Below are 230,686 nucleotides of genomic sequence, written 5' to 3' on the forward strand. Positions count from 1 at the left end.
GCGAGCCGTCGAGCTGGTCCCAGGTCGCCACGCAGGGCCCCTTGCCGATCTGGTACGCCTCGTACGGCACCCCGTCGGGGCGGGACAGGCCGAGCACGTCCCGGATCCGGTCCTCGTCGAAGATCGCCGTGTTCAGCCGCTCGCCGTTGCCGGAGAAGTACCGGCCGACCGCGTGCGGCATGGTGCCGAGGTGCGGCTCCGACCGTTGCAGGATCACCGGGGTGGCGCCCGCGCCGGCCGCCATGATGACGATCTTGGCGTCGATGGTGCCGGTGGAGACGTGCACCCGGTAGTCCACCTCGTCGACGATGCTGTAGTGCACCCGGTAGCCGCCGTCGTCGGTCCGGGTCAGGTGCTGCACCTCGTGCAGCGGACGGATCTCGGCGCCGTGCGCCACCGCCGCCGGCAGGTAGTTGAGCAGCAGCGACCGCTTCGCGTCGAACCGGCAACCGGACATCATCCAGTTGCAGTTGGTGCACTTGTCGTGGTCGATCGCCACCGGCACCGGGTTGGCGGTCCGCCCGGCGTGGTCGCAGGCCGCCCCGAACAGGCCACCGGCGAACGGCACGTCGTCCCAGGTCTGCTGGCTGACCGGCAGCGCCTCGGCGACCCGGTCGTACCACGGGTCCAGGGCGTCCCGGTCGATCGCCGCCGGCCACATCCGCCGGCCGATCGAGCCGTGCCGTTCGAAGACGAACCGGGGCGCGCGCGGCATGGCGGCGAAGTAGACGACGCTGCCGCCACCGACACAGTTGCCGCTGAGCACGCTCATGCCATCGCCGATGACGAAGTCGAAGACCCGGGTCGTCGACGAGCCGAACTTGAAGTCCTGGTCGAACTCGGGCCCGGACAGCCACGGCCCCCGCTCCAGCACCACCACCTTCGCGCCGCCGGCGGCCAGGTGGTACGCGGTGATGGCGCCGCCGAAGCCGCTGCCGATGACGAGGACGTCGGTACTTTCGGTACGGCTCATGCCGGGCTCCCGGAGGGGGTCGTGTCGGGGTGCGGGCGGGCCAGCACCCGGCCGTACGAGTAGGAGGGGAAGCGCCACAGACCGTCGCTGTCCGGGCCGAAGTAGCCCATCGTGGTCAGACCGGGGTGGCCGGCGGCGAGGGCGTCCACGGTGTGCAGGTGGGAGGCGGCGTCGAAGGCGATCGTGTTGAACATCGCCAGGCTCACCCACGCCTCCCGCTCGGGATGGTCGGCCGCGACCAGCTCCCGGACCAGCGCCACCCGGTGGTCGTAGTCGAGGGACACGAACGGCGGGACGGCGTCGTCGAGCGGCAGCGAACGCTCCCCGGCGTACCGTTCGGCGTGCTCGTTGAGCCCGTCGGCCAGGGCGTCCAGGGCCGGCGCCATCCCACCCTCCTCGGTCCGGAGCACGTCGATCGCGCCGGAGGCGACCGCGCCACCGCCGGTCGACACCCCGGCGACCGCCCGGTCGTCCGGGAAGCGCTTCTCGCCGGGCAGGATGGTGTCGGCGAAGGCCTCGAGGGTCATCGTCCGTGCCGGATCGGGCCCGGCGTCGTGGAGTTGCACTGGTGTGCCTCCTGTCGTGGGGGAGGAGCACTGATCGAAGAAGCCGCGGACGGCGCGGCGGCGGCAGGGGCAGCGGACACCTGGTGACGGCGGACCACCCGGTACGGGCGGTGGCCGCCCAGCCCGGTCACCGGCCGCGGCCGGGCCGTCTCATCCTCTGGCCGACGTCGTGGCGTCGGCATCTTCTCGGTTGCTTGACCGAACCGTGCAGGTGAGAGCGGTGTGGACGGTCGAGCCATTGACCATGCGTCGACGTATCGCCCACTGTGGACGACGGACGCAACGGCGCAACGTCGAAGAACATCCCGGACGGGTACGCCGTTAGCGTTTTCTGCGCCAGTCCCTGCCACGGATGGAGATCACCATGTCGGCACCCACGGGGGCACGCGCCCCCGGTCTGGTGGAACGGATCAACGGCCGGCACCACCGCCTGGCCCTCCGGGTCTACCTGCTGATCGTCGTCGCGCACTGGGCCGAGCACCTGGTGCAGGCCTACCAGATCTGGGGGCTGGGCATGTCCCGGCCCGCCTCCCGGGGCGTCCTCGGCCAGTACTTCCCCTGGCTTATCACCTCGGAGTGGCTGCACTACGGGTACGCCCTGCTCATGCTGATCGGCCTGTTCCTGCTGCGACCGGGCTTCGCCGGCCGGGCCCGCACCTGGTGGACGATCTCGCTGGCGATCCAGTTCTGGCACCACATCGAGCACGGGCTGCTGTTCATCCAGGCCCAGATCGGGATGAACTTCTTCGGCGCGGCCGTACCGACCAGCATCGCGCAGCTGTTCTTCGGCCGGGTCGAGCTGCACCTGTTCTACAACTCGGTGGTGTTCATCCCGATGGTCATCGCGATGTACTTCCACCTGCGGCCGAACGCCGCCGAGCAGGCCCGGACGACCTGCGCCTGCGCGCCGGTCACCAGCGCCCGCCGGTCGGTCTCCACGCCCTCGCCGGCCTGACGTGCTCCACGTGATCGGCCGTCGGGTCGCCGTGGTGGCCCTGGTCGCGGTCGTCGCCTCCCCCGCCAGCGCGGCGGGGGCGGCGGCCGGGGCCGAGCTCACCGCCAGCAGCCCGGCGGCCCAGGCCGTGCTGACCACCGTGCCCCGGGAGGTCACCCTGACCTTCTCGGCCACCCCGGACACCGACCGTTCGCACGTCGCCGTGGTCGACGAACGGGGCCAGCGGGTCAGCTCCGCCGACGAGCCGGGCCGGCGGGGGAACACCCTGACCCAGTCCTTCTCGGCCGACGGATCGGGCGTCTTCACGATCGTCTACCACGTGGCGTTCGACGACGGCACCGAACTCGACGGGTGGCAACGCTTCAGCGTGGGCACGGGCCGTCCACCACCGCCACCGAGCCAGGCCGAACGCGAGGCGAACACCGACCTCGTCACCGGTCACCAGCACGGCGTCGACCCGATCAGCGCGGTGCTGCTGGTCGTCAACGGGCTGGTGATCGCCGGGGTCGTGGTGATGCTGCGGCTGACCCGGCCGTCGGCGGACACCGACGCCGGCCGGCCACCACGGCTGTTCCGGATGCCGGCCGGCTGGAACGACGAGGACCCACCGGGTCCGGACGGTTCACCACGAACCCGTTCCTGACCCTCGCCCCGATTCCTGGAGAGGACACCTCCCGTGACCAACCAACCCGCTGTGTACGCTGCCCTGACCGCGGACGGCGAGCAGGTCGACCGGTTGATCGCCGACCTGCCGCCGGCGGACTGGGCGCGTCCCACGCCGGCCCCCGGCTGGACCGTCGCGCACCAGGTCGCCCACCTGGCCGCCACCTTCCGGCTGGCCGCCATGGCGGTCGCCCAGCCGGACGCGTTCACCGCGATGGCCGCGCAACTGAGCAGCGACTTCGACGCCAACGTGCGGCACGCCATGGCGGGGTACCTCGCCGAGCCGCCGGAGGTGCTGCTGCGCCGGTGGCGGGAGGAGCGGGCGGGGGCCGACCGTGCGCTGGCGTCGGTGCAGCCGCAGCACATCGTGCCGTGGCTGGTGCGTCCGTTGCCCGCCGCCGTGCTGGCCGCGGCCGGGATGATGGAGCTGTTCGGGCACGGCCAGGACATCGCCGACGCCCTCGGCGTCAACCCCGAGCGCACCGACCGCATCCAGCACCTGGTCGGTTTCGCGGTCCGTACCTGGGACTTCGGCTACCAGGCCCGGGGCCTGGAGACGCCGGACGTGCAGCTGCGGTTCGAGCTGACCGCGCCGTCGGGGGCACTGTGGACGTTCGGCCCGGAGGACTCCGCGGAGCGGGTCAGCGGGCCGGCGGTGGACTTCTGCCTGCTGGTCACCCGCCGCCGGCACCGCGCCGACCTCGCCCTCACGGCGGTGGGCGCGGAGGCGGACCGCTGGCTCGACATCGCCCAGGCGTACCGGGGGCCGGCCGGACCGGGACGCACGCCCGGCCAGTTCACCGCGTTGTCGCGCTGACCGTACCCGGACCGGCCTCTCGGCCGGGGTGACGTCCCCGAGGTGCCGCCTCTGACACCTCGGGGACGTCATGGCGCGTCCGGGCACCGACCCCGTTGTCGGTGGCGACCCACCGGACGCCAGCCGCTGCGCGCCCGGTCGGCGCGGCGACCGCTGCGCGGCCCTCGTAGCTACGACGATCCGATCGCCGAAATATCGACAGCCGTCGGTGAAATTTTTCTGCTCCGGGCGGACGGCAACGTCGAAGAGGCGCCGCCCCGCCCGGCGGTGACACGATGGGCACGGCGGCGTCCCGGGCAGGGCAGGGCACGGCAGTCGACGTCGCCACGGACGACGCTGGCGGCCACCTCCGCAACGGAGGTGACCGCCAGCGTCGCGTCGTCAGCGGGGAAGCGTCCCCGTCACGGGGCGCAGTTGGCGAGTTCGGGGCGGGACGGGACCCCGCCGGCCGGCCCGAAGAAGAGCTTGACGCAGTCGAGCAGGAACTGCGGGTTCTCCTCGGGGACGAAGTGACCGGAGGCCGGGGCGACCACCTCACGGACGTCGGTGCCGACGTTGCGGTACGACGCGGCCACCGCCGGACCGAAGACGTACTGCGCGCCCATCGCCAGGATCGGCGTGCTGACCTTGCCCGCCGCCGCGCTCGCCCGGTTGTCGGCGATGTCGGTGTCGAAGGCCCGGTAGTAGTTGTACCCGGCGGTCCGCCGGGCCGGGTCGCTGTACGCCCGGTAGTAGGTGTCCTTGTCGATCAGGTCCGGGCGGTGCGAGTTGTTGAACAGCATGCCGAGGTAGGTGCTGACGTCGTCGTTGTCCATGATCGTCTCAGGGATCGGCGCGGGCGACGCGTTGAACAGGAAGTGCCAGCTGACACCGTAGAAGTCCTCCAGGCCGAAGCCGGACAGCGGCGCCTCGATGACCGCGATCCGGCCGACCTGCTCGGGGAACTGCACCGCGTACGGGTAGGCGATCAGCGAGCCGGAGTCGTGCGTCAGCAGGTCGACCTTGGTGTAGCCCAGCGCCCGGACGGCCTGGTTGATCCGCTTGGCGGTGGTCTTCTTGTCGTACCCGCCGCTCGGGATGGAGGACGAACCCAGGCCGGGCAGGTCCAGCGCGATCACGGTGCGGGTCTTCGCCAGCTCGGGCATCACGGTGTGCCAGGACCACCAGGTCTGCGGCCAGCCGTGCAGCAGCACCAGCGGAGCACCGGTGCCGCCCTTGACGTAGTGCAGGTACCCTCCGTCGACCCCGACCCGACCCTCGCGGAACCCGGAGCCCAGCGCGGCGGCCGAGGCCCGCTCCGGCTTGCCCCGCTCGTCCCGCTCGGCTGCCACGCTCACCCCGGCCGCGGTGGTCAACAGAGCCAGCGCGGTGACGGCGGCGCCGGCGGCCATCCGCCAGGACCGCCGTGGCATCCGCCGCGTCCGACCCGCCGGCACCGGCGCGTCAGCCATTGTCTCGTCGGACATGCTGTAACCCTTCTCGTCACTTCGGATCCGTGAACGGCAGCGGGCGGCCCGAAGAATCGGCGTGCGGGGTGAACGTTTCCCGTCCCGCGCCGACGAATCAGCGATACCACCCGCAGAACGCGGACCTGACAGTAGAAGAACGACCGGCGACAGTGGCTGGGCAGCCATCGAAGGCACCGGATCAGGCACCGAGAATAGCGGTCACGAACATTCGTCTGTCAAGAGTCCACTGTGATGGGAATCCCATGCAAGGGATTCCTACCTAGACAGTGGCTTCCGGTTCCGGCGACCGGTTGGACCGGGGCCGCTCCGGGGGCCACAACGGACGGTGATCTCCACTGTGTCCCGGCGGGTCGCCACCCGCCCGGCGGAGCCCTCGGTGCCGATCGACAGGCGGAAATGGGTCGGACCCCGGAGGTCGACGACGTCGAGGATCGACACGGTCGCCGCGCCCCTGCTCGCCGCGGCACAGCGGGAGAACGCGTTCGCTCGGCGTCGCTCGACATCCGGCCGACGCCGGGCACCGTCGCACCCTGGCCTTTCCGCTCACCCACTGTTATCGTACCGCCCACCGGAATGGTGTTTCACTAGGCGGGCCGCGTGGGCGAATCGACGGTTCTGCCCGCCGGGGCGGGAGGACGATGGAATTCCAGATCGTGCCGGTACGGGTGGGTCGCGCCCCCGGAATCCGGCGCGCCGACCTGCTCTGGGGTCAGCACCCCGGGGAAACGGTGGAGAGCCCGCACGTCATCTGGGTGGTCCGGGACGACCGGGGTGACGTGACGATCCTGGACACCGGTTCACCGGACGCGGAGTGGGTGAACCGGCACCACCGCCCGTTCGAGCGCACCGCCGACGAGGAGCCGGCCACCGCCCTGGCCGCCGCCGGGGTGGACCCGGCCGCCGTCCGGACGGTCGTGCTCAGCCACCTGCACTACGACCACTGCGGCAACAACCACCTGTTCCCGAACGCGGAGTTCGTGGTGCAGCGCAGCGAGGTCGCGTACGCCGTCGCGCCGTACCCGGTGCACCAGGCCGCGTACGAGGCCCCGGCGCTCGGCTTCACCCCCCGCTGGCTGGCGACCATGGACCGGACCCGGCTGGTCGAGGGCGACGTCACGCTCCGTCCCGGTCTGCGGCTGCTGCACATCCCGGGGCACACGCCCGGCATGACCGCGCTGGTGGTCGACACCGCCGCCGGCCGGTACGCCCTCGCCGGGGACCACTGCGCCCAGTTCGAGAACTGGCGGGGCACCGGCCCCTACCGGGTGGTCCCGTCCCGGACCCACGTGGACCTGGGTGACTACTACCGGTCCTTCGACCGGCTGGCCGAGCACGCCGACGTGGTGCTCCCCGGCCACGACATGCGGGTGTTCGACCAGGTCAGCTACCCGGCGGCCGACCATGGCTAGGCTCCGGCTCGGGGTCCGGCTGCCCGAGGGCGGGCCGGACGTCCGCCGCAGCGTCGCCCAGGCGGTCGCCGCCGAGGCGATGGGGTACGACTCGGTGTGGCTCGGCGAGCACCACGGCTACGCCACCTACTGGCCGTCCCCGCAGCTGGTGCTGGCGGCGGTCGCGGCCCGCACCGACCGGGTGCGGCTGGGCACCAACATCCTGATCCTGCCGCTGGCCGACCCGGTCCGGCTGGCCGGTGAGTTCGCGTTGCTGAGCAACCTCAGCGCGGGTCGGGCCGTGCTCGGCGTCGGGATCGGCTGGGACGAGCCGGAGTTCGCCGCGCTGGGGGCGGACGCCCGTCGGCGCGGCGCGGTCACCGACCGTAGCCTGGCCCTGCTGGACCGGCTCTGGCACCGGGAGTCGGTCTCGTACCGGGACGACGACCGCGTCCTGGCCGACTTCACCCTCTCCCCCCGTCCCATCTGGCCCGTCCCGGTCTGGGTCGGTGGCCGGTCGGCCGCCGCGATCCGCCGGGCGGCCCGGCACGGCGAGGCCTGGTTCCCGGACGCGGCGCTCACCGTCGACGAGGTGGTCCGGGGCTTCGCGGCGGTGGACGAGCACCGGGCCGCGTCGGGTCGGCCGCCGGCCGCGTTCCGGCCGCTGGTCCGGCACGTCGTGCTGGGCGAGACGGACGCGCGGGCCCGACGCGACGCCGAGGAGTACCTGCGCGCCTCGCACGAGCTGCACCTGCTCCGGGGCAACCCGATGGTGACCCAGGCCAGCGTCGGCGACCTCGCCAGCCGGCTGGCGGACCGGTACGTCGTCGGCGACCTCACCACCTGCGTCGACTGGGTGCGGCGACTGGTGACCGAGGTGGGGGTGACCGATCTGGTGGTCAAGTTCGCCGGTCGGATCAGCGGCGACGACGCCCTGGCACAGATGGCCGATTTCGCCGCCGCGGTCCGGGCGATGCCTTGACAGGGGTCCCGGCGACTCCCAAGCTTTCACCATTAACCGAAACCGTGTTCCGTTAAGCGGAACATGCCGGTCGGAGGCCAGCCGGAACAGTCGTGGAGGTAGTCGGATGATCAGAAAGCGGTTGTTCCTGACCGGAGTGCTCGCCGTGGCACTCTCCGCCACCGCCTGCGGCGGCGACAGCGCGGACGGCGGTGGCGCCCCGGGCGAGACCAGCAAGATCCGCTACGTCTACTGCGCCGAGACCCTCGCCGCCAGCGGCGCACCGTTCTGGATCGGCGAGAAGCTCGGCTACTTCGCCGAGGAGAACATCTCGCTGGAGATGCTGCCCGTCTCCGGCGGTACCGGGGCCTGCCTGCAACTGCTCGCCGCCGGCCAGGCCGACATCTCCGCCCCCAGTCCGGACGTGCTGGTCCAGGCCGCCGCCGACGGGCGCAACCTCGACCTGCGGTACTTCTACGAGGTCGCGCCGGAGTTCCTCTTCGACGCGACGGTCCTGCCCGACAGCCCGGTACGGTCCTTCGCCGACCTGAAGGACGCCACCATCGGCCTGGCCTCCCTGGGCGGCAGTTTCGAACTCTTCGCCAAGGCCGGCCTGCGGTCCGCCGGGATCGACCCGGCCTCGGTCACCTTCGTGGCCGTCGGCACCGAGGCCGCAGCGGCCGAGTCGCTGAAGAAGGGCGAGGTCGACGCGCTGGTCATCAACGACGTGCGGTACGCCGCGCTGGAGGCCGCCGGCTACCAGTTCCGGTACCTGGAGAAGCCGGGCGTGACGGCGGACCTGTTCGGCGCCGGGCTGCTGGCCCGCAACGCCTGGCTGACGGAGAACCCCGAGGCGGCCGCCGGGTACGCCCGCGCGTACACCAAGTCGGTGCTGTTCGCCAAGGCGAACCCGGAGGCGGCCATCCGCATCCACTGGGAGCAGTACCCGCAGTTCGCCCCCACCGGCGACCGGGCCAAGGCCATGCAGGGCGCGTTGCCGGTGCTCAAGCGCCGCATCGACGTGATCGAGGACGACGGTTCGGCGGAGAAGCCGTACGGCCAGTTCACCGACCGGTCGTGGCAGGCGTACGTCGAGTTCCTCGGCGTCCAGGACAAGGTCAAGGACGTCTCGGTGTTCTACACCAACGACGTGGCCGCCAAGATCGGCACGATCGACGCGGCGGCGGTCCGGGAGAAGGCGACCTCGTGGCCGACCTCGTGACCTCGACGCCGGTGGTGTCGGTCCGGGGCCTGTCCAAGGTGTACGGCACCCGGACCGGCACGCCGGTCGTCGCGCTGGAGGAGGTGTCGTTCGACATCGCCGAGGGCGAGTTCGTCTCCATCCTCGGCCCGTCCGGGTGCGGCAAGTCCACCCTGCTGCGCATCGTCGCCGGCCTGACCGACCGGACCGGGGGCACGGTGGACATCAACGCCGCCGGAGCCGAGCCGGGGGCCGACGTGGGCCTGATGTTCCAGCAGGCGGTGCTGCTGCCGTGGAAGACCGTCGAACAGAACGTCGCCCTGCCCGGGATCGTGGCGGGACGCCGGTTCCGCGACGTGCGGTCCCGGGCCCGGGACCTGATCGAGATGGTCGGGCTGGACGGCTTCGCCGAGAAGTACCCCGGCGAACTCTCCGGCGGCATGCAGCAGCGCGCCGCGCTGGCCCGCTCACTGCTCCAGGATCCCCGGCTGCTGCTGCTCGACGAGCCGTTCGGGGCACTGGACGCGATGACCCGGGACCAGATGAACCTCGAGGTGGAGCGGGTCCGCCAGCGGACCGGCAAGACCATCCTGCTGGTCACCCACAGCATCGCCGAGGCGGTGTTCCTCTCCGACCGGATCATCGTGATGACCGGGCGGCCCGGCACGATCCGCGAGATCGTCGAGGTCACCCTGCACCGGCCGCGTGAACTCGACGTCACCGGTTCGGCGGCCTTCGGTGCGTACACCAACCAGATCCGGAAGCTCCTCGACCAACCGGGAGTGGCGCATGGCAGTGTCTGAGGCGGTCCGCTCGGCCCGGAAGCTCCCCGGCGGTCCCGAGCCGGCCGAGCGCCGGCTGGCCGGGCGGCTCTGGTTCCCGGTCTCGCTCGTGCTGATCATCATCGGCTGGGAGGTCGGGGTCCGGGTCACCCAGGTCAACTCGGTGCTCGTGCCCACCCCGCTCAGCGTCGTGCAGGCGCTCTGGCGCGGGCTCGCGCAGACCGGTCCGGCGAGCTTCTACCCGCACTTCTGGCGCACCCTCCAGGAGGTGCTGCTCGGTTTCGGCGGCGGCGTGGTCATCGGCCTCCTGCTGGGCGGCCTGGTCGCCCTCTCCCCCACCGCGCAGGCGATCATCCGGCCGTACATCGTGATGATCGAGGCGGTGCCGAAGATCGCCATCGCCCCGCTGATGGTGGTGTGGCTGGGCTTCGGCATGGAGTCGAAGGTCGCGCTGGCGGTCCTCGTCACGTTCTTCCCGATCTTCGTCAACACGGTGTCGGGGATGCGGTCGGTGCCGGCCGAGCGGCTCGAACTGATGCGGTCGCTGAAGGCGGGCAAGGCGCTCACCGTCCGCATGGTGATCGTGCCCAGCGCCCTGCCGTTCATCTTCGCCGGCCTGGAGATCGCCGCCGTCTACGCGGTCATCGCCGCGATCGTCAGCGAGTTCGTCAGCGGCCAGATGGGCCTGGGCGTGCTGATCCTCCAGGCCAACTTCCGGCTCGACATCGCCACGGTCTTCGCGATCCTCATCCTGCTCGGGTTGATGGGCATCGGCATGACCAAGCTGATCGAGCTGGCCCGCAAACGGATCATCTTCTGGGACGGGAACTGAGGGAGCATCGGTATGGAGATCGAGAAGAAGATCGCGGAGCTGGGCCTGGAGCTGCCGGTGCTGCCGGAGAAGCCGGGCACCCGGCGGGTCCGCGCGGTGCGCACCGGCAACCTCGTGTACCTCGCCGGGCACGGCCCGTTCCACGACGGTGGCTACCCCTTCAAGGGACCGGTCGGCGTGGCCATCAGCGTCGCCGAGGCCAGCGCCGCGACCAGGTACAACGCGCTCGCGCTGCTCTCCTCGCTGCGCCGGGAGATCGGCGACCTGGACGACGTGGTCCGAATCGTCAAGATCAACGCCTACGTCTACGGGGAACCCGGCTTCAACCAGCCCTCGGTGGTCGCCGAGGGCTGCTCGGACCTGCTCATGGACCTGTACGGCGAGCGCGGACGGCACGCCCGGTCCGCCGTCACGGTAGCCGCCCTGACCATGGACATCTGCTGCGAGACAGAAATGATCGTCGAAGTACGCCCCACCCCCACCCACTGACCCCACCCCACCCCGTCCCCGCCCGCCCCCCACCCGCCACTCCGTCGATCATGAAGTTACTGACCCGACACGCCGGGTGGGGTGACAACAACTTCATGATCAACGCTGCGGGGGCGGGACCGGGCGGGCGGCGGGCGGGGACGGGGGCGGGACGGTGGGTGGGTGGGGTGGGTGGGGCGGTCTCGGGTGGACCTGGGCGGGGCTCGGTGCCGGGCCGTGACGGGTCGGCGGTAGCCTTTCGCCGCATCCGGCCGGTTCCACCGGCACGGCGCTCGCGATCGTACGGAGGATGGCGCATGTCCCACGGCGAGGAGCCGTTCGCAGGCACGACATCGCGGCCGAGCTTCGAGCTCGCGCTGCGCGGCTACGACAAACGGCAGGTGGACCGGTACGTCGAACAGGTCGACGCCGAGATCGCCACCCTGACGGCGGCGCGGGACCGGTCCTCCGGACAGCTCCATTCCCTGGCCGGGCAGCTCCAGCAACTCCAGACCGAACTGCTGGAGCTACGGCAACGACCGGCCCAGGTGGACCGTGCCTCGTTCCGGGACCTCGGCCCGATGGTCGACCAGATCCTGGCCCTGGCCGAGAAGCAGGCCGAGGCGATCACCGAGGCCACCGGGCAGCGGGCCGCCGCGCTGGAGGCCGAGGCGGAGCGGGTGCTCGCCGAGGCGCGGGAGCAGGCCACCGAACGGGCCCGCGCGCTCGAGGAGGAACTGACCGCGCGCCGCGCCGAGCAGGAGAAGGTCCACGAAGAACTCCGGGCCGCCGCGCAGACCGAGCTCGCCGAGATCCGGGAACTGGCCGAACGGCTGCGCGCCGACGGGGAGGCCGCGCACGAACGTGCCCACCAGGAGGCGCAGCGGATCAACGAGCAGACCGCCCAGCAGGTCGAGCGGACCCGGTCCGAGGCCGAGGCGTTGCTGGAGGCGGCCCGGGCGCAGATCCAGCAGGAGGTGCACGCGGCCCGGGCCCAGACCCAGCAGGAGCTGGGCCAGTGGCAGGCCAGCGTGGAGCGGGAGATCGAGGAGCGCCGCACCGCCGCCGAGCAGGAACTCACCGAGCACCGGGCGGCGGCCGAGCAGGAACTGACCCGGCAGCGGAGCGCGGCGGAACAGAAGATCGCCACCCTGGTCACCGAGGCCCAGCAGTACTCCGCGAAGCTGCGGCAGCACGCCGACGAGCAGACCGCCGCACATCAGCAGCAGCTCACCGTGGTGCAGCAGGAGATCCGGGACCGGCGGCAGGCGCTCACCCAGTTGCAGAGCGAACTGGACGCCGCCCAGCAGCACCTGGCCCAGTCCCGCCAGGAGTCGAGCGCGATCGAGCAGGAGATGGCGCAGCTCCAGCAGCGGCTCACCGAGACGCGGCAGGAACTCGCCGCCGAGCTGAGCCGGCTGGACGAGGTACGCCGGGCGGCGGAGTCCGCCGAACGGCACGCCAAGGACGTCCGCGCCCGGGTCCAGCGGGAGGCGAAGCGGGTGGCCGACCTGGCCGCCGCCGCGGTGATGGCGGCCGCCGCGGGCGGGGCGCCGACCAGCGAGTACCCGCAGGTCGCCCCCCGCCCGGCGGCCCCGCGACCGGCCGCCGAGGCGACCGAGCCGACCGGCGGGAAGGTGCCCGCCGGGGCCTGACCGGAACGGCACGACCGGCCGGAGCGGCGTACGGGAGTCCGCCCCCACCGCCCGGTCACCGCGTCGCGACGCGGTGACCGGGCGGTGGGGTGACCAGGGCGGTGGGGTGTCCCGGGCCGGCCGGTGGCGTGGGCGACACCGGTCCCTGATCCGCTTCGACCCGCTCCGAGGTGGGTAAACCGGAGGCATGGCACCGTTGCGGACCTCCCCGCCGCCGCCCCGGGCGGCCCTGCTGACGCGCTGGGTGCTGTCCAGCCCCAGCGAACTTCGCGCGCTGCGGGCATCGCTGCACGAGGCACTGAACGGCAACGACCTGATCGATGGCGAACGGCTCGACCACGTACCGGAGATGGTGGTGCTGGTCGCCACCGAGCTGGCCACCAACGCGTTACGGCACGGCCTGCCGCCGACCGTGGTGTCCCTGCTCGCCGGCGACGACTGCTTCGTCCTCGACGTGGCCGACCACGACCTGAGCACGGTCCCGGAACTCACCGACTGCCAGCCGGCCGGGTCCGGTGGCCGGGGCCTGCAACTCGCCCAGGCCCTGTCGCTGGACGTCGGCTGGTACACCACCGACGACGTGAAGCACATCTGGGCGTCGTTCGACCGCTGACGTGGGGCCGGACCGGGCCGGGACCGTGGCCCCTGTGTCGGACCGGAGCCGGCGGGCCGTCCGTGCGCCGACGGCCGCGAGCGCCGCAGCCCCGGCGTGGCGCTTGTCCGGGGCCGGCTCGACCCTGCTGCCGTCCGGGCCCGTTCGATCTGCTGCCGTCGGTCCCGGTGACCCGCCGACCGAGGCGGCGACCTGCCGACGGAGGCGGCCGGCAACAGGCCGGCCCCGGCTGGCGATAGGGTCGTGGCCCATGCGGACCAAGCCGGAGCTGAGCGCGGACATCCACCGGGGGCGGCGGGCGGCGCTGGTCGTCAACGCCCGCTCCCGGCGGGGCCGCCAGCACTACCAGCGGACCCTCTCCCGGCTGCGGGCCGCCGGGTTCGACCTGCTCGGCGCGTACCCGGTGGACCGGCCCGGCCAGCTCGAACGGAGTCTGCGCGAGGCGGTCGACCTGGGGCCGGACCTGCTGGTCGCGGGCGGGGGCGACGGTACGCTGAGCACCGCCGCGCGGCTGCTCGCGCACCGGGACATGGCGTTGGGTCTGCTGCCGCTGGGCACCACCAACAACTTCGCCCGGACCATCGGCGTCCCCCTCGACCTGGACGGGGCCGTCGACGTGCTCAGCCGGGGCAAGGTGATCGACGTGGACCTCGGGTTGGCCGGTGACACGCCGTTCGCCAACCACGTCGGTGTCGGGCTCTCCGCCGACATCATGCTGCGGACGCCGCCCCGGTTGAAGCGGGCCGTCGGCCGGCTGGCGTACCCGCTCACCGCGCTGGCCCTGCTCGCCCGGCACCGTCCGCTGCGGGCCACCGTACGGGTCGACGGGGTGGCTCACGAGTTCGTCACCCACCAGCTCTTCGTCGCCAACGGCGGCTTCCACGCCGGTCGCCGGATCACCGCCGACGCCGACGCCGACGACCGTCTGCTGGTCGCGTACCCGGTGGGCGGTCCGACCCGGCGCGGGCTGCTGGCCGACACGGCCCGCAACGCGACGACCGGGCACCGCCGCACCCTCGGTGACACGCCGTTCCTGGCAGTGGGTGAACTGTGGCTGGAGACCGACCGGCCGGCGCGGGTCGAGGTCGACGGTGAGTTGTGCGGGCACACTCCGATCCGGCTCGGGCTGGACGCCAACGCCCTGCGGGTGATGGCCCCGGCCGACAGCCTGGACCGCTGAGCCGACGCACCGGACACCCGGTTCGCGGAGCCGGCGCACCGGGCCGCCACCACGAAACCCTACTGGTTCAATATGAGTTGGGGTCGTCGAGCCGAAGGGTGGACGGGATGGCACAGTCACCGGCAGCGGAGGAGGCCGACCACGACGCCCGGCGGGCGACCCAGTGGCTCGCCGGGGCGGCCCGCTGCGACGGGGTGTCCCGGGAGGAACTGCTCCACCTCGGCACCGCGATGGCCGCGCTCGCCACGGACCCCGGCGCCGGCCCGGCCGGGCGGGACCCGATCGTCAAACCACTGCCCGACCCGCACTTCGTCCGCCGCGACGGCAACGCCGAGATGCGCTGGTCGGCGCTGGCCGGGCAGGGGTACCTGGTCCCCACCGACCGGTTCTTCGTCCGCAACCACACCCACACACCGGTCCTGGACGCCGACACCTGGCGGCTGAGCCTGTTCGGCACCGGGCTGCGGGGTACGCCGACCCGGGACGCGCCGATCGAGATCGGTTACCGGGACCTGCGGGACCTGCCCGCCGAGAAGAGCACCGCGCTGGTCGAGTGCGCCGGCAACGGCCGGCACTTCTTCGCCCGGCAGGGCGATCCGACGCCGGGCGTGGACTGGACGCTCGGCGCGGTCGGCGTGGCCCGGTGGCGGGGCGTACGGCTGTCGACGGTGCTGCGGCACGCCGGCCTGACCGACGCCGCCGTCGACGTGCAGCCGGAGGGACTCGACCCGGAGTACGTCACCGGCGGGGTGAACCTGGGCCGGGTCCGCCGGCCGCTGCCGGTCGGCAAGGCCCTGCACGACGTCCTGCTGGCGTACGAGATGAACGGTCGGCCGCTGCCGGCCGACCACGGCTTCCCGGTGCGGCTGGTGGTGCCCGGCTGGGTGGGCATCTCCTCGATCAAGTGGGTCGGTCCGGTCGAGGTCTCCGCCACCCCGCTGTTCTCGCCGTGGAACACCCGGTTCTACCGGATGTTCGGGCCGGGGCATCCGGCCGGCGGTGGACCGCCGCTGACCGCCCAGAATGTCAAGAGCGCCTTCGAACTGCCCTGGGACGCCCGGCTGCCCGACACCGCCGAGGTGCTGCTGACCGGGCGGTCCTGGTCCGGGCGTGGTCCGATCCGTACCGTCGAGGTCAGCGTCGGCCGGGACGGCGACGACGACGCCCGGTGGCGGCCGGCGCGGCTGGTCGACGCCGACCGCGACGGCGCCTGGCAACGGTGGAGCCTGCGCTGGCGACCGCCGGCACCCGGCCGGTGGATCCTGCGGGCGCGGGCGACCGACGTGACCGGGGCCGGTCAGCCCGACCGGGCCGCCGCCAACGACCTCGGGTACCTCTTCGACGGGGTCGTCCGGCACCCGGTGCTGGTGACCCGGACCGCCGGCTCGTGATGCCGGTTCAGGAGGTTCCGGTCGGCACCCGCGCCGGGACCGGCCGGCCGGTCAGCCGCCGCAGCAGCAGGTAGCCCTGGCAGCCGAGGCAGTAGTCGAACGCGGCGTTGAGGAAGGCGGCGGCCAGTGCCGCGCCGGTGGCGGCCACGGCGAGCACCGGCAGGTCGGCGAGCCGGCCGGTCAGCGCGACGAGCAGGAAGACCAGGCCGACGAGCTGGGCGAACCGGACCGGCGCGGCGGGTTCCCGCTCGCTCGGCGGAGCGAGCCGGGGCGCGACGAGGTACCGGTACAGCAGCCCGTACGGGCCGAACCGCGGGTTGGCGGCGGTCACCGCGAAGACCACGGCCTGAGCGGCCAGCACCGGCACCGAGCCGGTGATCAGGGCGACGGCGAGGACGACGGTGGTGACGGCCGCGGCGAACCGTGGCGCACGGGGGTCGAGCAGCATGGCGTTTCCTTCGGAAGGGGCGGAGCGGGCGAGGGGGTCAGGCGCGCCGGCACCGACAGAGGCTGGTCGCCAGCCGGCCGTGGTCCACCACCCGGCGTCGGGTCAACCCGACGCCACCCGTCGCCCGTGCCACGGTCACCGGTCCGCGCCGGTCAGCAGCGGGGTGACCACCCCGATCAGCTCCTGCCGGTCCGGCACCCCGGCGGCCCGACGCACCACCCGGCCGGCGGTGTCCACCACCAGGACGGTCGGGGTGCGCCAGACGTCCAGTTCCCGTACCGCGTCGAGGTGCCGCTCGACGTCGACCTCCACCAGGTGCACCCCGGGCAGTGTCTCGCGGACCGCGTCGAGGACCCGCCGGGCGGCCCGGCACGGCGCGCAGAAGGCCGACGAGAACTGGACCAGGGTGACCACGCCGGGGCGGATCCCGAGCGCCGCCGGCAGCTCCGGATCGGCGGCCGGCCCGGACGGCGGCCCCACGGCGCGGAGGCGGCCGTCGCGGCGGCGGTGCCACCAGCCGAAGGCGCTGGCGGCCGCGAGCACCCCGACGACGACCATGACGCCCGTCAGGGAACTGTCCCGCATCGCCCCAGGGTGCCACAACCGCAGGTCATCGACCATGCCGGGGTGCCGTAGCGACGCGGGACAGTGTCGCGGTCGGGGTCAGACGCCGGACCGTACCGTCGGAGCGGTGAGCGGCGCGACGTCGGCTGTCCCGGCGGCCGGGGCGGTGTCGTCGTCGGCCGTCCCGGGCTTCCGGACGGGCTCCGTCCCGTGCTCGTCGTCGAGCAGCGTGGACTCGTCGAAGGGACGCTCACCGGAGAGCACCGCGCGAGCCTGCGCCCGGTCGAACTCCCCGGTCCAGGCCCCGATCACCAGGGTCGCCACCGCGTTGCCGGCGAAGTTCGTCAGCGCCCGGGCTTCCGACATGAACCGGTCGATCCCGACGATGAGGCCGACCCCGTCGACCAGGTCGGGGCGGTGGCTCTGCAGGCCGCCGGCGAGGGTGGCCAGCCCGGCACCGGTGACCCCGGCGGCGCCCTTCGACGCGATGACCATGAAGACCAGCAGCGAGACCTGCTCGCCGACGGAGAGCGGGTCGCCCATCGCGGCGGCGATGAACAGCGACGCCATGGTCAGGTAGATGGCGGTGCCGTCGAGGTTGAACGAGTACCCGGTCGGCACGGTGATGCCGACCACCGGCCGGCTGACGCCGACGTGTTCCATCTTGGCGATGAGCCGGGGCAGCGCCGACTCGGACGACGAGGTCGAGACGATCAGCAGGAACTCGCGGCCCAGGTAGCGCAGCAGGGAGAAGATCGAGACCTTGGCGACCAGGCGGACCAGCAGGCCGAGGACGACGACCACGAAGACCAGGCAGGTCGCGTAGAAGCCGAGCATGATCTGGGCGAGGCTGCGCAGCGCGTCCATGCCGGTGGCGCCGATGACCGCGGCGATCGCCCCGAACGCGCCGACCGGGGCCAGCCACATGATCATCGCGAGGATCTTGAAGACCAGCCGTTGTACGACGCCGACCGCGCGCAGCACCGGCTCGCCCCGGCTGCCCAGGCCCTGTACCGCGAAGCCGACCAGCAGCGCGACCAGCAGGGTCTGGAGCACCTCCGAGCCGGTCAACGCCGACAGCAGCGACGTGGGGATGACCCCGAGCAGGAACTCGACGGTCCCCTCGCCCTCACCACCGGCGACCTGCTGGCCGGCACCGGCCAGTTGCTCGTCGAGCCGCAGCCCGGAACCGGGGTGGATCAGGTTGCCCACCACCAGGCCGATCGCCAGCGCGACGGTGGACATGGTCAGGAAGTACGCCAGGGCCAGCCCGCCGACCTTGCCGACCTTGGCGGCCTGCCGGACCGAGCCGACGCCGAGCACGATGGTGCAGAAGATGATCGGGCTGATCATCATTTTGATCAGGTTGACGAATCCGGTGCCCAACGGTTTGAGGCTGGTCGCCACGCCGGGAGCGGCGAACCCGAGGACGATGCCCGCGACGACCGCGCCGATCACCGCGAGGTACAGGTAGTGGGTGCGGTCCCGTCGGGCCCGCGGTACGGCAGGGCTGGTGGTGGGGGTCTGCATGCCTGAGACTGTGGCCCAGGTCTCAGCCGGAAGCAGCCTTGCGTTCATTCTGTTCACCGGCGGGAGACCGTCGGACACCCGACCTTGACGAGCCCGTCACGACGAGGAGACATGGCCGGACGGAAGTGGAGCATCGCGGGGCAGCTGTTCGCCCTGCAGGTGCTGGTGGTCGTCGTCCTGGTGACCGCCGGTGGGGTCGGTGCGGCGTTGCTGGCCCGCGCGGACGCCACCGAGGCGGCCCGGGAACACGTGCTGGCCGTGGCCGAGACCGTGGCCCGGACGCCGGGCGTGGTCGAGGCGCTGCGCTCCCCCGACCCGGCCGCCGTCCTGGCCCCGTACGCCGAGTCGGTGCGGGCCGGCACCGACACCGACTTCGTGGTGGTGATGGCCCCGGACCGGACCCGGTACGCGCATCCGGACCCGACCCAGATCGGTCGACGGTTCATCGGCGAGATCGGTCCTGCGCTGTCCGGGCGACCCTTCGTCGTGGTCAACACCGGTACCCTCGGCGAGTCGGTGCGGGCCGTGGTGCCGGTCCGGGACGCCGGGGCGGTGGTCGGCCTGGTCTCGGTCGGCATCACCACCGCCACGATCAACCACGAGCTGCTCGGCCAGGCGCCCGCCCTGCTCGCCGCCACCGGGGCCGCGCTGGCCCTGGCCGGAACGGGGTCGTGGCAGCTCAGCCGGCGGTTGCGGCGGCAGACCCACGGGCTCGGCCCGGCCCAGATCACCCGGATGTACGAGTACCACGACGCGGTGCTGCACTCGGTGGGCGAGGGCCTGGTGGTGGTGGACGCCGACCGGCGGCTGGCCCTGGTCAACGACGAGGGACGACGGCTGCTCGGCCTCGGCCCCGGGACGGACCTGGTCGACCGGCCGGTCACCGACCTGGGCCTGCCGCCGGCCCTGGTCGAGCTGATCCTTTCCGGTCAGGCCGCCCACGACGAGCTGATCCTCACCGCCGACCGTTCGCTGGTCGCCAACCAGCGCCCGACCGCGTTCGGCGGGCCGCCGCACGGCGTGGTGTTGACCCTGCGCGACCACACCGAGCTGCGCGCCCTGACCAGTGAGCTGGACTCCGTCCGAGGGCTCACCGAGGCGCTGCGGTCCCAGGCGCACGAGGCCGCGAACCGGCTGCACACCGTGCTCACCCTGGTCGAGCTGGGCCGCGCGGACGAAGCCGTCCGGCTGGCCAGCGACGAGTTGGCGATCGCCCAGCAGCTCACCGACCAGGTGGTCGGCGCGATCGCCGAGCCCGCGCTGGCCGCACTGCTGCTCGGCAAGTCGGCCCAGGCCGCGGAACGGGGCGTCGAGCTGGCCGTCGACCCGGACTCGCGGCTCGACGTCGACACCCTGCCGGCCGGCGACCTGCTGACCGTGGTCGGCAACCTGGTCGACAACGCCCTGGAGGCCGTCGCCGCCGGGGAGCCGCCGCGTCGGGTCCGGGTGCGGGTCACCGAGGCGGCCGGCGAGGTGGTGGTGGAGGTGTCCGACAGCGGCCCGGGGTTGCCGCCGGAACGGGTGGCCGACGCGTTCCGGCGGGGCTGGTCGACCAAGGCCAGCGGCCGGGGGCTCGGGTTGGCCCTGGTCGGTCAGGTGGTCGCCCGGTACGGCGGCCGGCACGAGGTCGTCCACCCCGGGCCGGGGGGCACCGTCCTGCGGGTCCGGCTCCCCCTGCCGGCGGCCGGGCCGGCGCGGACGTCGTCCGGGGAGCACGGATCGTGAGCCCGATCCGGGTGCTGGTGGTCGAGGACGAGGAGTTGATCGCCGAGGCGCACCGGGTCTACACCGAGCGGGTGCCCGGGTTCCGGGTGGTGGGGGTCGCCCGGACCGCCCGGGAGGCGATGGCCGCCCTGCGCCGTACCGGCGACGACGCCGTCGACCTGGTGCTGCTCGATTTCAACCTGCCCGACCTGCACGGGCTGGAGGTGTGCCGGGCGGTCCGGGCGGCGGGCAGCACGGTCGACATCCTGGCGGTCACCTCGGCCCGCGACCTGGCGATGGTCCGCGCGGCGGTGGCCCTGGGGGTGACCCACTACCTGCTGAAACCGTTCACCTTCGCGGCCTTCCGGGACCGGCTGGAGCGCTGCGCCACCTACCGCCGGCAGACGTCGGCCGGTGGTCTGGTCACCGCCCAGCACGAGGTGGACCGGATGTTCGCCACGCTGCACGGCACGCCGGCCGACACCCTGCCCAAGGGGCTCGGCGCGCAGACCCTGGACGCCGTGCTGGCGGCGCTGCGCGGCCGGCCCGGCCAGTCGGCGTCGGAGATCGGCGCGCGGACCGGCCTGTCCCGGGTGACCGCCCGCCGGTACCTGGAGTACCTGGTCGACACCGGGCGGGTGGTCCGCAATCCGCGCTACGGCACACCGGGCCGACCGGAGGTCGAGTACCGCCCGGCCTGACACCGGGGTCGGTCGACACCCGACGTTCATCCGGCGGTCGTCCGAGATTCGTTCGGTATTCATACGCCATACAAAGCCCGCGCACAGGTTCACTCGGTTGGCTGTGGCCTGACCTCGTCCGCTCAACGAGATCGGCCCTCAGACATGCCCTTTTCGCTACGTGCGCGCCCGTCGCCAGCCGGTGCTGGCGGGGACCCGCCAGACCCGGAACACCGACGGAGGAGCACCGACCAGAACCACGCCACCGACCAGGCTGGACACGCGCTCCGCGCCCCCAGCAAACTGCACGCCTTCAACCGCTACGAGATCAAGTACCTGGTGGACAGTGGTTCCGTCCCAGCCCTGCGGGACCAGTTAACCGGCCGGATGGACCTCGACCGTCACGGCGGCGACGGTGGGTACGGCGTCTGGAGCGTCTACTACGACACGCCGCAGCTCCGCTTCTACTGGGAGAAGATCGAAGGGCTGCGGTTCCGTCGGAAGCTGCGGGTCCGCCACTACGGGGACCGGTCCACCATCGACGACGACACCACCGTCTACGTGGAGATCAAGCAGCGGGTCAACCGGGTGACCCAGAAACGTCGGGTCGCGCTGCCGTACCGGCTCGCCCGTGACCTGTGCGACCGCCGGGTGATGGTCCCGCACGACCCGGCGCAGCGCGCCTTCCTCGAGGAGGTCCTCGAACTGGTGTCCGGGCTCGATCTGCGCCCGGTGGCGATGACCGGCTACCAGCGGCAGGCGTTCATCGGCCGGGAGGCCGACGTGGGACTACGGGTCACCGTGGACCGTCGGGTCCGGGGTCGCGACCGTGACTTCCACCTGGGCGCCGACGCCGAGAACCGGCTCATCGTGCCGGCGAAGCTCTCGGTGGTGGAGATCAAGGCCAACGAGCGGGTGCCGTACTGGCTGACCGACCTCGCCGCCCACGCCAACATGTCGGTGGTCCGCATGTCCAAGTACTGCCAGAGCGTCGAGGCCTTCGGCCGCGCGCCCCGCTCCGTCTTTCACGTCGTCGACGACGACCCCGCCGCAGGGCTGACCCCTGCCCGCGCCACGAACGAGGTCCGCCACCCATGAACGTCGACTTCCAGGATCTGTCCGGCACGTTCAGCATGGCGGACATCGCCATCGCCCTGTCGCTGGCCTTCGTGCTCAGTGCGGGGATCGGCTGGGTCTACCGGTTCACGCACCGCAACATCTCGTACAGCCAGTCCTACGTGCAGACGCTGGTCATTCTCGGCATGCTCATCTCACTGATCATGCTGGTCGTGGGTTCCAACATCGCCCGGGCGTTCGCTCTGGTCGGCGCGTTGTCGGTGGTGCGGTTCCGCAACGCGATCAAGGAAACCCGGGACGTCGGCTTCATCTTCCTGGTGATGGGCGTGGGCATGGCCTGCGGTACCCGCTTCTACACCCTCGCCGTCGTCGCCGCGGTCGCGATCAGCCTGATCATCGTGGTGATGTACCGCTTCAACTGGTTCGCGCTCAACGTACAGCGTCAGGTGGTCAAGGTGCAGGTCCCGCCGGACGGCAGCTACACCGACGCCATCCAGGACGTGCTGGTCCGGTACACCACCGAGTTCGAGCTGGTCAGCATGGAGACGATCCGGGGCGGCGCGCTGACCGAGATGATGTACACCGTCCGGTTGAAGAAGGGCCACGAGCCGGGTGAGCTGATCACGGCCCTCGGTGAGCGGACCGCCGGCCAGCGGGTGACCGTGCTGACCGGTTACGACCAGACGGATCTGTGATGTCAGCGCTGAAGGTCGGTCCGGGACGACGGCTGCTGCGCCGCATCCCGGTACGCGTCCGGCACTACTGGAAACTGCTGGCCGGCTGCGTCGCGTTCGTCCTGGTCCTGACGGTGCTGTTCAGCACCGTCCGGGTGCAGCCGTACGTGACGAGCAGCAGCGACGTCAGCGGCGACGACGTCACCCAGGACATCGTCGGCACCCGTGACCTGTTCGACCCGACCGTGGCCCACGACATCTCGGTGACCTTCCGGGACGCGGATTACCAGCGGATGCTGGACACCTACGCCAAGGACGGCGACAAGGAGTACGTCGAGGCCGACCTCACCATCGACGGCACCCGGATCCCGAGCGTCGGCGTCCGCCTCAAGGGCAACTCCACGCTGGGCGGACTGACCCGCGACGGCGAGTCCATCGGGGGCTTCGGCGGCCGACGCGGCGGCCCGGACGGACCGGCGGGCGGCAACGGCCGACCGATGCTCCCCGATGCCGGCCAGGCCCCCGGCGGGGGCATGTTCCCCGGCGGTCGGGCCCCCGGCGGCGGCCAGGAACCGGGCGGGGACGCGCCGGACACCGGGGCGGGCAACCCCCGGGCCGGTGGCGGAATGACCCGGATGGCGCTCAAGGCCGAGGAGCCGGAAACCCTGCCGTGGCTCATCCGGTTCGACGAGTTCATCGACGGCCGCCGGTACCAGGGACACCGGGAGATCGCCGTCCGGGTCGGCGGCATCGGCGGCGGGTCGACGGTACTCAACGAGGCGCTGTCCCTCACCCTCCTGGACACGCTCGGCGAGACCGCCCCGGGGTACGCGTACGCCAGTTTCACGGTCAACGACCGGCCGACCACCGCACGCCTCGTGGTGGAGCACCCGGGCGAGAGCCTGGCCGACGGTCTCGGCGGATCCGGCGTGCTCTACAAGTCGCTGGCCACCGGCCAGTTCACCGACCAGGGCGACGACCCGACCGACTACCAGGACGACTTCAACCAGATCACCAAGAAGGGCAGCCAGGACCTCCAGCCCGTCATCGACCTGGTCAGATGGGTCAACAGCAGCAGTGACGCCGAGTTCGACGCCGATCTCGCCGACCATGTGGACGTCGAGTCCCTCGCCCGCTACGTGGCGTTGCAGAACCTGCTGCTGAACTTCGACGACATGGCCGGCCCGGGACGCAACTACTACCTCTGGTACGACCTGGGGACCAAGAAGTTCACCGTCGTCGGTTGGGACTACAACCTCACCTTCAGCGGCGACGCCACGCAGGGACCACACGACAGGATCAGCATGGGCTTTCCCGGCGGCATGCAGCTCCCCGAAGGCATGCAGCTCCCCGAGGGCATGCAGCTCCCCGAAGGGATGCAGTTCCCCGAGGGCATGGAACTGCCCGAAGGGATGAGACCGCCGGGCGAGGCGGGTGCCGGGGATGGCGGCGAGCAGGCCGGGGGCCCCCGGGGCGCAATGGGCGGCCACAAACTCAAGGACCGCTTCCTCGCCAGCGAGACGTTCAAGCCCGTGTACGAGAACGCGTACCGCGAGCTGTACCAGGCGATCTACGGCACCGGAACGGCATTGGAAAAACTGGATGGCATCACCAAGGTTCTCGGCACCGTCGACGGGCACGACGAGAAATCCGTCACCAGCGAGGCGGGCCAACTGCGCACGCTGATCCAGCAGCGTACGTCGCACCTCGCCGACGACGAGGTGGTCAAGGGCTGACCGGCCGGCGGTGGCCCGGGTACCCGACGTCGAGGTCGGGAACCGGGCCACCGTTCGTCCGGCGGGTCACCGTCCGGCCAGCGCCAGCGCGCAGACCTCGTCGGCGCAGCCCCAGGACAGCGTCATGCCCGCGCCACCGTGACCGTAGGCGTGCACCAGCCGGCCGCCCGGCCGGTTCTCCGCCTCGACACGCGGCCCGCCCTCGCGGCCGGGCCGCAGACCGATCCGCTCGCCGAGCACCGGCGCGACGGCGAGTTCGGGCACCAGGGCCAGGCAGCGGCGCAGGATGCCGGCCCGCAGTTCCGGGTCGGGGTCCAGGTCGGCCCGGCCGGGCTGGTAGCTCCCGCCGAGCACCACGTCCCGGCTGCGCGGATGCACGTACGCGGTGCCGTCCGGGTGCTCCTCGTCGCGGACCGACTCGTCCAGGCCGGGGTTGGCGACCAGCACGATCTGACCACGGATCGGCAGGACGGTCGGGTCCCCGCACAGCGCGCCGGCGGCCAGGCCGGCGGCGTTGACCACGACCGGAGCCTCGGCGAAGAGGTCGTCGAGTCGGTCGACCCGCCGGTGCGTCACCTGGCCGCCGCCGTCGACCACGCGCTGCCGCAGCCAGTCGAGGTAGGTCGTCATCTCGGCGAGCGGGGCGACGAAACGCAGCTCGCGGGCGTACGGCGCGGTGCCGTCCCGGACGGTGACGTCCCCGGCGGCCGCCGCCCACCAGGGCAGCCCGTCCCCGGCCCGGCGCTGCAGCATCCGGGTACGTCGCAGCAGCACCCCCGGCACGCCGTCGCCCGCCTGGCGGCGGAACTCCTGGTAGGTGACCGTCGCCCAGTCCAGCACCCGGGGGTCGGCGTCGGTGTGGGTCGGGTACCAGACCGCCGCGGCCACCGTCGAGACGAGCCGTTCCGGCGGGTCGGCGGTGAGCACGGTGACGCGCGCGCCCCGCTCCTGCAACCGCACCGCCGCCGTCAACCCGACGACGCCGGCCCCCACCACGATGACGTCAGCCACCATCCGCATCCCCCTTCCTCCGCTCCCGCATCCTGCCAGCGGACGGGGCGGGCGTCGGTCGGCTTCCCGACACCGACCGGCCGGTGTGGACGGTCAGCCGGTCGGCTGCTCCGACCGGTACCGGGTGATCCAGGCGCGGTTCAGGTCGTCGGCCTGCCGCCGGTGGACGGGGGTGACGGTGCGGTCGGCCGGCAGCGTCAGGCCGAGGTGGTCCAGGATGCCGAGGGTGACGCCGGTCAGGTCGACGGCCAGGTCCTCGTAGCGCACCCGGTACGGCTGGACGCCGTGCGCGGCGTACCACGCCTCCCAGGCCGCATTGTGCGCACCGATGGTGTCGACGAGGTGCCGGATCTGCCCGGCGTCGTAGGTGGGGGTGCGGTCGTTGCCCCGGGAGCCGCTGATCTCGCCGTTGCCGCCGTCGTACCAGACCCCGGTCTGCTCGGCGCGGGCCCAGGACACCGCCTGCGCGACCACGTCGTCGCGGGTCAGGTGGACGAAGCGGGTCCGGCCGAAGGCCCGTTCCAGCAGCCGGAGGTCCCGGCCGGCGAGGTCGGGGTGGACGGTGCCGAGCCGGTCGACGAGGTGGTCCAGGGTGCCCCACATCAGTTTCGCCCCGAACACACCGTTGCCGGTGCGGCCGGCCGCGAGGGCGGCCCGGACGAAGTCCGCGTAGTCGATGCGACCGTCGGCGGTACGGGCCACCCGCCACCGCTGCGCCCAGGACGGCTCGTCCGGCACCCGGAAGTACGCCTGCGGGCGACCGGCCACCCCGGTGGACTCGAGCAGCCCGAGCAGCACGGAACTGCCGGTGCGGGGGACGCCGCAGACGAAGTACGCATCGACCGCTGCCGTCGTCATGGGTTCACCCTACGTGCGGCCGCCAGCGCGTATCCGGCTCGCCCGGGGTCACCCGGCGGCGGGTTCCCGGAGTACGGCGACCTGCCCGGCGGGCAGGGTGAGCACATCCTCGACCATCGTGCCGGTGAGCAGCTCGGTGCCGGTCGCCGGGACCTGCTGCGCGCGGTCGGTGTGGTTGAACAGGAACAGCCAGCTCGCCCCGGGGGCGCGACGGCGGACCGCCTCGACGCCTTCGGGCGCGCCGGGGCAGGTGGGTGCGACCCCGGCCGCCCGGGTCACGTCGGTGAGCAGCGCCCGGTGGGTCGCCGCGTCGGGGCGGGTGGAGACGTACCAGGCGACGCCGTCGCCGTACCGGTGGCGGGTCACCGCGGGCCGCCCGGCCAGCACCCCGGCGGCGTACCGGTGGACCGGGGCGGCCCCGGCCAGGTGGACGGTCTCGGACCAGAACCGGCCGGTGCCGCCGCCGGTCAGCGGGATCCGGTCGTCGTCGGTGAGCGGGTGGAACTCCTCGACCCGGATGCCGAGCACGTCCCGGAACGCGCCGGGGTAGCCGCCGAGCCGGATCCGGGCGTGTTCGTCGGCGATCCCGCTGAGGTAGCTCACCAGCAGGTGGCCGCCGCCTTCGACGTAGGACCGGACCCAGTCGGCGGTGGCGTCGGAGGCGAGGTAGAGGGCGGGCAGCACCAGCAGCGGGTACCGGTCCAGCGGGTCGCCGGGGACGACCGGGTCGCAGGCGTACCCGGCCCGCCAGAGCGCCCGGTGCGCGGCGGCGACCTCCTCGTGGTGGTGGAGCCGGTCGGTGGGCAGGCCGCGCTGCTGGAGGGCCCAGCCGCTGGCGGCGTCCCAGCCGACGGCGACCGGGGCGTCGACGGTGCCGGCGTCGGCCTCGGCGATCCGTTCCAGCATCCCGCCCAGCTCGACCGCCTCGCGGAAGACCCGGCTGTCCGGCCCGGCGTGCGGCACCAGCGCCGAGTGGAAGAGTTCCGCGCCGCCGCGCGGGGCCCGCCACTGGAAGTACATCGCGCCCCGGGAGCCCCGGGCGACGTGCGCGAGGCTGTGCCGCGCCATCCGGCCCGGTTCCCGGGTGTGCATCCGGCCGGGGGTGTAGATGAGGTTGGGCGCGCTCTCCATCAGCAGCCAGGCGTCCGGCCGTCCGCCGGGGTCCGGGCCGGTGCGGTGGTACGCGCCGTGCCGGGCCCAGCCCCGGGCCAGGTCGGCGGCGAGCGCGGTCTGTTCCTCCGCCTCGGGGCCGGCGGCGGACGGGTAGTGGTCGATGGCGACCAGGTCGACCTCGCGGGCCCAGCGGGCGTGGTCGACCGGCACCCAGTCGCCGAGGACGTAGTTGGTGGTGACCGGCACCGCCGGGTTCGCGGCCCGCAGCAGCTCACGCTGCTCGGTGTACGCGGCCAGCAGTTCGTCGGACCAGTAGCGGCGGAAGTCGAGCACCTGGGTCGGGTTGGGCAGGTACTGGGTGGCCCGGGGGGTGCCGACCTGCGCCCAGTCGGAGTAGTGCTGGCTCCAGAAGCTGGTGGTCCAGGCGTCGTTGAGGCCGGCCAGGTCGCCGTGCCGGTCGCGCAGCCAGCGCCGGAAGCCGGCGTCGGCGTGCGGGCAGTGGCAGGTGGTGCCGTACTCGTTGTGCACGTGCCACAGGGCCAGCGCCGGGTGGTGGGCGTACCGGTCGGCGAGCACGCCGGTGATCCGGCGGGCGGCGGCCCGGTAGGCGGGCGCGGCGGCGCAGTAGGTGTCCCGGCTGCCGTGGCGCAGCCGGACCCCGTCGGCGGTGACCGGCAGCGCGTCCGGGTGGGCCAGGCTGAACCAGGGCGGCGGGGACGCGGTGGGGGTGGCGAGCGCGACCCGGATGCCGCCGTCATGCAGCAGGTCGAGCACCTGGTCGAGCCAGCCGAGGTCGCACCGGCCGGGGGCGGGTTCGAGCCGGGACCAGGCGAACACCCCGACGGTGACCAGGGTGACCCGGGCCTGCCGCATCAGCGCGACGTCCTGCCGCCAGACCTCGACCGGCCACTGCTCCGGGTTGTAGTCCCCGCCGTAGCAGAGCCGACCGTCGACCAGCATGCCGCACCCCCGCCAATTTTGTTTGGGACGCAGCTAAATTATGGCCGCCACCTCGGCATGTCAACGCGGCCCTGCTGTGTGATCAAGGCACTGCTCGTTGACACTTAGTTGGGTATCCAAAGAAACTAGGAGGGTTGCCGATCCGGGAACCGAGGAGAGACCCATGCCGTACCGCCCCCCGCTGGTTCCGTACGAGACCTTCGTGGCCGACCCGCCCGACCTGCCGGTCCGGGCGGCCGGCGACGACGGCCCCGCCGTGGTCGGCCGGGCCGAGGTGGTCGAGACCGACGCCCACGGGGTGACCCTGAAGAGCGCCACCTCCGACGGGGGTTCGCTGGTCGTCCGGGTCGAGTCCGCCGGTGACGGGGTCATCCGGGTACGCCTCGCCGAGGACCCGCAGGCCCGCAGCCGCTCCGCCCGGATCCTGCCCCTGGTCACCCCGGACCCCTGGCCGGCCCGGATCGAGGCCGACGGCAACCGGGTACGCGTCGACGCCGGCACGCTGGTCGCCGAGATCCGGCTCGACCCGTGGCACCTGCGGTTCCTCACCCCGGACGGCCGGGTGCTGCTCGAACAGGACGGCGGCACCCAGGACATCAGCGGGCGCTGGCGCACCCTCCCGTTCGGCCGGTCCCGGGCCGACGGTCAGCCGGCCGCCTGGCACGAGAGCTTCGTCGCCCCCGGTGACGAACGGTTCGTCGGGTTCGGGGAGAAGTTCACCCCGCTGGACAAGCGCGGGCAGCGGGCGCTGATGTGGAACTTCGACGCCTTCGGCAGCGAGTCGGACCGGTCCCACAAGTGCGTGCCGTTCTACCAGTCCAACCGGGGCTACGGCGTGCTGGTCGACAGCGGCCTGCCGGTGGAGTTCGACGTCTGCCAGTCCACCCACAGCAGCGTGCAGATCCTGGTCCCGGACGACGTGCTCGACTACTACGTGCTGGCCGGCCCGACCCCGACCGAGATCCTGGAGCGGTTCGACCGGCTCACCGGCCGGCCCTACCTGCCGCCGAAGTGGGCGTTCGGCTCGTGGATCTCCTCCGGGTTCTACCCGGACAGTCAGCAGCAGGTGCTGGAGCGGGCCCGCCGGATCCGGGAGCGCGGCATCCCCTGCGACGTGCTGCACCTGGACTGCTACTGGCAGGTCGACGGCCGCTGGTCGGACATGCAGTGGGACGCCGAGCAGTTCCCCGACCCGGCCGGCATGCTGGACACCCTGGCCGGGCAGGGGTTCCGGGTCTGCCTCTGGATCAACCCGTACATCTCGGCCGACAGCCCGCTGTTCGCCGAGGCGGCAGCGGACGGGTACTTCCTGACCCGCGCCGACGGCAGCGCGTACGTCGCCGACGTGTGGCACGGCAGCCACGCGGCCAGCGCCATCGTCGACTTCACCAACCCGGCGGCCACCGAGTGGTTCACCGGCCTGCTCCGGCCGCTGCTGGAACAGGGCGTCGCGGTGTTCAAGACCGACTTCGCCGAGGGCGTGCCGGCCGACGCGGTGGCGGCCAACGGGATGACCGGCGTCGAGCTGCACAACGTGTACGCGCTGCTGTTCAACGACGCGGTGTCGCAGGTGACCCGGGAGGTGGCCGGGCACGACACGGTCTGGGCCCGGTCGTCCTTCCTCGGCGGCCAGCGGCACGCCGCCCAGTGGAGCGGGGACGTCAACGCCACCTGGCCGGCGCTGGCCAGCACCATGCGCGGCGGGCTGTCGCACGGGCTGTCCGGCATTCCGTTCTGGAGCCACGACACCGGCGGCTTCCACGGCACGCCGGTGCCCGACCTGTACGTCCGGTGGACCCAGTTCGGCGCGTTCTCCCCACTGGTCCGGCTGCACGGCACCACCAGCCGGCTGCCCTGGGACTTCCCGGCCGAGGCCGAACGGGACGCGGTGGCCGCGTTGCGGCTGCGCTACCGGCTGCTGCCCTACCTGTACTCGGCAGCGGCACGGGCGGCCGCAACCGGTGCGCCGATGATGCGCGCCCTGCTGGTCGACACCCCGGACGACCCGACCGCCTGGACCCGGGACCTGGAGTACCGGATCGGCACCGACCTGCTGGTCGCCCCGATGTACGACCCGACCGGACAGCGGACGGTCTACCTGCCGGAGGGGGACTCCTGGGTGGACGCCGGCACCGGCGCGGTGCACCCCGGCGGGCGGCACGTGCACGTCACGGTTCCGCTGGAGCGGACGCCGCTGTTCGTCCGGTACGGGACGCTGCTGCCGGTCGGGCCGCCGGCCGACCGGATCGCCGACGGCCCTTTCACCGATGTGACCGTGGTGAGCTGGGGCGGCGTGACCGCCCGCACGGTGGTGCACGACGTCGACGGGGACACCGTGATCGAGGCGGTCCGCGAGGGGGACACGCTCCGGGTCACCAGCGACGGGCCGCTGCGCCTGCGCGGGATCGCGCTGGCCGCGGTGGCCGGGGCCGACGCCCCGACCACGGTGCTGCTCGACGGTGTGCCGGTGCCGGCGACGCCGTTCGACGGCCTGTTCGACTGAACCGTCCGGCCCGTCCGGCGTCCCGGGTCACGCATCCGGGGCGCCGGGCAGGTTGCCGGGCCGGACGGCTTGCAAAGCAGAACGGCCCGGATAGGATTAGTTAGTCTTCAAACCGAACAAAATAACCGACAGCCTCCGGGCCTCACCACCGACGGCGGGCGGGTCGCCCGACCGGGCGTCCCGGAGGCGCGCCGATCAGAGTCGACGGCGTCGGTGCGGCATGATGAGGACGCGATCACCACACCCCCGGCGGCACCGGGCGGGGAATGTCGGCGCAGGGAGCGGAGAACGTTGATCACGATGCAAGCCGGTCCGCAGCCGACCGACCTGAGCGACGTCCGGGCCACCAACCGGGCTGTGGTGCTGCGGTACGTCCGCACCCACGTGCCCTGCTCACGGGCGGACATCGCGGCGCACACCGGGCTGAACAAGGCCACCGTCTCCAGCCTGGTCACCGAGCTGATCGAGCACCGGCTGCTGCGGGAGACCGGGCTGACCGAGAACCGGGTCGGCCGACCCGCCACCATGCTGGTCCTCGACGGCGAACCGTACGCGGCGCTCGGCATGCAGGTCAGCGCCGACGAGTTGGTGGTGGTGGCCGTGGACCTGGGCGGTGGGCGGCTGCTCACCTGGCGGCGCGCCTTCCCCGCCCTCAGCGCCTCCCCCGCCGACACCACCGCCGCGGTGGCGCGGCTGGCCCGCCGGGCGGTCGCCCGGGTCGGCGCGCAGGGGCGTACGGTGCTGGGGCTCACCGTCGGCGTGCCGGGCCTGGTGGACACCGCCGGCACCGTACCGTTGGCCGCCACCCTCGGCTGGCGGGACGTGCCGTTCACCGCCGACCTGCGGGCGGCACTGCGCGGACCGGGCTTCCCGGTGTCGGTGGAGAACGCGGCCAACCTCGCCGTGCTGGCCGAACAGCGGCACGGCGGGTGGGCCGACGCGACCAACCTCGTCCATCTCACCGGTGGCGCCGGCATCGGCGCGGGGGTGCTGGTGGACGGTCGGCTGCTGCGCGGCGGCCGGGGCTTCGCCGGAGAGGTCGGACACCTGCCCCTGGAACCGGCCGGGCCGGCCTGCCCGTGCGGGCGGCGCGGCTGCCTGGAGGCGCTGGTCGGACTCCCGGCGGTGGTCCGCCGGTTGCTGCCGGACGCCGAGGCCGACGGTACGCTGACCGACTTCGCCCCCGAGGTCGAGCGGATCCGGGTGCTCGCCCGGTCCGAGGACCGGCAGACCCTGGCCGGGCTGACCGCGCTCGGCCGGCAGCTCGGGCACGGCGTCGCCGTACTGGCCGATGTGCTCAACCCGGAGGCGGTGCTGGTCGGCGGGCATTTCGCGGCGCTGGCCCCGTGGCTGCTGCCCGCCGCGCGGGCCGAGCTGACCGCGCGGACCCTCGCCCCGGACGCGGGCGGGACCCGGCTGGAGCCCTCCACCCTGGGTGGCGAGGCGGCGGCGCTCGGCGGCGCGACCGCGTCACTGGCCGGGGTCGAGGCGGGTCGGCTGCCGGTGCCGGCGGTCGCCGCCGGCTGATCACCGTCGAATCGACGTACCGTCACCTCTTGACCGGGACATGGCGCTGGTGCAAGCCTCAGACAGCCGCCTCGTAACACGTGGGCAACAGAGGCGGGTCATCTGTACGCGCCGTCGAAGCGCTTCGCGCTGACCGGGCCGACGGCCACGACACACCCCCCGCTCCCGCACGTCCGGGTGCCGGTCGCTCGTCGAAGCGCTTCGACAGTTCCGGAACCCGTCGACGGCAGGCCAGGAAAGGTAACGGACCGACCATGAACGACAGCACCGATCGCGCCGGCGACCCGCTCGGCGCCCGCGTCGAGGACCTGCTGCTCCGGCTCACCCTGACGGAGAAGATCGGACTGCTGCACCAGCATCAGGCCCCGGTGCCCCGGCTCGGGCTGCGGTCGTTCCGCACCGGCACCGAGGCGCTGCACGGGGTGGCCTGGCTGGGACCGGCGACGGTGTTCCCGCAGGCGGTCGGGCTCGGCAGCACCTGGAACCCGGAACTGCTGCGCGCGGTCGGCGCAGCCGTCGGCACCGAGGTACGCGCCATGCACCACGCCGACCCGGAGCGGGTCGGCCTCAACGTCTGGGCCCCGGTGGTCAACCCGCTGCGCGACCCGCGCTGGGGACGCAACGAGGAGGGCTTCGCCGAGGACCCCTGGCTGACCGGGAAGCTCGGTACCGCGTACGCGGGCGGGCTGCGCGGCGACCACCCGTGGCGGCTGCGCACGGCGCCCACCCTCAAGCACTTCCTCGGGTACAACAACGAGACCCGCCGGGACACCACCTCCAGCAACCTGCCGCCCCGGGTGCTGCACGAGTACGAGCTGCCCGCCTTCCGCGCGCCGCTGGCCGCCGACGCGGCGGTCGCCGTGATGGCGTCGTACAACCTGGTCAACGGGGTGCCGGCGCACCTGAGCGCGCTGATCGGCGCCGAACTGCGCGGCTACGCCCCGGGCCCGCTGCTGGTGGTCGGGGACGCCGGCGCGGTGACCAACATCGCCGGCAGCCAGGCGTACCTCCCCGACCACGTGCAGGGCTTCGCCGCCGCGCTGCGCGCCGGAATCGACAACTTCACCGAGAACGACGCGGACAGTACGCCCACCGTGGAACGGCTCACCGAGGCGCTACGCCGGGGCCTGGTCACCGAATCCGACGTGGACCAGGCGGTCCGGCGGATCCTCACCGTCCGGGCCCGGCTCGGCGAGCTGGACCCGCCGGAGGAGGACCCGTACGCCGACGTACCGCCGGACGTGGTCAACTGCCCGGCGCACCGGCGGCTGGCCCGGGAGGCCGCCCGGCAGTCGATCGTGCTGCTGCGCAACGACGGCCTGCTGCCGTTGCCGCCCGGGCCGGGACTACGGGTGGCGGTGCTCGGCCCGCTCGCCGACACCCTGCACACCGACTGGTACAGCGGCACCCTCCCCTACGCGGTGACCGCCCGCGACGGACTCGCCGGGCGGTACGCCACCGTGGACACCCACGAGGGGGTGGACCGGATCGCGCTGCGGGTCGGCGACCGGTACGTCCACTGTGCCGCCGCGCCCGACGGGGCGGCGCTCGCCCTGACCGGGACCGCCGCGACCGCCGAGGGCCACTTCGACCTGTTCGACTGGGGCGCGGACCTGCTGGCGGTACGGGCCGTCGCCAACGGGCGGCACGTCCGCGCCGACGAGCAGGGGACGCTCGTCAACGACCGGCCCGGTCCGGGCGAGTGGGTGGTCCGGGAGACCTTCCGTACCCGGCCCGGCCCGGCCGGCACCGTCCTGCTGCACCACGTCGCCAGCGACCGGTACGTCACCGTCGGCCCGGACGACCTGCTGCGGGCCGACGCGGTGGACGCCGCCGCCGCGACCGCGTTCCGGGTCGAACTGGTCGCCGACGGGCCGGCCGGGGCCGCCGCCCTGGCCGCCGCCGCCGACGTCGCCGTGGTGGTGCTGGGCAACCACCCGATGGTCAACGGACGGGAGACCGAGGACCGCGTCGACCTGGCCCTGCCGGCCGGGCAGCAGCGGCTGCTCGCGGCGGTGCACGCCGCGAACCCGCGTACCGTGCTGGTGCTGAGCAGCAGCTACCCGTACGCGGTCGGCTGGGCCGACGAGCACCTGCCGGCGGTGCTCTGGTCGGCGCACGGTGGCCAGGAGTACGGCACCGCCCTCGCCGACGTGCTGTGCGGCGACGCCGACCCGGCCGGACGGCTCCCGCAGACCTGGTACCGGGACGCCGCCGACCTGCCCGACCTGCTCGACTACGACGTGATCGAAGCCGACGCGACGTACCTCTACCACCGGGGCGACCCGCTCTACCCGTTCGGGCACGGGCTCAGTTACACCCGGTTCGACTACGCTGACCTCCGGTTGAGCGCGGCGTCGGTGACCGCCGACGGGGAGGTCGTGGTGAGCGTGACGGTGACCAACGGCGGTGACCGCCCGGGAGAGGACGTGGTGCAGCTCTACACCCGGCAGCGGCGTTCCCGGGTGAAGCAGCCGCTGCGTCAGTTGCGGGCCTTCGCCCGGGTGGCCCTCGCCCCCGGCGAGCGGCGGGAGGTCGCGCTGCGGCTGCGCGCCGCCGACCTGGCGTACTGGGACGAGACCGAGGGCCGGTACGTGGTGGAGGAGGCCCGGCACAGCGTGCTGGTGGGGCGCTCGGCCACCGACATCCGGCTGGTCGGCCTGCTCACCGTGGCCGCCGGGCCGGCACGGCGACCGGCCCGGGAACCCCTCGATGCCGGCGTCACCCGGTGACCGCACCGCCGGCTCCCGGCCGGTGAAGTCGGCGGACCTGGTCACCATCGCCGACGTGGCCCGGCACGCCGGGGTCGCGGTCAGCACCGTGTCGTACGTGCTCAGTGGCAAGCGGGCCATCTCGGCGGCCACCCGCAGCCGGGTGCTGGCCAGCATCCGGCTGCTCGACTACCACCCGCACGCCGGGGCGCGGGCGCTGGCCAGCCGACGGGCCAACGTCATCGCGCTGGTGCTGCCGTTGCGGACCGGGGCGCAGGTGCCGGTCCTCATGCAGTTCGCCACCGCCGTGGTGACCACGGCCCGCCGGTACGACCACGACGTGCTGCTGCTCACCGCCGACGAGGGGCCGGCCGGGCTGCAACGCATCGCGGCCAGCGCCATGGTCGACGGGATCGTGCTGATGGACGTCGAGATGCACGACACCCGGGTGCCGCTGCTGCGGGAGCTGGCCCGGCCCAGCGTGCTGATCGGTTTCCCCGCCGACGCCACCGAGCTGACCTGCGTGGACCTTGACTTCCACCGGGCCGGGCAGGTCTGCGTCGAGCACCTCGCCGGGTTGGGGCACCGACGGATCGCCCTGCTCGGCGCGCCGGCCGCGGTCTACGACCGGGGTACCGGGTTCGCGCACCGGACCCGGGCCGGGTTCGCCGCCGCGGCGGCCCGGCTGGGGGTGGCGGCCACCACGCGGCCCTGCCCGGAGGAGGCCGCCGCCGTCCGGGCCGAACTGGTCGCCCTGCTCGACGAGCAGCCCGACCTGACCGGGCTGGTGGTGCAGAACGAGGCGGCGGTGGGACCGGTGCTGGCCGCGCTGCCAGCGCTGGGCCGGCGGGTGCCGCAGGACGTGTCGGTGGTGGCGATCTGCCCGGACCAGTTCGCCGAGCGGGCCGCGCTGACCTCGGTGCCGGTGCCGGCGGAGGAGACCGGCCGGCAGGCGGTGTCGCTGCTGATGCGCAAGCTGGCCGGTGAGCCGGTGCCGGACGCCACCCTGCTGGAACCGCTGCTGACGGTGCGGGGCAGCACCGCCGGGGCCCACCCCGGCCCCGGTTCACCGGACTGACCCGGCCGGACGATCCCGCCGGCCCGCCGCGGGGCGGGCCGGCGGGCGGGTTCAGTGCCGTCGGCGGCCGTACGTCCCGGCGACGAGGGCGACCCCGATCGCGGCGAAGACGATCTGGATGCCCAGTTCGATCCAGTCGATACCGGGGGTGTCGTCGACGCCGAGCGCCCCGGCGACCAGGGTGCCGAGGACCGCGGCCACCACACCGATGAGCAGGGTGAGCCAGATCGGGAGGTTCTGCTTGCCCGGTACGACCAGCCGGCCGAGCGCACCGATGATCAGACCGATGATGATGGCGGTGAAGAAGCCGGTTACTTCCACGGGAGTCCCTTCGAGTTCGTCGTCGTCGGGCTCATGCCCGGTCTCCGTCGTCAGGGCTCATGCCCGGTCCGGGCGACCAACGAAACGCGAGGTCACGGCCTCCTGCCGGTTCGTCACGTAACCGTCACACGTTCGCGTGCGACCCGTCATCGGCGCGCACCCGCGCCGCCGTCCGGCGGGCTGGTCCGGCGGCGCACGGCGTCACCCGCGACCAGTGGGGATCCGCCCAGCGGCAACGCGCCGACGCCGCCGGCGGCCCGGCGTACGGCCGGCGGTCCTCACCCCCGGTCGTCGCCGGGGACCAGCCGTACCCGGCGCAGGGTCTGCGCGTTGAGCGCGACCACGATCGTCGACGCGGACATCAGCAGCGCCGCGGCGGCCGGGCTCAACGCGAACCCGGCCCAGGCCAGGGCCCCGGCGGCCACCGGGATGGCGACCACGTTGTACCCGGCCGCCCAGGCCAGGTTCTGGATCATCTTCCGGTAGGTGGCCCGGGACAGCCGGGCCGCCGCCGGCACGCCCCGGGGATCGGACGAGGCGAGCACCACCCCGGCCGACTCGATCGCCACGTCGGTACCCGCGCCGATGGCGAGCCCGACGTCGGCCCGGGCCAGGGCGGGAGCGTCGTTGACCCCGTCCCCCACCATCGCCACGGTGTGCCCACGGGCCTGGAGGCCGGCCACGATCTCGTCCTTGTCTGCCGGCAGCACCTCGGCGAAGACCTCGTCCACGCCGGGCCGGAAGTCGAGGTCGGCGGCGACCGTCTCGGCCACCGGACGGGCGTCACCGGTGATCATCGCGATCTTCCGGATGCCGAGCTGGCGCAGTTCGGCGACGGCCTGCCGGGCCTCGGGGCGTACCTGGTCGGCGAGGGCCAGGGCACCCAGCAGCTCCGCCGCGCCGTCCAGCCGGACCAGGTGGAGCACGGCGGCGCCGCGTGCCGACCAGTCGCCGGTGGCCTGCCGCAGGTCGTCCGGCACCGGCACGGCCAGCTCGCGCAGCAGCGCCGGACCACCCACCGCGTACGGGGTGCCGTCGACGGTGGCCCGGACGCCGCGGCCGGGCAGTGCGCGGAAGTCGGTGCCCCGGGCCGGCCCGAGCCGTTCGGCGGCGGCGACGACCGCGCGGGCGAGCGGGTGCTCGCTGTCGGCCTCCACCGCGGCGGCTAGCCGCAGCACGTCGTCGTCGCTGGTTCCCGCCCGGCCGACCACCCCGGTGACCACGTGCGCCCCCCGGGTCAGCGTCCCGGTCTTGTCGATCAGGACGGTGTCGACCGTCCGCATCCGTTCCAGCGCCAGCCGGTCCTTGACCAGGATGCCGGCCTTGGCCGCCACGCTCGTCGACAGCGCGACGACCAGCGGGATCGCCAGGCCGAGGGCGTGCGGGCAGGAGATCACCAGCACGGTGACGGCCCGGACCACGGCCTCGTCGACCGCGCCCAGCACGGACCAGACGGCCAGGGTCAGCACGGCGGTGCCGGTGGCGACGTAGAACAGCGCGGCGGCGAACCGGTCGGCCAGCACCTGCGCCCGGCCGCCGGCCGCCTGCGCCTGGGCGACCAGGCGCTGGATGCCGGCGAGCGCGGTCTCCTCCCCCACCGCGTCGACCAGGACCCGGATGGCCGAGTCGGTGGCGACGGTGCCGGCCACCACCCGCTCCCCCACCCCCCGGTGGACCGGGCGCGACTCGCCGGTGATCATCGACTCGTCGAGTTCGGCCCCGCCGTCGACCACGTGCCCGTCGGCGGGCACCCGCCCACCGGGCCGGACCAGGACCCGGTCCCCGACGCGCAGCTCGGCGACCGGCACCCGGGTGACCGTGCCGTCCGGGGCGATCCGCTCGGCGTCGTCGGGCAGCAACGCGGCGAGCGCGGCCAGCGCGCCCCGGGCCTGACCGATCGCCTTCATCTCCTGCCAGTGGCCGAGCAGCATGATGGTCACCAGCGCGGCCAGCTCCCACCAGAAGTCCAGCCCGAAGAACCCGACGGTGGTCGCCGCCGAGGCGAGGTACGCGACGGTGATCGCCATTGCGACCAGCAGCATCATCCCGGGTGCCCGGTCGCGCAGCTCGCGGGCCGCGCCCACCAGGAAGGGCCAGCCGCCGTACCAGAACACCACGGTGCCCAGCACCGGGCCCACCCAGGTCACGCCGGGGAACCGTACGGGGTAGCCGAGCCAGGTGGTCACCAGGTGGCTGGTGGCCACGATCGGCACGGTGAGCACCAGGCACACCCAGAACCGACGCCGGAACATCGCCGGGTCGTGGCCGGCGTGCTTGTCGTGCCGCTGGTGTCCCCCGGCGTCGTCCGGGTGCCTGCCGTGGTCGTGCACCGGTCCCACCTCCCGCCGTCCCCCAGCATGGGCCAGGATCGTCGGGCCGGTTGCCCGGTCGGGCGAAAACGGCGGTCGGCACCTCGGGTGGCACCGGGCGCGGCTGTCGGGAAACTTCAGTCCGACATTGTTGACCGAAGACTATCGACATAGACAGGCATCAGGATATAGCGTGCCGATCAACCTGGTCATCGACCTGGCGTACCCCTTTCCCACGCCCCCAAGGAGCGCCGTGGCCACCTCACGATCCATCCGTCTGCGGCGCCGAGGTCTGCTCGGCATCCCGGCCCTCGTGGCCGCCGCGTTCACCGTCGCCGTCACCCCCACCCCGGCCCGGGCCGCCAAGCGCGTGGAGTGCCTGGCCGACCTGATCGAGGAGTCCTGATGGCCACCATCCCCTGGCTCGCCGACGTGCTGCGGTCGGCGGGCGTGCAGGTGAAGGAGGAGGGCAGCTGGCTGACCCGGATGCGGCCGGGTGACTTCAACCCGATCGGCGTGCTCTGGCACCACACCGCCGCCACCTCCAGCGCCACCAACCCGCACCCGGCGTTGAACGTCTGCATCAACGGCCGGTCCGACCTGCCCGGCCCGCTCTGCCAGGCGCTGGTCGACTACCACGGCGTCTTCCACATCATCTCCGCCGGCCGGTGCAACCACGCCGGAACCAGCGGCGGCAGCGGGCCGATCCCCGCCGGGGACGGCAACACCCTGATGATCGGGTGGGAGATCGACTACAACGGCGTGAGCCAGGAGATGACGGCGGCGCAGTACAACGCGTCGATCGCCGCCACCGCCGCCGTGCTCACCCGGCTCGGCAAGGACGCCAGCTACGCCCGGGGCCACCGGGAGACCAGTACCTCCGGCAAGATCGACCCGTCGTTCATCGACCTGAACGTGATGCGCTCCGACGTCGCGGCCAAGATGAGCGGCGGCAACGCGTGGAGCACCATCGTGGACAACACCACCGCCGGCCGGTTCACCGCCAGCGCCAACTGGGGCGTGTCCACCTACTCCAGCCAGCGGTACGGCGCCGACTACCGGTACGCCAACCCGGTGCTGGCCAGCGACACCGCCTGGTACAAGGTCAACATCCCGGCCACCGCGAACTACCGGGTCGACGCCTGGTGGCCGGCGGTCTCCGGCTACAACAGCGCCACGCCGTACGTCATCGCCACCACCACCGGCAACCGGACGGTCTACGTCGACCAGCGCACCGGCGGCGGGCAGTGGCGCAGCCTCGGCACGTTCGCCCTGCCCGCCGGCGACGCCAACCGGGTCGGGGTCAGCCGGTGGACCTCCGCCAGCGGGCTGGTCATCGCCGACGCGATCCGGGTCACCCGGGTCTGACCCGGCCGGCACGTCCCGTCGGCCCGGTCCCGGGGCCGACGGGACCACGCCCGGTCAGCCGGGGGCGCGCAGCTCGCGTACCGCGTCCCCGGCGAAGAGGCAGGCCGCCTCCTGGCCGGTCGCCACCCCGACCAGCGGCGGGTCGGTCTCCGCGCAGGCCGGCCGGGCGCTGGGGCACCGGGTCCGGAACCGGCAGCCGGTCGGCGGCGCGACCGGGCTGGGCACCTCCCCGCGCAGGATGATCCGCCGCCGGTGCCGCTCGACCGCGGGGTCCGCCACCGGCACCGCCGACAGCAGCGCCGCCGTGTACGGGTGGGCCGGCTCCCGGTACAGCCGCTGCGGCGGGCCGGTCTCCACGATCCGTCCCAGGTACATCACGGCCACCCGGTCACTGAGGTGCTCGACCGCGGCCAGGTCGTGCGAGATGAACAGGTAGGTCAGGCCCAGTTCCCGCTGGAGGCGACGCAACAGATTCATGATCTGCGCCTGCACGCTCAGGTCCAGCGAGGCGATCGGTTCGTCCAGCACGATCAGTTCGGGCTCCCCGGCCAGCGCCCGGGCGATACCCACCCGCTGGCGTTGCCCGCCGGAGAGTTCGTGCGGGTGCCGGTCGGCCAGCTCGGGGCGCAACCCGACCAGCTCGAACAGTTCCGCGACCCGGCGACGCCGCGCCTCGCCCCGGGCGGCGAGCCGGTGCACGACCAGCGGTTCGGCCACGCTCGCCCCGACGGTCAACCTCGGGTCCAGCGACGCCTGCGGGTCCTGGAACACCATCGCCACCCGGCGGCGCAGCCCGCGCAGCACCCGACGGGAGCCGCCGGTCACGTCCGTCCCGGCCACCCGCACGTGCCCGGCGGTGGGCCGGACCAGCCGGAGCAGGGCCAGGCCGGTGGTGGACTTGCCGCTGCCCGACTCGCCGACCAGACCGAGGGTCTCGCCGCGTCGGATGCGCAGCGACACCCCGTCGACGGCCCGGACCGGCCCGGCCGGCGACGGGAACCACACCGCCAGGTCGTCGAGTTCGGCGACGACGTCACTCATCCCCGCCCCCGATCCGTCGGCTCCGGGTAGAAGGTGCGGACCCGGTGTCCCGGCCCGGATCCGTCGGGCACCGCGTCAGGTCCGTGGTGCCCCGGGTCGGGTCCGCCGGACACCGGCACCAGCGGTGGCAGTTCCCGTTCGCAGCGGGCGTCGCCGCGTACCGGACAGCGCGCCCAGAACGCGCAGCCGGCCGGCAGGTCCACCGGGCTGGGCGGGGCACCCGGGATCGCCACCAGGTCGGCGGACCGGTGCGCCGGGTCCGGGCGGGCGGCGAGCAGGGCCCGGGTGTACGGGTGCGCCGGCCCACCGAAGACCGCGTCGACCGGCCCGTGCTCGACGATCCGCCCGCCGTACATCACCGCCACCGTGTCGGCGAGACCGGCGACCACCCCGAGGTCGTGGGTGATCCAGACGACCGCCGTACCGAGCCGCTCCCGCAGCCCGGCGACCAGGTCCAGGATCTGCGCCTGGGTGGTCACGTCCAGCGCGGTGGTCGGCTCGTCGGCGATCAGCAGGTCCGGCTCGCAGGCCAGTGCCATGGCGATCACCACCCGCTGCCGCATCCCGCCGGAGAACTGGTGCGGGTACGCGTCGACCCGCTGCCCCGGCGACGGGATGCCGACGGTGTCGAGCAGTTCGACCGCCCGGGACCGGGCCGCCCGACGGGTCATGCCCAGGTGTTCCTCGCACGCCTCGGTGACCTGCCGGCCCACCGGCAGCACCGGGTTCAGCGAGGTCATCGGGTCCTGGAAGACGAACCCGACGTGCCGGCCCCGCAGTTGCCGGCGGCGGCGCGCGGGCAGCGCGGTGAACTCGTCGCCGAGCAGCCGGACCCGGCCGGTGACCCGGGCGACCCGTGGGGCCAGGCCGGTGGCGGCGAGCACGCTCATGCTCTTGCCGCTGCCGGACTCACCGACCAGCGCCAGGGTCTCGCCCGCCCCCACCGACCAGTCGACCCCGGCGACCGGGCGGGCCACGCCCCGACGGGTACCGATGGTCACCGCGAGGTCCTCGACGGCCAGCACCGGCGTGCCGTCCCGTCCGCTCATGCCGGGTTCCTCCTCGCCTCGCCCAGGGTGAGTTGCCGGGGGTCCAGCACGTCCCGCAGCGCGTCCCCGACCAGGTTGAAGGCGAGCACGGTGAGGAAGATGGCCGCGCCCGGGAAGAAGCCGAGCCACCACGCCTCGGTGACGAATCCGCGCCCGTCGAACAGCATCCGGCCCCAGGCGGGCGCGGGTGGCTGGACGCCGAGCCCGAGGAAGGACAGCGCCGCCTCGGCCAGGATCGCGAACGCCAGCGACAGCGAGGTCTGCACGATCAGCGGCGCCGCCACGTTGGGCAGCACGTGCCGCCACAGGATCCGCCGGTCCGGGGTGCCGATCGCCACGGCCGCCCGGACGAAGACCTGCTCCCGGACGGCGAGCACACTGGCCCGGGTGACCCGGGCGAAGATCGGGGTGTAGACCACCCCGACGGCGATCATCGCGGTGCGCAGACCCGGCCCGAGCACCGCCACGATGGCCACCGCGAGCAGCAGCACCGGGAACGCGAACAGCACGTCCACCACCCGCATCAGCAGGCTGTCCAGCCAACCCCGGTACCAGCCGGCGAGCAGCCCCAGCGTGACCCCGGCGACCAGCGCGATGCCGACGCTGACCAGGCCGACCTGGAGCGAGACCCGGGCGGCCATCAGCACCCGGCTGAGCACGTCCCGGCCGAGTTCGTCGGTGCCGAACGGATGCGCCCAGCTCGGGGCCTGGAGCATCCGGTCCACGTCCACGTCGTTGATCCCGGCCGGGGCGAGCCACGGCCCGGCCACCCCGACCACGGCGAGCAGCAACAGGACCAGCATGCCGGCCACCGCCGGCGGGTCGTGACGCAGCGCGGACAGCGCCCGGCGGACGGCCCCGTCGGCCCGGTCGCCGCTCAGTTTGCCGCTCATCGGGCCGTGATCCTCGGGTCGAGCCGGGCGTAGAGCAGGTCGACCAGCAGGTTGACCAGCAGGAACAGGGCCGCCACCAGCAGGATCGCGCCCTGCAGCACCGGATAGTCCCGGGCCTGGACGGCGTCGTAGGTGAGCCGGCCGACCCCCGGCCAGGCGAACAGCACCTCGATCACGATCACCCCACCGAGCAGGCTCGCCACCTGCACCGCGACCACGGTCACCACCGGGATCAGCGCGTTGCGCAGCACGTGCCGCAGCACCACCACCCGGGGCCGCAGCCCCTTCGCCTCGGCGGTACGGACGTAGTCCTCGGCGAGCGCCTCCAGCACCGCCGACCGGATGAACCGGGTCAGGATCGAGGCGGACACCAGGCCCACCGTGGCGGCCGGCAGCAGCACGTGCGACGCCCAGCGGGCCGGGTCCTCGGTCAGGCCGACGTAACCCGACGGCGGAAGCCAGCCGAGCACCCCGGCGAAGAGCAGGATGCCCATGATGCCCATCCAGAAGTCCGGCACCGACACCCCGAACTGGCTGAACACCCGTACCGCGTGGTCGACGGCGGTGCCGCTGCGCACCGCCGCCAGCACCCCCAGCGGTACGGCCAGCAGCACCGCGAGCAGGATCGCCGTACCGGCCAGCGACAGGGTGGCCGGCAGTCGGTCGAGGACGATCGTGGTCACCGGTTGTCCACTGCGGAAGCTGACCCCCAGGTCACCGGTGAGGGCCCGCCCGACGTAGCTGAGGTACTGCTGGAGCAGCGGCTGGTCGAGGCCGGCGCGGGCGCGCAGCGCCTCGTACGTCTGCGGGTCGAACCGGGTGCCCAGCGCCACCCGGACCGGATCACCCGGGACGAGTTGCAGCAGCAGGAACACCACCAGGGTGACGCCGAGCAGCACGATGCCCGACTGGAGCAGCCGCCGGACCACGAAGCGGGCCATCAGCCGACCCCGCTCAGCGGGCGAGGGAGACGTCGCGGAACCGGATGGCCCGGTCGGCGCGGACCCGGTAGCCGGAGACCTTCCCCGTCCAGCCCTGCACCACGTCCGGGTTGTAGAGGTACAGGTAGCTGGCGTCGTCCACGATCTGCTTGGCCGCCTGGTCGTACCGCTGCTTGCGGGTGCCCTGGTCGGTCTCGGTGCGAGCCTGGTCGAGCAGCCGGTCGACGGTCGGGTTGCGGTACTTGTGGAAGTTGAAGGTGCCGGCGCTGTGGTGCTGGGCGTAGTAGAACTCGTCCGGGTCGATGTTGCCGAGCCAGCCCAGCAGGAACGCGTCGAAGTTCCCCTTGGCCTGCTCGTCGAGCCACTGGGCGAAGTCCAGGGTACGGATCTTCACGGTGACGCCCACGTCCTTGAGCTGCGCGGCGATGACCTGCGCGGCGGTGACGGTCTCCGGGTACTCGCTGGTGACCATCAGGTCCATGGTCAGGCCCCGGACGCCGGCTTCACCGAGCAGTCGCCGGGCCTGCTCCGGGTCGTGCGAGTAGGGCGCGTAGTCGTAGTGGAAGGCGCTGGCCTTCGGGATGGCGGTCTGGTTGACCGTGGCCAGCCCGAACTTGGCCGCCTTGGTGATCGCCTCCCGGTCCAGCGCGAACCCGATCGCCCGGCGCACGGCCACCTCGTCGTACGGCTTCCGGGCCTGGTTGAGGGCGACGTACCAGTAGTCGCTGGACGGCGCGGACTCCACCGTCAGCTCGTCGCCGTCGCGCAGCGCGGGCACCTGCTGGGGTGGCAGGTTGTCGGTCCAGTGCACCTGGCCGCCGCGCAGGTTCTGCAGGGCCACCGTCGGGTCCTTGACGAAGGTGAACGTCACCCCGTCCAGCTTCGGTGTGCCGCCCCACCAGTTCTCGTTGCGGACCAGCGTGATGCTGTCGCCGGAGGTGTAGGCGGCCACCGCGAACGGCCCGCTGCCGACCGGCTTGGTGGTGATCGCGCCGGACTCGACGTTGCCCCGCTGCACGATCGCCACGCCCTTGAAGCCGCCGAGGTTGGCGAGCAGGTTGGGGGTGGGTGCGGTCAGCGCGACGACCACGGTGGCCGGGTCGGGCGCGGTCACCGACTTCACGGTGGCGAACCGGTACGCCGCGTTCAGCTTCCCGGTGATGATCCGCTGGTAGGAGTAGACCACGTCCTCGGCGGTCAGCGGTGCGCCGTCGGCGAAGCGCACCCCGTCGCGGAGGGTGAAGGTCCAGGTGAGCTGGTCGTCGCTGGTCGTCCACTTCGTCGCCAGCGACGGTCGCATCTCGAGGTTCTCGTCCGGCTCGACCAGGGTGTCGTAGACGTTCTCCAGCACCTGGAAGCTGTGGTACGCCGAGGTCTTGTGCGGGTCGAGCTGGTCCGGTTCGCCGCTGATGGCGGCCTGGAGCACTCCCCCGGCCCCGGACCCGCCCGGGCCGGCCCCGTCGACGTCGACGCTCTCCCCGGCGGTGCAGCCGGCCGAGACGGCAAGGGCGACGGCCAGCGCGGCGGCGACCACGCCTGATCTGCTCCTGGACATGGTCCCTCCCCGATTTCCCGGCACCCGAACGATTTTTGCGAGTCTGGCCGGTGAAAGGGACGATGTCAAAGAATCGTGCCGAATTGCGGATCATGCGAACCCGGGTGACAATACGCGCGCCCGGGGCGGATTCGCCGGATGTCGGCGGCCGGGCCGAGGCTGGCTGGCAGCGTTCCGACGTGCGGTTCTATGCTCCCGGGAATGGCGAAGTACTTCGACGTGCACCCGGACAACCCGCAACCGCGCAGCATCGGGCAGGTGGTCGCGATCGTCCGGGACGGCGGATTGGTCGCCTACCCGACCGACTCGTGCTTCGCCCTCGGCTGCCAGCTCGGCAACAAGGACGGCATCGACCGGATCCGCCAGATCCGGCACCTCGGCGACGACCACCACTTCACCCTGGTCTGCCGGGACTTCGCGCAGCTCGGCCAGTTCGTGCAGATCAACAACGCGCTGTTCCGCTCGATCAAGGCAGCCACCCCGGGCAGCTACACGTTCATCCTGCCCGCGACGAAGGAGGTGCCGCGCCGGCTGCTGCACCCGAAACGCAAGACCGTCGGGGTACGCATTCCCGCGCACACCGTCGCGCAGGCGATCCTCACCGAGCTGGGCGAGCCGCTGGTCTCCAGCACGCTGCTGCTGCCCGGCGAGGAGGAGCCGATGACCCAGGGCTGGGAGATCAAGGAGACCCTGGACCACGCCATCGACGCGGTCGTCGACTCCGGCGAGTGCGGCACCGAGCCGACCACCGTCATCGACTTCTCGCAGGGCGAGGCCGAGATCGTCCGCCGTGGGGCCGGGGACCCGACCCGCTTCGAGTGAGGGGAACGGCGGCACACTCCGCGGGATCCGCGAGGGAACCGGACCACTCAGCGGGATCCGCGAGGAAAAGCGGAGAGGCCAACTCCCCGCCACTCTTACCGTATAGCACACCGGGGGGCTTGCGGCAAGACCCCGATCGTGCCGCAGAATCGTCGGCCGAAGCCCGCACGAACGGGGTGACCTGGGCCGACACGGGCTCCGGGTCCGCGTCCGGCGCGGCGACGTCCGCCCTGCCCAGACCCGGAGTTGATGTCGTGGATCCGCTGACCACCCGTGCGTTCGACCTTGCCCCGCAGCTGTCCGCCAAGGCCGACCCGCGACTGATCGCCGGCGACGAGCGGCACCTCGCGGCCATCGCGGCGACCCTCGACCGGTCGGCCGCCGACCTGACCGACCGCCTCGATGCCGCGCGCCGGGCACCCGGCGGCGCCGGCCGACGGGCCCTGGACCGGGACCAGGAGGTCCACCGGCTGACCGCCCGGCTGCGGCAACTGCGGCGGTTCGGATGGGACCTGTGCCTCGGCCGCATGGTCACCGCCGACGACCCCGAGCCGGTGTACGTCGGACGCGCCGGCCTCACCGACGGTACCGGCCGACGGCTGCTGGTCGACTGGCGCTCCCCCGCCGCCGAGCCGTTCTTCGGTGCCACCCACGCCAACCCGATGGGGCTCGCCAGCCGCCGCAGGTACCGCTGGACCGGCGGCCGGATCAGCGACTACTGGGACGAGGTGTTCACCCCGGACGCCCTCGACGGACACGCCGCCCTCGACGACCAGTCCGCCTTCATCGCCAGCCTGGGCGGCCACCGGTCGGCGCGGATGCGGGACGTGCTCGGCACCATCCAGGCCGACCAGGACGCCATCATCCGCGCCGGATCCTCCGGCGCGCTCGTCGTGGACGGCGGCCCGGGCACCGGAAAGACGGTCGTCGCGCTGCACCGCACCGCGTACCTGCGCTACGCCGACCCCCGCCTCGGTCGACGCCGGGGCGGGGTGCTGGTCGTCGGCCCGCACCAGCCGTACCTGGCCTACGTCGCCGACGTCCTGCCCAGCCTCGGCGAGGACGACGTGCAGATGTGCACCCTGCGCGACCTCGTCCCCGAGGGGGCCACCGCAGGAGTGGAGACCGACCCGGAGGTGGCCCGGCTGAAGTCGTCCGCGCGGCTGGTGACGGCGGTCGAGGCGGCGGTCCGGTTCTACGAGGAACCACCGACCGGGACCATGACGGTGTCGACCGACGGGGGCGACGTCCGGCTGGGCGCGGACGACTGGGCCGAGGCGTTCGACGCGCCGGACCCCGGCACCCCGCACAACGAGGCGCGCGACCGGATCCGGGACGAGCTGCTCACCATCCTGGTCGACAGGTACCCCGGTGACGAACCGGACGACCTGGTCCGCCGCTCGCTGCTGCGCAACCGGGAGCTGCGCGTCGCCGTCGACCGGGCCTGGCCGCTGCTCGACCCGGCCGACCTCGTCGGGGACCTGTGGACGGTGCCCGCGTACCTGCGCAGGTGCGCGCCCTGGCTCGCCCCGGACGAGGTCCGGGCGTTGCAGCGCCGCGACCCGCGGGCCTGGACGGTGTCCGACCTGCCGCTGCTGGACGCGGCCCGGCAGCGGGTCGGCGACCCGGAGACCTCCCGGCGGCAGCGCCGGCACGACGCGGTGACCGCCGCCGAACGCGAGCGGATGACCACGGTCGTCGACGACCTGCTCGCCTCCACCGCCTTCGACGACGGCGAAGGCGTGCTGGTCATGCTGCGCGGCCAGGACATGCGGGACGCCCTGGTCGACGGGCGGGTCCCCGCCGACACCGAACCGGACCGGCTCGCCGGGCCGTTCGCGCACATCGTGGTGGACGAGGCCCAGGAACTGACCGACGCCGAGTGGCAGATGCTGCGGCTGCGGTGCCCGTCGGGCAGCTTCACCGTCGTCGGCGACCGGGCCCAGGCCCGGCACGGGTTCACCGAGTCGTGGCCGGAACGGCTGAGGCGGGTCGGACTCGACCGGATCGAGGTGGCCTCGCTGACCGTCAACTACCGGACCCCGACCGAGGTGATGGCCGAGGCGGAGCCGGTCATCCGGGCGGTGCTCCCGGACGCCAACGTCCCGGTTTCGGTCCGTGACGCCGGCGTCCCCGTCACCCACGGCCCCGTCTCGGACCTGCCCGCGATCCTCGACACCTGGCTCGCCGCGCACGCCGAGGGGACCGCCTGCGTCATCGGCGATCCCACCTTCACGGCGACGTCTCGCGTCCGGTCGCTGACCCCGGAACTGGCGAAGGGACTCGAGTTCGACCTGGTCGTCCTGGTCGACCCGGCGGCGTTCGGGGCGGGCGTGCAGGGCGCGGTCGACCGGTACGTGGCGATGACCAGGGCGACCCGGCACCTCGTCGTCCTCACCAGCCCCTGACGGTCCCCCGGGCCGCCCGGGACACCGCCCTACCCGCCGGCCGCCCCGGTGTCGCCCTGGAGCCGGGCCAGGGTGTGCACCTGGTCCCGGGTGGCCCGGTAGAGCGCACCGTACTGCCGGTACAGCAGGTCGTAGGTGTCCCGGGCGGCCGGGTCCGGCTCGACCGTCGCCCCGGGCACCGTCCAGTCGGTGTCCGGGGCGAGCAGGCCGGCCCCGATCCCGGCCAGCAGCGCGTCGCCGTAGCTGGCCCCGATGGTCACCGCCGGCACCTCCTGGGTACGGCCGGTCACGTCGCTGACGATCCGGGTCCACAGTCCACCCTGGGTGCCGCCACCCACCGCGACCAGCCGGCGTACCGGGTTCTCGGCGGTGTCCAGCAGTTCCAGGATCTGCCGGACGCCGAAGGCGATGCCCTCGTACACCGCGCGGAACAGGTGGCCGCGGCCGTGCCGCAGGGTCAGCCCGGCGACCACCCCCCGGGCGTGCGGGTCGAAGATCGGCGTCCGCTCACCGGCGAAGTACGGCAGCAGCAGCAGACCGTCCGCGCCGGCCGGCACCCGGGCCGCCTCGGCCACCAGGGTCTCGAAGGGCACGTCGCCGACCAGCTCCCGCAGCCACGAGGTCAGGCTGCCCGAGGTGGCCATCCCGGCGGCCAGGCAGTACGCGTCCGGCCCCACCCCGGCGGTGTTCCACAGTTGCGGGTGCCGGGCCAGGTCACGCAACACCTGCACGAAGAACATCGTCGAGCCGTACATCAGCATCAGGTCGCCGGGGTGGCGGACGCCGACGCTGACCGCCTCGGCCCAGGCGTCCACCGTGCCGGCGCAGACCGGGGTGCCCACCGGCAGGCCGGTGGCCTCGGCCGCCGCCGCGCTGACCGTGCCCACCACCTCGGCCGACCAGGCCAGCCGGGGCGCGGGCAGGTCACCCATGAGGTCGGCGTACCAGGGCCGGTGCCAGGTGCGGGCCTCGATGTCGTACAGCGGCACCGACTGGCTGGCGGTGTGGTGGTCCAGCACGTACTCGCCGGTCAGCTTCCGCACCACGTACGAGCTGGAGGTGTACCAGTGCGTCGCCCGCTCCCACACCTGCGGCTCGTGCCGGCGTACCCAGAGCGCCTTCGGGCCGACCGCCTGGGTGGTGATCGGGGTGGCGGCCCGGTCCAGCACCCGCTCGGCCCCGTACCGTCCGGTCAGCTCGTCGATCTCGGCGGTGGCCCGCATGTCGATGCCGTAGAGGATGGCCGGGCGGACCGGGATGTCGTCGGCGTCGCAGAGCACCAGGCAGGGGCCGACGCCGCTGACGCAGACCCCGGCGACCGGCGTGCCGGCGGCGTGTCCGACCAGTTCGCGGGCGATGGACACCACGTCGGCCCACCAGACGCCCTCGGCGTCCACCTCGGCCCAGCCGGGGTGGGGCATCGACATCGACCTCGGTCGGGGCCGCACGGCGGTGGCCAGCACCGTGCCGGCCGGGTCGGTGAGCACCCCCTTGCTGCTGCCGGTGCCCAGGTCGATGCCGATCAGGAGCGGGCCCATCAGATCCGCACGTCCCCGCAGAGGTGGACCCGCACGCCCAGGGACGCGAACATCGCCGCCTTGGCCGCGAGAGCCCGGTCGGCGGCGTCGGCGTCCGGGGCGTACGCGACGTTGAGGTGGTTGGCCTTGTGCCGGGCCATCAGCTGGTCCCGGTCCACGCCGTGCAGCACCGCGTGCATGATCGGCCACTGCGGGGTGGTGGCGTCCAGCCGCCGCCGGGTCTCCTCCTCGGGCAGCTCCACGGCGGTGCCCCGACCCAGGTCGACGTGCAGGATGCCGTCGGCGATGAACACCCGGGACCAGACGATCTCACCCGGCTTGGACACGCCGCTGAGGGTGCCGCCGCCGAGCGGGAAGTACATCGGAGGCTGGCGCATGCTCCAGCTCTTGTCGTACCCGCCGTGGTGCGAGGCGGGCACCGAGCCGGAGATCTCCATGACCCAGACGAACCGGCCGTCGTACTCCTCGCCCCACCGGATGTCGTGCAGGGTGGTGGCCGGGTCGAAGCCCATCGCCGTCCAGATCCGGTTGGTGACCAGGGAGTCCACCGCGACGCCCTCGTCCACCTCGTTGAAGTGCGGCAGCGGCGCGCCGGCGTAGAGTTCCCGCGCGCCGTCGCGGCTGCGCACCGGCGGGCGTTCGGCGTTGTTGAGCAGGCCCTCGGCCAGGTCGCTGGCCGGTACGACGTCCTTGAGGCCCTGCTGGTACTGGATGCCGACCGCGTCGAGGCCGAAGTCGTCGGCGATGCGCAGCGCGGCGACGTACATCCGGAACTGGCTGAGCAGTTGCGCGTCGGTGAGTTCGGTGGCCTCGTCGGTGCCGGTGTGGAAGGTCATGCCGGCGGCGTCCAGCCAGTCCCGGACGGCCTGCGCCTCCTGCTGCGGGACCCGGTTCATCTCGGCGACCAGGGCGCTCTGCGACAGCCGCTCCTTGTAGATGCCGAGCGGGTTGAGCAGTTCGTCGTCGATGATGGCGTTGTACATGCCCATGCAGCCCTCGTCGAAGACGCCGATGATGGCCTTCTCCCGCTGGAGCTGGGCGGCCAGCGCCCGGCCGAGCGCCACCTCGGTGGTGTCCGGCAGCGCCGGCAGGTCCCGCACGTGGCTCTGGTCGTGGGTCAGCATGCCGGTCTCCAGCCAGGTCCGCAGCCCGGCCACCGCCCAGTCGTCGGTGAAGTTCTCACTCCACAGGATGGAGTGCGCGACGCCGGCCTTGGTCAGGCTGGCGGTCAACCCGAGCAGGCCGACCAGTCCGGGGAACTCGCCACTCCAGTTGGCGACCACCAGGATCGGGCCCCGGTGGGTACGCAGCCCGGCGAGCACGTGGTGGCTGTACTGCCAGACCGCCTCGACCACGATCAGCGGGGCGTCCGGCGGGATGGTCTTGAAGACCTCGATGCCCTGGCGTTGGCTGGCGATGAAGCCGTGCCCCTGGTCGGCGTCGTACGGGTGGGCGCGGCGGACCCGGTGGCCCAGGGCGGTGACCGCCCGCTCGACGTCGGCCTCGAACCGCTGCTGCACCGGCCAGCAGGTGACGTTGGCGCTCAGCCGCAGGTCACCGCTGGCGACTGTGTGGACGACGCCGGGTTCGGCGGCGGGCTGTTCGGCCAGGACCGGGAACGTGTAGCTGCTGCTCATGATGGGCTCCACTGTGCTCAGATGAGGTCGGCGACGTCCGCGGCGAGCGCGTGACGGTCCTCGGGCGAGATCGGGTCGAGCGGGGCACGCAGGCCGCCGGCGGGGACGCCGCGCAGGTCCAGCACCGCCTTGAGGTGGGCCAGGTTGCCCTGCCGGGTGGCGTCGACGGCCCGCCGGGCCCGCTCGCGGGCCACCGCGAGGGCGTCCGCGTCGCCGGCACGCAGCGCGTCGCGGACCTCGAGGAACGGCTTCGGCAGCACCGAACTGACCCCGGAGACGACTCCGGCCCCGCCGACGGCGACCACCTCGGCGAACTCGGCGTCCGCGCCGGAGTAGACCGGCAGGCCGGTGCCGGCGAGCGCGGCCACGTGCGCGCCGACGGTGGCGGTGGGCTCCCCGCTGACCTTGACCCCGGCCAGGCCGGTGGCGGCCAGTCGGGCGAGCAGGTCCGGGGAGACCGGCACGGTGGTCCGGGCGGCGAAGAGGTACCCGTACACCGGCACGCCGGCCGCCGCCGCGACCACGGCCTGGTAGTAGCCGAGCAGGGCGGACCCGGTCGCCGGGAAGTAGTACGGGGTGAGCACGGCCAGCCGCCGCGCGCCCCGGTCCACGGCGCTCGCGGTGAGCCGGGCGGCCTGGTAGGCGGAGGCCGCGCCGACGTGCCAGTAGGTCCGCTCCGGGCCGAACACGTCGGCGGCGACCGCGCAGACCGCGAGCCGTTCCTCGTCGTCGAGGGTGGTGAACTCCCCGGTGGTGCCGGCCACGAAGACCCCGTCCAGGTCGGTCTCGGCCAGCGGCGTGTACGCGGCCCGGGTCGCGCCGAGGTCGACCGCGCCGTGGGCGTCGAACAGGGTGGGCAGTGCGCTGATCAGGTTGCTGGCGGGGTACGCCGTCATTCGGGTTCAGCTCCGGGGGGTCAGGGGTGGAGCAGGGCGAGCACGATGCCGCGCCGCTGCCAGGTGTACGTGACCGCGAGCCCGTGGGGGGCGCGGATCAGACAGGGGTAGGAGAACTCGTTGGCGCCGGTGGTGCGGACCCCCGAGTCAGCCGGCCGGTAGCTTTCGCGGCCGGCGTCCCCGGTGGACTCCTCCAGGGTCAGCCAGGGCCGCCAGGTGGCACCGTCGTCGGTCGACGACGACACCACCAGCGGGGCGCGCGAGGCCCAGTCGCCGACGGTGGGGTTGTGGGCCAGGTACACCGTCCGGTCGTCGGCGCAGACGGCCACCCCGGAGTTGTTGTTCGGCACCGCGCCGAGCACGCCCGGCGTCCAGGTCTCGCCGTCGTCGGTGCTGCTGGCGGTGACCAGCCGGCCGGCGGTGCTGCGGGCCAGCAGCCGGACCGTACCGTCGCGGTTCTGCCAGAGGGCGGGTTGGATGACGCCGGCACCGGGGAAGGTGTCGTGGTCGATCGCCAGGTCGGGGGTGCGTCGCCAGGTGAGGCCGTCGTCGTCGCTGAGGTCGACGAACGCGTCCCAGCGGGGCCGGTCGCCCCAGGTCTCGGTGGACGCCCCGGCGAGCAGCCGCCCGGAGCGCAGCCGCAGCGGCGGGGTGCGGACCGGTCCGCGTCCGCCCCCGTCGTCGGGGACCAGGAGGCGGGGCGGCGACCAGGTCCGGCCGGCGTCGGCGGAGCGGGCCAGGTACGTCCGCCAGGCCGAGATGGTGGTACCGACCTTGAAGTACAGCAGCAGGTCACCGTCGGTCCGCCGGTGCAGCACCGGGTTCCAGCAGGGGGCCAGGTCGGCGCTGACCACGGTCGGGGTGGACCAGTCGTCGCCGGTGCCGACGCTGAGCTGGATCCGGGAGTTGGCGGCACCCTCGTGGTCACCGGCGAACCAGGCGACCACGAAGGTGTCGTCCACCGCGGCGACGGTGCTGCCGTGGCACTGGCCGGGCACGTCCCGTACGACGAAGTGCTTGCGCATCAACCGCTCACCCCGGTGGGGGTCCGGTCGTCGGCCGGGACGGGGGCCTCGGGGTCCCCCGGCGGCTGCCGGCGGGCCTTGAGCCGGGCGCGGACCCGGGGCACCGCCACGGCGAGCACCGCCAGGACGATCAGACCGACCGCGATCGGGCTGGTGTAGATGGTCTCCAGGCCGCCCAGTTCCATCGAGCGGCGGAAGTTCCGTTCGGCCAGCGGGCCGAGGATCAGCCCGAGCACGACCGGCCCGGCCGGGAAACCGAACCGGCGGAACAGCAGGCCGATCACCCCGAACAGCACCATCAGGCCGACGTCGAAGACGCTGTTGTTGACCGCGTACGTGCCGACGATGCAGAAGGTCAGGATGACCACCCAGAGGAACCGGTTGGGCAGTTCCAGCAGCTTGGCGACGCCCCGCATGCGCAGCAGGCTGAGCCCGAGGGTCAGCACGGTGGCGAAGAGCATGATGCCGGCGATCGAGTAGACCAGGTCGGGCTGCTGGGAGAAGAGGGTCGGGCCGGGCTGGATACCCCAGATGATCATGGAGCCGAGCATCACCGCCATCACCGAGTCACCCGGCACGCCGAGGGCGAGGGTGGTGAGCACCGAGCCGCCCACCCCGGCGTTGGACGACGAGTCGGCCGCGGTGAGCCCCTCCAGGGAGCCCTTGCCGAACCGCTCGGGGTGCTTGGAGACCTTCTTCGCCTGGTTCCAGGCGACGATGCCGCCGATGTCGCCACCGGCGGCGGGCAGCACGCCGACCACGGTGCCGACCCCCGACCCGACCGCGACCGGCTTGACCATGCCGCGCAGCTCGGAGCGGTTGGGCCACCAGCGGCCGAAGGTCTGGATCGCCCGGTCCTTGGCGTGGCCGCGTTCGAGCATCTGACCGAAGATCTCGGCGATGCCGAACAGGCCGATGATCACCGCGATGAACGGGATGCCCTCGACCAGTTGCGGGATGCCGAAGGTGAACCGGTCGGAGCCGTCCAGCGGGTCCCGGCCGATGGTGCCGAGGGCCAGGCCGAACAGGCCGGCGATCAGACCCTTGACGATCCGTCCGCCGGACACCTCGATCATCATCGTCAACCCGAACAGCACCAGGGCGAACATCTCCGGCGAGCCGAACTCGACCGCCAGGTTGCTCAGCGGTACGGCGGCGAACATCAGCACCGCGATGCCGACGAATCCGCCGATCGCCGACGCGTACGCCGAGGCGGTCAGCGCGATGCCCGCCTTGCCCTGCCGGGCCAACGCGTACCCGTCGAAGGTGGTGGCGATGGAGGCCGGCGTGCCCGGTGTGTTGATCAGGATCGCCGGCACCCGGTCACCGAACTGGGCCGCGATCAGGATGGTCAGCAGCACGGCCAGGCCGGGGATCGGGTCCATGGTCAGGGTGAAGGCGCTGGCCAGGGCGACCGCCATGGTGGCGCTGATGCCGGGGAACGCCCCGACGAGCATGCCGATGGCGGCGCCGATCAGCACACAGAAGGCGATCTCGAGAGTGAAGAGGGCACCGAAGCCCTCGACCGCCGCGTTCATACCGGCACCTTCAACAGGAGCGCGAAGAGGACGTAGAGCACCGCCGTGACGCCGGCCGGGAAGAGCACCAGGTCCTTGACCCCCCGGCCGCCCGCGATCCAGGTCAGCGCCGCGATGAAGACCGTCGCGGAGACCAGGAAGTGGACGTAGTACCAGAGCACGCCGAAGGCGGCGGTGGCCAGCACGAAGCCGGCGACCCGCAGGATCCCGATCCGGGTGGCCGGCTCGGTCTCGTCGTCGGTGTCGTCCCGGGCGGGACGGACGACGCTGCCGACGATCTGCAGCACCGACAGGCCGATGATCCCGTAGGCCAGCATCTCCGGCCAGATCCGTGGACTGACCGCCATGACCCGCTGCGGCAACTCGATCGAGCGGGCCAACACGAGGAGAACGACGCCCACCAGCAGGAAGACTCCGCCCAGTGCCGCCTCGCGCAGGGGCGAGGCGGCACTGCGGTCACCCGCGTCGGGAGCCGGGTGGGTGGTGGTCACTGGTAGATCTCACCGAACCGGTCGTACTCGGACTGCGCGAAGCTGGTCGCCTCGTCCGGCGACGTGGCCAGCGGGGTGTTGCCGGCCTTGGTCATCACGTCCTTGAAGGTGGTCGACTCGGCCGCCTTCTTGACCGCGGCGGCCAGCTTGTCCTTGACCTCGGCGGGCAGCCCGGCGGGCGCGCCGATCAGGCCCCAGCCACCGATGACGATGTCCAGGCCGAGTTCCTTGGCGGTGGGGGTGTCCGGCAGCGAGGTGACCCGCTCCGGGGCGAGCACCGCGAGAACCCGGAGCCGGCCGTCCTTGGCGGCGGTGGAGGACTCGCTGACGCCGGCCATCACGGCCTGCACCTCGCCGGAGACGCCGGCGGCCACGGCCGGCGCGCCACCGTCGTACGGGACGGGCTTGAAGGTCGCGCCGGCCGCCTCGCCGAGGGCGAGGGTGGCGGCCTCCCAGATCGCGCCCGCGCCGGAGTTGGCGACGGTGATGCTGCCCGGCTTGGCCTTGGCGGCGGCGATGAACTCGTCGAACGTCTTGTACGGGCTGTTCGCCGGCACCGACAGGGTGGCCGGGGCGTTCATCACCTGACCGAGGACGGTGTACTGGTCGGGCTTGATGTCCGCGCCCTGGTGGCCGAGCATCGCCACCTCGACCGGGATGAAGCCGATCGAGTACCCGTCGGCGGGGCGCTCCTTGAGGTAGGTCAGGCCGACCCGGCCGCCGCCACCGGTGCGGTTCTCCACGACGATGGACTGGCCGAGGTCGGCCTCCATCTCCTTGGCGAGGGTACGGGCGGTCAGGTCGGACCCGCCGCCCGCGCCCGCGTGCACCACGAGGGTCAGGCTCTTGTCGGGGAAGCTGGCGGAGGATGCCTCCTCCGTGCCGCCGCGGTTGGCGCAGGCGCTGACGGCGAGGGTGCCGACCAGAGCCAGGGTGGTGATCTTGAACAAACGTGGGGTCATTGGTCCGCTCTCCGCTGGGACGGGGGTGAAGGAACCGCGGCCTGCAGCCGCGAACAGGTCTTCTGCAGGTGTCGGTGCAACTCGGTCTTGACCTCGGCGACCCTGCCGGCGGCGATGAGCGCCGCGAGGTCGTGGTGTTCCCTCGCCGAGGGGGCGAGGTCGTCCATCCGCTTGCCGGAGGCGTGCAGCAGGCCCTCGATGGTCGGACGGAACTGGTTCCAGAGGACGCCGAGCCGGGTCAGCCGGGCGGCCTCGAAGAACGAGCTGTGGAACCGGATGTCGGCGGTGGTGAAGGCGGTGGCGTCCCGGTCGGCGACGGCCGCGTCCATGTCGACCAGGGCCGCCGCCAGTTCCCGGGCGAGCTCGTCCCGGCTGGTGGCGATGGCCCGCTCGACCGCGAGCAGCTCGAAGGACTCCCGCAACGCCATCAGCTCGTCGATGTCCGCCTCGCTGAGCGCGCAGGTCACCACGTTGCGGCCGGTGCCGGTGACCAGCCCCTCGGCTCGGAGGATCTTGATGGCGTCGCGGACCGGGCCCCGGCTTACCCGGAACGACTCCGCCAGCTCCTCCTCGACCAGCCGGGTGCCGGCGGGAACGTCGCCCACGATGATGCGGCGACGCAGCTCGCCCGCGAGCTTCTCCCCCAGTGACTCCACCCGGATGGGCCTGACGTTCAACACCGGTAACCTCCTGGAAACTGTTAACAGTTAACACCGCGCTACCTGCACGGTCAACGGTTGACGAAGTCTGAGTTTCGCCGTCCCACCGCCCGTCCGCGGGTCCGCCACGCCGGTCCCCCGGGACGCCGACGACGAACGACCGCCCGGTGGACGAAACACCACGAAGGCCCCCGGCCGCCCGCCGGGCACCATCGATCGTCGGCGGTCACTGGATAATGGCCGCGCGACGATCCACGGGCCGACAGGGTCGGGCTGCACCGACACCGAGAGGGATGAGGCTGTGAAGCGGGACTACGCACCCGTGCTCCCCGGCCAGGGGGGTACGGACTACGCGCGCTACATGCGTACCGACACGTTGCTCGACCTGCAACGGCGGCCGGAGGAGATGATCCACCGCGACGAGCTGCTCTTCCAGGTGGTGCACCAGTCCGCCGAACTGTGGCTGAAGCTGGCCGCGGCGGAGCTGACCGAGGCGACCGCCCGGGTGGAGGCCGACGCGCCGGGCGAGGCCGAACTGCTGCTCACCCGGGCGGTGCTCAGCGTCCGGTTCGTCACCGACCAGTTGGACATGTTCCGGTACCTCTCCCCCGCCGACTTCCAGGCGATGCAGCCCGCGCTCGGCAACGGTTCGGGCGCCGAGTCGCCGGGCTGGAAGCAGGCCCAGGCGGCCAGCCGGAAACTGGGCCAGGCATTCGGGGACCTGCTGGCCCGGCGGCGGCTCGACCTGACCACGCTCTACTGCGGCAGCCCCGCCGACCCGGTGCACCGGCTGGCCGAGGCGATGCTCGACTGGGACGAACGGGTCTCGCTCTGGCGGGCCCGGCACTACCGGATCGCCCTGCGGATCGGCAGCCACCCGGTGGCCGGCACCCGGGGCAGCGCGGCGACCACCCTGGCGAAGCTCGCCGACCACCGGTTCTACCCGGAGCTGTGGCAGGCCCGCGCCGACCACGCGACCGGCCGCACCACCGACGGCGACGCCGCCCGACCGTCCGGTCCGGACGGTACGCGGTGACCGACCCGGCGGCGATCCGCGACCGGTTCCCCGTCCTGTCCACCTGCGTCTATCTCAACAGCAACTCCACCGGCGCGGTGCCCCGCGACGCCGAGCACGTGCTGACCCGGTACTGGGAGACGCTACGGACCTGGCGCGACGACGTCTGGGGTGGCTGGCACGAGGGTCTCGACCGGTACGCCGACGGGGTCGCCGCGTTCATCGGCGCGCCGGCCGGCAGCGTGGTCACCGACGCGAACCTGAGCACCCTGCTGGCCCGGGTCCTGTCCTGTTTCGACTACCGTGGCCCCCGCAACCGGATCGTCACCACCGACCTGGAGTTCCCGACCGTACCGTTCATCGGGAACGCGTTCCGCCGGTACGGCGCACGACTCGACGTGGTCGGCACCGGCGGTCCGGCCTTCGACGAGGACGCGCTCGTCGACCGGATCGACGAACGGACGGTGCTGGTCTGCGTCCCGCACGCCAGCTTCTCCTCCGGCGCGACCATCGACCTGGCCCGGCTGGTGCGCCGGGCGCACGAGGTGGGTGCCCTGGTCGTGGTGGACGCCTTCCAGAGCGTCGGGATCATGCCGGTCGACGTCACCGCGCTCGGCGTCGACTTCCTGTTGGGCGGCTCGCACAAGTGGCTGTGCGGGGTCGGGACGGCCTTCCTGTACGTACGCCCGGACCTGCTGCCCCGGCTGGAACCGGCGGCGACCGGCTGGCAGGCCGGCGACGTGGCGCTGACCTTCCGGCCGTCGGAGCGGTTCGCCGACGGCGCGCAGCGGTTCGCTGGCGGGACGCCGTACCCGCTGACCTCGCTGGTCTCGCAGGTCGGCCTGGACCTGCTGGCCGGGGTCGGCATCGAGACGATCCGCGCGCACTCGCTGCGCTGCACCCAGCGGGTCATCGACCGCGCCGGGGCGATGGGCCTGACGGTGGTCAGCGGGGCAGACCCCGGGCGGCGCGGCGGCGTGGTGTGCCTGGACGTCCCCGACGGCGAGACGGTCAAGCGGCGGCTGGCCGCCCGCGACCTGATCTGCAGTTGGCGTGGCTACCTGCGGATCGGCCCGCACATCTACAACACCCTCGACGAGATCGACGAGTTCATGGACGCACTCGACCAGGAGATCCGCTGATGACCACCACCCCCGCGCTGTCCCCCCGGGCGATGATGAGCCTGCTGGTCAACGCCAGCAAGGCGATGGACGTGCTGGAGACCGCGCTCGACCTGGGCCTGCTCGACGCGCTGGAGCCCGGACCGGTCGTGCTCGGTGAGCTGGCCGACCGGTTCGACGTCCGGCCGCTGCGGCTCTACAAGTTCCTGGACTGCCTGGAGAGCCTCGGTTTCGTCGAGCGGAAGGAGACCGGCGACGACATCACCGGGGCCAGCTACCGGGCCGTACCGGGGCTGCGGGCCGCCGTGCTGGCGGTGGTCGGGCCGGGCTCGATCGAACGCGACCGGGACCGGTACCCGTGGCGGCGGCTGCACGGCCGGCTGGCCGAGAGCCTGCGCGGCGAGGTCGGGATGACCGACGACGACTTCGCCTGGCCGCCGAAGACCGACGAGCAGACCGCCGCGTTCGAGCGGAGCATGGCCGTCGGGCTGGGCCCGGTCCTCGAGGTGTTCGGCCAGCACGCCGGGCGACTGTGGACCGGCCGGCAACGGTTCCTCGACGTCGGTGGCGGCGACGGTACGCTGGCCGCCCGGGTGCTCGCCGACGCCCCGCAGCTGCGGGCCGACGTGTACAACCTGCCGGCGGTCGCGCCGCTGGTGGAGCAGACCCGCGCCGGGTGTGTCGACCCCGGGCGGCTCGGCTTCGTCGGGGGCGACTTCTTCGCCGAGCCGCTGCCGACCGGGTACGACACGATCGCGTTCGTCCGGGTGCTGCACGACTGGCCGAACGAGGTCTCCCGGATGCTGGTGGAGAAGGCGTACGCGGCGCTGCCACCGGGCGGGCAGCTGCTGATCTGCGAGGAGTTCCGTACCCCGGACCGGCTGGCGATGCAGTTCTTCTGGTCGTACTTCCTGATCGGGGTGGACACCTGCGTCAGCCGACTGCGGGAGGTGTCGTACTACACCGGGCTGCTGACCGGGATCGGCTTCGAGCGGATCGAGGTGCTGCCCGGCGGCTGGGAGCTGGTCACCGCCCGGAAGCCGGCGGGCTGACCGCGCCGCGCGGCGCCCGCTTGGGGAAGATCGTGTAGGCCAGTGGCCCGAGCAGCAGCCAGCCTGCCATGACCACGCTGAGCCGACCGATCCAGGCTTCGAGTTCCCGGGTCCGGTCGGGGTCGCCCACCAGGGCGATCCCGCCGACCAGCACGGCCACGGCGACGGCCCAGCCGAGCAGGCCCTTGCCCCATTCCCGCCACTCGTGCCGGGCCCGGGCCATGCCGTAGCGGGGTGGCCGGCTCGGCGGCGGGCCGCCGGCGAACCGGTGGGCGAAGCGTTCGTCGGCCCACCGGATCAGGCTGTGCCCGAAGGCCACCGAGAATCCGAGGTACCCGGCGGCGAGCCCGTGGGCGAACGTGGCCGTGCCGCCGCGGCGCAGGTCCAGCAGGGTGGCGGCGAGCAGCACCAGGTCGACCAGGGGCACCGCCAGCAGCAGGGCGGCGCCCGCCCGGGGGCGGCGCAGCGGGTAGCGGGCGACCAGCCCGGCCGCCAGCAGCACCCAGAAGGCCACTTCACAGGCGATGATCAGTCCGACGAGCATGGGCACCTCTTTTTTAGTACGCTGTGCGATAACCGTAGCAGGGGAACACACCCACCCGTCCGGAGGCACCGGTGCCCAAGATCGTCGACCACGGGGCCCGGCGCGCCGAGCTGGCCGAGGCCATGTGGCGGGCGGTCTACCGCGACGGTGCCGCCGCGGCCACCGTACGCAGCATCGCGGCGGAAGCGGGGTGGTCGCCGGGCGCCCTGCGGCACTACTTCGCCACCCAGACCGACCTGCTGGTCTTCGCGATGGAACACGTGATGACCAAGGCCACCGAGCGGTTCCGCGCCGAGGACTGGTCCGGCCCGCCCCGCCAGGTCGTCCAGCGGATGCTGGAGCAGCTCCTCCCGCTGGACCGGCAACGCGTCCGGGAGGCGGAGGTGTGGCTGCTGCTGGCCGCGCGTACCCAGGAGGACCCGGCGGCCCGCGCCCGCCTGGCGCAGGCCAACGAGGGCATCCGGAGCGCCGCCGGGCTCGCCGTGCACACCCTCACCGGGGCCGGGCTGGTCGCCGTCGACCGGGATCCCGACCTGGAGGCGGCCCGGCTGCACGCCCTGCTGGACGGGCTCGCCCTGCACGCCCTGCTGCACCCGGACCTGATGCCGCCCGACCGGGTCCGGGCCGTCCTCGGCGACCACCTGGACAGCCTCCGCCAGCCGCACCGTCCCGGCCGGTGACCGGCCCCGGCCGGGGCCGCGACCTGCCCGGCGGTCTGTCAACGTACTGTTGACACATGTGGGCCGAGATCACCGGACTGACCGAGGTACGAGCGGCGCGCGCCCGCCTCGACGAGCGTGAGCTGGAGCTGATCGACCGGGCCCGGCACGGCGGCGCGACCTGGGGCCAGGTGGCCGAGGCGCTCGGCCTGAGCAGCCGGCAGGCCGCCGAGCAGCGCCGGCAACGGCTCGCCTCGGCCCGCCGGGCCCGCACCCGGGCGGCCGACCACACCTGGTCGCCCCGGATCGTCGCGCTGCGGGCGGCAGTCGCCGACCTGCACCGGTGGATCGCCGCCGACCGGCGCTGGGCCGGGCGGTTCCCCCGGGCGGAGCTGGTCCGGGACACCGTCACGATCGCCCTGGACGCCCCGGCCGGAGCGTTGTACGCGCTCGCCGCGCACCTGGCCGCCGACCTGGTCGAGGTCGACCCGGCACGGCTCCCCGCACCGGTACGGGCCGCCGCCACCGCCCTCCGGGGGCACACTGTCAACGCAACGTTGACGTGATCAGCCGGCGTTGCGTGAGGTCGACTCAGGACCCCAGGATGAGTCGATCAGACTCAACTCCTGGGGGCGTGAATGCCGCGCAACGCCGTGCTGTTCGTGGTGATCTCGGTGCTGTCCGGCTTCGGCGGCAGCGCGATGAACCTGGTCGCCGGGATCTGGACCCTCGACCTCACCGGCTCCAGCGGGCTGGCCGCGCTCACCGGGCTCTGCGTCTACGGGCCGGTCCTCGCCGGGCCATGGCTGGGCGGCCTGGTCGACCGGCTGCCCCGACGGGCCCTCGTGGTGTCGGTCAACCTGGTGCTGGCCGGCGCGCTGCTCAGCCTCCTCGCGGTACGCGGCCCCGGGCAGACCTGGCTCGTCCTCCTGGTCTCCGGCTGCTACGGGATCAGCTACGTGGTCGTCGACGCGGGCGAGACGGCGCTGCTGCCCGCCGCGCTCTCCCCCGCCGCGCTCGCCGACGTGAACGGCTGGCGGTCCAGCGCGCAGGAGGGCATGAAACTGGTGGCCCCGCTGGCCGGCGCGGCGCTGTACGCGGCGCAGGGCGGCCACGCGGTCGCCGTCCTCGCTGCCGCCATGCCGCTCCTGGTCGCCGGCCTGTACCTGGCGGTACGGCTGACCCGTACCCCACCGGCGTCGGACCCGGCCCGGCCCGCCGCGCCGGGACCGGACCGGGACGTCCGGGCCGGCTTCGGGCTCCTGGCGGGCACGCCGACGATCCGTACCACGGTGCTGTTGGCGGCCGTGGCGATCGCCGCCTCCGGCTTCACGGCGGCGGCCCTCTACACGGTGGTCACCACCGGACTGGGCCTACCGGCGGCGTTCCTCGGGGTGCTGGCCAGCGCCCAGGGGGCCGGGTCGATCGCCGGTGGACTGGTGGTCGGGCGACTCACCCGACGACTCGGCCCGGTCCGGGTCGGCGTGGCGGGCACCGTCCTCTTCGCGGCCGGTTGTCTGGCCCGTTGCCTGCCCTGGTCGCCCGCAGTGGTCGCGGCCTCGGTGGTGGCCGGGATCGGCCTGCCCTGGGCGCTGGTGGCCGCGGTGACCGCCGTCCAGACGCACACCCCGGCGGCGGTGCTGGGACGGACCGCCGCGACGCCAACACCGTCATGTTCGGACCCATCGTCGCGGCCATCCCGCTGGGTTCCGCTGCCGTCGGGCTCGGTGGCCGGCCGGTGCTGGTCGCCGCCGCCGCGATCTGCCTGGCCGGCGTGGTGGTGGCGACCCGCCGTCCCACCAGGACCTGACCGGGGCGGGGCGGCCGGCAGCGCAGGTCGGGCCCGAGACGGCCGGCAGCGCGGGTCAGGCCGCAGACGGCCGGCAGCGCGGGTCGGGCCGGGAACCGCCGGCAGCGCGGGGTCGGAAACGTCGGTCCCGCCGGCTAGCATCCGGCCGACCGACACGATGAACGGAAGCGGACGAGCACATGGGCACCTGGGGCGCGGGACCGTACGACAACGACACTGCCGCGGACTTCTGCGGTCTCCTCAACGACGCGGAGCCGGCCCGGCGGGCGGAGCTGGTCCGGGCCGCGCTGCACACGGCGGCCACCACCGACGGGTATCTCGACTCGTACTTCGCGGACCGGGCGATCGCGGCGGCGGCGATCGTCGCGGCCCAGCGCACCGGTGTCCCACCGCAGTCGGCGTACGCGCCGGACTTCCTGGTCGCGGGCGGCTCGGTCGACCTGCCGGCCGATGTCGGGCCGCTGGCGGTGGCCGCCCTCGACCGGGTCGTCGGGGCCGACTCGGAGTGGCGGGAGCTGTGGTCCGAGGCCGCCGACCCGGGTGAGGCGTCACGGACCGTCGCCGAACTGCGGGCCGTCCTCGCCGCCTGACGCCCCGGCCGGGCCCGGGTCGCCTCTCCCGGCTGGTCGCCCGGCCCGGCCGGATCAGCCCTCCCGGGCGTGGGCCAGCCGGGCGTAGACGATCACGTTGTCCCGGTAGCTCCGCCGGGCCGCGTCGAAGTCACCGCCGCAGGTGATCAGCCGTAGCGCCGCGTGGTCGGTGGGTCCGTAGACGGCCGCGCTGGGAAAGTCGTCCTTGGGATGCCGCTCGATCCGGGTGACGGCGAAGACCGCGGTGCTGCCGTCGGCGCGGGCGACGTCGACGACGGCCCCGGGCGTCAGGTCGGCCAGGTCGTGGAAGCTGCCCGGACGCCCCTTCCAGTCGACGTGCGCGGCCAGGACCGCCGGGCCGAGCGCGCCCGGGGCGGGCGCCCTGGTGTACCAGCCGATGTCGGTGCCGTTCTGGGGCACCTGCATGGCACCGTCGGCTCCGAGCCCCAGTGGGACGGTCGCCGCGTCGACCCGCAGGGCGGGGATCGACACCCGTACCGGCGGTGACGACGCCATCAGCGGGCCGCTGGTGAGCTCACCCGGCCGGCCGTCCGGGGCTGCCGCGGCCCCGGGGGCGGTGCCGGCCGCCCCGGCGGTGGGTGCGGTCGCCGGTGGGCGGGCCGCCGGCCGCTGGCTGGGTCGCCGGACAGCGGCCACGCCGAAGACGACGACGGCGGTCAGGGTCAGTGCGGCGACCGCCGCCACGAGCCGGTCACGCCCCCGGCGGCGGCGCGCCGGAGTGGAAGGTCCACCGGTGGCCATCGGGTCGCTCCCGCTCAGGACTGCCGGGCCGGGCGACGGCGCAGGGCCACCGCGCCGGCGGCCCCGGCGAGGGTGAGGGCGCTGACGGCGTACCAGACGGGGCCGGGGTCCCGGGTGCTGCCGTCGCCGGTCGCCACCCCGCCGGCCGGTACCGAGCCGGCGGCGGCACCGCTGACCATGCCGCAGGTGGCCGGGTCGGTGGCCTCGGCGGGAATGCCGTCGACGCCGACGGACCTGGCGAAGGTCGACTCGCCGAGCCCCGCCAGGTCGTACTTTCCGTTGCCGTTGGCGTCGATGCCGTGCTGGACGATGTGCAGGTCCTTGAGGTGCGCGATGGTGCCGGCCGGCAGGTCGGCGGCCGGGATGGTGCGCTCGTAGGTCAGGTTGCCCCGGGCGTCGGCGCTGGGCATCCGGTCCACGGCCAGGCCGCTGGCCTTGGTGGTGTCTCCGCTGGTGGTCAACGAGATGAAGATGTCGCCGTACATCGGCAGGCCCTCCTCGGTGCTGACGTAGCCGTTGCCGTTGCTGTCGGCGGACCTGTCCGGGCAGTGGAAGTCGGTGCCGTTGGTCGCGCCGTGCAGGTGCTGGGCGTGTGGGGAGTTCGGCGTCATCCCGGTCGAGGTGATCGTCACCGTCAGGTCGCCCGTGCCGGTGGCGGTGAGCGTGGCGGTGCCGGTGGCGCCGGTGCCGTTGAGGTCCAGCAGCCGCACCTGCACGCTCTCGTCGGCCGAGGCGACGCCCGGGAAGGCGAGCACGAGTGCCGCCGTGGGCAGGGTGAGCAGGGTTCGGGACAGTCGCATGGGGTTTCTCCGTCTCGCTGGTCCGACCGGGTGGCCGGGAGGTCTGTGCACTGGGGATCCGGTGCCGCCGGCACACCGGCGCGGCGTCGCTTCACCCGGTCCGGGGGTCATCCGGCCGGACGGAAGCTGGCCGACACCAGGCGGTAGAAGGCGGTGTCGGTGGACCACTCGACGTCGGAGGCGACCCAGGTCAGCTCGTAGCCGCCGGAGCGTCCCCGGTTGGCGAGGGTGCGGAGCGCGTGCTGTCGTTCGCCGTCCGGGGGGTCCCAGGTGTACTCCCACTCGGCCGCGCCCCCGGAACGGATCAGCGGACCGATGCTGATCTTCCGGTAGCCGGGCAGCGCGCCGACGTCGACGAGCCGCTCCGCCTCGTCCGTCCAGTGCCGGACCGGGTCGGGCACCGGTTCCCGACCCACCTCGACGGCGAGCACCCGGTCCAGACGGGGATCCCGGAGACACACCACCTCGCCGTCGCGGAACCGCAGCCACTCGCCCGGCAGCCCGACGGTGAACCCGGTCGCGTCGGCGTGCCACAGCCACCCCCGGGGCAGGGCGTACGGGCCGTCCGGGGCGGCGGTGACGGCTTCCGCCGGCCGCTCCGCGTCGGGTCCCGGCGGGGCGAGACACGGCGCGGCGGGCGGCGGCGGGGTCACGGTCGGGGCCGGCGGCCGGGTCGGGACAGGGGCCGGGGCCGGGGCGGCTCCGCTCGCGGTGGCACCGCCCCCGGTGCCGCCGGCCGCGTTCCGGAGGCCACCGAGGGTGGCGCGGACGCCGAAGGTCGTCGCGGCGGCGACCGCGCCGAGGGCCAGGACGGCGGCGGCGAAAGTCAGGGCGGTACGCCGGGCCGGTCGGTCCCCGGTCGACGCGTCGGACGACCGGCCGGCCAGCATCTCCCGGATGGCCGTCCGGGCCGGTGCCGAGGTCACGTCGTCGGCCGGTGCCGGGGCGGGGCCGCCGGCAGCCCGCTGGGCGTAACCACCGCGACCACCGAGCGGCTGTGTCGCCTGGGTCAGGTCGCCGAGCGGCTCCGTCACCTGTCCCAGGTCGGCGGGTGGCTCCGTCGCCGCGGCCGGGTCGGCGAGCGGCTGCGTCACCTGGCTGAGGTCGCCGAGCGGCTGTGTCGCCTCGGCCGGGCCGGGTAGCGCCCGGGTGACGCCGTCGGGTCCGGGGACCGGGCGGGTCGCGTCGTCGGCTCCGTCGGGTCCGGTGGCGGGGTCGGGGACCGGTCGGGACCGGGCGGCGGTCGGACCGGCGATCTTCCGCAGCGATCGGGCGGCCTCGTCGGCGGTGGTTCGCCGGCGGGTGTCCCGGTGCAGCAGGGCGGCGATGACCGGCGCGAGCGGCCCGGCCCGACGCATCGGATCCGGTGGTTCGGTGGCGAGCGCCAGCAACGTCGCCACCGTGCCCGGCCGGGTGTACGGCGGACGGCCCTCGACCGCGGCGTAGAGCGTGGCGCCGAGCGCCCACAGGTCCGTCGCGGGCGTCGACTCGCCGTGCCGGACCCGTTCCGGCGCGACGTACTGGGGGGAAGCGGTGATACCCCACGACTGGCTCATCGCCGCCACGCCCTCGATCGACGCGACGCCGAAGTCACCGAGCAGGGCCCGGCCGTCGGCGGTGATGAGCACGTTGCGCGGGGTGACGTCGCGGTGCAGCACGCCGGCCCGGTGCGCGGCGCGCAGCGCCTCGACGATCTCCAGGCCGATCCGGGCCACCGTCGGCGGGTCCAGCGGCCCGTCGTCGGTGACCACCCGGTGCAACGAGCGGGACGGCACGTACTGCATGACGATCCACGGCCGTCCCTGCGCGGTCACCACGTCGTAGACGGGGACCACGTTCGGGTGGTCGAACCGGGCGGCGGCCTGGGCCTCGCGCAGCGTCCGCCGACCCTGTCGGCCGGCCTCGGCCCCGGTCGGGTCGGCCTGGAGCGCGACCTCCTTGACCGCCACATCGCGTTCGAGCAGGTCGTCCCGGGCCAGCCAGACCCGGCCCATGCCGCCCTGACCGATACACCGGACCAGCCGGTACCGCCCGACCCGCCTTGGTTCTTCCGTCACGTGGGTGATTCGGGGCGGACCGGCTGGTGGATGGGTGTGGCTCTCCACTTTTCCGCCCGGACGCGCTGGCGCGTCCGGGCGGAGCGGTCACGGCAGGGTCAGGCCGTACGCGGCCAGGATCTCACCGATCGGCTGGTAGTAGGTGGTGCCGCCGGAGGTGCAGTTGCCGCTGCCGCCGGAGAGGACGCCCAGGATCCGCCCGGTGGCCGGGTCGTAGAGCGGTCCGCCGCTGTCGCCCGGTTCGGCGCAGATGTTGGTACGGATCAGCCCGCTCACCGAGCCCTCGGCGTAGTTGACCGTCGCGTTGAGGGCGGTGACGCTGCCGCAGCGGACACCGGTGGTGGAGCCGCTACGGCAGACCCGCTGGCCGACGTAGGCGTTGCCGGCCCCGGTGGCGGTGATCGTGCCGGGGTAGGTGTAGATCGCGCTGGGGTGCGGGATCGCGGTGTTGGTGTACCGGACCACGCCGTAGTCGTTGCCCGGGAAGCTGCTGCCGGCCCGGCTGCCGAGCAGGGTGCCCTGGGCGCTGTCGGCGTACCACGAGGTGCCGACGGCGGTGCAGTGTCCGGCGGTGACGAAGTAGGCGGTGGTGCCCTGCCGGACGTTCGCGCCGAGGGAGCAGCGGCCGCCGCCCCCGGCGTAGATGGCCTGGCCGGCGGCGATGAGGGTGGTCAGCCGGCCCGGTTCGTGGCGGAGCACCGCGCCGGCCCGGGCGGCGGTGGCGCGCAGGGCGGGCAGGGCGCTGGCCCCGACCGTGTCGTCGACGGTGAGGGTGGTCCGGCCGGTGGTCGGTTCGACCACCCAGGCCGTGCCGGGGGTGCGGACCTCGGCGAGCACCGCCGCCGCCCGATCGGCGGCGACAGCTGCGGGGCCGGGTCCGGGGTCGGCGGAGCTGGCCCGGGCGGCCGGCGACAGGGCGACGAGCAGGGCTGCCGCCACGGTGGCGACGAGCGGGGAACGACGCACGCGAACCTCCAATTATCGACGAGTATTGATGCGCCTACAGGATCCGCCTCGGACGGGCGACATTCAAGCGCCACCCGGCCACGCCCCGACGGCTCCGGCCACCCCGGCGGCCCACCGATCGGCAGCCCGCCACCGGCCAGCCGGCGTCACCCACCGCGACAGACCTCCCCGGCTTCCGCTACGGAATCCCATCAGCCGAGAGGGACCTTGCTTTCCCACTAATCCTATCGACACCATAGGAAATGCGAGATCGCCCCACGTCAGGGCGATTTCACTCCTCGTCACGCCCGACCTACGGGCGACCGTGTACCGAAAGATGGGATGGCGATGACCGTCACGCACCCCGTCGGCGCGGAGGAGGTCGCGATCCGCTCCGGGCCCCCCTCCCCGCCGCCGGACCGTCCGTCCGCCACCGACCGGTGGACCCGGCTGACCCGACCACTGCCCGCCCTGCTCCTCGTCGGCCTGCTCACCGCCGGCTGGCAGCTCATGGCGGAAACCTCGGGCAGCGCGCTGATCCCCGGCCTCGGCGAGATCGCCGACAACCTCGCCGAGATCACCGTCAGCGGCGCGCTGTGGGAGAACGTCCAGGTCACCCTGGTCCGGGTCGGGCTGGGCTTCGCCGTGGCGTTCGTCGTCTCGGTCGCCGCCGGCATCGCGATGGGACGCAGCGCGTGGCTGCGACGCTTCCTGGAGCCCGCCGTCCTGATCGGCCTCGCCACGCCCGGACTGGTCAAGGCCCTGCTCTGCGTCATCTGGTTCGGGGTGAGCCTGCTCAACCCGATCCTCACCGTGGCGCTCGCGGCGGCCCCCGCGCTGACCATCAACGTCGCGCAGGGCGTCCGGGCGGTCGACCCGGCGCTGGGCGAGATGGCGCACATCTACCGGTTCGACGCGCTGACCCGACTGCGGTACGTGTGGATCCCGGCGATCGTGCCCGACCTGTTCACCGGCGCGCGGCTCGGCATCGCCATGGCCTGGAAGGTCATCGTGCTGGTGGAGATCTTCGGACTCGCCGACGGGGTCGGTTACCAGCTCAACCTGGAGTTCTCCCAGCACAACGTGGCCGGGGTGCTGGCCTGGACGATCGCATTCGCGCTGGTCATGGCGATCATCGAGTACGGCCTGCTGCAGACCGCGGAACGGCGTGCGGTGCGCTGGCGGCGGGTGGCGGCCCGATGAGCGTCCAGGTGACCCTCGACCGGGTCGACAAGGCCTTCACCAACCGGCGGACCGGGGAACGGCAGCAGATCTTCCGCGACTTCTCGTTCACCCTCGCCCCGCACGAACTCGTCGCCGTGGTCGGCTCCTCCGGCACCGGCAAGACCACCCTGATGCACCTGATGGCCGGCCTCGAACGGCCGGACGCCGGCCGGGTCGCCACCGGCGGCGGCGTCCAACCCCGCCTCGGCATGGTCTTCCAGCAGCCCCGGCTGCTGGACTGGACCTCGGTCGACACCAACGTCCGGCTCGCCGCCCGCGCGGCCGGCGTCGACCCCGCCGAGGTGCCCCGGATCCTCGCCGCGGTCGGCCTGACCGAGTACGCCCAGGCGTACCCGTCGGTGCTCTCCGGCGGGCAGCGGCAGCGGGTGGCGGTGGCCCGTGCGTTCGTCGTCCAGCCCGAGCTGGTCCTGCTGGACGAGCCGTTCAGCGCGCTCGACGAGCTGACCGCCCGCCGGCTGCGCCTGCTGCTCCAGGAACTGTGGCTACGCGAGCCGCGCACCGGGCTGCTGGTCACCCACAACGCCCTCGAGGCCGCGTTCCTCGCCGACCGGGTGCTGGTGCTCGGCGGCCGGCCGGCCGAGGTGGTGCGGGAGTACCGGATCGACCGGCCCCGCCCGCGTACCCCCGAGGACCCCGAACTGTTCGACATCCACCGCCAGATCGTGGCGGCCCTGGCATGACCACCCGGAAGGAACCCCTCGTGTCCCCTCTCGACCGTCGATCGTTGCTCCGTACCGTCGGCCTGCTCGCCGGCGGGGCCGGCGCCACCGCGCTACTGGCCGCCTGCGGTCAGGACGAGCCCGCCACCGCCGGCAGCGGCGCCAGCCCGCTCCGCGCCAAGGTGCAGCCGCGCAGCCCCGGGACAGCCGGCGCGATCCGGGACTCCGTGGTGGACGAGTTCGGACTGGAGGCCAAACACCGGCTCAGCCTGGACCGCAAGGCCGGCGGCGGCCCGGGTGCCGGGCAGGAACAGCTGCTCACCGGGGTGCTGGACATCTACGCGTTCGGCCCGCTCGGCGCGACCGAGGTCAACACCAGCGGCCACGACATCGTCATCGTCGGGCCGTCGCTGTGGAACCACGGCAACTGGATCGTCCCGGCGGACAGCCCGTACCAGACCGTCGCCGACCTGAAGGGCAAGAAGATCGGCGTCCAGCCGCCGTCCAGCGACACGTACCGGGCGGCGGCCCTGGCCTCGGCGGTCAACGGCATCGCCTTCGACAAGGAGTACCAGCTCTTCACCGGCCAACCGATCGCCAACCTGGCCCTCTACGAGCGCGGCGACCTGGACGCGATCATCGCGATCGAGCCGAACGCCACCCGGCTGGTCGCCAAGGGCAACCGGCAGCTCGCCTCGGTCAGCCAGCTCTGGCAGCAGGGCACCGGCGACACCAGCCCGCTGTTCCTCAACGGGGTCGCGGTCCGCCGGGACTGGCTGGCCGCGAACCGGGAGACCGCGAAGGCGTACGTGGACCTCACCGTCGAGGCCTGGCAGCTGATCAAGAAGGACCCGTCGCTGACCGCGAGGTACCACGCCGACTACGGCATCAAACCGGACGAGAAGAAGGCCATCGAGCTGCTGCCCGAGCGGCTCGTCCCGCTCTACGGCGACGTCTGGGACGACACCGTGTTCGCCAACATCGACAAGCAGATCGAGGTGGCGGTCGAGGCCGGCGTCCTGAAGAAGCGGGCCGACAAGCCGGTGTACGAGAAGCTCTGACATGTCGCTGCCCTGGCGCGCCCGCGCCGCCCTGCTGGTCTGCTGCGGGACCCTGTTCCTCGGCGTCCTGGACGGCACCGCGTTGAACCTGGCCCTCCCCTCCCTCCAGCGCGACCTGCGGTTGACCACCCCCGAGTTGCAGTGGGTGGCGACCAGCAACGCGCTGGTCCGGGCCAGTCTCACCCTGCTGTGCGGCGCGATCGCCGACCGGTACGGGCGGCGGCGGGTGTTCCGGCTCGGCCTGGCGGTCTTCGTCGTCGGTTCCCTGCTGTGCAGCGTGGCACCGGACGCCGGCTGGCTGATCGCCAGCCGCGGCCTGCAGGGCGCCGGGGGTGCGCTGATGGCCCCACCGGCGCTGGCCCTGATCGCCAACCTGTTCCCCGACGCGCAGCGGCGGGGCCGGGCACTGGGCACCTGGAGCGCCACGGCCGGGGTCTCCGCCGCGTGCGGCCCGCTGGTCGGCGGGGTGCTGGTGCAGGCCGCCGGCTGGCGCAGCGTCTTCCTGGTCGGCGTGGGCGGGGCGGGGCTGCTGTACCTGGGCACCCGGCTGCTGCCCGACGGTCGGGTGGACGGTCCGACGCGCCGCCTCGACGGGCTGGGCAACACCCTGGCCGCGCTGGTCCTGGTCGGCTTCACCTTCGCGCTGATCGACGGCCCGAGCCGGGGCTGGACCAGCGGGGCCGTGCTGACCGCGGTGGCGGTGGCCCTGGTCGCGGCGATCGGCTACGCGCCGGCCGCCCGGCGGCGACCCGACCCGGTGCTCGACCCGGCGCACCTGGCCGTCCCCGCGCTGCGCGGGGCGGTGCTCAGCGCGGTCGTGGCCTACCTCGCGCTGGCCGGCTTCACCTTCGTCAACACGTTCTACCTGCAACAGGTCCGTGGCTTCAGCCCGCTGGAGACCGGCGTGCTGACCCTGCCGACCACGGTGGGCACGCTGGTCCTGGCCAACGTGTCCGGCCGGATCGTCGGCCGGCGCGGAGGCCGGCTGCCCGCCACCGCCGGGCACCTGTGCTTCGTGGCGTCCATGGCGCTGCTCGCCGTGGTCGTCACCACCGACGCCTGGCTGCCGGTGCTGCTGGTCGGCTACCTGCTCCTCGGGGCGGGCATGGGCCTGGTGAACCCGCCGGCCACCAACACGGCGGTGAACAGCCTGCCCGGGGAGCGGGCCGGGGTGGCCAGCGCCATCACCAGCGCGTCCCGGCAGATCGGCACCAACCTCGGCGTCGCCGTCCTCGGCGCGGTCGTGGTGTCGGTGCTGGCGGCCACCGGCCAACCGACCGACGACATCGCCCGGGTCGCCGCCGAGTCCGGCGACGACTTCACCACCGCCCTACGCGTCGCCTACGGGCTGGTGGCGGCCACCGCCGTGGTCACCGCCTGGGCGACCTGGCGGCTGTTCCGCCCGCCACCGGCCCGGAAGGAGGTGGTGGCCGACGCCGACCTGGCCGCTCCATCCACCGCGACACCCGTCACATGACACCCACGAAAGGACCACCACGGTGGCACTCAAGAAGGTCAAGAGCGTCCGTACCGGCGCCATCTTCACACTCCCCTACCTGGTCGGACTCGAGCACGGGTACTTCGCCGAGGAGGGCATCGACCTGGAACTGGTCGCCCCCGGCTCGTACGACGCCGTGCTCAAGCCGATCGAGGAACACGAGCTGGTCAGCTCGTTCGGCGGCATCTCCAAGCCGTTCGAGAGCGGCGACGTCTCCCTCTACCGGGCCTGCGAGTGGGGCCAGATCCGGCGCTCGGCCGACAGCACCCGGGGTGGGCAGATCATCGCCAAGCGGGCGGCGGTCGCCAGCCAGGCGATCTTCGTCCGGCCGGACTCCGGCATCCACCACCCGCAGGGCCTGGCCGGGAAGACGGTCGGGGTGAACTTCCACCACGGCTCGCACTACCTGGCCATCCAGTCGCTGGAAGGGTTCCTGGAGCCCGACGAGATCAAGGTGGTGCACGCCGGCGGCCCGGCCGAACGCTTCCGCAAGCTGCGCGAGGGCGAGATCGACGCGGTCGCGCTGATGGAGCCGTGGACCACCGCCGCCGAGAAGCTCGGCTACGTGCTGATCACCGAGGCGTTCTACGTCGGCTCGGAGATCGCCAGCGCCGACGTGGACCCGGAGACCTTCGCCGCGGTGGACCGGGCGGTCCGCCGGGCGGTCAAGAAGATCAACGAGGACATCCGGCCGTACCTGCACCACTTCGTCGACGAGGTGCCCGCGGAACTGGTGAAGCTGACCCCGGAGGACTTCCGGCTCGGCCGGCTGCGCTACGCCGACCCGGAGCCGTACCCGGAGGGCGAGTTCGAGCGGACCTACCGGTGGATGGTCAAGTGGGGCCTGATCTCGCCGGAGTCGACGTTCACCTCCATCGTGGACAACCGCGTCGTGTCGGTGTGACCCGGTGACGTCCCGCCGGCCGGGCAACGACGCCCGGCCGGCGGGATGTCGGATAACCGACTGATCCTCACGAGTCCGCACGGGGCTGGCGGATCCTGTGGCGACCACCGATCGCCGACGGACGTTGCGAGGATGCCCATGGTTGTCGTCATCGCCGGAACCACCGCCCGGGGCGGGCAGCTCCTGGTCGACGTGGAGGCCGTCGCGGCTGACGACCCGTACGCCGACGTCGAGGTGCGCGGCGAACGGTTGGACCGGTTGAGGACCGTCGGCGCGGACCTGGTCGGCGACGGGCTCGACCTGGTGAAGGAGTGCGCGCAGCGGGTCTCCGGCATGATCGCCACGATGACCGACGACATCGAACCGGACGAGCTGGAGGTCCAGGTGGCCGTCAAGCTCGACTACTCGCTCGGCGCGGTGCTCGTCGGCAAGGGCACCGCCGGCGCCCAGCTCCAGGTGACGATGCGGTGGAACCGCGACCGGTGAGGAGCTTCCCCCCGCCCCTGGCTGGACAAGCTCCGACGCCGAGGATCCTGCCGTACTCGCTGGTCGTGGGGCAGGAGGCGCTGAAACTCGCCCTCGAGGTCTCCTATGTCGCGCCCCAGGTCGGCGGGGTGCTGGCCAGCGGGGAACGCGGCACCGCCAAGTCCACCGTCGTACGGTCGTTCGCGATGATGATGTCCGGCCGGCTCCCGGTGACCCTGCCGATCAACACGACCGACGACCGGCTGCTCGGCGGCTGGCAGATCGACGCGCTGATGCGGGCCGAGGCGAAACCGTATCCGGGGCTGTTGGAGCAGGCGAGCGCACAGGCCGGCGGGATGCTCTACGTCGACGAGGTCAACCTGCTCGACGACCATCTGGTGAACCTGATCCTCGACGTCTCCTCCACCGGGGTCCTCACCGTGCAGCGGGAGGGCCTCGACGTGCAGAAGGAGGTGCGGTTCCAGCTCGTCGGCACGATGAACCCCGAAGAGGGCGGCCTGCGACCGCAACTGCTCGACCGGTTCGGCCTGATGGTCACCGTGCCGGGCGACCCCACCCCGGACGTCCGCCGCCGGGTCCTGGAGACGGTGCTGCGCTTCGAGGACGAGACCGAACGAGGGATATCGACCTGGTTGGACGCCGCCCGCGCCACCGACGAGCGCCGCCGCGACGAGCTGACGGAGGCACGCCAACGGTTCCACGACGTGGGGTTGGCAATGGACCTGGTCAAGCTCTGCGCCCGGCTGGCCGGGGCGCTGCGGGTGGTGGGCCACCGTGGTGAGCTGGTACTCGCCAAGGCAGCCGGGGGCCTCGCCGCGATCCGGCAGCTCGCCGAGGTCAGTGTGGCGGAGATCCGAGACCTGGCGCCGATGGCGTTCGCGCACCGCCGCCCGACACGGGACGGTCTGCACGACGGCCGGTGGACGGAGGAGGACGAGCACCTCCTCGCCGACCTGATCGGGAAGGGTTGACCCGTGTCAGCCGGGCCGGCGGACCGACTCATGCACGCGGTGTCCTGTCTGGCGGCCGAACCCCGGATAGCCGGGTTGCTCCTGTTCGACCTGGACTCGGACTCGCTGCTGACGCTGGGTCGGTGGTTCGCCCGGCGAGTCACCACGCCTGGCCAGGAGCCGGGCGTGGCCCGAACCCTGTTCGTCCTGTCCCCACATCTGACCGAGGAACAGCTCTGGGCCACCGCCCGGCTGCGTCCGGGCGACGGCGGCCTCCGCGTGGTGACGGAGGTGAGCCCACTGGTGGATGCCGATCCTTCCCGGCCCCCACCGGTCGTGGTCGTGCCCGATCTCGCCCAGCTCGCTCCGTCCGCCGCCCGCGCCATGGCGGTACTGGTCGGCGCGGACGTCTCCCACCTGGAACGGACCGGCGTGTCCCTCTCCTGGCGCCCGCGTGCCACCTGGCTCGTCCAGTGCCCACGCGCGAGCCTCCGGCGGGTCTCCCGGCACCTGCTCGACCGGCTACAGCTACGGGTGGAAACCGCCGGCCTCCGGGTGGTCGAGTCAGGTGACGGGGCGCTCACGGATCCCGGTCAGCCCACCGGCGGGCCGACCCTGACGTTGCCCTCGACGGCACCGCCGGTCAACCCGATGGATCGGCCACCGCGCCTGACCGCCGAGGCGGTCGACCGGGTGCTGCACCGGTGCCCGGCGACGGGAGGATCCCGACGGGACCTCGCGCTCGCCCACGCGGCTCGAGGGCTGGCCGTGTTGCACGGCGAGGAGGAGGTCACGGCCGCCACCGTGGACAGCGCCGCCGACCTCTTCATCGGGCCGAGCGGCCGGACGGCCCGCTTCGCGCCGGCCGCCGACCGTCCGCTCCCCGTCGAGCCGGTCGACGACGCGCGGCCGTCACCGCCGGACCCGGTCACCGGGGTCGTGGTCAGCGACAGCGAGGATCTGGACACCCGGGACGTCCCGGCCACCGCGCACGCCGCCCCGCTCCATCCGGAGGACACCCGCGACAGCAGCGCGGATCCCGGCCCGGAGCACCAGCCGTGGCGACGCCCGCTGCGCGGGTCACCGTCCGGACGATCGACCCGCACCGAGCCGGCGCGGACCGACCTGACCGACGTGGCCGTGACCCCCACCCTGTTGGAGGCAGCCCGTTTCCAGCGGGTCCGCCCGCCCGCACCGACCCGGGACCGACTCGTCGTCGCCCCCACGGACCTGCGGGTCCACGCCCGCCCACCGGCCCCCGGGCGACGTCTGGTGCTGGTGCTCGACCACTCCTGCCACCGGTCCTGGAACTGGCATGCCGTCCTGGCGCCCTATCTCCGCTGGGCGTACGTGCGGCGGGCCGGGGTGTGCGTGATCGAGCTCGGCGGCCGCGACGCCCGCGACGAGCTGCGGGCACAGTCCTACACCGCGCGCAGCCTGCTCGATCCCCGCCTGCCCGACTCGTTGCGACGGCCGGCGGGGATGGCGACCCCGCTCGCCCACGCCCTCACCCTCGCCGCTGCGGCACTGCACGCCGGAGCGGCCCGGGGCGGCGACGAGGCATGGCTCGTCGTGGTCACCGACGGCCGGGGCAACGTGCCGCTGGCAGCCAGCGTCAGCGGCGTCGTCACCGGACCGGTCGCGACGGCGGGACTGTCGGACGCGCTGACCGTCGCGGCCGAGATCCGCCGCCGCGCCCGGGCTGACGTGGTCGTCGCCTGTCCCGGCGGTCGGCCCGGCCGGCACCTGGCCAGCGCGCTGGCGGACGCCCTCGGCGGGCGCCTCGTCGTCGGCGAACCGGTCGGACCGGGCGTGCCGCCGTGACCCCGGGCGAGAGCCTGGAGGGTGTGCTGCTGCCGGCGGGCACCGTCGCCGAGGTCGATCCGGCCGCCGAACCGCCCGGTACGGTCGCGGTCAGCCTCCCGGAGTTACCGGGGGACATCGAGGTCAGCGAGGCGGTCGAGACCGAGCCGGTCGACGTGCCCCTGACAGCCCGGCTGGAGCCCGGCGTCGCGGTGCTGCGGGTCTACCGGGACGCGCTCGGGGACCGCTTCAAGGTCGCCGGGGACTGTCCGGAACTGCCGCTGCCGGACACGGTCTCCGCTCGGCAGGGCCGCCCGGACGTCGGACTCGGCGCTCTGGTGGTCGGCGGGACAGGTGAGCATCCGGTCGACGTCTGCGCCCGCCTGCACACCTGGTCGGAGTCGAAGACCGAGCTGGTGGCCTGGGTCAACCGGCTGCGGCTCCGGTTCGGCGACTCCTTCCGGCTGGTCATCGCCGACCAGACCGGGTGGGAGATCCCGTGGGAGTTGCTGCGACTGCCCCCGGACCGCACCGGCGAGCTACCGGCCGGCTGGCTGGGCGGGATCGTGCCGGTCTCGCGCCGGCTGACCGTCGAGCCGGACGCGCCGGACAAGCACACCCACGGGGCGCACACGTGCGCCGGTGAGACGGTCGCGTTCGTCGACACCGACATGACGGCCGACGGCGAGGCGCTCGCGCGGTACGGCGCCCACCAACTGCCGGACATCCACGACCTGCTCGACATCCTGGAGGACGGCTCCCGGCAGTTCGGCCTCATCTATCTCGGCTGCCACGGCGACTTCGACCCGGCTTCGGGCACCGCGTTCCGGCTCGCCGGCCGGCCGCACTCCGACAACGGCCTGGTGCGTACCGGAGTGAGCGTGTTCGAGCTACGACGCAGCACCCTCGCGGCGGTGGCCAGTGGCCGGCCACTGGTCATTCTCAACGCCTGCCACTCGGCCCGCAGCGTGCTGGACGAGCGCAACAACGACGGCACGTCGCACGGGTTCGTCCGGGTCTTCCTCGAGGCCGGCGCGGCGGGCGTCGTCGGCACGGTGGGAATGGTGGGACTGCACGACGCCCGCCGGGTCGCCGAGGACCTGCTCCGCCGCCTCGAGCAACCCGGGGCGTCGATCGCGACGGCCCTACGGGACGTGCGGGCGGTGCTGGCCGCACGGGAGGACGCGCTCTCCCACAGGCAGCGACGCACCGACGCGGGCCGCGACACCGTGCTGAGCTTCCTCTACGGCTTCATGTACGTCTACTTCGGTCATCCCGACACCGACGTCCGGCTGTCGACCGTCGAGCCGGCCGGTCCCGGATGACGGCCACGCCGGACAGCATCCGCGTGACACCGCTGATCGCCTGGCCGAGACGGGTGGAGGTCGGGCGGGACTACCTGGTCACGGTCGATCTCAGCTTCCCGCCCGACCAGTGGCCGTACCAGGACGAGGAACTCAGCCTCGGTTGCCTGTTGGAGGGTGCCGGGCAGTTCGTCGTCGAGTCCTACGGCGAGACCAGCATGATCCTGCACCGCTTCGGTGGCACGTACGGACCGGTGCGGTTCGTGGTGCGCGCCACCGCGACCGACCGGGAGCAGACCGACGGCGCGCTGTGGCTGACCCTGGTCACCGCCGGAGGCGTGCCCACGACGCCGATCCGCCTCCCGGTGAGCCTGACGCGGGTCCCGGTGGACCCCCTGGTCGACGGGGGCGACGATCCGGCCGACGAGACCGAGACGCCCGCGCCACCCCTGGCACCGCCACCGACGGCTGCCCCGGAGCCGAGCGAGGAGACCCGGCCCACCATGTCCGGCACGAACCCCTTCGCGACGCCGATGACGCTGCGGCCGCTCGCCCCGCTCGACCCGCTCCGGTACCCGTACCACCTGTCGTGCTACGTGCCGGTCGGCGACACGGAGGTGGCGTTCGACCAGTTCCGGACGACGATCGGCGCACCGGAAGACCTGCGGCTCGACGGCCGGATGGTGGTGGTCAGCGGGCCGGGTGGCTGTGGCAAGACCTCGTTGATCAACCGATGCGCCCAGTGGCTGACCGAGGGGAGCGGGACAGGTGATCTGCACCCGGTCGTCCTGGACCTGAGGCGGGTGGGGCAGCCGAGACAGCCGACCGCCGAGCGGATGGCGGAGGTCTGGGACTACGCGCTCTACTCCCTGGAAAGTCAGCGCCTGCTGGTCGGTGAGCCCGACGCCCTGCGGGGCCGTACCGCCGCCTACTCCCTGCTCAGGAGCATCCTCGTGCCGGATGTGCTGGTCGTCGCCCTGCTGCCGCCGATGGAACTGCCTGCGGAGATGGTCCGCTACGCCCGGCAACCGACCCCGCAGGTCGTCTTCTTCATGGAGAACTCCTCGGACCAGCGACACACCCTGGGCCGGGACGCGGCGACACCGCCGATCGACCTCGCCGTCCGCGGCGTGACCGAACGGGAAGCAGAGCGGTTCGTCCACGAACGGCTCGGCCAGACCGCCGAACCGCTGCCCCGGATCGCCCCCGGCGTCATCGCACAGTACGTGTCGCTTCGGAAGCACGTGTCGGTGGGCGAGTTGCAGCGGCTGCTGTTCGGTGTCTACCAGGAGGCGCTGGAAGCCGCCGTCCCGCCCGACGAGATCACCTTCGACCACCTCGCCCGGTACTTCCTCCGGGTCGCGAACGCCCTGCCCGACGACCCTCGGTAGCGAGCCCTCCGGGTGCCGCCCGTGGCTACGCCACGGCACCGCCCCTCACCCGGACGGATACCCGAGCCGGGCCTCGACCACCAGCGCGTCCAGGTCCCGCCACCCGGACGGCTGCTCGGGCAGCGGGCTGTCCTGCCGGGCCCGGCCGAGCCGGGCGGTCAACGCGTCGAGGTCCCGGTCGAGGGTGTCCCGGGGCACCAGGTCGTCGAGCGGGCCGTGCTCGGCGGTCGCCTTCACCGCGATCAGGTCGGGCAGGTACGCCGGGCCGGCTCGGCGTCGAGCAGGGTCGGCAGGTGGGCCTGCACCCGGCCGGACCGCATCAGGTGGATGCCGGTCAGCAACGCCCGGAAGGTGTAGAGCAGCGGCTTCAGCTCGCCCGTGCGCGCGAACAGCCGCCGCTGGGTGGCGGCGAAACCCTGGTAGTGGTGCCCGTGGTGGCGGGTCAGCACGCCCGGGGCCAGCGCGACCAGCGCCGCGTGCGTCGGGGACGTCCGCACCACCAGCGGCGACAGCAGCTGCTCCAGCACGTACCCGTTGCGCCGCAGCATCAGCCGGACGAACTTCCGCAGGTCGTGGGTGACCAGGTCCAGCTCGACTCCGTCGCGTCGCCACATCGCGGTGCGGGTCTCCTCCGGCTCACCCAGCCCGACGAGCTGCGGCACCGGCAGCAGGTGCACACCGCGCAGGTCCACGTCGGAGTCCCGGGACGGGAAGCCGTACAGGTGCGCGCCGGAGACGGTCGCGAAGACCAGCGGGTACGGCTGCTCCCCGACCACGGCGGCCAGGTCCACCCCGGCCGGCAGTCCGGCGGCGGTCAGCGCGCTCACCCGGACACCGCCACCGACCGGCGGCGGACCGAGACCAGCCACCGCTCGACCCGGTCGGTGTCGGGTTCGGCGGGCAGCGGGCTGTGGTCCAGGCTGGAGACCAGCCGGTCGACGAGCCGGTCCCGCCAGGCGACGACCTCCGCCCAGGGCAGGTCACCGGCCTTCACCGCGAGCAGCCGGTCCCGGTCGGCACCCACGTCCAGCACCAGTTCCCCGGTACGCATCAGGTGTCCGCCGGCGGTGAGCAGCCGGATCAGGTGCATCACGTGCCGCCACACGGGTGACCCCGACCGGGCGATGCCCCGTTCCGCCTTGCCGAACTGGGCCTGCGCGTACCGCAGGTAGGTGTCGACCACCCGGCGGGACAGGAACGCCGGGGTCAGCTCCCGCAGCTCGCCGCCCAGCGGGGTGCAGGTCTCCACCAGCGGGGAGTGCAGCACCTCCAGGACGTTCGGGTTGGCGGCCAACCCGAGCACGCAGACCCGTTCGACCTCCCAGCGCAGTTGCTCCGGCAGCGGCCCCTCGTGGTGCTGCGGCGGCTTGGTCAGCGGCCAGAACGCGGCCGCCGGCAGCGCGTACACGCCCCGGCGGTCGGTGTCGGAGGCGGCGGTGGCCAGGCCGAACGCGCGGGAGCCCACGACCACCTGGAGGATCGTGTGCGCGTCGACGTACCGGTCGGTGAGGGACACGCCGAAGATCATCGCAGCTACCGGCGGAGCCGGCAGCTCGATTCGCGGCCCGGGTCAGCCGGCCAGGTCGGTGTTGATGACCGCCTCGACCAGCACCTCGCCGACCGGGGTGAGGGTGACCGTGCCGGCGGTCGGGTCGAGCGTCACCAGCCCCCGGTCGGCGAGCCCGGCGAACCGGTCCGTCCACGGCGCGGCGAACAGCGACCGGCCCGGGAACCGTTGCCGGTGCAGGTCGTCGCGGAGCGGCTGGAGGCTGGTCAGGGCCATCCGGACCGCGCGGGCCTCCTGCCCGGCGGGGGTGAACCGGGTGGCCGAGGAGAGCGGGATCCGACCGGCGTCGACCGCCTCGGTGTACCGCTGCCAGTTCACCTCGCTGATCGCCTCCGAGGTGCGGCAGCTGGAACTACCGCCCAGCCCGATGGCGACCTCGGCCTCCTGCCGGTGCTGGTCGACCATGATGGACTTCCACTCCTCCGGCCCCCGGCCCCGCTGCGCGAAGTACATCGTCGGGTGTTCGACGTACCCGGCGGCCCGCAGCCCGTCGGTGAGCAGCGCGCGCATCTGGTACTGCTCGGCCAGGCTCGGCCAGCGGTGGCCCTGGCGCTCCCGGCGTTCCCGGTAGGCGGGCAGCTGCCAGGCGGCCGGCTGCACGCCGGCCACCCCGGTCCGGGTGTCGGTGTACGACTTCAGGTGCAGCTTGGTGCAGACCACCGCTGTCGGCGCCAGGTCGAGCACGGTGTCCAGGTCCCGCGCGACGCTGTCCACGGTCTGGTCGAGCAGCCCGTACATCAGGTCCACGCTGATCCAGTCGAAGCCGGCCCGCTGGGCGTCCCGGACGAAGTCGGCGGCCCGGCGGGCGTCGTGTTCCCGGCCGCACTCGCGCAGCACCACGTCGTCGAAGGACTGCACGCCGCTGGAGAGCTTGGTGCAGCCCAGCTCGGCCAGCAGGTCCAGCTTGTCCGGGGTGAACGTGCTCGGGTCGCCCTCGAAGCGGATCGCGGTGTCCGGCCCGAAGGCGAAGTTCCCCCGGTAGAAGTCCAGCAGCCGGCGGATCGCGTCCGGCGGCAGCAGCGACGGGGTGCCGCCGAACACGTTGAACTCGCCGATCGGCGCGCGGGCCAGGTTCGGTACCCGGTCCAGCCACAACCGGGCCTCCCGGATGTTCCAGTCCACCCAGTCGGCGGCCCGCCGGTCCGCGTCCGCCCCCTTCACCAGCACCACCGGGTACTGGCAGAACCGGCACCGGTAGGCGCAGGTCGGGATGTACGACCACAGGTGGATCGGCGCGGTGTCGGCGAGCTGCCCGTCCAGGTCGGCGAGGAACTCCTCGACCGGGTGGTCGGGTACGTCACCGGGGAAGACGTGCGCGCCGAACGGGTCCTCGACCACGTACTCCAGCAGGTGCCGGTGCTCCGGCGCGGCCAGGGTGTCCAGCACCGCCGGGACGGGGTACGCCGGGTCGGGGCGGCGCAGCGACTCCAGGGCCTGCGGGTAGTCGAGCGCCATCAGAACACCCCGCCGTTGCCGAAGTAGTTGTGCGCCTCCCCGGACTCGCGGTCCTCGCAGTAGTAGCGGACGAACTCCCGGAACCGCTCCGGCGGCACCTCGGCCAGGCAGGGCGGCAGCGGCGGAGGGTACCCGATGTCCTCCCCCACGGTGGCCCGCAGCCGGGCGAAGATCTCGTCGGCGAACTCGAAGTAGAGCCGGTACGCCGGGGTCTTGTACGCGTGGATCGGGCTCAGGTCGGTCACCCGCATCTCGTCCAGGATCTCGGCGATCCGCCGGCCGAGCCGGTCGGCCAGGTCCGGGCCGAAGAACTCCCGGACCGGCTCCTCGGCCAGCCGGGCGGGCCGCAGCAGCACCGGCAGGATGGTGTTCTTCGGGGTGAAGTCCTTGATGGAGAACTCCCACGCCTGCCGGGCCTCGTCCTCGGTCAGGTCGACCGGTTCGGCCGGTTCGACGTCGCCGGCGTCCGGGCGGATGTCGCGCATCACGATGGTGCCGTTCGCGCCGTACGCCCGCCCGGTGATCACCTCGTCGATGGCGTGGTCGACCCGCCGTGGGTTGATCTCCACCCGGGAGCGGGGCAGGTAGGCGATGTCCTCCCCGGCGGCGGCGACCCGGATGCCGAAGTCCCAGTCGTCGGAGAGGTGGTTGACGAACCGTCCGTCGCGCAGCTGGTAGAAGATCTCGATGCCGCCGACCCGGTCGTGCGCGTCCCGGTCGACGGCGAAGCCCTTGCCGTCGGGGAACCCGCCGAAGATGGCGAAGGTGACCGCGCGGCAGCGCAGCGTCCGGGAGATGGCGTCCCACAGCCGGGGCCGGGACGCGAAGTGCGCCGCCGAGTAGTAGTAGTCGCAGACGCCGATGGCGGCCTTGGTCTCCCGCATGCCGGCGGCCAGTTCACCCAGCCAGTCCGGGTCCACCCGGCAGTCCGCGTCCGCCGACACCAGGTGGAACGGCTCGTCGCCGGCCGGTCGGCCCCGGCTGCGCTGACTGGCGAAGACCATGCCGGCCCGGCGGGCGCAGGACACCCCCTGCTCGGGCTCGGTGATGATCTCCAACTGGAAGGTCGGGTGGGCGGCGGCGAACGCGCGGGCCACCGCCCGGGTGTCGTCGGTGGAGTTGTTGTCGACCAGCACGACCTCGTACCCGGCGTGGTCGAGCGGCGCGCCGTCCGGGCCGCGCTGGTGGGCCAGGGAGTCCAGCACGGCGGGCAGGTTGGCGGCCTCGTTCCAGACCGGCAGCACCACGCTGAGCGTGGTGCGCGGATTCATCGGCCGCAGCAGCAGCCGGTCCAGCAGCCGTTCGGCCTGCCCCCGGTCGAAGTGCCGCAGGCTGAGCCGGTGGTTGGACTCCGCCACCTCGGCGCGGGCGTCCGGGTCGCGCAGCAGCGCGGCGACCTCGGCCACGAACGCCGCCGTGGGCAGGTCGGCGGCGGCGGCGAGGACCGGCGCGCGGAACCCCTTCCCGCCGTACACGGTGTCGTAGAGCGCGTACCGGGTGGTCAGGTAGGGCACCCCGGCGGCGATCGCCTCGCCGATCGGGTTGCCGTAGCTCTCGTAGTCGTAGGAGGTGAGGAAGGAGACCACGGTGGCGTGGGCGAGCAGGTCCCGCACCGACCAGCCGGCCGGGTCCTCGGCGTCGTACGGGGCGAGCCGGCCGCCGAACACCACCCGGTCGGTGACGCCCAGGTCGGCGGCGAGCCCGGTCAGCCGCCGGTGCTCGGCCGGCGACTCGGTCGGGTCGCCCGCCACGAACAGCCACGCGTCGGGCAGCGCGGCGATCAGGTGCAGGTCCCGGTCGATGCGCTTCTGCGGGATGATCCGGGTGCACCGGGCGATCAGCGGCACGTCGTCGGGGATGCCGTGGTCCCGCCGGAAGTCCCGGTTGCCGGGGGTGACCGTGGCCCGGTCGTGGCTGAACGTGTTGGGCAGCACGTCGATCGCGGTCAACTGCGGGGCCCACTGCCGGGTACGCCGCAACGCCTCGTCGTGCAGCACCAGGTGGTGCAGGTACGGCGAGTCGGTGGGCGGGTCGACCGCCGGCCAGGGGTCGGTACCGTACTTGCCGCTGCTCGGCTCGCTCTGCCACATCAGGTCGTGGTCGCGCCACAGCACGTACCGGCCCAGGCCGCGCCGCTGCCCGTACTCCTCGACGGCCCGCCGCAGGGCGCGGGTGTAGGCGACGTTCTCCGGCAGGGTGCCGTTCTCGACCAGCACCGCCGTGACGTCGTGTTCCTCCCAGGCGGCCACGATCGCCTCGGCGAGCGCGGCGGTGACCGCGTCGACCTCCGCCGACCGGACGGGGTCACCGCGCCGGACCAGGTCGTCCAGCACGTCGGCCACGAACGCCTCGTGGTAGCCGGGGATCCGGTCCAGTCCGTCGACCCGGGCCAGTTCCAGCCAGTCCGGGAACAGCCGGCTCTCGTCCCGGTACGGCCGGTGGAAGGCGTGTTTGTCGGCCTTGATGTCGTAGCCCAGGTCGAGCAGGACCCGGTAGCCCCGGTCGTGGAAGATCCGGGCGGTCTTGACGAACTCCACCACCACCCCGGAGATCGGGGTCGCGTCGAACGAGACACCCCACAGTGTTGTCATCCGCCTCGTCCTCCCGGCACAGATCGGTGACGCGGCACAGGTCCACGATGGAAAACCCATGCTGACACAGGTCAGCGCCGACCGCCCGCCGGCCGGTTGGGGGCGCGGGGAACACCCGGACCGGACCGTCGCCGGTCTACACCAGACGCCGGTGGACGAGCACCCGCAGGGCGAGGTAGCCGGGCACCGCCGGCAGCCAGAAGGTCGCCAGCCGGTAGACCAGCACCCCGGCGACCGCCGTCTCGACCGGCACCCCGGACAGCAGCAGGCCGGAGACCAGGGCCGCCTCGGTGGCCCCCAGCCCGCCCGGTGTCGGCGCGGCCGACGCCACCCCCTCCCCGACGATGCAGACCAGCAGCACGGCCGGCAGGAACGCCAGCGGGTCGGGCAGACCGACGGCCAGCAGGGCGAGGTACAGGCTCGCGCCGTAGGCGAGGGTGAGCGCCAGGCAGACGGCGAGCAGCCGGACCAGCCGCCCGTGGTGGACCAGGGCCCGCAGCGCGTCGACCGCCTGCCGGGTGGCGGCGCGGCCCCGGGCCCGTAGCCGGGGCAGCGCGAGCACGGCGGCGGCCACCAGCAACACGGCCAGCACGGCCAGCAGGACGACCAGACCGCGGGTGGCGGCGAGGTGGACCAGCTCCCGGCTCGGCCGCCGGGCGAACGGCAGCAGCACCGGCAGCAACACCAGCACCGAGCCGACGCCGGCCAGCCGGGACACCGCGACCGCCGTCGCCGCCTCGGCCGTCGACAGGCCCTGCTGATGCAGGTACCGGAGGCTGAGCGCGGCCCCGCCGACACTGCCCGGGGCGAGCCGGTTGGCGAAGGACGCGGCGACCTGGAGCAGGACGGTCCGCCCCAACGGCACCCGGTCGACGGCGGCCAGACGCAGCGCGAGCGCGCCCAACAGGTAGGTGGCCGCCGAGGCCAGCAGCGCCCCGGACACCGCCAGCGGACCGGCGTGCAGCATCAGCCGCAGCGCGGTCCGGACCTGACCGAGCTGGGGCAGCAGGAAGTGGACCAGCAGACCGAGCATGACCAGCAGGAAGACGCCCCGCGGGGTGATCCGGACGACCCGGGCCAGGCGGTCGCTGCGGTGTGGGCAGCGGCGGAGGATCTCGTCCCGGAGCTGGTCGAGCAGCCCCGGACGGTCGTCGAGGATCCGACGTCCGGCCCGGGACAGCGACGGCGGTTGCAGGTACGGCAGGCAGTCCGCGACCGGCTCCGGGCCGAACTGGTCGACGGCGGCGGCGACCACCTCCGGGGCGTCCGCCCGCCCGGCGAGCGTCACCAGCAGCTCGACGACGTCCCGGGCCCGCTGGTCGGCGGTCGCGTCGTCGGTGCCGAAACCCAGGTCGACGAGGTGGGCGGTGTCCCCGTCCCGGAGGATGTTGGCCCCGCGCAGGTCCCGGTGGGCGATGCCGGCCCGGTGCAGGCGGGCCACCTGCCGGCACACGTCGGTGACCGCCCCCGGCGGCAGCGGGCGGGGGTCGTCCAGGGGCCGGCCGTCGACGAACCCCTGGACCAGCAGCGCGGTACCGTCGGGTTCGGTGGCGGTGATCACCAGCCCGGGGGTCCGCACCCCGGCCCGTTCGGCGAGCAGCGACAGGTACGCCTCGTGTTCGTTCTTCTGCTTCACCGTGACGTACGGCGGTTCGTCCTGGACGTGCCGGTACCGGACCCGGCGGTACAGCTTGTACAGTCGGTCCGCGTCGCGCTGCTCGCCCCCGGTGACCTTGACGAACAGGCGTCGCCCGTCGGTGGTGGTGGCCCGGTAGGGGCGGGAACCGCGGGCGTCCCCGGCGATCGGTGTGAGCCGGGCGACGTGGATGCCGCGCCGGCGCAGCGTGCGCCGGATCCGGGCGACGGCCTGTTCCGGCCCGACCTCACCGACGACGAGCCGGGTCAGGCCGACGGCCAGCCAGCCGACCAGGAACCCGCCGACCGCGTCGACGGGCAGGTGCGCGCCGACGTGCACCCGGGCCAGCGCGACCACCGCGACCACCAGCCACAGGTACCCGCGCATGTGCCGGGGCACCACCCGGGCGACCACGAGCGCCAGTGCGGTGACCACCGCGACGTGCCCGGACGGGTATCCGAACGCCCCGGTGACCGTCTCGTGCAGACGTACGTCGGCCAGCAGCGCGCCGGGCCGCGCCCGGGCGACGGCGATCTTGTTGACGACGGCCAGGCCGTACGCCAGGGTGCCGGCGAGCAGCAGGTCCCGGGCCAGGGCGACACGTCGCATGACGAGGGCGACCGACGCCGCCCCGACGACCGCCGGGTACGAGCCCAGCTGCATCACCACCACCAGGGCCGGCGTGGCACCCGGGGGCAGGTGGTTGAGCAGGGCGAACAGGTCCTGTTCCCAGCGGCCGACCGGCCGGTGGCGGACCTGGTGACCGAGCACCAGCAGCAGCAGGACGGCGGTGGTCACGCTGAACACGAGCGCCGGTGACGGTCGGCGGGTCCGGGCCATCGCGGGTCCTCGGATGGGCGGTGCGGCGGGTGCCGGTCTCGGCTGCCGGCTCTGGACCGACGGTACGGCGCGCCGGTCGTGGCGGGGGCGCAGATCGGCGATCCGGTGGGGGCGGCCGGCGGGTCGGGAAGAATGGGACCGTGGATCGGGTGCTGACGGTGCTGGCCGGTCTGCCGCCCGTGCTGGTGCTGGTGCTGGTCGTCGTGCTGCCCGCCCTGGAGTCCTCGACGCTGCTGGGCCTGGTGGTGCCCGGCGAACTGACCGTGCTCGTCGGCGGGGTGGTGGCGCACGCGGGCGGGCTGCCGCTGTGGGCGGTGATCGCGGCAGCGACCCTCGGCGCGGCCGTCGGTGACCAGGTCGGTTACCGCATCGGTCGGCACTACGGTCCGGCGTTGTTGGCCCGTGCCCCACGCCGGCTACGCCGTTCCGGTGAGCTGGACCGGGCCCGGGCCCTGATCGCCCGCCGGGGTGCGGGGGCGGTGCTGGTGGGCCGGTGGGTGGCCGTCCTGCGGGCCCTGGTGCCCACCGTGGCGGGGATCAGCGGGATGCGCCGTTCGACGTTCACGGTCGCCAACGTGACGGGCGCGCTGCTGTGGGCCGCGACGGTGGCGGTGACCGGCTACCTCGGGGCGGCCTCGTACCGGTACCTCGAACAGCGGCTGCGGATCGGCGGCGAGGTGCTGTTGGCGGTGGCCGTGGTGGCGGTGGTCGGCTGGGTGGTCCGACGGCGCGCGGCGCTGCGCGCCCGCAGCCGGGACTGAACCAGCCGGGGGCGCCGGCTGGACTGAGCCAGCCGGGCCGAACCGGCCGGTACCGAACCAGCCCGGGTACGCCGGCCGGGAGCGCGCCGAGGAGCGCGACGGCGTCGACGGGGGGTCAGCGCCGCTCCGCCAGGAGCTGCGACACCGTCACGAACTCGTACCCCCGGGTCCGCAGCTGCTCGATCAGGGCCGGCAGCCCGCGCAGGGCGACCAGCCGCCGGTCGGCGCCGACGTCGTGGGCGAGCAGGATGGTGCCCGGCCGGACGGCCCCGACGACGGCGCGGGCGTGCCCGGCCGGGTCGCCCGGGAAGTCCGACTCGCGCATCTGCTGCGACCAGAGCACCACCTGGTAGCGCAGGCCGACGGCGGCGGCCAGGGCCGCCCCGCCCAGGTGCCCGTACGGGGGGCGCAACAGCCGGGGTTCCTGCCCGGTCGTCTCGGCCAGCGCCCGGTGGGTACGGGTCAGGTCGTCGTGCGCCTCCTCGATGTCGGCCCGGCCGAGGTCCCGGTGGGCCCAGGTGTGGCTGCCGATCTCGTGCCGGTCCATCCGCCCCCGGACCAGCCCGGCGTGCCGTCGGGCCCGCTCGCCGACCATGAAGAACGTCGCCGGCACGCCGTACCGGTGCAGGGTGTCGAGCACCATGGGGGTCCACTGCGGCGCGGGTCCGTCGTCGAACGTCAACGCCACCAGCCGGCGTTCGGTGGGGACGAACCAGGTCAGTTCGAGCCGACCGGAGCCGAGCAGGTCGGGGCGCCCCGGCCGGGCGGCACCGGCCGCGCCGCCGCGCAGCGGCAGTTTCCGGTCGGTGACGTCGGCCGCCTCGGCGAAACCGGCGACGCCCAGTCCCACGCCGAACGCCACCAGGCCACCCCGACGCAGCAGGACCCGCCGCCGCGACACCGGTGACCCGTCCGGGCCGGTCACGACGGTTCCACCCGGTGCGGGGCGGGCCGGGACACCTCGGACGACCGGCCGGCCAGAAAGATGCCGGCCGTGATCGCCGCCACCGCGAGCCCGAGACCGACCAGCCGGGGCCCGGTCAGCGCCAGTGTCTCCCCGAACACGGTCACCCCGATCCACACGCTGGCGACCGGGTCGGTCAGGGTGAGCGCGGTCAGCGGCGCGGCGAGCCGGCCGCTCTGGAAGGCGTTCTGGTTGAGCAGCAGTCCGACGAGCCCGGTCAGCAGCAGGGCCAGGAACCGCCAGTCGACCAGCACGGTGACCAGGTCGCCGTGGTACCGGCCCACCACCGTCTTCACCAGGGCGGCGGTGACGCTGTAGGCGACCCCGCTGGCGACGCCGAGGACGGCGCCCCGGGCCGCCCCGGTGAGCCGGTGCGAGACGGCGACGCAGGACGCCACCACGCCGCCGGCCAGCACGCCGGCCCCCCACCACCGGCTCGGGGCCGGGTCGCTGACCCCCGCGCGGATGTCCGCGACGACCAGGAACACGGCCAGTCCGACGGTGCCGACGGTGACGGCGGTCAGGTCGCGGGGGCGGACCCGTCGCCGGTCCCACACCGCCTCGACGAGCACCGCCATGAACAGTCCGCTGGCCAGCACCGGCTGGACGAGCGCCAGCGGCCCGAAGCGCAGGGCCGTCGCCTGCAGCACCGCGCCGGCCGAGTCCGGCAGCCAGCCGGAGAGCCAGAGCCGGCTGCGCAGCAGCCGCAACAGCAGACGCGGGTCCAGGGCCCGACGGGGTTGTTGCTGGCGTGCCGCCCGCTGGTGCAGCGCGGCGGAGAGCGCGAAGCAGAACGCGGCGGCGACGGCGAGCAGCAGCGCGGTGACCACGGTTCAGCCGTCGCCGGACCGGGTGGGGCGGTGCCGGCGTCCGCGATCCGACGGCGGTTCGGCGGCGGTCATCCCGTACGCCGGTCGAACCGGGATCCCGGCGACCGGCGACCGGCCGAGCAGGTCGGCGATCACGGTGGCCATCTCCACACCGGGCTCGAAGGCGACGTGCGCCGCCCCGTCCCCGTCGACCAGGGCGGTCAGCGCGGGCCGCAGTTCCGCGGGGGAGGTGACGTACCGGGTGAGGGCGCAGCGGGTCAGCACGGCGGCGTTGGCCCGTCCGTGGCCGGGAATGGGTCGGTAGGTGATGGTGGGCAGACCGGCGACCAGGGACTCCTGGCAGGTCAGTCCGCCGGCGTTCTCGACGATCACGTCGGCCGCCCGCATCAGCGCGGGCATGTCGTCCACCCAGCCGAGCACGTGTCCGGGTAGCCGGCCCAACCGCCGGCGCAGCTTCTCGTTGCGCCCGCAGACCACCACCGGTTCGACGCACCCGGTGGCGGTGATCTCCCGGGCGGTACGCGCCACCGCGCCGACACCCCACGAGCCGGCCACGATCAGCGCCAGCCGGGCCTCCGGGGGCAGCCCGAAGCGGAGCCGCGCCTGACGTCTGCCCAGCTCCGGGGCGTCGGTGAAGCGGGCCGACACCAACGGACGGACCACCTGGGCGGACGTCGCGCCGTTCGCCCGCGCCTGCCGTGACGCCGCCTCGTGCACCACGCAGTACAGTTCCACCCCCGGTGCCACCCAGGTCGGATGGACCGCGAAGTCGGTGACGTAGGTGATGACCGGTGCGGTGATCCGCAGGGTGTGCCGGAGTGGTCCGAGCACCTGGTTGGCGAACGGGAACGTGGTGACGACGGCGACCGTGTCGGGCGGCAGTCGCGCCAGCATGCGGCGGCGGGCGGGTCGCAGGGCGGCGCGGATCGCCGCGACCGACAGCGGGGACCGGTCGGTGACGGTGAACAGGGCGTCGTAGCTCCAGGGTGCCCGGCTCAGCATCGTCCGGTAGGTTTCCCGGATCGCGGCGTGCAGGGGCGCGGGCAGGACCGCCAGGAAGTTGATCTCGTCGACCTCGAATCCCCGCCCGGTCAGGCCGCGCCCCAGTTCCCGGGCTGCGGCGTCGTGGCCGGCGCCGATGTCCGCGGACACGATCACGATCCGGCGGCCGGTGGACATCAGCCCGTCCCGGCCCGGCTGCGGCCCCGGTCGGGAAACGCCCGCGGTCGGGCCGGGGGCCGCCACCGCCGACCCGGAGGTGGGGCCGGAGGGCTCCCGGCCCGGTGCGACCCGAGCGGGCCGACGGTCAGCCCCCGTTCACGGGCCCAGGCGACGAGCAACGGCAACGCGCCCAGGGTCGCCTGCCAGGCGCCGGGTGCTCCGGTGCCGTCGGCGTCGTGCAGCAGGACGGTACCGCCACCGGTGAGGTCGCCGGTGACCTCCCGGTACACCGATGCCGGGGTGGCCTCGGCGGTCCAGTCCCGCCCCCACGCCGTCCACAGCCGGGGTCGCAGGCCGAGGCGTCGGCAGGCGACCAGCGCCGCTCCGGTCAGCACCCCGTACGGGGGTCGGTACCAGCGGGGTTCGGTTCCGGTCACCCGGCTGACCAGGTCGTGTGCGCGGGCGATGTCGGTGTACGTGCCCCACGGGGACCGGCCGAGCAGGTTGCGGTGTGCCCAGCCGTGCACCGCGACCTCGTGGCCCGCCGCGACGATCTCCCGCCCCAGCGCGTGGTCGTGGTCCAGCATCGCCCCGAGCAGGAAGAAGGTCGCCCGGACGTCCGCTTCGGCGAGCGCCCGCAGCATCCGGGGAGTGGACCGGCGGTCCGGACCGTCGTCGAAGGTCAGCGCCACGTGGTCGGGGCGGCCGGTTCCGGACAGGTCCGGCCACAGCCGGCGGCGCAGCGGCGCGACGGCGGACACCGCCGGCACGGCGTGCCCGGCGAGCGCGGTGACGGCCGCGCCGAGCATGGCCCGCCTCACCGGCTACCCGCCGCCGCCCGGTGGCCGGCTCCCGGGTTCTCGCCGGGTACCCGCTCACCCCGCAACAACCAACTGCGCCACATCAGGCCAATGTAACGGTCTAATTCCGGATATCGCCTGGAAAAGCGACGAGAGCCGGATGCGCGCCGACCGGCTGCCGGATCGATGCCGGCCGACCGTGCCGCACGCCGGACCACGACCCGCCGGTCCGGCCGCCGGCAGCCTACCGGTGCCGGACGCCGCTGCTGGCCCGGACCACCAGCGTCGGCGCCACCTGCGGATCGGTGGGGTGACCGGTCGGTTCACCGAACAGGTCCAGCAGGGTGGCGACGCACCGACGGCCGACCTCGTCGAAGTCCTGCCGGACGGTGGTCAACGGGGGTGAGAGGTACTCGGCCTCGGGGATGTCGTCGAACCCGACCACGCTGACGTCCTGCGGAACCCGCACCTCCCGCTGGTGCAGCGCGCGCAGCAGGCCGAGCGCCTGGTGGTCGTTGGCGCAGAACACGGCGGTGACGTCCGGCCGGTCGGCCAGCGACTGCCCGATCTGGTAGCCGGCCCGGGGGCTCCAGTCCCCGGTCAGCACCGGTGGGGCCGCCCGGCCGGCCGCGTCCAGGGCCAGCCGCCAGCCGTCGATCCGGTCCCGGGCCTCCAGCCAGTCCCGGGGGCCGGCGATGTGCCACACCGTCTCGTGTCCGAGCGAGAGCAGGTGCTCGACCGCCAGCCGGGCCCCGGCGACCTGGTCGACCGAGATGCTGGGCAGCTCGCCCGCCCCGCCGGACTCCACCACCACCGCCGGCACCCCGGTGGGCAGGCCGTGTACGGCCACCGCGGCGGTCAACATCGGGGCGATCAGCACCACGCCGGCCACCGACTGCTCGGTCAACGCGTCGATGGCCGACGTCATCCCGGCCCGGTCGAGGCGTTCCAGGGTGACGATGCTGATGCCGTAGCCGGCGGCCCGGGCGGCGCGTTCGACGCCGAGCAGGGTGGCCGCCGGCCCGTACAGGATGGTGTCGAAGCTGACCACGCCGATGACCCGGGAGCGGCGGCCGGCGAGCCCCCGGGCCAGCGCGTTGGGCCGGTAGTTGAGCTGGTGCACCGCGCGCAGCACCCGCTCGCGGGTCTCCTCACGGACACTCGGGTGGTTGTTGAGCACCCGGGAGACGGTCTGGTGCGACACCCCGGCGAGCCGGGCGACGTCGCTCATCACCGCGGCCCGTGCCGCCGGCTGTTGTCCCATCTCGACCCCCCTGCTCACGATCGTGACCCACTGTGGTCAACGGTCGGTGGGGACGGTGGATCCGGTTGCCGGTCCGGATCCACCGTCGCCACCCGTACCGCCGGCGGGCTCAGAACCCCCGGGCCAGCCGGTAGTAGGCCTGGTTCCACCGCAGTTCGTCGGCGAACCGGCGGGGCGTGGTGTCCGCGTCGATGACCACCAGTTCGGTGCCGACCATCTCGGCCAGGTCGTGCAGTTCCTCCGCCCCGACGGCCTGCGACAGGACGGTGTGGTGCGGCGCGCCCGCGGTCAGCCAGGCTTCGGCCGAGGCGGCCAGGTCCGGGCGGGGCCGCCACACCGCGCGGGCCACCGGCAGCTTCGGCAGCGGCTCCGGCGGGGCGACCACGTCGATCTCGTTGGCGACCAGCCGGAACCGCTCCCCCATGTCGGCCAGGCCGAGCACCACCGCCGGGCCGGGCCGGGCGTCGAAGACCAGCCGGACCGGGTCCTCCCGGCCGCCGATGCCCAGCGGGTGGATCTCCACGTTCGGGGTGTCGGCGGCGATGCTCGGGCAGACCTCCAGCATGTGCGCGCCGAGCACGACCTCCCGGCCGGGGGTGAGGTCGTAGGTGTAGTCCTCCATGAAGGAGGTGCCACCGTCGGTGCCGACCGACATCGCCTTGAGCGTGTGCACCAGCACCGACGTCTTCCAGTCGCCCTCGCCGCCGAAGCCGTACCCGTCGGCCATCAGCCGCTGTACCGCGATGCCGGGGAGCTGACGCAGCCCGCCGAGGTCCTCGAAGTTGGTGGTGAAGGCCCGGAAGCCGCCGGCGTCGAGGAAGTCGCGCAGGCCGGCCTCGATCCGGGCCGCGTAGCGCAGCGCGTCGTGCCGGTCGCCGTCCGCCCGCAGCGCGGGGACCAGCCGGAAGCTGTCCTCGTACTCCTTGACCAGGGCGTCGATCCGCACGTCGGGCACCGCGTCAACGGCGGCGACCAGGTCGTTGACGCCGTACGTGTTGACCGACACCCCGAAGCGCAGCTCGGCCTCGACCTTGTCGCCCTCGGTCACCGCCACGTCGCGCATGTTGTCGCCGAAGCGGGCCAGCCGCAGCGAGCGCATCGCGGCGTGCCCGATCGCGGCCCGGGTCCACGCCCCGATCCGGGCGCCGACCCGGGGGTCGCTGACGTGCCCGGCGACGGTCTTGCGGGCCACCCCGAGCCGGGTCTGCACGTACCCGAACTCGCGGTCGCCGTGCGCGGCCTGGTTGAGGTTCATGAAGTCCATGTCGATCTCGGACCAGGGCAGCGCCACGTTGGCCTGGGTGTGCAGGTGCAGCAGCGGGGTACGCAGCGCGTCCAGCCCGGAGATCCACATCTTGGCCGGGGAGAAGGTGTGCATCCAGGCGATCACCCCGACCGCGCCCTGTACGGCGGCGTCGCGGCAGACCGCCAGGATCTCGGTGCTGGAGGTGAGCACCGGCTTCCAGACCACCCGGGCGGGGATGGCCGGGTCGGCGTCGAGCTGCGCGGCGATCTGCCGGGACTGCTCGGCCACCTGCCGCAGGGTCTCCGGGCCATACAGGCCCTGGCTGCCGGTGAGGAACCAGACCTCGGCGGCCGGGGATGGGTTGGTCATGGGGGATGCCTTCCGATGAGCTGGTCGGGTCACTTCTTGCGGATACCGACGAGACGTTGGAGCAGGATGAACGCGAACAGCAGGCCCCCGATGACGATCTTGGTCCACCAGGAGTTGAGGCTGCCGTCGAACGTGATCAGCGTCTGGATCACACCGAGCACGAGGACGCCGAGCACCGTCCCGAACACGTACCCGGAGCCGCCGGTGAGCAGGGTGCCGCCGATGACGACCGCGGCGATCACGTCCAGTTCCATGCCGACGGCGATCAACGGCGCGCCGGAGAGCGTGTAGAAGGACAGCAGGATGCCGCCGATCGCCGCGCAGAGGCCGCTGATGGTGTAGACGGCGATCTTCGTACGCCCCACCGGCAGCCCCATCAGCAGCGCCGACTGCGGGTTGCCGCCGATGGCGTACACGTTGCGCCCGAGCCGGGTGTACGCCAGCGTGTACGCCGCCACCAGCACCACGGCGAGCGCGATCAGCACGCTGTACGTCACGAAGCTGTCGCCGATCCGGATGCGCTCCTGGGCCACCCCGGTCCAGAACCCGTCGGTGATCGGGACGGACTTCGCGCTGATCCAGGTGCACATGCCCCGGGCGAAGAACATCCCGGCCAGGGTGACGATGAACGGCTGGATGTCGAAGAAGTGGATCACACAGCCCATCGCGAAGCCGAGGGTCGGGCCGATCAGCAGGGCGATCACCAGCACCAGCGCCGGGTGCAGGCCGTTGCCCAGCAGGGACGCCGACACCATGGCGGTCATCGCCACCACCGAACCGACCGACAGGTCGATCCCGCCGGTGAGGATCACGAAGGTCATGCCGACCGCGACCACCAGCAGGAAGCCGTTGTCGATGAGGACGTTGAAGACGACCTGCGGGCCGGAGAACGCCCGGTACTGCGAGACGCCGATGCCGTACATGACCAGCAGCAGGGCCAGGGTCGCCAGCACCGGTACGTGCCGCTGCGGCACCCGCCACCAGGGCGCCCGGCCGGCGGGTACGGCCAGTTGGTTCGTGGTCATGCCGGGACCTGCTCCTTCTGCTGCACGTCGGACGCCGACGGGGGCGCCGCGGGTGGGGACGACCGGCGGCGGAACCGCGCCCGGAACGCCGGGGCCTGGATGAGACAGACCGCGATCACCACCACCGCCTTGAACAGCAGGGCGGTCTGCGGGTCGATGTTCATCGCGTACACCGAGGTGGTCAGGGTCTGGATGATCAGCGCGCCGACGATGGTGCCGCCGAGGTAGAACCGGCCGCCGGCCAGGGCGGTGCCACCGATGACCACGGCCAGGATGGCGTCCAGCTCCACCCACAGGCCGGCGGAGTTGCCGTCGGCGCTGGAGACGTTCGCGGTCATCATGAACCCGGCGATGGCCGCGCAGGCCGCGCTGACCACGTACACCAGGAAGGTGATCCGCCGGGACCGGACGCCGGCCAGCCGGCTGGCCTCGGCGTTGCCGCCGACCGCCTCGATGATCATGCCGAGCGCGGTCCGCCGGGTCAGCGCCGCCACCAGCAGGGTCACCGCGAGCGCGACGACGATGGCGAACGGCAGGGTGAACAGGTGCCCCACCCCGATCGTCTTGTACGGCCCGCTGTTGATGGTGATGATCTGGCCCTCGGTGATCAGCTGGGCCAGGCCGCGGCCGGCGACCATGAGGATCAGCGTGGCGATGATGGGTTGGATGCCGATCACCGCGACCAGGACGCCGTTCCACGCGCCGAGCAGCAGGGCCACCCCGAACGCCAGCACCAGCGCGGTGAGCACCGTGGGGACGCTGTTCTGGTCGGGCTGCTCGCTGATGTACAGGCAGGCCACGGCGCCGCTGACCGCGACCACCGACCCCACCGACAGGTCGATGCCGCCGGTGGCGATCACCAGGGACATGCCGAGGGCGACCAGGATCAGCGGGGCGCTGAGCCGGACGATGTCGATCAGGCTGCCGTACAGGTGTCCGTTGGTGAGTTCGACGGACAGGAAGCTGGGCCGGTAGACGGTGTTCGCCACCAGCAGCGCCAGCAGCACGACGATCGGCCAGAACAGCCGGTGGCCGGTGAGGCGGGTCCGTACCGTGCTCATGCCGGCACCGGTCCTTCCTGTGGGGCGCCACTGGCGATGGCGCGCATGACACGGTCGGCGTCGAGGTCGTCGTCGTTGGCGAGCTGGGTGACCATCTGCCGGTCCCGCATCACCGCCACCTTGTGGCTGAGCCGCAGCACCTCCTCCAGCTCGGCGGAGATGAACAGCACCGCCATGCCGCCGTCGGAGAGCTGGGCCACCAGGCGCTGGATCTCGGTCTTCGCGCCGATGTCGATGCCGCGGGTGGGTTCGTCCAGGATGAGCAGCCGGGGCTCGGTGATCAGCCAGCGGGCCAGCAGCACCTTCTGCTGGTTGCCGCCGGAGAGGTTGCGGACCGGCATCTCCGGGTCGGCCGGCCGGATGCTCAGCGCCTCGATCCACTTGCCGACCAGTTCGTCCTGGCGGCGGCGCGGCACCGGGCGCAGCCAGCCCCGGGCCGCCTGCATGGCGAGGATGATGTTCTCCCGGACCGACAGCTCCCCGACCAGGCCCTCGGTGCGGCGGTTCTCGGAACAGAACGCGATGTCCCGGTCGATCGCGGCCACCGGGTTGCGGATCGTGACCGGCCTGCCGTCGACGGTGAGCTGGCCCCGGTCGGCCCGGTCGGCGCCGAAGAACAGCCGGGCCACCTCGGTACGCCCCGACCCGAGCAGCCCGGCCAGCCCGACCACCTCGCCGCGGTGGATGGTGAGGTGGAACGGCGCGACCGAACCGGAGCGGCCCAGCCCGTCCGCCGCCACCACCGGGGTGCCCTGCTCGACGGCGGCCAGGTCCCGGCCGGTGGCCTCGTCGAGGCGTTCCAGGGCGTCGAGTTCCTTGCCGATCATCTTCTCCACCAGGGCGAGCTGGGGCAGGTCGGCGGTGGCGTACTCGCCGACCAGCCGGCCGTTGCGCAGCACGGTGATCCGGTCGGCGATGCCGTACACCTGGTCGAGGAAGTGGGTGACGAAGAGGATCGCGATGCCCTCGTCACGGAGCTGGCGCATGATGCGCAGCAGGTGGGCCACCTCGTCGGCGTCCAGGCTGGACGTCGGCTCGTCGAGGATCAGCACCCGGGCCTCGACGTCCACGGCCCGGGCGATCGCCACCATCTGCTGCACGGCCAGGGAGTAGCTGCCGAGCGGTCGGGTCACGTCGATGTCCAGGTCGAGCCGGCCCAGGGCGGTCCGGGCCCGGCGGCGCGTCTCGCGCCAGTTGACCGCGCCGAGGCGGCGGGGTTCCCGGCCGATGAAGATGTTCTCCGCGACCGACAGGTTGGCGCAGAGGTTGACCTCCTGGTAGACGGTGCTCACCCCGGCCGCGGTGGCCTGCATCGGGCCGGTGAAGGAGACCGTTCGGCCGCCGAGGGTGATGGTGCCGCCGTCGGTGCCGTACACACCGGTCAGCACCTTGATCAAAGTTGACTTGCCGGCACCGTTCTCGCCCATCAGGGCGTGGACCTCACCGGGAAACAGCCGGAAGTCGACGCCCTCGAGGGCGCGCACTCCCGGGAAGAACTTGCTGATCGCGGTCATCGTCAGGACCGGATGACTCTCCGCCATCCCACCAGACCTTTCGTCACGTACATCGAGTGAGGTGCCGCCGGTGCCGGCACGGCGGTCCGCGGTCCGTCGGCCCGCCCGCCGCCGGTGGGTGTCCGGGCCGGCGGTGTGCGCGACACCGCCGGCCCGGCCGTCGTTCCGGTGAGGGTTCCGGGTCCCCGGGAACGACGCGTCGTACGCGCTGCCCGGCCGGTCAGTACTTCCGGGTGGGCAGCGCGGCCTTGGCCTGCTCCTGGGTGAAGGTGGTCTCCTCGGTCTCCACCCGGGCCGGCACCTCCTCGCCGGCGTGCACCTTCTTGACCAGCTCCATGAGCTGGTCGCCCAGCAGCGGGCTGCACTCGGCGATGAAGTTGAACTTGCCGTCGGCGAGGGCCTGCATGCCGTCCTTCACCGCGTCGATGGTGATGATGGTGATGTCCTTGCCCGGCTGCTTGCCGGCCGCGGTGATCGCCTCCAGCGCGCCCAGGCCCATGTCGTCGTTGTGCGCGAACAGCACGTCGATCTTCGGGTTGGCCTTGAGGAACTGCTCCATGACCTGCTTGCCGCCGGCCCGGGTGAAGTCACCGCTCTGCGACGCGACGATCTTCAGGTTGGGGTTGGCCGCGATCGCCTCGGTGAAGCCCTTCTTGCGGTCGTTGGCCGGGGCCGAGCCGGTGGTGCCCTGCAACTCGACGATGTTCACCGGGCCGGTGGCCGACTTGGTCTGCTCGACCAGCCACTCACCGGAGAGCCGGCCCTCCTTGACGAAGTCCGAGCCGATGAAGGTCTTGTAGAGGCTCTTGTCGGCCGAGTCGACGCTGCGGTCGGTGAGGATCACCGGGATGTCGGCGTCCTTGGCCTCCTTGAGGACGGTGTCCCAGCCGGACTCCACCACCGGCGAGAAGGCGATCACGTCGACCTTCTGCTGGATGAAGTTGCGGATCGCCTTGATCTGGTTTTCCTGCTTCTGCTGGGCGTCGTCGAACTTCAGGTCGATGCCGGCGGCGGCGGCCGACTCCTTGATGGAGTTGGTGTTCGCGGTACGCCAGCCGCTCTCCGCGCCGACCTGCGAGAAGCCGAGGACGATCTTGTCGTTGCCGCCGTCACCGCTGCCGCCGCCGCCGGTGTCGCTGTTGCCGCAGGCGGTCAGTGAGGTGGCCAGCAGGCCGGCGGCCAGCACGGCGCCGAACCCGCGCCGGGTGATCAGGTTGCGGGTCGTCAACATGGGATGACTCCTTCAGGGATTTGTGGTGGGGGGACTACCGGGGCCGGCAGCGGCGGTTCAACCCGCTGCCGGACCCGCGTTCGGGTGCGGTGGGACGGCCGGCCGTCGCGGACGGACCGGCGGGTGGGGCCGCGCCGGGGTCAGGGGCTGCCGGTGCCGGCGCCGGGTTGGCCGTAGACGTTCTGGTAACGGTCGTAGAGCGCGTCGATGTCCTCGCGGGCCATCGGCACCGGCTCGCCCAGCGCCCGGGTCAGGTGCGCGGTGCGGGCCACGTCCTCGCACATCACCGCGGCCTTGACCGCCGCCCGGGCGTCCCGGCCGATGGTGAACACGCCGTGGTTGCGCATCAGCACCGCCGGGGAGCGGTGCCCGGACAGGGTGGCGACGATCCCCTTGCCGATGTCGTCGCCGCCGATCAGGGCGAACGGGCCGACCGGGATCTCGCCGCCGAACTCGTCGGCCTGGGCGGTGAGGTGGCAGGGAATCGCCTCGCCCCGGGCCGCCCAGGCGGTGGCGTAGCCGCTGTGGGTGTGCACCACGCCACCGACCTCGGGCATCGCCCGGTAGACGTAGGCGTGCGCGGCGGTGTCGCTGGACGGGGAGAGGTCGCCCTCCACCACCACACCGTTCAGGTCGCAGACGATCATGTTGTCCGGCCGCAGGTCGTCGTAGGACACGCCGCTGGGCTTGATGACCATCAGGTCGCGGCCGGGCACCCGGGCCGAGACGTTGCCGGCCGTCCAGGCCACCAGGCCGTACCGGACCAGTTCACCGTGCAGCGCCGCGACCTGCTCACGCAGCCGGGTCACCTCGGCGTCCGGGTCGGTGCTCACGCCACCACCTCCAGGGGGACTGCGGCCTGCTCGGCCGGGTTCGGGTCGGCCGCCCGGCGGGCGGCGTTGCGGATGGCGCGCAGCCGCAGCAGCAGATCGTCGCCGCCCCGACCGAAGTGGTCGTGCAGTCGCCGGTACTCGGCGTACAGCGCGTCGTAGGCGCGGGCCCGTTCCGGGTCCGGCCGGTACACGTCCCGGTCGACCCGGCCCATCACGGTCGAGGCGGCCGGCACGTCCGGGTACGCCCCGGCGGCCACCGCCGCGTGGATCGCCGAGCCCAGCGCCGGCCCCTGGGTCGAGCCGATGATGCCCAGCGGGCGCTGCGTGACGTCGGCGTAGATCTGCATCAGCAGGGTGTTGCCGGTGAGCCCACCGGCGACGATCAGCTCGTCGACCGGCACCCCCGCCTCGGCGAACGCCTCGATGATCATGCGGGTGCCGTACGCGGTGGACTCCAGCAGCGCGCGGTAGACGTCCGGCGGCCGGGTGGCCAGGGTGAGCCCGACGAGCACGCCGCTGAGATCGTGGTTGACCAGCAGGGACCGGTTGCCGTTCCACCAGTCCAGGGCGACCAGCCCGTGCGCGCCGACCGGTTGCGCGGCGGCGGCGGCGGTCAGCGCCTCGTGCGAGGCGTACCCGGCCGGCGCGGCGTGCTGGACGTACCAGCCGAAGATGTCGCCGACGCCGCTCTGGCCGGCCTCGTAGCCCCAGGAGCCGGCGCTGATGCCGCCGTCGACCACGCCGCACATGCCGGCCACCTCGGCCACTTCGGCGCCGTTGACCACGTGGCAGGTGGAGGTGCCCATGATGGCGACCAGCCGGCCCGGTTCCAGGGCCTGCGCGGCGGCGGCGGTGACGTGCGCGTCGACGTTGCCGACCGCCACGGCGATCCCCTCGGGCAGCCCGGTCCAGGCGGCGGCCTGCGCGGTCAGGCCACCGGCGCGGCTGCCCAGCGGGGCCAGCGGGCCGTCCAGCTTGGTCACGAAGTCGGCGAAGTCGGGGTGCAGCGCGGCCAGGTACTCCCGGGACGGGTACCGGCCGTCCTGGTGGATGCCCTTGTAGCCGGCGGTGCAGACGTTGCGGGTCTCGACGCCGCAGAGCTGCCAGACGATCCAGTCGGCGGCCTCGATCCACCGGTCGGCCCGGTGGTAGACCTCCGGGTCCTCCTCCAGCAGTTGCAGCCCCTTGGCGTACTGCCACTCGGCGGAGATCTTGCCGCCGTACCGGCCGATCCAGGGCTCGCCGCGCTCGTGGGCCAGGGCGTTGATCCGGTCGGCCTGCCGCTGGGCGGCGTGGTGCTTCCACAGCTTCACCCAGGCGTGCGGACGGGTCCGCAGCTCGGGCAGCTCGCACAGCGGGGTGCCGTCGGCCAGGGTGGGCAGCACGGTGCAGGCGGTGAAGTCGATGCCGATGCCGATCACCCGGGCGGGATCGACGCCGCTGGCGGCCAGCGCGGCGGGGACGGCGTGCCGCAGCACGTCACGGTAGTCCTCCGGGTCCTGCAGGGCCCAGTCCGCCGGTAGCGCGCGGCCATCGACAGCGAGTACCGTGTCCATCACGGCGTGGCGATACTCGTGTACCGCCGTGCCCAACTCGGCACCGTCGTCGACCCGCACCACCAGCGCCCGACCCGACAGGGTTCCGTAGTCGACCCCGACCACGTAGCTGTCGGCCGCACCAGCCGAAACGTCCATGACATCCTCCGCTCACGTTCCGGCAACAGTGTTAGCGCTCACATGGTGCCTCGTCAAGACACTCTCCGGCATCAATTTGGGATCGGGCCCAGCCCACACATCCCTGTCCTCGCCAGCGATCCGAGCGGCAGACGTCATCCAGCCCCGGCCGGGCCGCCGCGAACCCCCATCTCTGTGTGCGCTCACATGCAGGCGGAAGCCGACCCGAGCCGCAGGACGCCGGGCCCGCGCACGACGTCGCCCGCCACCACCGATCCCCGGATCGGCGCGCCACCACCGGGGTCCGGGACCCGCCGCCACCCCTCCCACAGCCATCGAAAGTTTCGGGATACGCTGCCGGACGGAGTGGGCGACGGGTAAGGAGACGGCGTGGAACAGCATCGGGCGACGCTGGCGGAGATCGCGCGAGCCGCGGGCGTGTCGATCCCCACCGTCTCGAAGGTCCTCAACGGACGGCCCGACGTCGCGCCGGGCACCCGGCAGAAGGTGCAGACCCTGCTCGACGAGCGGGGGTACACCACCCGGCGTACCGCCCGCCCCACCCCCCGGGCCGGCCTGATCGAGGTGGTGCTGCGGGACCTGGGCAACCCGTGGGCCATGCAGATCATCGACGGGGTGGAGGACCTGGCCTACCGGGCCGGGTTCGGGGTGATCGTCTCCGCGGTCCACGGCCGGCACCGCACCCGCCCGGACCGCCGCTGGACCGAGCAGCTCGCCGCCCGGCGCTGCGACGGGGTGCTGCTGGTCCTGTCGGACATCTCGAGCAGCCAGCGCAGCCAGCTCGACGAACTGGGCATCCCGGTGGTCATCATCGACCCGGTCGGCCAGCCGCCCGCCGACATCCCGTCGGTGGGCGCGACCAACTGGGCCGGTGGCCTCACCGCCGCCGAGCACCTGATCGGTCTCGGTCACCACCGGGTGGCGGTGATCGGTGGACCACCCACCATGCCGTGCAGTCGGGCCCGGGTCGACGGCTACCGGGCCGCCATGCACGCCGCCGGGCACCGGATCCCGACCGGCTACCTGCGTACCGGCGACTTCACCGCGCCGTCCGGGTACCGCGAGACCAACGCCCTGCTCGACCTGAGCCAGCCGCCGACCGCCATCTTCGCCTGCGCCGACGAGATGGCCTGGGGCGCCTACGAGGCGCTCTACGAGCGGGGACTGCGGGTGCCCGACGACCTGAGCGTGGTCGGTTTCGACGACCTGGACGCCGCCCGGTGGGCGGTGCCCCCGCTGACCACGGTGCGTCAGCCGCTGACCGAGATGGCGGGGATGGCCACCCGGATGCTGCTGAGCCTGGTCAACGGCGAGGAACTCGGCAGTCACCGGCTGGAACTGGCCACGCCGCTGGTGGTCCGGCACAGCACCCGTGAGCTGACCTGAGCCCCCGCACCGACGCCGGTGATTCGCCACCGGCACCGGTTGCACCCGTGTCACACGTCCGCTTAGGCTCTGTGGGAGCGCTCCCGGAGATCGGCCGCGGTGGTCGCGGGGAGAGTGGTCCGGGTCGGCGTGACGGGGACGGGCACCCGCCGCGCCTCGTCCGCGGTGTCGCGAGCCCCGAACCGGGACGGCGCTCTCCGCACCCCCACCCCCACGTACGGAATGAGACGCCCCCGATGACGAACATCCCACGTCGGTACCGGCGGCAGGTGGCCGCGGCCGGCGCGATCGGCGCGCTGGCCCTCGGCGCGTCGGTGGCCCTGCCGGCCGCCGACGCCATGGCCGCCACCGGCTGCCAGGTCACCTACACGACCAGCAGTTGGACCGGCGGGTTCACCGCCGCCATCACGATCAAGAACCTGGGGGACGCGGTCAACGGCTGGACCCTCGGCTTCAGTTTCCCGGATGCCGGGCAACGGGTCGGACAGGGTTGGTCGGCCAGCTACCAGCAGAACGGCAGCGCCGTGACCGCGCAGAACGTGAGCTGGAACGGCACGCTCGCCACCGGCGCCAGCACCAGCATCGGCTTCAACGGCACCTTCACCGGCGGCAACCCGAACCCGACGGCGTTCACCCTGAACGGCACGGTGTGCACCGGGTCGACCACGCCCAGCACTCCCCCGCCGACCACCCCGCCCCCGCCGGCCACGCCCCCACCCACGACGCCCCCGCCCACCACCCCGCCACCGACCGGGACCACCCCCGTGGCGATCAACGGCCAACTCCGGGTCTGCGGGGCGAACCTCTGCAACCAGTACGGCAAGCCGATCCAGTTGCGCGGGATGAGCACCCACGGCATCCAGTGGTTCCCGCACTGCTACAACGACGCGTCCCTGGACGCGCTGGCCAGGGACTGGAACGCCGACCTGTTCCGGATCGCCATGTACGTGCAGGAGGACGGCTACGAGACCGACCCGACCGGGTTCACCAACCGGGTCAACACCCTCGTGGAGGAGGCCACCGAGCGCGGCATGTACGCGCTGATCGACTTCCACACCCTGACGCCGGGTGACCCCACGTTCAACCTGGAGCGGGCGAAGACCTTCTTCGCGGCCGTGTCCGCCCGGCACGCCGCCAAGAACAACGTGATCTACGAGATCGCCAACGAGCCGAACGGCGTGAGCTGGTCGACCATCAAGAACTACGCCGAGCAGGTCATCCCGGTGATCCGGGCCAACGACCCGGACGCGGTCGTCATCGTCGGCACCCGGGCCTGGTCCTCGCTGGGCGTCTCGGAGGGCGGCAACGCGACCGAGGTGATCAACAACCCGGTGAACGCGGGCAACGTGATGTACGCGTTCCACTTCTACGCCGCCTCGCACAAGGACAACTACCGGGCCGAGTTGGAGCGGGCCGCCGCCCGGCTGCCCATGTTCGTCACCGAGTTCGGCACCGTCGACTACACCGGTGACGGCGGGGCCGACCTGGCCAGCAGCGCCACCTGGCTGGACCTGCTGGACCGGCTGAAGATCAGCTACGCGAACTGGACGTACTCCGACAAGGCCGAGGGCAGCGCGGCGTTCCGGCCGGGCACCTGCAACGGCAACACCTACGCCGGCACCTCGGTACTCACCGAGTCCGGCACCTTCATGCGCAACCGGATCCGCACCCCGGACACCTTCCCCACGAGCTGACCACCGACCCGCCCCGCCCGGCCCGCCGCCTCTCCGGCGGGCCGGGCGGACCTGGTGGCCCGACCCGCCCCGGCCACACGCCGGGGCGGGTCGGGCTCGTTTCAGGGGTCGCCGCGCAGGCGGGCGTCGAGCGAGGCCAGGTCCGGCAGGAACCAGACGTGGTCGGCCCGGTTGGACTCGGCCACCAGCGCCCGCAGGGCCGCGCTGGTGGTGAGGTGCCGGGAGATGTCCCCGAACACGACCAGCCGGACCCGGTAGTTGACGAACTTCTGCATCACCTCACCGGCGAACCGGGTGCCCAGGGAGAAGAAGGACGGGTCGAGGCGCTCCGCCGGCACGGCCACCACCGTCGCGCCGAGAAAGGTCGCGCCGATCAGGTCCAGGGCGTCCTGCGTGGTGGCCACCGGCGGCCCGGCCGGGTCACAGACCAGCACCGACACCCCGGCCCGGTCCTGTACGACGTCAGGCACGCCCGACCTCCTCCCCGGCCAGCAGGCCGTTGTCGCCGTCGAGCACGGCGTCGAGCAGCTGCAGCAGCTCGGCCGTGGCAGCCGCTCCGCCGAGGATCACGATCTTCAGCCGGTGTCGTTCCCCGTCGTGGACGGTCTGGATCCGCAGCGGCTGGTCCGGGGCCTGGCCGGTCTGCGCGGCGGCCAGCACGAGGGTGCCCAACCGGTCGGCCGCCACGCGGTCGACGCCGTCGATCTGCACGATGCTGGACACCTCCACCACCGCGCGAGCGGTGGGCGGGGCCGGCCCGGCCTGCGGTCGGCCGGTGAACACGTCGAGGTCGGCCCGGGTGATGCGGTACTGCTTGCCGATCCGCACCGCCCGGAGCCGACCGCCGCGGATGTAGCCGCGCACGGTGCGGACATGCAGCCCGAGTAGGTCGGCCACCTGCTCGGGCGAGTACATTTCATCACTCATCGCTCCCCAGCATAGCTCACGATAGGGAGCGATAGGGAAGCTGGAGGTGGGCGGCGGCCCACCTCCAGCTTCGGGGCGTCAGTACCGCGACCACCTCTGGTTGGCGGTACCCGCGCAGTCCCACAACTGGAGCTTGCCGCCGTTGGCGGTGACGTTGTCCCGCACGTCCACGCACCGGTTGGCGCTGAGGTTCACCAGGTCACCGGCGGCGTTGAGGGTGAACCGCTGCGCCGGGTTGCCGTTACAGGTGACCAGGTTGACCTCGGTGCCGTTCGCGGTGCCGGCCCACGCCGGGTCCATGCACTTGCCCATCGCCCGGACCGTGCCGTCGGAGGCGAAGGTCCACTGCTGGGCGGCCGTGTCGTTGCAGTCCCAGATCTGCAGCTTGGCCCCGTCCACCGGGTTGGCCGACGGGATGTCGACGCAGCGACCGCTCTGCTGGCCCCGGATGCGGGTGGTACCGCCCGGCGGCGGGGTGCCGCCGGAGGTGTAGCCGTTGACCCTGACGTAGTCCACCAGCATCTGCTGCGGGAACTGGGTCGAGCCGTCCGGGTAGCCGGGCCAGTTACCGCCGACCGCCACGTTGAGGATCATGAAGAACGGGTGGTCGAAGACCCAGCGGTTGCCGCCGAGCCGGCTCGGGTCGACCCGGTGGTACTCCACGCCGTCCAGGTACCAGATGATCGAGTTGGGCTCCCAGTCCACCCGGTAGGTGTGGAAGGTGTCGGCCAGCGGCGCGCCGATGGTCCGGCTGCCGGTGATGCCGCCCCCGCCGGAGTAGCCCGGCCCGTGGATGGTGCCGTGCACGGTGTTCGGCTCCCGGCCGATGTTCTCCATGATGTCGATCTCGCCGGCGTTCGGCCAGCCGACGCTGCCCATGTCGTTGCCGAGCATCCAGAACGCCGGCCAGATGCCCTGCCCCCGGGGGATCTTGATACGGGCCTCGAACCGCCCGTACGCCTGGGTGAAGGTGGCCGCGGTGAGCAGCCGGGCCGAGGTGTACTCGCACCGGCCGTAGTGGCACTGGTAGTTGTTCGGGTTCTCCCGGCGGGCGGTGATGACCAGGTTGCCCTGACCGTCGTGCACGGCGTTGCTGGTGCTGTTGGTGTAGTACTGCAACTCGTTGTTGCCCCACCCGCCGCCACCGATGTCGAACCGCCACTTACCCTGGTCGATGGGTGTGCCGGCGGGCGCGTTGAACTCGTCCTGCCAGGTGATGCCGCCGATCGCCGCCTGGGCGGGGGTGGCGTCGGACGGGATCACGGGGGCCGCGGTGAACCCCACCACCGCGGCCAGGAGGAGCGCGAGGCTGCGCGCTCGGGGGGAACGTCGGAATCGGGGCACGGCGGGTCTCCTTCGCGTGCGGGCGTGGTCCGGGGGGCGACGCACGGCCGGCGGGTGGTGGTCTTCCGCCGCAGGAACGTCCGGGTCGCGGCACGGCCGGTGGACCCCGTCGACCCGGGCCGACCAGGCGGCAGAGAGAGCGCTCTCTATCGGAGCATGTCGATATGTTGACTTTTTGTCAACACTCCTTGCAGTTCCGCCCGGCGGGAAGCCCTACCCACAAAACCTATCTGATTACTAGAGTTGCCCCGGTCGCCCCCGTCCCCCGAGCAAAGGCGGAGACCCGATGACCCGCTGGACCCCCGACCCCACCTTCTACCCCTCCCCCACCCAGGCCACCACCGCCCCGCCGGAGAAGCTCGCCTACGTGGCCGCCTTCGACCGCACCGCCACCCGCCCCGACGCCATCGCGGTCCTCGACACCGACCCGGACTCCCCCGACTACGGCCGGGTCGTCGGCTGGACCGACCTGCCGTACCTCGGCGACGAACTGCACCACTTCGGCTGGAACGCGTGCAGCAGCGCGCTCTGCCCCACCGCCCCGCACCCGCACGTCGAGCGGCGCTACCTGATCGTTCCCGGCCTGCGGTCGTCCCGGATCCACGTGCTGGACACCCAGCCCGACCCCCGCCAACCGAAACTGGTCAAGGTCATCGGCCCGGAGGAACTCGCCGAGAAGGCGGGCTACTCGCGGCCGCACACCGTGCACTGCGGACCGGACGGCATCTACCTGTCCGCCCTCGGCGGCGCCGACGGCCGGGAGGGGCCCGGCGGCATCGCCGTGCTCGACCACACCACCTTCGACGTACGCGGCGCCTGGGAGAGCGACCGGGGCCCACAGTTCCTCGCCTACGACGTGTGGTGGCACCTCAACCACGACGTGCTGGTCACCAGCGAGTGGGGCACCCCGTCCATGATCGAGGACGGCATCGTCGGCGAGCTGCTCCTCGGCCGCAAGTACGGGCACGCCATCCACTTCTGGGACCTGGCGAAACGTCGCCACGTGCAGCGGGTCGACCTCGGCGACCAGTACCAGATGCCCCTCGAACTGCGCCCCGCCCACGACCCCACGAAGACGTACGGCTTCGTCGGCGTGGTGATCAGCGTCGAGGACCTGTCCGCCTCGGTCTGGCTCTGGCACCGCGACGGCGACGGTCCGGACGCCCCCTGGGCGGTCACCCGCGTCATCGACATCCCCGCCGAGCCGGCCGACCCGGCGGACCTGCCCGACCTGCTCACGCCGTTCGGCGCGGTACCGCCCCTGGTCACCGACATCGACCTGTCGGTGGACGACCGGTTCCTCTACGTCTCCTGCTGGGGCACCGGCGAGCTGCGTCAGTACGACGTCAGCGACCCGTTCCACCCGGTGCTGACCGGCTCGGTCCGGCTCGGCGGCATCGTCCGGCGCGCCACCCACCCGGCCGCCCCCGACCAGCCACTGGCCGGCGGCCCGCAGATGGTCGAGGTCAGCCGGGACGGCCGACGGGTCTACGTCAGCAACTCCCTCTACGGCTCCTGGGACGACCAGTTCTACCCGGACGGGGTCGGTGCCTGGCTCGCCAAGCTGGACGTCGACCCGCAGGCCGGCGGCCTCACCCCGGACCCGCGGTTCTTCCCGCACGGCGACGAGTTCCGGGGGCTGCGGGTGCACCAGACCCGGTTGCAGGGCGGCGACGCGTCCTCCGACTCGTACTGCTTCCCGTGACCGCGACGACCTGGCTGACGCTGGCCGCGCTCGGCGCGTTCCACGGCCTGAACCCGGCGATGGGCTGGCTCCTCGCGGTCGCCCGGGGCCTCCAGGAACGCGACCGGTGGGCGCTGCTGCGGGCGCTGCCGCCGATCGCCGCCGGGCACCTCGCCTCGGTGGCCGTGGTGGCCACCGCCGTCACCGTCACCCGGTCGGTCACCGCCAGCACCGCGCTGGCGGTGGCCGGCGGTGTGGTGCTGGTCGGTTTCGGACTGTGGCGGCTGCTGTCCCGACGGCACTTCCGGTGGGCCGGGATGCGGCTCTCCTCCGCGCAGCTCGCCGGCTGGTCGTTCCTGATGTCCTCGGCGCACGGCGCGGGTCTGATGCTGCTGCCGGTGCTGGTCACCGCGCCCGCGCCGACCGGTCCACACGCCGGCCACCTGGCCGCCGCCCCGGTCGGCGCGCTCCCCGGGCTGGCGGCGGCCGGGGTGCACACCGTCGCCATGTTCGGTACCGCGCTGGTCGTGGCGGTGCTGGTGTACGAGGTGGTGGGCGTCGGGGTGCTGCGCCGGGCCTGGTTCAACGTGGACCGGCTCTGGGCCGGCGTGCTGGTCGCCGCCGGCCTGGTCACCCTGATCCGGGCCTGAGCCACCGCCCGGGACGGGGGCCGGGGTCAGCCCGCCCCGCCGGCCCGGCCGGCCGCCCAGGTCACCCCGCCCCACAGGTGCGCCCGGAAGTCGGGTTCGTCGTACGCGGCGACGGTGTGGCCGCCGGCCGTGTAGAACGACCGTCCACCGGCCACCTCGGCACACCACGCGTGCGGATGGCCCGCGCCCATCGTCGAGCCCTGGTACGACGACACGTCCAGGCTGACCAGGACGCGCGCGGCACCCGGGACGGTGCTGCGGAAGTTGTACCACTCGTCCTCGCGGACCCAGGTCGGGCCGAGGTGCGCGGTCGCCGGATGGTCGCGGTCCGTCACCACCAGGGTCGCCCGCTGCACCTGCGGCGGGTGGTCGCTGAAGTACGCGCCGACCAGCCGCCCGTAGAACGGCCAGTCGTAGCCGGTGTCGGCCGCCGCGTGCACCCCGACGAACCCGCCGCCCGCCCGGAGGTAGCCCTCGAACGCGCGGCGCTGACCGGCGTCGAGGACCTCACCGGAGGTGTTGAGGAAGACCACCGCCGCGACGCCGGCCAGCCGGTCGGGCGTGAAGACCGCCTCGTCCTCGGTGGCGGTGACCTCGACGCCGTGGTCGACCGCCAACTCCCGCAGCGCCCGGACGCCGGCCGGGATCGAGTCGTGACGGTAGCCGGCGGTCCGGCTGAACACCAGAAGCTCGACACTCATCCCGCCATCATCGCCCCCCCCGACAAGCCCCGGGCACCGTCACGGTCCGCCGGGTGCGCCCGTCCGGTCCGACACACCCGGTAGGGCATCCTAGGAGACTGGGGTGAGGGTGGGGGCGGCGGCGAGGAGCGCGGACACGTCGTGGCCGGCGGCCAGCACGGTCCGGTCCGGACGGACGAGCGCCGCGCCGGCCCGGCCCCGCGCCAACCACCGGCCGAGCACCGAGCCTGCGGCGACGGACACCGGCACCACGCCGCGCAGTCGGGCCGCCCGCTCCGCCCCCGACGCCAGCGGACCGACGGTGACCAGCGCGAACGACGTACCGACCAGGTCGTCGAACCGACGGCCGTCGGCCAGTGGCGCGTTCGGACAGAGCCGGCCGGGCAACCCCCACGGCACCGTACGGCGTTGCCGCAGCACCGACCGGCGCAGCGCCGGGGTGGCGCTGTCCAGGGCCTTCCGCCGGAACACGAGCAGGCTGCCCAACCGGGGCACGACCAGACGACGCAGCACGTTGCCGACCTCGCCGCCCTCGGTCATCGCCCGGCCGATCACGGTGGCGAGCCGGATCAGGGACGTGACGTGCGGCCCGCGCTCGGTCTGGTAGCTGTCCAGCGCGCTGTCCGGCAGGCCACCGGCGAGCACCGCCGCCAGCTTCCAGGTCAGGTTGGCGGCGTCCCGCAGGCCCGCGCCCATGCCCTGCCCGATGAACGGCGGGGTGAGATGGGCGGCGTCGCCGAGCAGGAACACCCGTCCCACCCGCCACCGGTCGGCCACCCCGGCGCGGAAGGTGTACTCCGCGCAGCGGGTGACGGTGAACGCCTCGAACGGCACGTCCCCGGTCCACGGCCGGATCAGCCGGTGCAGGGCCGACGGGACGGACAACTCGGCCGCCGTCTCGTCGGGCAGCAGCCGGAACTCCCACCGGTACCGGCGCGGGCCCACCCGCATGTACGTGGCCGCGCGGTGCGGGTCGCAGACCTGGTGCACGCCCTCCCAGGCGTCGACCGGGGCGTCGGTGTCCACGTCGACGACCAGCCACCGCTGGGCGAAACCGAGGTCGCGCAGCCGCGCGCCGACCAGGTCCCGGACGGTGCTGTTCGCGCCGTCGCAGCCGAGCACGTACCGCGCGGTCAGGGTGGTCCGCTCCCCCGAGTCCCAGTCGGTGACCCGCAGTCGTACCGGGCCGTCGTCGGTCGCGTCGAGGCCGGTGACCTCGACGCCGCCGCGCAGGGTGACCAGCGGCTCCTCCGCCACCCGGCGGCGCAGCAGGGTCTCCAGTTCCGGCTGGTCGAACATGTTGGCCTGGGGGTGGCCATGCGCCTCGACCGTGGCGTCCCGGCGGAACTCGGCGAGGACCCGGTGGTCCGGGGCGAGCAGCCGCAGGCCCGCCCCCGGCCGGGAGATCCCGGCGAACGCCCGGTGCGCCCCCACTTGCTGGAGGATGCGGTAGACCTCGTCGTCGAGGTGCACCGCCCGGGGCAGCGGGTAGACCCCGGTCCACCGGTCGAGCAGCAGGCTGGGTATCCCGTACCCGGCGAGCAGCAGGGCGGCGGTCACCCCGGTGGGGCCGGCCCCGACGACGACCACCGGCAGCGGCGGTCCGTCCGTGCGGCCGACGGGCGGCGCGGCCGGGCTCATCGGGCGGGCCACCCGGATCGCCGGGCGGGTGTACAGGCGCGTCGCGGGTCGACCATCGGCTCTCCCTCGGGCAGGTCCATCGCTCCGGCAGCCACGGTAGAGGGAACCGGCCCGCAGCGGGGGACGCCCCGACCCCGGGCGGGGTCGGGGCGTCCGGACGAAGGCGTCGATGGAGTCCGGGTCGGACGGTGGTCAGAGCCGGGCGCCCACGTCGGCGCCGTTGGTGGGCCGCAGGAACGGCGACGTCGGGATGGAGCCGTCCGCCGCCCGGGGTCCGGTGATGGTGGCCGGGTCGGTGCTGACGAACGTCCACGTACCGCCGAGGTTCCACGAGTTGTTGCTGCCGGTGGAGTTGCCCAACGAGACATTGGTGCCGTTGCCGACCGACAGGTTGCGGTTGACGACCGAGGTGGACCGGGACACGTCGAAGCCGGCCTTGCCGTTGTCCCAGGCGGTGTTGCGCTCGAACACCAGCGAGCCGGGGTTGCCGTTGTCGATGAAGCCGCCGGCGGAGTTGCCCCAGGCCATGCTGTTGCGGGTGGTGTGGGCGACCGCCGGACGCGGGTCGTTGCCGCCGCCGTTCTTGAAGCCGTTGCCGTCCCCGGTGTAGTTCGGCAGGTTCCAGTAGTTGTAGCCGTTGTCGTAGGCGACGCTGTTCTCGATCAGGATGGGCGACAGGAACAGCCAGGCGTCGAAGCCGTCGTCGGCGTTGCGCCACAGCCGGGCCCCCCGCACCACGTTCCCGGTGCCGGAGCCCTCCTTGATGGCCAGGCCGTCCGCGCTCTCGCCGTTCTTACGCGGGTCCCGGTTGCCGTAGCTGTCCAGGTCGATGATGTGGTTGTTCGACGATGCGCCCTGGATGTGCAGGCCGGACTCGTAGTTGTCGCGGGTGACCAGGCGCTCGTACCGGCCGTTGTTGGTGTCCAGGCCGAAGATGCCGTACGGGCCGTTGACGATCTCCAGGCCGACGAACCGCCACCAGTCGCCCTCGACGTGCAGCGCGCCCCGGTCGGGTCGGGGGATGGAGGAGTCGACCGCGCCCGGGGTGTACGGCATGTTCTCGCCGTCGATGATCACGCGCTCGCCGTTGTAACTGGTGAGGGTGATGGGTTGGCTGGCGGTGCCGTCCTTGAGGATCTTGATGGTGACGCTCGGGGCGTAGGTGCCGCCGCGTACCGCGATGGTGCCGCCGGGCTGGACCAGGTCGTGGGCGCGCTGGATGGTCAGCAGCGGCTGGCTCAGCGTGCCGGGGTTGGCGTCGTTGCCGTTGGTCGCCACGTACAGGGTGCCGGCGGCCGGCGGCGGCGCGGTGGTGGCCGGCGGGGTGGTCGGTGGCGCGGTGGTCGCCGGGGGCGTGGTGGGCGGGGCGGTGGTCGCCGGTGGGGTGGTCGGGGTGGTGCCGCCGGTGCTGACCACCACGTCGTCGAAGGAGGCCGACGAGTACGCGGTCTGCAGGCCGATCCGGCCGGCGCTGACCAGGCTGCTGGTGGCCTGTCCGATCGTCGTGCCGTCGACGCTGCCCCGGACGGTGGTGCCGGTGACGTCGATGGCCAGGGTGTACCAGGTGCCGGTGGTGATGGTCCGGGCGGCGCTGGCGAGCACGGTGACCGAGCTGCCGCTGACCGCCTGGAGCTGCACCCGGTTGCCGGACAGCAGCGCGAGTCGGTAGTGGACGGTCGACCCGGAGGCGCGGGCGAGCAGGCTGACGTGGCCGGTGGCACCGAGGCTGAGTGGTTTCACCCGGGCCTGCACGGTGTACGCGGTCCAGCTGGTGCTGCCGGCGAAGAGCCGGGCGTTCTCGCTGCCGGCGTTGGACTGTTGGGCGGCCGGCGAGCCGTCGGTGACGACGGCCCAGGTGCCGCCGGACTTGGACCAGCCGCTGGTGTCGCCGTCGGCGAAGTCGTCGCTGAACACGGTGGCGGCGGAGGCGGTCGAGGTGAACCCGACCACGAGCGCGGCGGCCGGGACGAGCACCGCCGCCAGGAGCAGGGCCAGCCGACGCTGGCGGGACGGACGCATGAAGGCGTACCTCCGGGGGTGGGGGTGATGGAGGGTGAAAGCGCTTTCCCCGCCGACGGTACGAACCGGCATTCAGTCGTGTCAACCTCTGCCGGCCCCGTTCCCACCCCACGGCGCTGGCCGGCCCCGCAGGTCGGGGCCGGCCAGTGTGGTGCCGCCGGTCGGGGGTCCGGTCAGCTCCAGGTGTCGGTCCGGGTGAGGGAGCCCGACGCCGGGGTGGTGAAGCTCCGGTTGCCGCCGCTCTCCCAGGTGACCGAGCCGTCCGGGTTCTTCTTGAGGTACTTGTACTCGACCGCGGTGTTCGGCGGCAGGTTCACCGTCGCCCGCCACACCGGGTAGCTGGCCGAGGAGAGCGGTACCGCGTTGGCCGGGTTCCAGCCGCCCAGGGCCGCGACGTTGCCGACCACGAAGACGTTCTGCCCGTAGTAGGTGCTGGCGGTGGCGGCGAACGAGGCGGCGACCGCCGAGGTGACGGTGTCGCCCCGGAAGGTCTCGGTGACCGCGTACGTGCCGCTGGCCGGGGTGGTGAGGGTCCGGTTGTCGCCGGACTCCCAGGTCACCGCGCCCGAGCTGGTCTTCTTGATGAACTTGAACGCCACCGCCGTGGACTTCGGCAGGTCGACCGTGCCCCGGAAGACGTTGCCGCCCTGGGCGGTCAGCTTGACCGCGCTGGCCGGGGCCCAGGAGCCGAGCGCCGGGACGCTGCCGACCACGTACACGTCCTGGCCGCTGCCGGTGGTGGCGGTGACCGTGAAGGTGGTGGCGACGTCGTCGGTGACCGGGCCGGGGACGTAGGTGTCGGTCCGGGTCGCGGTGCCGCTGGCCGGGGTGGTGAAGCTGCGGTCGGTGGCCTCCTGGCCGACCACGGTGCTGCCGTTCTTGACCAGGTACCGGTAGGCGACCGCAGTGCTGGCCGGCAGCGCGACGGTGGTGGTCCAGGTGCTGCCGCTGCCGGTGAGCGCGACCGCGTTGGCGGCGCTGCCGTTGCCGAGCGCGGCGTTGTTGCCCACCAGGTGCAGGGTCTGGCCGGCGGTCAGCGCGGCGGTGGCGGTGAAGGTGGTGGCGACGGTGACGCCCGGGGTGGCCTTCGCGTTGACGTGGATGGCGACGGCGTTGTTGGCCGGGATGGTCACGGTGGCCCGGCCGCCGGAGACGGTGACCCGGCCGCCGGTGCAGCCGGAGCCGCCGGCGGTGCCGGAGATGACGTCGCAGTACTCGCCGTCGGCCAGGCCGGTGGTGAAGGTGGCGGTGGTGGCGGTGCCGGAGTCGTTGATGCCGATCCAGGCCCGGTCGCCCCGGTGGAAGCCGACGACGTTGCTGTTGACGGTGGTGAAGTCGGAGACGGTCTTGACCGGGCGGGCGGCGTTCGCCCAGCCGACCATGCCCTTGATGCCGGTGGTCTGGCTCAGGCAGGTCCAGGCCGCGCCGCAGACGGTGTCGGTGACGAAGCCGCTGCCGTTGGCGGGCGGCGACTGGTTGCGGTTGGTCCAGGTGAAGCTGTCGTAGACCGACGGCTTGCCGTGCGGGTAGGCCAGCGCGAAGTAGTTCGCCAGCACGTAGTCGGTGCCGTTCTTGTAGGACAGCACCACCCCGTCACGCTCCAGGTCGTGGTTGGTGACCATGGCGAAGACGTTGGCGCTCGGCGCGTCGAGGTTCCAGCTCGGCACGTTGGCCAGCGCCGAGATCGAGCCCTGGAAGGCGGACCGGATGCCCTTGGCGTACGCGAAGTCCAGCACGTCACCGTTGCCGATGAAGGCCCGCGCCTGCAGGGCCGGGTTGCTGGCCCCGTCGAAGATCTCCTGGGCCACGTACGGGCGCTTGCCCTCCGCGACGGTGTTGTTCAGCTTGCCGAGGATCGCCGCGAAGTCGTCCTTCCTGACGTGCTTGACCGCGTCCACCCGGAACCCGTCGACGCCGAGGCCGATCAGGTCGTTGAGGTAGTTGGCGATCTTGGTGCGGACGCTGTCCTTCTCGGTGTACAGGTCGGACAGGGAGAGCAGCTCGCAGCTGGTGACCTGGGCCTCGTTGTTCCAGTCGGTGATGGTGCCGTTGGTCGGGCAGTTGTCGCCGGGGCGGTGGAAGTCACCGTCACCGTAGGGCACCGCCGGGTAACCGTACCCGGAGAACTGGGTGCCGGCGTACCCGACGGAGCCGGCCGGGTTGTTCGTCCCGGCCATGTGGTTGACCACCGCGTCCACGTACACCCGCACGCCCGCGTTGTGGCAGGCGGTGACCATCGCGGCGAACTGCTGCCGGTTGCCGAACCGGCTCTCCAGCTTGTACGACACCGGCTGGTACACCTCGTACCAGGGGTGGACGCCGTCGGGGCTGTTGGGGAGGCTGACCGACTCCTGCGGCGGGGCCACCTGGACCGCGCCGTACCCGGCCGGGCCGAGGTGGTTGGTGCAGGCCGCGGCGACGGACGGCCAGTTCCACTCCCACAGGTTGGCCGTCACCTCGCTGTCGTTGAGGGTGACGGCGGCCCGCGCGGGGGTCGCGGGCTGGGTCAGCGCGACCGCCGGGGCGACCCCGGTGGCGACGAGGGCGGCGGTGAGCAGGATGCGGCCGGCGCGGGAGCGCAGGGGTGGTCGCAGACGTGGCATGGGACGGGGACCTTCTTCCGGGGTCGAAGAGGCACTGGCGAGAATGGACGGCCATCCGTGTTAGCAGAACCTTGCAGCACAGCTGCAACCTTCGCAAGACTTTGCAGCAAGATTCTCGAAACCTGCCGGCAACAGATTGGTCGGCGGCGGGCCAGGCAGTGCCACCTACAGGATGGCGGAAGGGGCTTCCGGGCCGGCGAATCAGGCCCCTCGATCGACGGGGAACGACGACCGGAACCCGACAGATCCCGCACCCTCCCCGGAAGACGTTCCATCTTTCGCAACCGCTTGCGAAGCATCGAGCCGGCAGCGGATCGGCGGTCGCGTGGCCCGGGGCGGCATGGCGACCGGGTATCCGGCAACCGCCGGGACCGGCAGCGGGCCGGCGTGCCCGCCGGGCGCAGCAGGAGGGACTCAGCCGTGCGGGCCAGGACCGTGCGGTTCGCCGAACCAGGCTCGCAGCGCCTCGGGGAGCTGATCCGGGCCGTCCGGGCCGAGGGCCCACGCGACGTAGCCGTCCGGCCGGACGAGCAGGGCGTCAGCGGGAGGTTCCGGTGCGTGGGCGGTGACGAGGTCGACGCGGTCGCGCCACGGGCCGCTCAGGTCGGCGAGGTGGCCGGAGTCGGTGAGGTCCACCAGCAGCGGCCGGCCCGGACGCGCGAGTTCGGCGAGGCGGGTGTCGCGGGACCCGACCCGGAGATCGAGGTCCGGGGCGAACCGACCGGCCAGCGGGTGTGGGGTGCCGGAATGCGTCAGGTACTGGACGTCCGCGCCGGCCAGCAGATCGGAGAGGTGTCCGGTGACCTCGGGGGTGTCGAGCAGCTCGGCGACGACCTGGCGGAGCGCGCTGACCGCCGGGCCGGGGGCCATCAGCGCCAGCTGGGCCTGGGTGTGCATGGTGACCCGTTCGGCGGCCGGGCGGCGCTCGGCGTGGTAGCTGTCGAGCAGTCCGGCTGGCACCCAGCCGTGCACCTGCGCGGCCAGTTTCCAGCCCAGGTTGGCCGCGTCCTGCAACCCGAGGTTGAGTCCGGGCGCGCCGACGGCGGGATGCACGTGGGCGGCGTCGCCGGCCAGGAACACCCGGCCCTGCCGGTACGAGTCCGCGATCCGGGTGTTGGCGGCGTACCGGCGGCGCAGCAGGTGCGGGCCGGCCGTGGCGGGCGCGGCAAGCGGCAGGTCCCGGCCGAGGACCCGGTGCAGGCTGGCGCGCACCTCCTCGACGCTGACCGGGATCTCGTCGCTGACCGGGGGCCCGTCCCACTCGAGCACCGACACCATCAGCACACCGGGTTGGTGCGGCGTCACCACGTACGCGCCGCGTTCGGTGCGGTGCCAGGCGTACAGGCCGATCCGGTCACCGCTCGGCAGGACGACAGCGGCGGCGTCGGCGCTGATCGACGACTCCGGTACGGTCACGTGCGCGGCCCGGGAGACGACGCTCGGATCGGTACGGCCGGAGAACGGCACCCCGACCGCCCCGCGTACCCCGCTGCGGGCACCGTCACAACCGACGAGATACCGGGCCCGCAGCTGGTAGTCGCCGTCCGGGCCCTGTACGTGCACGGTCACGGCGTCGTCGTCCTGGCGCAGTTCCCGCAACCGGTGGCCGCGGCGTACGTCCGCACCGAGCTCCCGGGCCCGCTGGTCCAGTAGCGACTCGAGGCGGGCCTGACGGATCTGCAGACCGTGGAGGGGGTGTCCGGCCAGGCCGGACAGTTTCAGGGGCAGCGCACCGAACAGGAACGCGGGAACCGGCTGCGGCCGCCCGTCGCGGCCCCCGAAGGAGTGGTAGAGGCCCCGGTGGTCGAGGAAGCGGACAACCTGCCCCATCAGGGCGTTGGCCTTGTCCGCGGTACTCGGCTCGGACAGCTGCTCCACCACGACCGGACGCACGCCGGCGAGCATCAGCTCACCGGCCAGCAACAGCCCGACCGGGCCGCCACCCACGATCACCACATCGACGTCCACCGGACCGGACCTCCCGTCAGCAGCAGGCATGCCGGGGCACGGTAGCCGTCACCGAAACCGGCGCAACCCACTACCCCTGGTAGCCCGGAACGGCGCGCGTGAGATAATCAGGTGGACGCCGGACAGCCGCGCGTCCGCCCGTCGCGGGCGTCGGACCGGAGTCCGCCCGTCGCGGATCCGGCGGCATCCGCCCGGCGCGCGGCGCTCCGTCCCGTCGGCACCGCCGGGTACCCGACGCCGGGAATCGCGTCGACCTGCGGCGCTTCGGCACGTGTCGGCGGCCCTGATGCTGGGTAGCGTGCATGTGGGTCAAGACGGGTGCCCGGTAGCCTCGCCACGCCGCCGCGCGGGTGAGGTCCCTTGACCGGTACCACCGTCGGGAGCAGCCATGTCGACCGATCGTCTTCGCACCACGGGGCGACCCACCCGGCTCGAAGAGGCGATCATGACGTGCTCCCTCGACGTCGAGGGCAGCGTCACGGTCGTCACGGTCCGGGGTGAGGTCGACATGAGCACGCCCACCGGATCACCGAGCTGGTCGGTCGGGTCGACCGGCCCCGGTCCCATCCGGCTCGTGGTGGACCTGGCCCGGGTGACCTTCCTCGACGCGCACGGCATCACCGCCCTGCTCCGGACCGGAACTGCGTACGCGCCCCGGCCCGGCCGGTCCTGCGGGATCCCGCGCCGTGCGTGTTCCGGGTGCTGACGGTGAACGGGTCCTGGCCGAGTTCGAGCTGCTGCACACCCCGCCGGCCCGTCCCACCGGCCCCCGGCCGGCCGGGAGGCCGGGCGGGGACGACAGCGCGCCGCCACCGTCGACGGTGGCGGCGCGCTGAGGCGGGATCAGGCGGACCGTCCGGCCCCGGCCAGTGTCGGTTGCCCGGCCCGTACGGGCTCGGCGGTGCCGGCGGTGTCGTCGTCCGTCCCGGGGGCGGTGGCCGGTGCGGGGACCGGCTCGCCGAGCGCCTGCCGGGCCGGGTCGGTGACCGCCTGCCGGGCCGGCGGGGTGACGTCCTGCGTCGGCGACGCATCCGCATCCCCGGCCGCCGCCGACGGCTGCGCGGAGCCAGCCGGCGTAGCGGACTGCGCGGAGCCGGCCGGGGTGGCGGACTGCGTGGCATCGGCCGGCGTGGCCGGTTCCGCGGCGTCGGTCGCGGGCACCGGCTGCCGCAGCGCCATGAGCGCGGCGGCCGGTGCGGCCAGCGCGACCACGCCGCAGACCAGCCAGGTGGCGGTCACCCCGATGACCGCGGAGAGCGCCCCGAAGGCCACGATGGAGACCGGGGTGGTGCCGATGCTGGCCAGGGTCAGCATGGACATCGCGGTGCCGAGCCGGGCCCGGGGCGACGCCTGCTGGTAGACGGTGACGATCGCCGGGCCGTTCAGGCCGGCCATCAAACCGACCCCGGCGCCCACCGCGGCGAGGGTGGTCACCGACGGCATCAACGCCATCAGCAGGATGCCGACGCCGATACCGACCCCGCTGAACACGAGCCGGACCAGCAGCGGGATGCGGTGCGCGAGCAGGGCGCCCATGGTGCCGGCGAACAGCGCGCCGGCGCTGAACGCGACCACCACCACGGCGACCGACCCGACGCCCCAGCCCCGGCCGTCGACCAGCAGCGGCAGGGCCACGTCGATCGGCCAGCCGAACGCCATGTCCAGGCAGAACGCGCAGATGAACAGCCAGCGCAGCCGGGCCTGCGAGCGCAGCAGGCGCAGCCCGTCACCGGAGCGGCGCAGCATGTTCTCCCCCGGCGTCCGGGTGCCGCCGGCCATCCCCCGGGTCACCACGAACACACCGACGAAGGAGACCGCGCAGGTGACCGAGACGGCCGCCATGGCGACCCACAGCTCCCCGGTGGCGATCATCCACGCGCCGATCGGCGCGCCGACGATCGGCGCGAGCCGGGTCACCATCGCCGACAGCGAGTTCGCCCGGGCCAACTGGTCGCCCTCGGCGAGCCGGGGCATCAGGCTCTGGCTGGCCGGGCTGCCCATGCCCAGCAGCACCCCCTCGATGGCGGCGATCACCACCAGCGGCCAGAACCAGCCGGTGGTCAGGGTGACCGCCGCCCCGGCGGCGAGCAGCAGCGCCCGCGCCGACGTGGTACGCAGCAGCACGAAACGGGGCCCGAGCATGTCGGTGACCGGGCCGGAGAAGACCAGGGTCAGCGCCCGGGGAAGCGTACCGGCGAGCATCAACGTGGTGATCGCGCCCGCGCCACCGAGCTGCACGGCGGTCCAGCCCAGCGCCACCAGCAGGACGTAGTCCCCGGTCAGCGACAGGGCCTGGCTGGCGGTCAGGGTCATGACCTTCCGCCACTGGATCGCCGCCCGCGCGCCGGCCGGGGCGGACGTGTCAGCAGGTGTCATCGGTGTGCCTCTCACTGGGGAAGCCCTGGCCGGGCTCCGTGCGGTGTCGTCAGGGGATCGTCGGGCAGGGGCAGCCGCCGGAGCCGGCACAGCCCGGGGTGGCCGGCCAGCGTCGCGGCGGCGGGACCTGGACGGAGCCGCAGCCACCACGCAGCACGTTCTCCACCGCGCGGGCGGCGGCGAGCCGCTCGTCGGCCAGCGGCGTCCGGGCGCCGGCGGTGACCTCCAGGTTGCCGCCCAGGTGGGAGCGACCCAGCCGGGCCAGCGCCTCGGCGGCCCCGTGGATGGCCGCCGTCCGGTCCGCCGGGCAGCTGGTCAGCACGGGCACGTCCGACGGGACGAACCGGACCCGGACCGCGTCCACAGCCGGACCCGCGCCCGGACAGCGCCCGTGGACGCCGTCCGGGGCGGGTGACGCCGTACCCGACCGGCGGGGCGGTGCCGGGTCGGGTACGGCCGTCGGAGGTCCGGGACGGGCCCGGGTACGACCCGGTACGCCGGCCGGCCGGTAGGCGCGTCCACCGGTGATCGGGTGACACCTCATCGGTTCCCCCTCTGGCCGCTGGACAGGACCGGACTGCCGTGCCCGAAACGGTACGGATTCCCCGGGCGCTCCCCCGGCGGTTGATCGGGCAGCACAGCGGCACCTTCGGCCCGTCCGGACCAGTCCCACTCGAACAGCCGCAGCCGGCCCGGCCGGTCGCCGGTGGTGGCGAGCGCGGCGACGAACCCCGGTGGTGCGGGCAGGTCCCGCAGCGTCCAGCGCTGGCCGGCCAGCGCGCCGGCTCCTTCCACCACGCCGGGTACCAGCACGCTGAGCCGCAGGCCCTCCAGGAACCGACCGCCACTGGCCTTCACGCAGGCCTCCTTTCTGGACAGGAACCGGTGGTACGCGGCCCGCTGCCCGGCCGGATCGGCGTGGCCGGCGACGACGGCGGCCTCGTCCGGGGGGAGGAACCGTTCGGCCAGCGGGACCGCGTCGGTGCCGTCCCGGATCTCCTCCAGGTCGACGCCGACCGGTCCGGTCAGGCAGACGGCGAGCAGGGCGTGCCCTCCGGAGCGGCTGAGGCTCCACCGCCACTGCCGCCACGGGCCGGCGAAGGCCGGTTTGCCGTTCGGTCCCCGGGCCCAGTGCAGCGCGTACCCGGCGACGCCGAGGTACCCACCGAGGACGGTGCGCAGCGCGCCGTGCGCGGCGACGAAGCGCTGCGCGGCCACCCGGTCGCGCAGGTCGGCGGCGCGTCGCCGTTCGTCGGCGTCGAGCAGCGCGGTGACCAGGCGGGTCGTCTCGGCGTCCACGTCGAGGCCGATGCGCCAGATGTCCGCGCCGGGTGGCGGGTCGACGACCGGTGGGAGGAGCGTCGGGCCGGCCCGGCAGCCCACCCGCCCCACCTCAGGCCGCCCTCGCGTCGCCGAGCCGCCCCTGCAGGTAGCCCTGGGCCAGGGTGAGGCGTTGGATGTTGCCGGTGCCCTCCATGAACTCGAAGGCCCGCGCGTCGCGGACCAGCTTGTCCAGCAGCGGGTGCTCCCAGCGGGCGCCCGGCCCGAGCAGCCGGGCGGCGGTGGTGGTGACCTCCTCGGCGAGCCGGGTGGCCCGGATCTTCGCCGCCGAGGCGAGGGTGCCGTCGGCCGGGTTCCGGTCGGCGGCGCGGGCGGCGGCCAGCACCAGGGCGCGGGTGCCGGCGAGGCGCTGCGCCCAGTCGTCGAGCTGGTGCCGTTCGTCGGCCCGGAACCGTCGGCGTGCGGTGGTCAGGTAGTCGTAGCCGGCCTGGGCGACGCCGAGGGCGAGGCAGGACACCACCGGCCGGTACCGGTTGAAGGTGCGGGTGGCCGCCCACATGCCCTGCCGGGTGGCGGAGCGGTGCCGGCCGAGCACGTCGGCGGGGTCGATCGGCAGGTCGGTCATCCGTAGTTCGCTCAGTTGCAGGCCGCGCAGCCCGAGGGTGGACAGCGGCACGCCGGTGAAGCCGGGCCGGCCGGTGTCGACCAGCACGGCGACCACGCCGAGCGGGCCGGCGTTACGGCGGGCGAAGACCACGCCGATGCGGGCGCGGGCGCCGTTGCCCACGTACCGCTTGGTGCCGGTGAGCAGCAGCCGGTCGCCGTCGGGGCGCAGCGTGGTGCCCATGCTGTTCGGGTCGGAGCCGTGCGCCGGTTCGGTCATCCCGAAGAACGTCCAGGTGGGACCGTCGGCGACCACCTGCCAGTACCGGTCGGCCTGGTCGTCGTCGGCGAGTTCGCTGATCACGAAGCCGGACATGGACGGGCCGGGCAGGGCCAGCACCGCGCCCGCGTCGGCGCGGGCCAGTTCCTCCAGCACGGTGACCTGTTCGACGGCGCTGTCGAGCAGGACGGGACGGCCGGCGATCCGCAGCGGGTCCGCGTTGTACGCGGCGGGCAGCCCGACGAGCTGCCGCCAGGGCAGCGCGCCGTCCAGGACGGTGCCGGCGAGGGAGGGGTCGCGGTCCAGGTCCAGCGCGGTGGCCCGCAGGGTGTCGGCGTACTCGCGGGCCCGGGCCCGCAGGGCGGGGAGCACGTCGTCGGTCATGTCGCCTCCAGTGCGGTCGGCGGCGGGTAGGTGTCGGCCAGCAGCTCGGAGACGCGCGCTTCGCCGCCCGGCCCGTCGGCCAGGAAGCCGGCCGCGCCGAACAGGTGCAGGCAGGTCCGGCCGACCTCGTCCAGGCTCTGGTGGACCCGGGTCAGGTCGAGCGGGGTCGGGTCGGTGTCCAGCAGCGCGCGGGCCTCGGCGATGCCGGCGGCGGCGTCGGCGACCAGGCCGCGCACCATGGGCAGGTTGAGGGTGGTGGTGCCGGCGACGCTGCGGCCGCGCAGGTGTGCGGCGGCCCGGTTGAGCAGCCGTTCGGCCAGGCCCAGCCGGATCCAGGCGACGCCGGTGGTCCAGTCCGGCCCGGCCGGGCCGCCGTCGGGGAACCGTCGGGCGACCAGGTCGCCGATCCGGCCGAGTTCCGGCCCGGCGCCGTCCCGGGGACGGGGGCCGGCCGGGGTGGTGTACCGGTCGCAGGTGGCGTCCACGTCCGCCGGGAGCAGGGTGTGTCCGCCCGGCCCGACCGGGAGGACGGCGGGGCTGGTGGCGGCGTGCAGGGCGGTGAGCGCGGCGGCCGGCCCGTCGGTGTACGCGACCAACCGGTGCCGGCGCGGGTCGACGCCGCCGGCCGGGTCGGAGGCGCCGGCCGCCCGCCGCGGGTCGACGGTGCCGGCCGGATCGCCGGTCCGGGTGCCGCTGACCGGCCCCGGCCCGTCGGCGCTGCCGGCACGGGTCGGTCGGGCCGCGTCGGCGCGGCCCGTCGGGACGGTGCCGGGCGTGGCCGTGGGCCGGGTCGTCCCGGCGGGGCCGGGCGGCGGGGTGACGGTGACGGTCATCGGACCAGCTCCCGGGTGCGGCGGGGGCGGGCCGCGCCGTCGGCGGCACCGGGTGGTCCGGCCGGCCCGGCCGGGTGGCCGTGGTCGGCGCGGACGGTGACCGGTCGGCCCCGCCCGACGGTGTGCTGCGCCGGGGTCTCCGGGCGGTCCGCCGGCAGGGTGAGGGTGACCGCGCACCGGTACGGCAGCACCGGATCGCGGTCGGTGACCAGCACCCGCCCGGCCGGGCGGTGCGGATCGGCCAGCAGGTCGGCCAGGGCCAGCCACACCCCGGCGCACGGGTGGCCGGTGGGGGCGTGCCGCACCGGCACCCCGGCCGGCACGCTCTCCGGGCCGGCCCCGGCGACGATCAGGTCGACCTCGGGCAGGTCCGCGCCGGCACGGTCCTCGGTGGGCAGGTCCGCGCCGGGCCGGGCGGCGGTGGAAAGGTCCGCCGGGCCGGGGCCGGTACGGGTCACGACCAGGGTCGGCGCGTCGACGGCGACGGTGCCGTCCGGGCCGAGCAGCAGCGCCACCGCCACGTCGTGTGCCGGCCGGGTGCCGCCCGGCGGCAGCGTGGACTGCTCCATGACCAGGATCAGCGCCCGCCTGGCCTGCCCGGCCCGCAGCTGCTGGTGGGCGATGCGCAGCGCGGTGAACGGGCCGGCCACGCCCTGCTCGGTGACGCCCATCATCAGCGGGTCACCGGGGAGCAGTTCGGTGAGCAGCGCACCGGGGAAGCTCTGGTGCCGGCAGTCGGGGGTGGCGTCCACGGTGACCACCAGGTCCACGTCGGTCAGGGCCGGGCCGAGGTCGTCGACCACGGTCCGGACCATGTCGTGGTAGCTGACCCGGGCCCCCTCGGTGAGCCAGGACAGGTCGTCGAGCGGCCCGTACAGCGACTCCATGTGGTCGACGAACGGCTTGCGTTCCTCGGCGGTGGGCGCGGGGCCGGGGTCGGGGGCGAAGGTGAAGCCGACGATGCGTTCGAGGGCCGGTCCGGCCGCGTCACCTGGCGCGACCGGACCGGTGGACCCCCCGAGCCGCCGCAGGACCGGCACCGGTCAGCGGCTCTCGGCGATGAAGGCGGCCAGCGAGCCGACCGTCTCCAGGTGGGACTGCTCCAGGCCCTCCGGGTCGACCTGCATGTCCAGGGCGTCCTCCAGGGCCATCAGCAGGCCGAGCACGCTGGTGGAGTCCAGGCTGAGGTCGTCGAAGAGGCGGGTCTGCTCGGTGACGTCGGTCAGTTCCTGGCCGAGCACCTCCTCGAGGGCGACGACGATGGCGGAGACGATCTGGGCGTTGGCGGTGTCGTGGGCGGTGACGGTCATCGGAGGTACCTGCCTTTTCTCGGAAGAGGGGGGTGTCAGTTGAAGTCGTGCAGGATCTGGGCGGCGAGCATGCTCGCCACGTCGTCGCGGGTGCGGATCAGGCGCGGTCGGCCGTCGTGCACCAGCACCTCGGCCGGGTAGCCGTGGCTGAGGAAGTACACCGGCGAGGCGGTCGGGCCGTACGCGCCGGAGCGGGCCACCCCGACCACGTCGCCGGGGGCCAGGTCGGCGGGGAGTTCGACGGCCTTGCCGAGGGTGTCGTTGGGGGTGCACAGCGGGCCGGTGACGTTCCACTTGACCGGCTCGGCGGCGCTGTCCCGGTTGATCAGGCTCATCGGGAAGTTGCGCTTGACGAACGAGCCGATGCCGACCGCGGCCATGTGGTGGTTGGTGCCGCCGTCGGCGACGGCGAACCGCTCCCCCATCGACTCCTTGACGTAGCGGACCTGCACCGCGTACGTGCCGCTGTGGCCGACCAGGTAGCGGCCCAGCTCCATCACCAGGCGGGTGTCCGGGTGCCGGTCGTGGAACGCGGCGAAGACCGGGTTGAGCTGGTCGGTCAGCACCACCGGGTCGAGGTCCCGCTCGCCGGCGAAGTACGCCACGCCGAGGCCGCCGCCGACGTCCACCACCTCCAGGGGTACGCCGAGGTGGTCACCGAGCCGTTCGGCCAGCTCCAGGATCCGGGTGGTGTTCTCGACGATCATGGCCTCGTCGAGGAACCGGGTGCCCATGTACGCCTGGAAGCCGACCAGCCGGATGTTGCGGTGCCGCCCGGCCAGGTCGGGGGCGTCCAGCAGGGCGGCCTCGTCGATGCCGAACTGGCGGGGCTTGCCGCCCATGGTCAGGCCGCTGCCCTTGACCGCGAAGCTCGGGTTGACCCGCAGCACCACCCGGGCGGTGGTGGCCAGCCCCTCGGCCAGCTCGTCGATCAGCGCCAGCTCGCCGAAGGACTCGCAGATGAGGGTGATCTCCTCCTTCAGGCAGGCGGTCAGCTCGTGGTGGCTCTTGCCGGGGCCGAGGAACATGATCTGGTCGGCCGGTACGCCGGCCCGCTGGGCGGTGACCAGCTCGGTCATCGAGGACACCTCGGCGCGGGCGCCGAGGGAGTGCAGCAGCGCGCAGATGCTGACGTTCGGGTTGGCCTTCAGCGAGAAGAACATCTCCACCGCCGGGTGCAGCCGGTCGCGCAGCCCGCGGAACTGGGCCTCGATGACGCCGCCGTCGTAGGCGTACAGCGGGGTGCCGTACCGCTCGACGAGTTCGGTGACCGGGACACCCCCGACCGAGGTCGACTCAGACATTGACGGTCTCCTTCCGGACGGTCGCCACCACGGCGGTGTCGAGGTCGGTCAGCTCCTGCTCGGAGCGGGCCAGCAGCAGGCCGTAGAGGCGGCCGGCGAAGGGGCGCGGGTCGTCGTCCGGGCCGGGGGCGGCGGCGTTGACCGTGGCGAAGTTGTTGACCAGCAGGCCGGTACCCCGGGCGGGGTCGAACAGCAGGTCGCCGAGCTGGTCGCGGAGCGCGGCGAAGCCGACCGGGGCGGTCAGGCTCAGGTCGTACTGGCGGGCCAGGGCGACGGTGTCCGGGCCCATGAACCGCTCCTGGAGGGCGGTCTGGTAGGTGGACATGTTGTTCCGGGCGTTGATCTCCAGTACCGGCAGCAGGCCGCCGTCGGTGGTGGTGATGGCGTCCACGCCGACCACGCCGTGGAAGCCGTCGGCGTGCAGCCGGGCACCGAGCCGGTCGGCGGCGTCCATCAGCTGCGCGGCGTGCGCGGCGGAGATCCGGGCCGGGATGCGGTGTCCCTTGTGCACCCCGTTCTCGGTCAGCGCCTCCTTGACGAAGTCGAAGCGGACGCTGCCGTCCCGGCCGACCGTGAAGTGGTAGTTGAGGTCCAGGGCCTTGTCCGCCCACTCCTCCAGGACCAGGGAGATCCGCTGGTCGCCGGTCTTGTCGGCGCGGCGGGCCACCATCCGGACCAGCTGGTCGAGGCGGCGCGGGTCCTCGACCACCACGATGCCCTTGCCGGACACCCCGTACGCGTCCTTGACGCCGACCTTCCGGCCGGCGGCGACCGACACGGCGGCCTCGGTGGCGGCGGCGGCGAACTCGGCGACGGTCTCGCACTCCCAGCCGGTGGCCAGCGGCAGGCCCAGCTCCTTCGCCACCCGGCGGCTGTAGATCTTGCTGTTGACCGCCTTGACCACCGGCACCGGCGGCAGCGCCGGGGCCAGGCCGGTCGACGCGCAGAGCTGGTCCTCCAGGGCGGACTGGCCGTGCGGCAGCAGGTGCGCCCCGGTCCCGGCCAGCTCGCGCAGCGCGGCCTGGAGGTTCGGGGAGCGCAGCGCGTCCTCGCTGACCGTGGCGGCCGGGTCGGACCGGTCGGTGAGCAGGATGGTGGGCAGGTCGATGCCGATGGCGGCCAGCCAGGCCAGGTAGTCGGGGTCCGGGGCGGACTTCAGCACGACGTGGTCGCCCGGGCCGGCGAGCAGCACGGCGAACTCGTCCATCCGGTTGACGATGGCGGTGGAGGCGCGACCACCGACGGTGGGCAGGCCGACCTCGTCGCGGGCCCACTCGTCCTCGACCTCGAAGTTGCCGATCAGCACGAACGGGGTGCCGGCGTCACCGGTGCAGGCGCTCTTGACGCCGTCGAGGAACGTCGGGTGGGGCGGAGACATGGGTTCATCCCTTTCTGGTGGACCGGCGGTGCGCCGGGCGGGGTCGGCGGCGGCGCGGGCCGGTCGGTGGGGTCAGTGGCGCAGGACGGCGGCGGAGAACGTCGCGCCGAGGCCGACGGACGCCATCAGGTACAGGTCACCCGGCCGGAGCCGGTCGGTGTCGCGGGCGTGCACGTAGTTGATGAACGGGTCGGCGGTGAAGCAGTGCCCGGTGACCGGGACGTTGTCCAGGTAGACCCGTTCGATCGGGACGTCGAGGATGCGGCAGGTCCACTGCCAGGAGAGCCGGTTGACGTTGTGCGGCAGGATCAGCGCCAGGTCGTCGACGCCGACCCCGGCCGCCGCGCAGGCGTCCCGGATCACGTCGGCGAGCACGTCGTTGTGCTCCTTGAGGAAGCTCGGGTCCAGCGGGTGCGGCGGGAACTGCTCGGCGTACCGGCCGAGGGTGCGGGTGGCGTAGCCGAGCAGCCGGTCCCGGTCGCCGCCGGCGGAGACCAGGCAGGCGGCGCTGGACTCGCCCATCACCGTGCTCTCCGGGATGATCTCCAGTACCGGGTTGAAGACCTTCTCGCCGGTGAGCACCAGCGCCAGCGCGTCCGGGTCGCCGTCGCCGGCCAGCAGCTGCCCGGCCAGGTCGACAGCGAGCAGGCCGGTGGCGCAGGCGTGCTGGGTGAGGGTGAACGCCACCGCGTTCGGCAGGCCGAGCGCGACGCAGACGTCCTCCACCGGATGCTCTCCGGCGGGGGCGACGGTGGTGACGGTGCGGGCCAGGATGACGTACCGGACCCGGTGTTCGTTGCCGCGCAGCGCGGTCAGCGACGCCACCGCGGCGGTCATCATGCCGCGCAGGTCCAGGTCGGGGGCGCGGCGCACCGACTGGAGGCCGTAGAAGCGGCGGAACGTCCACAGCAGCCGGGGGTCGGCGTCCACGGCGGCGCACACGTCGCCGACGTCGACGGCCAGGTCGGGCAGGTGGCATCCGACGTCCAGCAGCGCGGTCATGCCCGGCCTCCGATGGTGTCCAGGGTGGGTACGGCGGTGGTGGCGGGGCTGCCCGGCCACCACAGGTCGTCCGGGGTGAGCGCGGCGGCGGTGTACCGGCCGAGCGCGCTGACCAGCAGCCGGGCCTCCAGGGCGAGCGCCTCGACCAGCCGGACCAGGCCGTGTTCGGCGTCGGTGTCGACGGCGAGCAGCGCGGCCCGGCCGAGACCGACGGCGGTGGCCCCGGCGGCGAGGGCCTTGACCGCCCGGCCGCCCTCCCAGATCCGGCCGGAGGCGAGCAGGCAGCCGGTGGGGGTGCCGATGCGGCGCAGGCACTCGCCCAGCGGCAGCCCGACCTGGCCGAGGAAGGCGCGCGGGGCCCAGCCGGTGCCGCCCTGCGCCCCGTCCACGGTGACCGCGTCCGCGCCGGCCTGCCAGGCGGTGGCGGCGGCGTGCCCGACGTCCCGGCCGGGGTGGAACTTCACCCACACCCGGGCGCGCGGGAAGTTGTTGCGCATGAACCGGACCTGCTGGCGGAGGATCTCCTCGGTGAAGGTGCCGGGGGTGGCGCAGCGCAGCCAGCCGCCGTCACCGAGGACGTCCCGGACGGCGAACCGGTCGGCCAGCCGGGCGGCGTCGGCGGCGTCCACCACGGTCATCCCGCCCAGGCCGGGCTTGGCGCCCTGGCCGGTCTTCAGTTCGAACGCCAGCCGGCCCGACTCGACCAGCTCACGTACCGACGGGTCGCTGTAGACGAGGTTCCACACCTCGCTGTCGGCGTCCTCGGTGGACTGCTGCACCACCACCCCGCCGAGCTGCGGCGGGCACTCGGCGGCGTACGCCCGCAGCCGGGCCAGGATCGGCGACTCGCTGCCGGCGGCCCGCCGGTACCCGCCCACCGGGACCAGGTTCTCCCCGATCACCATGGGGATGCCGAGCCGGCCGGCCTGGCGGCTGGTGGCGAGGCCGGCGTCCCCGGCGGCGATCCGGGTGGAGCCGAACGCGGAGACGTACACCGGCAGCGGCGAGCGGAACCCGCCGATGGTGGTGGTCAGCTCCACGTCATCGTGGATCGGCTCGCGGGCCAGGTCGATGAGTTTCTCCAGCCGCTGCGGCATGAACACCGGCGGGACCAGCCGGGCGGCGTCCAGGTCGTCGGTGGGCTCGGGGACGTCCTCGCCGCCGGCCCCGAACAGGCGTTGGCCGTACCCGTCGGCCGCCGGGAACACCTCGGCGGTGCCGTGCCGGGCGCGGGCCCGGACCGCCGCCTCGGGGAAGCCGGGGGCGTGCACGCCGGTCACGGGGCCACCACCCCGGGCAGCTTCGGGTACGCGCTGACCTGCCAGAGCGCGTCCAGGCCGGTGAGGAAGCGGACCAGCCGCTGCACGCCCATGCCGAAGCCGGCGCTGGCCGGGATGCCCTCCCGGGCGGCCTTCAGGTACCAGTCGTACTTGGCCGGGTTCTCGCCGCTCTCCCGCATCCGGGTGACGATGGTGGCGTAGTGCGACTCGCGTTCGCTGCCGCTGACCAGCTCGCCGTAGCCACCGTGCGCGATCAGGTCGAAGTTGCGCAGCGTGCCGGGACGCTCCGGGTCCTCCCGGTCGTAGAAGCCCCGGGAACCCTTCGGGTAGTCGGTGACGAAGAACGGCCGGTCCGCCTCCCGGGACAGGGTCTCCTCCCCCACCCAGTCGATCTCGGCGTCGGCGCTCTGCGGGTGTCCGCCGCCGCGCAGCCGGTCGACCGCCTCGGCGTGCGTGCAGACGTCGAACTTGCCGGTCAGCAGCTCGGTGAAGGCCAGCGGGTCACGGCCCAGGTCGGCCAGCACGTCCGGCACGGTGTCCAGCACGTGCCGGGTCACCTCGGTGAGCAGCCCGGCCGCGACGTCCATCGCGTCGTCCCGGGTGGCGTCGGCGATCTCCACGTCGATCTGGTGGAACTCCACCAGGTGCCGGCCGGTGCCGGCGGTCTCCGGTGGCTCGACCCGCACGTTGGGGGCGATGTAGAACAGCTTCGGGAAGCCCCGCAGCGACGCCTGCTTGTAGAGGATCGCGCTGGTCATCAGCTTGTACGGGTGCCCGTAGTAGTCGACGTCGAGGGCCTTGGCGCCCCGCCCGCCGGGGTCGGTGACCGGGCCGACCAGCGGGGGCAGCAGCTCGGTGAAGCCCTGCCCGCGCAGGTACCGCCGGGCCGCGTACAGCGCCTCCTGCTGCACCGCCATGGCGGCCCGGGTCGTCGGGGCGACCAGGTGTTCGCCCAGCGGCGGGGGCGTGGGCGCGGCCGGTGCGGGGTGGTCGGTGGTGGGCATGTCGCCTCCCGGTGTCGTTGGTCGTACCTGCGCGACGGTGGATGTCCTGGGTCGTACCTGCGTGACGGTCGGTGTCATTGGTCGTACCTGCGTGCGACGGTGTGCAGCGCCGACAGCAGTCGCGTCGACGTCATCGCCGGCCGCTCCTCGGCGGTGGCCCTGATCGGCATCCGGCCCACCGACGACCAGCGCAGCCGGCCGGCGTCGTCGATCCAGCTACGGGACCGGCCGGCGTTGTCCGGGTGCAGGCAGTACGGCACGTCGAGGTAGCCGCGCCGGAACGCGGTGTGCAGGGCGACGCCCAGGTCGGCGTCCAGCTCCAGCACCGCCTCGACCAGGCCCCGGGCCTCCGCGTAGATGCCGGTGTCCCCGGGCGGCCCCGGGTCGGGTTCGGTGAGCCCGGCGACCGCCGCGGCGGCCTCCAGGGCCCGGACGTTCTCCTCGACGGTGGGGATCCGGTGCGCCTCGGCGGTGGTCTTCACGATCAGCCGCTGCGCGCCGGCCCGCACCGCCAGCTCGGCGGAGGCTTCGAGCAGCAGCCGGGCCCCGCGCGCGGTGCTGGGGAACGCCCCCATGTAGGTGTAGAGGACCACGTGCCGGTCCACCTGCGCCGGCAGGAACTCGGCGGCCAGCCGGCGCAACGCGTGCACCGCCTCGACGTCCTGCCCGGGGTCGGTCTGCTGGGCGTAGCTCAGCGAGACGCTGGTGATGCCGTGCCGGGCGAAGAAGATCCCCTCCAGCAGGCTGATCGCCACCAGCAGGCCGGGCGGGCAGAGCTGCCCGAGCAGGCAGCCGCCGAAGCTCTCCAGGTGCGCGGTGCCGGGGGCCAGCTCGGCGAGGAGTTCACAGCCGGCGGCCCAGTTGCGCACCGACTCGCGCAGCGGGGTGCGGCCGTACGGCAGGCAGTAGGAGACCGGGCCGCCCTCGGTGGCGTGCAGGCCGGCGGCGGTGAGCGCCCGGATGATCTGCTCCGGTCCGGACGAGCCGTGCCGCACCTGCACCGGGAACGTGTCGTCGTGCACCCCGTCGAGCAGGGCGCGGGTGGTCGCCAGCGGGTAGCTGACGATCGGGTACCCGTTGAGCGGGGTGCCGTCGGTCAGGGCACGGCGGGCGGTGTCGTACGCGCCGACCCGGGTGTAGCTGTCGATGGTGACGGTACCGACCGTGGTGGCCGCCGCGAACCGGGTCCGTTCCAGGCCGGCACGCATCCGGCGCAGGTCACTGAAGCCCATCCGCGGCTGCACGACCAGCTTCCCGGCGTCAGCGGCGTCGGCGACGAACCGGCCGAAGGAGCGCCCGCCCGGGGTGCTCACGCCGGCCGTCCCACCGGGGTCGACGGCTCGGCCGCCAGGTCGGTCAGGAACCGTTCGAAGGCGAGCAGGTCACCGTCGTCGAAGACCGCGTCGTAGCCGGCCGCCCGCAGCCGGGCGACCCGGTCGGCGTCGTCGCGGCCGTCCACCCCGAGCTTGCCGCCGATCACCACCGGCAGGTCGGCCAGCTCCGGCTCGGCCCGCAGCCGGACGATCGCGGCGAGGCCGTCGGCGTACCCGTGGCCGTTGACGCTGCTGACCACCACCAGGTCGGGGGTGTGCTCCCGGCACCGGCGCACCAGCAGGTCCTCCGGCACGCACGGGCCGAGGTTCACCACGTCCAGGCCCTGTTCGGTGAGGAACAGTTCGAGGAACACCAGGTTCCAGGTGTGGGAATCCGAGACGGTGCCGGTCAGGAGGACTTTTCTCGCGCTTTGCGACAGTGCCATGGAGGCTCTCCGAGAGGAATGGGACGGCCGTTCAGGGAAGCGGTTGGCCGCTTCCGGCGGTGCCGTTTTGCACATGTCGAATATAGGAGCGGGCGACCGCCTGAACCGGTAGTTGGAGAGGCAGGAAGGTCGGCAGTCGCGCCGGCCGGCCGGACACGACGACGGCCCCCCGCGCCGGTGCGGGGGGCCGTCGTGACCAGGGGTTTTATGCGTACTGCGCGACCAGGCTGCGGGGCCGGATGTCGGTCCAGGAGCGCTCCACGTGGTCCAGGCACTCCTGCCGGGCCGCCGGCCCGAAGGCGGTCTGCCAGCCGCCGGGCACGGCCGCGAACACCGGCCAGAGGGAGTGCTGCCCCTCGTCGTTGGTCAGGACCAGGAAGGTGCCGTCGTTGTCCTCGAACGGATTCGCCATTGTTCAGCTCCCTTTCGTGATGAGCTCGTACACATCGTTTCGCAGTTCGGCCAGTTTCCCCGCGAGGATTCCGCCGATGACCGCGAGTGGTTCCGGTTCGGTCATTGCCAGGTGGGTGGTGTCGACGTCGTGGCAGTCCAGGGCGCCGCCGACGTGCGGCACCCAGCGGGTCGGGGAGAGCCCGCCCTCGGCCCCGCCCCGACGGGCGGAGAAGAACAGCAGGTCGCCGTGGAACACCCCGGGCCGGTGGGCGGCCATGATGTCGGCGTGGTTCACCGCGGCCAGGACCAGCGCGTGCACCTCGTCGGGGGTGAACGAGGCCAGCACCGGGTCGCGGTCGCGCAGCACCCGGGCCGCCGCCCGGGGGTCGTACCGGTCGAGCAGACCGTCGGGCAGGTCGTCGGCGCTGCCGTCGTCCGCCCCGAGCAGCATGGCCATCGTCTCCCGGTCGGTGCGGGGGCGGGCCGCCTCCGCCTCGGTCACCGGGTAGGCGTCCAGCATGGCCAGCAGCTCCACCCGCTCCCCGTCGGCCTGCAGCCGGGTCGCCATGGCGTGCGCCACCACCCCGCCGAACGACCAGCCGAGCAGCCGGTACGGCCCGTGCGGCTGGACCCGGCGGATCTCGGTCAGGTAGTCGGCGGCCAACTCCCCGACGCTGCCGGCCCGGTAGCCGGGGGTGGTCAGCGCCCGGGTCTGTAGGCCGTACACCGGCTGGTCGGGGCCGAGGTGCTGGGTGAGGCCGGCGTACGACCAGCTCATCCCGGCGCCCGGGTGGACGCAGAACAGCGGGCGACGGTCGCCCTCGACGCGCAGCGGCACCAGCACGCCCAGCGGGTCGTGGTCGGCCGCGCCGCCGTGCTCGCCGAGCAGGCCGGCGACGGTGGGACGTTGGAACAGGTCCCGTACCCCGAGGTCCAGGCCGCAGGTGGCGCGGATCCGGGCGACCAGCCGGGTGGCCAGCAGCGAGTGCCCGCCCAGGTCGAAGAAGCTGTCGTCCACACCGACCCGGTCCACCCCGAGCACCTCGGCGAACAGCGCGCACATCACCTGCTCGGCGGGGGTACGCGGGCCGCGTCCGGCCGGGCCGGCCAGGGCCGGGGCGGGCAGCGCGCGGCGGTCCAGTTTGCCGTTGACGGTGACCGGCAGCGCGTCGAGCACCACCACCGCCGACGGGACCATGTAGCCGGGCAGCTGCCGGGCGGCGTCGGCCCGGACCGCCGCCTCGTCGACGGTCGCGCCGTCGGCCGGCACCAGGTACGCGACGAGGCGCTTGTCGCCGGGCCGGTCCTCGCGGACCACCACCGCGACCTGACCGACGCCCGGGTGCGCGCCGACCACCGCCTCGATCTCGACCGGTTCGATCCGGAAACCCCGGATCTTGACCTGCCCGTCGACCCGGCCGACGAACCGCAGCTCGCCCCGGCTGGTCCAGGCCACCAGGTCGCCGGTGCGGTACATCCGGCCGCCGGCCGGGTCGTACGGGTCGGCGACGAACCGTTCGGCGGTCAGCGCCGGGCGGCCCAGGTAGCCCCGGGCGACCTGGTCGCCAGCCAGGTACAACTCGCCGACGCCGCCGGGTGGCACCGGGTGCAGCCGGTCGTCGAGGACGTACGCGCGGGTGTTGTCCAGCACCGCGCCCAGGTGCACGCCGGTGAACTCCCGGTCGGTGGTGTCGAAGCGCTGGTGGTGCGAGGCGAAGGTGACCTCGGTGGGGCCGTAGGAGTGCACCAGCACGGTGTCCGGGCAGTGGTCGAGGACCCGCCGCACGGCGGCCGGGGAGGCCACGTCGCCGCCGGTCCACACCTCCTTGAGCCGGGCCAGGGTGTCCAGCCCCTCGTCGGCCATCACGTGGAACAGGCCCATGGTGAAGTAGGCGGCGGTGACGTCGTACCGGGCGATGGTGCGGGCGATCTCCCGCAGGTCGGCCCCCTCCCCCTCGGCGACCACCAGTTCGCCGCCGTGCAGCAGCGGCACCCAGATCTCGTAGGTGGAGGAGTCGAAGCCGTAGTTGGAGTGCACCAGCATCCGGCGGTGGTGGTCGGCGTTCCAGCACCGGTCGGCGACGAGTTCCCGCACGTTGCGGTGGGTGACGCCGACGCCCTTGGGGCGGCCGGTGGAGCCGGAGGTGAACATCACGTACATCAGGGCCCGGTCGTCCAGCGGCAGGTCCGGGTCGTGGTCGCGGGCACCGGCCGGGCCGGCCGCCGGATCGTGGTCGTGGGCCCCGACCGGGTCGTGGGCGTCGCGGGCACCGGCCGGGCGGGCGGCCGGATCGGCGAAGCCGACGACCCGGGTCCCGTGCGCCCGCTCGGCCGGCACCGCGGGGTTCGCCGCCGTGTCGGCGTCGACCAGCAGGACGGTCGCACCCGCGTCCTGCATGATCATGCGAACCCGGGCCGGTGGCAGGGTGGTGCCCACCGGCACGTACGCCGCCCCGGCCCTGAGCACGGCGAGGGTCGCCACGATCAGGTCGGCGCCCCGGCCCATCAGCACCCCGACCGTCGACTGGGGACGGACCCCGGCGTCGATCAGCCGGTGGGCGAGCCGGTTGGCCCGCCGGTCCAGTTCGGCGTAGCTGAGCCGGACCGTGCCGTGGGTGACCGCGATCCGGTCCGGGGTACGCCGGGCCTGCTCCCGGAACGCCTGGTGCACGGTGCCCCGGTGCGCCGGGACGGTGGTGTCGTTGTAGGCGACCAGCAGCCGGTGCCGTTCGTCGGCGGCGAGCAGGTCCACGTCGCCGACCGGCCGGGTCGGGTCGGCGGCGACCGCGCCCAGCAGCCGGGCCAGCCGGTCGGTGAGCAGCGCGGCGGTGCCGGCGTCGAACAGGTCGGTGGCGTACTCCAGCGCGCCGCTGAGCCCGCCGGGCGCGCCGGTGGCGTCCTGGCGTTCCCGTACCGACAGGGTCAGGTCGAACTTGACCGTGCCCAGGTCGAAGGGGACCTCCGTGCCGGCGAACGGTCCGTCGGCGGCGTCCGCGTCGGCGGTGTTCTGCACCAGCAGCATGACCTGGATCAGCGGGTGGTACGCGGTGGACCGGGCCGGGTTCAGCTCCTCGACGAGCCGCTCGAACGGCAGGTCCTGGTGGTCGTAGGCGGCCAGGTCGGCGTCCCGGACCCGGCTCACCAGCTCGGCGAAGCTCGGGTTGCCGGCGACGTCGGTGCGCAGCACCAGGGTGTTGACGAAGAACCCGACCAGCTCGTCGAGCTGCTCGTCGCCCCGCCCGGCGACCACCGTGCCGACCGGGATGTCGGTGCCGGACCCGAGGCGGGACAGCAGCGCGGCGAACGCCGCCTGGAGCACCATGAACATGGTCGCGCCCCGCTCGCGGGCCAGGGCCGACAGCGCGGCGTGCACGTCGGCGTCCACGGTGAACGGCGCCACGTCGCCGCGCTGGCTGGCCACCGCCGGGCGGGGCCGGTCGGCGGGCAGGTCCAGCACCTGCGGCGCGCCGGCCAGCGCGGTCCGCCAGAAGTCGAGCTGCCGGGCGAGGACGCTGCGCGGGTCGCCGGCGTCGCCGAGCAGCCGGCGCTGCCAGAGCGTGTAGTCGACGTACTGCACCGGCAGCGTGCTCCAGGTCGGGGCGGTGCCGGCGGCGCGGGCGGTGTAGGCGGTGGTCAGGTCGCGCAGCAGCGGGGCCATCGACCAGCCGTCGGCGGCGATGTGGTGCACCAGCACCACCAGCACCTGACCGCCGCCGGCCAGCCGGAACAGCCAGGCCCGCAGCGGGAGTTCCCCGGCCAGGTCGACCACGTGCCCGGCCGCCGCGGCGATGGCCGCGTCGAGGCGGTCGTCGGGCAGGTCCCGGACGGTCAGTTCCGGTCGCACCCCGGTCAGCACCACCTGGTACGGCTCGCCGTCGACCGCCCGGTAGACGGTGCGCAGCACCTGGTGCCGGTCGACCACGTCGGCCAGCGCGTCGGCGAGTACCGCCGGGTCCAGATCACGGTCCAGCCGCAGGGCGACCGGGATGTTGTAGACGGCGCTGGGACCACCGAGTTCACCCAGGAACCACAGCCGGTGCTGGGCGTACGACAGCGGGGCCCGGTCGGTCGGCGGGGCCGGGGTCAGCACCGGTCGGCTGCCGTCGTCGGTGAGCTGCCCGATCCGGCGTTCCAGCCCGGCCGGGGTGGGGGTGGCGAACAGGTCCCGGACGCCGACCTGCGCGCCCCACACCGCGCGGACCCGGTTGACGAGTTTGGCGGCGAGCAGGGAGTGCCCGCCCAGGTCGAAGAAGCTGTCGTCCACGCCGACCCGGTCCACCCCGAGGACCTCGGCGAACAGGTCGCACATGAGCTGTTCGGCGGGGGTGCGCGGGGCCCGGCCGGCGGTGGGCGCGGCGTAGGTCGGGGCGGGCAGCGCCGCCTTGTCGATCTTGCCGTTGGCGGTCAGCGGCAGCCGGTCGAGCAGCACGAACGCGGCCGGCACCAGGTGCGCGGGCAGCGCCGCGGCGGCGTCGGCGCGGACCTCGGCCACGTCGACGTCGGCGTCCTGCTCCGGGGTCAGGTACGCCACCAGCCGCCGGTCGCCGGGGCGGTCCTCGCGGACCACCACGGCGACCCGGCCGACGCCCGGGTGCCGGGCCAGCGCCGCGGCCACCTCGCCGGGCTCGATCCGGAAACCACGGATCTTCACCTGGTCGTCGGCCCGGCCGAGGATCTCCACGGCGCCGGCCGGGGTCCAGCGGGCCAGGTCGCCGGTGCGGTACATCCGGGCGCCGGGCGGGCCGAACGGGTCGGCGACGAACGCGGCGGCGGTGATCCCGGCGCGGTGCAGGTACCCGTCGGCCAGGCCGGTGCCGGCGACGTACAGCTCCCCGGTGACCCCGACCGGGACGGGCCGCAGCCGGTCGTCGAGGACGTAGCAGCGGCGGTTGCCCAGCGGCGCGCCGACCGGGACCGGGGCGGCCTGCGGGGCGGTGTCCACCGGGTGGCAGTTGGTGAAGATCATGCTCTCCACCGGGCCGTACCCGTGCACGATGCGCAGGTGACCGAAGCGACGGCGGGCCCGCGCGAGGTGCTCGACCGAGGGCGGCTCACCGCCGGTGATCACCTCGCAGACCGCGCCGAGGGTGTCCGGGTACTCGTCGAGCATCAGGTTGAACAGGCCGGCCGACAGCCACAGGGTGGTCACGTCGTGCGCGGGCACCAGGTCGGCGATCCGGGCCGGTTCGGGGCGCTGGCCGGGCTGGAGCACCACGGTCCCGCCGTGCAGCAGCGCGCCCCAGAACTCCAGCGCGAACGCGTCCCAGGACACCGGCGCGCACTGCAACCACACCTGGTCCGGTCCGAAGTCGACGAAGTGCTGCCCGGTGAGGGTGCCGACGATGGCCCGGTGCGGGTGCAGCGCGCCCTTGGGGCGGCCGGTGGAGCCGGAGGTGAACATCACGCAGGCCGGGTCGCCGGGGTCGCCGGGCAGGTCCAGCGGGGTGCCGGGCAGCGCGTCCAGGTCGGCGGCGAGCACGTCGACCAGGACGGTCCGGTCGGGGCGGGCGGCACCGGTCCGGTCGACCAGGGTGGTGTCGGTGACCAGGGTGGTGACCGAGGCGTCCGGGATCAGGTCGGCCAGTCGGGCGTCCGGGAACTCCGGGTCGAGCAGGGCGTACGCGGCACCGGCCTGGAGCGCGGCGAGGATGGCGACGGCCATGGTGGGGCCCCGCTCCAGCAGCACCCCGACGGTGTCGCCGCGGCGCACCCCGGCGGCCGCCAGGTACCGGGCCAGCCGGTTGGCCGCCGCGTCGAACTCGCCGTACGTCAGGGACCGGCCGTCGAAGACCAGCGCGACCCGGTCCGGGTGGTCGACGGCGTGCCGCCGCACGATGTCGGTGATCCGCAGGTCCGGGGCGGGGCGGGTGGTGTCGTTGAAGGTGTCCAGCAGTTCGTGGCGCTGGTCGGCGGTGAGCAGGTCCACGTCGCCGACCGGCCGGGTCGGGTCGGTGGTGACCGTGGCGACCAGCCGGGCCAGCATCCCGGCGAGCCCGGTGACGGTCGCCGGGTCGAACAGGTCGGTGGCGTACTCGACCGCCCCGGCGATGCCGGCGGGCATCCCGGCCGGGTCGTGGTACTCCCGTACCGCCAGGGTGAGGTCGAACTTGGCGATGCCGGCCCGGAACGTCACCTCCTCGCCGGCGAGCGGGCCGTCGTCGGTGTCCGGGTCGCCGCCGTCGGCGTTCTGGAGCACCAGCAGCACCTGTACGAGCGGGTGGTACGCGGTGGACCGGGTCGGGTTGAGTTCCTCGACGAGCCGGTCGAACGGCAGGTCCTGGTGGTCGTAGGCGGCCAGGTCGGCGTCCCGGACCCGGGTGAGCAGCTCGGCGAAGCTGGGGTCGCCGGAGACGTCGGTGCGCAGCACCAGGGTGTTGACGAAGAACCCGACCAGGTCGTCGAGGGCCTCGTCGGAGCGGCCGGCCAGCACGGTGCCGACCGGGATGTCGGTGCCCGCGCCGAGCCGGGACAGCAGCGCGGCCAGGGCCGCCTGGAGCACCATGAACACGGTCGCGCCGTGGGCCTGGGCGACCCGGGTCACGGCGGCGTGGGTGGCCGGGTCGAGGCGGAACGGCACCACGTCACCGGCCTGGCTGGCGACCGCCGGCCGGGGCCGGTCGGTGGGCAGCTCCAGCACCTGCGGCGCGCCGGCCAGCGCGGTACGCCAGTGGTCGAGCTGCCGGGCGAGCAGGCTGGTCGGGTCGTCGGCCGCCCCGAACAGGTCCTGCTGCCACAGCGTGTAGTCGGCGTACTGCACCGGCAGCGGCTCCCAGTCGGGGGCGGTGCCGGCGGCACGGGCGGCGTACGCGGCGGCCAGGTCGCGCAGCAGCGGGCCGGTGGACCAGCCGTCGGAGGCGATGTGGTGGGCGAGGACCACCAGCACCTGGCTGCCGTCGTCGACACGCAGCAGGGTGACCCGCAGCGGCAGCTCCGCCGCCAGGTCGAAGACGTGTCCGGCGGCGGCGTCGACCGCGCCGGCCAGGTCGGCGGCGGGCAGGTCACGGACGGTCAGCACCGGGCGGGCCCCGTCGAGGATCTCCTGGTACGGCTCGCCGTCGACGGCCCGGTAGACGGTACGCAGCACCTCGTGCCGGTCCACCAGGTCGGCCAGCGCGGCGGCCAGCAGGTCCGGGTCGACCGGCCGGCGCAGCCGCAGCGCGACGGGCAGGTTGTAGACGGCGCTGGGGCCGTTGAGTTCGGTGAGGAACCACAGTCGACGCTGCGCGTAGGACAGCGGGATCCGGTCGGCGGGGGCGGCCGGGGCCAGGGCGGGCCGGGCGGCGGTGGCGAGATCACCGATCCGCCGGTCCAGGGCGGCCGGGGTGGGGGCCAGGAACAGGTCCCGGATGCCGACCTCGGTGTCCAGGACCGCCCGGATCCGGTTGACCAGCCGGACGGCGAGCATGGAGTGCCCGCCGAGGGCGAAGAAGTCGTCGCCGGCGGCCACCGTCGGCACGGCGAGCACCTCGGCGAAGAGGTTGCGCAGGATCTCGGTACGCGGGGAGCCACCGCCCCGCCCGGCGGCCGGCGCGACCGGGACGGTCCGGGTGCGGCTGGTGGCACGCCGCCGGTTCAGGTCGGCGCGTTCGGCGTCGGTGAGCACGTCGAGGGCGCCGACCGGGGTGTCCGGGTCGGCGGCGGCGGCCCGCAGCAGCCGCAGGTACGCGTCGAGCAGCAGCTCGGCGGTGGCCGGGTCGAACAGGTCGTCGGCGTACTGGAGCCAGATCTCCACGTCGCCGTCGCCGGCCGCGACGACGGAGACGCTGAGGTCGAACTTGGCGGTGTCCAGGCCGGCGGGGACGATCCGCCCGTCCAGGCCGAACAGACGCAGCTCGTCGTCGGGTACGGCGGTGTCGACGGTGAGCATGACCTGGAAGAACGGGTGGTGGCCGAGGGACCGGGCCGGATTCAGCCGCTCCACCACCAGGTCGAACGGAATCTCCTCGTGGGCGTACGCGGCCAGGTCGGCGTCCCGGACCCGGTCGACCAGCTCGACGAAGGCCGGGTCACCGGACAGGTCGGTGCGCAGCACCACCGTGTTGACGAAGAACCCGACCAGGTCGTGCAGGGCCTCGTCGGGCCTTCCGGCGACCGGGGTGCCGACGGTCACGTCGGTGCCGACGCCGAGGTGGCCGAGGGTGGCGGCGAGGCCGGCGTGGAACAGCATGAACGGGCTGGCCTGGCCGGCGTCGCCGAGTCGGCGCAGCCGGCGGTGGGTGTCGGCGTCGAGGACGGCCCGGACGGAGTGGCCCCGGTGGCTGGGTTCGACCGGTCGGGGCCGGTCCAGCGGCAGGTCGGCCACGGCCGGCGCGCCGGCCAGGGTGTCCCGCCACCAGTCGAGCTGCCGGGCGAGCCGGCTGGCCGGGTCGGTGTCGTCGCCGAGGAGTTCGCGCTGCCAGAGGGTGTAGTCGGCGTACTGCACCGGCAGCGGCTCCCAGTCGGGGGCGGCCCCGGCCAGCCGGGCGTCGTACGCGGTGGCGAGGTCCCGCAGCAGCGGGGCCATCGACCAGCCGTCGGTGGCGACGTGGTGCAGCAGCAGCACCAGCACCGACCGGTGCTCCCCGGTGACGAACAGGCCCACCCGCAGCGGCACCTGGCCGGCGATGTCGAAGGTGCCAGCGGTGAACGCGGCGACCAGGGCGTCCACCTGCTCCGACGGGCAGTCCCGCACGGTGAGCCGGTCCCCGGCGTCGTCGAGGACCCGCTGCACCGGCTCGCCGTCCACGGACGGGTAGACGGTGCGCAGCACCTCGTGCCGGTCCACCAGGTCGGTGACGGCGGCGGCCAGCGCGGCCCGGTCCGGTACGCCGGCCAGGTCCAGCACCACCGGCACGTTGTAGGTGGCCGAGGGGCCTTCGAGGCGGTTGAGGAACCACAGCCGGCGCTGCGCGTAGGACAGCGGGACGAGTTCGGTGTCCGGGTCGGGCCGCCAGTCGGTCGGCTCCGGCGCGGGGGTCGCGGTGCCGCGCGGGTTCATGGCGCGCAGCAGCGACCGGTCGATCTTGCCGGTGCTGCTGCGGGGCAGCGCGCCGACCGGGGTGACCACCCCGGGCACGGCCGGGGCGGGCAGCCGTTCCGCCAGGTACGCCCGCGCCTGCTCGGCGGTGACCGCGCCGACGACGTACCCGACCAGCCGCTTGACGCCGTCGCCGAGGTCCTGGGCGACGATCGCGGCCTCCCGGACGTCGGGGTGGCCGAGCAGCACCGACTCGACGGCCGCCGGGTCGATCCGGTGCCCGTTGATCTTGACTTCGTCGTCGACCCGCCCGAGGTAGCCGAGCTGCCCGTCCGGGCGGACCCGGACCAGGTCACCGGTGCGGTAGGCGGGCGCGCCGTCCAGGGTGGTGAACCGGCGGCCGGTCAGCTCGGGCCGGCCCAGGTACCCGTCGGCGAGACCGCCGCCGAGCAGCCACAGCTCACCGTCGACCACGGCGGCCCGGACGCCGGGCAGCGGCGACCCGATCGGCACCTCGGCACCGTCGTGGTCGGACAGGTCGGCCACCGTGGCGACCACCGTCGCCTCGGTCGGGCCGTACGTGTTGAACAGCCGGACCCGGTCGCCGACCGTCTGCCGCCAGCGGGCCACCCGCTCGGGCAGCGCCGCCTCGCCACCGATGATCACGGTACGCAGGGTGGCCGGCAGCTCGACCGTCCCGGTGGAGAGCGCGTACGCCAGCTCGTGCCAGTACGCGGTGGGCAGGTCCAGCACGGTGATGCCGTGTTCGGCGCAGCCGGCCAGCAGGCCCGGCACGTCGAGCATGTCGTCGCCGCGCAGCACCAGGGTGCCGCCGGCGCACAGGGTCACGAAGATCTCCTCGACGCTGGCGTCGAAGTGCAGCGGGGCGAACTGGAGCACCCGGTCGTCGGCGGTGACCCGGTAGGTGCCGGTGGCCCCGGCGACGAAGTGCGCCAGGGCGGCCCGCCCGACCAGGACCCCGTTCGGGGTGCCGGTGGAGCCGGAGGTGTAGATGACGTACCCGGTGTGCGGCGGGACGGTCGCCCCGGTGAGCACCACCTCGCCGCATGCGGTGACCTCGGCCAGGCTGGGCGGGGCGGTGCCGGCGCAGGCGTCGGCGAGGATCGCCTCGTTGCGGGCGGCCGGGGTGGCCGGGTCCAGCGGCAGGTACGCCGCGCCGGTGCGCAGCACCGCCAGGATCGCCACGATGGCGTCCACCCCGCGCCGCCTGCAGACGGTGACCAGTCGGCCGGGGGCCGCGCCGTCGGCGCGCAGCCGGTCGGCCAGCCGGTCCACCGCGGCGTCCAGCTCGGCGTAGCTGAGCCGGGTCGGGCCGGCGACCAGCGCCGGGCGGTCCGGGCCGGCGGCGACCCGCGCGGCGAACGCCTCGGTCACCGGGACCACCGGGCCGGTCAGCGGTACGCCGTCGAGAACGACGCTGGGCTGCGGCGCACCCTCCAGAACGGCGTCGGGCGGTGTCGCACCGTCGGAAACGGCGTCGGGCCTGGGGGCGTCCCGGTCCGACCCGGGGTCGACCGCTGGCCCGGCGTGGTCGATCGAAGGCATCGAACTTCCTCCTGCGGGGTCGGATGGGGGCGCGGGTGCCGCGCCGTGTCGCGGGCGCGGGACGCGGATCGGTCGGCGGCGGGCGGCCGGTGCGGCCGACCCGGGGCCGGTGGAAGTCGGTGACGGCTCGCCGGAACGAGGAAGCCCCGGTGGCGCGTTGACCATGAGGCTAGTCAGCGCGCCACCGGGGCAGCGGCAGTCCGCGAGGCAGGATGGCACCCGCCCGGCGGCGGGTTCTACCGGGTACCGGAGCCGGCGCGGGACCGCCGGCGCAGGGTGGGCCGGGCCGGCGCGGCGGCCTCGGTGACCGTGGCGGCGAGACGTTCGGCGAGCGCGGCCACGGTGGGCGCCTGGAACACGTCCCGGATGGTGATCTCCACGGACAGGGCGGCGCGGATCCGGTTGACCAGGCGGACCGCGAGCAGCGAGTGCCCACCGACCCGGAAGAAGTTGTCGTCCACACCGACCGGTCGCCCGTCGAGCACCTCGGAGAACAGGTCCCGCAGCAGCGACTCGCGCGGGTCCCGGCGGCAGGCCCGGGCGGCGGCCTCCGCCGGGTCGGGCAGGGCGGCCGGGTCGAGCCGGCCGTCCGGGTCCAACGGCAGCGTGGGCAGGGCCACCACCTCGGTCGGCACCAGGTGCTCGGGCAGGCGCTGGGTGACGTGCCGGCGCAGCTCGGCGGCGTCCACCGTGGCCCCGGCCGGCACCACGTACGCCAGCAGGTCGTCACCCCGGACGACCACGGTGGCCCGGCGGACCGCCGGGTGCCCGGTCAGGGTCGCGGCGACCAGGACCGGGTCGACCGGCAGGCCCCGCACGGTGACCGTGGGCGGGTGCAGCCGCAGGGTGCCGTCGGCGGCCCGGCTCGCCCGGTCGCCGGTGGGCACCATCCGGCCGCCGGCCGGGTCGCACGGGTCGGGCCGGAAGGTGGCGGCGGTGGCCCCGGGCCGGTTCGGGTACCCGTCGGCCAGGCCGGGGCCGCACAGGTACAGCTCGCCCGGCACACCGACCGGTACCGGCCGCAGCCGCCCGTCGAGGACGTGGCAGTGCCGCCCGTCGACGGCCAGCGGCACGACCGTTCCGGCCGGCGGGGTGTCGACCGGTCGGGCGAGCGCCCACGGTCCGCTCTCGACGCCGCCGTGGGTGGCGACCAGCCGCAGCTGCGGGTACCGGTGGCGGGCGCGGGCCAGGTGGGCGGCCGAGCCGGGGTCGCCGTCGGTGACCACCTGGCGCAGCCGGACCAGGGTGGTGGGGTGGTCGTCGACCAGCACGGCGAACAGCCCGGCCGGTACGCAGAGGGTGGTGACCCGGTGCGCGGTGACCAGCTCGGCCAGCCGGTCCGGGTCCGGTCCGGTGGACGCCGGCAGCACGCAGGTGGCGCCGCCGGTCAGCGCGGTCCACAGGGCGACGGTGAACCGGTCGGTGCCGGGCCGGGCCCAGGGCAGCCAGACCTGCCCGGCCGGGCTGTCGACCCGGTCGGCGGCGGTCCGTAGCGCCCGGTGCGACCAGGTGACCGCCCGGGGCGTCCGGGTGCCGGCGGTGACCAGCACGACGGCCGGGTCACCGGACCCACCGGCGGCGGGCGGCGCGGTGCCGGGCCGGTCCCGCCACCGGTCGGCGTCGAGCAGCACGGTCCGGCCCGCGGGCAGCCCGGCCAGCCGGCCGGCCTGCCCGGTGGTGGTGAGCAGCGCGGCCAGGGTGACGGTGGCGGCGTGCGCGGCGAGGGCCCCGTCGGCCAGGTCCGGGTCGAGCGGCAGGTACGCCGCACCGACGCGGAGCGCGGCGAGCGCCGCGACCGGCAGGGCCACACCGGGTGCCAGCAGTACGCCGACGGTGTCGCCCCGGCGGACGCCGAGCGCGGTGAGGTGCCGGGCCAGCCGGTTGGCGTCGGCGTCCAGGTCGGCGTACCGGATCCGGTGCGTGCCGTCGACCAGGGCGACCGCGTCCGGGGCGGCGGCGGCGTGCGCGGCGATCCGGTCGGTGACCGTGCCGGTGGGTGCCGGCGGCTGGTGGCGTCCCCGGAACCGGTGGTGTTCGTCGGTGGTGAGCAGGTCCAGATCGGTGACCGGGGTGTCCGGGTCGGCGGTGGCGGCGCGCAGCAGCCGGCCGAGCCGGTCGGCGAGCCGGGTGGCGGTGTCGGCGTCGAACAGGTCGGTGGCGTACTCGAGGACGCCCCGGATGCCGCGCGGGGTGGCACCGTCGTGGTCCTCGCGGACGGCCAGGGTCAGGTCGAACTTGGCGGTGCCAGTGTCGAACGGCACGTCGGTGCCGGCCAGGGCCGAGTCGACGGGCTGCGGCGCGCCGGTGTTCTGGAGCACCAGGGTGACCTGGACGAGCGGGTGGTGGGCGGTGGACCGGGCCGGTTCGAGGGCCTCCACGAGCCGTTCGAACGGCAGGTCCTGGTGGTCGTACGCGGCCAGGTCGGTGTCCCGGACCCGGGCGACCAGTTCGGCGAAGCTGGGGTCGCCGGACACGTCGGTACGCAGCACCAGCGTGTTGACGAAGAACCCGACGACCTCGTCGAGGGCCTCGTCGGTGCGGCCGGCGACCACGGTGCCGATCGGGATGTCGGTGCCCGCGCCGGAGCGGGACAGCAGCGCCGCGAACGCCGCCTGGAGCACCATGAACACGGTCGCGCCGGTGTCCCGGGCGACCCGCAGCACCGCGGCGTGGGTGCGGGCGTCCAGGGTGAACGGCACCACGTCGCCCCGGTGGCTGGACACGGCCGGGCGGGGCCGGTCGGTGGGCAGGTCGAGGACCTGCGGGATGCCGTCGAGGGCGGACCGCCAGTGGGTGAGCTGCCGGCCGAGCAGGCTGTCCGGGTCGTCGGCGGTGCCGAAGCCGTGCCGCTGCCAGAGCGTGTAGTCGGCGTACTGGACGGGCAACGGCGTCCAGGTCGGGGCGGTGCCGGCGGTCCGGGCGGCGTACGCGGTCGCCAGGTCGCGCAGCAGCGGGCCGGTGGACCAGCCGTCGGAGGCGATGTGGTGCACCACGACCACGAGGAGCTGGCTGCCGTCGTCCACCCGGACCAGCCACACCCGCACCGGCAGGTCCGCGCCGAGGTCGAACACGTGCCCGGTGGTGGTGTCGATCACCCGGGGCAGGTCGGCGGCGGTGGTGTCCAGGACGGTCACCTCGGGCGTGGCCCGGTCCAGCACCACCTGGAAGGGTTCGCCGTCGACGGCGGCGTACACGGTGCGCAGCACCTCGTGCCGGGCGACCAGGTCACCGACGGCGGCGGTCAGCGCGGCCGGGTCGACCGGCCGGTCAAGACGCAGCACCACCGGGATGTTGTAGATCCGGCTGGCGCCGCCCATCTCGCCCAGGAACCACAGCCGTCGCTGCGCGTACGACAGCGGCAGCAGGTCGGGACGGGGTGTCCGGGTGAGCGGGGGCCGGACGCCGCCGGTCAGCGCGCCGATGCGGCGGTCCAGGCCGGCGACGGTGGGGGTGAGGAACAGGTCCCGCAGGCCGATCTCCACGCCGAGCACCGACCGGATCCGGTTGACCAGTTTGGTGGCGAGCAGGCTGTGGCCGCCGGTACGGAAGAAGTTGTCGTGCCGGCCGACCCGGTCGACGCCGAGCGCGGCGGCGAAGAGTCCGCAGAGGATCTCCTCGCGGGCGGTGAGCGGACCGTCGGCGGTCGGGGCGGCCGGTTCCCCGGCGGCGGCGGGCGCGGTGGTCCGGGCCAGCCGGTCGCGGCGCTCGGCGAGGCCGGCGCGTTCGGCGTCGGTGAGCACGTCGAGGGTGCCGACCGGGGCGGTCGGGTCGGCGGCGACGGCCCGCAGCAGCCGCAGCAGCACCTCCAGCAGCAGCCGGGCGGTGGCCTCGTCGAACAGGTCGGTGGCGTGCTGGAACCACACCTCCACCCCGGCCGGCGCGCCGTCGTCGTCGCGGACCTCGGTGGCGACGACGGTCAGGTCGAACTTGGCGGAGTCGAGGGCGGCGGGGCGGACGGTGGCGGGCAGCTCACCGATCCGCAGCCCGGCCGGCGGTGCGGTGTCGACGGTGAGCATGACCTGGAAGAACGGGTGGTGGCCGAGCGACCGGGCCGGGTTCAGCCGCTCCACGACCAGGTCGAACGGGATCTCCTCGTGGGCGTACGCGGCCAGGTCGGCGTCCCGGACCCGGTCGACCAGCTCGACGAAGGCCGGGTCACCGGAGACGTCGGTGCGCAGCACCACCGTGTTGACGAAGAACCCGACCAGGTCGTGCAGGGCCTCGTCGGGCCGGCCGGCGACCGGCGCGCCGATCGGCACGTCGGGGCCCGCGCCGACCCGGGTCAGGGTGGCGGCCAGCGCGGCCTGCACCACCATGAACATGCTGGCCCGCCGGGTCCGGGTGAACTCGACCAGCCGGCGGTGCGTGCCGGCGTCCAGCCAGCCGGTGACGGTGCCGCCGCGCCGGGTCGGTTCGGTGGGGCGGGGCCGGTCCAGTGGCAGGTCGGTGACGGCGGGCAGGTCGGCGAGGGTGTCCCGCCACCAGGCGAGCTGCTGGGCGAGGACACTGTCCGGGTCGGTCTCCTCCCCCAGCAGGTCCTGCTGCCAGAGGGTGTAGTCGGCGTACTGCACCGGCAGCGGCTCCCAGCCGGGGGCGGTGCCGGCGGCGCGGGCCGCGTACGCGGTGGACAGGTCGCGCAGCAGCGGGCCGGTGGACGCGCCGTCGGTGGCGACGTGGTGCAGCAGCAGCACCAGCACCGACCGCTGCGGTCCGGTGACGAACAGCCGGACCCGCAGCGGCAGCTCGGCGGCGATGTCGAAGGTGCCGAGGGTGAACTCGGTGACCAGGGCGTCGGCGGCGTCCGGCGGGCAGTCGACCACGGCCACGTCGATGGCCGGGTCGGCCAGCACCCGCTGCACCGGTTCGCCGTCGACCGACGGGAAGACGGTGCGCAGCACCTCGTGCCGGGTCACCAGGTCGGCGACGGCGGCGGTCAACGCGGCCCGGTCGGGTACCCCGGCCAGTTCCAGCACCACCGGCGCGTTGTACGTCGACGACGGGCCTTCCAGGCGGTTGAGGAACCACAGCCGCCGCTGCGCGTACGACAACGGGATCACGGAAAACTCCTCCTGCTCGACCACGACGTGACCGAACACAGGTCGCCTGCCGTGGAATCCATGGGTCGGCGGGCTCCCGGTCCCCGGCCCGGGCGGCCGGGGACCGGCGGGCACGCCGGTGGGTGGGGTCAGGCCGGGGCCGACGACTCCAGTCGGGACTCGATGGCGCGGGCCAGGTCACGCAGCTTCGGGTTCTCGTAGACGGCCCGGACCGGCAGGCTCAGGCCCAGTTCGGCCCGGACCCTGGCGACCAGCTTGATGGCCAGCAGCGAGTGACCGCCCAGCTTGAAGAAGTTGTCGTCGGCGCTGATCGCGGGCGCGCCGAGCACGTGTGACCAGACCGCGGCGATGAGTTCCTCGACCCGCCCGGTGGGCCGCTCGCGGACCTCGGTGACCGGCACGGCGGCGGCGGTCGGCTCGGGCAGCGCGGCCCGGTCCAGCTTGCCGCTGTTGGTCAGCGGGAACCGGTCCAACGCGACGAACGCGCCGGGCACCATGTACGTGGGCAGCTGCGCCGCCGCCCGCTCGCGCAGCGCCGCCGGGTCGACCGGTCCGGTGGCCCGGTGGTACGCGACCAGGGTCGCCTCCCCGGAGGCGTCCGGACGGACCACGACGGCGACCTCGGCGACGCCCGGGTGCCCGGCCAGCACGGCCTCGATCTCGCCCAGTTCGATCCGGTGGCCGCGTACCTTGACCTGGCCGTCGGCGCGGCCGACGAACTCCAGCCGCCCGTCGGGCAGTTGCCGGCACAGGTCTCCGGTGCGGTACATGCGTCGCCCGTCGGTGGCGTCCGGGTCGGCGACGAACCGCTCCGCGGTCAGCCCGGGACGTCGGCGGTAGCCGCGCCCCACCCGGGAGCCGGCCAGGTACAGGTCACCGACCTCGCCGGGGGCGACCGGGGTGAGGGTGTCGTCGAGCAGCCGCAGGGCGAGTCCGGGCAGCACGGTGCCGATGTGCGGGGCCAGGTCGCCGGTGATCCAGCCGGCGGTGGCGTCGACGGTGCACTCGGTGGGGCCGTACACGTTGACCGCCCGCAGCACCCCGGCGTCGACCAGCTCGGCGAGCCGCCGCCACAGGGTCGGGCTGATCGCCTCGCCGCCGACGATCAGGGTCAGCGGTCGGCCCTCGGCGGCCCGGGTGGAGTCGGCCAGGTGCGCCAGCAGCGGGTCGGCGTGCGACGGGGTGATGTCCAGGTCGGTCAGCGCCCGCTCCTCGACCAGCGCGGCGAGCAGCGCCGGGTCGGTGCGGGTCTGCTCGTCGAGCATGACGATGGTGTCGCCCCGGCAGATCCGTACCCACTGCTGCACGGACGCGTCGAACGACGGGGAGGCGTTCCAGCCGACCACGCCGGCCCGGTCCCGGACGATGCCGGTGGACTCCAGTTCGGCCAGCAGGCCGGCTGCCGCGCCCCGGCTGATCTCGACGCCCTTGGGGCGGCCGGTGGAACCGGAGGTGTAGATGACGTAGGCGAGGGTGTCCGGGGTGACCGGCACCGGCCGGTACCCGTCGACCGCCGGCCGGGCGGCGAGCGCGGCCACGGTGGTCTGCGGTACGTCGTCGGCCAGCGGTGCGGCGTCCGGGTCGGCGACGGGGTCGGCGGCCGGGTCGGCGACCACCAGCAGGTCCACGCCCGCGTCGGTGACCAGGTACCGCCGCCGCTCGGCGGGCAGCTTCGGGTCGACCGGCAGGTAGGCGGCCCCGGCGGTGAGCGTGCCGAGCAGGGCGGCGACCAGGTCGACGCCGCGCGGCAGGCAGAGCGCCACCACCGACTCGGGGCCGACGCCCCGGGCGGTGAGGGCGGCGGCGATCCGGGCGGCCCGGTCCCGCAGCTCGGCGAAGGTGACGGTGGTGTCGCCGGAGACCACGGCGACCCGGTCGGCGGGGGCCCCCGCGAACCGGTCCAGCAGGTCCCGGCCGGCGGTGGCCGCGACGGGGGTTTCCACGACGGCGCTGGTCATGGTGGCCCTCACTTCCCGTACGGGGTGGCCGAGGGGGCGGTCTGCGGCTGGCAGTCGGCCAACGCCACCTCGTCGCCCATCGCCACCACGATCTTCCGGGCGCCGGTGAACGCCTCCCGGCCGTGCGCGCAGGCGATGTTGTCGACCAGCATCACGTCGCCGGCCTGCCAGGTCTCCCGGACGGTCACCTCGTCGTACACCCGGTTGATGGTGGCGACCTCCTCGGCGGTGAGCGGCGTGCCGTCCCCGAGGTACGTGTCGAACGGCAGGCCGTCGTCGCCGTACGTGTCCAGCAGCACGTCGCGGACGTCGGCGTCGAGGGAGTGCCGGTTCCAGAAGGCGTAGTGGTTGAACCAGCTCCGTTCGCCGCTGACCGGGTGGGTGACGATCGCCGAGCGGCGCTGCCGGGTCCGCAGCTCCCCCTCGGCCAGCCACTCGTACCCGATGACGTTGGCCCGGCAGTACGCCTCGACGGCGGCCGGGTCCTCGGTGGCGAAGCTGGTCTGCCAGGGCAGCCCGGCCAGTTCGGAGAAGTTGCGGACCAGCAGCCAGCCGTAGGTGGCGAACCGGTCGCGCAGATCGGCGGGGATACGACGGAGCGCCTCGCGCATGTCGCCGACGGTGGTCGCGCCGCCGGTCTCCGGGGCGATCAGGCAGCCGAACATCAGGGTGCCGGGGAAGTCGAGGGTGTAGCTGTTCTCGTTGTGCAGCCGGATCGGCTGGATGGCGGGCAGGTCGGTGGACGAGAACACGCCCGCGCCGAAGTCGGTACGCGGGGTGGCCTTCTCCCGGTAGCTGGTGGGCTGCGGCATCAGCACGTCGCGGATCCGGGCGAAGTCGGCGGTGTCGGCGATGCCCAGGCCCCGGACGAACAGGCTGCCGGAGCGGAGCAGTTCGGCCCGGATGGCGGTGCGGTGGGCGGTGGCCCAGTCGACCGCCTCGTCCATGGTGGCCAGCGGCGGCGTGACGAGGATGGCGGGTTTGCCCGGCTCGTGCCGGACGTCGAGCGTGGCGGTGGTGGTCTCCGCCTGGAGTGTGGGTGACATCGGGATCCTCCTGGAGGGGGTGTCGGGGTGGGTCAGGCGGCTTCGGCCCGGACGGTGTCGCCGTCGAGGACCCCGGTGACGATGGACAGGAAGTCGTCCAGCTGGTCCTGGAAGTAGAAGTGGCCGCCGGGCATGACGCGGGTGGTGACCGGGCCGGTGGTGACGTCGGCCCAGCGGTCCAGCGCCCCGGCCGGCACCACCGGGTCGACGGTGCCGCCGACCACGGTCACCGGGCAGGCCAGCGGCGCGGCCGGGGCCGCCTGGTACGCGTCGTCGATGGCGAAGTCGGCGCGGATCGACGGGAGGACGAGTTCCCGCAGCTCCGGCTCGTCGAGGATGCCGTCGTCGGTGCCGCCGCGCGACGTGATCGCGTCGACCAGGGCGTCGTCGTCGAGCTGGTCCGGGTACACCTTGCTGGGGTTGGGCAGGAACGGCGCCCGGCAGGCCGACGCGACCAGGGCGCGCGGCGGGCGGCCGGCGGCGGTCAGCGCGCGGGTCACCTCGTACGCGACCAGGGAGCCCATGCTGTGCCCGAGCACCACCAGGTCGTCGGTGTCGGCGGGCAGGCAGGCCAGGATCGGGTCGACCAGGTCGGCCATGGTCTCCGGCAGCGGCTCGCTGAACCGGGCCCCCCGGCCCGGGTACTGGCCGATCAGCAGCCGCACGTCGGCGGGGAGCAGGTCCCGCCACGGGGCGTAGGCGTGCGCGTTGCCACCGGCGTGCGGCAGCACCAGCAGCGCGGTACGGGGGGTGGCGTCACCGTCGAGCACCCACACGACGTCGTCGGGGGCGGGCGACGGGTACCGGTCCGGCGTTGCCGAGCCGGCGTTCGGGTCGCGGGCAGGGTCCACGGTGCGCTCCATTCGTCGACGCGCGGGCAGGAGAAAAGGGAATGGGGAAAGGAGAGAAAGGGGAATGGGTGGTGCCGGCGGTGCGGCACGTCGGTGGTCCCATTCGTGTTTCGAGGCTATCGGCGTTCCGGGTGGTGGAGCGGCAGTACGCGGGGCAGGTTGTGCCTGGTACCGCCGCTGGATCCGGTCACGGGGTGGGGCCGCCGGTGGGCAGCCGGTTCCCCGCGTCGGTGCGGCGGCGCAGCACCGGCCGGGCCCTGGTCGGTGCGGCGGCCGGGAGCTGCCCGGTGAGGGTGGCGATGGTGGGGGCCTGGAAGATGTCCCGGATGGACAGCTCGACGCCGAGCACGGTGCGGGCCCGGGAGGCGAGGCGGGCGGCGAGCAGGGAGTGCCCGCCCAGGTCGAAGAAGTCGTCGTCGATGCTGACCGCCGGCAAACCGAGGACCTCGGCGTACAGGCCGCACAGGATCTCCTCCCGGGCGTCCCGGGCCGGCCGGCCGGTGCCGGCGGTGGCGGTGAACTCCGGCTCCGGCAACGCCCGCCGGTCGAGCTTCCCGTTCGCCGTCAACGGCATCCGCTCCAACACCACCACCGCCGACGGCACCATGTGCTCCGGCAACCGCTGCCGCAACCACGACCGTACGTCCTGGCCGTTCAGGGCCTGTCCCGCCTCGGGCACCAGGTAGCCGACCAGGCGCATGGTGCCGGTCGGGTCCGGGCCGGCGAGCACCGCCGCCTGCGCCACCAGGTCGTGTGACAGTAGCGCGGCTTCGATCTCGCCCGGCTCGACCCGGAAACCGCGTACCTTGACCTGGCCGTCGACCCGACCGACGAACTCCAACACCCCGTCGGCCGTCCACCTCGCCAGGTCACCGGTGCGGTACAGGCGCTCACCCGGACCACCGAACGGATCCGCCACGAACCGCTCCGCGGTCAGGCCGGGTCGGTTCAGGTACCCGTGGGCGAGGCCGATCCCGGCCAGGTACACCTCACCGACGACGCCCACCGGGACCGGGCGGAGCCGGTCGTCGAGCAGGTACGCGCGTTTGTTGGCGACCGCCCGGCCGACGGGCACCGACGCGCCGGTCAGGTCTTCGGGGACGTCGTAGGTGGTGGTGAAGCCCATCGACTCCGCCGGACCGTACCCGTTCGCCACCCGCAGATCCGGATACAACGCCAACGCCTTCGCCACATGACCCACCGACGCCGGCTCACCACCCGTGAACGCCACCCGCACCCCGTCGAACACCTGCGGATACTCATCCACCAACAGATTGAACAAACCCGACGACAACTGCAGCATCGACACCCGATGCTCGGCCACCAACGACGCGATCAACCCCGGCTCCGGACGCTGACCCGACTGCAACACCGTGCAACCCCCGAACACCAACGCACCCCAGAACTCCAACGAGAACGCATCCCACGACACCGGCGAACACTGCAAGAACACCTCCCCCGCACCGAACGACGCATACCCCTGACCCACCACCGAACCCACCAACGCCCGATGCGACGACACCACACCCTTCGGCACACCCGTCGACCCCGACGTGAACATCACACACGCCACATCACCCGCGTCGACCCGGACGTCCAGGTCGGTGTCAGGGTGCGCGGCGATCGTGTCGGCGTCGGCGTCCACCCGCACCACGGGACAGGTCGCGGAGACCCGGGACGCCAGCGTGGACCGGGACACCAGCGCGGCGGCCCGCGTCTCGGCGAGCACCCAACCCAGTCGCTCGTCCGGGAACTCCGGGTCCAGCACCGAGTACCCGGCACCGCTCTTCACCACCGCCAACAAGGCAACCGCGAAGTCCACACCCCGCTCCAACAACACCCCCACCACATCACCACGCCGCACCCCACACGACACCAGATGCCGGGCCAACCGGTTCGCCCGCGCATCCACCTCCCGGTACGACAACCGCACCCCGTCACCCACCACCGCCACCGCGTCCGGAGCCTCCGCCACCCGCGCGGCGAACAACACGTGCAGCGGCAGATCCGGCACCGCGACAGCGGTCGCGTTCCAGTCGTGGACGACTGCCCGGTGCTCGGCGGCGTCGAGGGCGTCGATGGTGTCGACGGGCAGCTCCGGGTCGGCGGTGGCCTGGGCCAAGACCCGGAGCAGGGCGGCGAGCAGGCGTTCGACGGTGGACCGGTCGAGGATCGCGGCCCGGTACAGCAGCGCCCCACCGATGCCGGCGTCCCCCTCGTCCCGGAGCAGGAACTCGAGGTCGAACTTGGCGGTGCCGGTGTCCACCACGCCACCCCGGCCGACCCGCAGGCCGGGCAGCCGGAACGTGCCGTCGGCGGCGTCGTCCAGCGCCAGGCAGACCTGGAACAGCGGGTGCCGGGCGAGGGTGCGGACCGGGTTGAGGGCCTCCAGCAGCAGGTCGAACGGCAGTTCCTGGTGGGCGAAGGCGTCCAGGTCGGTGGCGCGTACCCGGCCCAGCAGGTCCGCGAAGGACGGGTTCCCGGAGGTGTCGGTCCGCAGCACGAGGGTGTTGACGAAGAAGCCCACCAGGGCGTCGAGGGCCTCGTCGGAGCGGCCGGCGACCGGGGTGCCGATCGGTACGTCGGTGCCGGCGCCGAACCGGGTCAGGGTCAGCGCGAGGGCGGCCTGGAGCACCATGAACGGGGTGCACCGCTGCTGGCGGGCCAGCGCGCCGATCCGGCGGGCCAGGTCGGGTTCGATCCGTACCGGCACCGCGCCGCCCCGGTGGTCGGCGGTCGCCGGCCGGGGCCGGTCCAGCGGCAGGCCGAGTTCCTCGGGGATGCCGGCGAGGGTGTCCCGCCAGAAGGCGAGGTCGGTGGCGTGCACGCTGTCCGGGTCGGTCGGGTCGCCGAGCATGGCGCGCTGCCAGAGGGTGTAGTCGGCGTACTGGACGGGCAGCGGAGCCCAGTCGGGGGCGCGGCCGGCGCGGCGGGCGGCGTACGCGGTCGCCAGGTCGGCGAAGAGCGGCCGTAGGGACTGGCCGTCGGTGGCGATGTGGTGCAGCAGGATCAGCAGTACCCGGTCGTCGTCGCCGAGGTCGAGGAGGGTGACCCGCAGCGGTGGTGCGGCGCTCAGGTCGAAGACGTGGCCGGCGGCCTCGGCGAGCTGCCGGTCGAGGTCGTCCGGGCTGGTCCGCCGGTGGTCGACGGTGACCGGGGCCGGGTCGAGGATCCGCTGGTACGGTTCGCCGTCGACGGTGGTGACGACGGTCCGCAGCACCTCGTGCCGTGCGGTGAGGTCGGTCAGGGCGAGTTCCAGGGCGGGCACGTCCAGGTCACCGGTGAGCCGGACGGCGAGCGGGACGTTGTAGGCGGCGCTGCCCCCACCGTGCAGGGAGTCGACGAGCCAGAGCCGCCGTTGCGCGTACGACAGGGGGATGCGCTCGCCGCGCGGCGCGGCGGTGACGGCGGGGCGCGGCCGGGCGCGGCCGGTGGTGGCGAGGTGTTCGGTGAGGGTGGCGATGGTGGGCGCCTGGAAGATGTCCCGGATGGACAACTCGACGCCCAGGACGGTGCGGGCCCGGGAGGCGAGGCGCGCGGCCAGCAGGGAGTGCCCGCCCAGGTCGAAGAAGTCGTCGTCGATGCTCACCGCCGGCAAACCGAGGACCTCGGCGTACAGGCCGCACAGGATCTCCTCCCGGGCGTCCCGGGCCGGCCGGCCGGTGCCGGCGGTGGCGGTGAACTCCGGCTCCGGCAACGCCCGCCGGTCGAGCTTCCCGTTCGCCGTCAACGGCATCCGCTCCAACACCACCACCGCCGACGGCACCATGTGCTCCGGCAACCGCTGCCGCAACCACGACCGCACATCCTGACCGTCGACCGGCGTACCGGATTCCGCGACCACGTACCCGACCAGGCGCATCGTGCCGGTCGGGTCCGCACCCGCGAGCACCGCCGCCTGCGCCACCAGGTCGTGTGTCAGCAACGCCGCTTCGATCTCGCCCGGCTCGACCCGGAAACCGCGTACCTTGACCTGACCGTCGACCCGACCGACGAACTCCAACACCCCGTCGGCCGTCCACCTCGCCAGGTCACCGGTGCGGTACAGCCGCTCACCCGGACCACCGAACGGATCCGCCACGAACCGCTCCGCCGTCAACCCCGGCCGCTTCAGGTAACCGTGCGCGAGACCGATCCCGGCCAGGTACACCTCACCGACCACCCCGACCGGCACCGGCCGCAGCCGCCGGTCCAGCACGTAGGCCCGCTTGTTCGCGACCGGCCCACCCACCGGAACGGACGCTCCGCTGATGTCGGCCGGAATGTCGTACGTGGTGGTGAAGCCCATCGACTCCGCCGGACCGTACCCGTTCGCCACCCGCAACCCCGGACACCGACCCACGATCCGCGCCACATGACCCACCGACGCCGGCTCACCACCCGTGAACGCCACCCGCACCCCGTCGAACACCTGCGGATACTCATCCACCAACAGATTGAACAAACCCGACGACAACTGCAGCATCGACACCCCGTGCTCGGCCACCAACGACGCGATCAACCCCGGCTCCGGACGCTGACCCGACTGCAACACCGTCGTGCCACCGAACACCAACGCACCCCAGAACTCCAACGAGAACGCATCCCACGACACCGGCGAACACTGCAAGAACACCTCCCCCGCACCGAACGACGCATACCCCTGACCCACCACCGAACCCACCAACGCCCGATGCGACGACACCACACCCTTCGGCACACCCGTCGACCCCGACGTGAACATCACACACGCCACATCACCCGGGTCCACGGCCACCGCCAGCGGGGAGTCCGCGCACCCGGCGATGGCCTCGGCGTCCGTGTCGACCGCCACCACCACCGGTCCGGCGGCGAGCCGCCCGGCGAGCGTCGCCCGGGTCACCACCGCCGGCGCGCCGGTCTCGTCGAGCACCCGGTGCAGCCGTTCGTCCGGGAACTCCGGGTCCAGTACCGAGTACCCGGCACCGGTCTTCACCACCGCCAACAAGGCAACCGCGAAATCGACACCCCGCTCCAACAACACCCCCACCACATCACCACGCCGCACCCCACGGGAGACAAGATGCCGCGCCAACCGGTTCGCCCGCGCATCCACCTCCCGATACGACAACGACACCCCCTCACCCACCACCGCCACCGCATCCGGAGCCTCGGCCACCCGGGACGCGAACAACTCACCCAACGACACGTCCGGCACCGGTACCGCCGTCGCGTTCCAGTCGTGCAGGACGCGGTCCCGGTCGGCCGGGTCGAGGGGATCGATCCCGGCGACCGGCCGGCCGGGCCGGGCGGTCATCGCGGCCAGCGTCCGGTGGAAGGTGTGCTGGTAGGCGTCGAGGTCGACGGCGTGGCGGTGGGCGGTGTCCACGCTGACGTCGACCCGCAGGCCGCCGTCGGGGTGGTGGGTGACGGTGAGGGCCAGGTCCTCGACGGTGCCGCCGGTGGAGATGAGGTGGTGCAGGGCCGGCAGGCCGGCGAAGTGGTCGTGCTCGTCGCCGGCCACGATGTTGACCACCGGCCCGAACTCGCGGCGGCCGTCGGTGGGCCAGTCCAGGTCGTGCAGCAGGTCGGCGGAGTCGTACCGCTGGTGCCACTGGGCGCGCAGGGTCTGCTTGGCGACCCGGGCGGCGAGGGCCTCGGCGGTCTCGGTGGGATCGATCCGGCAGCGCAGCGGCAGGATGTTCGCCATCATCCCGGGCGCGCCGACGGCCGCCGGGCTGAGCCGGCCGGGCACCGGAAGGCTGAGCAGCACGTCGTCGTCGCCGGACCACAGGTGCCGGTGCACCACGGCGGCGGTGATCAGGGCCTGCTGCCAGGTCACCCCGGCACGCTCGGCGAACCGGCGCAGCCGGTCGAACCCGTCGGTGTCGAGACGGGAGACCTGTCGGGTGACCCGGTTGGCGGGCTTCTCCGGCGACAGCGGGCCGGCCGGGTAGGCGGCGTCGGCCATCAGTTTCCGCCAGTACGCGGCGTCGCGCTGCTGGGCGCGGGAACCGGCGTACCGGTCCTGCTCGTCGCGCATGGCGGTGAACGAGCCGAGCGGCGCGCCGGTGGCGGGACGGCCCTCGACCAGCGCGGTGTACAGCTCGGCCCCCCGGCGGCGGATCACGGTGGAGGTGTAGCCGTCGTGGATGAGGTGGTGGGCCCGGTTGTACCAGAGATGGTGGGCCGGGCCGAGCCGGAAGATCTCGTGGTGGAACAGCCGGTCGTGTTCCAGGTCGGGGGCCTGGGCCATGTCCTCGTGCATCAGGCGGACCGCCGTGGCGCGCGGGTCGGCCTCGGTGCTGAGGTCGCGGATCCGGGGGGTGAAGTCCGGGGCCGGGCCGACGTACTGCACCGGGACGCCGTCGATCTCGGTGAACCGCAGGCGCAGGGTCTCGTCCTCGGCGACCAGCGCGGTGATGGTGGCCAGTGCGGCCGGGCCGTCCAGCGGGCCGTGGATCTCCAGGTAGCCACCCATGTTGTGGACCGGATTGTCCGGATCGATCCGCTGCGCGTACCAGACGCCGAGTTGGGCGGCGTTGAGGGGCCGGGCGTGGTTCGTCGGATCGGACATGGTGGACCCCTCATCTGGGACGCGGGCGGCGGATCGGAGCGGACGGACAGGCGTCAGCGGCCCACCGCGGGTCCTCAGGGGTACGAAGAGGTACGCGGTGGGCCGGCGGCGGAGCCGCGGGAGGACAGCGGCGGTACGGAGGGCGCGGTCACTGCTTCCGCTGGATGAGCTCCAGGATGTCCTGGACGCTCTGCACGGTGCCGAGCTCGTCGTCGGTGATCTCGATGCCGAAGATCTTCTCGACCTTGACCAGGATGTCGACGAAGGTGAGCGAGTCGATGCCGAGGTCCTGGTTGAGCCGGTGCGTCGGGCCGAGCTGGACGGTCAGGTCCGGCACCTGCTCCAGGACGATCTCGTTGACCTTCTCCAGTGTGTTGATCATGACGCTTCTCCCATCTTCGGTGGGCACTCGACGAGTGCCGCCCCTGAGGTGATTCGGTGGTTGGTGATCTCCCACCGCCTCGGCGGTGGGACGTCGGACGGCCGGTGGGTGTCCGCCCGTCTGCGGCGGGTGGGTCTACGCCACCGGGTGCGGGGCGGGAAGGGTCAGCTCGGGCCAGGTGAGGGCGGCGGCGGCCCAGGTCGCGCCGCCACCGAACGCCGCCAGCAGCACCCGGTCCCCGGGGGTGAACATGCCGGCCTCCATGGCGTCGACGAAGGCGAGCGGGATCGACGCGGCGGAGGTGTTGGCGACCCGGTCCACGTTGATGACGGCCCGTTCGGGCGCGATGCCGATCGCCTCGGCGGTGGCGGTCAGGATGCGCCGGTTCGCCTGGTGCGCGACCAGCCAGTCGACGTCGTCGACCGTCCAGCCGACCTGCGCCAGCACCGCCGTGGACGCCCGGCTCATCCGGTCGATGGCGTGCTTGTAGACCGACCGGCCGGCCATCGTGAAGTAGCTGTCCGCGGCGTCGGTGCCGACCCCGGCGGAACGCTGGCGGGACCCACCGGCCGGGGTCTTCATGATGTCCAGCAGGTTGCCGTCGCTGCCCAGCAGCCGGGCGGTGAGGCTGCCCGGCTCGTCGGGGCCGCCGGCCCGGACGACCACCGCGCCGGCGCCGTCACCGAAGATCGGGGCGGTGATCTGGTCGGAGTTGTCGAGGATGGTGGAAATGGCGTCCGCGCCGATGACCAGCCCGGTGCGGTAGCCCGAGGCGAGCATGCCGGCGGCGACCGACAGCGCGTACACGAACCCGGAGCAGGCCGCGTTCAGGTCGAAGGCGGCGATGTTCGGCAGGCCCAGTCGGGCGGCGACCGCCGGGGCGGTGGCCGGGAACGGGTGGTCCGGGGTGCAGGTCGCCAGGATCAGGAAATCGATCTCCGGGTGGCCGCAGGAGTCGAGGGCCCGCTTGCCCGCCTCGACGGCGAGGTCGGAGGTGGCTCCCGCCGGTTCGAGAATGAACCGCTGCTCGATGCCGGTACGGTCGCGGATCCAGTCGGTGGTGACGCCGAGCCGCTCGGCGATCTCATCGTTCTTCACCACCCGCTCGGGGACGTACGCGCCGAGGCCGGCGATGACGGCCGTCCTGGTGGTGATCGGGTGTTCGACATTCGCCGACAAGGGTCGTCCTCCTCGTATCGTGGTCAGGCGGTCCACTGGTGTCCCCGTCGGGCCGCTTCCTGATCGGTGTGCAGTCATTCAACCGGCGGGGTACGCCGGGGTGCGGCAGTTGTTCCGGCACCCGCGCAGCAGTTGCGCCGGGGGTTCAGGCCGGGACGGCCGCCGGGGCGCAGAGCTGGGCGGCGCGGACCAGGTGCAGGATCCGGAACCGTGACTGGCCCGCCTCGTAGCTGGGCCGGACCAGCCCGTGCAGCACCAGGTCACGGACGGTCCGTCCACTGTCGGGCAGGCTGCGGCCGGTCAGCGCCATCACGTCGGGCAGCCCGAAACCGTCGTCCCGGGCGCAGAGCGCGGCGAACAGGTCGCGGTCGGCGGCGGGCAGCGCGGCGAGGCGGCGGTCGAGGGCCTCGCGCAGCCGGATGCCGCCCTCGGCCCCGGCCAGGTGGTGCAGCAGGTCGGCCGGGTCGCCGTGCAGACACTGGTGCAGGGTCGGGACGTTGTAGACGACCAGCCAGGACGCCGCCGCCTGGAGGGCGAGCGGAAGGCCGTCGAGCCGGCGGCAGACGTCGGCGACCAGGGGCGCGTCGGTGTCGGTGAGCCGCAGGTCGGGCCGGACGCGTCGGGCCCGGTCCAGGAAGAGCCGGGTGGCCGGGGCCTGTTCGAGCGTCGTCCGGTCGACGGGGTCGCCCGGTTCGGGCCCGGCCAGCGGGGTGAGCAGGAAGGACCGTTCGCCGGGCAGGTCGAGCGGGCGGTCGGCGGTGACCAGGATGCGCAGCCCGGGGCAGTCGCGCAGCAGTCGGGCGAAGCGGTCCGGTCGTGGGTCGGCGTCGGTGACCCCGTCCACCACCAGCAGCGGCGGCCGGTCGGCGACGGTCTCCACGAGGGCGGCGAGGTCGTCGTCCTCGGCACCGGTGCCGAGGAGCTGGCCGACGCAGGCGCGGACCAGGGTGGTGAGCCGGTCCCCGCCGGGGCGGGGTGCGGCCGGGAGTTCGGTGACCGGGCACCAGAGCACCGGGGTGCGGTCGGCGGTGTGCAGGCGGGTCGCCACCTCCAGGGCGAGGCGGGTCCGGCCGACCCCGGCCACTCCGACCACGGTGACCAGTCGTTCCGCCCCGGAGGCCAGTTCGTCGACGAGGACGCTCGTCTCGGCCTCCCGGCCGAGCAGCACGTCGGTGGCGATCGGCGGGGCGGGCGGGTCGGCCTCGTAGCCGGCCTTCACCGCCCAGCTCGTCCGGCCCTGGTTGGCGGCGGTCTCCAGGTCGGCGCGGGCCCGCAGGCCCAGCCGCAGGCCGTCGGCGATCAGCCGTACGGTGTCCTGCCGGGGCCGGCGGGCCCGTCCCTGTTCCAGGTCGCGGATGGCCCGGACGCTGACCGTGGAGAAGTCCGCCAGTTCCCGCTGGGTCAGCCCGATTCGCATGCGGTGCTGACGCACCAGCAGCCCGAACTGCGGAACGTCCTCGGCGGCGGCTACCTCGATGGTCATGATCGGTCTCCACTTCTGCGCGGTGCGGAGACGGGGGAAGGCACCCGGTGGGGAAAGCCTGCACAAATCCCATGGGTGGGATTCCCTCGTCTCGCACCATGCTCCGGGCTCCGCTATCGGCCCGGCATCATCCGCCCAAGCACGGCATCGCCGCAGCTCAGAGCCGGTCCGGCGACCGTACGCCGGGCTCCGGCCGGGCCCGGTGATGGCGGCGGCCGGAGCCGGGATAAGGGTGATAGCGCCGAGATAAACCTTGAGATAAGGCCGGGATTCCCGCCGTCGATAGCGTTCCTGTCATCGCCACCGGGAAACACCACCAAGGAGTCGACATGGGACGCATCGCCACCGCCGTCAAGCTCGCCGCCCTCGCCGCCGGCACCGCCGGCCTCATCGCCCTCGGCGCGACGGCCGCCCAGGCCGACGAGACCCCCACGCCGGGCGGCACCGGCACCCCGGCCGCGGTGGTCTCGCCCAGCCCGAGCCCGAGCACCAGCACCCTCGACAACAACCCCTGGGACTGACCCGACCCGACGGTCAGGGGGCGGACGGACGCCGCGTGGCGAGCTCCCCCAGCAGCCGCTCCGCCTCCCGCAGCTCGTGCCGCATCCCCCGCGCCGCGAAGGTCGCGCCGGCCTGCTCCAGCAGCGCCCCCGCCTCGGCCCCGGCACCGAACCGGACCAGCAGCCGGGCCAGATCCAGCCGGACCACCGCCGCCCCGCCGTGGTCCATGATCTGCTCCCGCACCGCCAGCGCCCGCTCGAAGGCGTCCCGCGCCTGCTCGTACCGGCCGGTGGCCGCGTGCACCTCGCCGAGGTTGCGCAGCAGGTGCCCCTCGCCGATGATGTCGCGGCTGCGGCGCACCATCTCCAGCACACCGGTCAACGTCTGCTCCGCCTGCGCGTGCTCACCCCGCTGTAACAGCACCTGGCCCGCCCGGCGCAGGGCGTGCGCCTCGCCGTGGGCGTAGCCGACCGTCCGGAAGACGCTCAGCGCCTCCTCCAGTTGCGCGTGCGCGACCGCGCTGTGCCCGCGCCGCATCCAGATGTACGCGCTCTGGGTCAGCACGGTGGCCCGGCCCACCACGTCACCGACCTTCTCGAAGTCCCGCGCGGCGTGCTCGTAGAGCACCAGGGCCCGGTCGTCCTCGCCGATCTGCCGGTCGAGCAGGGCCAGGTCCCGGCGGCACAGCGCCAACCCGTGCACGTCACCCAGCTCGTCGAAGATCTCCCGGGCCGCGCCGAGCGCCTGCCGCGCCTCCTCCGGCTGCTGCCGGCTGATGTGCATGGTGCCCAGCGAGCTGAGCACCGCCGCGGTGCCCCGCCGGTTGTCGTTCGCCCGGGTCGCCTCCAGCGCCCGCCGGTGCGTCCGCTCCCACAGGTCGAAGTAGCCGCGCGACTCGAACAGCGTCACCAGCGTGGTGGTCAGGTCCCAGCAGAGTTCGTCCAGCCCGGCCTGGGCGGCCTGCTCCACGGCGAGGCAGAGGTTGGCCTGCTCGCCGTCGAGCCACTCGACCGGGTCGACCAGCAGCCGGTCGACGTAGCTCTCCGGCGGCTGCCACCGCGGCCCGGTGCCGCGCAGCACCGTGTAGTCCCCGCCGTACACCCGGGCGTGCGCCTTCTCGGCGATCGCCAGCCAACCGCCGACCATCCGTTCCGTCGCCGCGAGCTGCACGGCCGGGCTGTCGTGCAGGGTCAGCTGCTCCCGGGCGAACAGCCGGATCACCTCGTGGAACCGGTACCGGAACTCACCGGTGCGTTCCACCGCGACGGCGTCCAGCATCTGCACGTCGACCAGCGGTTCCACCAGGTCCGACGGGAACGGACGGTGGTCGTCGAGCAGCGCGCCGGCGATCCAGCCCGGCACCGTCGGCCCCTCGGCCAGACTGAACAACCGCAGCAGCCGACGGTCCGCCCGGTTGAGCCCGTCATGGGTCAGCGACAGACTGGCCCGCATGGTCATCTCGCCGTGCGCCAGCTCGTCGAGGCGGTGCCGCTCGTTGGCCAGCCGGTGCACCATCGACGCCAGCGTCCAGTGCGGCCGGGCGGCCAGCCGGGCGGCCACGATCCGCAACGCCAACGGCAGCCCGCCGACGGTCCGCACCAGCGCCGCCGCGGCCTCCGGCTCCCGGCCCACCCGCTCGTCGCCGACCACCCGGCCCAGCAGCTCCAGCGCCTGCTCCTGGTCGAGCACGTCCAGCTCGACCCGCTGCGCGCCGGGCAGCGCGGTCAGCCGGGACCGGCTGGTCACCAGCACGGCGCAACTGCTGCTGCCGGGCAGCAGCGGGTTGATCTGCCGTTCACTGGCGGCGTCGTCGAGCACCACCAGCATCCGGCGGGACGCCAGCAGCGTCCGGTACATCTCGGCGCGTTCGTCCGTGCCGTCCGGGATCACCGGGCCGGGAATGCCCAACGCCCGCAGGAACCGGCCGAGCACGTCCGTCGCGCTGACCGGCTCCGCGCCGGCCCCCCGCAGGTCACAGTAGAGCTGACCGTCGGGGAACCGTTCGCCGCCCAGCCGGTGCGCGACGTGGGTGGCCAGGGCGCTCTTGCCGATGCCGGGCTTGCCGCCGATCACCACCAGGCCGAGCGCTCGCTGGCCGTCCCCGCCGAGCAGCGCCGCCTCGACCCGGCGCAGCAGCGGCTCCCGCGCGACGAAGTCCGCCGTGTCGGCCGGCAGCTGGTGCGGCTTCTCCTCGCCGTACGGGGTGGCCGGGGCGGGCCCGACGACCGCCGGGCGGACCCGGACCGGCTCCGGCCGGTGCGGGGCACCACCGGGGGCGTACAGGCCGGGATCGCCGGCGAGGATGGCGTTCTCCAGCTGGCGCAGCTCCTCCCCCGGCTCCAGCCCCAGCTCGTCGGCGAGCAGCTGCCGGCCGGCCCGGTACACGTCCAGCGCCTCGGCCTGCCGGCCCGACCGGTGCAGCGCCAGCATCAGCTGCCCGCGCAGCCGCTCCCGCAGCGGGTACTCGTGCAGCAACCGGCTGATCTCGCCGACCAGCTCGTGGCTGCGCCCGAGACCCAGCTCCAGTTCGAGGTACGTCTCGATGGCGGTCAGCCGGTCCTCGTCCAGCCGCAGCCCCCGGGTGCGCAGCGCCTCGCTCGGGATGCCGGCCAGGCACGGGCCGCGCCACAGCGCCACCGCGGCCCGCAGCGTCTCGGCCGCCTCGGCGACCCGGCCCTCCTTGACCAGCACCCGGGACGCCATCACCTGCCGGTTGAACACGTGCAGGTCCACCGCGTCGTCCTCGGTGCGCAGCAGGTAACCCGGGGCGCGGGACACCACCGACGCCGCGACCTGGGCCTCGGCGAGACTCTTGCGGATCCGGGACACACAGATCTGGATCTGGGTGCGGGCGGTGTCGGGCGGTTCCTCGCTCCAGATCAGGTCGAGCAGCCGGTCGGTGCCCACCACCCGGCCCGCCTCCATCAGCAGGCAGGCGAGAATGGTCTCCTGCCGGCCCGGCGGGATCCGGATCGGCCCGGTCGGTCCCTCCACCTGCAGGGGTCCCAGCACCCGGAAGGCGATCCCGGTCGGGGCGACTGTTCTGGTGAGGATCGAGTCGGGCATGAGTCTCCAGAGCCGACAGCTGTTCGTGAGAGGGGTCGTTCTCGCGACAAGAACACATCATCGGGGCATACCCTGTCCACCAGCACGATGACCATCACTTTCACCCGTCCGTAGGTTGCGCGATCAGGCCCCGGGATGATCCAGTTCAGGGGACGCCCGGCCCGCACCGCCGCCGGGACACCGCCTGCCCTGTTCCCGGTGAGCCGCAGCTCAACGGCCCGGGAAAGCGCCGTGATAGGCCGGAGTTGACCGCCTGCCCGACAGTTCTCGCAGCACCACAGGAGTGGGGCGACGGGGACCAGGCAGAGGAGCCGACCGGATGAGCAGCCACGGGGGTTTACGGACGCGCAGCGCGGCCGTCACCGCAGCCGGCGTCGACCACGTTCGACTGTCGTACCACTACCTCGACATCGGCGACATCGACGCGTACGGCTCGCTGCTGGACGAGCACGTGCAGGTACGGCGTCCGGACCTGGCCCTGGGCTGTGGTCGCGCCGAGGTGCTGCGGACGCACGCCCAGGTCGCGGGTCCGCCGTCCCGGCACCAGATCTACAAGGTCATCGCCGACGGTGACGCGGTGGCGGTGACCGGCCGGTGGACCGCGCCGTCGACCGGCCGGCGCGACCACCGCGACGGCGTCGACTTCGTCGACGTCTTCACCCTCACCGACGAGGGGATGCTGCTCGGGTACCGCCGGTTCTACTACCTCGCCCCCGGCTGAGCCGGCGCCGCCGACACCCCGGGTCCGGTCCGTCAGGTTCCGGCCGGGAACCGCGCGCCGGCCGGTGGGTGATCCTCCCTGTCGGTCGGGGCTGCTAGCGTCGCGCCGCGCCACCCCACTCGACCGGAGGTTCATTGTCGTGATCAGATCGCACGCGTCGTCGTTCGCCGGGCTGCCGGTGCTGCCGTACACCCCGGGGATGGCCCTGCCCGAGGATCCGGCGGCGGTGGCCTGGCGGCTGGCGGTGGAGGACTTCGAGGCCGACCCCGAGGAGTTCGCCGAGCTGGTCGCGACGTTCCGCAAGGAGGTGCCCGGCGCGGCGGTACGGGCGCTGGTGGTCGGCGAGTGGGGCTGTGCGTACGATTCGCCGCTGCCGGTCGGGTTGCTGGTGGACGCCGCCGCCGAGTGGACCGGGCTGCGCGCGGTGTTCCTCGCCGACCTGGTCAGTGAGGAGTGCGAGATCTCCTGGCTGACCCACGGCGACATCACCGGACTGCTGACCGGCTACCCGACCTTGGAGGTGCTGTGGGTGCGCGGCGGCACCGGGCTACGGCTGGAGCCGGTACGGCACGCCGGCCTGCGGGAGCTGCGGTTCGAGTCCGGCGGGCTGCCGGGGCAGGTGGTCCGGGCGGTGGGCGAGAGCGACCTGCCGGCGCTGGAGCGGCTGGACTGCTGGCTGGGCCGGCAGGAGTACGGCGGCGACGCCACCGTCGGGGACCTGGGGCCGGTGCTGGCCGGCGCGGGGCTGCCGGCGCTGCGGCACCTGGCGTTGGCCAACAGCGAGATCGCGGACCCGACGATGTCGGCGGTCGCCGCCGCGCCGGTGGTCGGCCGGCTGACGGTGCTCGACCTGTCGATGGGCGTGCTCACCGACGAGGGGCTGGACGCCCTGCTGGCCGGGCAGCCGCTGACCCACCTGCGCCGGCTCGACCTGAGCCGGACCTACCTGTCCGACGAGGCCCGCCAGCGTGCGGTGGCCGCGCTGCCGGGTGTGGAGGTCGACGTGTCGGAGCCGCAGTCGGTGCACGTGTACAACGGCCGGGAGTTCCGGTTCACCGCGGTCGGTGAGTGACCGACGCTGATCCGTGACGGTGTGCCGTCCACCCGGTCCGGGACCCGGCCGTGCCGTCCACCCGGTCCGGACCCGGCCGCGCCGCGCGGACGGTGTGGAGCGCGGGCGGCTGGGTACCTCCACGGGGGACGCCCCGACGTGGAGGAGGACACCATGACCGACCCGAGGTACACCGGACTGGGGCTGGCGGCGGCCGGCCGGCTCACCGGGGACGACGGCAGCGCGGAGACCGGCGGCGAGATCGTCGGCGCGGACGACGCGGCGGCCGACGCCGCCCGCGCGGGCGCCGACGTCGACCTGTCCGGGGCGACCCGGGACGGCCCCGGGGTCCCGGTGGGCTCGGCCGACGCCGCCGCCGACCGGGAACGGGCCGCCCGGGGTTCCGACTGACCGGACGACGACCGGCCCCGGGCCGGCGCAGGTCATCCCGTCGGGCCCGACGACCGCCCCGCGCCGGCGCCTTCGCGTCGGCCCGACGACGGCCGCGAGGAGACCGGGCGGGACGCTGGCCGCACCGGCCGCTACCGTCGGCGGGGCGACGGGTCCGGTGCGGAGCCGGGCCCGCGCGCGGCGGCGAGCAGCGCAGCGGTGGTGGTGAACCGGACCCGGGGTCGGCCCTGGGCGGCCCCGGCGGCCAGCTCGGCGGCGTCGATCCGCCGCCAGCCGTCCAGGGTGACCAGGTCGGGGCACCGGTCCCGGAGCTGGGCCAGGGTCTTGTCCGGGTCGTGCCCACCGGCGCGCAGCGTGCCGTCGGCGAGGTCGGCGAGCACTCCGGCGACGGTCTCGGTGGCGCACTTGCGGTTGGTGCCGACCACGCCGGACGGCCCACGCTTCGCCCAGCCTGCCACGTAGACGCGCGGGGCGACCCGACCGGCGGTGTGCGCCACGTGCCCGTGCCGCTCGTCGAACGGTACGCCGGGCAGCGGGCGGCCCCGGAAGCCGACGGCGTGTACGACGAGCCCGCAGTCGAGCCGTTCGGTGCGCCCGGTGGGCTGCACCCGTCCGTCGACGATGTCGTTGTGCACCAGGTCGAGCGCGGTCACCCGGCGCTCACCGACCAGCGCGACCGGGGAGACCTGGAACCGGAGGACGAGCCGCCGCCGGCCGGGGTGCACCGGACGGGCGGCGAGGTCGCGCAGCGCGTCGAGGACCGGGCCGTCGCCGGCCAGGTCCGGCGCGTCGACGACCACGTCGACGCCGGTCAGCCGGCCGAGTTCGGCGAGTTCGGGAAGGGTGAACGCGGCCCGGGCGGGGTGCCGGCGACCGAGGACGACCACCTCGCGGATCCGGCTGTCGGTGAACGCGGCCAGCGCCGGGTCGGCGATGTCGGTCCGGGCCAGTTCGGTCGGGTCGCGGACCAGCAGCCGGGCGCAGTCGAGGGCCACATTGCCGTTGCCGACCACCACCGCGCGGTGGTGGTCCAGCACGATCCGTTCGTCGGCGGCGTCCGGGTGGCCGTTGTACCACCGGACGAACCGGCCGGCGGCCAGACTTCCGGGCAGGTCGACGCCGGGGACGGCGCGGGGCAGGTCGACGCCGGGGACGGCGCGGGGCAGGTCGACGCCGGGGACGGCGCGGGGCAGGTCGACGCCGGGGACGGCGACAGGCGGCTCAGCGCCGGGGACGGCGAGCGGCCGGTCGTCCGGCGCGCCGGTGGCGTAGACCACCGCGTCGTACAGTTCCAGCAGGTCGTGGTGGGTGAGGTCGCGGCCGATCTCGATCCCGCCGAGGAACCGCGCGTCGGGGTGGTCGACGACGCGTTCGAAGACCCGGGTCACCGATCTGGTCTGCGGGTGGTCGGGGGCCACGCCGGAGCGGACCAGCCCCCACGGGGTGGGCAGCCGGTCCAGCAGGTCGACCTGGGCCGGCACCCCGGCGGCGGCGGTGCCGGTGAGCAGGGCGCTGGTGGTGTAGGCCCCGGCGGGGCCGGCGCCGACCACCGCGAACCGGTACCGGTTCACGCGTCACCTCCGGTGCGGGCGACCGCCTGCCACAGCGTCGCGCTGTCGCTGTCGGCGGCGAGGGCCTGCCGGAGTTCGTCCCCGCCGTCGGCGGACACCGGGGCCACCAGGGCGGTGAACTTCGCCGCGAGTTCGGCCTCGTCGAGCGGGTCGGCGGGGTCGCCCCGGGCGACCAGCCGGGGTTCCGGACGCAGGGTGCCGCCACCGGTGAGGGTGACCTCGACGGTGGTGCCGTAGTGCTGCGGCAGGTGGGCGTCGAGGGCCGGGTCGTGGACGACCTCGATCCGGGCGGCCAGGTCCAGGATGGCCGGATCGGTGAGCCGGTGTTCGGCGATCTGGTCCGGACCGGCCGTGCCGTCGACGGTGGCGGCGGCGAGCACGAACGGGTAGCTGTACTGGGCGTGTTCGAGAGACGGCGGGCGGTGGTGGGTGAGGAAGGTGGCCCACCGGTGGGTGGCGACGCGGATCGACCGGACGTGCTCCGGGCGCAGCCCGTCGGCGGTCAGCGCGCGCAGCGCGTCCACCGCGGTGTGGGTGTACCGGCAGGCCGAGTAGGGCTTCAGGTAGGAACGTTCGATCTCGAAGACCTCGCCCAGCGACGCGACGAACGGGTCGTCGACGGCGTGCGGCTCCTCCAGCGGGGTGGGCGGGAAGATGGCCGGGGCGGGCGGCACGGCGGCTCCGTCCGGCGTGGCCATCCAGCCGTTCTCGGCCAGCCGGGCGGCGGTCACGCCGGTCGCCGCCGACCAGCCGATCGCCTCCTTCACGGTGGGCCACTGCAACGCGGCGGTGGGGGCGTGCGCCCAGGCGACCAGCATGGCCCGGCGGATGGTGTCGGCGTCGCCGCCGCGTACCTTCGCGGCGGCCGCCGCCGCGCCGACCGCGCCGGCGGTGCCGGTGCAGAACCAGCGGGCGGTGTCGTACCGGGGCCAGAGCAGGTGGGCGACCCGGACCGCCACCTCGAACCCGGCGACCTGCGCGGCGAGCAGGTCGGCGAACGGTACCGGCCGGTCGGACGCGGCCACCAGCACCGCCGGTACGACGACCGACGACGGGTGGATGGCCCCACCGAGGTAGTGCCCGTCGTCGTAGTCGAGGGCGCTGGCCGCGACGGCGCTGACGAACGCGGCGGCGGTGGCGGTGCGGGCGGGCGCGCCGGGGGCGAGGGCGTGGAATCCGCCGAGGTCGGCGGCCATCGCCCGGTGCGCGTTCCGGGCGGCGCTGGTACGGCTACCGCCGAGGGCGGTGCCGATGGTGTCCCGCAACCGTTCCCGGGCCCGCTGGCGGGCCGACGCGGGGATCGTGTCGAAGGTCAGACCGGCGACGCGGTGGGCGACCTCATCACTGTTCACTGATATGCTCCTTGTTGGATCCAGGATTCAATCCGCGTGCAGCTCAACCGGACCGAGGAGCGCCGATGGCGAGCAGGCCCTTCCAGAAGCCGCCCACCCAGGTCGAGGCGGTGCTGTTGGAGCTGCGCCGCGCGTTGCTCGAGGGCGACTATCCCGCCGGCACCCGGCTCAACGTCGACGGGATCTCCAAGACCCTCGGGGTCAGCCGCGCCCCGGTCCGCGACGCGTTGCGCATCCTGGAGGGGGAACAGCAGGTCATCTACGAGCCGCACCGTGGCTACTGCGTCCCGGAGATGCGGCTGGACGACCTGTTCGACCTGTACCGCATCCGGGAGCTGCTGGAGTCGGAGGCCGCCGCGCTGGCCGTGCCGCTGCTCACGCCGGACGACATCGCGGCGCTGCGCACCTCGGCCGAGGTGGTCTCCCGCGCGCTGGCCGAGGGCAACCGGGTGACCGCCACCTACGCCAACCGGGAGCTGCACTTCCGGCTCTTCGAGTCGCCCGGCCACGAGCAGCTGGTGACCTCGATCCGGCAGGCCTGGAACGCCGACGCGTACCGGGCGCTGTACCTGCGGGACCTGGAGAGCGCGGCGGCCAGCGCCCGCGAACACGACGCGATCGTCGACGCCGCCGCCGAGGGCGACGTGTCCCGGGTCATCCTGCTGCAGAACGCCCACCGGGACGGGGAGCTGCGGTCCCTGCTGCGGATGCTCACCGACCGGTTCCCCGGCGCGGAGGACACCGCGACCGAGCAGTGGCGGGCGACCACCGGCGTGGAAGCGTTCGCGGAGACCGCCTGACGGCGCGGGCGCGGTGGCCGTCAGCACGCCGCGCCCAGCGTCCGGACCACCCGGTCGAGCAGGTCCACCCCGACGCCGAGCGCGTCCTCGTCGATGTCGAAGGTGCTCTGGTGGTGGCCGCCGGCCTGGTCCGCCCCGATCACCAGGTAGGTGCCCCGGCCGCCGTGCGCGCGTACCCGGTCGAGCAGCCAGGCGGCGTCGTCGCTGGCCCGGTCCGCCAGCGACCCGCCGACGGCCGTCACGGCGGGCACCCGGGCGGCGACGGCGGCGATCCGGTCGGCGAGGTCGGCGTCGCAGCGCACCTGCGGGGCGTGCCCGGTGGTCTCCAGCGCGCAGGTCACCCCGTACGCGGCGGCGCTGCCCCGCAGCGCGGCGGTGACCCGGTCGGCCAGCAGGTCGCAGGCGGCGGTGTCGTCGGCGCGTACCTCCAGGTCGAGGGTGGCCGACGCCGGTACCACGTTCGACGCGCCGGGACAGTCGAGGGCACCGACGTTGACCCGGGTGGCCGCGGATCCGTGCTGCCCGACGGCGTGCACGGCCAGCGCGCCGGCCGCGGCGGCGAGCAATGCGCTGCGACCGTGTTCCGGGGCGAGACCGGCGTGCGCGGCCACGCCGGTGAAGGTGGCCCGGAGCTTGACCGAGGCCAGCGCGCCGTGGGTGCGCGGGTGGACGGTGCCGGTCGGCGCGCCCAGCCCGAGGTGGATGCAGATCAGGTCGTCGACGTCGTCGAGCACCCCGGAGGCGGCCATCGCCCGTCCGCCGCGCAGTCCCTCCTCGGCGGGCTGGAACAGCAGCTTGACGGTGCCGGCGAAGTCGCGGTCGGCGAGCCGGCGGGCCAGCCCGAGCGCGATCGCGGTGTGTCCGTCGTGGCCGCAGGCGTGCATCGTGCCGGGCCGGGTGGAGGCGAACCCGAGCCGGTGCGGGCGGTGCCCGTCGTCGCCGTCCTCGGTCAGCGGCAGGGCGTCGATGTCGGCGCGGACCGCGACGACCCGGCCGGGCCGGCGTCCACGCAGGATGCCGACCGCGCCGGTCGTCCCGTGCCGCAGGGCCGCCATGGTCTGCGGGTCGAGGCCCTCGTCCAACGCCTCCCGCCAGGCCCGGTCGACGTCCCCGGGTACGCCCATCCGCAGCTCGGGCACCATGATGTCGGCGCCGAGCGCCACCTCGGCCCCCAGCTCCCGCAGCCGGGCCACCACCAGGCAGGTGGTCCGGTACTCGCAGAAGCCGCGTTCCGGGTTCGCGTGCAGCCTCCGCCGGATCGCGACCTCCTCGTTCACCGGATCCAGTTCCGGTAGTCGGGTGGCGCGACCCGCTCGTGGCCGGTGTCGGTGATCAGCACCGGCTCGCCCAGGTAGAGGCTGGAGCCGTCCGGGCCGGGCAGGCCGATGAAGTAGAAGAAGGTCATGCCGGGGACCAGGACGCGCGGCTCGGTGGCCTTGATCCGCAGGTTCTCCAGCCAGGTGGGCGGGAAGCCGATCCCGGTGCCGTAGCCGACGTGCCGGCCGGCCCGGGACACCCCGCGTTCGGTCAGCAGCCGCTGCACCAGCCGGCTCACCTCGGCGATGGGTCGCCCCGGCACGAACGCCGCGAAGCCGGCTTCGAGGGTCTCCACCATGGTCTCGTGCAGCCGGGCGACCGCCGGGTCGGGTCGGCCGACGGCGTAGCTGACCGCGCCGACGGCGTGGTAGCGGGTGGCGGACGCGCCGATCTCGATGACCACCGTCTCGCCGGCCCGCATCCGGCGGGTGGTCGCCGCCCCGTGGGTCTGGGTGAGGGTACGCGGACCGGAGGCGATCGGTGGCGGGATCGCCGGCGGGTCGCCGCCGAGCCGGTACAGCTCACCGACGATCGCCCGGTGCACCTCGGTCTCGGGCACCCCCTCCCCCACCGCGTCCCGGGCGACCCGGAACGCCGCGTCGAGCTGGTGCGCGGCCTCCCGGAACCAGGCGATCTCGTGCTGGTCCTTGACCACCCGCAGGTCACCCACCACCGAGGACGCGTCGGTGAGGACCACCCGGCCGTCGAGCCGCTGCCGCAGGTCCTGGTGGTAGGCGGGCAGCAGGGCGTGGGTGAGCAGTTCGATCCCGACCGCCGCGCCCGGGGCGACCTGCCGGTCGTCCAGCAGTGCGGCGACCAGGTCGCCGGGGGTGTCCGGGGACTCGTCGTACCAGACCCGGACGTCGTCGACCAGGCCGGTGCCCCGGATCATGTGCTCGTCGGGGGCCCGGCAGATGGCGGCCGGGGGCAGTTCCGGGTCGGTCGGCAGGTAGACGGTCTGGAAGACCCAGTAGCCGATCTGGTCGTAGCCGAACAGGTAGAACAGTGACGCCTGGTCGAACAGGAGGATGCCGGCGAGTCCGCGCCGCGCGCACTCCTGCCGGACCCGGGCGATCCGGTCCTGCTGGACGGCCCGGGGGACGGTCCGGACGGGTTCGTCGGTCATACGGGTGCCTCCACGGGGTCGGGTGCCGGCGGATCGCCGACCGGGTCGGTGACGGTGGGGACGCCGGCCTCGACCACGGTCCGTCCACCGAGGAGCAGCGTGATCGGCTCCCGGCCCGACCCGTCCACGACGAGCAGGTCGGCCCGGCCGCCCGGGGTGACGGTGCCGACGCCGGTCAGGCCGAGTCGGCGCGCGGCGTTGCCGGCGAACACGGCGGCCAGCAGGTGCGGTGGCGCGACCCGGTCGGCCAGGCAGTGCCGCAGCACGTCCAGCAGCAGCACCGGCCGGTGCGGGACGAGCGCACCGTCGTGCGGGTGCGCTCCCCCGGCGTCGGAGGTCACCGTCACCTGCTCCACCGGCACCCGGTCGAGGAGCTCGGCGACCGCCCGGTGCGGGGGCACCGCCCCCGGGAAGTAGTCCGGGCGGATGCAGGCGGTGACATCGACACCGACCCCGGCGTGGGCCAGGTCGATGGCGGCGGCGAGCACGTCGGGGTTCCAGTTGACGTGGGTGACGGTGACCATCGCGGCCGGTACCAGCCCGTCGGCGACCGCCCGGGCGACCAGGTCGACGCCGCGCCGGTCCGGGCCGAGGTGCAGGTGCAGCACGGGCGGTTTCCCGCCGGTCCGGCTGCCCCGGGCCACCGCGCCGGCCAGCCGGCGCAGTTCGTCGACGGTGCCGACCGCGCCGACCTCGCCGACGGCGGCCTTGACCCCGCGCACCTCGTCGAACAGCGCCAGGTCACGGCGGACGTCGCCGGTGAGGGTGGCCGGCGGGTGTCCGATCTCGCCGGTGAACAGGTACCCGGTCAGTCCCTGGGCGCGCAGCGCCCGGACCCGGGCCAGCAGCGCCTCGTGGGTGCGGACCACGGTGTCGTGGCCCAGGCAGCCGACCACGGTGCCGATGCCGGCGGTGGTGTACTGCTCGAACCGGATCGGCAGGTTCTGGGTGTGCGGGCCACCGCCGCCCCCGCCGCCGGTCGGGTGGGAGTGCTGGTCGACCAGGGCGGGCAGCACCAGCCGGCCGGCCAGGTCGACCTCGGTCACCGGTACGCCGGGCAGCCGCACCCCGGGCAGGTCGGCGTCGACCGCCACCACCTGCGCGCCGACGACCAGCACGTCCCGGACGGCGGTGCCGGTGGGGCCGGCGACCCGGCCGCCGCGCAGCAGCAGCGCCCGGACCGGGTCGGTGCTCTCCGCCCGGGACGCCGACGCGGTGGCGGGGCCGGTGCCCCGGCCACCCGCCGGGTCAGAGCTGGGGGACACCGAGCCGCTCCATCAGTTTCTGGAACTCCACCAGCGGGACGTCCTCCGGGCGCAGGTACAGGATGACCTGGGCGCGCAGCGGCGGCAGCAGCCACGGTTGCTGGCTCTCCACGATCTCGCGGTCCTGTTCCTTGATGCCGAGGTTGAACTCCTCCCACAGCTGGTCGTGGGCGGGGTCGCGGTCGTAGGTGCGGGAGAGCTGGGTGAACGAGATGGTCCGGTCGTGGGAGACCGGCTGGTACACGTTCCAGGTCACCGAGACCCCGGCGGCGGAGTGGATGACGTTCTTCATGGAGTTGACCGTGGCGACGTTGTGGAACTCCACGTCGACGGTCCGGACGGCGGTGGCCCGGTCGCCGCCCTCGGCGACCATCGGGCTCTCCGGCATGCTGGTCCGGTACCGGGAGGTGAGCACGCCGTCGGCGGAGACCGCGACCGGCTGCTCCCCCAGCCGCTGCGGCAGCAGGGGCTGCCCGGCCACGCCGAGCACGTCCGGGTGCACCCAGGAGAAGTGCGTGTCGTCGAGGGCGGCCATCACCAGCCGGGGCACGCTGGCCCGCCACTCGGCGTGCCGCACCAGCTCGTTCTTGTGGAACTCGGGGTCGTCGTACTCCGGGTACGGCGGCAGGTCGCCCTGGGGTTCGTCGGCCAGGCAGACCCAGATCAGCCCGTACCTCTCCTGGCTGTGCAGCCGCCGGACCCGGGCCTGGGCGGGGATCTTCCCGTCGCCGCGCAGCGGGATCTCCACGCAGCGGCCGGTCTTGTCGTACTGCCAGCCGTGGTAGCGGCAGCGCAGCACCCGGCCGTCGACGACGTCGCCGAGGGACAGCGCCGCGCCGAGGTGGCGGCACACGTCGGGGAAGGCGGCGACCTCGCCGTCGAGCCGGGTCAGGGAGATCGCCTCGTCGAGCAGGACGACGCGGACCGGGCGGTCGGTGAGGTCGGCCGACCGCAGGACGGGGTGCCAGAACGGCCGCATGGCGGACAGGTAGCCGGCGACGGCTTCCGGTGAGGGACTGGACATGCTCGGACTCCGTGGGTGGCGGTCAGGCGGCGGACGTGGTCGGGGCGTCGTCGAGGGACTGTTGCCAGGTCGAGACGGTGCCGTCGAGGACGTCGGCGACGGCGACCTCGGCGCGGGCCGCCGACGACTCGAGCAGGGCGATGGCGGCGGCGAGGGCCCGGATGGCCTCGGGCGCGCCGGTCTCCGGCGGGACGCCGGTGCGGACCGCGCGGGCGAAGTCGACGATCTCGTGGGCGATGCCGTACCGGACCGGGTCGGCCACGTCGACGGTGAGGTCGGCCGGGTTCCAGGTGCCGGTCGGGAAGAGCCGGTCCCGGACCTCGGCGGGCAGGTCGGCGACCCACCGGCGGACCCGGTCGTCGAGGGGTTCGCGGACCCCGTGGTCGGTGGTGAGCCAGCCGCCCTGCCAGTTCTCCCAGCAGGTGGAGGTGAGGCTGCCGGCGGAACCGACCAGCAGCCGGTTGCCGACCACCTCGCCGTGGCCGGCCATGGTGAGGGTGAGCTGGGCGTGTACCCCGCCGGCGAACGACACCCGGCCGAGGCAGGTGTCCTCGCTGGTGACCGGCGTCCGCCGGCCGTCGGCGTGGACGATCTCCGGTTCGTAGGTGTGCACGGTGGCGTCGACGGTGACCGCCGGGCCGAACCAGTACTGGAGCAGGTCCATCTCGTGCACGCCCATCTCCAGCGCGACCAGCGAGCCGGACCGGGTGCGGTCGCGGTACCACTCGCCGCCGCCCTCGGGATGCAGCAGGGCCGCCGGCAGGGACAGCTGTGCGGTGGTGAAGTACGGGGTGCCCAGCGCACCGGCGGCGAGCAGGCCCCGGACCGCCCGGTTGCCGGCCACCCGGCGGAAGTTCTCGGCGACGGCGAGGACCCGGCCGGCCCGGCCGGCCGCGGCGGCCATCGTGCGGGCGGCGGCGACGGTCAACGCGATCGGCTTCTCCACCAGCACGTGGTGGCCCTGCGCGAAGGCCCGGACCGTCAGCGGGGCGTGCAGGTGCGTCGGTACCGCGATGTCGACGGCGTCGACGTCCGGCCGGTCGGCCAGGTCCGCCAGGTCGGCGACGGCGGGCAGGGTCTCGCCGGTCAGGTCCCGGTAGGCGGCGACGGCGGCGGCCCGGCGGCCCGGGTCGCCGTCGCAGACGGCGGTGAGCCGGACGTCGGGGTTGCCGGCGGCGTGCAGCGCGGCGTACGCCCGCAGGTGGCGCAGGCCCATGCCGCCGCAGCCGACCAGGGCGACGGTCACCGGGTTCATCGGGGCTCCGCCTTCCGGGCGTCGGGGTTCGGGGGCGCGCCGAGGTCGGCGTGTCCACCGAGGTAGGTGGCTTCGATCCGGGGGTCGCGGGCGAGTTCCCGCCCGGTGCCGCTGAGCACGATCCGGCCGAGTTCGAGCACGTGGGCGCGGTCGGCGATGCGCAGCGCCTCGCGGATGTTCTGCTCCACCAGCAGCACCGCCGTGCCGTCGCGGGCCAGCCGCCGGGCGGTGGAGAGGATCTCGTGGGACATCCGGGGGGACAGCCCGAGCGACGGTTCGTCCAGGGCCAGCACCTGCGGCCGGGTGACCAGGGCCCGGCCGACGGCGAGCATCTGCTGCTCGCCACCGGAGAGGGTGCCGGCGAGCTGGTGGCTGCGCTGCCCGAGGATCGGGAAGAGCTGGTACACCTCGTCGATCCGGGTCCGGATCTCGGCCGGTCGGCGGCGCATGCTGTAGCCGCCGAGCCGGAGGTTCTCGGCGACGGTCATCGAGCCGAACACCCGGCGGCCCTCGGGGACGTGCCGCAGGCCGAGTCCGACGACCTGGTGGGCGGCCATCCCGGTGAGGTCGTGCCGGCCCAGCCGGATGGTGCCCCGGAACGGCCGGATCAGCCCGGAGACCGCCTTCATGATGGTGGTCTTGCCGGCGCCGTTCGGCCCGAGCAGGGCCACCACCTCGCCGGCCCGCAGGTCGAAGCTGACGTCGTGGACCACCTCGAGGTCGCGGTAGCCCAGGTGCAGGCCCTGCGCGGACAGCAGCGGGCTCATCGCTGCGGCTCCTCGTCGTCGTCGGTGCGGTGCCCGAGGTACGCCTCGATCACCTCGGGGAGGGCGAGGACCTCGGCGGGGGTGCCGGTGGCGAGCACCCGGCCCTGGTCCAGCACCACCACCTCGTCGGCGGCGGCGGTGACCAGCGGCATGTCGTGTTCGATCAGCAGGACGGCGACGCCGGTGGCGGCGACGGCCCGTAGCAGCCGGGTCAGTTCGGCCTTCTCGGCCGGGTTCATGCCGGCGGCCGGTTCGTCGAGGATCAGCAGGCTCGGCTCCATGATCATGGCGCGGGCGAGTTCGACCCGGCGGCGGTCGGCGTAGGAGAGTTCACCGGGTCGGCGGGCGGCGGCGTCGGTGAGGCCGACCCGGTCGAGCTGGTGCCAGGCCCGTACGGCGGCGGCGAAGTCGCGGCGGCGGACCTGCCGGGGGGCGAACAGCGCGTGCCGCAGCCCGAGGTCGGCGGTGGAGTACGCGGCGACGGTGACGTTGTCCAGCACGGTCATCTGGTCGATCAGCCGGGTGCTCTGGAAGCTGCGGGCCACGCCCAGCCGGGCGATCCGGTGCGGGGTGAGCCGGGTGACGTCCCGGCCGCGCAGCTCCACCCGGCCGCTGGTGGCCCGGTGCACGCCGGTGATCGCGTTGACCAGGGTGGACTTGCCGGCCCCGTTGGGCCCGATGATGCCGACGATCCGGCCGGCGGGCACGGTGAGGTTGACGTCGTCCAGCGCGACCAGCCCGGCGAACCGCTTGGTGACCCCGGTGACCCGCAGCAGCGGCGGCTCGTCGACGGTCGTCGGGGTGCCGGCGGCGCTGGTGGTCGGGGTGCCGGCGGCGCTGGCCGGGGCCGCCGTGGGCGGGGCCTTCAGGCTGGCCGAGACGTTCGCGCTGGCCGGGGCCGGCGTGGACGGAGTCTTCGCCCTGGCCGCGGCCAGGGCGGCGGCGGACGGGATGACGGACCGTTCCGGCACCAGGCCCTTGGGGCGGATCTCGATCAGGGCGATGACCGCGACCGAGAAGACCAGCAGCCGGTAGTCCTGGATCGACCGGAGCACCTCCGGCAGCGCGACGAAGACCAGGGACGCGCCGAGCACGCCCACCGTGCTGCCCAGTCCACCGAGGACGACCACCATGATGAGCTGGACCGAGAGCATCAGCTCGAAGTTGGTGGGGTCGATCGCCACCGACCGGGCCGCGAAGATCGACCCGGCCAGCGCGCCGACCGCGCCGCCGGCCACGTACGCGCCGATCTTCAGGCGGAGGGTGGGCAGACCGACCGACTCGGTGACGAAGTCGTCGTCGCGGATGGCCCGCCAGGCCCGGCCGATGTGCGAGCGCCCGAGCCGGTTGACGATCACCACCGCGACCGCGAGCAGGACGAAGGCCAGCAGCGCCTGGCGGATCGGGCTGTGGAAGGTGAACCCGAACAGTTCCGGGATGGGCAGCGGGTACAGGCCCCGGCTCGCCCCGACGTAGTCCCAGTTGTTGGCGACGGTGCGGACCAGTTCGCCGAAGCCGATGGTGACGATGGCCAGGTAGTCGGGGCGCAGCCGCAGGGTGGGGTAGCCGATGATCACCCCGGCCAGGCCGGTGACCGCGATGGCGATCGGGATGGAGACGAAGAAGTCCAGCCCGAGGTGCACCCCGCAGATCGCCGAGGTGTACGCGCCGATGGCGAAGAACGCGGCGTAGCCCATGTCGAGCAGGCCGGCGTAGCCCATCACCACGTTCAGGCCGAGGCCGAGCACGGCGTACGTGGCGACCCCGATGGCGACGGTGGTGACGTAGTCCGAGCCGTACGCGTTGAGCAGCGCGACCCCGGCCAGCGCCAGGCCGAGCACGGCCACCACCGAGGTGGGCCAGGTGGTCGCGACGTGCTGCCGCGACCGTTCCAGGGAGTTGGTCGGTGTCATCAGGCCCGCACCGCCACCCGCTCGCCGAGCAGCCCCTGGGGCCGCAGGTAGAGCACGAGGATGAGCGCGCCGAAGATGAACGCGTCGGACCAGGCGCCGGCCAGGTAGCCCTGCACGACGGCTTCCAGGACCCCGATGACGAGTCCGCCCAGGACGGCGCCGCCGATGTTGCCGATGCCGCCGACCACGGCCGCGGTGAACGCCTTGAGGCCGAGCATGAAGCCCATGTCGAAGGAGATCCGGCCGTAGTAGACGCCGGACAGCACGCCGGTCACCGCCGCCAGCGCGGCCCCGATGGCGAACGCGGCGGCGATCAGCACGGTGACGTTGACGCCCATCAGCCGGGCGGCGTCATGGTCGATGGCCAGGGCGCGCATGGCCGCGCCGGTCATGGTCCGCTGGGCGAACCAGATCATCACCACCATGAGCGCGCCGGCCAGTCCGATCACCACGAGGTCCATGCCGGCGAAGCTCACCCCGGCGACGGTGATGGTCTCGGTGGCCAGCGGGTAGTTGGGGTACGACCGTTCCCGCGCCCCGAAGACGATCTTGATGATCTCCTGGAGGGCGAACGCCACGCTCAACGTCACCAGCAGGAACCCGAGGGTGGACCGGCCGATCAGCCGGGCGTACAGGAAGCGGAGCAGGGTCAGCGAGAGCAGGGCGGTACCGGCGATGGAAACACCCGCGGCGACCGCGATCCCCAGCAGCGTCGGCATCCGCTGGACCCAGGACTGTTCCAGCATCACCCAGCCGATGAAGGAGGCCACCATGACCAGGTCCCCGTGGGCGAAGTTGATCAGGCGCACGATCCCGTACACCATCGTGTAGCCCAACGCGACGAGCGCGTAGAACGAGCCGACGGTGAAGCCGATGATCAGTACCTGCGCGAGTGTTTCCATCGGTACGGTTCCGCCTCCGCCTCAGCTACCGACCGCGGCCCAGCCGCCGTCCGGCGCGAACTGGAACACCGGGCCGAAGGTGGTGTCGTCCTTGGCGCGGACGGCGAGGAACGGGAACGCCTTGCGGTCGCCCCGGTCGTCGAAGGAGATCTGACCGGTGATCCCCTCGAAGGACAGTGCCCGCAGCCGCTTGTTCAGCGCCTCGGTGGACAGGTCGTCCGGGTTCTCCTTCAGCGCGGCGACCAGACCCTCGGTGGCGTCGTACTGGAAGACGTCGTACTGCGCCGGCTCGGCGTTGTACGCCTTGCGGTACGCCTCCCGGAACGCGGTGGCCTTGGCGTTGTCCAGCAGCGAGGCGGTCGGGTACGACACGATGCTGAACCGCTCGTCCCGGGCGGCCTCCGGCGACGACTTGATCACGCTGAGGTCGATCGACGACGCCCCGCCGACGATCTGGTACGGCTGGTTGAGCGACTTCCACTGCTTGGCGAGGACGCCGAACTCCGGGTAGAAGCCGGTGTAGAGCAGGGTGTCCGCGCCGGTGGTGCGGACCCGCTCCAGGGCCGCCCGGTAGTCGTTCTGGCCGGGCTGGATCGAGTCGTTGTAGACGATCTGGGTGCCGCCGGCGGTCTTGACGTTCTTCTCGACGTTCTGCGCGACCGACCGGGAGAACTCGGTGTTGTCGTTCATGATCGCGAGCTTGGTGCTCTTGAGCTGGTCGATCACGTACGTGGTGAGGACCGGGGCCTCCTGGTCGTCCCGGCCGATGTACCGGGTGATGTTCGGGTACCCGGCGTCGGTGACCTTCGGGTTGCTGGAGACCGCGACCACGAACGGCAGGTCGCCGTTGCGGTGGAACAGCTCGATCGCCGGCAGGGTGGCCGACGAGCAGAACCCGCCGACGATCGCGACGACCTTGTCGTTGACGAGCTTCTGGGCCGCCTGGGTGCCGGCCTGCGCCTCGCAGGCGTCGTCGGCGATGACCAGCTCGATCTGCCGGCCGCCGATGCCGCCCTCGGCGTTGACCTTGTCGACCACGAGCCGGGTGGCCCGGACCATCCCCTCACCGTCGGCGGAGACGCTGCCGCTGGTCGGGGCGAGGACGCCGATCCTGATCGGCCCGTCGCCCCCGCTCTCCGCCTCGGCGCCCTGACAGGCGGCGAGGGCGAGCAACGGCAGGGTCGCGGTGACCACGACGGCCCGCCGACCGAGGCCGGTACCCGTCGATCGAAGTTTCCTGATCATGACTCTCCTCAGTGCGCGCGTGGATGAGCACGTACGAGCTCGGTGTCGCCGCTGATCGCTCCGATCGCGGCGGCCTCCCCCGGTGAACCGAGTGGCCGGTCCCGGCCCGGCAGCACGTCCTCGAAGAAACGGCGGTTGTCGGATGCGAATTCGGCCCCGGGCCCGGAGACGTCCTCGAGACGTACCACCGCTCCCGTCGGGCATTCCGTCATGCATGCACCACAGTCGATGCATTCATCGGGTTGGATGTAGAGCTTGCGGGCGCCCTCGTAGATGCAGTCGACCGGGCACACCGCGACGCACGAACGATCCCGCACGTCGATGCACGGGGCACCGATGGCGTATGTCACGGACCCACCTCCCGACTCGTCCGCAGCCGGATCGGGCTGGGTTGGAGATTGGATCCAAGATGCACGAGCCACAACCGGGTGTCAACACTCCGTTCGGCGGCATCCCACCAGGTAGCGGCGGGTTTTACCGCCCGGAAACAGCCGCTGCGCCACTCCGGGGCTGCCGCCCGGCGACGTTCGTCGGGTCAGCGGCGGGGGCGGGGCCGGCCGTAGCGCCGCCCGCAGAAGTCCGCCAGCCGCTGGGCGATCGAGCGGATCGCCTCCTCCGCGTGGTGGCCGCGCGACCAGGCCGCGAAGAGGCTGATGCTGACCCCGACCCGACCCGACCCGATCGCCACCGGCCACAGCCCGAACCGGGCGTCGTCGGAGACCACCGCGACCCCGCGCCCGGCCGCCGCCACCGCCTGGGCCACCTCCGGGGTGCCGAACTCCGTCGTCGGGCCGTACCCGAGGCCGGCCGCCGCCACCGCCGCGTCCAGGGCCCGCCGGGCGTGCTGCTCCGGCGGCAGCAGGAGCAGGTGCTCGTCGACCACCTCGCCGACCGGCACGAACGCCCGGCCGTGCCACCGGTGCCCGGCCGGCACGTACGCCCAGACCGGCAGGGTCGCGATGGGCAACCGCCCCAGCTCCGGCGGCGGGGGCTCGGTGCCGATCGCCAGGTCCGCGCCGCGCTGGAGCGAACCGTAGATGGCCGGCGGGGACTCCTCCCACACCCCCGGCATCGGGTCGGCCGCACCCCAGGTCGCCAGGAACGGCGCGATCACGTCGGTCAGCGTGGTCCCCGGGCAGCTGATCGTGATGCTCGGCAGCACACCGGACCGGATCGTCGCGGCGGCCTTGACCGCCAGGTCGGCCCGGGTCACCAGGTCCCGGGCGATGGGCAGGAAGTCCCGGCCGGCGGAGGTCAGGCTCAACCGGCCGTCCCGCCGGTCGAACAACCGGATCCCCAGGCTCTGCTCCAGACCCCGCAACTGGCGGGAGAGCGACGGCTGGCTGACGTGCACCCGACGGGCCGCCGCCGACACCGAACCGGTGTCCGCCACCGCCAGCAGGTACCTGAGCGTGCGCAGCTCCATCCCGCCGTCCCCCTCCCCGCCACCCATGCCTGGTGAGCATGGAATCTAGTCGGAACAGGTATTCGACAGCATGGCCGGGGCTGCCCAGGATGGGCGCATGTCCGCTGTCCCCCAGCACCGCGTCCTGCGTACCGAGATCCCCGGACCCGAGTCGGTCGCCCGGCACCGCCGCACCACGGCGGCGGTCTCGGCCGGGATCGGCATCGGGCTACCGGTCTACGTCGCCCGCGCCGCCGGCGGCATCCTCGTCGACGTCGACGGCAACCAGCTCATCGACTTCGGGTCCGGCATCGCGGTCACCACCGTCGGCCACACCGCCCCCCGGGTGGTCGCCGCGGTGACCGGGCAGGTCGCCGACTTCACCCACACCTGCTTCATGGTCACCCCCTACGAGGAGTACGTCGCGGTCTGCGAACGACTCAACGCGCTGACCCCGGGCGACCACGAGAAACGCTCGGCGCTGTTCAACTCCGGCGCGGAGGCGGTGGAGAACGCCGTCAAGATCGCCCGCCGGGCCACCGGACGCTCCGCCGTGGTGGTGTTCGACCACGCGTACCACGGGCGGACCAACCTCACCATGGCGCTGACCGCCAAGGTACGCCCGTACAAGGACGGGTTCGGGCCGTTCGCCGGGGAGGTCTACCGCGCCCCGATGGCGTACCCGCTGCGCTGGCCCGGCGGCGCGGACGCCTGCGCCGACCAGGCGTTCGACGCGTTCGTCGACACGGTACGCACCCAGGTCGGCGCGGACCGCACGGCGGCGGTGCTGATCGAACCGATCCAGGGCGAGGGCGGATTCGTGGTACCGGCACCGGGCTGGCTGCGCCGGGTCGCCGACTGGTGCCGCGAACACGGCATCCTGCTGATCGCCGACGAGATCCAGACCGGCTTCTGCCGCACCGGCGACTGGTTCGCCAGCGAGTACGAGCAGGTGGTCCCCGACCTGGTCACCACGGCGAAGGGGATGGCCGGCGGGTTGCCGCTGGCGGCGGTGACCGGCCGCGCGGAGCTGATGGACGCGGTCGGCGCGGGCGGCCTCGGCGGCACCTACGGCGGCAACCCGGTCGCCTGCGCGGCGGCGCTGGCGGCGATCGACACCATGGTCGCCGAGGACCTGTGCGGCCGGGCCCGACAGGTCGAACGGCTGTTCCGGCCCCGGCTGGAGGCGCTGCGGAGCCGGTACGACACCATCGGCGAGATCCGGGGACGCGGGGCGATGCTCGCCGTCGAACTGGTCGCCGGAGCCGACGACCCCACCCCGAACCCCGCCCTGACCGCGGCGGTCAACGCCCGCTGCCACCGCGCCGGCCTGGTCACCCTGACCTGCGGCAGCTACGGCAACGTGTTCCGGTTCCTGCCGCCGCTGGCCGCCCCCGACGCGCTGCTGGCCGAGGGGCTCGACATCTTCGCCGAGGCGTTCGAGGCGGCCCAGCGGTGACCGCCCGCCCCGGGCCGCCCGCCGGCCCGACCACACCGGCCCACTCCGACCGCACCGCACCGGCCCACCCCGGGCCGACCACACCGGCCCCGGCCGGGCGGGAGAACACCGAGCAGGCCGTCCTGGAACGGGTGCCGACCGGCCTGTTCGTGGCCGGCCGGTGGCGGGACTCCGCCGACGGGCGGACCTTCCCGGTGGCGGACCCGGCCACCGGTGCCGTGCTGCGCCGGGTCGCCGACGGCACGCCCGCCGACGGGCGGGACGCGTTGGACGCGGCGGTGGCGGCCCAGGCCGCCTGGGCGGCCACCGCGCCCCGGCACCGGGCCGACCTGCTGCACGCCGCGTACCGGGCGCTCGTCGCGCGGACCGAGGAGTTCGCGCTGCTCATCACCTGCGAGATGGGCAAGCCGCTGGCCCAGTCCCGGGCCGAGGTGGCGTACGGGGCGGAGTTCCTCCGCTGGTTCGCCGAGGAGGCGGTCCGGATCGCCGGCCGCTGGGGCGTCGCCCCGGACGGCGCCACCCGGCTGATGACCACGAAGCAGCCGGTCGGACCGACCCTGATGATCACGCCGTGGAACTTCCCGCTGGCGATGGGCACCCGCAAGCTCGGGCCGGCGCTCGCCGCCGGCTGCACGGCGGTGGTGAAGCCGGCCCCGCAGACCCCGCTGACCATGCTGGCCCTGGCCGACCTGCTGGCCGGGGTGGGCGTACCGCCCGGGGTGGTCAACGTGGTCACCACCACCCGGGCCGCCGAGCTGACCAGCCCGCTGATCGGCGACCCCCGGCTGCGCAAACTCACCTTCACCGGCTCCACGGCGGTCGGCCGGCACCTGGTCCGGCAGTCCGCCGACCAGCTGCTGCGGGTGTCGATGGAGCTGGGTGGCAACGCGCCGTACCTGGTCTTCGCCGACGCCGACCTGGACCGGGCGGTCGACGGCGCGATGCTGGCGAAGCTGCGCAACATGGGTGAGGCGTGCACGGCGGCCAACCGGTTCCTGGTGCACGAGTCGGTGGCCGACGAGTTCGCGGAACGGTTCGCCGCCCGGATGGCCGCCGAGGTGGTGGGCCGGGGCACCGAACCCGACGTCACCGTCGGCCCGCTGGTCGACGCCGCCGCCCGGGACCGGGTCGCCGACCTGGTGACCGACGCCCGGGACCGGGGGGCCCGGCTGGTCACCGGGGGTGCCCCGGTCGGGGCGGTGGGCCACTTCTACGCGCCGACGGTGCTCGCCGACGTCCCCGACTCCGCCCGGCTGCTGCACGGGGAGATCTTCGGCCCGGTCGCCCCGGTCACCACCTTCGGTACCGAGGAGGAGGCGCTGCGCCGGGCCAACGACACCGGGTACGGGCTGGCCGCGTACCTGTTCACCCGGGACCTGTCCCGCGCGGTACGGGTCAGCGAACGGCTCGACGTCGGCATGGTCGGCGTCAACCAGGGCCTGGTGTCCAACCCGGCCGCGCCGTTCGGCGGGGTGAAGCAGTCCGGGTTCGGCCGCGAGGGCGGCCCGGAGGGCATCGACGAGTACCTGAGCGTCAAGTACGTCGGCATCGCCCCCTGAACGGCGGGCGGCCCCGAGGGCCGAACGCCGTGCGGCCCCGGGCGCTCCCGGGGCCGCCGGTCAGGGCGCGACCTCAGAGCCGGCCGGCGGCGGTGCGGGCCAGGCCCTCCAGGGCGGCACGGTACTTCGCCAGGTCGTCGGTGCGGACCAGCCGGATGGCCACCCAGACGCCGCCCTGGTTGAGGAAGATCATCCCGTCCTCGGCGTACGCCTCGTCGCCGATGCCGGGCACCGGGTCGATGTCGTGGCCGAGGGCGCGTTCGGCGGTCAGCAGGTTCTTCGCGCTGTCGGCCACGTACACCTCCACCTGGCCGGTCGGCCCGCTGGGCGGCGCGGTGTAGGTGCAGCTCTCGGCGATCGCCACCGCGTCCTGCACCGGCAGGCCCAGCGCCCGTTCCGCCTCCGGCCGGGTCACCAGGGCACACGGATCGACGGCCGCCGGGTCCGACGGGGCCGGGTCGCCGCCGTCAGTCGGGCGGGGCTCGGCGGGGCTGGTCGGGGCGGTGCCGGGGGTCGTCGGGTCCGCGCCGACGTCGACGGCGGGTGGGGCGTCGGCGTCGCCGCGGACCCCGATGTCGACCGCGCCGCAGCCGGCGAGCAGGGCCACCGCGCAGCCGGCGAGCAGGGCACGGGCCGGGCGACGGTGCCACCGGCCCCTTCGGGGGTTCGTCATCAGGGTCGGTCTCCACATCCCGCCGGTCATGCCCCGAGGCTAGGGCGCGGCGGGCGGTACGGAATCGGGTGTTTCCCTACCCGGGTGCGCCGCCACCGGTCATCACCGCACCCAACTCGGCCCGGGTGGCGATGCCCAGCTTGCGGTAGACCCGGGCCAGGTTCGCCTCGACGGTCTTCGGGCTGACGAACAGCTCGTCGGCGATGGCCCGGTTGGTCCGGCCCCGGGCGGCGAGCCGGGCCACCCGCTCCTCGGTGGGGGTGAGCTGCCGGGGCTGCTCCGGGCGGCCACCGACCCGGGCCAGTTCGGCGCGGGCCCGCCCGGCGAACGCCGCCGCGCCGAGCGCGGTGAACTCGGCGACCGCCGTCTCCAGGGCCTGCCGGGCCGGTGCCTTGCGGCGGGCCCGGCGGTGCACCATCCCGGCCACCAGCAGGCAGCGGGCCCGGTCCAGCGGCAGCACGTCCGCCGGCACGGCGTCCCGCGCCGCGGCGAGCGCAGCCAACGCGGCGGTGGTGTCCGCGCCGGACGCGCTGTCCAGCAGGGCCCGGGAGCGGGCGGTGCCCAGCGTGGTCCAGGGCCGGGGCAGGCGGCGGTGCCGGGCGGCCAGCCGGTCCAGCACGGCCGCCGCCCGGACCAGGTCCCCGGCGCCCACGCACGCCTCGATCCAGTCGGGTTCGAACCGCAACGCGAGCGGCTCGACCAGCCCGGTGCCGTCGACCGACGCGGCCAGACCGGCGTACGCGGCGGCGGCGTCGGCCATCCGGCCGGCGGACAGCGCCACGAACCCGGCGAGCTGCTGGTGGATCCGCCGGCACCAGGTGTCGTCCAGTTCGTCGGCGAGCCGCAGGCCCGCCTCGGCGACCCGGTCCGCCGCCGCCAGCCGGCCCCGGTGGGCGTCGAGCAGACCGGCCAGCCAGGTCTCGCCGACCAGCCCGGTGCCGAGTTGCTCGCCGAGTTCCCGGGCGGCGGTGATGTGCCGCTCGGCGTCGGCCCACCGGCCGGCGAGGAGTTCGGCCTCACCGAGGTGCGACAGCAGTTCGTGTTGCAGCGGCTCGTCCCCCCGGGTCTCGGCGCGGCCGAGCAGCCGGTGCAGTCGCCGTCGGGCCCGGTCGGCGTCGTCGATCGACTTCCACCAGATCGCCGGTACCGTGCTGGCCAGCCAGGCCGGCTGGTCGCCCTCCAGGGCCAGGGCCCGGTCCAGCAGGTCGGTGCGGGGTGGTCGACCCAGGCGCACCTCCTGGAAGAAGAGCAGCACCAGGGCGGCGGAGAGCAGGTCCTGGTCGGTGTCGCGACCGTCCAGCAGGGTGGCGGCGGCCTCGGCGTGGCTCCGGGCCGCCTCGGTGAGGTCGTCGAAGACGGCGAGGTGGGCGTGGATCCGGCCGGCCAGCGCCGACCCGGCCGGTGCCGCCGCCAGGGCGGCCTCGGCGGTACGCACCGCCACCCGGCCGGCCTCGCCGCCGCACCAGGCGGCCACCGCGCGCAGCAGCAGCGCCTCCGCGCGTACCGGGCCGGTGGAGGCGGCAGCGACCGCGTCGGCGGCGTCCCGGGCGGCCGGTAGGTCACCGCTGTCCAGCCGGCAGCGGGCCGCGGCGAGCCGGTACCGGCCCGGACCGGCCGGCTCGTCCCCCGGTCGGGCGGCCCGACCGTCGGCGGGCGTGCCCGCAGCCGGCCCCGTGTCGTCGGCCGGCGCACCCACGGCCGCCGCCTCGACGGCCGGGGCGAGCTGGGCCGCCGCCTCGACGGCCGGGGTGGGCTGGGCCGCCGCCTCGACGGCCGGGGCGAGCTGGGCCGCCGCCTCGACGGCCGGGGTGGGCTGGGCCGCCGCCTCGACGGCCGGGGCGAGCTGGGCGGCCGCCTCGACGGCCGGGGTGGGCTGGGCCGCCGCCTCGACGGCCGGGGTGAGCTGGGCGGCGCGCTCGTAGAGCTGGGCGGCGAAGTCCGGCGCGCCCCGGACGCGCCAGCGGTCGGCGGCGGCGGCGAGGACCTCGGCGACCGCCGGGTCCGGGTCGGTGGCGCACAGCGCCAGGTGCCGGGCCCGTTCGTCGGGGTCGGTGACCAGGTCGGCGAGCCGGCGGTGCAGGCGACGCCGCACCCCGGGCGGGATGCCGGCGCGGACCGTCGCCGGGTACACCGGGTGGGCGAACCGTACGGCGGTGGGCGTCACGGTGAGCAGACCGGCCTCCTCCGGCGCGTCGAACGCGTCGGCCGGCACCCCGGCCGCGGCCAGGTCCGCCAGGGTGGGCACGGTGAGCAGCGCGGCCAGCCGTACCGCATCCCGGCTGGCCGGGGGCAGCCCGGTGAGGACGTCGGTGAGCAGGTGGTGCAGGGACGGGGCGACCGGCAGGTCGTCACCGGGCGCCGGTTGGCGCGGCAGTCGACGGATGGCCCGCCCCACCTCGATGGCGAGCAGCGGGTTGCCCGCCACCTCGCGGGCCACCCGGACCAGCAGCGGCCGGCTGAGCGTGCCACCGAGCCGGTCGCGCAGCACGTGGTGCAGGGCGGCCACGCCCAGCGGCGGCACCTCGACCGGACCCCACCTGCCGCCGTCGAGCCCGAGCGGCGCGGGACAGCCGTCCCGCTGCTCCTCCATGGTGACGCGACGGTGCCCCGACGGCACGGTGTCGCCGCGTCGGCAGGTCGCCAGCACGGCCAGGCCGGGCACCCGGCGCAGGGCGTACCGCAGGGCCCGTTCGCTGGGTGCGTCCAGCCACGGCACGTCGTCCACCGCGACCAGCACCACCGGGTGGGTGCCCGCCGTCGTCGCGGCCTCCAGCAGCGCCCGGGTGGCCGCGCCGACCGCCCGGACGTCGACCGTCTCGTCGGTGTCCCCGGACAGCAGCACCACCTCGGCCGCGATCCGCTGCGGCCGGGGCAGGTCGACGACCCGGTCGGCGAGCGGACGCAGCAGGTCGGCCAGGGCGGCGTACGGCAGCGCGGACTCGGCCTCGGTGGGGGCGCAGGCCAGCACCAGCCAGCCGGCGTGCGCCGCCTCGGCGCACAACGCCCGCCACAGCTCGGTCTTGCCGATACCGGGTGGCCCCGCCAGCAGCACCGGCCCGGGTCGGCTCAGCATCGGCCAGACCTGGTCGAACACCTCGTCCCGCCCGACGACGCCGTGCCGCATGGGGGAAGTCTGGCACCGGGCCGCAACGGCGGGGCATCCCGCCAACGGCTGACCTGGGAAAACCCCTGGCCCCACCCCGGGTGACGGATGGGGCGGCCCGGTGGTCCGGCCGAGGCCCGTCGCCACCGTCGTGGTGGACCCGGGGGTCGGATCACCCGGCAGCCCGGCCCGGCGCGGCGATCAGGACGGCGTCGCCCCGTGGGGGTCGCCACGGTCGCCGGCCGGCCGTCGGCGGGAGTCCGCCGGTCCAGGGCCCAGCTCGACCAGGGCCGCCGTCAGCCAGCGTCGGTACCAGCGGGCGAAGTCCAGCGGCCGGCCGTCGTCGTCGCGCAGCGGCCGGTACCCACCGCCGTCGGCGCTGTCGTCGGCCCACATCTGCCCGCGCGCCGGGCCGGTGACCACCAGCGCCTCCCGTAACGCGCAGCCCAGGTGGCACAGGTAGAGCAGCCCGACGGAGTGCTCGGGGGCGTAGACGACCCGGTCGTACTCCTCCTGGTAGGCGTCCTCGGCGGCCTCCAGGGCCGCCGCCGAGTCGTAGTCGCCCTCGTCCGGCGGTGGCGGCAGGGCGTCGGCCGGGTTGAACGCCCCGGTGTGGGCGAACGGCCGGGCGAGGGCGGCCAGGTCGGTCAGGTCGGCCCCGTCGCCCTCCCACCGCCAACGTCCGTCGACCCGCCGCACCGGGAAGAGGCCGTACGCCGGGCCGGCGCCGCCCCGCCCCGCCTGGCGGAGGAAGGACCGGTACCCGGCGGGCAGCGGCACACCCAGTTGCTCCTCCAGCTCGGTCAGCTCGGGGCCGGTCAGGGGCGGGTCGAGGACGAAGCCGTGCGCGGCCGCGCCGAACACCGCGCGGGCACCCGGATCGGCCGCCAACCGGGCCAGCGCGGCCGGTACGTCGGACCAGTCGTGGTCAGTCACGCGGGGCACCCTACCGACGGGCACCGACAGGCTCGTCCGGCCAGCACCGGATGTCGGTGGTCCCGCCTACGGTGTGCGACCGTGAACGCGATTCAGACGTACCGCTATCTCGGACCGTCCACCCTGCGCGACGGTGACCTGGCCCTGCAGACCAGTGGCGGTCCCACGGCCAACCCCCGGTTCTTCACCGGTTTCCTGACCGCGCCGCAGGCCGCTGCGGCCGGGCTGCTGGCCGTCGCCGAGGTCGCCCGGACCCGCTACCACCAGCCGGTCAGCCCGGCGAGTCTCGACCCGGTGGTCACCGGCAGCCGGGACCGGCTGCGGTTCGAGTCGTTCTCCGGCTGCTGCGGGGTGTACGCGCGCCTCGACGTCTCCCCCGCCGGGTTCGACGGTGACGTGGTCGCGCACGGCACCACCAACGTCGACGTGAACGCCCCGCTGCGCGAGGCGCTGGCCCGGGTCGGTGGGCTCGATCCGCTGCACCTGTCGGTCGGCCCGGACGACCTCACCGTGTCCACCCTGGACGGACCGGTGGTGGAGCGGAAGGTGCCGCTGCCGGCCCGGTGGTTGCGCGGTTTCGCCGAGGTGCACGTCCTGGCGGCGGCCACGGCGGTACGGGCCGAGATCCCGGCGGCGGAGGCCGCCGCGTTCCTGCGCCGGCTGCCGCGCGGCGGCGACCGGTCGGTGCTGTGGGCGGTGCCGGCGGGCCGGTCCCTGCGGTTGACGTCCCGGCCCGGTCCGGGCGCGGTCTGCCTGGCCGGGGCCGGGCGGCTGGTCGCGCTGCGCGGCCTGCTGCGGTACGCCCGGACCCTGCGGGTGTACGGGCCGCCGCTGTCGGCCGGTTCGCCGCCCGCCACCAGCGTGTGGGAGCTGGACACCGGCGGGATGCGGCTGTCGTTGACCCTGTCGCCGGAGCCGCACCGGGGCTTCTCCGGTGAGGGCGGGGTGCTGGCGGCGCTGGCCACCGACGACGTCGCCGACGACGCCGACCTGGTCAGCGCGCTGCTGTCCTGGGATCCGACCGTCGACGTGGCGACCCTGGCCGCCCAGGCGGGCCGCTCCGCCGACCGGGTCCGGGCGGCGCTGGTGCAGTTGGGCACCGCCGGGCGGGTCGGTTTCGACGTGGCCGAGGGGGCGTACTTCCACCGGGTGCTGCCGTACGACGCGGGACGGGCGGAGCGGGACAATCCCCGGTTGGCCGGTGCGCGGGCGCTGGTGGAGGCCGGCGCGGTCGGCCGGGACGGGTCGGTCGCCACCGTCCGGCACGGCACCGAGGTGTACCGGGTGCGCCGCCGGCCCGAGGGCGGGTACACCTGCTCGTGTCTGTGGTGGGCCCGGCACCGGGGTGAACGCGGACCGTGCCGGCACGCCCTCGCGGTGTCGATGGTGGACACGGCGGCGGCGGTCGGGGCGTGACCGGGCTGGACTTCCTGGCGGCCGGCAACGTCCGGGCGGCCACGTACCGGGTCAGCGGGCTCACCGAGGAGCACCGCCGGGAACTGGCGCGGGAACTGGTGGAGTACGTCCGCCAGCAGCCGCCGGGCTCCTGGTGGTCGCAGCGCCGGGCGACCGCGCTGGCCGTACTGGCGGTGGGTTGTCTGCCCAGTGCGGCCCAGGTGGCGCGGATGCTGGGTCGACGCTCGGTGTCGCTGCGCCTCGCCGCCGCCCACCCGGTGATCGAGGTGGCCCGGCAGCGTGGCGTGCCCTGGCTGGCCGACCTGGCGTACCGGTTGGCGGACCGGCTCGCCCCCACCGATCCCGAGGACGGCTGGTTCTTCGTGGCCGACCTGGTCACCGCCGAGCAGGCCCCGCCACCCACCGGGGACACCTTCGTGTCGGGCTGGGTGGCCGCGGTGCTCTGGCCGCCGGAGCAGCAGCGGGCCCTGCCGCTACGGAACCGGCTGGCGGCCGACCCGTTCCTGGACGCGTTGGTCCCCCGGCTGTTCGAGGTCGACGGCCTGGGCGCCCGGCTGGCCACCGAGGACTTCCGGACGCGGGAGACGATGGGCATTCCCCGGGCGCTGGCGGATTTGGCCCGCACCGGACGGCTGGATCGCGCGGCCCTGCTCGACGGGTGCCTGAGCCGGCTGCTGCGCGACGACCGGCCGGCCGCGCTGCGTCCGTTCGTCGCCCTGCACGACCTGCTCGCCCCGACCGTCGGGGAGGTGGCCGCACGCGGCCACGGTTACCTGCGGCTGCTGGCCGACGCGCCGGTGGCGGTGGCGACGATGGCGCAGAAGACGGTACGCCGGTGGGACGGCGTCGAGGTGGAGGCGTTCCTGGACGTGTCGGCGGCGGTGCTGCTCCGGCCGGACAAGGCGCTGGTCCGGGCCCAGGTGGGCGAACTGGACCGGTTGGCCCGTCGCCGGCCGGACCGGGCGGCGGAGATCGTCGAGGTGCTGGCCGGGGCGCTGACGCACCCGGCCGCCGAGGTCCGGGACCGGGCCGGCGCGGTGGCCGCCCGGCACGGCTACCGGCCGGCACCGCCGGTGGTGGTCACCCCGGCCGGTGACGACCTGCCACCGCCGGCCGGGCCGGCCCCGGCGGAACCGCCGCTGAGCGATCCGGACGAGGTGGCCGAGCAGGTCGGGGTGCTGCTCGCCGGCACGCTGACCGCGGTGCCCCTGGAGCGGATCCTCGACGGGCTGGTGCGGCTGGCCGGCGCCGAGCGGTCGCGTCTGGTCCGGGCGCTCGTCCCGGTCCTGGACCGGCACCGGGGCCGGCTGTCCGAGCATCAGTGGGATCCGTGCTGCCTGTGCGGCGTGCTCGACGGGGTGCTGCGGGCGGCCACCGACCCCGGCCACGCCGAGCCCCGGCGGGGCCGGTGGCATGCCCTGATGGCGGCGGTGGGTCGGCTGCCGGAGGCACGGCGGCAGCTCACCGAACCCCGGGTGCCGGCACCACACCGGCTGCTCCGGGCCCGGCTGGCCGAAATCGCCGGCCGGGTAGGTGAGCCGGGCCGGCCGGGGCTGCTCGCCGCACCGACGTCGACCACCGGCGAGGTGGACCCGGGCACGTTGTACGAGCGGATCGCCCACCTCGGGGCCACCGAACCGTGGCGCTGGGACTTGGCCCAGGCGCTGCTCCGGCTGCCCGCCGGAGTGGACGAACCGTTGGCGGGCAAGGCCGCCGCCCTGGGCACGCCCGCCGGTGACCAGCTCGCGCAGTGGCTACGACACGGCGGTCTGCCCCGGCCGGTCGCCGAGGTCGTCACGGTCCACCGCAGGGAACGCCGCAGGCCCTACGACTGGGAGTACGACCGGCTGCCCGAGCAGCGGACGCTGGTACGGATGGACCCGCCGGACGGGTACGCCGACCGGTACGGGCTGCTCACCCTGCCCCCGGTGCCGGTCGGGACCGGCTACGGACGGTGGGCAACGCTGTGGCCGGCGGTGCTGCCCGGGTACCCGGGGCTGGTGGCGGCGTACCTGCTGCCCGAGGTCGCCAGCGGGGCCGACCAGGACGTCCGGGACGCCGCGGCGACGTTGCCGCTGCTGGCCGAGTGCCGGGGCGACGGCGGTCCGGCGCTGGACCTGGCGTTGGCGTACGGGCTGGGCTGCCGACACGAGACGGACCGGGTGGCCGCCCTCGACGCGCTGCTCGGGCTCGCCGCCGCCGGCCGGCTGGACGCCACCGCGGTCGGTACCCACCTCGGGGCGCTCGCGGCCGCCGGCGGTCTCACCCTCACCCGGGTTTCCGGTCCGCTGCGGGACGCGGTCACGGCCGGCGCCCCGCTCACCGTCTGGCGGCTGCTCGCCGCCGCCCTGCCGGCGCTGCTGGCCGCGCCGACCGCGCCCCGGGGCACCCCGGACCTGCTGACCCTGGCGGCGGAGACGGCCGCCGCCACCGGTGGGCGGGCGGCGGTGCCCGGGTTGGCGGAGGTCGCCGCCCGGGGCGGGTCGGGTCGCCTGGTGACCGAGGCGCGCCGACTGGTCCGGGTGCTCGGCGGCTGAGCCGGAGTCCGGGGCCACACCACCCGGCCGCCGGAGCGCGGCCGGCACGCCCCGGCGGCCGGCAGACATGCCAGGGTCGGCAGACATGCCATGGCCGGCACGCGGGTCAGGGCCGGCACGCGGGTCAGGGCCGGCACGCGGGTCAGGGCCGGCACGCGGGTCAGGGCCGGCACGCGGGTCAGGGCCGGCACGCGCGGTGGGCGGCGCGGTTGCCGGGCCAGACAGCACCGCACGTCAGGAGTCCCGGCCGGTCGGTGCCACGATCGATACTGGGGGCCGAGCGCCGGCATCCGGACCCGTCGCCGCAGGGAACGCGCTCCCCGGGCGGGCGCCCGGACCGTCCGGCCCTCGCGGGGTGCATACGGGCACGTCCGCCCGGCGTTCGTACCGTGCCCCGGGGCGCGTGGAGGACGGACCGACCACTGACCCACGATTCGAGGAACGGACCGCGTGATGAAGGGCATCGTTCTCGCCGGGGGCAACGGCACCCGGCTGTTTCCGCTCACCCTGGCCACGTCGAAGCAGCTGCTGGCGATCTACAACAAGCCGATGGTGTACTACCCGCTGTCCGTGCTGATGCTGGCCGGGATCCGGGAGGTGCTGATCGTCTCCACGCCGTCGGCGGTGCCGGTGATGCGCCAGCTGCTCGGTGACGGCTCGGCGCTCGGCATGGAGCTGTCCTACGCCGTGCAGGACGAGCCGCGCGGCATCGCCGAGGCGTTCGTGATCGGCGCGGACCACATCGGCACCGACGACGTGGCCCTGATCCTCGGCGACAACGTCTTCCACGGTGCGGGCTTCCCGGACCTGCTGCGCCAGTCCCGGGAGACCCTCGACGGCTGCGCCCTGTTCGGTTACCCGGTCTCCGATCCCGAGCGGTACGGCATCGGCGAGGTCGACGCCACCGGCCGGCTGGTGTCCGTGGAGGAGAAGCCGCGCAAGCCGCGGTCCAACAACGCCATCACCGGCCTGTACTTCTACGACAACCAGGTGGTCGACATCGCCCGCGGGCTCACCCCCTCCGGCCGTGGCGAACTCGAGATCACCGACGTCAACCGCGAGTACGTCCGGCAGGGCCGGGCGGAGCTGGTCTGGCTGGGTCGCGGGTACACGTGGTTCGACTGCGGCACCCACGACTCGTTGCTGGCCGCCAGCCAGTACGTGCAGGTGATCGAGAAGCGGCAGGGCGTACGGGTGGCCTGCCTGGAGGAGATCGCGCTGCGGATGGGCTTCATCGACGCCGACGCCTGCTACCGGCTCGGGGTGCAGATGCGGCAGTCGGACTACGGGCAGTACCTCACCGAGATCGCCTACGCGTTGGACTGACCGACCAGGCACGCCGTCCAGCGACCGGTCGCCGACTCCCGGGTCAGGCCGGTCGTTAGGGCCTGCGTCGACGTCCTCGGCTCGACCAAGGACGTCGACGCAGGCCCTAGATCAGCATGTCAGGAGGTGCGGGCCGGGGAGTGGATCTCCGACACTTCAAGACATGCCCCCACACAGTTGTCGAACATCTGCTCACCCCGTCCTTCCGGTCGGACCGCTGTCCGCCGGTGCCGGCGCGCCCGGTCACCACCGGGCCGACCACCGCCCGGAACCACCGCACCACCGGACGGACCGCCGCCCGGGACCACCGCACCACCGGACGGACCGCCGCCAGGAACCACCGCAGCACCGGGCGAACCTCCGCCCGGGACCACGGCGGCACCGGCTGACCGGCGCCGTGGCACGGCCCGCCGGCCGGTAGCCGTTCCCGTCCCGCCCCGGCCCGACCAACCGGGCACACTCCCCCGTCCCGCCCGGCCCGGAAACTGACCGTCGTGACGACGGCCGGGCGTCGTACCCCGGCCCCCGCCGGGACCGTACGGGGTGGACACCCGCCCCGGCCGGCACCGTACGGCCTGGATCCAGCCCCGGCCGGGACCGTACGGGTGGACGCCGCCCCGCGCCGACGTGTCCGGCACCGGGCGTCGATCCGCCGATACCCCACGATCACCGTCCCGTCGGGCGAGTCCGCCGGGCCGGCCCGCAGCACACCGGACGGACGGTGGTTCCCGCCCGCCCGTCAGCCGGAGCCCCCGCCCGGCCGTTCGTCCTGCCCCGCGCCCGCCAGGTTCGCCGGCATCACGAGCACACCCTCGGAGAATCCATGTTCGGAACAGTCTTCGGCCCGCGCCTCAACATCGCCGTACTCGGCGGGACCGGTTGGGTCGGCCGCCATCTCTGCGCCCTGCTGGCCGAGGAGGGTCACCGGGTCCTCGCGGTCGCCCGCAACCCGGTCCGGCACCGGGGCGGCCCCGGCTTCCGCGCGCTGGACCTGGACACGGCCACCACCGCCACCATCGCGGACCTGTTGTACGCCGAACGGATCGGCGTGGTGGTCAACGCCACCGACGGCGCCAACGCGACCGACGGCTGGGACCGCAGCCCGGCGGAGCTGGCCTGTGTCAACGTGGACGCGGTACACCGGCTGCTGGCCGCCGTGACCCGGCTGCCCTGGACACCCCGGCTGGTCCACATCGGCACCATCCACGAGTACGGCCCGGTGCCACCGGGAACCGCCGTCGACGAGGCCACCCCGCCCCGGCCCGCCACCGCGTACGCGCGGACCAAGCTCGCCGGCTCGCAGGCCGTCCTGGACGCGTCCGCCCGGGGTGCCGTGGACGGCATCGTGCTCCGGCTGACCAACGTCTGCGGTCCGTACCCGTCGCCGGTGAGCTTTCCCGGGAAGCTGCTGGACCTGCTCCGGGACGCCGCGGCGGGTCGGACCGCCGAACTGACCGTGACCGGCGACCGGCGGGACTTCGTCGACGTGCGGGACGTGGCGGAGGCGACGGCGCGGGCCGTCCGGTCCCCCGTCGCCGGATGCGCGGTCAACATCGGGCAGGGGGTGGCGGTGGAGATCCGTGACCTGGTGACCCACCTGATCGACGTCGCCGAGCTGCCCGCCGCCGCGGTCGCGGTGCGGGAACGCCCGGTCTCCGGCTTCGGCGGCGACTGGATCCAGTCGGACATCCGGTTGGCGCGGCGGCTGCTGGGTTGGCGGCCCCGGTTCGGGCTGCGGGAGTCGCTGCGCGACATGTGGGTGGCCGGCATGGCGGACCCGGACGACGACCGGCGACCGGTCGGGGTCGCCGGCGGCGCCGGACGCGGAAGGGGCGGCACCGGACGCGGATCCGGCCGGACCGGAGGGGCGGGCGGTGCCGCCGGACGGGTTCGGGCGGACGGCGGGACCGGTCCCGCTCCCCGGACGGACGACCGGGTGCGCGGCTGACGCCGAGGTGGTGACCACGGCGGGTGGGGAGGCGGTCGGACCGCCTCCCCACCCGTACCGTCCGTGGGCCGGGGGCACCGGACCGGGGCTCCGCCCGACCTCAGCCGGCCGCGCCGGACGCGACGCCGACCAGCAGACCGGGCCGGCCCGGTCCGGTCTCGACGAACTCCACCGCGCCGATTCCCGCCCCGGCGAAGGCCGCGTCGTACTCCTCGCGGGTGAACAGCGACAGCAGGTGCAGGTCGGTGAAGTGCCGGATCCCCGACTCCGCGTCGGCGACCAGGTACTGCACCGACATCCGGTGCCGCCGGCCCTCCACCACGGTGTGCGACACCCGGGAGATGGTCTGCCCGTCCACGGTCACCACGTCCCCCATCACCCGCCCGGACAGCGCGTTCTCCGGGGAGTACCAGGGTTCCACCACGACCACCCCGCCCGGGTTGAGGTGCCGGCCGAAGCAGCGCAGCGCGGCGTTCAGCGCCCCGACGTCCGGCAGGTAGCCGATGGAGCTGAACAGGCAGGTCACCACGTCGAACCGGCGGCCGAGGTCGAAGTCGGTCATGTCGCCCTCGTGCAGGGGTACCCCGGGCAGCCGCCGGCGGGCGAGCCGGATCATGTCGGCGGCCAGGTCGACGCCCTCGACGTGCGGGAACGACTCGGCGAAGTGGTCGAGGTTCCGGCCGGCCCCGCAGGCCACGTCCAGCAGGCTGGCGGCGGCGGGGTTGCGCTCCCGGACGTACTTGGTGATCAGCCGGGAGTCGGCCTCGTACCCGCGTTCCCGGCCCCGGTAGAAGGCGTCGTACACCTCGGCCTGGTGGTAGATCGGCGACAGTTCGGCCACGTCACACCACCCGGACCTCGGGCACGTACAGGATCCACCGGCCGCCGGCCGTGCGGAAGTCCTGTTCCTTCGCCATGATCTCCTCGGCGTGGTTCCAGGCGAACAGCAGCGCGTAGTCCGGGTACGCGGCGGCGAAGTCCTCCGCCGGGCGGACCGGGATGTGCGCCCCGGGGGTCAGCCGGTGCTGCTTCGCCGGGGTGGTGTCGGCCACGTAGGAGACCAGGTCCGGCCCGATCCCGCAGAAGTTGGTGACGGTGGCGCTCTTGGCCGTCGCGCCGTAGCCGACCACGGTCCGGCCCTCGGCGCGCAGCTTGCGCAGCAGGGCGACCAGGTCCTCGCGGATCCGGTGCACCGACGACGCGAACGCCTCCAGCACGGCCGGCTCGGCCAGCCCCTGGGCGGCCTCCTGGGCCAGCAGCTCGGCCACCGCCGGGGTGGGCTGCCGGGCACCGGTCCGGGCCAGCGTGTACCGCACCTCGCCACCGTGCACCGGCAGCCGCCGCACGTCCACCACCTCGAACCCGAACCGCGCGGCCATCGCCTGCACGCTGCGCAGCGAGAACAGGTAGAAGTGCTCGTCGTAGACCTGGTCGAAGGAGGTCTTCGCCACGATGTCGCCGAGGTAGGGGTCCTCGAAGACGAAGATGCCGTTCGGCGCGAGCAGGGCGTCCACCCCGCGCAGCAGCGAGTCGATGTACGGGATGTGGCAGATGGTGTTCGCCGAGAAGATCACGTCGGCCGGCCCGTCGGCCTCCCGGACGGCCCGCGCGGTCGACTCCTCGAAGAAGTCGTTGCGGACCCGCACCCCCCGCTCCCGGGCCACCTGCGCCACCCCGCCGGACGGCTCGAAGCCCAGGTGGCGTACGCCGGCCTCGGCGACCGTCCGCAGCAGCACCCCGTCGTTGCAGCCGATCTCGACCATGAACGGGTCAGCCCCGGTCAGCTCGGTCTCCAGGAAGTCCAGGGCGGTGCGGGTGAAGTGTTCCCGCATCACCGACGACCCGGACGAGTGGTAGGGGTAGTCCTGGTGGAACATCCGCTCGCGCGGGACCTCCTCGGTCAACTGGACCATCGTGCACGCCACGCAGCGCCCGACGGCGAGCCGGTAGAAGAACTCCCCGTCGACGTCGGCTGGACGCAGAAACGCGTCGGACAGCGGCTGGCGACCGAGGTCCAGGAACTCCTCGACCCCACCGCCGCAGATTCGACATTCGGTCACCGGCGCATCCGCCTTTCTTCACCGGCCGCTGCCGGCCGCTCGTGGACCGCACTTCCCGTGCCGGGCCGGGCGTCGTCCCCGTGCCCTGGCACAGCATGTCGTCGGGCCGGACGGCGTCGCATCTCCCAACGTGCGACGAAGATCGCCGGCGCGGGCGGGCCGCGCCGGCACGCCCACAGACATCGACGGCCCGCAATTCAAAAGACGATCGTGGCGACCCGGCGACGCCATACTGGGGGTCCGAGCGTCGGCTCCCTCTCCAGGGGCCCGAGGGGACGGCCCGCGCCTGGCCGGGGCGGCCGTCGCTGATCGCCTAGGTGGAAGGACGCCGATGCGGATTCTCTTCGTGACCAATCCCTTCCGGTCACACCTGTACATGCAGGTGCCCCTCGCGTGGGCGCTGCGCACCGCGGGCCACGAGGTGTACGTCGCCGGCCCGCCGGACGTGGCCGACGACATCGTCCGCACCGGGCTGGCCGGCATCGCGATCGGCGAGAGTCTCCGCCTCGAGGAGATGATGGCGCAGGCGGTGCCGGTCGAGGACCCGAGGGGACCGGCCGACCCGAGGGGCCAGCGCACCGGACGGTCGGTGCAGAGCGACTACGGCTGGGGTGATCCGCACGTCGAGTACGACGACTACGTCTCGGGCGTACGGCAGGTGTTCTTCCCGGACTCCACCACCGACGACCTGGTGGCCTTCGCCCGGTCCTGGCGGCCCGACCTGGTGATCGCCGACCCGACCGCCTTCCCGGCCGTGGTGGCCGCCCGGGCCGTCGGCGCGGCGCACGCCCGGATGCTGTTCGCCACCGACCGGACGGTCCAGCTGCGGCAAGCCTGCCGGCCCGGGTTCGACACCGCCGGCGACCCGCTGCGTGACTGGCTGGAGCCGATCATGCGGCGGTACGGCCAGGAGTTCGACGAAGCGGCGACGCTCGGCCAGTGGACCATCTCCCCCATGCCGACCTGGATCTGGCAGCCGGCGGGGGCGCACTACCTGCCGATGCGCAACGTGCCGTTCAACGGCCCCTCGGCCACCCCGCGGTGGGTGTTCGAGCCGCCGACCCGTCGACGGATCTGCATCACGCTGGGCATCTCGCACCGGGACGCCAAGATCGGCGGCGCGGTGTCGGCGCAGGCGCTCTTCGACGGGGTGGCCGACCTCGACGTCGAGGTGATCGCGACCCTCAACGCCCAGCAGCTCGACGGGATCACCGACATCCCGGACAACGTCCGCACCGTCGACTTCGTCCCGTTGAACGCGTTGCTGCCCACCTGCTCGGCGATCGTGCACGAGGGCGGGTCGGGCGGGCTGGCCGCCGCGCTGGAGGCCGGCGTACCGCAGGTCATCGTGCCCAACGACTTCAAGGTCGAGAAGTGGTGGGGCCCGATCACCATGGCGGACGGGCTGGAGGCGCGCGGCGTCGGGGTGTACGCGGCCAACGCCGGGCGGCTCACCGCCGACGTGCTGCGCGACGCCCTCAAGCGGGTGCTGGACGACCCGTCGTACGCGGCGAACGCGGCCCGGGTCCGCACCGAGGTGCAGGCGATGCCGAGCCCGAGCGACATCGTGCCGGTGTTGGAGAAGCTGACGCTCGAGTACCGCGCGCCCCGTCCCTGAGTCGGGCGGGCGCGCCGACAGTCGGACCCGTCCCGGGCGGCGCGGGTGCGGTCGCGTGGGGTTCCCGGTGGGTGAGTCCACCGGGGACCCCACGTCGGCGTCGCGCCCGGCCCGGGGTGACCGCCCGGTGAATCTGCCCCGGCACGTTCCGGCGGCCTTCCGTGGGCGGCCGGACGCGCCGGGCGCATCGGCCGGGCCGACTGCGGGACGGCCGGGCCGACTGCGGGACGGCCGGGCCGACTGCGGGACGGCCGGGACGAGCGGGCCGGGTGGCGGAACCGCCGGGACGGGAGCCGGCCGGCGCGGCCGGGCGCACCGGCGGGAGCAGCCCCGGGACGCCTCGACGCCCGCACCCGGACCGCGTCGGCGGGCGGTCGGGTACGGGCGTCGTGGGCGGCCGACGGGGATGATCAGCCGCGGGCGAGGATCTTGCGCAGGGTGGTGACGACCCGGTCCTGCAGGTCCACCGGCAGCGACGGGTACATCGGCAGGGAGAAGATCTCGTTCGCCGCCGCCTCGGTCACCGGCAGGTCCCCGGTGGCGTAGCCCAGGTGGGCGAACCCGGTCTGGGTGTGCACCGGCCACGGGTAGCTGATGTTGAAGTGGAAGTCGAACTCCTTGAGCGCCGCGAGGATCGCGTCCCGCTCGGGGTGCCGCACCACGTACACGTAGTAGACGTGGTCGTTGCCCGGGGCCACCTGCGGCAGCACCAGCCCGGTGTCGCCCAGCCCCTCGGCGTACCGCTGGGCGACCGCACGCCGGGCGGCGATGTAGTCGTCCAGCCGGCGCAGCTTACGGCGCAGGATCTCGGCGTGCACCTCGTCCAGCCGGGCGTTGTGCCCCGGCGTGCGGACCACGTAGTAGCGGTCCTCCATGCCGTAGTACCGCAGTCGGCGCAGGTTCTGCTCGACCTCGTCGGTGGAGGTGATCACCGCCCCGGCGTCGCCGTACGCGCCGAGGACCTTGGTGGGGTAGAACGAGAACGCGCCCGCGTCGCCGACCGTACCGGCCAGCCGGCCCTCGCGGCGCGCGCCGTGCGCCTGGGCGCAGTCCTCGACGATCTTCAGCCCGTGCTGCCGGGCCAGCCGCTCCAGCGGGGCGAGGTCGACGCACTGGCCGTACAGGTGCACCGGGAGCAGGCACCGGGTCCGCTCGGTGATGGCGGCGGCCACCTGGTCGGTGTCCATCAGGTACGTCACCGGGTCGATGTCGACGAAGACCGGCGTGGCGCCGACCCCGTCGATGGCCAGCACGGTCGGCGCGGCCGTGTTGGACACGGTGATCACCTCGTCGCCGGGGCCGACGCCGACGGCCTGGAGGGCGAGCTTGACGGCGTTGGTGCCGTTGTCGACCCCGACGCAGTGCGGCACCCCGTGGTAGCCGGCGAACTCCGCCTCGAAGCCGCGTACGCTCGCGCCGAGCATGAGCTGACCCGACCGGAAGACGGTGTCGACCGCGTCGAGGATCTCCTCGCGCTCGTTCTCGTACTCCCGCCGGTAGTCCCACACGTAGATCGCCATCGGTGCCCTCTCGCTCGTGTTCGTCAGGTGGTCGGCTGGTCCGGGACCAGGTTCGGGACGGGGTCCGGGCTCCGCCCTGCCCTGGGCCGGCGGCGGTTCACAGGCTGTTCAGGCAGAACAGCAGGGTCCTGAGCTCGATGCCGAGGTAGTAGCTGTGCCGTTGCAGCGCCAGCAACTGCCCGACGGTCACCCAGGCGAAGTCCGGCGGCACCCGCAGCGGGACGTCGTCGCCGGCCTCCACCACGAGGTAGCGGGTCTCGGCGTGCAGGAACCGCCCGCCCTCCTCGGACTGCACCACGTCGTAGCGGACCCGGTCGCCGGCCGACAGCACGTAGTCGAGGAACTCCGGGCGGCGGTGCGCCGGGGTGTCGGCGTAGTCGGCCATCATGAACCGGACGGTGGGGCCGAGTTCCACGGTGTCCCGGTAGCCGGGCAGCACCTCGGCGCGGACCAGGGCGTGCAGCCGGCCGCCGATGCGCCGGACCACCAGCGCGGCCAGGGCCAGGCCGTGCGGCGCCAGCAGCGGCTGCTTCCAGCTGGTCACCTCCCGGGTACGCGCGTGCACCCGCACCCCGACGATGCTGAAGTTCCCGGCCGACTCGGGGCGGATCCGCTCGGCGTCCCGCCGCCACCCCACCAGCGAGTTCAGCGGCACCAGCCGGGCCGACATCTCGTACTCGCTCTTGCGGCCGGTGAACCAGCTCAGGAGCTCGGTCATGGTGTGCCGGCCGCCGGACTCCGGGGCGGCGTCGGGCTCCCCCGCGGTGAGCGCGCCCAGCGTGGCCGGTACGGGCAGACAGCCCAGCGCCGTCCGGGCGTCCATGTTGATCACGTTGCGCCGCCGCAGCAGCCGGTGGATCTGCCCGAGGGTCAGCCAGCAGAAGTCCTCGTGGAGCGGCACCCCGTCGGTGACCTCGACCACGATGTTGCGGTTGCGCTTCAGGTGGAACCAGGCGCCCTGTTCGGACTGGAGGATGTCGACCAGGATCCGGCCCCGGCCCGGGTCGGTGAAGTACTCGACGTACCGGGCCGGCCGGCCCTGGTGCACCCGGGTGTAGTTGCTGGAGGTCGCCTGCACCGTCGGCGACAACTGCACCATGTCCGCGTTGCCGGGTTCCATCTTCGCCTGGAGCAGAAAGTGCAGGACGCCGTCGAATTCCTTGGCGATGATTCCGAGAATGGCGACGTCCCGCTGCACGAGAATGGGTTGCCACCACTGGCCGAGGTGCCCGTGGTTGGTGGTGACGTGCATTCCCTCGACCGTGAAGAACCGGCCACTGTAGTGTTCCAGGTTCCCCGTTCCGGCGGCGAACCGCCAGCCCTGCGGATCGGTCAGTTCGTCCAGGGTGACCAGGACGCTCTCGAAGGGCCGCTGTCGTTTCCCGGCCAGCCAGTCGTCGATGTCGGGGCTCACCGGCGACGTGGTCGTCCGGGCCGATTCGGCGATCCGGGCGGCTAGGTCGGCGGGCACGCCGAGGTCGGGCTGATGGAGTCGCGCAGGCACCGGAAGGCTCCCCTGGGAATCGACGGACTGCCGTACATCGTCGTACGTCGAAGTTTGTCGACGCACCTTCCACCGTGCGGTTGATCCAGACCGGACGAACCGACCGGCCGGCCGCCCGACAATGGTCAGCGCATGACAGGAGATGCGTCACCGCCGGTGGGGTCGGCAGGCTGATCGTGCGCCACCTGCGTCACATAACGGAAGTGGGTGACCCATGAAATTCTTGTCCGAACAGGGCGACAACACCTCGGCTGCGGTAATCGGAATGGGTTACGTCGGGTCGACCGTGGCGGCGGTCCTCGCCGGTGAGGGCGTCGACGTCGTCGGAATCGACGTCGACCCGACGCTGGTCGCCCAACTGGAGCGGCGGCACTGCCGGTTCAGCGAGCCGGGTCTGCCCGAGCTGCTCTTCGCCGGCCTCGACTCGGGTCGGCTGCGGGTCACCACCGACTACCGGGCGGTCGCCGACGTGGACGTGGTGATCATCGCCGTGGGTACCCCGGTGCGGGACACCACGCTGGTCGACACGTACCTGCGCGGCGCGTGCCGCGAGCTGGCCGACCACCTGCGCCCCGGTCAGCTGGTCATCGTCAAGAGCACGGTGCCGCCCGGCACGTCCCGGTCCCTGGTCGCCCCGCTGCTGGCCGGCGGTGGCCTGGTGCCCGGCGAGGACTTCGGGCTGGCCTTCTGCCCGGAGCGGCTCGCCGAGGGACAGGCCCTCCGCGAGCTACGGGAGTTCCCGATCATCGTCGGCGGATGGTGCGCCGACAGCACGGCCGCCGCCGGCGCGTTCTGGCAGCGGACCATCGGTGCCGAGATCATCCCCTGCGGGTCGCTGGAGAGCGCCGAGGTGATGAAGCTGGCGAGCAACTGGTGGATCGACCACAACATCGCCCTCGCCAACGAGCTGGCCAAGCTGTGCGGGGCGCTGGACGTCGACGTGCTGGAGGTGGTGAACGCCGCGAACACCATGCGCAAGGGCAGCGGGAACGTCAACATCCTGCTGCCCAGCGTCGGCGTGGGCGGGTCGTGCCTGACCAAGGACCCGTGGATGGTGTGGCGGTCGGCCCGCGACCACGGGATCGACCTGGCCACCGTGCCGGCCGCCCGCCAGGTGAACGACTCGATGCCGGCGTACACGGTGGACCTGATCACCGAGGAGCTGGGCCGGGCCGGGCGGGACCTGGCCGACGCGAAGGTCGCGGTGCTCGGCGTGGCGTTCAAGAACAACACCGGTGACCTGCGGGCCACCCCGGTGCTGCCGGTGGTGACGAAGCTGCGGCAGGGCGGGGCCGAGGTGGCGCTGTTCGACCCGCTCGCCGACGCCGCCGAGGTGGAGAAGCTCTTCGGCCTGGCCCCGACGGCGACGGCGCAGGAGGCGCTGGCCGGCGCGGACTGCGTGGCGGTGCTGGCGCGGCACGACGTGTTCGACGAGATCGACCTGGTCGCGCTGCGACCGTCCCTCGCGTCGTCCTGCGTGATCGTCGACGGTCGGGCCTACTATTCGCGCGAGACCATCGACCGGTTCCGGCGGCACGGTTTCGCCTACCGAGGAATCGGGAGGTAAGGGGTTATGGCACGGGTCGTGGTCACCGGAGGTTGCGGTTTCCTGGGCAGCCATCTGGTCGACGAACTCGTCCGGCGCGGTGACGAGGTCACCGTCTTCGACGGTGGCGCCCCGCCGCCCGACCAGGCACCCTCGTCGGCGGTCCGGTACGTGGCCGGCGACATCCGGTCGGCGGACGAGGTGGCCGAGGTGGTACGGGCCGGGGTGGACACCGTCTACCACCTGGCCGCGGTCGTCGGGGTGGACCGCTACCTCGACCGGCCGGTCGACGTCATCGACATCAACCTGCTCGGCACCCGCAACGTGCTGGACCTCGCCACCCGGGCGGGCGCGTCGGTCGTCGTCGCCAGCACCAGCGAGGTGTTCGGGAAGAACCCGGCGGTGCCGTGGCGGGAGGACGACGACCGGGTGCTGGGCAGCACCGCGATCGACCGCTGGTGCTACTCGTCCAGCAAGGCGCTGGCCGAGCACCTCACCTTCGCCTTCGTCCGGGACCGCGGGCTGCGGGCGGCGATCGTGCGGTACTTCAACGTGTACGGTCCCCGGCAGCGGCCGGCGTTCGTGGTCAGCCGGAGCGTCCACCGGGCGTTGAACGGGGAACCGCCGGTGGTGTACGACGACGGCGGCCAGACCAGGTGCTTCACGTACGTGCAGGACGCGATCGACGCCACGATCACCGTCGGCACCAGCGACCGGGCCCTCGGCGAGTGCTTCAACGTGGGCAGTTCGGTGGAGACCACGGTGGCCGAGGTCAGCAACCTGGTCGCCGAGCTGACCGGGGTCGGCCCGACCGTCCCGATCGAGACCCGGGAGCTGCTCGGCGAGCGGTACCAGGACCTGCGTCGGCGGGTGCCGGACACCCGCAAGATCCAGGAGACGCTGGGCTGGCGGTGCGCGACGGACCTGCGGACCGGGCTCACCAGGACCATCGGGTGGGCCCGGGAGAACCCGTGGTGGCTGGCCCAGCCGGACAGCGGCGCCCGGCCGGACAGCGGCCTGGCCGCCACGCCCGCCTGATCCCGTACGCCCCTGCGGCGGCGGCCACGCCCTGCCCGGGGCCGGCCGCCGCCGCGGGTGCGTGCGCGGCGGCGGCCGGACCGCCCCACGACCAGCGGGACAGGACCAGCAGGACAGCCCCACGCGACCAGCGGGACAGCCGCACCGCCAGCGGGACGCCGTCGGGACCGGCCGCACAGGCTCGGGGACCGGCCGGACCGCCTCAGGACCGGTGCGGCGCGAGGTGCAGGGCGGTGATCCCGCACTCGAAGGGTTGCGCGGCGACGAGACGGAACCGTTGGTACGCGCCGAGGTCGGCGAAGACCGGCATGCCGGCGCCCAGCGCGACCGGATTGACGAACAGGTGCAGCTCGTCGAGGAGTTCCCGGCCGATGAGGTCGGCGACCAACGTGCCGCCACCGTAGGCGATCAGGTCCCCGCCCGGCCCGGCCTTGAGCCGGTGCACGATCTCGGCGAGGTCACCGCCGGCGACGACGGTGTTCTCCCACGGTGACTCGGTCAGCGTGTTCGAGACGACGACCTTCGGCGTTTCGTTGATCTTGTCGATGTCGGCGGCGGGTTCGTTCGCCGGTCGGGCCGCCCAGTGCGGGATGAACCCCTCGGCGAGCCGGCGACCCAGCACGATGCAGTCGACCGGCTCGGTGATCGCCTTGACGTAGGCGTTGACGTCCTCGGTCCACGGATGCGTCATCCAACTCGTCTCACCGCTCGGACTGGCCAGGTAACCGTCGACGCTGGTCTGGACCTGGAGCTTGAACTTACGCACGACGCACTGATTCCTCTCGGGCTCCGGGGTGGTCTCGAATGTCCTTCCGACGGTGACGCGGCTGCCGCTGACCGGAGAACCGGCCACCATGCGCCGCTGACCGGGACAACCGGCCGCGACGCCCGGTTCGAGCCGGACCGGCCGTTTCGCACGCACGGCCGCGCGACCCGGCGACGCCCCCGTCACATACGGCGTGACCTGCCCTGTCGCCAAGCATGAGGGTGCTGGGGAGGGTGCCGCCCGCCCCTCATCGTCTCAACGAAGAGGGCGTTGTCCGGCGACCGTCCGACGGAGTGTCGACGCCATTTTTCGCGGATTCGGCCGGGCTCCTCCGCCCCTTTCCCGCCCGATTCCGGAATGCGAATCCGTCGCACGATCGAGCTGCCGGCACGCGGTAGGTTCCGGCTGGTCGTGGTAGTTCGAGTCGGCCGGCGCTCCGAGGGCCGGACACCGCGAGCCGTCCGGTGCCGGGGTCGCCGCGTACCGCGATTTCCTCGCCCGCGCCGGGGGCAAGGACCGGGTCGAGCGGGCCGGCCGGGCGGCCGGGCGGCGCGGGCGGCGGCCCGGGACCGGCGTGTCCGGCACGCACGGAGACGCTTCGGCGGAAATTCCTCGCACTGTCTGCCGGTCCGTTGTCGAAAGTGGGCCGGCCCGATCGTCGGCCTAAGTGGAGACCCCTCCAACCGCAGTGCCAACTGGTTGAAAGGAGAGCCTCATGGCTCAGTACGCGATCATGATCTTCGAGCGGGACACCCCGGGTGGCTGGGCGGACCTGCCCGAGGAGGTCCTGGAGGCGCACGGCCGCTTCCCGGGGCAGATCGAGGAGCTCGGCGGCAAGATCGTCAACGGCTTCGCCCTGGAGCCGGGTGGCACCGCCACCAAGATCCGTGGCGACGTGGTCGCCGACGGCCCGTTCGTGGACTCCCCGGAGGTCCTCGGCGGCTTCTTCGTGATCGAGGCCCGCGACCTCGACCACGCCCTGTCCATCGCCAAGCTGACGCCGATCCACAACGGTGGCGTCGAGGTCCGGCCGCTGCTCTCGGAGTGACCGGCCGACCCTGAGCAGGTCGTCACGTGCGCTCTCGTGGTCGACGGAAGGGGGCCGACGCCGTCCGGCGTACGCCACGTCCCCGACCCGGGAGCGCCGTGTCGTATCCGCAGCACCACCCTGGCCGGGGCGGCGCTCCGACCGGCACCACCGCACATGTGACACCACGAAAGGAACACGATGGATACGAACACAGAGGACGACCCGAACGCCCTCGCCGGCCGCAGGGAGTGGCTGGGGCTCATCGTCCTGGTCCTGCCGGCACTGCTGCTGTCGGTCGACCTGACGGTGCTGTTCCTCGCCCTGCCGCACCTGGCCGAGGATCTCGCGCCGAGCGCCACCCAGTCGCTGTGGATCATGGACATCTACGGCTTCCTGCTCGCGGGTTTCCTGGTCACCATGGGTACCCTCGGCGACCGGGTCGGGCGGCGGAAGCTGCTGCTGATCGGTGGCGCCTTCTTCGGCGTCGCCTCGGTGATCGCGGCCTACTCCACCAGCGCGGAGATGCTCATCGCCTCCCGGGCGCTGCTGGGCATCGCCGGCGCGACCCTCGCGCCGTCCACGTTGGCCCTGATCACCAACATGTTCAAGAACCCGAAGCAGCGGGCCACCGCCATCGCGGTGTGGACCGGCTGTTTCGTGGGCGGCGGCATCCTGGGCCCGATCATCGGTGGCGTCATGCTGTCGTCGTTCTGGTGGGGTTCGGTGCTGCTGCTGGCGGTGCCGGTCATGCTGCTGCTGCTGGTCGCCGGCCCGGCGCTGCTGCCCGAGTACAAGAACCCGAACACCGGCCGCCTCGACCCGCTGAGCGTGGCGCTCTCGCTGCTGACCATCCTGCCGTTCATCTACGGCATCAAGGAGTTCGCCCGCGACGGCCTGGAGCTGCGGCCGATCATCGCGGTGGTCGCCGCCGTGGTCTTCGGGGTGCTGTTCGTCCGCCGGCAGAGCCGGCTGACCGACCCGCTGCTCGACCTCGGCCTGTTCAAGATCGCCCTGCTCCGCAACGACCTGGTCCTCGGCTCGCTGGTCGGCATCATCACCGGCGGTAGCCTGCTGCTGGTCAACCTGCAGATCCAGATGGTCGAGGGGCTCTCGCCGTGGAAGACGGGGCTGTGGCTGGTGCCCGGCGCGCTCGCCACGCTGGTCGGCATCGGCATCAGCACCGGGCTGTCCCAGAAGATCCGCCCCGGCGCCCTGATGGCGGGCGGGCTCGTGGTGTCGGCCATCGGCTACGCCGTGCTCTCCCAGGTCCCGGCCGAGAACGGCCTGACGCTGGTGGTGATCGGCTCGGTGCTGGCCCAGGCCGGCCTCGGCCCGGTCGTCGCGTTGGGGTACAACATCCTGGTCAACGCCGCCCCGCCGGACAAGACCGGTTCGGCGTCGGCGCTGTCGGAGACCAGCGGTGAGTTCGGCGTCGCGGCCGGTATCGGGATCCTGGGCAGCATCGGCACGGCCGTCTACCGGAACGAGATCAACGTCCCGGCCGACCTGCCGGCCGAGGCGGCCACCACCGCCCGGGAGAGCATCGCCAACGCGATCGCGGTGGCCGGCGAACTCTCCGGGCCGTCCGCCAACGACCTGGTCACCTCGGCCCGCGAGGCGTTCACCTCCGGGCTGAACCTGGTGGCCACGCTCGCCGGTGTGCTGTTCCTCGTGTTCGCCGTGCTCGCCTGGCAGTGGTTCAAGCACCTGCCGCCGACCGGCGAGGAGAACGCCTCGGGCGCCGAGCCGACCGAGCCGGCCGCCACGGACACACCCGATCCGGTCGAGCCAGGGCCGGCCCGGACCTGACGGTGACCGGCCACGACCGAGCCGCGGCTCGCGTCCCGGGGACGGTGGCGACACCGGTCCCGCACGCGAACCGCGGCTCGGGGTCGTTCCGGCGGTGCCCCGGCGGGCCGCCGCCCGGCCGGTGCGGAGTCGACCACGCGCCGGCCGGGCGGCGGAAGCCGGGCCCGGGCCGGCCGGGCGGCTCAGCGACGCTGGTAGCGCCCCGTGGTCCAGGCGATGTTCAGGCCGTTCGCCGTGCCGGCCGGGCCGGCCATCAGCTCGGGCAGCACCAGCCGGCTCATCAGGTACCGGATCAGGTCGGTCCGCAGGCCGGGGTCGGTGACCTCGGCGAGATACTCGGACTGGTTCGCCGGCACCAGCGCGGTCAACAGGCTCTCCTCGGCGAGCAGCTCGTCGGTGCGTCGCCGGGTCCGGCCGGCGAAATGCGGGGCCAGGGCCGACTCGACCGACGCCACGGTACGTGGACTCGGCAGGATCCGCCGGTCGGCCCGCCGCTGCGCCTCGGCCCGCGTGGCGGGACGTACGGCGGCCACCGCGGCCCGGACCACCGGCGGCAGGGCGTCCGGGTCGGCGCTGTCCAGCGCCGCGAGCCAGTACCGCCGCAGCAACCGGTTCGGATCGTGGAACAGCACCGCGTACCTGGTCGCCGGGTCCAGGTCGGGTGCGCTGAAGGTCAGCACCCCACCGGGCCGCAGCACCTCGGCGATCGAGGCGGCGGCGTGCCGCATGGCGTCCCCGCTGAGCAGGTGGAAGACCATGTTGGCGACCACCACGTCCACCGCGAGGCCACCGGTGACCTCCGACAGCGGTCGGAACCGTCCGGCCGGGTCACGCAGCGCGTGGAACCGGGTGTACGGGACGTCCCGCAGCAGCGCGAAGCCCTGCGCGAACCACGGTGTCGGAATGTCCACCACGTGCAGTTCCAGGGTGGCTCCCCGCTCGGCGAGACGTTCCTCGATCCGGTGCGCGGCCAGGGCGCGGACCAGTTCCAGGGAGGCCAGCCCGGTCCCGGCGCCGTAGTCGAGCACCCGTACCGCCTCCCCGGGACGGACCTGGGGGATGCGGGCCTCGACCGCCCGGAGCGCGTCGTGCACCACCTCGCCGGTGGCACCGGCCGCCCAGCCGCGCGGCCGGTTCAGGTCACCGTCGACGTAGAGCAGCTCGTGCAGCCGGACCCCGTCGGTCAGGTCGGTCTCCGGCGCCGGCTGCCAGGTGTCCTGGCGTACCGCCGGGGTGAACCGGGGGGTCGGCCGCACCGGCGTGAGCCGGTTCAGCGACACCGCGACGAACGGCCGGGAGGTCGGGTAGCGGCGCTCCAGGTGGCCGCTCGGCTCGAACCCGGCCAGTCGGCAGCACTGCAGGAACGACTGGTACTCCACCGGGTACTGGTGGGACAGCCCGTGGTAGGCGTCGAAGGCGACCGAGTGCAGCGCGCCGAGGTGCCGCCGGGTGACCTGCGGGGCCACGCAGTGCGCCTCGATCACCACCATCCCGTGCCGGCCGACGTGCGGCTGCCACCGGCTCAGGTGGGCCACCAGGTCGGCCTCCACGTCGACGGCGCTCAGCGGGGACCCGTCCGGGGCCACGTACGCGCCGCTGGCCAGGCCGGGCACCGAGGCACGCGGGCCACCGCCGAGGTACGTGCGGTCGTGGTCGATGAACGACCGGATGTGCAGTCCGTCGGTCATGTCGAGGCCGTGCGCGGCGAGCTGCCCACGTAGCGCGGCCGGGTCGCCGATCTCACCGATCAGCAGGATCGGGTCGCGGACGCCGGCCGCCTCCAGCACCTCCCGCGCGGTGTCCAGCGCGACCGGGCTGACGTCGATGCCGACGTAGCGGATGTCGTCGCCGAACATGCCGTGCAGGTGCGCCAGCCAGCTACCGTCGCCGCAGCCCATGTCGGCGATGAACGCCGGCCGGGACGGGCCGGCGAAGATGTCCCGGAACACCGGGTCGGCGTCGGCGAAGTACCGCCGGTGGGCCGCCGCGCTGGCCTGCACGTTGAGCTGCCGTTCGCAGTGCCACTCCCCCGCGCCGGGGCTGACGACGAGGTCGCCCCGGCAGAGCTGCGGCAGCCGGGACAGCATCGGCAGGTACGAGCCGACCATGCCCAGGTGGTCGACGAAGGCCAGGCCGGCGTTCCCCCACGGGGTCCACCGGTGGGCCGGGTCGAGCCAGCCGAGCGCGGTCAGCAGGCGGGCGGTCTCCCCGTCCGGGGAGTCCAGCCGGCCGGCGCCGCGCAGCGCCAGCAGGGCGGGCACCGCCAACGCGCCGTCCAGGTGGGCCACGGCCAGGTCGGTGGGGTCGAGGCCCCGCCGCCAGTCCAGGTGGGCGTCGACCAGGGCGGTGAAGGTGTCGCCGGTGGCACCGTCCCAGGGGGCCGCCCAGCAGCCCGGGTCGGTCCGGTCGAAGCGGGCCAGGAACTCGCCGGCGGCGAGGTACCGGTCCCGGTGGCGCAGCGCGGCCCGGCCGGCGGGTGTCCAGTCGGCCCCGGAGTCGTCCCCGGTCAGCCAGCCGGCGGCGGCCAGGCACCGCCAGGCGACCCGCAGGTAGCCGTTGTCGTCCGGGCGGCGCGGCGGCGTCCCGCCGTCGAGCAGGCCGAGCGCGTCCAGCGCCCGTACCGTCGCGGCCAGCATGACGCCGTCCTGGAAGAGGAAGGCGGTGCGGCGCAGCGCCTCCCGGTCCACCAGGGCACCGGTTCCCGGATCCGCCGGGGGTGGGGCGATGAGCGTGTGGGTGGGTTCGAGACCCATATGTCAACCTCCAACTGACGACCGTTGACGTACGGGCCACCGCGTTGATCGCCAACGTCGGTCATCGGAGTCGCCGTCACGGTGCGCCCATCGTGGAGGCCGACGCCATGGGCGGGCATCTTCGTCGTTGCCGTCGGTCCCACACCGGTACCGACCAACGAGAAGAGAGCATTTTGGAAGAGATACCGACCGGTTCGTGATGAGACGATGCGGTGCGGCTTCCCGCGCGCGCGGGAGAGTACCTGCTGCCCGCCTCGTTACGCGAGGTCGGTCAATCCTGCCCACTGATGGGAGATCCATGCCGAACCGGCGACACTTCCTGGCGCTCGGCGTCACCACCGGCTCCATGCTCGCCGCAGGCGTCATGCACCGGGCCGCGGCCAGCCCCACGGCCGAGCCGACCACCGCGGACCAGCCGTTCTCGGTGCCGATGCCCGTACCGGTCACCAAGCGGCCGACCCGCACCGTGCGGGGCACCGACCTGTACCGGATGGCGATCAAGCCGGCCCGGGTGGAGATCCTGCCCGGCAAGACCACCGCGGTGTACAGCTACGACGGCCAGTTCCTCGGGCCCACCATCCGGGCCGACCTCGGCCGGCCGGTGAAGGTGGAGTTCACCAACCAGCTCGACCACCCCGCCAACGTGCACCTGCACGGCGGGCACGTCGCGGCGGACAGCGACGGCTTCCCGATGGACGTCATCGAGCCCGGCCAGTCGCGGACGTACAACTACCCGAACCTCCAGCGTGGCGCGACGTTGTGGTATCACGACCACGCGCACCACATGGAGGCCGAGCACGTCTTCCGGGGCCTGCACGGCTTCTACCTGATCGAGGACGGCTCCTCGGCCCGCCTCGGCCTGCCCACCGGCGCGTACGACGTGCCGATCATGTTCCGGGACGTGCAGTTCGACGAGAACGGTGAGCTGCTCTACCAGATCGAGCGGGACACCATCCTGACCAACGGCAAGGTGCAGCCGTTCTTCCGGGTGGGCACCCGCCGCTACCGGTTCCGGCTGCTCAACGCCTCCACCGAGAAGGGCTTCGACCTGGTCCTCGGCGACGGCGAGCCGATGACCCAGATCGCCTCGGACGGCGGCCTGCTGCCGGCCCCGCTGCCCCGGACGCTGGTGCGGCTGTCGGCCGGCGAGCGGCAGGAGGTCGTGATCGACTTCGCCCGGTACCCGGTGGGCACGCAGTTGGTGCTCAACGACGCCCGCAGCGGCGTCCCGGTGCTCCGGTTCGACGTGGTCCGCCAGGAGGCCAACCGCCGCCGGATGCCCACCACGCTGGTTCCGCTGCCGCCGATGCCGCGCGCGACGAGGGAGCGCGACGTCGACTTCAGCTTCGACCTGAGTGGGTTCCCGGTCGGCCAGGTCAACGGCAAGCCGTACGACCCGGACCGGGTGGACTTCACCATCAAGCGGGGCAGCACGGAGATCTGGCGGATCCACAACAGCGACCCCGACGGCATCGACCACAACTTCCACCTGCACATGACGCACTTCCGGGTGCTCGACCGGGACGGTGCGCCGCCGCTGCCGGAGGACGCCGGGCTCAAGGACACCATCTACGTGCCGGCCGGCGCCCGCAACATCCGGGTGCAGGCGCACTTCCCGCGCTACACCGGCAAGTACGTGTTCCACTGCCACTTCCTGGAGCACTCCTCCATCGGCATGATGGCCACCATGGAGATCGTGCCCTGATCCGACCGGTGCCGCGCCCGGGAATCCGGGCGCGGCACCGTCGTGTCCGTCAGCGGTCGGCGGTCAGCGGACCGGTCGACCGGCGGTCCGGTAGAGCCACCACTGCACCGCCATCAGGTTGCCCACCCAGCCGACCCAGCGGGCCGCCTCGAGGTAGTAGTTCCCGTCGATCTCGAACGGCAGCTGCATACCGACCATCACGATGATCGAACCCCAGAAGTTGTTCATCACCATGGCGAAGGCGTACAGCATGAACCGGCGGTGCTCGGCGTAGCGCCGCTGCCGGATCCGGATGTAGCCGATGACGCTGAACGTGATCCAGAGCAGCGTCGCGATGGTGACGCCGAGCTTCCCCACCGGCGGGGCGAACGGCACGATGATCAGCCCGAGCGCGCCGGCGATCAGGGTGGTCACCACGTACACCCGGCCGCCCCAGCGGTGCACCGCCGGGTAGGTCCGGCGCAGCCACGGCCACACCTGGAAGATCGCGGTAAGCAGCGCGATGGTGGCGACCCCGATGTGCGCGATCAGCGCCGGGTAGTAGAGCGAGAAGCCCTCGTGCGGCATCAGCGGCGCCGTTTCCCGGTTCAGGTACGGCAGCGCGGTGATGGCGATGTAGATGACGGAGAAGATGAACAGCGGCACGATCCAGGGACGCCGCCACAGCGGCTTCTTTCCTTCCGGGGGACGTCCCGGCCTGATCCGTGGCGTGGTGGGTGCGTCGATGCGGTCGAGGTTCTGGGTCACGGTGGTTCCTTCGTGTCGAGCGGGCCGTCGGACGCTGCCGCCGCGCATCCCGCAACCGGTCCCGGGGGGCTCCGTGGCGTGCCGGGTTCGACGGCACCGCTGGTCCACGCCGGTTTGGGAGTCAGCCTCACACCGGTCAACCGGGCCGGCACCTCTCAAATTGCCCTTTGTCGTTCCCCTCCCCGGGACCGTCCGCTGATCGGACGCTCAGCCGATCACGACCGTGGCGACCTGCGGTGACGCCGACCCGCGCAGCGCGTCGAGGAACGCCGCGGCGGCGGCCTCCGGCCCCCGCCGCCGGTCCACCCGGAGCCAGTCCGTGGTGGACCGCAGGAACCGCTCCTCGGCGGCGGCGTACCGGGCGTGGTGGCGGTCGGCGCCCTCGGCGGCCCGCGCCTTCTGCTCCACGTCCGGGGTGAAGAAGATCTCCGGTGCCGGGCCGGGCAGCTCGGGCAGCTCCATGGTGCCGCCGGCGTGGGTGTAGCCGACCTGGGCGGTGTGCACCAGGCCGGGCGCGAGGTGTCCGCACTGGTCCGCCAGCGCCGCCGGCTGACCGGTGAAGTCGAGCAGCACGGTCGAGGTCCGGGCGGGCAGGGTGGACACCTCGTCGTAGGTCAGCACCCGGTCGTAGAGGCCCAGGCCGGTGACGAAGTCCCGGTGCCGGGCGGCGGTGAGCCCGACCAGCTCCAGTGGACGGTCGTCGCGCAGCCGCTCGGCCAGGCCCAGCGCGGTACGGCTCGACGCGCTGCTCACCACGGCCCGCGCCACGCCGGCCGCGCCGTGCTCGACGAGGAAGTCGGCGAGCGCGAACGACGCCGGGTACAGCGGCCGGACCAGGGTACGGAGGTCGTCGAGTTCGTCGGGGACCTCACCGAGCGGGTAGGTGCGGTACCAGTCGTGCAGGAAGGCCCGTTGCGGCGCGGCGTCGACGAATCCCCGGTCGGTCGGGGTGATCCAGGTGGTGTGGTGGCTGGACATCGGCAGGAAGCCGAAGTAGCGGGTGCCGACGGCGACATCGGGGTGCCGGGACGCCTCGGCCCGCGCGTACCCCCAGACCGGCACCCGGGCGTACCCGTCGGCGGCTGGGAACACGTCGAAGAACGGCAGCTCCGAGTCGCCCAGCCGGGCGTAGGTGACGTTGTTGGCGGTGACCGCGAACTTCTCGACGGCCAGCCGTACCTGGCCGGGCTCGAGCGGTTCGGTCGAGCCGGCGCGCACCTCGGTGACCGTCGGGTCGTCGCGGCGGACCAGCACCTCCCAGCAGTCCTGTGCGGACACGGCATCTCCTCCAGGTGGTCGGGGGCACTGCGCCCAGCCTCGTGCCGGGCGTGTGTCCACGGCATCTTCCGGATTGCGGCGCGCCCCGGGCGGGGTCCGGACGCACCGCAGACGGCCCCTCGGTCGGGCCGCCGACACCGGCGCGATCGCGCACGCTGGGAGGTGCGCGCCGCCGCACCGGGTGCAACATTCACTCCGTGCCGCGCGCCCGGTGACGATGACGTGCCGATGCCGAGGCCGTAGCCGCCCTGCCCATGGAAAGGTGTGCCATGACGTCATCGACCCCTCCGGACGGCCCCGCCGTCACCCACCCGACGATGCTCCCGTCGCTGACCAGCCTGCGGTTCGTGGTCGCGGCGATGATCTTTTCGTTCCACGCCACCGGGTACGTGCTGTTCACCTCGCCGGGCTTCAGCGGCAAGTACCTCGGGCTGGTCACCATGGGTGGCTGGGCGGGCATGAGCTTCTTCTTCATGCTCAGCGGTTTCGTGCTCACCTGGGTCTGGCGCGAGGGCGACCGGACCACCACGTTCTGGCGTCGGCGGCTGGTCCGGGTCTTCCCGAACCACCTGGTGATGTTCGCGGTCACCGCGATCGGCATGGTCACCGTGCTGGGTCTGGCCTTCGACGGGCGGCGCGCGCTGGCGAACGTGCTGCTGATCCAGGCGTGGTTCCCGCAGCTCGACGTCCGGATCGCCTACAACTCGCCGTCCTGGTCGCTGTCCGCGGAGCTGTTGTTCTACCTGTGCTTCCCGGCGCTGCTGGCGCTGGTGCGCCGGATCCGGCCGGAGCGGCTGTGGGCGTGGGCGATCGGTGTGCTGGCGGTCATCACGCTGGTGGTGCCGTTCGTGGTGCGGTTGGTGGTGCCGTCGGCGAACCCGATGCCGTTCATCGAGCTGAGCGCCGAGCAGTTCTGGATCCTGTTCCACTTCCCGCCGGTCCGGATGCTGGAGTTCTTCGTCGGCATGCTGCTGGCCCGGATCGTGCTGACCAACCGCCGGGTGCCGCTGACCTTCGGCGGGGCGATGGCGCTCGTGGTCGCCGCGTACGGCCTCGGCCCGCTGTTCCCGCCCGAGTTCCGGATGGTGGCGGTGATGGCGGTGCCGCTGGCCCTGCTGATCCCGGCCGGCGCGGTGGCCGACATGCGCCGGACCCGGCCGACCCTGCTCAGCAGCAAACCGATGGTCTACCTGGGCAACCTGGCGTACGCGTTCTACCTGGTGCACCTCCAGGTGCTGATCTTCGGCAGCCGCTGGCTCGGCACCGACCAGCCGGGCAGCACGCCGTTCGGGATCGCCATGCTGGTGCTGCTGTTCGCCGTGTCGGTAGCGCTGTCGTGGCTGCTGTTCACGCTGGTGGAGCAGCCGATGATGCGCCGCTTCGGGTCGAAGCGACGCGGCCGCCGGCCGATCCCGCCAACCGTCCCGGCAGCGTCCGAGCCGGTCACTCCGACCGCTGCGGACGCTGCCCCCGAACCCACGGGTGGAGTCAGATGACCACGCAGCGACCGACGACGGACGATGCCCGACCCGGCACGCGTCCCCTGACCGGCGACGAGTACGTGGAGAGCCTGCGCGACGACCGGGAGATCTACCTGTACGGCGAGCGGGTGAAGAACGTCGCCGAGCACCCGGCGTTCCGCAACCCGGTCCGGATGACCGCCCGGCTGTACGACGCGCTGCACGACCCGGCGAACCGGGGGGTGCTGACCGTCCCCACCGACACCGGCAGCAACGGTTTCACCCACGCGTTCTTCACCACCCCGCGCAGCGCCGACGACCTGGTGGCCGCGCAGCGGGCGATCACCGCCTGGTCCCGGCTCAGCTACGGCTGGATGGGGCGCAGCCCCGACTACAAGGCGTCGTTCCTGGGCACGCTGGGCGCGAACGCGGACTTCTACGAGCCGTTCGCCGACAACGCCCGGCGGTGGTACAAGGAGTCGCAGGAGAAGGTCCTGTACTGGAACCACGCGATCGTGCACCCGCCGGTGGACCGGAACCTCCCGCCGGACCAGGTGGGCGACGTGTTCGTGCACGTGGAGAAGGAGACCGACGCCGGGCTGGTGGTCAGCGGCGCCAAGGTGGTCGCCACCGGGTCGGCGCTGACCCACTACAACTTCATCGCCCACCACGGCCTGCCGATCAAGGACCGGAAGTTCGCGCTGGTCGCCACGATCCCGATGGACGCGCCGGGCCTCAAGCTGATCTGCCGTACCTCGTACACGGCGACGGCGGCGGTGATGGGCAGCCCGTTCGACTACCCGCTGTCGTCCCGGCTGGACGAGAACGACGCCATCCTGGTGCTGGACAAGGTGCTGATCCCCTGGGAGAACGTGTTCGTCTACGGCCACCTGGGCAAGGCGATGCTGTTCTCCGGCCGGGCCGGTTTCGTGGAGCGGTTCACCTTCCACGGCTGCACCCGGCTGGCGGTGAAGCTGGAGTTCCTGGCCGGGCTGCTGACCAAGGCGTTGGAGATCACCGGCACCCGCGACTTCCGGGGCATCCAGTCCCGGCTCGGTGAGGTGCTGGCCTGGCGGGCCCTGTTCCTGGGGCTCTCCGACGCGGCGGCCCGCAACCCGGTGCCGTGGAAGAACGGCGCGGTGCTGCCCAACCCGGCGTACGGGCTGGCGTACCGGTGGTTCATGCAGGTCGGCTACCCGCGGATCTGCGAGATCATCCGGCAGGACGTGGCCAGCGGGCTGATCTACCTCAACTCCAGCGCGGAGGACTTCCACAACCCGGAGGTCCGCCCCTACCTGGACCGCTACCTGCGCGGCTCGAACGGCATCGACGCCACCGAGCGGGTCAAGGTGATGAAGCTGCTGTGGGACGCGGTGGGCTCCGAGTTCGGCAGCCGGCACGAACTGTACGAGATGAACTACGCCGGCAACCACGAGAACACCCGGATCGAGATGCTGGCGTCGCAGACCGCCGACGGCCAGCTCGACGGGTTCAAGGCGTTCGTCGAGCAGTGCCTCGACGAGTACGACCTGGACGGCTGGACGGCCCCGGACCTGTCGTCGTTCAGCGAGTTGCGCGCCGAGCGGGGCCGGCTGCTCAACGGCTGAGTGCCCCGGCGCGCGTCCCGACCCCTTCCCCTGTGAGGCAACCATGGACCAGCACGGGCACGACGCCGCCGTCATCGGCCGGCACTACGACGAGCGTACGCCGATCGAGGACGCGTTCCGCAACGGGCAGACGCACATGTGGTACTGGTACGACGAGCAGGACGACACCCCGCTGCCCGAGGCCGTGCACCGGATGAGCCGCAAAGTCTGCGAGACGCTGGGGCTGCGCCCCGGTGAGCGGCTCCTCGACGCCGGCTGCGGCCCCGGCCAGACCGCCGTCTACCTGGCCCAGACGTACGGGGTGCGGGTGACCGGCGTGACGCTGAGCCGGGTGGAGATGGCCGCGGCGGCGGCCCGTGCCGCGGCGAACGGGCTGGCCGACCAGGTGCGGTTCCAGCTGGCCGACTACATGGCGCTGCCGTTCGCCGACGGCAGCTTCGACGCGGTGCTGGCCCTGGAGTCGTTGCAGAACGCGCCGGACGCCGCCGGCGCGTTGCGGGAGCTGTTCCGGGTGCTGCGGCCGGGCGGCCGGCTGTCCTTCTCGGACTTCAGCCTGCGGGCCAACGACGAGCCGGAGCGGATCAGGAAGTTCATGACGACGCTGAAGCTGACCGAGTTGCCGACCCTGGAGCAGTGGTTGGCGCTGACCGAGGCGGCCGGCTTCGAGATCGAGGAGTACACCCAGTGCGGGCCGCGGGTGTTCGGCCGCAAGGCGAAGTACATCAGCGCGGCCAGCGAGCGCCGCGCCGAGCTGGTGGCCCAGTTCGGTGACCAGGCGCTGGCGTCGTTCTCGCAGCACGGTCTGGGGTTCTTCGCCCCCCGCAAGAGCCAGGTCGGGTACGTGGTGGTGGCGGCGCGCCGACCCCACCGCTGACCGGTCGTCGACGAGCGGACGCGGCCGCCGCCCTTGCCGGGGCGGCGGCCGCGTCCCTCATGACCGGCTGGGGGGGGAAGCCGGTCATGCGGGTGCGCCCCCGCCGTGCGGAGTGCGGGGGCGCACCCGAGGGGATCAGCTCTGGTCGGCCGGCGGGATGTTGTTGTTGTGCCGGAACACGTTGGCCGGGTCGTAGGTCGCCTTGATCGACCGCAGGCGGTCCCAGGTGGCTTCCGGGTACGCCTCGTGGATGCGGGCCTTGCTGTCGTCGGCCAGGAAGTTGACGTACACGCCCGGCACGCCCTTCGCCAGCGCGGCGGTGAACTCGTCGGCCCAGCGGGTCTGCTCCTCGGCCTGGGCCGGGTCCTCGTACATCGCGGCGATGTTGATCATGATGCCGCGGTGCCGGTGCGCGAACGCGGTCTCGTCGGCGGGCACCCGGGAAAGCGCGCCGCCGAGCACCCGGATCTGCACCGCCGGCATGGTCGCCGTGGACGCCTTGATCCGGTCCAGGATCATCGTGGCGGTCTCCAGGTCGATGTCGTCCACGAAGAGGTTCCGGGCGGCGGCGACCGGGTGGTAGTCCTCCTCCTCGGGCGGGTAGACGCCCGGGTACGGCATGGACTCGATCATGTCGGCGTACGGGGTGGCCAGCGCCCGGAACGGGGCGATGGCCTGCTCGGCCGCCTCGCCGTCGCCCGCGTAGACCATCATGGCCATGACGATCGGCTGGCCGTGCTTGTCCTCCGGCACGAACGGCATCGGCGGGCAGGGCACGATGTTGACGATGCTGGACAGCTCCTCGGGGGCCTGCTTGGCCAGCTCGACGAAGCCGGCGACGACCTCCGGGGTGCCCGGCAGGAACAGCATGCCGCCGAGGATGTTGCCCAGCGGGTGCAGGCGGAACTTCAGCCGGGTCAGCACGCCGAAGTTGCCGCCGCCGCCCCGGATCGCCCAGAACAGGTCGGGCTCGTTGTCGGCGTCGACCCGGCGCAGCTCGCCGTCGGCGGTGACCACCTCGGCGGCCAGGAGGCTGTCGACGCTGAGGCCGTGCTTGCGGACCAGGTAGCCGATGCCGCCGCCGACGGTGATGCCGCCGAGGCTGACGCTGTCGGTGTCCCCGAAACCGGTGACCAGGTCGTGCTCGGCGGTGGCGGTGGCGTACTCGCCGGCGGTCAGGCCCGCGCCGGCCCAGGCGGTACGCGCCTCGACGTCGATCTCCAGGTCCTTCAGCGACGACACGTCGAGCACGATGCCCTCGTCGCTGAGACAGAAGATGCTGTGCCCGCCGCCCTTGACCGTCAGCGGGACGTCGTGTTCCCGGGCCACCGCGATGACCTGCGCGACGCCGGCGGCGTCGACCGGCTTGACGATCACCGGCGGGCGCTGGTCCATCCCGCCCAGGTAGACGGTGCGGGCCTGGTCGTAGCCGGCGTCACCGGGCTCGAGCACCTCGCCCTTGACGGTGGCGCGCAGCTGGGCGACCGGCACGGCGTCCCGCTCGACCGTGGGGGTCTTCTCCACCATGAAAGATCTCCTCAAGCTCTGCGGCAGCAGTTTCACCAGGGCGCGAGCGGCCCCGCACAGATACGTCGTACGGGGCCGCGCGAAATCGACAGTCCGCCGGCATCAATTTCCGGACGGGTCCGCCGCCGGCCGGACCGACAGCGCGTGCCGGAACACCTCGTTCGGGTCGTACCGGCGCTTGACCTGCTGCAAGCGGGGGTAGTTGCCGCGGTAGTAGAGGTCGTGCCAGGGCACGCCGGAGGTGTTCCAGGCCGGGTCCGCCAGGTCCGCGTCCGGGTAGTTGATGTACGAGCCGTCGCTGACCTCGTCCGGCACCGGCACGCCGCCGGTCTCGGCGTACACGTCCCGGTACATCTCCCGCAGCCGGGCGATGACCGTGTCGTCCTGGGCCTGGTCGGGCCAGACCGACAGGAACGCCGCCTTGAGGATCGAGTCGCGCTGGGCGGTGGCGGTGGCCGCCGGGTCGATCGCGTTGACCCGGCCGCCGTACCCGATGAGGATGAACTCGATCGGGAAGGCGTCGCCGCCGGACAGGTGCCGGTAGATGGTGGCGAGCTGACCGTCACGGTAGCCGCGCCGCAGGTACGCCGCCTTGATCTTGATGCGGCGGGAGTCGATGGTGCCGGGGTCACCCCAGCCGGGGTACGACGCCCCGTACAGCCAGGGCCGCACCTTCTGCTCGCGGTGCACCGGCTCGGCCGCCACGCCCGCGGTCATCGCCGCCAGGTACCGCTCGACCTGCTCCTCGGCGTCGGGCACGTCGGCGTCGATGGACGCGCCGACCGAGACCCCCCAGCCGGACCGGTGGCTGGAGACGAAGAAGCCGGTCAGATTGCGGGCCGGCGAGTCCGGGGCGCTGTTGCGCTCGAACCAGGTGCCGACGTTGCGCATGATCGCGGTGAAGTCGGCCTCGGAGAGCCCCTCCCACGACCAGAGCAGCATCGCGGTCCGCCACCGCGCCGGGGCCTTGGGCAGCAGGTCGGCGGGGTCGGCCGAGGACTCCCCCGGGGCGCGCAGCCAGTACCGGGTGACGATGCCGAAGTTGCCGCCACCGCCGCCGGTGTGCGCCCACCACAGGTCGTGGTGCGGGTCCGCCGGATCGTCGGTCGCCACCACCACCCGGACCCCGCCGTCCGCGTCGACCACCACGACCTCGACGGCGTGCAGGTAGTCGACGATCGAGCCGTCCCGGCGCGACAGCGGGCCGTACCCGCCGCCGGCGAAGTGGCCGCCGACGCCGACCTCGGCGCACTCGCCGCCGGGCAGGGTCACCCCCCAGCCCTTGAACAGCACCCGGTACACGTGCCCGAGGGTCGCGCCGGGCTGCACGCTGAACGCCCGCCGCTCGGCGTCGAATCGCACCTCGGTCATCTCCGACAGGTCCAGCAGCACCCGGACGTCGGCCGAGGCGGTGAAGTCCTCGAATCCGTGCCCGCCGCTGCGCACCGCGATCCGCCGGCCGGTGGCGACCGCGTCGGCGACCACGGCCACCACCTGCTCGGTGGTGGTGGCCACCCGGACCTCGTCGGGGCGGGGCACGAAGCGGTGGTTCGTGCCCCGCAGCAGGCTCTCGTACCGGGGGTCGTCGGGGGTGACGGCGGGGGGTGTCGACAGACCGGGGGCGACAGTGCGCTGGACCGTATCGGTCACGGTCGTTCCTTCCGGGACACGCCCGGCGGCGGCCCGCCGGGCAGGATGATCGGCTCGGGCCCCCTCAGCGTCCACCGGAGCGCCACCGGTGTCTTCTCCGAGCGTGCCGTCCCGACCGGCCCGGTCGGGCCGACCGGCACTGAGCAGTTTCGAAGAGGAGCGCGGCGGTGGCTGCCGCCACACTGGACGCCGGCACAGGCCGGCCGGCGGACGCGCCAGCGTTCCGGCGGACACAGCGACGGGGGTAGCAGCGCCGTCGGGACCGAAGGGGAGAGCGGACGTGCGGATCGGTATGGAGATCGTCACCTACGACTGGGCGGGGGGCCCGCAGCGGATCGCCGACACCCTCACCGCCGCGGCCCGCAGCGCCGACGACGCCGGGTTCTCGCTGATCGGTGTGCCCGACCACGTCTGGCAGTCCCCGCCCATGGGCGCGGTCGAGCAGCCCTTCCTGGAGTGCTTCACCGTGCTGGCGGCGATCGCGGCGCAGACCAGCCGGGTGCGGCTGGCCCCGATGGTGGCCGGGGTGCACTTCCGGGCGCCGGGCATGCTGCTGAAGCAGATCAGCACCCTCGACGTGCTGTCCCGGGGCCGGGCGCTGCTCGGGGTGGGCGTCGGCTGGTACCCCGACGAGGCGCTGGGCATGGGGGTGCCGTTCCCGTCGGTGGGCGAGCGGTTCGCCATGCTCGAGGAGGCGCTGCGGATCCGGCGGCAGCTGGGGCAGGGTGACGACCGGCCGTTCGTCGGCGAGCACTACCGGTTGGACCGTCCGCTCAACGTCCCGGCCGGGTTCTCCGGCGCGCTCCCCCCGGTGCTCATCGGCGGCGGCGGCCCGCGCACGCTACGGCTGGTGGCCGGTTACGGTGACGCCTGCAACCTGTACCCGGGCCCGGACCTGGCGGACAAGCTCGCGCTGCTGCGCCGGTACTGCGACGAGGCCGGCCGCGACTACGACGCGATCGAGAAGACCTGCATCCTGCCGTTCGACGTGTCCACGCCGGAGGCCACGAAGGCGCTGATCGGGCAGCTCGGTGACCTCGCCGACGTGGGCGTCCAGACGGCCATCGGGATCCTGGCCGGTCCCGAGCCGCTGCGGGACGTCGAGGTGGTCGGCGCCGAGGTGATCCCCGCCGTCGGTGACCGGTGACCGACCGGGGGCTGTGCCCGGAGCGGCGGCGTCGGTCGTGGACCGACCGGGGGTGCCCGGAGCGGCGGCGTCGGTCGCCGCGGACCGGGCGTGGCCTGTCGCCTCACGGACACAACGGGTAACGACCGGAGTGGATCAGTGCTAACATCCGTGACCTTGGATTTCGGGGACCAGGATCGGGGATGTGGAGGTGCGCCGTGGCGCGTCTGTCGAGTCAGGACGAACTGTCGGCACGGACCTCCTCCCGACCCGGGCAACTACCGTCCCTGACGGGGATGCGGTTCATCGCCGCCATGCTGGTGTTCGGCATCCACGTCACCGTGCTGAACCCGTTCGCCTCGTCGGACGCGCAACGCGGCTTCGAGTGGTTCTTCCTGCACGGCGGCTGGATCGGGGTCGGCTTCTTCTTCGTCCTCAGCGGTTTCGTGCTGACCTGGTCGGCGCGCCCCACGGACACCACCCGCGCGTTCTGGCGGCGGCGCTTCTTCAAGATCTACCCCAACCACCTGGTCACCTTCGTCGCGGCGCTGCTGCTGCTCGTCTTCGCCACCGGGGCCACCGTCGACCCGCAGCACGCGCTGTACAACCTCCTGCTGATCCAGTCCTGGTTCCCGGAGCTGGAGATCAGGGGCAGCTTCAACGGCCCGTCCTGGTCGCTGTCCTGCGAGGCGCTGTTCTACCTGTCGTTCCCGTGGCTGCTCCGGCTGATCGACCGGATCCGGCCGGAACGGCTGTGGGCGTGGGCGATCGGCGTGGCGGCGGCCGTCGTGGCGATCGCCGCCGTGGCGCAGGCCCGCCCGGACGGGCCGCTGCTGCCGGTGGTGTTCCTCGACGACACCGAGTTCTGGCTCGTCTACCAGTTCCCCGCCACCCGGATGCTGGACTTCGTCTTCGGCATCCTGCTGGCCCGGATCGTGATGACCGGACGCCGGGTACCGGTCGGCCTCGGCGGCGCGACGGCGCTGGCCGTCGGCGGGTACGTCCTCACCACGCTGACCCCGCCGGCGTTCGGCGTGGTGGCGGTCATGATCGTCCCGCTCGGACTGGTCATCGCGGCGGCCGCCCGGGCGGACGTCGCCGGCCGGCCGAGCTGGCTGTCCAGCCGGGTCATGGTCTGGCTCGGCGAGGTGTCGTTCGCCTTCTACATGTGGCACAGCCTGGTGGTGAACTACGGCCACCAGTGGCTCGGGTACCCGCGGTCGAGCACCCCGGTCGCGCTGGCCGAGATCGCGCTGCTCTTCGCGGTCACCCTGCTGCTGGCGTGGTTGCAGTTCAGCCGGATCGAACAGCCGGTCATGCGCCGCTTCGCCCGGCACCGGCCCGCCCCGGCCGGCGCGGTGCCGGCCCCCCGGGACCGCGGCCCGGCCGCCTGACCGCTCCGGCTCCGCCGTCACCCCGCGCGGCCGGGGGTCACGCAGAGATGATAGAACGGTCTCAGCGCGTGATCCCGCGGCGGGCGCTCCGACCCCGCCGCCCCGCGACCGCCGGCCGCACGCTGCCGGGCCGGCACCAACCGGAAGGAGAGCCCATGGCTCAGTTCGCTGTCTTCATCTACGCACCCGCTCCGGCCGACTGGGAGTCGGCCCCGGCAGAGGAGCTGGAGGCGCACGACCGTTTCGCCAAGCAGACCGAGGAACTCGGCGGCCAGTACGTGCACGCCTTCGCGCTGCACCCGGCCACCACCGCCAAGTCCGTCCGGCGGGACGCCGTGGTGACCGACGGGCCGTTCGTCGACTCGGAGCAGGTCGTCGGTGGATTCGGCGTGCTCGAGGCGCGCGACATGGACCACGCCCTGGAGATCCTCAAGCACTCGCCCGCCACCTGGCGCGGCGGTGTGGAGGTACGCCCCCTGCTCGGCTGACCGCCGGTCCACCCCGGACCCACCGGATCCCGGGGGTCCGGGGTGGACTCGGCAGGGACCGGCGTCAGTGCCGGGCCGACTCCGCCATCCGGGCCACCAGGAAGGCCCGTTCCGCGTCGTTGTCGGCGAGTTGCACCGCCTTCTGGTACGTGGACACGGCCTCGGCGTGCCGGCCGACCCGACGCAGCAGGTCGGCCTTGGTGGCCGCGAGGTAGCGGTAGCCGGCCAGCTGGCCGGTGCTCTCCAACCGTTCCACCTCGCCGAGTCCGGCGGCGGGGCCGCTGCGCATCGCCAGCGCCACCGCCCGGTTGAGGGCCACCACCGGCGACGGCCAGAGGGTCAGCAGGTAGTTGTAGAAGGCGAGGATGCGCTCCCAGTCCGTCTCGGCGAAGGTGGGGGCGCGCACGTACTCGGCGGCGATGGCCGCCTGCACGGTGAAGCGGCCGGGCGACCCGCCGCGCAGCGCCTCGGCCACCAGCCGGCAGCCCTCCTCGATGGCGGCCAGGTCCCACAGGGAGCGGTCCTGCTCCTCCAGCAGCAGCAGCCGCCCCTCGGCGTCCGTCCGGGTGAGCCGGCGCGCGTCGGTGACCAGCATCAACGCCAGCAGCCCGCGGACCTCCCGCTCGTCGGGCATCAGCTCCACGAGCATCCGGGCGAGGTGCATCGCGGCGTCGACGAGAT

At 73.6% G+C, this 230,686-nt stretch carries 176 protein-coding genes and 2 pseudogenes (2 of these 178 only partly in view); 72 read left to right on the forward strand and 106 right to left on the reverse strand.

The window, feature by feature from the left end:
• Together PVK37_RS23050 and PVK37_RS23055 are read right to left on the reverse strand one after the other, a co-directional pair.
• Nucleotides 1-973, reverse strand: the 5' portion of a protein-coding gene (locus PVK37_RS23050) for an FAD-dependent oxidoreductase (protein WP_275029783.1). It extends 683 nt beyond the left edge of the window; the window shows 973 of its 1,656 coding nt (coding positions 1-973); the start codon lies at nt 971-973; the stop codon falls past the left edge of the window.
• Nucleotides 970-1,500: a DUF5987 family protein gene (locus PVK37_RS23055; protein WP_275029785.1), complete on the reverse strand. Its 531-nt coding sequence runs from the start codon at nt 1,498-1,500 to the stop codon at nt 970-972. Before PVK37_RS23055 ends, PVK37_RS23050 begins: the two co-directional genes overlap by 4 nt.
• Nucleotides 1,501-1,903: 403 nt before the next feature.
• On the opposite strand from PVK37_RS23055, the gene PVK37_RS23060 reads away from it, so the two are divergent.
• Genes PVK37_RS23060 through PVK37_RS23070 form a run of 3 tightly spaced genes read left to right on the forward strand, consistent with a single transcriptional unit; the run spans nt 1,904 to nt 3,974 of the window.
• Nucleotides 1,904-2,494, forward strand: coding sequence for a hypothetical protein (locus tag PVK37_RS23060; protein ID WP_275029786.1), 591 nt, complete (start codon nt 1,904-1,906; stop codon nt 2,492-2,494).
• A 10-nt stretch (nt 2,495-2,504) separates the two neighbouring features.
• On the forward strand, nt 2,505-3,137 hold the full coding sequence (locus PVK37_RS23065) for a copper resistance CopC family protein (RefSeq protein ID WP_275029787.1): 633 nt from the start codon (nt 2,505-2,507) through the stop codon (nt 3,135-3,137).
• A 33-nt stretch (nt 3,138-3,170) separates the two neighbouring features.
• Nucleotides 3,171-3,974, forward strand: a complete 804-nt coding sequence (locus PVK37_RS23070; RefSeq protein WP_275029788.1) for a TIGR03084 family metal-binding protein — start codon at nt 3,171-3,173, stop codon at nt 3,972-3,974.
• Between the two features lie 401 nt (nt 3,975-4,375).
• On the opposite strand, the gene PVK37_RS23075 is transcribed toward PVK37_RS23070, so the two are convergent.
• Nucleotides 4,376-5,440: an alpha/beta fold hydrolase gene (locus PVK37_RS23075; RefSeq protein WP_275029790.1), complete on the reverse strand. Its 1,065-nt coding sequence runs from the start codon at nt 5,438-5,440 to the stop codon at nt 4,376-4,378.
• 641 nt (nt 5,441-6,081) lie between these two features.
• Between PVK37_RS23075 and PVK37_RS23080 the strand changes: the two genes are divergently transcribed.
• The 10 genes from PVK37_RS23080 to PVK37_RS23125 all read left to right on the forward strand — a co-directional run bounded on the left by PVK37_RS23080 (nt 6,082) and on the right by PVK37_RS23125 (nt 15,914).
• A complete protein-coding gene (locus PVK37_RS23080) occupies nt 6,082-6,852 on the forward strand; it encodes an N-acyl homoserine lactonase family protein (RefSeq protein ID WP_275029792.1) in 771 nt (256 codons plus the stop codon).
• Nucleotides 6,845-7,813, forward strand: a complete 969-nt coding sequence (locus tag PVK37_RS23085; RefSeq protein ID WP_275029793.1) for an LLM class flavin-dependent oxidoreductase — start codon at nt 6,845-6,847, stop codon at nt 7,811-7,813. The genes PVK37_RS23080 and PVK37_RS23085 overlap by 8 nt, the downstream gene beginning before the upstream one ends.
• A gap of 106 nt (nt 7,814-7,919) precedes the next feature.
• Nucleotides 7,920-9,014: an ABC transporter substrate-binding protein gene (locus tag PVK37_RS23090; RefSeq protein ID WP_275029794.1), complete on the forward strand. Its 1,095-nt coding sequence runs from the start codon at nt 7,920-7,922 to the stop codon at nt 9,012-9,014.
• Nucleotides 8,999-9,796: an ABC transporter ATP-binding protein gene (locus tag PVK37_RS23095; protein ID WP_275029795.1), complete on the forward strand. Its 798-nt coding sequence runs from the start codon at nt 8,999-9,001 to the stop codon at nt 9,794-9,796. The genes PVK37_RS23090 and PVK37_RS23095 overlap by 16 nt, the downstream gene beginning before the upstream one ends.
• The gene (locus PVK37_RS23100; protein ID WP_275029796.1) at nt 9,783-10,607 is read left to right on the forward strand and encodes an ABC transporter permease; all 825 of its coding nucleotides are present in this window, start codon (nt 9,783-9,785) and stop codon (nt 10,605-10,607) included. The genes PVK37_RS23095 and PVK37_RS23100 overlap by 14 nt, the downstream gene beginning before the upstream one ends.
• 12 nt (nt 10,608-10,619) lie before the next feature.
• The gene (locus tag PVK37_RS23105; RefSeq protein ID WP_275029798.1) at nt 10,620-11,096 is read left to right on the forward strand and encodes a RidA family protein; all 477 of its coding nucleotides are present in this window, start codon (nt 10,620-10,622) and stop codon (nt 11,094-11,096) included.
• A 296-nt stretch (nt 11,097-11,392) separates the two neighbouring features.
• A complete protein-coding gene (locus PVK37_RS23110; RefSeq protein ID WP_275029799.1) occupies nt 11,393-12,730 on the forward strand; it encodes a coiled-coil domain-containing protein in 1,338 nt (445 codons plus the stop codon).
• A gap of 187 nt (nt 12,731-12,917) precedes the next feature.
• Complete coding sequence (locus PVK37_RS23115; protein ID WP_275029800.1) at nt 12,918-13,343, forward strand: ATP-binding protein; 426 nt, start codon at nt 12,918-12,920, stop codon at nt 13,341-13,343.
• Between the two features lie 250 nt (nt 13,344-13,593).
• Nucleotides 13,594-14,523 (forward strand): diacylglycerol/lipid kinase family protein, encoded by a 930-nt coding sequence (locus PVK37_RS23120; protein WP_275029801.1) that lies wholly within the window; start codon nt 13,594-13,596, stop codon nt 14,521-14,523.
• Between the two features lie 107 nt (nt 14,524-14,630).
• Nucleotides 14,631-15,914 (forward strand): molybdopterin-dependent oxidoreductase, encoded by a 1,284-nt coding sequence (locus PVK37_RS23125; RefSeq protein WP_275029802.1) that lies wholly within the window; start codon nt 14,631-14,633, stop codon nt 15,912-15,914.
• A 7-nt stretch (nt 15,915-15,921) separates the two neighbouring features.
• On the opposite strand, the gene PVK37_RS23130 is transcribed toward PVK37_RS23125, so the two are convergent.
• The 3 genes from PVK37_RS23130 to PVK37_RS23140 form a co-directional block, all read right to left on the reverse strand.
• Entirely contained in the window at nt 15,922-16,362 is a 441-nt protein-coding gene (locus PVK37_RS23130; RefSeq protein ID WP_275029803.1) for a DUF4395 domain-containing protein, read from the reverse strand.
• A gap of 135 nt (nt 16,363-16,497) precedes the next feature.
• Nucleotides 16,498-16,947 (reverse strand): TlpA family protein disulfide reductase, encoded by a 450-nt coding sequence (locus PVK37_RS23135; protein WP_275029805.1) that lies wholly within the window; start codon nt 16,945-16,947, stop codon nt 16,498-16,500.
• A gap of 78 nt (nt 16,948-17,025) precedes the next feature.
• Nucleotides 17,026-18,456: a cation:dicarboxylate symporter family transporter gene (locus PVK37_RS23140; RefSeq protein ID WP_275029807.1), complete on the reverse strand. Its 1,431-nt coding sequence runs from the start codon at nt 18,454-18,456 to the stop codon at nt 17,026-17,028.
• A gap of 111 nt (nt 18,457-18,567) precedes the next feature.
• On the opposite strand from PVK37_RS23140, the gene PVK37_RS23145 reads away from it, so the two are divergent.
• The 5 genes from PVK37_RS23145 (at nt 18,568) to PVK37_RS23165 (ending at nt 24,327) form a co-directional block, all read left to right on the forward strand.
• The gene (locus PVK37_RS23145; protein WP_275029809.1) at nt 18,568-20,181 is read left to right on the forward strand and encodes a sensor histidine kinase; all 1,614 of its coding nucleotides are present in this window, start codon (nt 18,568-18,570) and stop codon (nt 20,179-20,181) included.
• Nucleotides 20,178-20,861 carry a response regulator gene (locus tag PVK37_RS23150; protein WP_275029810.1) on the forward strand — a complete coding sequence of 228 codons (684 nt, stop codon included), beginning with the start codon at nt 20,178-20,180 and terminating at the stop codon, nt 20,859-20,861. Before PVK37_RS23145 ends, PVK37_RS23150 begins: the two co-directional genes overlap by 4 nt.
• 144 nt (nt 20,862-21,005) lie before the next feature.
• Nucleotides 21,006-21,938: a polyphosphate polymerase domain-containing protein gene (locus tag PVK37_RS23155; protein ID WP_275029812.1), complete on the forward strand. Its 933-nt coding sequence runs from the start codon at nt 21,006-21,008 to the stop codon at nt 21,936-21,938.
• On the forward strand, nt 21,935-22,612 hold the full coding sequence (locus PVK37_RS23160) for a DUF4956 domain-containing protein (RefSeq protein WP_275029813.1): 678 nt from the start codon (nt 21,935-21,937) through the stop codon (nt 22,610-22,612). The genes PVK37_RS23155 and PVK37_RS23160 overlap by 4 nt, the downstream gene beginning before the upstream one ends.
• Nucleotides 22,612-24,327, forward strand: a complete 1,716-nt coding sequence (locus tag PVK37_RS23165; protein ID WP_275029814.1) for a CotH kinase family protein — start codon at nt 22,612-22,614, stop codon at nt 24,325-24,327. The genes PVK37_RS23160 and PVK37_RS23165 overlap by 1 nt, the downstream gene beginning before the upstream one ends.
• 66 nt (nt 24,328-24,393) lie before the next feature.
• Here PVK37_RS23165 and PVK37_RS23170 read toward each other — a convergent pair whose 3' ends face one another.
• The 3 genes from PVK37_RS23170 to PVK37_RS23180 form a co-directional block, all read right to left on the reverse strand.
• On the reverse strand, nt 24,394-25,347 hold the full coding sequence (locus tag PVK37_RS23170) for an FAD-dependent oxidoreductase (protein ID WP_275029815.1): 954 nt from the start codon (nt 25,345-25,347) through the stop codon (nt 24,394-24,396).
• A gap of 84 nt (nt 25,348-25,431) precedes the next feature.
• Nucleotides 25,432-26,196, reverse strand: a complete 765-nt coding sequence (locus PVK37_RS23175; protein ID WP_275029816.1) for a Stf0 family sulfotransferase — start codon at nt 26,194-26,196, stop codon at nt 25,432-25,434.
• Between the two features lie 48 nt (nt 26,197-26,244).
• A complete protein-coding gene (locus PVK37_RS23180; protein WP_275029817.1) occupies nt 26,245-28,269 on the reverse strand; it encodes a beta-galactosidase in 2,025 nt (674 codons plus the stop codon).
• A gap of 163 nt (nt 28,270-28,432) precedes the next feature.
• Between PVK37_RS23180 and PVK37_RS23185 the strand changes: the two genes are divergently transcribed.
• From PVK37_RS23185 to PVK37_RS23200, 4 genes are all read left to right on the forward strand, one after another.
• Nucleotides 28,433-30,772, forward strand: coding sequence for a TIM-barrel domain-containing protein (locus PVK37_RS23185; RefSeq protein ID WP_275029818.1), 2,340 nt, complete (start codon nt 28,433-28,435; stop codon nt 30,770-30,772).
• Between the two features lie 300 nt (nt 30,773-31,072).
• Entirely contained in the window at nt 31,073-32,299 is a 1,227-nt protein-coding gene (locus PVK37_RS23190; RefSeq protein WP_275035215.1) for an ROK family transcriptional regulator, read from the forward strand.
• 254 nt (nt 32,300-32,553) lie between these two features.
• The gene (locus PVK37_RS23195; RefSeq protein WP_275029820.1) at nt 32,554-35,031 is read left to right on the forward strand and encodes a beta-glucosidase; all 2,478 of its coding nucleotides are present in this window, start codon (nt 32,554-32,556) and stop codon (nt 35,029-35,031) included.
• Nucleotides 35,012-36,088, forward strand: a complete 1,077-nt coding sequence (locus tag PVK37_RS23200; protein WP_275029821.1) for a LacI family DNA-binding transcriptional regulator — start codon at nt 35,012-35,014, stop codon at nt 36,086-36,088. The genes PVK37_RS23195 and PVK37_RS23200 overlap by 20 nt, the downstream gene beginning before the upstream one ends.
• A gap of 51 nt (nt 36,089-36,139) precedes the next feature.
• On the opposite strand, the gene PVK37_RS23205 is transcribed toward PVK37_RS23200, so the two are convergent.
• Together PVK37_RS23205 and PVK37_RS23210 are read right to left on the reverse strand one after the other, a co-directional pair.
• Nucleotides 36,140-36,409: a GlsB/YeaQ/YmgE family stress response membrane protein gene (locus PVK37_RS23205; RefSeq protein WP_275029823.1), complete on the reverse strand. Its 270-nt coding sequence runs from the start codon at nt 36,407-36,409 to the stop codon at nt 36,140-36,142.
• A 278-nt stretch (nt 36,410-36,687) separates the two neighbouring features.
• Nucleotides 36,688-38,739, reverse strand: coding sequence for a heavy metal translocating P-type ATPase (locus PVK37_RS23210; protein WP_275029824.1), 2,052 nt, complete (start codon nt 38,737-38,739; stop codon nt 36,688-36,690).
• A 232-nt stretch (nt 38,740-38,971) separates the two neighbouring features.
• Here PVK37_RS23210 and PVK37_RS23215 point away from each other — a divergent pair, with 232 nt between their 5' ends.
• The gene (locus PVK37_RS23215; RefSeq protein ID WP_275029826.1) at nt 38,972-39,124 is read left to right on the forward strand and encodes a hypothetical protein; all 153 of its coding nucleotides are present in this window, start codon (nt 38,972-38,974) and stop codon (nt 39,122-39,124) included.
• Complete coding sequence (locus tag PVK37_RS23220) at nt 39,124-40,086, forward strand: golvesin C-terminal-like domain-containing protein (protein WP_275029827.1); 963 nt, start codon at nt 39,124-39,126, stop codon at nt 40,084-40,086. The genes PVK37_RS23215 and PVK37_RS23220 overlap by 1 nt, the downstream gene beginning before the upstream one ends.
• A gap of 54 nt (nt 40,087-40,140) precedes the next feature.
• On the opposite strand, the gene PVK37_RS23225 is transcribed toward PVK37_RS23220, so the two are convergent.
• Genes PVK37_RS23225 through PVK37_RS23245 form a run of 5 tightly spaced genes read right to left on the reverse strand, consistent with a single transcriptional unit; the run spans nt 40,141 to nt 45,565 of the window.
• Nucleotides 40,141-41,127, reverse strand: a complete 987-nt coding sequence (locus PVK37_RS23225; protein ID WP_275029828.1) for an ABC transporter ATP-binding protein — start codon at nt 41,125-41,127, stop codon at nt 40,141-40,143.
• Nucleotides 41,124-42,176, reverse strand: a complete 1,053-nt coding sequence (locus PVK37_RS23230; protein WP_275029830.1) for an ABC transporter ATP-binding protein — start codon at nt 42,174-42,176, stop codon at nt 41,124-41,126. The genes PVK37_RS23225 and PVK37_RS23230 overlap by 4 nt, the downstream gene beginning before the upstream one ends.
• Nucleotides 42,173-43,057 carry an ABC transporter permease gene (locus tag PVK37_RS23235; RefSeq protein ID WP_275035216.1) on the reverse strand — a complete coding sequence of 295 codons (885 nt, stop codon included), beginning with the start codon at nt 43,055-43,057 and terminating at the stop codon, nt 42,173-42,175. Before PVK37_RS23235 ends, PVK37_RS23230 begins: the two co-directional genes overlap by 4 nt.
• A gap of 8 nt (nt 43,058-43,065) precedes the next feature.
• A complete protein-coding gene (locus PVK37_RS23240) occupies nt 43,066-44,010 on the reverse strand; it encodes an ABC transporter permease (RefSeq protein ID WP_275029832.1) in 945 nt (314 codons plus the stop codon).
• Between the two features lie 13 nt (nt 44,011-44,023).
• A complete protein-coding gene (locus PVK37_RS23245; protein WP_275029834.1) occupies nt 44,024-45,565 on the reverse strand; it encodes an ABC transporter substrate-binding protein in 1,542 nt (513 codons plus the stop codon).
• A 201-nt stretch (nt 45,566-45,766) separates the two neighbouring features.
• Here PVK37_RS23245 and PVK37_RS23250 point away from each other — a divergent pair, with 201 nt between their 5' ends.
• Nucleotides 45,767-46,387 (forward strand): L-threonylcarbamoyladenylate synthase, encoded by a 621-nt coding sequence (locus PVK37_RS23250; RefSeq protein ID WP_275029835.1) that lies wholly within the window; start codon nt 45,767-45,769, stop codon nt 46,385-46,387.
• A 263-nt stretch (nt 46,388-46,650) separates the two neighbouring features.
• Nucleotides 46,651-48,795: an RNA polymerase recycling motor ATPase HelR gene (helR, locus tag PVK37_RS23255; RefSeq protein WP_423791108.1), complete on the forward strand. Its 2,145-nt coding sequence runs from the start codon at nt 46,651-46,653 to the stop codon at nt 48,793-48,795.
• Nucleotides 48,796-48,824: 29 nt separating this feature from the next.
• On the opposite strand, the gene PVK37_RS23260 is transcribed toward helR, so the two are convergent.
• The 8 genes from PVK37_RS23260 to PVK37_RS23295 are packed head-to-tail and all read right to left on the reverse strand — an operon-like array spanning nt 48,825 to nt 57,562.
• Nucleotides 48,825-50,333, reverse strand: a complete 1,509-nt coding sequence (locus tag PVK37_RS23260) for an FGGY-family carbohydrate kinase (RefSeq protein WP_275029836.1) — start codon at nt 50,331-50,333, stop codon at nt 48,825-48,827.
• Nucleotides 50,333-51,970, reverse strand: coding sequence for a fucose isomerase (locus PVK37_RS23265; protein ID WP_275029838.1), 1,638 nt, complete (start codon nt 51,968-51,970; stop codon nt 50,333-50,335). Before PVK37_RS23265 ends, PVK37_RS23260 begins: the two co-directional genes overlap by 1 nt.
• 17 nt (nt 51,971-51,987) lie before the next feature.
• Nucleotides 51,988-52,866 carry a dihydrodipicolinate synthase family protein gene (locus tag PVK37_RS23270; protein WP_275029840.1) on the reverse strand — a complete coding sequence of 293 codons (879 nt, stop codon included), beginning with the start codon at nt 52,864-52,866 and terminating at the stop codon, nt 51,988-51,990.
• Nucleotides 52,867-52,886: 20 nt separating this feature from the next.
• Entirely contained in the window at nt 52,887-53,891 is a 1,005-nt protein-coding gene (locus tag PVK37_RS23275; RefSeq protein WP_275029842.1) for an exo-alpha-sialidase, read from the reverse strand.
• Nucleotides 53,891-55,429 (reverse strand): tripartite tricarboxylate transporter permease, encoded by a 1,539-nt coding sequence (locus PVK37_RS23280; protein WP_275029844.1) that lies wholly within the window; start codon nt 55,427-55,429, stop codon nt 53,891-53,893. The genes PVK37_RS23275 and PVK37_RS23280 overlap by 1 nt, the downstream gene beginning before the upstream one ends.
• Nucleotides 55,426-55,920 (reverse strand): tripartite tricarboxylate transporter TctB family protein, encoded by a 495-nt coding sequence (locus PVK37_RS23285; protein ID WP_275029846.1) that lies wholly within the window; start codon nt 55,918-55,920, stop codon nt 55,426-55,428. The genes PVK37_RS23280 and PVK37_RS23285 overlap by 4 nt, the downstream gene beginning before the upstream one ends.
• Nucleotides 55,917-56,882: a tripartite tricarboxylate transporter substrate binding protein gene (locus PVK37_RS23290; RefSeq protein ID WP_275029847.1), complete on the reverse strand. Its 966-nt coding sequence runs from the start codon at nt 56,880-56,882 to the stop codon at nt 55,917-55,919. Before PVK37_RS23290 ends, PVK37_RS23285 begins: the two co-directional genes overlap by 4 nt.
• Nucleotides 56,879-57,562, reverse strand: coding sequence for a GntR family transcriptional regulator (locus PVK37_RS23295; protein WP_275029849.1), 684 nt, complete (start codon nt 57,560-57,562; stop codon nt 56,879-56,881). The genes PVK37_RS23290 and PVK37_RS23295 overlap by 4 nt, the downstream gene beginning before the upstream one ends.
• A gap of 280 nt (nt 57,563-57,842) precedes the next feature.
• Here PVK37_RS23295 and PVK37_RS23300 point away from each other — a divergent pair, with 280 nt between their 5' ends.
• The 3 genes from PVK37_RS23300 to PVK37_RS23310 are packed head-to-tail and all read left to right on the forward strand — an operon-like array spanning nt 57,843 to nt 60,729.
• Nucleotides 57,843-58,577 carry a tryptophan 2,3-dioxygenase family protein gene (locus PVK37_RS23300; RefSeq protein ID WP_275029851.1) on the forward strand — a complete coding sequence of 245 codons (735 nt, stop codon included), beginning with the start codon at nt 57,843-57,845 and terminating at the stop codon, nt 58,575-58,577.
• Nucleotides 58,574-59,698 carry an aminotransferase class V-fold PLP-dependent enzyme gene (locus PVK37_RS23305; protein WP_275029852.1) on the forward strand — a complete coding sequence of 375 codons (1,125 nt, stop codon included), beginning with the start codon at nt 58,574-58,576 and terminating at the stop codon, nt 59,696-59,698. The genes PVK37_RS23300 and PVK37_RS23305 overlap by 4 nt, the downstream gene beginning before the upstream one ends.
• A complete protein-coding gene (locus tag PVK37_RS23310) occupies nt 59,698-60,729 on the forward strand; it encodes a methyltransferase (RefSeq protein ID WP_275029854.1) in 1,032 nt (343 codons plus the stop codon). The genes PVK37_RS23305 and PVK37_RS23310 overlap by 1 nt, the downstream gene beginning before the upstream one ends.
• Here the strand turns inward: PVK37_RS23310 and PVK37_RS23315 are convergent.
• Nucleotides 60,704-61,273: a hypothetical protein gene (locus tag PVK37_RS23315; RefSeq protein WP_275029855.1), complete on the reverse strand. Its 570-nt coding sequence runs from the start codon at nt 61,271-61,273 to the stop codon at nt 60,704-60,706. The genes PVK37_RS23310 and PVK37_RS23315 overlap by 26 nt on opposite strands.
• A 71-nt stretch (nt 61,274-61,344) precedes the next feature.
• Here PVK37_RS23315 and PVK37_RS23320 point away from each other — a divergent pair, with 71 nt between their 5' ends.
• The 4 genes and pseudogenes from PVK37_RS23320 (at nt 61,345) to PVK37_RS23335 (ending at nt 64,332) form a co-directional block, all read left to right on the forward strand.
• On the forward strand, nt 61,345-61,953 hold the full coding sequence (locus PVK37_RS23320; RefSeq protein ID WP_275029856.1) for a TetR/AcrR family transcriptional regulator: 609 nt from the start codon (nt 61,345-61,347) through the stop codon (nt 61,951-61,953).
• Between the two features lie 56 nt (nt 61,954-62,009).
• Complete coding sequence (locus tag PVK37_RS23325) at nt 62,010-62,498, forward strand: hypothetical protein (RefSeq protein ID WP_275029858.1); 489 nt, start codon at nt 62,010-62,012, stop codon at nt 62,496-62,498.
• Nucleotides 62,499-62,570: 72 nt separating this feature from the next.
• Nucleotides 62,571-63,809, forward strand: a pseudogene (locus tag PVK37_RS23330) (MFS transporter); the annotation flags it as partial.
• Nucleotides 63,810-63,921: 112 nt separating this feature from the next.
• Nucleotides 63,922-64,332 carry a DUF4259 domain-containing protein gene (locus PVK37_RS23335; protein WP_275029859.1) on the forward strand — a complete coding sequence of 137 codons (411 nt, stop codon included), beginning with the start codon at nt 63,922-63,924 and terminating at the stop codon, nt 64,330-64,332.
• Between the two features lie 54 nt (nt 64,333-64,386).
• Here PVK37_RS23335 and PVK37_RS23340 read toward each other — a convergent pair whose 3' ends face one another.
• The 4 genes from PVK37_RS23340 to PVK37_RS23355 form a co-directional block, all read right to left on the reverse strand.
• On the reverse strand, nt 64,387-65,094 hold the full coding sequence (locus PVK37_RS23340) for a class F sortase (RefSeq protein WP_275029860.1): 708 nt from the start codon (nt 65,092-65,094) through the stop codon (nt 64,387-64,389).
• A 14-nt stretch (nt 65,095-65,108) separates the two neighbouring features.
• A complete protein-coding gene (locus tag PVK37_RS23345) occupies nt 65,109-65,894 on the reverse strand; it encodes a hypothetical protein (protein ID WP_275029862.1) in 786 nt (261 codons plus the stop codon).
• Nucleotides 65,895-66,001: 107 nt separating this feature from the next.
• Nucleotides 66,002-67,951 (reverse strand): serine/threonine-protein kinase, encoded by a 1,950-nt coding sequence (locus tag PVK37_RS23350; protein WP_275029863.1) that lies wholly within the window; start codon nt 67,949-67,951, stop codon nt 66,002-66,004.
• An 87-nt stretch (nt 67,952-68,038) separates the two neighbouring features.
• The gene (locus PVK37_RS23355; RefSeq protein WP_275029864.1) at nt 68,039-68,917 is read right to left on the reverse strand and encodes a S1 family peptidase; all 879 of its coding nucleotides are present in this window, start codon (nt 68,915-68,917) and stop codon (nt 68,039-68,041) included.
• A gap of 327 nt (nt 68,918-69,244) precedes the next feature.
• On the opposite strand from PVK37_RS23355, the gene PVK37_RS23360 reads away from it, so the two are divergent.
• From PVK37_RS23360 to PVK37_RS23405, 10 genes are all read left to right on the forward strand, one after another.
• Nucleotides 69,245-70,099 (forward strand): ABC transporter permease, encoded by an 855-nt coding sequence (locus PVK37_RS23360; RefSeq protein WP_275029865.1) that lies wholly within the window; start codon nt 69,245-69,247, stop codon nt 70,097-70,099.
• Nucleotides 70,096-70,821: an ABC transporter ATP-binding protein gene (locus PVK37_RS23365; RefSeq protein WP_275029867.1), complete on the forward strand. Its 726-nt coding sequence runs from the start codon at nt 70,096-70,098 to the stop codon at nt 70,819-70,821. The genes PVK37_RS23360 and PVK37_RS23365 overlap by 4 nt, the downstream gene beginning before the upstream one ends.
• 20 nt (nt 70,822-70,841) lie before the next feature.
• A complete protein-coding gene (locus PVK37_RS23370; RefSeq protein WP_275029868.1) occupies nt 70,842-71,861 on the forward strand; it encodes an ABC transporter substrate-binding protein in 1,020 nt (339 codons plus the stop codon).
• Nucleotide 71,862: 1 nt separating this feature from the next.
• Nucleotides 71,863-73,338: an MFS transporter gene (locus PVK37_RS23375; RefSeq protein ID WP_275029869.1), complete on the forward strand. Its 1,476-nt coding sequence runs from the start codon at nt 71,863-71,865 to the stop codon at nt 73,336-73,338.
• Between the two features lie 22 nt (nt 73,339-73,360).
• Entirely contained in the window at nt 73,361-74,263 is a 903-nt protein-coding gene (locus PVK37_RS23380) for an ABC transporter substrate-binding protein (protein WP_275029870.1), read from the forward strand.
• Nucleotides 74,264-74,401: 138 nt separating this feature from the next.
• Nucleotides 74,402-74,749 carry a CU044_2847 family protein gene (locus PVK37_RS23385; protein ID WP_275029871.1) on the forward strand — a complete coding sequence of 116 codons (348 nt, stop codon included), beginning with the start codon at nt 74,402-74,404 and terminating at the stop codon, nt 74,747-74,749.
• A complete protein-coding gene (locus tag PVK37_RS23390; RefSeq protein ID WP_275029872.1) occupies nt 74,746-75,720 on the forward strand; it encodes an AAA family ATPase in 975 nt (324 codons plus the stop codon). Before PVK37_RS23385 ends, PVK37_RS23390 begins: the two co-directional genes overlap by 4 nt.
• Before the next feature lie 165 nt (nt 75,721-75,885).
• The gene (locus PVK37_RS23395; protein ID WP_275029874.1) at nt 75,886-77,523 is read left to right on the forward strand and encodes a hypothetical protein; all 1,638 of its coding nucleotides are present in this window, start codon (nt 75,886-75,888) and stop codon (nt 77,521-77,523) included.
• Entirely contained in the window at nt 77,520-78,827 is a 1,308-nt protein-coding gene (locus tag PVK37_RS23400; protein WP_275029876.1) for a CHAT domain-containing protein, read from the forward strand. Before PVK37_RS23395 ends, PVK37_RS23400 begins: the two co-directional genes overlap by 4 nt.
• Nucleotides 78,828-78,850: 23 nt before the next feature.
• Nucleotides 78,851-80,197 (forward strand): hypothetical protein, encoded by a 1,347-nt coding sequence (locus PVK37_RS23405; protein ID WP_275029877.1) that lies wholly within the window; start codon nt 78,851-78,853, stop codon nt 80,195-80,197.
• 45 nt (nt 80,198-80,242) lie between these two features.
• Here the strand turns inward: PVK37_RS23405 and PVK37_RS23410 are convergent.
• From PVK37_RS23410 to PVK37_RS23430, 5 genes and pseudogenes are all read right to left on the reverse strand, one after another.
• Nucleotides 80,243-81,015 (reverse strand): annotated as a pseudogene (locus PVK37_RS23410) (nucleotidyltransferase domain-containing protein).
• Nucleotides 81,016-81,020: 5 nt separating this feature from the next.
• Nucleotides 81,021-81,713 carry a nucleotidyltransferase domain-containing protein gene (locus PVK37_RS23415; RefSeq protein ID WP_275029879.1) on the reverse strand — a complete coding sequence of 231 codons (693 nt, stop codon included), beginning with the start codon at nt 81,711-81,713 and terminating at the stop codon, nt 81,021-81,023.
• 54 nt (nt 81,714-81,767) lie between these two features.
• A complete protein-coding gene (locus tag PVK37_RS23420) occupies nt 81,768-83,219 on the reverse strand; it encodes a radical SAM protein (RefSeq protein WP_275029880.1) in 1,452 nt (483 codons plus the stop codon).
• Complete coding sequence (locus PVK37_RS23425; protein WP_275029881.1) at nt 83,219-85,810, reverse strand: glycosyltransferase; 2,592 nt, start codon at nt 85,808-85,810, stop codon at nt 83,219-83,221. The genes PVK37_RS23420 and PVK37_RS23425 overlap by 1 nt, the downstream gene beginning before the upstream one ends.
• Nucleotides 85,811-85,946: 136 nt before the next feature.
• Nucleotides 85,947-88,286 (reverse strand): flippase-like domain-containing protein, encoded by a 2,340-nt coding sequence (locus tag PVK37_RS23430; RefSeq protein ID WP_275029882.1) that lies wholly within the window; start codon nt 88,284-88,286, stop codon nt 85,947-85,949.
• A gap of 140 nt (nt 88,287-88,426) precedes the next feature.
• Here PVK37_RS23430 and PVK37_RS23435 point away from each other — a divergent pair, with 140 nt between their 5' ends.
• Complete coding sequence (locus PVK37_RS23435) at nt 88,427-89,047, forward strand: DedA family protein (protein ID WP_275029883.1); 621 nt, start codon at nt 88,427-88,429, stop codon at nt 89,045-89,047.
• A 115-nt stretch (nt 89,048-89,162) separates the two neighbouring features.
• Here the strand turns inward: PVK37_RS23435 and PVK37_RS23440 are convergent, their stop codons facing one another.
• From PVK37_RS23440 to araB, 12 genes are all read right to left on the reverse strand, one after another.
• Complete coding sequence (locus PVK37_RS23440) at nt 89,163-89,972, reverse strand: polysaccharide deacetylase family protein (RefSeq protein ID WP_275029884.1); 810 nt, start codon at nt 89,970-89,972, stop codon at nt 89,163-89,165.
• Entirely contained in the window at nt 89,969-90,841 is an 873-nt protein-coding gene (locus PVK37_RS23445; RefSeq protein WP_275029885.1) for a DMT family transporter, read from the reverse strand. The genes PVK37_RS23440 and PVK37_RS23445 overlap by 4 nt, the downstream gene beginning before the upstream one ends.
• Before the next feature lie 3 nt (nt 90,842-90,844).
• Entirely contained in the window at nt 90,845-92,020 is a 1,176-nt protein-coding gene (locus PVK37_RS23450) for an MGDG synthase family glycosyltransferase (RefSeq protein ID WP_275029887.1), read from the reverse strand.
• The gene (locus PVK37_RS23455) at nt 92,020-92,811 is read right to left on the reverse strand and encodes a polysaccharide deacetylase family protein (RefSeq protein WP_275035218.1); all 792 of its coding nucleotides are present in this window, start codon (nt 92,809-92,811) and stop codon (nt 92,020-92,022) included. The genes PVK37_RS23450 and PVK37_RS23455 overlap by 1 nt, the downstream gene beginning before the upstream one ends.
• Before the next feature lie 235 nt (nt 92,812-93,046).
• A complete protein-coding gene (locus PVK37_RS23460; RefSeq protein WP_275029888.1) occupies nt 93,047-94,066 on the reverse strand; it encodes a LacI family DNA-binding transcriptional regulator in 1,020 nt (339 codons plus the stop codon).
• A gap of 109 nt (nt 94,067-94,175) precedes the next feature.
• The gene (gene araA / locus PVK37_RS23465; protein ID WP_275029889.1) at nt 94,176-95,681 is read right to left on the reverse strand and encodes an L-arabinose isomerase; all 1,506 of its coding nucleotides are present in this window, start codon (nt 95,679-95,681) and stop codon (nt 94,176-94,178) included.
• A gap of 29 nt (nt 95,682-95,710) precedes the next feature.
• On the reverse strand, nt 95,711-96,706 hold the full coding sequence (gene yjfF, locus PVK37_RS23470) for a galactofuranose ABC transporter, permease protein YjfF (RefSeq protein ID WP_275029890.1): 996 nt from the start codon (nt 96,704-96,706) through the stop codon (nt 95,711-95,713).
• Nucleotides 96,703-97,767, reverse strand: coding sequence for an ABC transporter permease (locus tag PVK37_RS23475; protein ID WP_275029893.1), 1,065 nt, complete (start codon nt 97,765-97,767; stop codon nt 96,703-96,705). The genes yjfF and PVK37_RS23475 overlap by 4 nt, the downstream gene beginning before the upstream one ends.
• The gene (locus tag PVK37_RS23480; RefSeq protein ID WP_275029895.1) at nt 97,764-99,308 is read right to left on the reverse strand and encodes a sugar ABC transporter ATP-binding protein; all 1,545 of its coding nucleotides are present in this window, start codon (nt 99,306-99,308) and stop codon (nt 97,764-97,766) included. The genes PVK37_RS23475 and PVK37_RS23480 overlap by 4 nt, the downstream gene beginning before the upstream one ends.
• 193 nt (nt 99,309-99,501) lie before the next feature.
• On the reverse strand, nt 99,502-100,512 hold the full coding sequence (locus tag PVK37_RS23485; protein WP_275029897.1) for an ABC transporter substrate-binding protein: 1,011 nt from the start codon (nt 100,510-100,512) through the stop codon (nt 99,502-99,504).
• Between the two features lie 140 nt (nt 100,513-100,652).
• Nucleotides 100,653-101,345 carry an L-ribulose-5-phosphate 4-epimerase gene (locus PVK37_RS23490; RefSeq protein ID WP_275029899.1) on the reverse strand — a complete coding sequence of 231 codons (693 nt, stop codon included), beginning with the start codon at nt 101,343-101,345 and terminating at the stop codon, nt 100,653-100,655.
• Nucleotides 101,342-103,039 (reverse strand): ribulokinase, encoded by a 1,698-nt coding sequence (gene araB, locus PVK37_RS23495; protein ID WP_275029900.1) that lies wholly within the window; start codon nt 103,037-103,039, stop codon nt 101,342-101,344. Before araB ends, PVK37_RS23490 begins: the two co-directional genes overlap by 4 nt.
• 369 nt (nt 103,040-103,408) lie before the next feature.
• Here araB and PVK37_RS23500 point away from each other — a divergent pair, with 369 nt between their 5' ends.
• The gene (locus tag PVK37_RS23500; RefSeq protein ID WP_275029901.1) at nt 103,409-104,425 is read left to right on the forward strand and encodes a LacI family DNA-binding transcriptional regulator; all 1,017 of its coding nucleotides are present in this window, start codon (nt 103,409-103,411) and stop codon (nt 104,423-104,425) included.
• A gap of 236 nt (nt 104,426-104,661) precedes the next feature.
• Entirely contained in the window at nt 104,662-106,119 is a 1,458-nt protein-coding gene (locus PVK37_RS23505) for a cellulase family glycosylhydrolase (protein WP_275029902.1), read from the forward strand.
• A 101-nt stretch (nt 106,120-106,220) separates the two neighbouring features.
• On the opposite strand, the gene PVK37_RS23510 is transcribed toward PVK37_RS23505, so the two are convergent.
• From PVK37_RS23510 to PVK37_RS23520, 3 genes are all read right to left on the reverse strand, one after another.
• The gene (locus tag PVK37_RS23510; protein ID WP_275029904.1) at nt 106,221-106,589 is read right to left on the reverse strand and encodes a DUF4180 domain-containing protein; all 369 of its coding nucleotides are present in this window, start codon (nt 106,587-106,589) and stop codon (nt 106,221-106,223) included.
• Entirely contained in the window at nt 106,582-107,046 is a 465-nt protein-coding gene (locus tag PVK37_RS23515) for a helix-turn-helix domain-containing protein (RefSeq protein WP_275029905.1), read from the reverse strand. Before PVK37_RS23515 ends, PVK37_RS23510 begins: the two co-directional genes overlap by 8 nt.
• A gap of 78 nt (nt 107,047-107,124) precedes the next feature.
• Nucleotides 107,125-108,390 carry a family 16 glycosylhydrolase gene (locus PVK37_RS23520; RefSeq protein ID WP_275029906.1) on the reverse strand — a complete coding sequence of 422 codons (1,266 nt, stop codon included), beginning with the start codon at nt 108,388-108,390 and terminating at the stop codon, nt 107,125-107,127.
• A gap of 286 nt (nt 108,391-108,676) precedes the next feature.
• Here PVK37_RS23520 and PVK37_RS23525 point away from each other — a divergent pair, with 286 nt between their 5' ends.
• Both PVK37_RS23525 and PVK37_RS23530 read left to right on the forward strand, forming a co-directional pair.
• Nucleotides 108,677-110,095 (forward strand): selenium-binding family protein, encoded by a 1,419-nt coding sequence (locus PVK37_RS23525; RefSeq protein WP_275029908.1) that lies wholly within the window; start codon nt 108,677-108,679, stop codon nt 110,093-110,095.
• On the forward strand, nt 110,092-110,724 hold the full coding sequence (locus PVK37_RS23530) for a hypothetical protein (protein ID WP_275029909.1): 633 nt from the start codon (nt 110,092-110,094) through the stop codon (nt 110,722-110,724). The genes PVK37_RS23525 and PVK37_RS23530 overlap by 4 nt, the downstream gene beginning before the upstream one ends.
• 26 nt (nt 110,725-110,750) lie before the next feature.
• On the opposite strand, the gene PVK37_RS23535 is transcribed toward PVK37_RS23530, so the two are convergent.
• The 5 genes from PVK37_RS23535 to PVK37_RS23555 form a co-directional block, all read right to left on the reverse strand.
• Nucleotides 110,751-111,425, reverse strand: a complete 675-nt coding sequence (locus PVK37_RS23535) for a ThuA domain-containing protein (RefSeq protein WP_275029910.1) — start codon at nt 111,423-111,425, stop codon at nt 110,751-110,753.
• Nucleotides 111,426-111,515: 90 nt separating this feature from the next.
• Complete coding sequence (gene mhpA, locus PVK37_RS23540; protein WP_275029911.1) at nt 111,516-113,066, reverse strand: bifunctional 3-(3-hydroxy-phenyl)propionate/3-hydroxycinnamic acid hydroxylase MhpA; 1,551 nt, start codon at nt 113,064-113,066, stop codon at nt 111,516-111,518.
• A 192-nt stretch (nt 113,067-113,258) separates the two neighbouring features.
• Complete coding sequence (locus PVK37_RS23545) at nt 113,259-115,085, reverse strand: right-handed parallel beta-helix repeat-containing protein (protein ID WP_275029912.1); 1,827 nt, start codon at nt 115,083-115,085, stop codon at nt 113,259-113,261.
• A gap of 173 nt (nt 115,086-115,258) precedes the next feature.
• Nucleotides 115,259-117,688 (reverse strand): carbohydrate-binding module family 20 domain-containing protein, encoded by a 2,430-nt coding sequence (locus tag PVK37_RS23550; protein WP_275029914.1) that lies wholly within the window; start codon nt 117,686-117,688, stop codon nt 115,259-115,261.
• 414 nt (nt 117,689-118,102) lie between these two features.
• On the reverse strand, nt 118,103-119,686 hold the full coding sequence (locus PVK37_RS23555; protein WP_275029916.1) for an FAD-dependent monooxygenase: 1,584 nt from the start codon (nt 119,684-119,686) through the stop codon (nt 118,103-118,105).
• Nucleotides 119,687-120,044: 358 nt separating this feature from the next.
• Between PVK37_RS23555 and PVK37_RS23560 the strand changes: the two genes are divergently transcribed.
• Nucleotides 120,045-120,362 (forward strand): STAS domain-containing protein, encoded by a 318-nt coding sequence (locus tag PVK37_RS23560; RefSeq protein ID WP_275029917.1) that lies wholly within the window; start codon nt 120,045-120,047, stop codon nt 120,360-120,362.
• Nucleotides 120,363-120,499: 137 nt separating this feature from the next.
• Here the strand turns inward: PVK37_RS23560 and PVK37_RS23565 are convergent, their stop codons facing one another.
• The 24 genes from PVK37_RS23565 to PVK37_RS23680 all read right to left on the reverse strand — a co-directional run bounded on the left by PVK37_RS23565 (nt 120,500) and on the right by PVK37_RS23680 (nt 163,856).
• On the reverse strand, nt 120,500-122,032 hold the full coding sequence (locus PVK37_RS23565; RefSeq protein ID WP_275029919.1) for an MFS transporter: 1,533 nt from the start codon (nt 122,030-122,032) through the stop codon (nt 120,500-120,502).
• Nucleotides 122,033-122,081: 49 nt separating this feature from the next.
• Nucleotides 122,082-122,396: a hypothetical protein gene (locus PVK37_RS23570; protein WP_275029921.1), complete on the reverse strand. Its 315-nt coding sequence runs from the start codon at nt 122,394-122,396 to the stop codon at nt 122,082-122,084.
• Between the two features lie 176 nt (nt 122,397-122,572).
• Nucleotides 122,573-123,415 (reverse strand): 4'-phosphopantetheinyl transferase family protein, encoded by an 843-nt coding sequence (locus PVK37_RS23575; protein WP_275029922.1) that lies wholly within the window; start codon nt 123,413-123,415, stop codon nt 122,573-122,575.
• Between the two features lie 10 nt (nt 123,416-123,425).
• Entirely contained in the window at nt 123,426-124,580 is a 1,155-nt protein-coding gene (locus PVK37_RS23580; RefSeq protein ID WP_275029923.1) for an acyl-CoA dehydrogenase family protein, read from the reverse strand.
• Nucleotides 124,577-125,413: a hypothetical protein gene (locus PVK37_RS23585; RefSeq protein WP_275029925.1), complete on the reverse strand. Its 837-nt coding sequence runs from the start codon at nt 125,411-125,413 to the stop codon at nt 124,577-124,579. The genes PVK37_RS23580 and PVK37_RS23585 overlap by 4 nt, the downstream gene beginning before the upstream one ends.
• Nucleotides 125,410-126,453 (reverse strand): RNA-dependent RNA polymerase family protein, encoded by a 1,044-nt coding sequence (locus tag PVK37_RS23590; RefSeq protein WP_275029926.1) that lies wholly within the window; start codon nt 126,451-126,453, stop codon nt 125,410-125,412. Before PVK37_RS23590 ends, PVK37_RS23585 begins: the two co-directional genes overlap by 4 nt.
• 3 nt (nt 126,454-126,456) lie before the next feature.
• Nucleotides 126,457-126,723, reverse strand: coding sequence for an acyl carrier protein (locus PVK37_RS23595; protein ID WP_275029928.1), 267 nt, complete (start codon nt 126,721-126,723; stop codon nt 126,457-126,459).
• Nucleotides 126,724-126,758: 35 nt separating this feature from the next.
• Nucleotides 126,759-128,027: an alanine racemase gene (locus tag PVK37_RS23600; RefSeq protein ID WP_275029929.1), complete on the reverse strand. Its 1,269-nt coding sequence runs from the start codon at nt 128,025-128,027 to the stop codon at nt 126,759-126,761.
• Nucleotides 128,020-129,405 carry a preATP grasp domain-containing protein gene (locus tag PVK37_RS23605; protein ID WP_275029931.1) on the reverse strand — a complete coding sequence of 462 codons (1,386 nt, stop codon included), beginning with the start codon at nt 129,403-129,405 and terminating at the stop codon, nt 128,020-128,022. Before PVK37_RS23605 ends, PVK37_RS23600 begins: the two co-directional genes overlap by 8 nt.
• Nucleotides 129,406-129,477: 72 nt before the next feature.
• Nucleotides 129,478-130,407, reverse strand: coding sequence for a 3-oxoacyl-[acyl-carrier-protein] synthase III C-terminal domain-containing protein (locus tag PVK37_RS23610; protein ID WP_275029932.1), 930 nt, complete (start codon nt 130,405-130,407; stop codon nt 129,478-129,480).
• On the reverse strand, nt 130,404-131,687 hold the full coding sequence (locus PVK37_RS23615; RefSeq protein WP_275029933.1) for a glutamate synthase-related protein: 1,284 nt from the start codon (nt 131,685-131,687) through the stop codon (nt 130,404-130,406). The genes PVK37_RS23610 and PVK37_RS23615 overlap by 4 nt, the downstream gene beginning before the upstream one ends.
• A complete protein-coding gene (locus PVK37_RS23620; protein WP_275029935.1) occupies nt 131,684-132,691 on the reverse strand; it encodes an asparagine synthetase A in 1,008 nt (335 codons plus the stop codon). The genes PVK37_RS23615 and PVK37_RS23620 overlap by 4 nt, the downstream gene beginning before the upstream one ends.
• Before the next feature lie 74 nt (nt 132,692-132,765).
• Nucleotides 132,766-134,004: a methylaspartate mutase gene (locus PVK37_RS23625; RefSeq protein WP_275029937.1), complete on the reverse strand. Its 1,239-nt coding sequence runs from the start codon at nt 134,002-134,004 to the stop codon at nt 132,766-132,768.
• Nucleotides 134,001-134,450 carry a cobalamin B12-binding domain-containing protein gene (locus PVK37_RS23630; RefSeq protein ID WP_275029939.1) on the reverse strand — a complete coding sequence of 150 codons (450 nt, stop codon included), beginning with the start codon at nt 134,448-134,450 and terminating at the stop codon, nt 134,001-134,003. The genes PVK37_RS23625 and PVK37_RS23630 overlap by 4 nt, the downstream gene beginning before the upstream one ends.
• Nucleotides 134,451-134,655: 205 nt before the next feature.
• Entirely contained in the window at nt 134,656-134,862 is a 207-nt protein-coding gene (locus PVK37_RS23635) for an MbtH family protein (RefSeq protein ID WP_275029941.1), read from the reverse strand.
• A gap of 3 nt (nt 134,863-134,865) precedes the next feature.
• Nucleotides 134,866-145,365, reverse strand: a complete 10,500-nt coding sequence (locus tag PVK37_RS23640) for an amino acid adenylation domain-containing protein (protein ID WP_275029943.1) — start codon at nt 145,363-145,365, stop codon at nt 134,866-134,868.
• Between the two features lie 236 nt (nt 145,366-145,601).
• The gene (locus tag PVK37_RS23645) at nt 145,602-150,422 is read right to left on the reverse strand and encodes a condensation domain-containing protein (protein WP_275029944.1); all 4,821 of its coding nucleotides are present in this window, start codon (nt 150,420-150,422) and stop codon (nt 145,602-145,604) included.
• Between the two features lie 128 nt (nt 150,423-150,550).
• The gene (locus PVK37_RS23650; protein ID WP_275029946.1) at nt 150,551-152,380 is read right to left on the reverse strand and encodes a non-ribosomal peptide synthetase; all 1,830 of its coding nucleotides are present in this window, start codon (nt 152,378-152,380) and stop codon (nt 150,551-150,553) included.
• Nucleotides 152,381-152,388: 8 nt separating this feature from the next.
• Nucleotides 152,389-153,426, reverse strand: a complete 1,038-nt coding sequence (locus tag PVK37_RS23655; protein WP_275029948.1) for a TauD/TfdA family dioxygenase — start codon at nt 153,424-153,426, stop codon at nt 152,389-152,391.
• Nucleotides 153,427-153,458: 32 nt separating this feature from the next.
• Nucleotides 153,459-154,277, reverse strand: a complete 819-nt coding sequence (locus PVK37_RS23660) for a thioesterase II family protein (protein ID WP_275029949.1) — start codon at nt 154,275-154,277, stop codon at nt 153,459-153,461.
• A 187-nt stretch (nt 154,278-154,464) separates the two neighbouring features.
• Entirely contained in the window at nt 154,465-160,812 is a 6,348-nt protein-coding gene (locus tag PVK37_RS23665) for a non-ribosomal peptide synthetase (RefSeq protein WP_275029950.1), read from the reverse strand.
• A gap of 148 nt (nt 160,813-160,960) precedes the next feature.
• Nucleotides 160,961-161,194 (reverse strand): acyl carrier protein, encoded by a 234-nt coding sequence (locus PVK37_RS23670; protein ID WP_275029952.1) that lies wholly within the window; start codon nt 161,192-161,194, stop codon nt 160,961-160,963.
• 135 nt (nt 161,195-161,329) lie between these two features.
• The gene (locus PVK37_RS23675) at nt 161,330-162,373 is read right to left on the reverse strand and encodes a beta-ketoacyl-ACP synthase III (RefSeq protein WP_275029953.1); all 1,044 of its coding nucleotides are present in this window, start codon (nt 162,371-162,373) and stop codon (nt 161,330-161,332) included.
• 145 nt (nt 162,374-162,518) lie between these two features.
• Nucleotides 162,519-163,856 (reverse strand): helix-turn-helix domain-containing protein, encoded by a 1,338-nt coding sequence (locus PVK37_RS23680; RefSeq protein WP_275029955.1) that lies wholly within the window; start codon nt 163,854-163,856, stop codon nt 162,519-162,521.
• A 329-nt stretch (nt 163,857-164,185) separates the two neighbouring features.
• Here PVK37_RS23680 and PVK37_RS23685 point away from each other — a divergent pair, with 329 nt between their 5' ends.
• Nucleotides 164,186-164,377 carry a hypothetical protein gene (locus PVK37_RS23685; RefSeq protein ID WP_275029957.1) on the forward strand — a complete coding sequence of 64 codons (192 nt, stop codon included), beginning with the start codon at nt 164,186-164,188 and terminating at the stop codon, nt 164,375-164,377.
• Nucleotides 164,378-164,390: 13 nt separating this feature from the next.
• Here PVK37_RS23685 and PVK37_RS23690 read toward each other — a convergent pair whose 3' ends face one another.
• The gene (locus tag PVK37_RS23690) at nt 164,391-167,423 is read right to left on the reverse strand and encodes an AfsR/SARP family transcriptional regulator (protein ID WP_275029958.1); all 3,033 of its coding nucleotides are present in this window, start codon (nt 167,421-167,423) and stop codon (nt 164,391-164,393) included.
• Nucleotides 167,424-167,742: 319 nt separating this feature from the next.
• Here PVK37_RS23690 and PVK37_RS23695 point away from each other — a divergent pair, with 319 nt between their 5' ends.
• The 3 genes from PVK37_RS23695 to PVK37_RS23705 all read left to right on the forward strand — a co-directional run bounded on the left by PVK37_RS23695 (nt 167,743) and on the right by PVK37_RS23705 (nt 169,606).
• Nucleotides 167,743-168,144 carry a nuclear transport factor 2 family protein gene (locus tag PVK37_RS23695; protein ID WP_275029960.1) on the forward strand — a complete coding sequence of 134 codons (402 nt, stop codon included), beginning with the start codon at nt 167,743-167,745 and terminating at the stop codon, nt 168,142-168,144.
• A 139-nt stretch (nt 168,145-168,283) separates the two neighbouring features.
• Nucleotides 168,284-169,216, forward strand: coding sequence for an STM4015 family protein (locus PVK37_RS23700; protein ID WP_275029962.1), 933 nt, complete (start codon nt 168,284-168,286; stop codon nt 169,214-169,216).
• Nucleotides 169,217-169,369: 153 nt separating this feature from the next.
• Nucleotides 169,370-169,606 (forward strand): hypothetical protein, encoded by a 237-nt coding sequence (locus PVK37_RS23705; protein ID WP_275029963.1) that lies wholly within the window; start codon nt 169,370-169,372, stop codon nt 169,604-169,606.
• A 131-nt stretch (nt 169,607-169,737) separates the two neighbouring features.
• Here PVK37_RS23705 and PVK37_RS23710 read toward each other — a convergent pair whose 3' ends face one another.
• On the reverse strand, nt 169,738-171,177 hold the full coding sequence (locus tag PVK37_RS23710) for a ferredoxin--NADP reductase domain-containing protein (protein ID WP_275029964.1): 1,440 nt from the start codon (nt 171,175-171,177) through the stop codon (nt 169,738-169,740).
• The gene (locus PVK37_RS23715; RefSeq protein WP_275029966.1) at nt 171,174-172,529 is read right to left on the reverse strand and encodes an MmgE/PrpD family protein; all 1,356 of its coding nucleotides are present in this window, start codon (nt 172,527-172,529) and stop codon (nt 171,174-171,176) included. Before PVK37_RS23715 ends, PVK37_RS23710 begins: the two co-directional genes overlap by 4 nt.
• Nucleotides 172,530-172,594: 65 nt before the next feature.
• Between PVK37_RS23715 and PVK37_RS23720 the strand changes: the two genes are divergently transcribed.
• A complete protein-coding gene (locus PVK37_RS23720; RefSeq protein ID WP_275029967.1) occupies nt 172,595-173,329 on the forward strand; it encodes a GntR family transcriptional regulator in 735 nt (244 codons plus the stop codon).
• 20 nt (nt 173,330-173,349) lie between these two features.
• On the opposite strand, the gene PVK37_RS23725 is transcribed toward PVK37_RS23720, so the two are convergent.
• The 11 genes from PVK37_RS23725 to PVK37_RS23775 form a co-directional block, all read right to left on the reverse strand.
• Nucleotides 173,350-174,606 (reverse strand): amidohydrolase, encoded by a 1,257-nt coding sequence (locus PVK37_RS23725; protein WP_275029968.1) that lies wholly within the window; start codon nt 174,604-174,606, stop codon nt 173,350-173,352.
• Nucleotides 174,603-175,772, reverse strand: a complete 1,170-nt coding sequence (locus PVK37_RS23730) for a M24 family metallopeptidase (protein ID WP_275029970.1) — start codon at nt 175,770-175,772, stop codon at nt 174,603-174,605. The genes PVK37_RS23725 and PVK37_RS23730 overlap by 4 nt, the downstream gene beginning before the upstream one ends.
• Nucleotides 175,769-177,037 carry an amidohydrolase family protein gene (locus tag PVK37_RS23735; RefSeq protein ID WP_275029971.1) on the reverse strand — a complete coding sequence of 423 codons (1,269 nt, stop codon included), beginning with the start codon at nt 177,035-177,037 and terminating at the stop codon, nt 175,769-175,771. The genes PVK37_RS23730 and PVK37_RS23735 overlap by 4 nt, the downstream gene beginning before the upstream one ends.
• Nucleotides 177,021-178,061 carry an aromatic ring-hydroxylating oxygenase subunit alpha gene (locus tag PVK37_RS23740; protein WP_275029972.1) on the reverse strand — a complete coding sequence of 347 codons (1,041 nt, stop codon included), beginning with the start codon at nt 178,059-178,061 and terminating at the stop codon, nt 177,021-177,023. Before PVK37_RS23740 ends, PVK37_RS23735 begins: the two co-directional genes overlap by 17 nt.
• Nucleotides 178,062-178,083: 22 nt before the next feature.
• Nucleotides 178,084-179,316 carry a Gfo/Idh/MocA family protein gene (locus PVK37_RS23745; RefSeq protein WP_275029974.1) on the reverse strand — a complete coding sequence of 411 codons (1,233 nt, stop codon included), beginning with the start codon at nt 179,314-179,316 and terminating at the stop codon, nt 178,084-178,086.
• The gene (locus tag PVK37_RS23750) at nt 179,313-180,083 is read right to left on the reverse strand and encodes an ABC transporter ATP-binding protein (RefSeq protein WP_275029975.1); all 771 of its coding nucleotides are present in this window, start codon (nt 180,081-180,083) and stop codon (nt 179,313-179,315) included. The genes PVK37_RS23745 and PVK37_RS23750 overlap by 4 nt, the downstream gene beginning before the upstream one ends.
• Nucleotides 180,080-181,996 carry a branched-chain amino acid ABC transporter ATP-binding protein/permease gene (locus PVK37_RS23755; protein ID WP_275029977.1) on the reverse strand — a complete coding sequence of 639 codons (1,917 nt, stop codon included), beginning with the start codon at nt 181,994-181,996 and terminating at the stop codon, nt 180,080-180,082. Before PVK37_RS23755 ends, PVK37_RS23750 begins: the two co-directional genes overlap by 4 nt.
• Nucleotides 181,996-182,898, reverse strand: coding sequence for a branched-chain amino acid ABC transporter permease (locus PVK37_RS23760; RefSeq protein WP_275029979.1), 903 nt, complete (start codon nt 182,896-182,898; stop codon nt 181,996-181,998). The genes PVK37_RS23755 and PVK37_RS23760 overlap by 1 nt, the downstream gene beginning before the upstream one ends.
• Nucleotides 182,899-182,919: 21 nt before the next feature.
• Nucleotides 182,920-184,143 carry a branched-chain amino acid ABC transporter substrate-binding protein gene (locus PVK37_RS23765; protein WP_275029980.1) on the reverse strand — a complete coding sequence of 408 codons (1,224 nt, stop codon included), beginning with the start codon at nt 184,141-184,143 and terminating at the stop codon, nt 182,920-182,922.
• An 8-nt stretch (nt 184,144-184,151) separates the two neighbouring features.
• Nucleotides 184,152-184,493: a ferredoxin gene (fdxA, locus tag PVK37_RS23770; RefSeq protein WP_275029982.1), complete on the reverse strand. Its 342-nt coding sequence runs from the start codon at nt 184,491-184,493 to the stop codon at nt 184,152-184,154.
• A 185-nt stretch (nt 184,494-184,678) separates the two neighbouring features.
• Entirely contained in the window at nt 184,679-185,596 is a 918-nt protein-coding gene (locus tag PVK37_RS23775) for a LysR family transcriptional regulator (RefSeq protein ID WP_275029983.1), read from the reverse strand.
• Between the two features lie 70 nt (nt 185,597-185,666).
• On the opposite strand from PVK37_RS23775, the gene gabT reads away from it, so the two are divergent.
• Together gabT and PVK37_RS23785 are read left to right on the forward strand one after the other, a co-directional pair.
• Nucleotides 185,667-187,007: a 4-aminobutyrate--2-oxoglutarate transaminase gene (gene gabT / locus PVK37_RS23780; RefSeq protein WP_275029984.1), complete on the forward strand. Its 1,341-nt coding sequence runs from the start codon at nt 185,667-185,669 to the stop codon at nt 187,005-187,007.
• Complete coding sequence (locus PVK37_RS23785) at nt 187,004-188,566, forward strand: NAD-dependent succinate-semialdehyde dehydrogenase (protein WP_275029986.1); 1,563 nt, start codon at nt 187,004-187,006, stop codon at nt 188,564-188,566. Before gabT ends, PVK37_RS23785 begins: the two co-directional genes overlap by 4 nt.
• A gap of 73 nt (nt 188,567-188,639) precedes the next feature.
• On the opposite strand, the gene PVK37_RS23790 is transcribed toward PVK37_RS23785, so the two are convergent.
• From PVK37_RS23790 to PVK37_RS23800, 3 genes are all read right to left on the reverse strand, one after another.
• The gene (locus PVK37_RS23790) at nt 188,640-189,239 is read right to left on the reverse strand and encodes a DUF3558 family protein (protein WP_275029988.1); all 600 of its coding nucleotides are present in this window, start codon (nt 189,237-189,239) and stop codon (nt 188,640-188,642) included.
• A gap of 76 nt (nt 189,240-189,315) precedes the next feature.
• Complete coding sequence (locus tag PVK37_RS23795; protein WP_275029989.1) at nt 189,316-192,363, reverse strand: helix-turn-helix transcriptional regulator; 3,048 nt, start codon at nt 192,361-192,363, stop codon at nt 189,316-189,318.
• Between the two features lie 180 nt (nt 192,364-192,543).
• The gene (locus PVK37_RS23800) at nt 192,544-193,278 is read right to left on the reverse strand and encodes an SMI1/KNR4 family protein (protein WP_275029990.1); all 735 of its coding nucleotides are present in this window, start codon (nt 193,276-193,278) and stop codon (nt 192,544-192,546) included.
• 81 nt (nt 193,279-193,359) lie between these two features.
• Here PVK37_RS23800 and PVK37_RS23805 point away from each other — a divergent pair, with 81 nt between their 5' ends.
• The 4 genes from PVK37_RS23805 to PVK37_RS23820 all read left to right on the forward strand — a co-directional run bounded on the left by PVK37_RS23805 (nt 193,360) and on the right by PVK37_RS23820 (nt 200,505).
• A complete protein-coding gene (locus tag PVK37_RS23805; RefSeq protein ID WP_275029991.1) occupies nt 193,360-194,694 on the forward strand; it encodes an SWIM zinc finger family protein in 1,335 nt (444 codons plus the stop codon).
• Entirely contained in the window at nt 194,691-197,231 is a 2,541-nt protein-coding gene (locus PVK37_RS23810) for a DUF6493 family protein (protein ID WP_275029993.1), read from the forward strand. Before PVK37_RS23805 ends, PVK37_RS23810 begins: the two co-directional genes overlap by 4 nt.
• A gap of 453 nt (nt 197,232-197,684) precedes the next feature.
• Nucleotides 197,685-198,557, forward strand: a complete 873-nt coding sequence (gene rfbA, locus PVK37_RS23815) for a glucose-1-phosphate thymidylyltransferase RfbA (protein ID WP_275029996.1) — start codon at nt 197,685-197,687, stop codon at nt 198,555-198,557.
• Nucleotides 198,558-199,380: 823 nt separating this feature from the next.
• Nucleotides 199,381-200,505: an NAD-dependent epimerase/dehydratase family protein gene (locus PVK37_RS23820; RefSeq protein WP_275029997.1), complete on the forward strand. Its 1,125-nt coding sequence runs from the start codon at nt 199,381-199,383 to the stop codon at nt 200,503-200,505.
• Between the two features lie 100 nt (nt 200,506-200,605).
• On the opposite strand, the gene PVK37_RS23825 is transcribed toward PVK37_RS23820, so the two are convergent.
• On the reverse strand, nt 200,606-201,346 hold the full coding sequence (locus PVK37_RS23825) for a class I SAM-dependent methyltransferase (protein WP_275029998.1): 741 nt from the start codon (nt 201,344-201,346) through the stop codon (nt 200,606-200,608).
• A gap of 1 nt (nt 201,347) precedes the next feature.
• A complete protein-coding gene (locus PVK37_RS23830) occupies nt 201,348-202,565 on the reverse strand; it encodes a class I SAM-dependent methyltransferase (RefSeq protein ID WP_275029999.1) in 1,218 nt (405 codons plus the stop codon).
• A 331-nt stretch (nt 202,566-202,896) separates the two neighbouring features.
• On the opposite strand from PVK37_RS23830, the gene PVK37_RS23835 reads away from it, so the two are divergent.
• Nucleotides 202,897-204,183 (forward strand): activator-dependent family glycosyltransferase, encoded by a 1,287-nt coding sequence (locus PVK37_RS23835; protein ID WP_275030002.1) that lies wholly within the window; start codon nt 202,897-202,899, stop codon nt 204,181-204,183.
• Nucleotides 204,184-204,593: 410 nt separating this feature from the next.
• On the opposite strand, the gene PVK37_RS23840 is transcribed toward PVK37_RS23835, so the two are convergent.
• Nucleotides 204,594-205,703 (reverse strand): DegT/DnrJ/EryC1/StrS family aminotransferase, encoded by a 1,110-nt coding sequence (locus tag PVK37_RS23840; RefSeq protein ID WP_275030003.1) that lies wholly within the window; start codon nt 205,701-205,703, stop codon nt 204,594-204,596.
• Between the two features lie 97 nt (nt 205,704-205,800).
• Nucleotides 205,801-207,207, reverse strand: a complete 1,407-nt coding sequence (locus PVK37_RS23845) for an NDP-hexose 2,3-dehydratase family protein (protein WP_275030004.1) — start codon at nt 207,205-207,207, stop codon at nt 205,801-205,803.
• A gap of 214 nt (nt 207,208-207,421) precedes the next feature.
• Here PVK37_RS23845 and PVK37_RS23850 point away from each other — a divergent pair, with 214 nt between their 5' ends.
• Complete coding sequence (locus PVK37_RS23850) at nt 207,422-208,774, forward strand: nucleotide sugar dehydrogenase (RefSeq protein WP_275030006.1); 1,353 nt, start codon at nt 207,422-207,424, stop codon at nt 208,772-208,774.
• A 6-nt stretch (nt 208,775-208,780) separates the two neighbouring features.
• Nucleotides 208,781-209,791 carry an NAD-dependent epimerase/dehydratase family protein gene (locus PVK37_RS23855; protein ID WP_275030007.1) on the forward strand — a complete coding sequence of 337 codons (1,011 nt, stop codon included), beginning with the start codon at nt 208,781-208,783 and terminating at the stop codon, nt 209,789-209,791.
• 202 nt (nt 209,792-209,993) lie between these two features.
• On the opposite strand, the gene PVK37_RS23860 is transcribed toward PVK37_RS23855, so the two are convergent.
• Nucleotides 209,994-210,557 carry a dihydrofolate reductase family protein gene (locus PVK37_RS23860; protein WP_275030008.1) on the reverse strand — a complete coding sequence of 188 codons (564 nt, stop codon included), beginning with the start codon at nt 210,555-210,557 and terminating at the stop codon, nt 209,994-209,996.
• A 715-nt stretch (nt 210,558-211,272) separates the two neighbouring features.
• Here PVK37_RS23860 and PVK37_RS23865 point away from each other — a divergent pair.
• Both PVK37_RS23865 and PVK37_RS23870 read left to right on the forward strand, forming a co-directional pair.
• Nucleotides 211,273-211,605 (forward strand): YciI family protein, encoded by a 333-nt coding sequence (locus PVK37_RS23865; RefSeq protein WP_275030010.1) that lies wholly within the window; start codon nt 211,273-211,275, stop codon nt 211,603-211,605.
• A gap of 180 nt (nt 211,606-211,785) precedes the next feature.
• The gene (locus PVK37_RS23870) at nt 211,786-213,396 is read left to right on the forward strand and encodes an MFS transporter (RefSeq protein WP_275030012.1); all 1,611 of its coding nucleotides are present in this window, start codon (nt 211,786-211,788) and stop codon (nt 213,394-213,396) included.
• Nucleotides 213,397-213,578: 182 nt separating this feature from the next.
• On the opposite strand, the gene PVK37_RS23875 is transcribed toward PVK37_RS23870, so the two are convergent.
• Complete coding sequence (locus PVK37_RS23875; RefSeq protein WP_275030014.1) at nt 213,579-216,149, reverse strand: class I SAM-dependent methyltransferase; 2,571 nt, start codon at nt 216,147-216,149, stop codon at nt 213,579-213,581.
• A gap of 298 nt (nt 216,150-216,447) precedes the next feature.
• On the opposite strand from PVK37_RS23875, the gene PVK37_RS23880 reads away from it, so the two are divergent.
• Complete coding sequence (locus tag PVK37_RS23880) at nt 216,448-217,854, forward strand: multicopper oxidase family protein (protein ID WP_275030015.1); 1,407 nt, start codon at nt 216,448-216,450, stop codon at nt 217,852-217,854.
• A 63-nt stretch (nt 217,855-217,917) separates the two neighbouring features.
• Here PVK37_RS23880 and PVK37_RS23885 read toward each other — a convergent pair whose 3' ends face one another.
• Both PVK37_RS23885 and PVK37_RS23890 read right to left on the reverse strand, forming a co-directional pair.
• Nucleotides 217,918-218,601: a DUF2306 domain-containing protein gene (locus PVK37_RS23885; protein ID WP_275030017.1), complete on the reverse strand. Its 684-nt coding sequence runs from the start codon at nt 218,599-218,601 to the stop codon at nt 217,918-217,920.
• Nucleotides 218,602-218,808: 207 nt separating this feature from the next.
• Entirely contained in the window at nt 218,809-219,879 is a 1,071-nt protein-coding gene (locus PVK37_RS23890) for a DUF2855 family protein (RefSeq protein ID WP_275030019.1), read from the reverse strand.
• A 269-nt stretch (nt 219,880-220,148) separates the two neighbouring features.
• Between PVK37_RS23890 and PVK37_RS23895 the strand changes: the two genes are divergently transcribed.
• From PVK37_RS23895 to PVK37_RS23905, 3 genes are read left to right on the forward strand one after another with little or no spacing between them, the layout of a single operon-like run.
• Nucleotides 220,149-221,375 (forward strand): acyltransferase family protein, encoded by a 1,227-nt coding sequence (locus PVK37_RS23895; protein WP_275030020.1) that lies wholly within the window; start codon nt 220,149-220,151, stop codon nt 221,373-221,375.
• Nucleotides 221,372-222,946, forward strand: a complete 1,575-nt coding sequence (locus tag PVK37_RS23900; protein ID WP_275030022.1) for a 4-hydroxyphenylacetate 3-hydroxylase family protein — start codon at nt 221,372-221,374, stop codon at nt 222,944-222,946. Before PVK37_RS23895 ends, PVK37_RS23900 begins: the two co-directional genes overlap by 4 nt.
• 43 nt (nt 222,947-222,989) lie before the next feature.
• Nucleotides 222,990-223,820 carry an SAM-dependent methyltransferase gene (locus PVK37_RS23905; protein ID WP_275030024.1) on the forward strand — a complete coding sequence of 277 codons (831 nt, stop codon included), beginning with the start codon at nt 222,990-222,992 and terminating at the stop codon, nt 223,818-223,820.
• Nucleotides 223,821-223,955: 135 nt separating this feature from the next.
• Here PVK37_RS23905 and PVK37_RS23910 read toward each other — a convergent pair whose 3' ends face one another.
• Together PVK37_RS23910 and PVK37_RS23915 are read right to left on the reverse strand one after the other, a co-directional pair.
• A complete protein-coding gene (locus PVK37_RS23910) occupies nt 223,956-225,347 on the reverse strand; it encodes an FAD-binding oxidoreductase (protein WP_275030027.1) in 1,392 nt (463 codons plus the stop codon).
• Between the two features lie 102 nt (nt 225,348-225,449).
• On the reverse strand, nt 225,450-226,997 hold the full coding sequence (locus PVK37_RS23915) for an FAD-binding oxidoreductase (protein ID WP_275030029.1): 1,548 nt from the start codon (nt 226,995-226,997) through the stop codon (nt 225,450-225,452).
• 280 nt (nt 226,998-227,277) lie between these two features.
• Here PVK37_RS23915 and PVK37_RS23920 point away from each other — a divergent pair, with 280 nt between their 5' ends.
• The 3 genes from PVK37_RS23920 (at nt 227,278) to PVK37_RS23930 (ending at nt 230,005) form a co-directional block, all read left to right on the forward strand.
• Entirely contained in the window at nt 227,278-228,144 is an 867-nt protein-coding gene (locus PVK37_RS23920) for a TIGR03560 family F420-dependent LLM class oxidoreductase (protein WP_275030030.1), read from the forward strand.
• 275 nt (nt 228,145-228,419) lie between these two features.
• Entirely contained in the window at nt 228,420-229,517 is a 1,098-nt protein-coding gene (locus PVK37_RS23925; RefSeq protein WP_341483397.1) for an acyltransferase family protein, read from the forward strand.
• A 155-nt stretch (nt 229,518-229,672) separates the two neighbouring features.
• The gene (locus tag PVK37_RS23930) at nt 229,673-230,005 is read left to right on the forward strand and encodes a YciI family protein (protein WP_275030032.1); all 333 of its coding nucleotides are present in this window, start codon (nt 229,673-229,675) and stop codon (nt 230,003-230,005) included.
• Nucleotides 230,006-230,069: 64 nt separating this feature from the next.
• Here the strand turns inward: PVK37_RS23930 and PVK37_RS23935 are convergent, their stop codons facing one another.
• Nucleotides 230,070-230,686: the 3' portion of an RNA polymerase sigma factor gene (locus tag PVK37_RS23935; RefSeq protein WP_275035219.1), read on the reverse strand. Its footprint extends 562 nt past the window's final position; 617 of the gene's 1,179 nt are visible here — the last part of the coding sequence; the start codon falls outside the window, past its right edge; the stop codon is at nt 230,070-230,072.

The organism is Micromonospora cathayae, assembly GCF_028993575.1.
Classification (GTDB): Bacteria; Actinomycetota; Actinomycetes; order Mycobacteriales; family Micromonosporaceae; genus Micromonospora; species Micromonospora cathayae.

Coding starts and splice junctions, on each gene's coding strand:
- PVK37_RS23055 (WP_275029785.1), bottom strand. CDS start 1,500: ATGACCCTCGAGGCCTTCGCCGACACCATCCTGCCCGGCGAGAAGCGC.
- PVK37_RS23060 (WP_275029786.1), top strand. CDS start 1,904: ATGTCGGCACCCACGGGGGCACGCGCCCCCGGTCTGGTGGAACGGATC.
- PVK37_RS23075 (WP_275029790.1), bottom strand. CDS start 5,440: ATGTCCGACGAGACAATGGCTGACGCGCCGGTGCCGGCGGGTCGGACG.
- PVK37_RS23080 (WP_275029792.1), top strand. CDS start 6,082: ATGGAATTCCAGATCGTGCCGGTACGGGTGGGTCGCGCCCCCGGAATC.
- PVK37_RS23085 (WP_275029793.1), top strand. CDS start 6,845: ATGGCTAGGCTCCGGCTCGGGGTCCGGCTGCCCGAGGGCGGGCCGGAC.
- PVK37_RS23090 (WP_275029794.1), top strand. CDS start 7,920: ATGATCAGAAAGCGGTTGTTCCTGACCGGAGTGCTCGCCGTGGCACTC.
- PVK37_RS23100 (WP_275029796.1), top strand. CDS start 9,783: ATGGCAGTGTCTGAGGCGGTCCGCTCGGCCCGGAAGCTCCCCGGCGGT.
- PVK37_RS23105 (WP_275029798.1), top strand. CDS start 10,620: ATGGAGATCGAGAAGAAGATCGCGGAGCTGGGCCTGGAGCTGCCGGTG.
- PVK37_RS23110 (WP_275029799.1), top strand. CDS start 11,393: ATGTCCCACGGCGAGGAGCCGTTCGCAGGCACGACATCGCGGCCGAGC.
- PVK37_RS23115 (WP_275029800.1), top strand. CDS start 12,918: ATGGCACCGTTGCGGACCTCCCCGCCGCCGCCCCGGGCGGCCCTGCTG.
- PVK37_RS23120 (WP_275029801.1), top strand. CDS start 13,594: ATGCGGACCAAGCCGGAGCTGAGCGCGGACATCCACCGGGGGCGGCGG.
- PVK37_RS23125 (WP_275029802.1), top strand. CDS start 14,631: ATGGCACAGTCACCGGCAGCGGAGGAGGCCGACCACGACGCCCGGCGG.
- PVK37_RS23130 (WP_275029803.1), bottom strand. CDS start 16,362: ATGCTGCTCGACCCCCGTGCGCCACGGTTCGCCGCGGCCGTCACCACC.
- PVK37_RS23135 (WP_275029805.1), bottom strand. CDS start 16,947: ATGCGGGACAGTTCCCTGACGGGCGTCATGGTCGTCGTCGGGGTGCTC.
- PVK37_RS23140 (WP_275029807.1), bottom strand. CDS start 18,456: ATGCAGACCCCCACCACCAGCCCTGCCGTACCGCGGGCCCGACGGGAC.
- PVK37_RS23145 (WP_275029809.1), top strand. CDS start 18,568: ATGGCCGGACGGAAGTGGAGCATCGCGGGGCAGCTGTTCGCCCTGCAG.
- PVK37_RS23155 (WP_275029812.1), top strand. CDS start 21,006: ATGCCCTTTTCGCTACGTGCGCGCCCGTCGCCAGCCGGTGCTGGCGGG.
- PVK37_RS23160 (WP_275029813.1), top strand. CDS start 21,935: ATGAACGTCGACTTCCAGGATCTGTCCGGCACGTTCAGCATGGCGGAC.
- PVK37_RS23165 (WP_275029814.1), top strand. CDS start 22,612: ATGTCAGCGCTGAAGGTCGGTCCGGGACGACGGCTGCTGCGCCGCATC.
- PVK37_RS23170 (WP_275029815.1), bottom strand. CDS start 25,347: ATGCGGATGGTGGCTGACGTCATCGTGGTGGGGGCCGGCGTCGTCGGG.
- PVK37_RS23175 (WP_275029816.1), bottom strand. CDS start 26,196: ATGACGACGGCAGCGGTCGATGCGTACTTCGTCTGCGGCGTCCCCCGC.
- PVK37_RS23180 (WP_275029817.1), bottom strand. CDS start 28,269: ATGCTGGTCGACGGTCGGCTCTGCTACGGCGGGGACTACAACCCGGAG.
- PVK37_RS23185 (WP_275029818.1), top strand. CDS start 28,433: ATGCCGTACCGCCCCCCGCTGGTTCCGTACGAGACCTTCGTGGCCGAC.
- PVK37_RS23190 (WP_275035215.1), top strand. CDS start 31,073: ATGCAAGCCGGTCCGCAGCCGACCGACCTGAGCGACGTCCGGGCCACC.
- PVK37_RS23195 (WP_275029820.1), top strand. CDS start 32,554: ATGAACGACAGCACCGATCGCGCCGGCGACCCGCTCGGCGCCCGCGTC.
- PVK37_RS23200 (WP_275029821.1), top strand. CDS start 35,012: ATGCCGGCGTCACCCGGTGACCGCACCGCCGGCTCCCGGCCGGTGAAG.
- PVK37_RS23220 (WP_275029827.1), top strand. CDS start 39,124: ATGGCCACCATCCCCTGGCTCGCCGACGTGCTGCGGTCGGCGGGCGTG.
- PVK37_RS23225 (WP_275029828.1), bottom strand. CDS start 41,127: ATGAGTGACGTCGTCGCCGAACTCGACGACCTGGCGGTGTGGTTCCCG.
- PVK37_RS23230 (WP_275029830.1), bottom strand. CDS start 42,176: ATGAGCGGACGGGACGGCACGCCGGTGCTGGCCGTCGAGGACCTCGCG.
- PVK37_RS23240 (WP_275029832.1), bottom strand. CDS start 44,010: ATGGCCCGCTTCGTGGTCCGGCGGCTGCTCCAGTCGGGCATCGTGCTG.
- PVK37_RS23245 (WP_275029834.1), bottom strand. CDS start 45,565: ATGTCCAGGAGCAGATCAGGCGTGGTCGCCGCCGCGCTGGCCGTCGCC.
- PVK37_RS23250 (WP_275029835.1), top strand. CDS start 45,767: ATGGCGAAGTACTTCGACGTGCACCCGGACAACCCGCAACCGCGCAGC.
- PVK37_RS23260 (WP_275029836.1), bottom strand. CDS start 50,333: ATGGGCCCGCTCCTGATCGGCATCGACCTGGGCACCGGCAGCAGCAAG.
- PVK37_RS23265 (WP_275029838.1), bottom strand. CDS start 51,970: ATGAGCAGCAGCTACACGTTCCCGGTCCTGGCCGAACAGCCCGCCGCC.
- PVK37_RS23270 (WP_275029840.1), bottom strand. CDS start 52,866: ATGACGGCGTACCCCGCCAGCAACCTGATCAGCGCACTGCCCACCCTG.
- PVK37_RS23275 (WP_275029842.1), bottom strand. CDS start 53,891: ATGCGCAAGCACTTCGTCGTACGGGACGTGCCCGGCCAGTGCCACGGC.
- PVK37_RS23280 (WP_275029844.1), bottom strand. CDS start 55,429: ATGAACGCGGCGGTCGAGGGCTTCGGTGCCCTCTTCACTCTCGAGATC.
- PVK37_RS23290 (WP_275029847.1), bottom strand. CDS start 56,882: ATGACCCCACGTTTGTTCAAGATCACCACCCTGGCTCTGGTCGGCACC.
- PVK37_RS23310 (WP_275029854.1), top strand. CDS start 59,698: ATGACCACCACCCCCGCGCTGTCCCCCCGGGCGATGATGAGCCTGCTG.
- PVK37_RS23315 (WP_275029855.1), bottom strand. CDS start 61,273: ATGCTCGTCGGACTGATCATCGCCTGTGAAGTGGCCTTCTGGGTGCTG.
- PVK37_RS23325 (WP_275029858.1), top strand. CDS start 62,010: ATGTGGGCCGAGATCACCGGACTGACCGAGGTACGAGCGGCGCGCGCC.
- PVK37_RS23335 (WP_275029859.1), top strand. CDS start 63,922: ATGGGCACCTGGGGCGCGGGACCGTACGACAACGACACTGCCGCGGAC.
- PVK37_RS23340 (WP_275029860.1), bottom strand. CDS start 65,094: ATGGCCACCGGTGGACCTTCCACTCCGGCGCGCCGCCGCCGGGGGCGT.
- PVK37_RS23345 (WP_275029862.1), bottom strand. CDS start 65,894: ATGCGACTGTCCCGAACCCTGCTCACCCTGCCCACGGCGGCACTCGTG.
- PVK37_RS23360 (WP_275029865.1), top strand. CDS start 69,245: ATGACCGTCACGCACCCCGTCGGCGCGGAGGAGGTCGCGATCCGCTCC.
- PVK37_RS23365 (WP_275029867.1), top strand. CDS start 70,096: ATGAGCGTCCAGGTGACCCTCGACCGGGTCGACAAGGCCTTCACCAAC.
- PVK37_RS23375 (WP_275029869.1), top strand. CDS start 71,863: ATGTCGCTGCCCTGGCGCGCCCGCGCCGCCCTGCTGGTCTGCTGCGGG.
- PVK37_RS23385 (WP_275029871.1), top strand. CDS start 74,402: ATGGTTGTCGTCATCGCCGGAACCACCGCCCGGGGCGGGCAGCTCCTG.
- PVK37_RS23420 (WP_275029880.1), bottom strand. CDS start 83,219: ATGGCGCTCGACTACCCGCAGGCCCTGGAGTCGCTGCGCCGCCCCGAC.
- PVK37_RS23425 (WP_275029881.1), bottom strand. CDS start 85,810: ATGACAACACTGTGGGGTGTCTCGTTCGACGCGACCCCGATCTCCGGG.
- PVK37_RS23430 (WP_275029882.1), bottom strand. CDS start 88,286: ATGGCCCGGACCCGCCGACCGTCACCGGCGCTCGTGTTCAGCGTGACC.
- PVK37_RS23450 (WP_275029887.1), bottom strand. CDS start 92,020: ATGTCCACCGGCCGCCGGATCGTGATCGTGTCCGCGGACATCGGCGCC.
- PVK37_RS23455 (WP_275035218.1), bottom strand. CDS start 92,811: ATGCTCGGCGCGGCCGTCACCGCGCTCGCCGGGCACGCCGTGCCGGCG.
- PVK37_RS23460 (WP_275029888.1), bottom strand. CDS start 94,066: ATGGGACAACAGCCGGCGGCACGGGCCGCGGTGATGAGCGACGTCGCC.
- araA (WP_275029889.1), bottom strand. CDS start 95,681: ATGACCAACCCATCCCCGGCCGCCGAGGTCTGGTTCCTCACCGGCAGC.
- yjfF (WP_275029890.1), bottom strand. CDS start 96,706: ATGACCACGAACCAACTGGCCGTACCCGCCGGCCGGGCGCCCTGGTGG.
- PVK37_RS23475 (WP_275029893.1), bottom strand. CDS start 97,767: ATGAGCACGGTACGGACCCGCCTCACCGGCCACCGGCTGTTCTGGCCG.
- PVK37_RS23480 (WP_275029895.1), bottom strand. CDS start 99,308: ATGGCGGAGAGTCATCCGGTCCTGACGATGACCGCGATCAGCAAGTTC.
- PVK37_RS23485 (WP_275029897.1), bottom strand. CDS start 100,512: ATGTTGACGACCCGCAACCTGATCACCCGGCGCGGGTTCGGCGCCGTG.
- araB (WP_275029900.1), bottom strand. CDS start 103,039: ATGGACGTTTCGGCTGGTGCGGCCGACAGCTACGTGGTCGGGGTCGAC.
- PVK37_RS23505 (WP_275029902.1), top strand. CDS start 104,662: ATGACGAACATCCCACGTCGGTACCGGCGGCAGGTGGCCGCGGCCGGC.
- PVK37_RS23515 (WP_275029905.1), bottom strand. CDS start 107,046: ATGAGTGATGAAATGTACTCGCCCGAGCAGGTGGCCGACCTACTCGGG.
- PVK37_RS23525 (WP_275029908.1), top strand. CDS start 108,677: ATGACCCGCTGGACCCCCGACCCCACCTTCTACCCCTCCCCCACCCAG.
- PVK37_RS23535 (WP_275029910.1), bottom strand. CDS start 111,425: ATGAGTGTCGAGCTTCTGGTGTTCAGCCGGACCGCCGGCTACCGTCAC.
- mhpA (WP_275029911.1), bottom strand. CDS start 113,066: ATGAGCCCGGCCGCGCCGCCCGTCGGCCGCACGGACGGACCGCCGCTG.
- PVK37_RS23545 (WP_275029912.1), bottom strand. CDS start 115,085: ATGCGTCCGTCCCGCCAGCGTCGGCTGGCCCTGCTCCTGGCGGCGGTG.
- PVK37_RS23550 (WP_275029914.1), bottom strand. CDS start 117,688: ATGCCACGTCTGCGACCACCCCTGCGCTCCCGCGCCGGCCGCATCCTG.
- PVK37_RS23555 (WP_275029916.1), bottom strand. CDS start 119,686: ATGCCTGCTGCTGACGGGAGGTCCGGTCCGGTGGACGTCGATGTGGTG.
- PVK37_RS23560 (WP_275029917.1), top strand. CDS start 120,045: ATGTCGACCGATCGTCTTCGCACCACGGGGCGACCCACCCGGCTCGAA.
- PVK37_RS23565 (WP_275029919.1), bottom strand. CDS start 122,032: ATGACACCTGCTGACACGTCCGCCCCGGCCGGCGCGCGGGCGGCGATC.
- PVK37_RS23580 (WP_275029923.1), bottom strand. CDS start 124,580: ATGACCGACGACGTGCTCCCCGCCCTGCGGGCCCGGGCCCGCGAGTAC.
- PVK37_RS23585 (WP_275029925.1), bottom strand. CDS start 125,413: ATGACCGTCACCGTCACCCCGCCGCCCGGCCCCGCCGGGACGACCCGG.
- PVK37_RS23595 (WP_275029928.1), bottom strand. CDS start 126,723: ATGACCGTCACCGCCCACGACACCGCCAACGCCCAGATCGTCTCCGCC.
- PVK37_RS23600 (WP_275029929.1), bottom strand. CDS start 128,027: ATGTCTGAGTCGACCTCGGTCGGGGGTGTCCCGGTCACCGAACTCGTC.
- PVK37_RS23605 (WP_275029931.1), bottom strand. CDS start 129,405: ATGTCTCCGCCCCACCCGACGTTCCTCGACGGCGTCAAGAGCGCCTGC.
- PVK37_RS23610 (WP_275029932.1), bottom strand. CDS start 130,407: ATGACCGCGCTGCTGGACGTCGGATGCCACCTGCCCGACCTGGCCGTC.
- PVK37_RS23620 (WP_275029935.1), bottom strand. CDS start 132,691: ATGCCCACCACCGACCACCCCGCACCGGCCGCGCCCACGCCCCCGCCG.
- PVK37_RS23630 (WP_275029939.1), bottom strand. CDS start 134,450: ATGGCACTGTCGCAAAGCGCGAGAAAAGTCCTCCTGACCGGCACCGTC.
- PVK37_RS23635 (WP_275029941.1), bottom strand. CDS start 134,862: ATGGCGAATCCGTTCGAGGACAACGACGGCACCTTCCTGGTCCTGACC.
- PVK37_RS23640 (WP_275029943.1), bottom strand. CDS start 145,365: ATGCCTTCGATCGACCACGCCGGGCCAGCGGTCGACCCCGGGTCGGAC.
- PVK37_RS23650 (WP_275029946.1), bottom strand. CDS start 152,380: ATGACCAGCGCCGTCGTGGAAACCCCCGTCGCGGCCACCGCCGGCCGG.
- PVK37_RS23655 (WP_275029948.1), bottom strand. CDS start 153,426: ATGTCACCCACACTCCAGGCGGAGACCACCACCGCCACGCTCGACGTC.
- PVK37_RS23665 (WP_275029950.1), bottom strand. CDS start 160,812: ATGTCCGATCCGACGAACCACGCCCGGCCCCTCAACGCCGCCCAACTC.
- PVK37_RS23670 (WP_275029952.1), bottom strand. CDS start 161,194: ATGATCAACACACTGGAGAAGGTCAACGAGATCGTCCTGGAGCAGGTG.
- PVK37_RS23680 (WP_275029955.1), bottom strand. CDS start 163,856: ATGACCATCGAGGTAGCCGCCGCCGAGGACGTTCCGCAGTTCGGGCTG.
- PVK37_RS23685 (WP_275029957.1), top strand. CDS start 164,186: ATGGGACGCATCGCCACCGCCGTCAAGCTCGCCGCCCTCGCCGCCGGC.
- PVK37_RS23690 (WP_275029958.1), bottom strand. CDS start 167,423: ATGCCCGACTCGATCCTCACCAGAACAGTCGCCCCGACCGGGATCGCC.
- PVK37_RS23695 (WP_275029960.1), top strand. CDS start 167,743: ATGAGCAGCCACGGGGGTTTACGGACGCGCAGCGCGGCCGTCACCGCA.
- PVK37_RS23705 (WP_275029963.1), top strand. CDS start 169,370: ATGACCGACCCGAGGTACACCGGACTGGGGCTGGCGGCGGCCGGCCGG.
- PVK37_RS23720 (WP_275029967.1), top strand. CDS start 172,595: ATGGCGAGCAGGCCCTTCCAGAAGCCGCCCACCCAGGTCGAGGCGGTG.
- PVK37_RS23730 (WP_275029970.1), bottom strand. CDS start 175,772: ATGACCGACGAACCCGTCCGGACCGTCCCCCGGGCCGTCCAGCAGGAC.
- PVK37_RS23740 (WP_275029972.1), bottom strand. CDS start 178,061: ATGTCCAGTCCCTCACCGGAAGCCGTCGCCGGCTACCTGTCCGCCATG.
- PVK37_RS23745 (WP_275029974.1), bottom strand. CDS start 179,316: ATGAACCCGGTGACCGTCGCCCTGGTCGGCTGCGGCGGCATGGGCCTG.
- PVK37_RS23750 (WP_275029975.1), bottom strand. CDS start 180,083: ATGAGCCCGCTGCTGTCCGCGCAGGGCCTGCACCTGGGCTACCGCGAC.
- PVK37_RS23755 (WP_275029977.1), bottom strand. CDS start 181,996: ATGACACCGACCAACTCCCTGGAACGGTCGCGGCAGCACGTCGCGACC.
- PVK37_RS23760 (WP_275029979.1), bottom strand. CDS start 182,898: ATGGAAACACTCGCGCAGGTACTGATCATCGGCTTCACCGTCGGCTCG.
- PVK37_RS23765 (WP_275029980.1), bottom strand. CDS start 184,143: ATGATCAGGAAACTTCGATCGACGGGTACCGGCCTCGGTCGGCGGGCC.
- PVK37_RS23775 (WP_275029983.1), bottom strand. CDS start 185,596: ATGGGTGGCGGGGAGGGGGACGGCGGGATGGAGCTGCGCACGCTCAGG.
- gabT (WP_275029984.1), top strand. CDS start 185,667: ATGTCCGCTGTCCCCCAGCACCGCGTCCTGCGTACCGAGATCCCCGGA.
- PVK37_RS23790 (WP_275029988.1), bottom strand. CDS start 189,239: ATGACGAACCCCCGAAGGGGCCGGTGGCACCGTCGCCCGGCCCGTGCC.
- PVK37_RS23795 (WP_275029989.1), bottom strand. CDS start 192,363: ATGCGGCACGGCGTCGTCGGGCGGGACGAGGTGTTCGACCAGGTCTGG.
- rfbA (WP_275029996.1), top strand. CDS start 197,685: ATGAAGGGCATCGTTCTCGCCGGGGGCAACGGCACCCGGCTGTTTCCG.
- PVK37_RS23820 (WP_275029997.1), top strand. CDS start 199,381: ATGTTCGGAACAGTCTTCGGCCCGCGCCTCAACATCGCCGTACTCGGC.
- PVK37_RS23835 (WP_275030002.1), top strand. CDS start 202,897: ATGCGGATTCTCTTCGTGACCAATCCCTTCCGGTCACACCTGTACATG.
- PVK37_RS23840 (WP_275030003.1), bottom strand. CDS start 205,703: ATGGCGATCTACGTGTGGGACTACCGGCGGGAGTACGAGAACGAGCGC.
- PVK37_RS23850 (WP_275030006.1), top strand. CDS start 207,422: ATGAAATTCTTGTCCGAACAGGGCGACAACACCTCGGCTGCGGTAATC.
- PVK37_RS23855 (WP_275030007.1), top strand. CDS start 208,781: ATGGCACGGGTCGTGGTCACCGGAGGTTGCGGTTTCCTGGGCAGCCAT.
- PVK37_RS23865 (WP_275030010.1), top strand. CDS start 211,273: ATGGCTCAGTACGCGATCATGATCTTCGAGCGGGACACCCCGGGTGGC.
- PVK37_RS23870 (WP_275030012.1), top strand. CDS start 211,786: ATGGATACGAACACAGAGGACGACCCGAACGCCCTCGCCGGCCGCAGG.
- PVK37_RS23875 (WP_275030014.1), bottom strand. CDS start 216,149: ATGGGTCTCGAACCCACCCACACGCTCATCGCCCCACCCCCGGCGGAT.
- PVK37_RS23880 (WP_275030015.1), top strand. CDS start 216,448: ATGCCGAACCGGCGACACTTCCTGGCGCTCGGCGTCACCACCGGCTCC.
- PVK37_RS23895 (WP_275030020.1), top strand. CDS start 220,149: ATGACGTCATCGACCCCTCCGGACGGCCCCGCCGTCACCCACCCGACG.
- PVK37_RS23900 (WP_275030022.1), top strand. CDS start 221,372: ATGACCACGCAGCGACCGACGACGGACGATGCCCGACCCGGCACGCGT.
- PVK37_RS23905 (WP_275030024.1), top strand. CDS start 222,990: ATGGACCAGCACGGGCACGACGCCGCCGTCATCGGCCGGCACTACGAC.
- PVK37_RS23910 (WP_275030027.1), bottom strand. CDS start 225,347: ATGGTGGAGAAGACCCCCACGGTCGAGCGGGACGCCGTGCCGGTCGCC.
- PVK37_RS23925 (WP_341483397.1), top strand. CDS start 228,420: ATGCGGTTCATCGCCGCCATGCTGGTGTTCGGCATCCACGTCACCGTG.
- PVK37_RS23930 (WP_275030032.1), top strand. CDS start 229,673: ATGGCTCAGTTCGCTGTCTTCATCTACGCACCCGCTCCGGCCGACTGG.